This window comes from Streptomyces sp. NBC_00078, from assembly GCF_026343335.1.
Classification (GTDB): Bacteria; Actinomycetota; Actinomycetes; order Streptomycetales; family Streptomycetaceae; genus Streptomyces.
On record NZ_JAPELX010000001.1, the window covers coordinates 113,585 to 343,054 of the forward strand.

Annotated in this window: 199 protein-coding genes and 14 pseudogenes (2 of these 213 only partly in view); 108 read left to right on the forward strand and 105 right to left on the reverse strand. The window is 70.0% G+C overall.

The window, feature by feature from the left end:
- On the reverse strand, positions 1-1,126 hold the 5' portion of the coding sequence (locus OOK07_RS00535; RefSeq protein WP_266794618.1) for a PucR family transcriptional regulator. The gene continues 14 nt to the left of window position 1, outside the view; the window shows 1,126 of its 1,140 coding nt (coding positions 1-1,126); the start codon lies at positions 1,124-1,126; its stop codon lies beyond the left edge, outside the window.
- An 86-nt stretch (positions 1,127-1,212) separates the two neighbouring features.
- Between OOK07_RS00535 and OOK07_RS00540 the strand changes: the two genes are divergently transcribed.
- The 4 genes from OOK07_RS00540 (at position 1,213) to OOK07_RS00555 (ending at position 4,679) form a co-directional block, all read left to right on the forward strand.
- Entirely contained in the window at positions 1,213-2,268 is a 1,056-nt protein-coding gene (locus tag OOK07_RS00540; protein ID WP_266794619.1) for a ferredoxin reductase, read from the forward strand.
- A 7-nt stretch (positions 2,269-2,275) separates the two neighbouring features.
- On the forward strand, positions 2,276-3,394 hold the full coding sequence (locus OOK07_RS00545; RefSeq protein WP_266794620.1) for a fatty acid desaturase family protein: 1,119 nt from the start codon (positions 2,276-2,278) through the stop codon (positions 3,392-3,394).
- 137 nt (positions 3,395-3,531) lie between these two features.
- Positions 3,532-3,690, forward strand: coding sequence for a hypothetical protein (locus OOK07_RS00550; RefSeq protein WP_266794621.1), 159 nt, complete (start codon positions 3,532-3,534; stop codon positions 3,688-3,690).
- A gap of 650 nt (positions 3,691-4,340) precedes the next feature.
- On the forward strand, positions 4,341-4,679 hold the full coding sequence (locus OOK07_RS00555; RefSeq protein WP_266794622.1) for a hypothetical protein: 339 nt from the start codon (positions 4,341-4,343) through the stop codon (positions 4,677-4,679).
- A 91-nt stretch (positions 4,680-4,770) separates the two neighbouring features.
- Here OOK07_RS00555 and OOK07_RS00560 read toward each other — a convergent pair whose 3' ends face one another.
- Positions 4,771-5,634, reverse strand: coding sequence for a response regulator transcription factor (locus OOK07_RS00560; RefSeq protein WP_266675801.1), 864 nt, complete (start codon positions 5,632-5,634; stop codon positions 4,771-4,773).
- A 923-nt stretch (positions 5,635-6,557) separates the two neighbouring features.
- On the opposite strand from OOK07_RS00560, the gene OOK07_RS00565 reads away from it, so the two are divergent.
- Positions 6,558-6,986: a LacI family DNA-binding transcriptional regulator gene (locus OOK07_RS00565; protein ID WP_266794623.1), complete on the forward strand. Its 429-nt coding sequence runs from the start codon at positions 6,558-6,560 to the stop codon at positions 6,984-6,986.
- 59 nt (positions 6,987-7,045) lie between these two features.
- Positions 7,046-7,246, forward strand: a pseudogene (locus OOK07_RS00570) (LacI family transcriptional regulator); the annotation flags it as partial.
- A gap of 88 nt (positions 7,247-7,334) precedes the next feature.
- On the opposite strand, the gene OOK07_RS00575 reads toward OOK07_RS00570, so the two are convergent.
- Complete coding sequence (locus OOK07_RS00575; protein WP_266794624.1) at positions 7,335-8,609, reverse strand: glycoside hydrolase 43 family protein; 1,275 nt, start codon at positions 8,607-8,609, stop codon at positions 7,335-7,337.
- 387 nt (positions 8,610-8,996) lie between these two features.
- Positions 8,997-9,794, reverse strand: a complete 798-nt coding sequence (locus OOK07_RS00580) for a FadR/GntR family transcriptional regulator (protein ID WP_266675807.1) — start codon at positions 9,792-9,794, stop codon at positions 8,997-8,999.
- A gap of 375 nt (positions 9,795-10,169) precedes the next feature.
- On the opposite strand from OOK07_RS00580, the gene OOK07_RS00585 reads away from it, so the two are divergent.
- From OOK07_RS00585 to OOK07_RS00630, 11 genes and pseudogenes are all read left to right on the forward strand, one after another.
- Positions 10,170-11,531, forward strand: a complete 1,362-nt coding sequence (locus OOK07_RS00585) for an ABC transporter substrate-binding protein (protein WP_266675810.1) — start codon at positions 10,170-10,172, stop codon at positions 11,529-11,531.
- On the forward strand, positions 11,528-12,442 hold the full coding sequence (locus OOK07_RS00590) for a carbohydrate ABC transporter permease (protein ID WP_266675812.1): 915 nt from the start codon (positions 11,528-11,530) through the stop codon (positions 12,440-12,442). The genes OOK07_RS00585 and OOK07_RS00590 overlap by 4 nt, the downstream gene beginning before the upstream one ends.
- 55 nt (positions 12,443-12,497) lie before the next feature.
- The gene (locus OOK07_RS00595; protein ID WP_266794625.1) at positions 12,498-13,409 is read left to right on the forward strand and encodes a carbohydrate ABC transporter permease; all 912 of its coding nucleotides are present in this window, start codon (positions 12,498-12,500) and stop codon (positions 13,407-13,409) included.
- A gap of 85 nt (positions 13,410-13,494) precedes the next feature.
- Positions 13,495-15,531, forward strand: coding sequence for a DUF8034 domain-containing protein (locus tag OOK07_RS00600; protein WP_266794626.1), 2,037 nt, complete (start codon positions 13,495-13,497; stop codon positions 15,529-15,531).
- The gene (locus tag OOK07_RS00605) at positions 15,528-15,875 is read left to right on the forward strand and encodes an L-rhamnose mutarotase (RefSeq protein ID WP_266675818.1); all 348 of its coding nucleotides are present in this window, start codon (positions 15,528-15,530) and stop codon (positions 15,873-15,875) included. Before OOK07_RS00600 ends, OOK07_RS00605 begins: the two co-directional genes overlap by 4 nt.
- A 62-nt stretch (positions 15,876-15,937) precedes the next feature.
- Positions 15,938-16,819 (forward strand): amidohydrolase family protein, encoded by an 882-nt coding sequence (locus tag OOK07_RS00610; RefSeq protein WP_266675820.1) that lies wholly within the window; start codon positions 15,938-15,940, stop codon positions 16,817-16,819.
- Positions 16,820-16,857: 38 nt separating this feature from the next.
- Entirely contained in the window at positions 16,858-17,901 is a 1,044-nt protein-coding gene (locus OOK07_RS00615; RefSeq protein WP_266794627.1) for a zinc-dependent alcohol dehydrogenase, read from the forward strand.
- Entirely contained in the window at positions 17,898-18,659 is a 762-nt protein-coding gene (locus tag OOK07_RS00620; protein ID WP_266675773.1) for an SDR family oxidoreductase, read from the forward strand. Before OOK07_RS00615 ends, OOK07_RS00620 begins: the two co-directional genes overlap by 4 nt.
- A 46-nt stretch (positions 18,660-18,705) precedes the next feature.
- Positions 18,706-18,804: pseudogene (locus OOK07_RS43555) on the forward strand (PfkB family carbohydrate kinase); the annotation flags it as partial.
- A 45-nt stretch (positions 18,805-18,849) separates the two neighbouring features.
- Positions 18,850-19,923: an aldo/keto reductase gene (locus tag OOK07_RS00625; RefSeq protein ID WP_266794628.1), complete on the forward strand. Its 1,074-nt coding sequence runs from the start codon at positions 18,850-18,852 to the stop codon at positions 19,921-19,923.
- A gap of 375 nt (positions 19,924-20,298) precedes the next feature.
- Positions 20,299-23,379, forward strand: a complete 3,081-nt coding sequence (locus tag OOK07_RS00630) for an RICIN domain-containing protein (RefSeq protein WP_266794629.1) — start codon at positions 20,299-20,301, stop codon at positions 23,377-23,379.
- Positions 23,380-23,790: 411 nt separating this feature from the next.
- On the opposite strand, the gene OOK07_RS00635 is transcribed toward OOK07_RS00630, so the two are convergent.
- Positions 23,791-24,525, reverse strand: coding sequence for a TetR/AcrR family transcriptional regulator (locus OOK07_RS00635; RefSeq protein ID WP_266794630.1), 735 nt, complete (start codon positions 24,523-24,525; stop codon positions 23,791-23,793).
- Positions 24,526-24,550: 25 nt separating this feature from the next.
- Complete coding sequence (locus OOK07_RS00640) at positions 24,551-25,753, reverse strand: serine hydrolase domain-containing protein (protein WP_266794631.1); 1,203 nt, start codon at positions 25,751-25,753, stop codon at positions 24,551-24,553.
- Positions 25,754-25,950: 197 nt separating this feature from the next.
- Here OOK07_RS00640 and OOK07_RS00645 point away from each other — a divergent pair, with 197 nt between their 5' ends.
- From OOK07_RS00645 to OOK07_RS43390, 4 genes are all read left to right on the forward strand, one after another.
- The gene (locus OOK07_RS00645) at positions 25,951-26,778 is read left to right on the forward strand and encodes an SDR family NAD(P)-dependent oxidoreductase (protein WP_266794632.1); all 828 of its coding nucleotides are present in this window, start codon (positions 25,951-25,953) and stop codon (positions 26,776-26,778) included.
- A gap of 288 nt (positions 26,779-27,066) precedes the next feature.
- Entirely contained in the window at positions 27,067-28,359 is a 1,293-nt protein-coding gene (locus tag OOK07_RS00650) for an MFS transporter (protein ID WP_266794633.1), read from the forward strand.
- 529 nt (positions 28,360-28,888) lie between these two features.
- Positions 28,889-31,183: a beta-L-arabinofuranosidase domain-containing protein gene (locus OOK07_RS00655; RefSeq protein ID WP_266794634.1), complete on the forward strand. Its 2,295-nt coding sequence runs from the start codon at positions 28,889-28,891 to the stop codon at positions 31,181-31,183.
- A gap of 5 nt (positions 31,184-31,188) precedes the next feature.
- On the forward strand, positions 31,189-31,392 hold the full coding sequence (locus OOK07_RS43390) for a non-reducing end alpha-L-arabinofuranosidase family hydrolase (RefSeq protein WP_353963546.1): 204 nt from the start codon (positions 31,189-31,191) through the stop codon (positions 31,390-31,392).
- 220 nt (positions 31,393-31,612) lie between these two features.
- Here OOK07_RS43390 and OOK07_RS00660 read toward each other — a convergent pair whose 3' ends face one another.
- The 3 genes from OOK07_RS00660 to OOK07_RS00670 all read right to left on the reverse strand — a co-directional run bounded on the left by OOK07_RS00660 (position 31,613) and on the right by OOK07_RS00670 (position 37,594).
- Positions 31,613-34,096 carry a ricin-type beta-trefoil lectin domain protein gene (locus OOK07_RS00660; protein ID WP_266794635.1) on the reverse strand — a complete coding sequence of 828 codons (2,484 nt, stop codon included), beginning with the start codon at positions 34,094-34,096 and terminating at the stop codon, positions 31,613-31,615.
- 156 nt (positions 34,097-34,252) lie between these two features.
- A complete protein-coding gene (locus OOK07_RS00665) occupies positions 34,253-36,127 on the reverse strand; it encodes a glycoside hydrolase family 97 protein (protein WP_266794636.1) in 1,875 nt (624 codons plus the stop codon).
- 234 nt (positions 36,128-36,361) lie between these two features.
- Positions 36,362-37,594 (reverse strand): ROK family transcriptional regulator, encoded by a 1,233-nt coding sequence (locus tag OOK07_RS00670; RefSeq protein WP_266794637.1) that lies wholly within the window; start codon positions 37,592-37,594, stop codon positions 36,362-36,364.
- Between the two features lie 268 nt (positions 37,595-37,862).
- Between OOK07_RS00670 and OOK07_RS00675 the strand changes: the two genes are divergently transcribed.
- The 5 genes from OOK07_RS00675 to OOK07_RS00695 all read left to right on the forward strand — a co-directional run bounded on the left by OOK07_RS00675 (position 37,863) and on the right by OOK07_RS00695 (position 44,170).
- A complete protein-coding gene (locus tag OOK07_RS00675) occupies positions 37,863-39,137 on the forward strand; it encodes an ABC transporter substrate-binding protein (RefSeq protein WP_266794638.1) in 1,275 nt (424 codons plus the stop codon).
- Positions 39,138-39,152: 15 nt separating this feature from the next.
- A complete protein-coding gene (locus OOK07_RS00680) occupies positions 39,153-40,121 on the forward strand; it encodes a carbohydrate ABC transporter permease (protein ID WP_266675843.1) in 969 nt (322 codons plus the stop codon).
- Positions 40,121-40,993: a carbohydrate ABC transporter permease gene (locus tag OOK07_RS00685; protein ID WP_266675845.1), complete on the forward strand. Its 873-nt coding sequence runs from the start codon at positions 40,121-40,123 to the stop codon at positions 40,991-40,993. The genes OOK07_RS00680 and OOK07_RS00685 overlap by 1 nt, the downstream gene beginning before the upstream one ends.
- Before the next feature lie 66 nt (positions 40,994-41,059).
- Positions 41,060-42,607, forward strand: coding sequence for an arabinosylfuranosidase ArfA (gene arfA, locus OOK07_RS00690; RefSeq protein WP_266794639.1), 1,548 nt, complete (start codon positions 41,060-41,062; stop codon positions 42,605-42,607).
- A 60-nt stretch (positions 42,608-42,667) separates the two neighbouring features.
- Positions 42,668-44,170, forward strand: a complete 1,503-nt coding sequence (locus OOK07_RS00695) for an RICIN domain-containing protein (RefSeq protein ID WP_266794640.1) — start codon at positions 42,668-42,670, stop codon at positions 44,168-44,170.
- 541 nt (positions 44,171-44,711) lie between these two features.
- Here the strand turns inward: OOK07_RS00695 and OOK07_RS00700 are convergent.
- Positions 44,712-45,161 (reverse strand): spore-associated protein, encoded by a 450-nt coding sequence (locus OOK07_RS00700; protein ID WP_266794641.1) that lies wholly within the window; start codon positions 45,159-45,161, stop codon positions 44,712-44,714.
- Positions 45,162-45,814: 653 nt separating this feature from the next.
- Here OOK07_RS00700 and OOK07_RS00705 point away from each other — a divergent pair.
- The 8 genes from OOK07_RS00705 to OOK07_RS00740 all read left to right on the forward strand — a co-directional run bounded on the left by OOK07_RS00705 (position 45,815) and on the right by OOK07_RS00740 (position 53,472).
- Positions 45,815-46,327, forward strand: coding sequence for an RNA polymerase sigma factor (locus OOK07_RS00705; protein WP_406311210.1), 513 nt, complete (start codon positions 45,815-45,817; stop codon positions 46,325-46,327).
- Positions 46,324-47,124 (forward strand): hypothetical protein, encoded by an 801-nt coding sequence (locus OOK07_RS00710; protein WP_266794643.1) that lies wholly within the window; start codon positions 46,324-46,326, stop codon positions 47,122-47,124. Before OOK07_RS00705 ends, OOK07_RS00710 begins: the two co-directional genes overlap by 4 nt.
- A 24-nt stretch (positions 47,125-47,148) precedes the next feature.
- The gene (locus OOK07_RS00715; RefSeq protein ID WP_266794644.1) at positions 47,149-47,943 is read left to right on the forward strand and encodes an ABC transporter ATP-binding protein; all 795 of its coding nucleotides are present in this window, start codon (positions 47,149-47,151) and stop codon (positions 47,941-47,943) included.
- On the forward strand, positions 47,940-49,841 hold the full coding sequence (locus tag OOK07_RS00720; protein ID WP_266794645.1) for a hypothetical protein: 1,902 nt from the start codon (positions 47,940-47,942) through the stop codon (positions 49,839-49,841). The genes OOK07_RS00715 and OOK07_RS00720 overlap by 4 nt, the downstream gene beginning before the upstream one ends.
- Positions 49,842-50,013: 172 nt before the next feature.
- The gene (locus OOK07_RS00725; RefSeq protein WP_266794646.1) at positions 50,014-50,457 is read left to right on the forward strand and encodes an ester cyclase; all 444 of its coding nucleotides are present in this window, start codon (positions 50,014-50,016) and stop codon (positions 50,455-50,457) included.
- A 10-nt stretch (positions 50,458-50,467) separates the two neighbouring features.
- On the forward strand, positions 50,468-50,890 hold the full coding sequence (locus tag OOK07_RS00730; protein ID WP_266675858.1) for a helix-turn-helix transcriptional regulator: 423 nt from the start codon (positions 50,468-50,470) through the stop codon (positions 50,888-50,890).
- A gap of 228 nt (positions 50,891-51,118) precedes the next feature.
- Positions 51,119-51,796 (forward strand): DUF4389 domain-containing protein, encoded by a 678-nt coding sequence (locus tag OOK07_RS00735; protein WP_266794647.1) that lies wholly within the window; start codon positions 51,119-51,121, stop codon positions 51,794-51,796.
- Positions 51,797-52,683: 887 nt separating this feature from the next.
- Positions 52,684-53,472 carry a DeoR/GlpR family DNA-binding transcription regulator gene (locus OOK07_RS00740; RefSeq protein ID WP_266675862.1) on the forward strand — a complete coding sequence of 263 codons (789 nt, stop codon included), beginning with the start codon at positions 52,684-52,686 and terminating at the stop codon, positions 53,470-53,472.
- A gap of 643 nt (positions 53,473-54,115) precedes the next feature.
- Here the strand turns inward: OOK07_RS00740 and OOK07_RS43560 are convergent.
- On the reverse strand, positions 54,116-54,202 hold the full coding sequence (locus tag OOK07_RS43560) for a DUF3761 domain-containing protein (protein WP_225075656.1): 87 nt from the start codon (positions 54,200-54,202) through the stop codon (positions 54,116-54,118).
- On the opposite strand from OOK07_RS43560, the gene OOK07_RS43565 reads away from it, so the two are divergent.
- The gene (locus tag OOK07_RS43565) at positions 54,195-54,698 is read left to right on the forward strand and encodes a hypothetical protein (RefSeq protein WP_406313433.1); all 504 of its coding nucleotides are present in this window, start codon (positions 54,195-54,197) and stop codon (positions 54,696-54,698) included. The two genes, OOK07_RS43560 and OOK07_RS43565, sit on opposite strands and share 8 nt — an antisense overlap.
- Before the next feature lie 118 nt (positions 54,699-54,816).
- Here the strand turns inward: OOK07_RS43565 and OOK07_RS00750 are convergent, their stop codons facing one another.
- Positions 54,817-55,755, reverse strand: coding sequence for a hypothetical protein (locus OOK07_RS00750; protein ID WP_266794649.1), 939 nt, complete (start codon positions 55,753-55,755; stop codon positions 54,817-54,819).
- Positions 55,743-55,955: a hypothetical protein gene (locus OOK07_RS00755; protein ID WP_266675868.1), complete on the reverse strand. Its 213-nt coding sequence runs from the start codon at positions 55,953-55,955 to the stop codon at positions 55,743-55,745. Before OOK07_RS00755 ends, OOK07_RS00750 begins: the two co-directional genes overlap by 13 nt.
- Positions 55,956-56,138: 183 nt before the next feature.
- Here OOK07_RS00755 and OOK07_RS00760 point away from each other — a divergent pair, with 183 nt between their 5' ends.
- Positions 56,139-56,471, forward strand: a complete 333-nt coding sequence (locus OOK07_RS00760; RefSeq protein ID WP_266794650.1) for a hypothetical protein — start codon at positions 56,139-56,141, stop codon at positions 56,469-56,471.
- A gap of 9 nt (positions 56,472-56,480) precedes the next feature.
- Positions 56,481-57,020: an AAA family ATPase gene (locus OOK07_RS00765; protein WP_266794651.1), complete on the forward strand. Its 540-nt coding sequence runs from the start codon at positions 56,481-56,483 to the stop codon at positions 57,018-57,020.
- Between the two features lie 106 nt (positions 57,021-57,126).
- Here the strand turns inward: OOK07_RS00765 and OOK07_RS00770 are convergent, their stop codons facing one another.
- A complete protein-coding gene (locus OOK07_RS00770; protein ID WP_266794652.1) occupies positions 57,127-57,846 on the reverse strand; it encodes a DUF4232 domain-containing protein in 720 nt (239 codons plus the stop codon).
- 732 nt (positions 57,847-58,578) lie between these two features.
- Between OOK07_RS00770 and OOK07_RS00775 the strand changes: the two genes are divergently transcribed.
- Positions 58,579-59,481, forward strand: coding sequence for a carbon-nitrogen hydrolase family protein (locus tag OOK07_RS00775; protein WP_266794653.1), 903 nt, complete (start codon positions 58,579-58,581; stop codon positions 59,479-59,481).
- Here the strand turns inward: OOK07_RS00775 and OOK07_RS00780 are convergent.
- From OOK07_RS00780 to OOK07_RS00795, 4 genes and pseudogenes are all read right to left on the reverse strand, one after another.
- Positions 59,478-59,819 carry an MFS transporter gene (locus tag OOK07_RS00780; protein WP_266794654.1) on the reverse strand — a complete coding sequence of 114 codons (342 nt, stop codon included), beginning with the start codon at positions 59,817-59,819 and terminating at the stop codon, positions 59,478-59,480. The two genes, OOK07_RS00775 and OOK07_RS00780, sit on opposite strands and share 4 nt — an antisense overlap.
- Before the next feature lie 59 nt (positions 59,820-59,878).
- Entirely contained in the window at positions 59,879-61,288 is a 1,410-nt protein-coding gene (locus tag OOK07_RS00785; RefSeq protein WP_266794655.1) for a DEAD/DEAH box helicase, read from the reverse strand.
- 677 nt (positions 61,289-61,965) lie between these two features.
- Positions 61,966-62,430 carry a hypothetical protein gene (locus tag OOK07_RS00790; RefSeq protein WP_266794656.1) on the reverse strand — a complete coding sequence of 155 codons (465 nt, stop codon included), beginning with the start codon at positions 62,428-62,430 and terminating at the stop codon, positions 61,966-61,968.
- Between the two features lie 114 nt (positions 62,431-62,544).
- Positions 62,545-62,693, reverse strand: a pseudogene (locus tag OOK07_RS00795) (IS5/IS1182 family transposase); the annotation flags it as partial.
- 217 nt (positions 62,694-62,910) lie between these two features.
- Here OOK07_RS00795 and OOK07_RS00800 point away from each other — a divergent pair.
- Entirely contained in the window at positions 62,911-63,066 is a 156-nt protein-coding gene (locus OOK07_RS00800; RefSeq protein ID WP_266683248.1) for a DUF6131 family protein, read from the forward strand.
- A gap of 242 nt (positions 63,067-63,308) precedes the next feature.
- Here OOK07_RS00800 and rph read toward each other — a convergent pair whose 3' ends face one another.
- Complete coding sequence (rph, locus tag OOK07_RS00805) at positions 63,309-65,906, reverse strand: rifamycin-inactivating phosphotransferase (RefSeq protein WP_266801853.1); 2,598 nt, start codon at positions 65,904-65,906, stop codon at positions 63,309-63,311.
- A gap of 676 nt (positions 65,907-66,582) precedes the next feature.
- On the opposite strand from rph, the gene OOK07_RS00810 reads away from it, so the two are divergent.
- The gene (locus tag OOK07_RS00810; protein ID WP_266675881.1) at positions 66,583-68,760 is read left to right on the forward strand and encodes an ATP-binding SpoIIE family protein phosphatase; all 2,178 of its coding nucleotides are present in this window, start codon (positions 66,583-66,585) and stop codon (positions 68,758-68,760) included.
- 146 nt (positions 68,761-68,906) lie between these two features.
- Here the strand turns inward: OOK07_RS00810 and OOK07_RS43200 are convergent.
- A pseudogene (locus tag OOK07_RS43200) lies at positions 68,907-69,035 on the reverse strand (RNA-guided endonuclease TnpB family protein); the annotation flags it as partial.
- A 90-nt stretch (positions 69,036-69,125) separates the two neighbouring features.
- Complete coding sequence (locus OOK07_RS00820) at positions 69,126-70,310, reverse strand: beta-ketoacyl-[acyl-carrier-protein] synthase family protein (protein ID WP_266794657.1); 1,185 nt, start codon at positions 70,308-70,310, stop codon at positions 69,126-69,128.
- A 160-nt stretch (positions 70,311-70,470) separates the two neighbouring features.
- Here OOK07_RS00820 and OOK07_RS00825 point away from each other — a divergent pair, with 160 nt between their 5' ends.
- A complete protein-coding gene (locus OOK07_RS00825; RefSeq protein ID WP_406311211.1) occupies positions 70,471-70,716 on the forward strand; it encodes a hypothetical protein in 246 nt (81 codons plus the stop codon).
- Positions 70,716-70,970, forward strand: coding sequence for a hypothetical protein (locus tag OOK07_RS00830; RefSeq protein WP_266802325.1), 255 nt, complete (start codon positions 70,716-70,718; stop codon positions 70,968-70,970). Before OOK07_RS00825 ends, OOK07_RS00830 begins: the two co-directional genes overlap by 1 nt.
- Here the strand turns inward: OOK07_RS00830 and OOK07_RS00835 are convergent.
- Genes OOK07_RS00835 through OOK07_RS00850 form a run of 4 tightly spaced genes read right to left on the reverse strand, consistent with a single transcriptional unit; the run spans position 70,931 to position 74,650 of the window.
- A complete protein-coding gene (locus OOK07_RS00835) occupies positions 70,931-72,406 on the reverse strand; it encodes a glycosyltransferase 87 family protein (RefSeq protein WP_266794658.1) in 1,476 nt (491 codons plus the stop codon). The genes OOK07_RS00830 and OOK07_RS00835 overlap by 40 nt on opposite strands.
- Positions 72,403-73,266, reverse strand: coding sequence for a methyltransferase domain-containing protein (locus tag OOK07_RS00840; protein ID WP_266675887.1), 864 nt, complete (start codon positions 73,264-73,266; stop codon positions 72,403-72,405). Before OOK07_RS00840 ends, OOK07_RS00835 begins: the two co-directional genes overlap by 4 nt.
- Complete coding sequence (locus OOK07_RS00845) at positions 73,263-73,919, reverse strand: TIGR04282 family arsenosugar biosynthesis glycosyltransferase (RefSeq protein ID WP_266794659.1); 657 nt, start codon at positions 73,917-73,919, stop codon at positions 73,263-73,265. The genes OOK07_RS00840 and OOK07_RS00845 overlap by 4 nt, the downstream gene beginning before the upstream one ends.
- The gene (locus OOK07_RS00850; RefSeq protein WP_406311212.1) at positions 73,916-74,650 is read right to left on the reverse strand and encodes a glycosyltransferase family 2 protein; all 735 of its coding nucleotides are present in this window, start codon (positions 74,648-74,650) and stop codon (positions 73,916-73,918) included. Before OOK07_RS00850 ends, OOK07_RS00845 begins: the two co-directional genes overlap by 4 nt.
- A gap of 104 nt (positions 74,651-74,754) precedes the next feature.
- Here OOK07_RS00850 and OOK07_RS00855 point away from each other — a divergent pair.
- Positions 74,755-75,150 (forward strand): annotated as a pseudogene (locus tag OOK07_RS00855) (response regulator transcription factor); the annotation flags it as partial.
- Positions 75,151-75,318: 168 nt separating this feature from the next.
- Here the strand turns inward: OOK07_RS00855 and OOK07_RS00860 are convergent.
- The 6 genes and pseudogenes from OOK07_RS00860 to OOK07_RS00885 all read right to left on the reverse strand — a co-directional run.
- A pseudogene (locus OOK07_RS00860) lies at positions 75,319-75,766 on the reverse strand (NAD-dependent epimerase/dehydratase family protein); the annotation flags it as partial.
- A 57-nt stretch (positions 75,767-75,823) separates the two neighbouring features.
- The gene (locus OOK07_RS00865) at positions 75,824-76,408 is read right to left on the reverse strand and encodes a hypothetical protein (RefSeq protein ID WP_266794661.1); all 585 of its coding nucleotides are present in this window, start codon (positions 76,406-76,408) and stop codon (positions 75,824-75,826) included.
- A 133-nt stretch (positions 76,409-76,541) separates the two neighbouring features.
- Entirely contained in the window at positions 76,542-76,946 is a 405-nt protein-coding gene (locus tag OOK07_RS00870) for a hypothetical protein (protein WP_266794662.1), read from the reverse strand.
- Positions 76,943-78,088: a molybdopterin-dependent oxidoreductase gene (locus OOK07_RS00875; RefSeq protein ID WP_266801854.1), complete on the reverse strand. Its 1,146-nt coding sequence runs from the start codon at positions 78,086-78,088 to the stop codon at positions 76,943-76,945. The genes OOK07_RS00870 and OOK07_RS00875 overlap by 4 nt, the downstream gene beginning before the upstream one ends.
- 300 nt (positions 78,089-78,388) lie before the next feature.
- Positions 78,389-79,321, reverse strand: a complete 933-nt coding sequence (locus tag OOK07_RS00880; protein ID WP_266794663.1) for a DUF8832 domain-containing protein — start codon at positions 79,319-79,321, stop codon at positions 78,389-78,391.
- Positions 79,322-79,424: 103 nt separating this feature from the next.
- Complete coding sequence (locus OOK07_RS00885) at positions 79,425-79,877, reverse strand: hypothetical protein (protein WP_266794664.1); 453 nt, start codon at positions 79,875-79,877, stop codon at positions 79,425-79,427.
- Between the two features lie 420 nt (positions 79,878-80,297).
- Here OOK07_RS00885 and OOK07_RS00890 point away from each other — a divergent pair, with 420 nt between their 5' ends.
- Positions 80,298-81,986, forward strand: coding sequence for an IS1182 family transposase (locus OOK07_RS00890; protein ID WP_266794665.1), 1,689 nt, complete (start codon positions 80,298-80,300; stop codon positions 81,984-81,986).
- A gap of 67 nt (positions 81,987-82,053) precedes the next feature.
- Here OOK07_RS00890 and OOK07_RS00895 read toward each other — a convergent pair whose 3' ends face one another.
- Both OOK07_RS00895 and OOK07_RS43570 read right to left on the reverse strand, forming a co-directional pair.
- On the reverse strand, positions 82,054-82,263 hold the full coding sequence (locus OOK07_RS00895; protein WP_266675901.1) for a DUF6243 family protein: 210 nt from the start codon (positions 82,261-82,263) through the stop codon (positions 82,054-82,056).
- Between the two features lie 350 nt (positions 82,264-82,613).
- Positions 82,614-82,784: pseudogene (locus OOK07_RS43570) on the reverse strand (IS110 family transposase); the annotation flags it as partial.
- On the opposite strand from OOK07_RS43570, the pseudogene OOK07_RS00905 reads away from it, so the two are divergent.
- Positions 82,772-83,537: pseudogene (locus OOK07_RS00905) on the forward strand (IS110 family RNA-guided transposase); the annotation flags it as partial. The pseudogenes OOK07_RS43570 and OOK07_RS00905 sit on opposite strands and share 13 nt — an antisense overlap.
- Here OOK07_RS00905 and OOK07_RS00910 read toward each other — a convergent pair.
- From OOK07_RS00910 to OOK07_RS00925, 3 genes and pseudogenes are all read right to left on the reverse strand, one after another.
- A pseudogene (locus tag OOK07_RS00910) lies at positions 83,537-83,956 on the reverse strand (MFS transporter); the annotation flags it as partial. The pseudogenes OOK07_RS00905 and OOK07_RS00910 overlap by 1 nt on opposite strands.
- A gap of 122 nt (positions 83,957-84,078) precedes the next feature.
- A complete protein-coding gene (locus tag OOK07_RS43575) occupies positions 84,079-86,724 on the reverse strand; it encodes an MFS transporter (RefSeq protein WP_406311213.1) in 2,646 nt (881 codons plus the stop codon).
- Positions 86,725-86,914: 190 nt separating this feature from the next.
- Entirely contained in the window at positions 86,915-87,373 is a 459-nt protein-coding gene (locus tag OOK07_RS00925) for a MarR family winged helix-turn-helix transcriptional regulator (protein ID WP_266801856.1), read from the reverse strand.
- 190 nt (positions 87,374-87,563) lie between these two features.
- On the opposite strand from OOK07_RS00925, the gene OOK07_RS00930 reads away from it, so the two are divergent.
- On the forward strand, positions 87,564-88,370 hold the full coding sequence (locus OOK07_RS00930; RefSeq protein ID WP_266794666.1) for an SGNH/GDSL hydrolase family protein: 807 nt from the start codon (positions 87,564-87,566) through the stop codon (positions 88,368-88,370).
- A 70-nt stretch (positions 88,371-88,440) separates the two neighbouring features.
- Positions 88,441-89,085: a YhgE/Pip domain-containing protein gene (locus OOK07_RS00935; RefSeq protein ID WP_266794667.1), complete on the forward strand. Its 645-nt coding sequence runs from the start codon at positions 88,441-88,443 to the stop codon at positions 89,083-89,085.
- A gap of 69 nt (positions 89,086-89,154) precedes the next feature.
- On the opposite strand, the gene OOK07_RS00940 is transcribed toward OOK07_RS00935, so the two are convergent.
- The 3 genes and pseudogenes from OOK07_RS00940 to OOK07_RS00950 form a co-directional block, all read right to left on the reverse strand.
- Positions 89,155-89,391, reverse strand: a complete 237-nt coding sequence (locus OOK07_RS00940) for an imine reductase family protein (protein ID WP_266794668.1) — start codon at positions 89,389-89,391, stop codon at positions 89,155-89,157.
- Positions 89,392-89,571: 180 nt separating this feature from the next.
- A pseudogene (locus OOK07_RS00945) lies at positions 89,572-89,758 on the reverse strand (Fe-Mn family superoxide dismutase); the annotation flags it as partial.
- Between the two features lie 192 nt (positions 89,759-89,950).
- A complete protein-coding gene (locus OOK07_RS00950) occupies positions 89,951-90,904 on the reverse strand; it encodes a Ppx/GppA phosphatase family protein (protein ID WP_266675909.1) in 954 nt (317 codons plus the stop codon).
- A 437-nt stretch (positions 90,905-91,341) separates the two neighbouring features.
- Here OOK07_RS00950 and OOK07_RS00955 point away from each other — a divergent pair, with 437 nt between their 5' ends.
- The 3 genes from OOK07_RS00955 to OOK07_RS00965 all read left to right on the forward strand — a co-directional run bounded on the left by OOK07_RS00955 (position 91,342) and on the right by OOK07_RS00965 (position 94,543).
- Positions 91,342-92,991: an alkaline phosphatase family protein gene (locus tag OOK07_RS00955; protein ID WP_266794669.1), complete on the forward strand. Its 1,650-nt coding sequence runs from the start codon at positions 91,342-91,344 to the stop codon at positions 92,989-92,991.
- A gap of 580 nt (positions 92,992-93,571) precedes the next feature.
- On the forward strand, positions 93,572-93,928 hold the full coding sequence (locus OOK07_RS00960) for a COG4315 family predicted lipoprotein (RefSeq protein ID WP_266675913.1): 357 nt from the start codon (positions 93,572-93,574) through the stop codon (positions 93,926-93,928).
- A gap of 36 nt (positions 93,929-93,964) precedes the next feature.
- Positions 93,965-94,543, forward strand: coding sequence for a DUF6529 family protein (locus OOK07_RS00965; RefSeq protein ID WP_266801857.1), 579 nt, complete (start codon positions 93,965-93,967; stop codon positions 94,541-94,543).
- Here the strand turns inward: OOK07_RS00965 and OOK07_RS00970 are convergent.
- From OOK07_RS00970 to OOK07_RS00980, 3 genes are all read right to left on the reverse strand, one after another.
- Positions 94,524-94,748, reverse strand: a complete 225-nt coding sequence (locus OOK07_RS00970; RefSeq protein ID WP_266794670.1) for a hypothetical protein — start codon at positions 94,746-94,748, stop codon at positions 94,524-94,526. The genes OOK07_RS00965 and OOK07_RS00970 overlap by 20 nt on opposite strands.
- A complete protein-coding gene (locus tag OOK07_RS00975) occupies positions 94,745-96,232 on the reverse strand; it encodes a hypothetical protein (RefSeq protein ID WP_266794671.1) in 1,488 nt (495 codons plus the stop codon). Before OOK07_RS00975 ends, OOK07_RS00970 begins: the two co-directional genes overlap by 4 nt.
- Positions 96,233-96,349: 117 nt before the next feature.
- Positions 96,350-97,465 carry a saccharopine dehydrogenase family protein gene (locus OOK07_RS00980; protein WP_266794672.1) on the reverse strand — a complete coding sequence of 372 codons (1,116 nt, stop codon included), beginning with the start codon at positions 97,463-97,465 and terminating at the stop codon, positions 96,350-96,352.
- Between the two features lie 122 nt (positions 97,466-97,587).
- Here OOK07_RS00980 and OOK07_RS00985 point away from each other — a divergent pair, with 122 nt between their 5' ends.
- Positions 97,588-98,559: a helix-turn-helix domain-containing protein gene (locus OOK07_RS00985; RefSeq protein ID WP_266794673.1), complete on the forward strand. Its 972-nt coding sequence runs from the start codon at positions 97,588-97,590 to the stop codon at positions 98,557-98,559.
- 289 nt (positions 98,560-98,848) lie between these two features.
- On the opposite strand, the gene OOK07_RS00990 is transcribed toward OOK07_RS00985, so the two are convergent.
- Complete coding sequence (locus OOK07_RS00990; RefSeq protein ID WP_266801858.1) at positions 98,849-99,835, reverse strand: endonuclease/exonuclease/phosphatase family protein; 987 nt, start codon at positions 99,833-99,835, stop codon at positions 98,849-98,851.
- A 15-nt stretch (positions 99,836-99,850) separates the two neighbouring features.
- On the opposite strand from OOK07_RS00990, the pseudogene OOK07_RS00995 reads away from it, so the two are divergent.
- Positions 99,851-100,612, forward strand: a pseudogene (locus OOK07_RS00995) (sensor histidine kinase); the annotation flags it as partial.
- A gap of 117 nt (positions 100,613-100,729) precedes the next feature.
- Here the strand turns inward: OOK07_RS00995 and OOK07_RS01000 are convergent.
- The 5 genes from OOK07_RS01000 to OOK07_RS01020 all read right to left on the reverse strand — a co-directional run bounded on the left by OOK07_RS01000 (position 100,730) and on the right by OOK07_RS01020 (position 106,614).
- Positions 100,730-100,900 (reverse strand): hypothetical protein, encoded by a 171-nt coding sequence (locus OOK07_RS01000; protein WP_266675923.1) that lies wholly within the window; start codon positions 100,898-100,900, stop codon positions 100,730-100,732.
- Between the two features lie 286 nt (positions 100,901-101,186).
- A complete protein-coding gene (locus tag OOK07_RS01005; RefSeq protein WP_266675925.1) occupies positions 101,187-102,032 on the reverse strand; it encodes a prephenate dehydratase in 846 nt (281 codons plus the stop codon).
- Positions 102,033-102,160: 128 nt separating this feature from the next.
- A complete protein-coding gene (locus OOK07_RS01010) occupies positions 102,161-103,408 on the reverse strand; it encodes a serine hydrolase domain-containing protein (protein ID WP_266794674.1) in 1,248 nt (415 codons plus the stop codon).
- A 464-nt stretch (positions 103,409-103,872) separates the two neighbouring features.
- Positions 103,873-105,387: an MFS transporter gene (locus OOK07_RS01015; protein WP_405673606.1), complete on the reverse strand. Its 1,515-nt coding sequence runs from the start codon at positions 105,385-105,387 to the stop codon at positions 103,873-103,875.
- 171 nt (positions 105,388-105,558) lie between these two features.
- Positions 105,559-106,614, reverse strand: coding sequence for an NAD(+)/NADH kinase (locus OOK07_RS01020; RefSeq protein WP_266794675.1), 1,056 nt, complete (start codon positions 106,612-106,614; stop codon positions 105,559-105,561).
- A gap of 410 nt (positions 106,615-107,024) precedes the next feature.
- Between OOK07_RS01020 and OOK07_RS01025 the strand changes: the two genes are divergently transcribed.
- Complete coding sequence (locus OOK07_RS01025) at positions 107,025-107,879, forward strand: squalene/phytoene synthase family protein (protein ID WP_266801859.1); 855 nt, start codon at positions 107,025-107,027, stop codon at positions 107,877-107,879.
- A 195-nt stretch (positions 107,880-108,074) separates the two neighbouring features.
- On the opposite strand, the gene OOK07_RS01030 is transcribed toward OOK07_RS01025, so the two are convergent.
- On the reverse strand, positions 108,075-109,046 hold the full coding sequence (locus tag OOK07_RS01030; protein ID WP_266794676.1) for an asparaginase: 972 nt from the start codon (positions 109,044-109,046) through the stop codon (positions 108,075-108,077).
- A 233-nt stretch (positions 109,047-109,279) separates the two neighbouring features.
- Here OOK07_RS01030 and OOK07_RS01035 point away from each other — a divergent pair, with 233 nt between their 5' ends.
- The 4 genes from OOK07_RS01035 to OOK07_RS01050 all read left to right on the forward strand — a co-directional run bounded on the left by OOK07_RS01035 (position 109,280) and on the right by OOK07_RS01050 (position 112,366).
- The gene (locus tag OOK07_RS01035) at positions 109,280-109,837 is read left to right on the forward strand and encodes a Dps family protein (RefSeq protein WP_266675935.1); all 558 of its coding nucleotides are present in this window, start codon (positions 109,280-109,282) and stop codon (positions 109,835-109,837) included.
- A 171-nt stretch (positions 109,838-110,008) separates the two neighbouring features.
- Positions 110,009-110,179 (forward strand): DUF5670 family protein, encoded by a 171-nt coding sequence (locus OOK07_RS01040; RefSeq protein WP_266675937.1) that lies wholly within the window; start codon positions 110,009-110,011, stop codon positions 110,177-110,179.
- 167 nt (positions 110,180-110,346) lie between these two features.
- The gene (locus tag OOK07_RS01045) at positions 110,347-111,237 is read left to right on the forward strand and encodes an oxygenase MpaB family protein (RefSeq protein ID WP_266794677.1); all 891 of its coding nucleotides are present in this window, start codon (positions 110,347-110,349) and stop codon (positions 111,235-111,237) included.
- 505 nt (positions 111,238-111,742) lie between these two features.
- Positions 111,743-112,366, forward strand: coding sequence for a hypothetical protein (locus OOK07_RS01050; protein ID WP_406311214.1), 624 nt, complete (start codon positions 111,743-111,745; stop codon positions 112,364-112,366).
- A gap of 391 nt (positions 112,367-112,757) precedes the next feature.
- On the opposite strand, the gene OOK07_RS01055 is transcribed toward OOK07_RS01050, so the two are convergent.
- The 3 genes from OOK07_RS01055 to OOK07_RS01065 form a co-directional block, all read right to left on the reverse strand.
- Positions 112,758-113,393: a phosphatase PAP2 family protein gene (locus OOK07_RS01055; RefSeq protein ID WP_266675941.1), complete on the reverse strand. Its 636-nt coding sequence runs from the start codon at positions 113,391-113,393 to the stop codon at positions 112,758-112,760.
- Positions 113,386-114,765 carry a diacylglycerol/lipid kinase family protein gene (locus tag OOK07_RS01060; RefSeq protein ID WP_266675943.1) on the reverse strand — a complete coding sequence of 460 codons (1,380 nt, stop codon included), beginning with the start codon at positions 114,763-114,765 and terminating at the stop codon, positions 113,386-113,388. Before OOK07_RS01060 ends, OOK07_RS01055 begins: the two co-directional genes overlap by 8 nt.
- 179 nt (positions 114,766-114,944) lie before the next feature.
- A complete protein-coding gene (locus OOK07_RS01065; RefSeq protein ID WP_266675945.1) occupies positions 114,945-115,490 on the reverse strand; it encodes a hypothetical protein in 546 nt (181 codons plus the stop codon).
- A gap of 265 nt (positions 115,491-115,755) precedes the next feature.
- On the opposite strand from OOK07_RS01065, the gene pepN reads away from it, so the two are divergent.
- Positions 115,756-118,200: an aminopeptidase N gene (pepN, locus tag OOK07_RS01070; protein ID WP_266794678.1), complete on the forward strand. Its 2,445-nt coding sequence runs from the start codon at positions 115,756-115,758 to the stop codon at positions 118,198-118,200.
- A 109-nt stretch (positions 118,201-118,309) separates the two neighbouring features.
- On the opposite strand, the gene OOK07_RS43580 is transcribed toward pepN, so the two are convergent.
- The 5 genes and pseudogenes from OOK07_RS43580 to OOK07_RS01090 form a co-directional block, all read right to left on the reverse strand.
- Complete coding sequence (locus OOK07_RS43580; protein ID WP_524540309.1) at positions 118,310-118,840, reverse strand: glycoside hydrolase family 97 C-terminal domain-containing protein; 531 nt, start codon at positions 118,838-118,840, stop codon at positions 118,310-118,312.
- 62 nt (positions 118,841-118,902) lie between these two features.
- Positions 118,903-119,040: pseudogene (locus OOK07_RS43585) on the reverse strand (glycoside hydrolase family 97 N-terminal domain-containing protein); the annotation flags it as partial.
- 722 nt (positions 119,041-119,762) lie between these two features.
- On the reverse strand, positions 119,763-121,301 hold the full coding sequence (locus tag OOK07_RS01080) for a CYTH and CHAD domain-containing protein (protein WP_266794679.1): 1,539 nt from the start codon (positions 121,299-121,301) through the stop codon (positions 119,763-119,765).
- A 28-nt stretch (positions 121,302-121,329) separates the two neighbouring features.
- Entirely contained in the window at positions 121,330-121,956 is a 627-nt protein-coding gene (locus OOK07_RS01085; RefSeq protein WP_323182908.1) for a GNAT family N-acetyltransferase, read from the reverse strand.
- Between the two features lie 59 nt (positions 121,957-122,015).
- Positions 122,016-122,936: a lysozyme gene (locus OOK07_RS01090; RefSeq protein WP_266794680.1), complete on the reverse strand. Its 921-nt coding sequence runs from the start codon at positions 122,934-122,936 to the stop codon at positions 122,016-122,018.
- 127 nt (positions 122,937-123,063) lie between these two features.
- Here OOK07_RS01090 and OOK07_RS01095 point away from each other — a divergent pair, with 127 nt between their 5' ends.
- Positions 123,064-123,960: a PfkB family carbohydrate kinase gene (locus tag OOK07_RS01095; protein WP_266794681.1), complete on the forward strand. Its 897-nt coding sequence runs from the start codon at positions 123,064-123,066 to the stop codon at positions 123,958-123,960.
- A 159-nt stretch (positions 123,961-124,119) separates the two neighbouring features.
- Here OOK07_RS01095 and OOK07_RS01100 read toward each other — a convergent pair whose 3' ends face one another.
- Both OOK07_RS01100 and OOK07_RS01105 read right to left on the reverse strand, forming a co-directional pair.
- Entirely contained in the window at positions 124,120-125,346 is a 1,227-nt protein-coding gene (locus tag OOK07_RS01100) for an IS110 family RNA-guided transposase (protein ID WP_266801861.1), read from the reverse strand.
- A gap of 239 nt (positions 125,347-125,585) precedes the next feature.
- Positions 125,586-126,032, reverse strand: a complete 447-nt coding sequence (locus OOK07_RS01105; RefSeq protein ID WP_266675955.1) for an OsmC family protein — start codon at positions 126,030-126,032, stop codon at positions 125,586-125,588.
- Between the two features lie 804 nt (positions 126,033-126,836).
- Between OOK07_RS01105 and ltrA the strand changes: the two genes are divergently transcribed.
- Positions 126,837-128,600, forward strand: a complete 1,764-nt coding sequence (gene ltrA, locus OOK07_RS01110; protein WP_266794682.1) for a group II intron reverse transcriptase/maturase — start codon at positions 126,837-126,839, stop codon at positions 128,598-128,600.
- 246 nt (positions 128,601-128,846) lie between these two features.
- On the opposite strand, the gene OOK07_RS01115 is transcribed toward ltrA, so the two are convergent.
- Together OOK07_RS01115 and OOK07_RS01120 are read right to left on the reverse strand one after the other, a co-directional pair.
- A complete protein-coding gene (locus tag OOK07_RS01115) occupies positions 128,847-129,578 on the reverse strand; it encodes an HAD family hydrolase (protein WP_266794683.1) in 732 nt (243 codons plus the stop codon).
- Between the two features lie 71 nt (positions 129,579-129,649).
- Positions 129,650-130,903: an IS256 family transposase gene (locus tag OOK07_RS01120; RefSeq protein ID WP_266794684.1), complete on the reverse strand. Its 1,254-nt coding sequence runs from the start codon at positions 130,901-130,903 to the stop codon at positions 129,650-129,652.
- Between the two features lie 90 nt (positions 130,904-130,993).
- Between OOK07_RS01120 and OOK07_RS01125 the strand changes: the two are divergent.
- The 6 genes and pseudogenes from OOK07_RS01125 to OOK07_RS01150 form a co-directional block, all read left to right on the forward strand.
- Positions 130,994-131,868 (forward strand): annotated as a pseudogene (locus tag OOK07_RS01125) (IS5 family transposase); the annotation flags it as partial.
- A gap of 281 nt (positions 131,869-132,149) precedes the next feature.
- Positions 132,150-132,575, forward strand: coding sequence for an ATP-binding protein (locus OOK07_RS01130; RefSeq protein WP_266675957.1), 426 nt, complete (start codon positions 132,150-132,152; stop codon positions 132,573-132,575).
- A gap of 151 nt (positions 132,576-132,726) precedes the next feature.
- Positions 132,727-134,325 carry an IS1634 family transposase gene (locus tag OOK07_RS01135; protein ID WP_266679595.1) on the forward strand — a complete coding sequence of 533 codons (1,599 nt, stop codon included), beginning with the start codon at positions 132,727-132,729 and terminating at the stop codon, positions 134,323-134,325.
- Positions 134,326-134,400: 75 nt separating this feature from the next.
- The gene (locus OOK07_RS01140; RefSeq protein WP_266794685.1) at positions 134,401-134,538 is read left to right on the forward strand and encodes a hypothetical protein; all 138 of its coding nucleotides are present in this window, start codon (positions 134,401-134,403) and stop codon (positions 134,536-134,538) included.
- Between the two features lie 33 nt (positions 134,539-134,571).
- Positions 134,572-135,360, forward strand: a complete 789-nt coding sequence (locus OOK07_RS01145) for an SGNH/GDSL hydrolase family protein (protein ID WP_266794686.1) — start codon at positions 134,572-134,574, stop codon at positions 135,358-135,360.
- Positions 135,361-135,626: 266 nt separating this feature from the next.
- Positions 135,627-136,835 carry a carbohydrate-binding protein gene (locus OOK07_RS01150; protein WP_266794687.1) on the forward strand — a complete coding sequence of 403 codons (1,209 nt, stop codon included), beginning with the start codon at positions 135,627-135,629 and terminating at the stop codon, positions 136,833-136,835.
- 262 nt (positions 136,836-137,097) lie between these two features.
- Here the strand turns inward: OOK07_RS01150 and OOK07_RS01155 are convergent, their stop codons facing one another.
- The gene (locus OOK07_RS01155; protein WP_405673591.1) at positions 137,098-137,778 is read right to left on the reverse strand and encodes a dienelactone hydrolase family protein; all 681 of its coding nucleotides are present in this window, start codon (positions 137,776-137,778) and stop codon (positions 137,098-137,100) included.
- A 219-nt stretch (positions 137,779-137,997) separates the two neighbouring features.
- Here OOK07_RS01155 and OOK07_RS01160 point away from each other — a divergent pair, with 219 nt between their 5' ends.
- A complete protein-coding gene (locus OOK07_RS01160; protein ID WP_266794688.1) occupies positions 137,998-138,720 on the forward strand; it encodes an FAD binding domain-containing protein in 723 nt (240 codons plus the stop codon).
- A gap of 87 nt (positions 138,721-138,807) precedes the next feature.
- On the opposite strand, the gene OOK07_RS01165 is transcribed toward OOK07_RS01160, so the two are convergent.
- On the reverse strand, positions 138,808-139,548 hold the full coding sequence (locus OOK07_RS01165; RefSeq protein WP_266794689.1) for a GntR family transcriptional regulator: 741 nt from the start codon (positions 139,546-139,548) through the stop codon (positions 138,808-138,810).
- A gap of 213 nt (positions 139,549-139,761) precedes the next feature.
- Between OOK07_RS01165 and OOK07_RS01170 the strand changes: the two genes are divergently transcribed.
- The 6 genes from OOK07_RS01170 (at position 139,762) to OOK07_RS01195 (ending at position 145,896) form a co-directional block, all read left to right on the forward strand.
- Entirely contained in the window at positions 139,762-140,913 is a 1,152-nt protein-coding gene (locus tag OOK07_RS01170; protein ID WP_266794690.1) for an ABC transporter substrate-binding protein, read from the forward strand.
- A complete protein-coding gene (locus OOK07_RS01175) occupies positions 140,910-141,806 on the forward strand; it encodes an ABC transporter permease (protein WP_266794691.1) in 897 nt (298 codons plus the stop codon). The genes OOK07_RS01170 and OOK07_RS01175 overlap by 4 nt, the downstream gene beginning before the upstream one ends.
- The gene (locus OOK07_RS01180; RefSeq protein WP_266675973.1) at positions 141,794-142,624 is read left to right on the forward strand and encodes an ABC transporter permease; all 831 of its coding nucleotides are present in this window, start codon (positions 141,794-141,796) and stop codon (positions 142,622-142,624) included. The genes OOK07_RS01175 and OOK07_RS01180 overlap by 13 nt, the downstream gene beginning before the upstream one ends.
- Positions 142,621-143,712, forward strand: a complete 1,092-nt coding sequence (locus OOK07_RS01185; protein ID WP_266794692.1) for an ABC transporter ATP-binding protein — start codon at positions 142,621-142,623, stop codon at positions 143,710-143,712. The genes OOK07_RS01180 and OOK07_RS01185 overlap by 4 nt, the downstream gene beginning before the upstream one ends.
- A gap of 95 nt (positions 143,713-143,807) precedes the next feature.
- The gene (locus OOK07_RS01190) at positions 143,808-145,289 is read left to right on the forward strand and encodes an HAD-IA family hydrolase (protein WP_406311216.1); all 1,482 of its coding nucleotides are present in this window, start codon (positions 143,808-143,810) and stop codon (positions 145,287-145,289) included.
- Between the two features lie 139 nt (positions 145,290-145,428).
- Entirely contained in the window at positions 145,429-145,896 is a 468-nt protein-coding gene (locus OOK07_RS01195; protein ID WP_266794693.1) for a hypothetical protein, read from the forward strand.
- A 33-nt stretch (positions 145,897-145,929) separates the two neighbouring features.
- On the opposite strand, the gene OOK07_RS01200 is transcribed toward OOK07_RS01195, so the two are convergent.
- The 7 genes from OOK07_RS01200 to OOK07_RS01230 form a co-directional block, all read right to left on the reverse strand.
- The gene (locus OOK07_RS01200) at positions 145,930-146,247 is read right to left on the reverse strand and encodes a hypothetical protein (protein WP_266675981.1); all 318 of its coding nucleotides are present in this window, start codon (positions 146,245-146,247) and stop codon (positions 145,930-145,932) included.
- Positions 146,248-146,328: 81 nt separating this feature from the next.
- Complete coding sequence (locus OOK07_RS01205) at positions 146,329-147,324, reverse strand: MASE1 domain-containing protein (RefSeq protein ID WP_266675983.1); 996 nt, start codon at positions 147,322-147,324, stop codon at positions 146,329-146,331.
- Positions 147,325-147,374: 50 nt separating this feature from the next.
- Complete coding sequence (locus tag OOK07_RS01210) at positions 147,375-148,205, reverse strand: PP2C family protein-serine/threonine phosphatase (RefSeq protein WP_266794694.1); 831 nt, start codon at positions 148,203-148,205, stop codon at positions 147,375-147,377.
- 179 nt (positions 148,206-148,384) lie between these two features.
- Positions 148,385-150,025 (reverse strand): phosphoglucomutase (alpha-D-glucose-1,6-bisphosphate-dependent), encoded by a 1,641-nt coding sequence (gene pgm, locus OOK07_RS01215; RefSeq protein ID WP_266794695.1) that lies wholly within the window; start codon positions 150,023-150,025, stop codon positions 148,385-148,387.
- Between the two features lie 81 nt (positions 150,026-150,106).
- On the reverse strand, positions 150,107-151,300 hold the full coding sequence (locus OOK07_RS01220) for a serine hydrolase domain-containing protein (RefSeq protein ID WP_266794696.1): 1,194 nt from the start codon (positions 151,298-151,300) through the stop codon (positions 150,107-150,109).
- Between the two features lie 211 nt (positions 151,301-151,511).
- Positions 151,512-151,985, reverse strand: coding sequence for a carboxymuconolactone decarboxylase family protein (locus OOK07_RS01225; protein ID WP_266675989.1), 474 nt, complete (start codon positions 151,983-151,985; stop codon positions 151,512-151,514).
- A 182-nt stretch (positions 151,986-152,167) separates the two neighbouring features.
- Entirely contained in the window at positions 152,168-152,620 is a 453-nt protein-coding gene (locus OOK07_RS01230; protein WP_266794697.1) for a flavodoxin family protein, read from the reverse strand.
- Between the two features lie 110 nt (positions 152,621-152,730).
- Between OOK07_RS01230 and mgrA the strand changes: the two genes are divergently transcribed.
- Positions 152,731-153,774 carry an L-glyceraldehyde 3-phosphate reductase gene (mgrA, locus tag OOK07_RS01235; RefSeq protein WP_266675998.1) on the forward strand — a complete coding sequence of 348 codons (1,044 nt, stop codon included), beginning with the start codon at positions 152,731-152,733 and terminating at the stop codon, positions 153,772-153,774.
- Between the two features lie 9 nt (positions 153,775-153,783).
- Here the strand turns inward: mgrA and OOK07_RS01240 are convergent, their stop codons facing one another.
- Positions 153,784-154,665 (reverse strand): YegS/Rv2252/BmrU family lipid kinase, encoded by an 882-nt coding sequence (locus OOK07_RS01240; protein ID WP_266794698.1) that lies wholly within the window; start codon positions 154,663-154,665, stop codon positions 153,784-153,786.
- Positions 154,666-154,726: 61 nt separating this feature from the next.
- Entirely contained in the window at positions 154,727-156,322 is a 1,596-nt protein-coding gene (locus tag OOK07_RS01245; protein WP_266801863.1) for an FAD-binding oxidoreductase, read from the reverse strand.
- Between the two features lie 81 nt (positions 156,323-156,403).
- Here OOK07_RS01245 and OOK07_RS01250 point away from each other — a divergent pair, with 81 nt between their 5' ends.
- The 3 genes from OOK07_RS01250 (at position 156,404) to OOK07_RS01260 (ending at position 158,972) form a co-directional block, all read left to right on the forward strand.
- Positions 156,404-157,003: a TetR/AcrR family transcriptional regulator gene (locus OOK07_RS01250; protein ID WP_266794699.1), complete on the forward strand. Its 600-nt coding sequence runs from the start codon at positions 156,404-156,406 to the stop codon at positions 157,001-157,003.
- Positions 157,000-158,577, forward strand: coding sequence for a glycerol-3-phosphate dehydrogenase/oxidase (locus OOK07_RS01255; RefSeq protein WP_266794700.1), 1,578 nt, complete (start codon positions 157,000-157,002; stop codon positions 158,575-158,577). The genes OOK07_RS01250 and OOK07_RS01255 overlap by 4 nt, the downstream gene beginning before the upstream one ends.
- 98 nt (positions 158,578-158,675) lie before the next feature.
- Entirely contained in the window at positions 158,676-158,972 is a 297-nt protein-coding gene (locus tag OOK07_RS01260) for a hypothetical protein (protein WP_266676006.1), read from the forward strand.
- A 73-nt stretch (positions 158,973-159,045) separates the two neighbouring features.
- Here the strand turns inward: OOK07_RS01260 and OOK07_RS01265 are convergent, their stop codons facing one another.
- Positions 159,046-161,073: a PT domain-containing protein gene (locus OOK07_RS01265; protein WP_524540332.1), complete on the reverse strand. Its 2,028-nt coding sequence runs from the start codon at positions 161,071-161,073 to the stop codon at positions 159,046-159,048.
- 181 nt (positions 161,074-161,254) lie between these two features.
- Between OOK07_RS01265 and OOK07_RS43590 the strand changes: the two genes are divergently transcribed.
- Both OOK07_RS43590 and OOK07_RS01275 read left to right on the forward strand, forming a co-directional pair.
- Positions 161,255-161,599 carry an RICIN domain-containing protein gene (locus OOK07_RS43590; protein ID WP_406311218.1) on the forward strand — a complete coding sequence of 115 codons (345 nt, stop codon included), beginning with the start codon at positions 161,255-161,257 and terminating at the stop codon, positions 161,597-161,599.
- Between the two features lie 151 nt (positions 161,600-161,750).
- The gene (locus OOK07_RS01275; protein ID WP_266794702.1) at positions 161,751-163,481 is read left to right on the forward strand and encodes a dolichyl-phosphate-mannose--protein mannosyltransferase; all 1,731 of its coding nucleotides are present in this window, start codon (positions 161,751-161,753) and stop codon (positions 163,479-163,481) included.
- Between the two features lie 24 nt (positions 163,482-163,505).
- On the opposite strand, the gene OOK07_RS01280 is transcribed toward OOK07_RS01275, so the two are convergent.
- Positions 163,506-164,138 carry a GNAT family N-acetyltransferase gene (locus OOK07_RS01280; RefSeq protein WP_266794703.1) on the reverse strand — a complete coding sequence of 211 codons (633 nt, stop codon included), beginning with the start codon at positions 164,136-164,138 and terminating at the stop codon, positions 163,506-163,508.
- A gap of 221 nt (positions 164,139-164,359) precedes the next feature.
- Between OOK07_RS01280 and OOK07_RS01285 the strand changes: the two genes are divergently transcribed.
- The 3 genes from OOK07_RS01285 to OOK07_RS01295 all read left to right on the forward strand — a co-directional run bounded on the left by OOK07_RS01285 (position 164,360) and on the right by OOK07_RS01295 (position 170,840).
- Complete coding sequence (locus OOK07_RS01285; protein ID WP_266794704.1) at positions 164,360-166,906, forward strand: SpoIIE family protein phosphatase; 2,547 nt, start codon at positions 164,360-164,362, stop codon at positions 166,904-166,906.
- A gap of 123 nt (positions 166,907-167,029) precedes the next feature.
- On the forward strand, positions 167,030-169,837 hold the full coding sequence (locus OOK07_RS01290) for a SpoIIE family protein phosphatase (RefSeq protein ID WP_266794705.1): 2,808 nt from the start codon (positions 167,030-167,032) through the stop codon (positions 169,835-169,837).
- Positions 169,838-170,000: 163 nt separating this feature from the next.
- Positions 170,001-170,840 carry a chitosanase gene (locus tag OOK07_RS01295; RefSeq protein ID WP_266794706.1) on the forward strand — a complete coding sequence of 280 codons (840 nt, stop codon included), beginning with the start codon at positions 170,001-170,003 and terminating at the stop codon, positions 170,838-170,840.
- Positions 170,841-170,892: 52 nt separating this feature from the next.
- Here the strand turns inward: OOK07_RS01295 and OOK07_RS01300 are convergent, their stop codons facing one another.
- Both OOK07_RS01300 and OOK07_RS01305 read right to left on the reverse strand, forming a co-directional pair.
- A complete protein-coding gene (locus OOK07_RS01300) occupies positions 170,893-171,825 on the reverse strand; it encodes a CU044_5270 family protein (RefSeq protein ID WP_266794707.1) in 933 nt (310 codons plus the stop codon).
- Positions 171,818-172,480 (reverse strand): RNA polymerase sigma factor, encoded by a 663-nt coding sequence (locus OOK07_RS01305; RefSeq protein WP_406311219.1) that lies wholly within the window; start codon positions 172,478-172,480, stop codon positions 171,818-171,820. Before OOK07_RS01305 ends, OOK07_RS01300 begins: the two co-directional genes overlap by 8 nt.
- Positions 172,481-172,683: 203 nt before the next feature.
- Between OOK07_RS01305 and OOK07_RS01310 the strand changes: the two genes are divergently transcribed.
- The 4 genes from OOK07_RS01310 (at position 172,684) to OOK07_RS01325 (ending at position 177,015) form a co-directional block, all read left to right on the forward strand.
- On the forward strand, positions 172,684-174,048 hold the full coding sequence (locus tag OOK07_RS01310) for an FAD-dependent oxidoreductase (RefSeq protein WP_266676022.1): 1,365 nt from the start codon (positions 172,684-172,686) through the stop codon (positions 174,046-174,048).
- 203 nt (positions 174,049-174,251) lie between these two features.
- On the forward strand, positions 174,252-175,418 hold the full coding sequence (locus OOK07_RS01315) for an FAD-dependent oxidoreductase (protein WP_266794708.1): 1,167 nt from the start codon (positions 174,252-174,254) through the stop codon (positions 175,416-175,418).
- Positions 175,419-175,446: 28 nt separating this feature from the next.
- Positions 175,447-176,412 (forward strand): DUF1152 domain-containing protein, encoded by a 966-nt coding sequence (locus OOK07_RS01320; RefSeq protein WP_266794709.1) that lies wholly within the window; start codon positions 175,447-175,449, stop codon positions 176,410-176,412.
- A gap of 111 nt (positions 176,413-176,523) precedes the next feature.
- Positions 176,524-177,015 (forward strand): lamin tail domain-containing protein, encoded by a 492-nt coding sequence (locus tag OOK07_RS01325; RefSeq protein WP_266676033.1) that lies wholly within the window; start codon positions 176,524-176,526, stop codon positions 177,013-177,015.
- Between the two features lie 42 nt (positions 177,016-177,057).
- Here the strand turns inward: OOK07_RS01325 and OOK07_RS01330 are convergent, their stop codons facing one another.
- Both OOK07_RS01330 and OOK07_RS01335 read right to left on the reverse strand, forming a co-directional pair.
- Entirely contained in the window at positions 177,058-178,059 is a 1,002-nt protein-coding gene (locus OOK07_RS01330; RefSeq protein ID WP_266676035.1) for a hypothetical protein, read from the reverse strand.
- A complete protein-coding gene (locus OOK07_RS01335) occupies positions 178,056-178,466 on the reverse strand; it encodes a PadR family transcriptional regulator (protein WP_406311220.1) in 411 nt (136 codons plus the stop codon). The genes OOK07_RS01330 and OOK07_RS01335 overlap by 4 nt, the downstream gene beginning before the upstream one ends.
- 307 nt (positions 178,467-178,773) lie before the next feature.
- Here OOK07_RS01335 and OOK07_RS01340 point away from each other — a divergent pair, with 307 nt between their 5' ends.
- A complete protein-coding gene (locus tag OOK07_RS01340; protein WP_266794710.1) occupies positions 178,774-179,940 on the forward strand; it encodes a hypothetical protein in 1,167 nt (388 codons plus the stop codon).
- Between the two features lie 81 nt (positions 179,941-180,021).
- Here the strand turns inward: OOK07_RS01340 and OOK07_RS01345 are convergent, their stop codons facing one another.
- The gene (locus tag OOK07_RS01345; protein WP_266676039.1) at positions 180,022-181,053 is read right to left on the reverse strand and encodes a hypothetical protein; all 1,032 of its coding nucleotides are present in this window, start codon (positions 181,051-181,053) and stop codon (positions 180,022-180,024) included.
- A gap of 238 nt (positions 181,054-181,291) precedes the next feature.
- Here OOK07_RS01345 and OOK07_RS01350 point away from each other — a divergent pair, with 238 nt between their 5' ends.
- The 3 genes from OOK07_RS01350 to tgmB all read left to right on the forward strand — a co-directional run bounded on the left by OOK07_RS01350 (position 181,292) and on the right by tgmB (position 182,916).
- The gene (locus OOK07_RS01350) at positions 181,292-181,582 is read left to right on the forward strand and encodes a YkvA family protein (RefSeq protein WP_266676041.1); all 291 of its coding nucleotides are present in this window, start codon (positions 181,292-181,294) and stop codon (positions 181,580-181,582) included.
- Positions 181,583-181,714: 132 nt separating this feature from the next.
- Positions 181,715-181,906, forward strand: coding sequence for a putative ATP-grasp-modified RiPP (gene tgmA / locus OOK07_RS01355; protein WP_266676043.1), 192 nt, complete (start codon positions 181,715-181,717; stop codon positions 181,904-181,906).
- Between the two features lie 17 nt (positions 181,907-181,923).
- Positions 181,924-182,916 (forward strand): ATP-grasp ribosomal peptide maturase, encoded by a 993-nt coding sequence (gene tgmB / locus OOK07_RS01360; RefSeq protein ID WP_266676045.1) that lies wholly within the window; start codon positions 181,924-181,926, stop codon positions 182,914-182,916.
- Between the two features lie 36 nt (positions 182,917-182,952).
- Here tgmB and OOK07_RS01365 read toward each other — a convergent pair whose 3' ends face one another.
- Complete coding sequence (locus OOK07_RS01365; protein ID WP_266683265.1) at positions 182,953-183,165, reverse strand: hypothetical protein; 213 nt, start codon at positions 183,163-183,165, stop codon at positions 182,953-182,955.
- 146 nt (positions 183,166-183,311) lie between these two features.
- Positions 183,312-183,677 carry a hypothetical protein gene (locus OOK07_RS01370; RefSeq protein ID WP_266801865.1) on the reverse strand — a complete coding sequence of 122 codons (366 nt, stop codon included), beginning with the start codon at positions 183,675-183,677 and terminating at the stop codon, positions 183,312-183,314.
- Between the two features lie 62 nt (positions 183,678-183,739).
- On the opposite strand from OOK07_RS01370, the pseudogene OOK07_RS01375 reads away from it, so the two are divergent.
- Positions 183,740-183,895: pseudogene (locus OOK07_RS01375) on the forward strand (AraC family transcriptional regulator); the annotation flags it as partial.
- Positions 183,896-183,922: 27 nt separating this feature from the next.
- Here the strand turns inward: OOK07_RS01375 and OOK07_RS01380 are convergent.
- A complete protein-coding gene (locus tag OOK07_RS01380) occupies positions 183,923-184,162 on the reverse strand; it encodes a DUF5133 domain-containing protein (protein WP_266676049.1) in 240 nt (79 codons plus the stop codon).
- Between the two features lie 169 nt (positions 184,163-184,331).
- Here OOK07_RS01380 and OOK07_RS01385 point away from each other — a divergent pair, with 169 nt between their 5' ends.
- Positions 184,332-184,667, forward strand: a complete 336-nt coding sequence (locus OOK07_RS01385; RefSeq protein WP_266676051.1) for a hypothetical protein — start codon at positions 184,332-184,334, stop codon at positions 184,665-184,667.
- 15 nt (positions 184,668-184,682) lie between these two features.
- On the opposite strand, the gene OOK07_RS01390 is transcribed toward OOK07_RS01385, so the two are convergent.
- From OOK07_RS01390 to OOK07_RS01400, 3 genes are read right to left on the reverse strand one after another with little or no spacing between them, the layout of a single operon-like run.
- Positions 184,683-185,012 carry an ATP-binding cassette domain-containing protein gene (locus tag OOK07_RS01390; RefSeq protein ID WP_524540333.1) on the reverse strand — a complete coding sequence of 110 codons (330 nt, stop codon included), beginning with the start codon at positions 185,010-185,012 and terminating at the stop codon, positions 184,683-184,685.
- Positions 184,943-185,164 (reverse strand): hypothetical protein, encoded by a 222-nt coding sequence (locus OOK07_RS01395; protein WP_266683728.1) that lies wholly within the window; start codon positions 185,162-185,164, stop codon positions 184,943-184,945. Before OOK07_RS01395 ends, OOK07_RS01390 begins: the two co-directional genes overlap by 70 nt.
- A 36-nt stretch (positions 185,165-185,200) precedes the next feature.
- Positions 185,201-186,058 (reverse strand): aldo/keto reductase, encoded by an 858-nt coding sequence (locus OOK07_RS01400; RefSeq protein ID WP_266794711.1) that lies wholly within the window; start codon positions 186,056-186,058, stop codon positions 185,201-185,203.
- Positions 186,059-186,318: 260 nt separating this feature from the next.
- On the opposite strand from OOK07_RS01400, the gene OOK07_RS01405 reads away from it, so the two are divergent.
- Positions 186,319-187,212, forward strand: a complete 894-nt coding sequence (locus OOK07_RS01405) for a Gfo/Idh/MocA family protein (protein WP_266794712.1) — start codon at positions 186,319-186,321, stop codon at positions 187,210-187,212.
- Between the two features lie 57 nt (positions 187,213-187,269).
- Positions 187,270-188,379, forward strand: a complete 1,110-nt coding sequence (locus OOK07_RS01410) for a PP2C family protein-serine/threonine phosphatase (RefSeq protein ID WP_266794713.1) — start codon at positions 187,270-187,272, stop codon at positions 188,377-188,379.
- On the opposite strand, the gene OOK07_RS01415 is transcribed toward OOK07_RS01410, so the two are convergent.
- Positions 188,351-190,612: an MMPL family transporter gene (locus tag OOK07_RS01415; RefSeq protein WP_266794714.1), complete on the reverse strand. Its 2,262-nt coding sequence runs from the start codon at positions 190,610-190,612 to the stop codon at positions 188,351-188,353. The two genes, OOK07_RS01410 and OOK07_RS01415, sit on opposite strands and share 29 nt — an antisense overlap.
- A 166-nt stretch (positions 190,613-190,778) precedes the next feature.
- Here OOK07_RS01415 and OOK07_RS01420 point away from each other — a divergent pair, with 166 nt between their 5' ends.
- Positions 190,779-190,985, forward strand: a complete 207-nt coding sequence (locus OOK07_RS01420) for a hypothetical protein (RefSeq protein WP_266676061.1) — start codon at positions 190,779-190,781, stop codon at positions 190,983-190,985.
- 36 nt (positions 190,986-191,021) lie between these two features.
- On the opposite strand, the gene OOK07_RS01425 is transcribed toward OOK07_RS01420, so the two are convergent.
- The gene (locus tag OOK07_RS01425; RefSeq protein WP_266794715.1) at positions 191,022-192,149 is read right to left on the reverse strand and encodes a sulfite oxidase; all 1,128 of its coding nucleotides are present in this window, start codon (positions 192,147-192,149) and stop codon (positions 191,022-191,024) included.
- 166 nt (positions 192,150-192,315) lie between these two features.
- On the opposite strand from OOK07_RS01425, the gene sthA reads away from it, so the two are divergent.
- A complete protein-coding gene (gene sthA, locus OOK07_RS01430) occupies positions 192,316-193,719 on the forward strand; it encodes a Si-specific NAD(P)(+) transhydrogenase (RefSeq protein WP_266676065.1) in 1,404 nt (467 codons plus the stop codon).
- Between the two features lie 7 nt (positions 193,720-193,726).
- Here the strand turns inward: sthA and OOK07_RS01435 are convergent, their stop codons facing one another.
- Positions 193,727-194,194, reverse strand: a complete 468-nt coding sequence (locus OOK07_RS01435; RefSeq protein WP_266801866.1) for a DUF5709 domain-containing protein — start codon at positions 194,192-194,194, stop codon at positions 193,727-193,729.
- A 350-nt stretch (positions 194,195-194,544) separates the two neighbouring features.
- On the opposite strand from OOK07_RS01435, the gene OOK07_RS01440 reads away from it, so the two are divergent.
- Both OOK07_RS01440 and OOK07_RS01445 read left to right on the forward strand, forming a co-directional pair.
- Positions 194,545-196,017, forward strand: a complete 1,473-nt coding sequence (locus tag OOK07_RS01440) for an APC family permease (RefSeq protein WP_266676069.1) — start codon at positions 194,545-194,547, stop codon at positions 196,015-196,017.
- Positions 196,018-196,028: 11 nt separating this feature from the next.
- A complete protein-coding gene (locus tag OOK07_RS01445) occupies positions 196,029-196,988 on the forward strand; it encodes a hypothetical protein (RefSeq protein WP_266794716.1) in 960 nt (319 codons plus the stop codon).
- 18 nt (positions 196,989-197,006) lie between these two features.
- Here OOK07_RS01445 and OOK07_RS01450 read toward each other — a convergent pair whose 3' ends face one another.
- The 3 genes from OOK07_RS01450 to OOK07_RS01460 are packed head-to-tail and all read right to left on the reverse strand — an operon-like array spanning position 197,007 to position 200,536.
- Complete coding sequence (locus OOK07_RS01450) at positions 197,007-199,349, reverse strand: glycoside hydrolase family 65 protein (RefSeq protein ID WP_266794717.1); 2,343 nt, start codon at positions 199,347-199,349, stop codon at positions 197,007-197,009.
- Positions 199,346-200,086: an HAD family hydrolase gene (locus OOK07_RS01455; RefSeq protein ID WP_266794718.1), complete on the reverse strand. Its 741-nt coding sequence runs from the start codon at positions 200,084-200,086 to the stop codon at positions 199,346-199,348. Before OOK07_RS01455 ends, OOK07_RS01450 begins: the two co-directional genes overlap by 4 nt.
- A gap of 54 nt (positions 200,087-200,140) precedes the next feature.
- Positions 200,141-200,536 carry a YybH family protein gene (locus OOK07_RS01460; RefSeq protein WP_266676076.1) on the reverse strand — a complete coding sequence of 132 codons (396 nt, stop codon included), beginning with the start codon at positions 200,534-200,536 and terminating at the stop codon, positions 200,141-200,143.
- A 98-nt stretch (positions 200,537-200,634) separates the two neighbouring features.
- On the opposite strand from OOK07_RS01460, the gene OOK07_RS01465 reads away from it, so the two are divergent.
- The gene (locus tag OOK07_RS01465; protein WP_266676078.1) at positions 200,635-201,297 is read left to right on the forward strand and encodes a nucleoside/nucleotide kinase family protein; all 663 of its coding nucleotides are present in this window, start codon (positions 200,635-200,637) and stop codon (positions 201,295-201,297) included.
- Here OOK07_RS01465 and OOK07_RS01470 read toward each other — a convergent pair.
- The 6 genes from OOK07_RS01470 to OOK07_RS01495 form a co-directional block, all read right to left on the reverse strand.
- Positions 201,287-203,119 carry a hypothetical protein gene (locus OOK07_RS01470; RefSeq protein WP_266801867.1) on the reverse strand — a complete coding sequence of 611 codons (1,833 nt, stop codon included), beginning with the start codon at positions 203,117-203,119 and terminating at the stop codon, positions 201,287-201,289. The two genes, OOK07_RS01465 and OOK07_RS01470, sit on opposite strands and share 11 nt — an antisense overlap.
- Before the next feature lie 89 nt (positions 203,120-203,208).
- A complete protein-coding gene (locus OOK07_RS01475; protein ID WP_266794719.1) occupies positions 203,209-204,927 on the reverse strand; it encodes a hypothetical protein in 1,719 nt (572 codons plus the stop codon).
- A gap of 2 nt (positions 204,928-204,929) precedes the next feature.
- Positions 204,930-205,832: a carbohydrate ABC transporter permease gene (locus tag OOK07_RS01480; protein ID WP_266794720.1), complete on the reverse strand. Its 903-nt coding sequence runs from the start codon at positions 205,830-205,832 to the stop codon at positions 204,930-204,932.
- Positions 205,829-206,740: a carbohydrate ABC transporter permease gene (locus tag OOK07_RS01485; RefSeq protein WP_266528020.1), complete on the reverse strand. Its 912-nt coding sequence runs from the start codon at positions 206,738-206,740 to the stop codon at positions 205,829-205,831. The genes OOK07_RS01480 and OOK07_RS01485 overlap by 4 nt, the downstream gene beginning before the upstream one ends.
- Before the next feature lie 117 nt (positions 206,741-206,857).
- Positions 206,858-208,189 carry an extracellular solute-binding protein gene (locus tag OOK07_RS01490; protein WP_266794721.1) on the reverse strand — a complete coding sequence of 444 codons (1,332 nt, stop codon included), beginning with the start codon at positions 208,187-208,189 and terminating at the stop codon, positions 206,858-206,860.
- A 275-nt stretch (positions 208,190-208,464) separates the two neighbouring features.
- Entirely contained in the window at positions 208,465-209,601 is a 1,137-nt protein-coding gene (locus OOK07_RS01495; protein ID WP_266676087.1) for an ROK family transcriptional regulator, read from the reverse strand.
- Positions 209,602-209,896: 295 nt separating this feature from the next.
- Here OOK07_RS01495 and OOK07_RS01500 point away from each other — a divergent pair, with 295 nt between their 5' ends.
- From OOK07_RS01500 to OOK07_RS01525, 6 genes are all read left to right on the forward strand, one after another.
- The gene (locus OOK07_RS01500) at positions 209,897-210,796 is read left to right on the forward strand and encodes an N-acetylglucosamine kinase (protein ID WP_266794722.1); all 900 of its coding nucleotides are present in this window, start codon (positions 209,897-209,899) and stop codon (positions 210,794-210,796) included.
- Between the two features lie 201 nt (positions 210,797-210,997).
- On the forward strand, positions 210,998-212,932 hold the full coding sequence (locus OOK07_RS01505; protein ID WP_266794723.1) for a phosphatase PAP2 family protein: 1,935 nt from the start codon (positions 210,998-211,000) through the stop codon (positions 212,930-212,932).
- 92 nt (positions 212,933-213,024) lie between these two features.
- Entirely contained in the window at positions 213,025-214,719 is a 1,695-nt protein-coding gene (locus tag OOK07_RS01510; RefSeq protein ID WP_266794724.1) for an ArnT family glycosyltransferase, read from the forward strand.
- Between the two features lie 120 nt (positions 214,720-214,839).
- Positions 214,840-215,763 (forward strand): MurR/RpiR family transcriptional regulator, encoded by a 924-nt coding sequence (locus tag OOK07_RS01515; RefSeq protein WP_266676095.1) that lies wholly within the window; start codon positions 214,840-214,842, stop codon positions 215,761-215,763.
- A gap of 326 nt (positions 215,764-216,089) precedes the next feature.
- Positions 216,090-216,458, forward strand: a complete 369-nt coding sequence (locus tag OOK07_RS01520; protein WP_266676097.1) for a hypothetical protein — start codon at positions 216,090-216,092, stop codon at positions 216,456-216,458.
- 323 nt (positions 216,459-216,781) lie between these two features.
- Positions 216,782-219,085: a SpoIIE family protein phosphatase gene (locus OOK07_RS01525; RefSeq protein WP_266801868.1), complete on the forward strand. Its 2,304-nt coding sequence runs from the start codon at positions 216,782-216,784 to the stop codon at positions 219,083-219,085.
- 90 nt (positions 219,086-219,175) lie between these two features.
- On the opposite strand, the gene OOK07_RS01530 is transcribed toward OOK07_RS01525, so the two are convergent.
- From OOK07_RS01530 to OOK07_RS01540, 3 genes are all read right to left on the reverse strand, one after another.
- Positions 219,176-219,361 carry a hypothetical protein gene (locus tag OOK07_RS01530; protein ID WP_266676099.1) on the reverse strand — a complete coding sequence of 62 codons (186 nt, stop codon included), beginning with the start codon at positions 219,359-219,361 and terminating at the stop codon, positions 219,176-219,178.
- Positions 219,362-219,411: 50 nt separating this feature from the next.
- On the reverse strand, positions 219,412-220,077 hold the full coding sequence (locus tag OOK07_RS01535; protein ID WP_266794725.1) for a peptidoglycan-binding domain-containing protein: 666 nt from the start codon (positions 220,075-220,077) through the stop codon (positions 219,412-219,414).
- Positions 220,078-220,201: 124 nt separating this feature from the next.
- Positions 220,202-221,035 carry an ATP-grasp domain-containing protein gene (locus tag OOK07_RS01540; RefSeq protein WP_266794726.1) on the reverse strand — a complete coding sequence of 278 codons (834 nt, stop codon included), beginning with the start codon at positions 221,033-221,035 and terminating at the stop codon, positions 220,202-220,204.
- Positions 221,036-221,328: 293 nt separating this feature from the next.
- On the opposite strand from OOK07_RS01540, the gene OOK07_RS01545 reads away from it, so the two are divergent.
- Complete coding sequence (locus OOK07_RS01545) at positions 221,329-221,997, forward strand: TetR family transcriptional regulator (protein WP_266801869.1); 669 nt, start codon at positions 221,329-221,331, stop codon at positions 221,995-221,997.
- 137 nt (positions 221,998-222,134) lie between these two features.
- The gene (locus tag OOK07_RS01550; RefSeq protein WP_266676110.1) at positions 222,135-222,548 is read left to right on the forward strand and encodes a Zn-ribbon domain-containing OB-fold protein; all 414 of its coding nucleotides are present in this window, start codon (positions 222,135-222,137) and stop codon (positions 222,546-222,548) included.
- Between the two features lie 90 nt (positions 222,549-222,638).
- Here the strand turns inward: OOK07_RS01550 and OOK07_RS01555 are convergent, their stop codons facing one another.
- Both OOK07_RS01555 and OOK07_RS01560 read right to left on the reverse strand, forming a co-directional pair.
- Positions 222,639-222,920: a hypothetical protein gene (locus OOK07_RS01555; RefSeq protein WP_266794727.1), complete on the reverse strand. Its 282-nt coding sequence runs from the start codon at positions 222,918-222,920 to the stop codon at positions 222,639-222,641.
- A complete protein-coding gene (locus OOK07_RS01560; protein WP_266794728.1) occupies positions 222,908-224,254 on the reverse strand; it encodes a Gfo/Idh/MocA family protein in 1,347 nt (448 codons plus the stop codon). The genes OOK07_RS01555 and OOK07_RS01560 overlap by 13 nt, the downstream gene beginning before the upstream one ends.
- Positions 224,255-224,441: 187 nt before the next feature.
- Between OOK07_RS01560 and OOK07_RS01565 the strand changes: the two genes are divergently transcribed.
- Complete coding sequence (locus tag OOK07_RS01565; RefSeq protein ID WP_266794729.1) at positions 224,442-227,273, forward strand: dienelactone hydrolase family protein; 2,832 nt, start codon at positions 224,442-224,444, stop codon at positions 227,271-227,273.
- A 92-nt stretch (positions 227,274-227,365) separates the two neighbouring features.
- On the opposite strand, the gene OOK07_RS01570 is transcribed toward OOK07_RS01565, so the two are convergent.
- The 3 genes from OOK07_RS01570 to OOK07_RS01580 form a co-directional block, all read right to left on the reverse strand.
- Complete coding sequence (locus tag OOK07_RS01570) at positions 227,366-227,752, reverse strand: PPOX class F420-dependent oxidoreductase (RefSeq protein WP_266794730.1); 387 nt, start codon at positions 227,750-227,752, stop codon at positions 227,366-227,368.
- 52 nt (positions 227,753-227,804) lie between these two features.
- On the reverse strand, positions 227,805-228,560 hold the full coding sequence (locus OOK07_RS01575; RefSeq protein WP_266676116.1) for a type 1 glutamine amidotransferase domain-containing protein: 756 nt from the start codon (positions 228,558-228,560) through the stop codon (positions 227,805-227,807).
- Between the two features lie 88 nt (positions 228,561-228,648).
- Positions 228,649-229,470: the 3' portion of a MalY/PatB family protein gene (locus tag OOK07_RS01580; protein ID WP_266794731.1), read on the reverse strand. Its footprint extends 357 nt past the window's final position; the window shows 822 of its 1,179 coding nt (coding positions 358-1,179); the start codon falls outside the window, past its right edge; it ends in the stop codon at positions 228,649-228,651.

The window sequence follows — 229,470 nt, forward strand, 5'->3', positions numbered from 1 at the left end:
GGCCGACCGCCAGCGTCAGTTCAAGGACCCGCTGCGGCGATGCGAGATCCGGAAACAGCTCCCGCAGCTGCGACATCCGGTACCGGACGGTCTGGGGATGGACGAACAGCGCCGCCGCCACCTCGTCCCGCCTGCCCTGGTGCAGCAGCCACGCCCGCAACGTCTCCTCCAGCCGCCGCGCGGTCGCGACAGGCAAGGTCCGCAACGGTGCGAGGGCTCGGGCACGCAGGTCGGCGAACGCGTCCGCGTCCGCGCTCAGCACCAGCTCGGGCAGGTGGTCCTCGGTGTCGCGAATATCAGAGGAGAGGGACCGGGCACGTACGGCTCGTGCGTACGAGTCGGACGCGCGAGTCCATGGCCGGGCCGGGCCGACCACGGCGGTGCGGTCGGTCAGCTGCCTCAGGAGATGTGATCGGTCGGCATCGGGGACGAGCAGCACGCCGAAGGCGTCCGGCAGATCGTCGAGGACGAGGGTGCTCGGTTCGAGCATGCGGTAGGCAGGCCGGGCCTGGGCGGCGGGCAGCAGGACCGCGGTCAGCGAAACCGGAGGCTGCCACCCGGCCCGTTGGGCAGAGGCCAGCAGCACGTCCGGGCTCACGCCGGCGAGGAGGTCGCGGACCAGTTGTTCCAGGTGGCGCTCATGAGCCCGGCCCCGGGCGGCCAGTTCGTCGGCATGGCCCGCGGCGCTCGCGGCGGAGAGCTCGTCGATGTAGGCGAACGTCAGCTCGGCGAACTTGGCGACCTCGGCGGCGGGCAGACCTGCGGGTACGGCACCCGCGGCCAGGCATCGCCAGGCCACGCGGGCGCCGACGCGGTAGGCACTGAGCAGGGCGTCCATCGAGCGGCCGTCGCGCACCTCGCCGCGGCCCAGCTCGTAGGCTGCGTCACCGGCGTCGCCACCCGTGGCGTTCCCGCTCGCGAGGTCCAGGTAATGTCCCAGGGCGGTGCGGACGGCTCGGCGGATGGTGCCGCCCATGCGGCCCGAAAGGGCGTTGGCGTAGGGAGGGACCTCGTCGATGATCGCCTGGACGACCTCGTCGGCGGTGGTCTTCAGCACGGCCCGAAGCGCGGTGACCGTCGTCTCATCCAGGGCCAGTTCGGTGGCCCTCCGGATTGCATGGCTCATGTTTTGTTCCCTGCGAACAATTCTGCCGACCAGATTTACGTCCTGCGGACAGGACTTTACGCCCAGGGGCGCATCAAGCTGGAGTCATGACGAGCACAGCCCTCCGCAGTAGGGCGTGGAAACTGCTGGAGATGGTCACGACGCCGCTGCTGCCGTCGGACTACCTCGACCTGGTCAGCCCGCTACGTGCGGGCGCTGACCTGCGTGGGCGCATCGAGGCCGTGCACCCCGAGACGGGTGACGCCGCGACCATCGTGATCAGGCCGGGACGAGGCTGGCGCGGCCACACGGCCGGTCAGTACGTGCGGATCGGGGTCGACGTCGACGGGGTGCGCCTGTGGCGTGCCTACTCGGTCACCTCGCCGACAAACCGCCAGGACGGCCGCGTCACGATCACCGTGAAGGCGATCCCGGACGGCAAGGTCAGCAACCACCTGGTCCGCAGGGCGAAACCGGGCACACTGATCCAGCTCGACCAGGCGACCGGCGACTTCGTGCTGCCGGAGGCCAAGCCCGCCAAGGTGCTCTTCCTGACGGCCGGCAGCGGCATCACGCCGGTCATGGGCATGCTGCGCGACACCGAGTTCGACGACGTCGTCATGGTCCACTCCGCGCCACAGCCGCAAGACGTGATCTTCCGCAACGATCTGCACGACCTGGTCGCGGACAAGAAGCTGCGTCTGACCGAGCTGCACACCGACACGGACGGCGTGCTCGACATCGCCCGTCTCGATGACCTCGTGCCCGACTGGGCCGAGCGGGAGACCTGGGCTTGCGGGCCCGCGGGCCTGCTCGACGCCGCCGAAGAGCACTGGAGCGAGCACGGCGTCCAAGAGTGCCTGCACACCGAACGCTTCCGCCCCGGCATCGTCGTCGCCGGCGACGGAGGCGAGGTCACGTTCAGCACCACCGGCAAGACCGTCGACGCGGACGGCGCCACGCCGTTGCTGGACGTCGGCGAGGAGGCCGGCGTGCTCATGCCGTCCGGGTGCCGCATGGGCATCTGCTTCGGCTGCGTCACACCGCTCAAGGCGGGCGCCGTCCGCGACCTGCGCACCGGCGAGATCACCGAGGCCGAGCCGGGCGTCATCATCCAGACCTGCGTGTCCGCCGCGGCGGGCCCCTGCGCCATCGAACGGTAGGAGCACCTTGACCGCCATCGACCCCACCGCCCACCTGACCGCGGAGCAGATCGAGGAGCTCGGCCGCGAGCTGGACGCGATCCGCGACGAGGTGATCGCCGACCGCGGCGAGAAAGACGCCGCCTACATCCGCAAGGTCATCTCGGCGCAGCGCAAGCTCGAGCTGGTCAGCAGGGGCGTACTGCTGTTCTCGATCTTCCCGCCCGCGTGGCTGATCGGCACCGCCGGTCTGTCCGTGGCGAAGATCATGGACAACATGGAGATCGGCCACAACGTCCTGCACGGCCAGTGGGACTGGATGCGGGACCCGAAGATCCACTCCACCACCTGGGACTGGGATCACGTCTCGCCGGCCGAGCAGTGGAAGCACTCGCACAACGAGCTGCACCACACGTACACCAACGTGATCGGCAAGGACAACGACCTCGGCTACGGCATCATGCGCGTCGACGAAGACCAGAAATGGCACCCGTTCCACCTCGGCCAGCCGCTGTGGAACTTCATCAACGCCTGCTTCTTCGAGTACGGCATCGCAGCGTACGACCTCGAACTCGGCAAGAACCTGCACAAGCGCCGCCGCAAGAGCCCGGAGTTCCGCGCGCGGGCCAGGGCCGTGGGCCGCAAGATCCGCAAGCAGGTGCTCAAGGACTACGTGATCCACCCGCTGCTGTCGGGCCCGTCGTTCCTCACCACGCTCGGCGCCACGTTCACCGCCAACCTGGTCCGCAACATCTGGTCCCACTCGGTGATCATGTGCGGGCACTTCCCCGAGGGCGTGCAGGTCTTCGAGCGCCGGTCGATCAAGGGCGAGACGCGCGGCCAGTGGTACCTGCGCCAGATGATGGGCTCGGCGAACATCAGCGGCAGCAAGGCCATGCACTTCATGACCGGCAATCTGTCACACCAGATCGAGCACCACCTGTTCCCGGACCTGCCGAGCAACCGGTACGCCGAGGTCGCGGTGAAGGTGCGCGCGTTGTTCGAGAAGTACGAGCTGGAGTACGTCACCGGGCCGCTGCCCAAGCAGGTGTTCTCCGCGTGGCGCAAGGTCGTCCGGCTCTCGCTGCCGAACAAGAAGCCCAAGGTCAGGACGCCGGACCGCGAGCCGGAGCTCGTCGCGGCCTGATTCCCGGTATTGATTCAGGTCTTTCGGCCCAACCGGCGGCACCGCCGGTTTCGGCGGGATCCGTTGCTGACGGTGGGCGGCCGCCGCGGTGGCCACGCACGAGAGCGACGTGCTCGACGAGGTCGCCGAACGCAGGCTTGCCAACCAGGAACTTGCGGACCGTCAACGCCCTGACGGACCCGACGGTCCTCGAACCGGTGATCGCCGGTGTGACCGCGGGCTCAAAGGTGCTGCAGGTGCAGGAACAGCTCGACGCGGAGGAGGTACGCCTCGCGCAGGTGAGCCAGGACCAGTGAGCGCCCCCACTGACCTCCGGGTGAACACCCGCTGATCGACTTCGGCGCTTTCCTCATCCCGACGTCGAGACTGCGGCCGCCAGCGAGAGCGCCTGGCCGCGGGTTACCGGCACATCGACACCGCCGACAACTGCAGGTCATAAGACCCGTCTCCACTCAGGAGGAACGGCTGCCCCTCGCGAACGCCTGCACGCCCGAGCACCGCCACGGGGTCCCGGACTCCTGAGCAACCCTCCGAACGGCCTCGGCTCGTCGCACACAGATCCGCGATCAATGGGTGTGTTCGCCACGGGCCCCGGACAACACTCCACGACCAGTCAGAACTGCACCGTCCGCAGCATTGTCACGTTCTTCGAACGCGGACTCTCGGACCGCTGACGGACGTAGACGCAAACGATGTTGAGGCAAATGACTCTATCAGCGCCTTCTTCTTCCTCCTCATAATCCATGTGCGACGCGGTTGTATTTCTTCGCACCGACGACGGTCGTGGCCACTCGGGCGAGTCGGACTTCCGCACACCGCCTGATCGCACCGGCTCGGGCGACAGGAACTCCGCGTGCCCGGTCTCCGGCCATCACATGGCTTGAACGGGAAATACCCCCACTCGCAGATTGGACTGCTGATGCGCTCTCTCAGGACCCCGAGCCGCATGGTTGCCGCCGCTTCCGCCACCGGCGTGGCGACGCTGCTCGCCATCGCCGTCGCCGCCTCGCCGGCATCCGCGGCAACCGCTTCGAGGATTGCCGTCAACGGCAATCTCATCTCGGCCGACGCGACCTCCGTGGCCATCACCGACACGACGAACGGCAGCACGGAGTGCTTCGCCGCCTCGCGCGGAACCACCCTCTTCGCCGACCTGTCGGTGAACAGCGGCGACCGCGTCCACTTCGACATGTACCGGAAGCCCGGTTGTGGCGACTGGAACTCCGCCGCCTCCTTCAGCCAGGTTGTGCCGGGCAACGTCTCCCAGACGTGGAACGTGAACTGAGGTTCTTAACACTCTCCGACATCAGGAGCAGCCCGGTGGTCGCGACGCGGATCGCGCCCACCGGGCCGGTGCGCCTTACGGGCATCGCCCGCTACACCAGGACATGAGGCGAGCGCTCCCATTGTCGCGGAGGACCTTCCCCCGCACTCGGAGGCGGCAAGTGACCCAGCCAGCGCAGTATCGCCTCCGACTGGCTGTGGACCTCCATCTTCATGTAAATGCGAGCAAGATAGTTTCGAACCGTCTTCTCCGCCAGGAACAAATTCTTGGCGATGTCTCTGACTGATGCCCCGGATGCGAGCAGATCCATGACCTCACGTTCTCGGCCAGAGAGTGATTTCGGCCGCTCGGGCATCCTGTGGGCTCCCCCTTCCTTACACCCGCAGCGATTCGGTCCGCCCCTCGCACTGCGGGCGACTCTGAGCTGCTCGGCGGCGATCTCAGGATCGAGGATGCTGGTGCCGGCGGAGGCGCAGAAAAGCGCTTCCGTCACCAGGCAGGCGTACTCGTTCTCCAGCAGATAGCTGAGGGCTCCATGACTCAGCGCCCTGGACACGTCACCCCAGTCCAACTCAGGTGCCAACACGACCGCGGGAAGAACCCGGCCTCTCGACCCGGCCGAAAAGCGTCCCACTTCCTCAGCCATGCCTGATCCATGGAAAAGTAACACCTGGTCACGTACCCCGATTTCATGAGGGTGGCGGATCAGGCGCCACTCGATCTCGGCGGGCAGGGGCGGCCTGGTTCCGTTGCGGCTGACCACGGCGATCGACAGCGAGTCGGCGGAGGCGAGGGGACCCCGAAATCGGGAATCGCACGGCATGAGGTACTCCGGTGCTGGAAACGTACTGTTCTCTGCGACGAGGCCACCCGTGGTGATCTCCGGGAAGCCATCCGCGCTCCGCTCCGACGAGGTACGGGTCGACGGTTGCCGGCAGCGCTGACGTGCTGTCATGACGCTGGGCGGGCAGCCGGGAGGCCACCGACGGGTACAAAGGATTCTCGGCGGAGGCGAGTTGGTCATCAACTCGGATCGTTGGAGCGAACAACTCCGAGGTGGCCGACTCGACGGGACGCCCTGCTCCTTCTTCTCGGTCGGGTTCAGACGTAACCGGCCCTCCAGCGTGAGGGGTTGATCACCGGTATGAATTCGCCAGCCCAATCAATTCCAGGATTCCAGGTCAATGGCCCCCGTCACCTGAAAGACGGGCTCGGTTCACCCATCAAACACCTCAGCGTCGCCTGTTGGTCAACTCTGTGGTTGGTCATTGGGGCAGATGCGGCGACTCGACAGGGCTCGTGCACGGCTCTATCCGATGTGAGCTGCCGGCTATGAGATACGCCTGTGCGGGATTCGGAACGTGACAACGATTACTGGAGTGTCGGCAACAACTCCTCTCTTCCGCAGCCTCCTTGGCCCCGGCGTTGGACTTCGTCGACGACGTGTCGCTCTCTTCTCGTCGACGACGTGTCGCTCTCTTCCGTTCCGGTGAGCCAGGGGCCGGAGCTGGACTGAGTGACCGGTTCGGTGGGCAGCCTGCAACACGAGTTGCCCGTAGTGCGGGCCATGGGCCGGCGAGATGCGGGAGCCAACGGTTCGTGATCGTCGTGGCCGAGTCGACCCGTCCGCGCTGTCGCATCCAGCAAGGGGCCACACAGCGGCGCCCCAGAGAAAATTTCTATTTTGCTTCCTTTTCGTTTCCCTGAAAAGATGTCTCGCGTCATGCAGCGGTCAACGTTTCGGAAACCACTCACGTCGGCCGTGACGGCAGTCCCGGAGTCGGGTCAGGAATGCCGCAATGGCCGCCCCACCAGGCCGCCGGGACATCGTGACTGACGGGCCCCGGGGCGGCGCAAGGGAACAGGGAATCTGGAAGGGTGAGCGTGACAACGGACTACCGAACGGGCGAACCGGCGGCTGAAGACCAGCGCCCGCAAGGAGAAGGGTCCGGATCGGTCACGATCGCCTGCATCGCGGAAGCCGCAGGCGTCTCCATCCCCACCGTGTCGAAGGTGCTCAACCGGCGCACGGGGGTCTCCGACCAGACCCGCGCCCGCGTTGAAGAGTTCATCACCCTCCACGGCTACCGCAAGCCGATCGCCAATCGCAGCAATACGGTGGAGCTGCTGTTCCGCGATCTGGAGAGCATGTGGGCGACCGAGGTCATCCGAGGCGTGGAACGGGTGGCCCGCAAGCACCGCTTCGGTCTGACGGTCACCGAGTCGCTTCCCGCGACGGCCAGGCCAGGACCGTTGAGGACACCATCAACCGTCGCCCCAACTGCGTGGTGTCGGTCGCCCAACTGACGCCGGCCGAACGCGCGCAGCTGCACGCCAAGGGGATTCCCCTGATCGTCTTCGACCCGGTGGACGAACTCCCCGACGACGTTCCCTTCGTCGGCACCACCAACTTTCGAGGCGGCCACACCGCGACCCGGCATTTGCTGGAGCTGGGGCACCGCCGCATCGCCATGATCACCGGTCCGGACCACCCCGTCTGCCTGACCCGCAAGGCCGGCTACCTCACCGCGCTGGCGGAGGCCGGCGTGACCGCCGACCCGACGCTACTGGTCCAGGCCTTTCTGCGCCGTGAGGACGGGCACGCCGCAGCGCTGGAGCTTCTGAGGGGTGCGTTGCATCCGTCGGCTCCGCCGGTCAGCGGGTCAGCGGGTCAGCTGAGAGTCCACTGCGGGTTGCTCCGCCCGTCGCAGGTCCACGGTTCGGCCGATTCCGCGCAGCGGCCGGTCCGGAGCGGCAAAACGCCGCTCGGCGTCCGCACCGGCGGCGTCGCTGCGCTGTGGGTGCCGGAAACAGCAGGTCAACCTCGAGCGTGCAAGGACCCCTTGAGGGCTCCAAGGGGTCGCTTGTCACTACGGCGGGCAGCGCGTCGACCGGCATACCTGGCGTGCCGCCGGCCGGCACCTGGCCCGTCCACACCATGTTGCCGATGCCGTCCGCACCCACCGCGCCCAGGATCGGCCAGCCGTCCACCCAGGTCACCGGCAGCAGGGACAACGGGCGCCCCTCCCAGTCGCCGTGGCCGTGATGGGTCACGAAGTACCAGGAGCCGTCCGGAGTCTGCACCAGGCCGCCCTGGTTGGGCTCGCGGTCCACCGAGACGTTGACGTGCTCCAACTGCCGGGTCTCGAACGGGCCGGTGAGGCTGGAGCCGCGGTTCATCATGAGCACCCGGCCCTCGGACTTCACCTCGCTGTAGAGGTGGTAGTAGAGACCGTTGATCTTGTACAGCTTGTTGGCCTCGCTGCCCGGCGACTGGTGGATGACCGTGGGCGAACCGACCAGCGACTTGCCGTCCTCGGACAGCTTGAACAGGTTTATCTTGTAGCTGTCCGAGTAGTGCGTGGTGACCAGGTAACCCTGGCCGTCGTCGTCCCAGAACGGGCACGGGTCGTCCCAGCCGGAGGTCCGCCACACCGACGTCAACGGCTCCCAGGGCCCGGTCGGCGACGGGGCCGACGTCATGAAGAAGCCTTCGTCGGGCGTGTTGAAGTACACCCAGTACCGCCCCGCGTGGTACCGGATGGCGCCGGCCCACACGCCACGCCCGAAGCGGTTCATCCGGTCCCAGTTCAGCTCCGGTCCGATGCGGGTGACATCGTCGACCGCGCCGCCGAGCGTCCGCCAGTTGACCAGGTCCTTCGAGTGCAGGACGGCCACGCCGGGCGAGTATCCGAACGTGCTGGTGATGCCGTAGTAGTCGGCGCCGACCCGTATGCAGTCCCAGTCGCTGAAGTCGCCCGGGAGGACGGGATTGACGTAGGTACCGTCGCCCTGGTCGCCCCACGTGCCGGCCGGAGGAGCCTGAGGTGAGGCTGCCGCCGCCGTGCTTGGTGGCAGCAGGCCCGGTATCAGAAGCGTCCCGGTGCCGACCGCGGCGAGCCGGCCGAGCTGCCGTCTGGTGATCTCCACGATTCAGTCCTCCGTCAGGAGTCATCACATGTTTGGCGGTTTTTCGACGCGAAACATAACGTGAAGTCCAGGTTGATGGATAGAAACTCGCTCGAAACATTGGATGGAAACAGCCCTCCCGCCTTGCACGCCACGCCTAGTGGGCCGACCGCCGGCAAGGGCAGGAAATCCCGTCCCGCGCAGCGGTGCCTCAAACGCAACGTCTGTCGCCAGATCTTCTGGATCCGCAGCTGTCGCCAGACCTTCAAGATCCTTGAACGGGCGAACCAGCCGAACGCGGAAGGACTCCTTCAAGCGGCTTGACACCACATGGCGACATGGGGGTGGGGCCGGGTCGATGCACCAACTGGCGAGCCCTGGGCGCGTATGGCGCGCCAAAGTGCAGCGCTACCCGAACAGGCGCCGCTGGATCTCGCGCCGGTAGTCCTCCAGGGTTCTGTCGAGGTGTGCCGCGCTGGCCTGCGCCGCCTCGTCTGGGCGGCCGTCACGGATGGCCCGGTAGATCACCTCGTGTTCCGCGACGGCCGCCTCGGTGTTCTCGCCGAGCGTGTCATGGATACCGATGGCGCTGGACTGGCGCTGCAGACGTCGCGCGTCCCGCACGGCGCTGACGAGGAAGGTGTTGTGCGAGGCCGCGGACACGGCCGCATGGAAGTCGTCGTCCGCCTGGTTGAACTCGTCGACCTGGCCGTGGACGAACCCGTGCCGGCACTGCTCCACGGCCACCTCGATGGTGCGCAGTTCCGAAGGGGTGGCGCGGGTGGCAGCCAAGCTGCTGGCGGACATCTCCTGGACCCTGCGGAACTCGAACAGCATCAGCACGTGGTCGATGTCGACAGGACGGAAGAAGCCACCCCAGCGGCTGGTGATGAGCATGCCTTCGTCGTCCGCGACGAACAGGCCCCTCCCCTTGTGGGCCCGTACGCGGCCCAGCGCCGAAAGGATCTTCACGGCTTCCCGCACCACCGCCCTGCTGGTGTTCAGCCTCTGGGCCAGGTCGATCTCCGTGGGCAGCCGGTCACCAGCCACCAGCCGCTCCTCAGCGATGTACTCGAGGATCCGCTCCGCCACGATCTCGTACCCGGGACGGTAGTCACGCCGCACGTCCGAGCCGTTCACCGCAGCGGGCGCGGCGGGAAGGACCTGAGCCGGCAAGGCCGCTTCGATCGCTGGCGTGTCGTCCATCTGTGCTCTCCCGGGTGACTGCGGCGAAGGCGACTGATCGCTGTGGAACCGACAGCATCGTACCTTGGATCAGTTATAAGTCGTACTCATTTTGCCAAGATCCACAACGTTAGCTTGAGGTCTCCAAGCGCACAAATGCCACTTTTCAGTTAGAACTGTGCACGATCACTTGGTCATCGACCCGAACCCACCAAAGGAACGCCGTCCACACTCTTGACGAACCCCTTGATAAGGCGGCTAATTTCTTCCACATCGAAAGCAGCACAGTCGCCTTTTAAGTGTCAGACGTCGGCCAGGGACGGCCCGGCGTCGCCCCTCCCCCTCGTGCGACCCGCCCATCTGCTCGGGGAACCTGCAAACCCAGTGGAGTCACTCATGACCGTCAACAAGCCTTCGTCCAGCCCGAAGAGGGCGCTCAGCAAGAAGCGTGCGGCGCTGCTGGCCGGGTGCGCAGCCACGGTGTTGCTGACCGTGACGGCCTGTGGCGGCGGCAGCACCGCCGGTACGACCAAGGACGGTTTCGCCCAGGCGCCGCAGAAGGACGGGGCGTTGACCGTCTGGGTGGACGCGACCCGGATGGACGCCGCGAAGCTGTACCAGCAGCAGCACCCGGACGTGAAGCTGAACATCGTCAGCTACGACGGCGACGCCAACGGATCGAACTACCTCCAGACGAAGGTCCAGCTGTTCAACCGAACCGGCAAGGGCTGGCCGGACGTGGTGTTCAGCTCCCAGAACAACGAGGCCTCCTGGGCGGTCGACGCGGGCTTCGCCGCTCCGCTCAACAAGGGCCTGATCCCCTCTGCGTCCCTGGGGAAGTTCGCGAAGGGCGCCAACGACGTCTGCACGGTGGGCGGCACCCTCTACTGTCTGCGCAACGACCTCTCCCAGGCGGTGCTGTGGTACAACGCTCCGCTGCTGAAGAAGTTCGGCTACTCGGTGCCGACGACCTGGGAGGAGTTCCAGCAGCTCGGCGAGAAGGTGGCCAAGGAGCACCCGGGCTACCTCGTGGGTGACGCCGGCGACTCCTTCACGCCTGAGATCTACCTGTGGGCGAGCAAGTGCGGCGCCAACCACATCACCGGCCCGAAGGCCGTGTCGGTGAACACCTCCAGCGAGGCCTGTACCAAGATGGCCAAACTCCTGGACGTGCTGATCAAGAACAAGTCCATGTCCATCAGCGGGGTCTTCAGCACGGACTTCGGCAAGAACAAGGCAGACAAGGTGCTGCTCATGCCCGGCCCGGCCTGGTACGGCGGCGCGCTGTTCGAGGGCACCTTCAAGACGCCGGCCAAGCAGATAGCGGCGGCTCCCATCCCGCAGTGGCAGGGAGACAACGCGCCGTCCACCGGCAACGTCGGCGGCGGCACCTGGCTGCTGTCCAAGCACTCCGAGCACGTCAAGGCCGCTACCGACTTCCTGAAGTGGGTCACCACCGACAACGCCTACCAGGGCAAGAAGGCACCCGGCTTCCCGGCCTACGCGCCCGCGTCCGAGGCCTGGCTGAAGGGGCAGGCGGCTTCCGGCTACTTCGCCGGCGATCTGAGCGCGCTCTCGGCCGCCGCGTCCCAGGTCTGGCCGGAGTGGGGCTCGGGCCAGTTCAGCCAGGAGGCGATCTGGGCGGCCACCGTCAAGCCGGGCATCACCCAGGGCAAGTCCATCGCCTCGATGCTGCCCGCCTGGCAGGACTCCATCGTCAAGTACGCCAAGTCCAACGGATACAAGGTCGCGCAGTGACCCTCAGCCCCTCTGCGGCCGGCTCTGCCCACCGGCGCCCGCGCGGCGCCGCCCGGCAGAGCCGGGCCGGCATCGCCTTCGTCGCCGCCTACGTGCTCCTGCTGATCGCGTTCGGCGTCCTTCCGACCGCCTACGCGATCTACTTCGCCTTCACCGACGCCGGGGGCACCTTCACCGGCTTCAGCAACTTCATCACCACGGCGCAGGACTTCCGGTTCATGGACGCCGTAGGCCATGTCGCGCTGTACCTCCTGTTCTGGCTGGTCTCACTCGTGGTGTTCGTGGTGGCCTTGGCGCTGCTGCTGCACCGTCTCGCCTCCGGCACCGTCAGCAAGTCCCTGCGCTTCTTCTTCTACATTCCCGGAGCCCTCGCCGGCGCCGCGAGCGTGCTGGTGTGGCTGTTCATGCTGGACCCGGCGGTGAGCCCGGTCAGTTCGCTGCTGGGTGCGCTGGGGTTCCACACCTTCGGCGAGGTGATCGCACCCGGCAACCTGCCCCTGCTGTTCACGGTCATCGCGTTCTGGACCGGTGCGGGCGGCTGGATCGTCGTCATCTACGGCGCTCTCAACAACATCCCCCAGGACGTCATGGAAGCCGCGCGCATCGATGGCGCGGGCGCCTGGCAGACCGCCTGGCACGTACAGATACCGATGCTCCGCAAGTGGATCGTGTACATGGTGATCCTGGCCTTCGCGGGCGGCGCCCAGCTCTTCGTGGAACCGCAGTTGCTGTCCCTGGCCAGCGTGGGCGTGGCCGGACGCGACTACTCGCTCAACCAGCTGACATACGACTTCGCCTTCCAGATGAACAACATCAACGGCGCCGCCGCGGTCTCGGTGGAGCTCCTGGTCGTCAGCGTGTCGGCCGCCGCCGTCTTCGTCGCACGGTCGGGGTTCTTCGATGCCGACTAAGACCCCTGCCGACCCGACCGCCGCCACACCACTCATGGAACGGGGACCAAGCGTCATGAGACGAGCGCACCACCAGGCCCCCGAGGGGCGGCGCCCACGGCCCCCGCGTCGCCTCGTGCCCCGCCTCCTGACCGGCTCCGTGCTCCTCGTCTTCCTGGTGTTCTTCGTGCTGCCGGTGCTGTGGCTCGTCCTCGCGGCGACCAAGACCGACGAGCAACTCGTCCATGGCAACCCGCTGTCCTTCGGCTCCTGGCACGCCTTCAAGGCCAACTGGGACCACCTCACCGCGTTCCAGGACGACGCCGTCCTGCAGTGGCTGGGCAACTCCACGTTGTACGCGGTGATCTCGCTGGTCATCACGCTCGCTGTCGCCATCCCCGCGGGATACGCCCTGGCCATGACCGAGTTCCGCGGCCGGCACACCCTGCTCCTTGCGACGCTGGTCGTGATGCTCATGCCGACCGCCACACTGGTCGTGCCGCTGTTCCTGGAGATCAACGCGGTACACCTGATCGGCACGATGTGGTCGATCATCCTGCCGTACTCGTTCTACCCGTTCGGCGTGTACCTGACGTACATCTACTTCACCACCGCCGTACCGAAGGATCTGCTGGCGGCGGCCCGGATGGACGGCTGCTCGGAGTTCGGCGTGTTCCGGCACATCGCGCTGCCGTTGGCGACCCCGGTCATCGCGCTCGTGGGTTTCTTCAGCTTCGTCGCCAACTGGACCAACTACTTCCTGCCGTACGTGATGCTCCCCGAGAGCAGCCAGATGCCCATCCAGGTGGGCGTCGGAAGCCTGCTCAGCAACGTGCCGTCCTTCAACCCGGCCGTCGGCAACCTCGCGATCGAGCGTCCCCAGCTGGCACTGGCGACGCTGCTGGCCATCACACCGGTGCTGGTCGTCTTCCTGTTCGCCCAGCGCTTCCTGGTCAGCGGCATGCTCGCCGGCGCCACCAAGGAGTAGGACCCGACCAGCGGTGCCACTCATGACGTCCGAGCCGGCGTCGTCCCCGGCGCGTACCCCGCCATTCCGAACGGAGATCCATCCCATGCCCTTCAGCTCTGCCGGCCCCACGTCGGGTGAGAACGCGCCGGCCTCCGGGCAGCCGGTCCCGCCGCCCGAGGTCGAGGCGCGGGTGCCGCTGCTCGAACCACCGGGCTGGGCCGTGGCCCAGCGGGCCCTGTTCGACCTCCTCGACCACGCCTGGCGGCGTTTCGCCCGCGACTTCACCGGCCCCGACGGACGACTGAACTACACCGGCCCGCTCACCACCCGCGACGGCGCGGACGACTTCTACGAGGTGTTCTTCAACTGGCCCCAGCTCTACCTCCTCGGCGGCGCCGACGACCTGCTGCCCGCCAGTGAGAAGCACTGGGAGGGCGTGACCCGGCAGCTCACCGAACTGGACATGCTGCACGACGAGTTCGAGCGCGGATACGACTGGTTCCACCAGGGCGAAAGCCTGCTCCTGCTCTACTTCCTCAGCATGGCCGCCCCCGACCGCTGGCGTGAGCGCGCCCTGCGCTTCGCCGAACTGTACGTCGACCCCGCCAAGGGCAACTACGACCCCGAACACCGCATCATCACCCGCCCGCACAACGGCAGCGACCCCGACCGCACGGGCCTGTTCGACGGCGACGTCTACCCCTGGCTGCTCAAGGAAGCAGAAACCTACGGCTTCCCCCTCGACTGGATACCCGAGGCCGACGGCGGCCCCTACCCCCTGTCGGCGGACCCGCGCCTGGGCGCGCAGATGCGCGACCGGATGGGCGTCGGTGACACCGCGGTCAGCCTCGCCGCGGCCGGCCTGGTCCTCAACGCCTGGATCCTGTCCGGCGAGGAGCGCTACCGCGACTGGATCATCGAGTACGTCGGCGCGTGGCGGGAGCGCACCGAGGCGAACGGCGGTCTCCTCCCCGACAACGCCGGCCCCGACGGCGTCGTCGGCAGCCTGCTGGAGGGCCGCTGGTACGGCGGCCACTACGGCTGGTCCTGGCCGCACGGCTGGCACAGCGTGGGCCACGCGGCCTGCGTGGCGGCGCTCGCGGCCGCCACGGTCACCGGCGACGACGACTACCTCTCCATGGTCGCGACCTCCCTCGACACCCTCATCGGCCACGCCAAGGTCATGCCCCACACCGAAGCGGACTCCAGCCTCCCCTCCAAGTGGGCGGCCGAACTCGGCCCCGATGACGTCCACACACCCACTCCGCACCTTCCCTTCCGCCACAACGACTCGGGCTGGTTCGACTACAACCCGGCCACCCCGCCCGTCCCGGTGGCCCTGTGGCACCACACCGCCTCCGACGCCGACCGCGCCCGGCTCGAGCGGCTGCGCGAAGCCGACGGCATCGACTGGCGCACCGTCCGGCCGTTCAGGGCCAAGGAAGAGTCCGGACACGAGAAGGCGTGGTTCGCCTTCCTCGCCGGCGACGACCCCGGCTATCCGGAGCGGATCCTCGCGACCGCCCAGGCCCAGGTCCGCCACCGGCTGCGGCGCATCGACCGCTACCGCGACCTGGACGTGCCCGAGGCCGACATCCATGTGTGGCAGCTGTGCAACCCGGTGGTCACCGAGGCCCTGGTGCAGCTGACATGGGGCGGCCCGCAGGTGCTGTATCAGGGTGGTCTGCAGCAGGCGAGGCTGCGCTACCACGACGCCGAGGCCCGCCGCGCCGGCCTGCCCCCGGACGTCGCCGCACTGGTCACCTCCATCGACCCCGAAGCGACCACCGTCGAACTCGTCAACCTCTCCCCCGGCACCGACCGCACGGTGATCGTGCAGGCGGGCGCCTTCGCCGAGCACACCATCACCGCCGTCCGGCACACCACCTGCCAGGACGACACCTGGATCGGTGACATGTACGACTACGGCCACACCGAGCCCGTCGTCACGGAGTCGGAGCGGGTCTGCGACAGTGCCTTCCTGACGGTCCGGCTACCCGCGTCCACCCGCATCCAGCTCGTCCTGCGCCTCCAACTGCGCGCCAACACGCCCAGCTACCGCACACCATTCGACCCAGCAGCCAACCCGCCCTCCCCGGCTGAGCCGGGCACACAGGCAACGCAGGGAGAAACCGCATGAAGCGCGTCGCCCAGACCATCAGGCTCCGCCCCGAGCACCGCGAGGAGTACCTCAGGCTCCACTCGGCCGTCTGGCCCGGCGTCGAAGCCGCCCTGCACCGGGCGAACATCCGCAACTACAGCATCTTCCTCCAAGGCGATGCACTGTTCGCCTACTTCGAATACCACGGCGACGACTTCGACACCGATATGGCCGTTCTCGAAGCCGACCCCGAAACCCAGCAATGGTGGAAACTCACCGACCCCTGCCAGGAACCCTGGCCCGACCGGGGCGACTCCCGCCAATGGTCGGAACTCACCGAGATCTGGCACCTGAATCCGCCAGGTGACACCGCCGGCGCCTGACACACCTCGTCCCAGACTCACGTGGCCCCGCCCGACGTGGACCGACCCGACTTGGACCACCAGTGACCCCCACCACCGCCCCACTCATCGACGCCCACCACCACCTGTGGGACCTCCACCAGCGTCCGCAGCCCTGGCTCGACGACCCCGACCTGACATCGATCAACCGCACCTTCACCCTCGCCGACCTGCGCACCACCGCCACCCAGCCCATCGGAGGCCGCCGTCTGCACAGCACGGTGGCCGTCCAGTGCATGCCGGACGTGCCCGAGACGCAGGACCTGCTCGCCCTCGCGGAGCGGGAGCCGCTGATCGGAGCCGTGGTCGGGTGGGCAGACCTGACGTCTCCGGCGATCGGTGAGGTGCTGGACCGACTGCTCGCCGGGCCGGGAGGTACCTACCTGCGGTCCCTGCGTCATCTCGTCCAGGGCGAGACGGACCCGAACTGGCTGCAACGCCCCGATGTCGAACGCGGGTTGGCGGTAACCGGGGACCGCGGGCTCTCCTACGACGTACTGGTCCGCAGCCACCAGCTCGACCAGGCGATCCGGCTGGCCGAACGCTTCCCCGACCTGCCCCAGGTACTCAACCACGCCGGCAAGCCGTCGATCGCCTCCGGTGAACTGGCCGAATGGGAACGCCAGTTGCGCCGGCTGGCCACACACCAGCAGGTGGTCTGCAAGGTCTCGGGGCTGATCACCGAGGCTGACCACGGCAAGTGGACCGTCGACGACATCCGCCCAGTGTGGGACGTCCTGTTCTCCGCCTTCGGCCCCGACCGCCTGATGTTCGGCTCCGACTGGCCGGTGGCGAACCTCGCGGGCGGCTGGAACCGCTGGGCCGCCACGGTGGACGAACTGCTCGACGGATCTTCCGACACCGAGACCTCGGCGATCCTCGCGGGCACCGCAACCGCCTTCTACCGTCTTCCCGCCTGCGGCTGACAGTCGGCGCTTGTGCTGAAGAAACTCTGGAGAACACGATGACACTCGCAGTCCGCTACCTCTCCGCCCGCACCCTGGACACCGCGCCCGCCGAGAACCCGTCCCCCGGCCCCGGCGAGGTGGAGATCGCCCCCGCCTACGTCGGTATCTGCGGCACCGATCTGCACATCTTCCACGGCGACATGGATGCCCGGGTTGCCGCGCCCGCGGTCCTCGGGCACGAGATGTCCGGCCGGATCGTGCGGGTGGGGGCGGGAGTAGAAGAGTGGTCGCCCGGGGACGCGGTCACGGTGATGCCGCTGCGCTGGGACGACTCCTGCCCGGCCTGCCGGGCCGGCCACCAGCACATCTGCCAGCACCTGGACTTCATCGGCATCGACTCCCCCGGCGCGATGCAGCAGCGCTGGACCGTACCCGCCGCCACCCTGATCCGGCTGCCGGAGTCGCTTGCCCTGGACCGGGCCGCGCTCGTCGAGCCGACCGCGGTTGCCGTGCACGATGTGGGCCGGGCCCAGGTCACCGAGGGCGAGAAGGCCGTCGTCGTCGGCGGCGGCCCCGTCGGCATCCTCATCTCCCTGGTCGCCCGGGCCGCCGGGGCCGACGTCCGGGTGGTCGAGCTGAGCCCTCACCGGCGGCGGCTGGCCGAGGAGCTGGGACTGACGGCATGGGATCCGGCCCACGCGGATGTGCCGGCGCTGGTCGGTGAGTGGACCTCCGGTGCGGGCGCGGACGTCGCCTTCGAGGTCTCCGGCGCGCAAGGCGGCGTGGACACGGCCGTGGACGTCCTCGGCGTGCGCGGCCGGCTGTGCCTGGTCGCCATCCACGCCCGCCCCCGCGAGGTGAACCTGCACCGCTTCTTCTGGCGTGAACTCACCCTGGTGGGTGCCCGGTTGTACGACCGCTCCGACTTCGAGCACGCGGTGACCCTGGTCGCCGACGGCATCATCCCGGCCCAGCGGCTGATCAGCAAGGTCGTACCGCTCACCCAGGCACCCGCCGCGTTCGAGGCCCTGGAAGGCGGCGGCGACGTAATGAAGATCCTCGTGGACTGCACCGACGACAGCCAAGGAGCCGCCCAGTGAACGCCTTCGACCTCACCGGCAAACTCGCCGTCGTCACCGGCGCCCGGCGCGGCATCGGCCGCGCCATGGCCCGCGCCCTGGCCGCAGCCGGCGCGGACATCATCGGCGTCAGCGCCCAGCTGGAGGAGTCCGGCAGCGACGTGGAAAAGGACATCCTCGCCACGGGACGTTCCTTCGAAGCCATCCGCACCGACTTCGCCGACCCCGAAGCCGTTCACGCTCTCGGCGCGAACCTCGCCCGGCGAAACCGCCCCGTGGACATCCTGGTCAACAACGCAGGCACCATCCGCCGCGCCCCGGCCACCCAACACACCGACGCCGACTGGGACCTGGTACTCCAGGTCAACCTCAGCGCCCAGTTCACGCTCACCCGGGCGGTCGGCGCAGCGATGGTGACCCGCGGCCACGGGAAGATCATCTTCACCGCATCGCTGCTCAGCCTCCAGGGCGGCGTCACCGTCCCCGGCTACACCGCCGCGAAACACGGCATCGCCGGACTCACCAAAGCCCTGGCCAACGAATGGGCCCCACACGGCGTCAACGTCAACGCCATCGCCCCCGGCTACATCGCCACCGACAACACCCAAGCCCTCCAGGACGACCCCGCGCGCAGCAAGGCCATCCTCGACCGGATCCCCGCCGGACGATGGGGCACCGCGGACGACCTCGCCGGCGCCACCGTATTCCTCGCCTCGGACGCCGCCACCTACCTCCACGGCGTAACCCTGCCCGTCGACGGCGGCTGGCTCGGCCGATGACCGACAACGACCTGGCCACCGTACTGACCGGCACCCACCTCATGCCGGTGCGTTCACCATGACCACCCCCGGCGATGTCTCCATGGCCACGCTCACCGAGGTCGAGGCACTCATAGCGGGCGGATCACCTCACGTCAGACGCTGAGCGGCGCCCCGGACCGGCGTCCCACCCGTATCCCAGGAGCACGTCTTGCACCAGCGGAGTATCCAGCACACGTCCGTCTCACTCACCGCGCTCGGCTTCGGCGGGTCCGTGATCGGCAACCTCTACCGCCTCACCCCGGCCGCCGACGCGGCAGCCGCCGTCGACGCGGCCTGGGAGGCCGGCCTGCGGTATTTCGACACCGCACCGCACTACGGTCTCGGCCTCTCCGAACGCCGCCTGGGCGCCGCACTACGAGACCGCCCGCGCGACGAGTACGTCGTGTCCTCCAAGGTGGGCAGGCTGCTGGTGCCCAACGAGGCGCCCCGCGGCATCGACAGCGAGGGCTTCGTCGTACGCGACGACCTGCGCCGCCAGTGGGACTTCAGCCGCGACGGCGTGCTCCGCTCCATCGAGGACACCCTGCAGCGCACCGGCCTGGACCGACTCGACATCGTCTACCTGCACGACCCGGACGACCACTGGCGGCAGGCCGCCGACGAGGCCATGCCCGCGCTCGCGGAGCTGCGCGACCAGGGCATGATCGGCGCCATCGGCGCCGGCATGAACCAGTCGGCCATGCTCGCCCGCTTCCTGCGCGAGACCGCCGCCGACGTGGTCATGCTCGCCGGCCGCTACACCCTCCTGGACCAGTCCGCACTGGACGACGTCCTGCCCGCCGCGGCGGAACTCGGCAAGAGCGTCGTCGCAGCCGGCGTGTTCAACTCCGGACTCCTCTCCCTCGACCAGCCCGCCGAAGGCATGAAGTACGACTACCAGGACGCCCCACCGGAACTCGTCGCACGAGCCCTGGCGATCGCCCACGTATGCGAAGCGCACGGCACCACCCTGCCCGCCGCCGCCATCGCCTTCCCGACCACCCACCCCAGTGTCATCAACGTCACCCTCGGCATGCGCGACCGCGCACAAGTGACACAGAACGTGGAACTCCAGCGAAGCGCCGTACCCGGGGCGCTCTGGGACGACCTCCGGTGCCACGGGCTGATCAGGCCCGACGTCCTTACCACCGGCAGTACCCAGGGCACGGCCGAACGCCCAGCGCCCGATGGACGGTTCGCGGCACATGACGGCACTCACGGGGGGAGTTCCCGGTGCCGTTGATCGACCAGGGCGACCACCACGGGACAGCCGCCGTGGAGGAACTGTTCCGCGACCTCGTGGCGGACACGATCCACGCGCTCCCCGCCGGTGCCACGACCGCCTGCCGTCGGCCGTCCGACCGATTACACAGGCCGCGCCTCGTCCGGCAAGAGGGAAGCCCGCAGTGCTTCTCTCACCGAGAAGTCGCCCCCATCCGCGAGGATGTGCCGCTCACCGACGCTCCTGAGCCCGCGGGGCGTCAAGGGCCGGGGGCGACGAAGATCCGCGTCATCCGCACTGACAACACCCCCGGAGCCGCCGTATGAACGCGTTCCCGACCGTCCGAGTCAGCAGGAGGGGCAGACGTTGAAGCCCGTCACCTCCACTATCGGCAAGTTGTCCGCAGCGCTTGCGCTGGCTCTCTCCGTGGTGCTTCTGACATCCCTCACGACGCCGACCCCGGCCTCGGCCGCGACCCAGGCGAGCTACTACGTCGCCCCCGACGGCAACGACGCCAACGCCGGGACGATCACGGCACCGTTCAAGACCCTGCAGCACGCACGGGACGTCGTGCGCACGGTCAACAGCAACATGACCGGAGACATCAACGTCTATCTCCGCGGCGGCAACTATCCGGTGAGCAGCACCATCAACTTCACGTCGGCCGACTCCGGAACGAACGGCCACCATGTCGTGTACGCCGCCTACCAGGACGAGAAGCCCGTCCTGAACGGAGGCGTTCAGGTGACCGGCTGGACACAGCACAGCGGGAACATCTGGCAGGCCCCGCTGAACCGCGACAACAAGCTCCGCGCGCTCTACGTCAACGACAAGCGCGCCCAGATGGCCTCGAAGACGATCAACTCGGCCGGATGCTACGGGACCTACACCGTCACGGCCGGCCAGGCTCCCTGGGCCTGGGAGTCAGGTTCGCAGTGCGACGGAGCCAAGTACAGCCTCTCCGATCTGCCCGCCGTCGCCTCCAACCAGGACGACGTCGAAATCAAGTCGGCGACGACCTGGACCACGGCCATCGTCGGAGTCCGCCAGATCACCACAAGCTCGGACGGCGCCAATCGCGTGGCCCTGTTCCAGCAGCCGGGTGCGGCCATTGCCCAGGGACCGCCGAACGGCAACTTCAACGCCGGCGGCACCCACACGTTCATGAATGCGTACGAATTCCTGGACCAGCCGGGCGAGTTCTACTTCGACAAGACGAAGCACACTCTGTACTACTACAAGTCCGGCTCCGAGGACATGACGTCTGTGCAGGTCTTCGCGCCGAACAACGTGTCCACCCTCATCAAGATCGCCGGCACCTCCACGACAGCCCACGCGCGGAACATCACGTTCTCCGGGCTGACCGTCGAACACTCCGACTGGAACCTGGTCAATGTCGCGGGCTCCGTCTTCCGTCAGGGCCAGCAGGGCAACTCCAGCTCGACCGTCTACGCGAAGAAGAACTTCCACGCGTACACCTACCGCAACGTCGACCTGCCGCCGGGGACCATCCAGATCGAGAACGCCGACGGGATCGTACTGAAGCGCAACACGGTGCAGCACACCGGCGCCGACGGAATCAGCATGGTCAACGACGTGACCGACTCGCAGTTGACCGGCAACGTCACGAACGACATAGCCGGCTCCGCCATCACCGTGGGACACCCCCAGCACGTGTACATCGGGGACTACACCTCGACCAACAACGAGAAGTACCCGGTGAACGTCGAAGGAGTCTGCAAGAACATCTCGGTCACGGACAACTACCTCTACGACAGCGCGGTGTTGTTCCAGGGGTCCAGCCCCGTGTCGGCGTACTTCACCGATTCCCTGTCCGTGCAGCACAACCGGATCGAGAAATCCCCGTGGGCGGGCATCACCCTCGGCTGGGGATGGTGGAACTTCGACGGTTCGGCGAACTCCGTCAATCCCGGGACACCGACCACCACAGCGAAGAACAACACCGTCAGCTACAACCAGATCGTCGACACGATGCAGGTGCTGGGCGACTCCGCTCCCATCTACGACCTGGGCAGCCAGCCGGGAACCGTGATCAGCAACAACTACATCCAGGGCGTTCCGGCCGGTCACAAGTACGGACTCCACCCCGATGAGGGCTCCGCCTACCTCAACTTCCACGACAACGTGCTCGACGTCGACCCGAACGTGGCCTACACCATCAACTCAGGCACCTGGGGCCGGCAGCACGACCTGAGCATGACCAACACCTACGGCACCGTCAACAAGATCTTCGACAAGAGCGTCCCGAACAGCACCATCGAGGACGTGCACGCGTACGCGGACCGCGTGTGGCCGTCGCAGGCGTACGACATCGCGGTGCACTCCGGTCTTGAGGACGCCTACAAGGACATCGTCCCCCAGAGCAACCTGGGCCTGCAGGACTACGCCCTGCCCGCAAGCACCTTCACCGGCAAGGGCGTGTCATCCATCCCCGTCCGCTCCATCGGTGACGCGACCAGGACTCTCTGGCTGGCTCCCTCCGGTACGACGACGTTCGCCGTCGGCCCCACCATGACGAAGGCGGCCGGAACGGCTACGACCATCAGCGTCCCGCCGACGGTCGGCGACTACCGTCTCTACGTCGTGGACGCACAGGGGACCGCGTCCGCCGCGTCCAAGTCGCTCGTACGCCAGCGTTGGGCCTACGTCGACGACAAGGACTCCGGCCTCACCTACTCCTCCGGCTGGTCCAACTGGAACGACTCGCAGGACTTCAAGGGGTCCGAGAAATTCACGGGCAGGGCGGGCGACAACGTCCAGTACTCGTTCACCGGCTCGGGCGTTCGGTATCTCGGCATGAAGCAGCCGAACATGGGGAAGGCCGACATCTACATCGACGGCACCCTCGCGCAGTCGGGCATCGACGCGTATGCCTCGACGGTGACGAAGCAGGTGCCGCTGTTCGAGAAGACGGATCTCGCCGCGGGTCCCCACACGATCAAGGTCGTGTGCACCGGAACGAAGAACGCCGCCTCTTCCGGCACCGTCTGTGCGCTGGACGCGTTCGCCTCCATCCCCTTCCCCGTCACGAACGCGTTGTACAAGGTCCTCAACAAGAACAGCGGCAAAGCGATCGACGTCTCGGGCGGTTCGACCTCCGCCGGGGCGAACATCATCCAGTGGAACGACACCGGGTCGCAGAACCAGCACTGGCGGTGGGCCGCGGTGGGCGACGGCAGCTACGAGATCGTCAACCAGAACAGCGGTCAACTGCTGGACGTCGCCAACGCGTCCACCGCGGACAACGCGACCGTCGTCCAGTGGACCGACGACAACGGCGCGAACCAGCACTGGACACTGACCGCCGCCGGAAACGGCTACTACAAGATCAAGAACGTGAAGAGCGGCAAGCTGCTCGCGGTGTCCGGCTCATCGACGACAGCAGGCGCTCAGCTCGTGCAGACGACGGACACGAACGCCGACAGCCAGCTGTGGCAGGCGGTGAACGTGGACTGATTCCCTCCGCGCCACGGACCGCACATCCCGCTCAGCCGCCTCGGTGTGCTGCTGGGGCGGACCGAGGGAAGCGAAGGGCTGAGGGACGGTGCCGGCGAAACGCGGGTACCGTCCCTTGCCGCATTGCCTCCAGGCCGACGCCCAGGTCGTTGATCACGACCTTCGCTCCCTCGGCGGCGAAGGCCCGGGCATGCGCGCGGCCGAGTCCGAGACCCTCTCCGGTGACTTCGACGACATGTCCAGTGAACGGTCGGCCGTACCTGAAGCTCCTGCGCGAGATCCTGCGCCGGGGTGTGTTTGAGGGCGAGTTCGAGCGAAGTCGAGGTCGAGGCCGCCACGTCTCGCCAGGCCGACGGGGACTCCTCCGGCGGCCGCGCGGTCTCGCCGATCGCCCTGTCGTCCGACGAGGCGTCAGTTCTCCGTGTGTTCGCTTCGTTCTCCGCGGGCGCACTGCGCGCGGAGCTCCACGGCGTCGAGGAAGAGGCTGATCGCGGTCTCGAACTGGTCCTCTTCGTCGATTTCCGCGAGAAAGGGGGCGACCTGAGCCAGGTTCGGATACCGCTGTGGCGAGGCCGTCAGGTACTCGCGGCGCCAGGCCAGCCGGTCGCCTTCCTGAGCGCCCTTGTCCAGCACGTTGAAGGATGCCTCGAAGGCGCCGGCGGCGAGTGCCGTATCGGCCAGGACCCGGTAGTACGCGGCCGCTTCGCGTCCCTGGAGGCCGGCATCGAGCAGGGCGCCGATGACCACGTCGGCGCCATGGAACTCCGGATCGCGCCGGGAGGTACGGGCCGCGACCAGGATGGCCACACCCGGGTGCTGCAGGCATGCGGCACGGATCCGTCGGGCGAGCGACGCGAGGGTCTCGCGCCAGCTTTCCGACGGTGCGAAGTCATGCAGGGCATCGCCGACCAGCCGGGCGGCCAGGCCGAGCAGCAGGTCGTCCTTGCTGCGGAAGTGCCGCAGGACCGCTGTGTGGTCGGCGCCCAGATCAGTGCCCAGCCGACGGAAGGTGAGCGCCTCCGGACCGTCCGTCTCGATCACGGCCATTGCGGTGTCCAGGATCAGATCCGGGGTGAGGAAGGATGCCGGACGCCGCTTTCGCCCCGCGGTAGTGGCTCCTGCCGAGTTGGTGCTCGCGCGTGTCATGGCTGTCATCTTATCGACGGCGTTGTCAACGATGGTCCTCCTGCAGGTGGTCGGCAACCGCCCGCAGTGCCGCGATGGACTCCGCGTCACGCGAGGGGTCGTCCGCCGTCGGCCACGCGCTGGTCTTGACGATCACCACGTCGGCCTCCGGGTCCACATACAGGTACTGGCCGTGAATCCCCACCGCGGTGAAGGGACGTCGCTCGCCGCCGAGTGTCCACCACTGGTTGCTGTACCCGTAATACGGATAGCCGCTGGGGCCCAGGGCGCCGACCTCCAGATGCGGCACCCCGCGACCGCGGCTGCGCGTCGCCCATTCCTCGGACACGATGCGCTGCCCGTTCAGCTCTCCGCCACGGGACATCAGCAACCCCAGCCGGGCCATGTCGCGCGCGGTGGCATTGAGCGAGCCACCGCCGATCGCGGTACGCGGACGCCTGCGAGTGAGCCAGTAGTACGCGTCGCGCTCAGCGCCGATACGGCTCCAGAGGCGCTCCGTGGCGTACTGCGCGAGTGAGCGGCCGGTGGCGGACTCCAGCACCCATCCCAGGACCTGGGTGTCGACCGTCGAGTAGTTGAACTGTGTGCCGGCCTCGGTCGAACGCTCGGCCGAGGACACGACGTCGTGCAGCGAGCCGCCCCCCGTGGCGGCCTTGGCGAACCGGTTGATCAGACTGTCCCGAACGGTGTAGGTCTCCAGGTCACCCACCCCGCTGCTCATGTCGAGCAGATGCTCGATGGTCACCCCGTCGAAGGCGGAGCCCACCAGATCCCTGCAGTACACCGTCACCGGGTCGGTCACGTCCTTGATCACCCCCTCGTCGAGGGCGATCCCGATCAGCATCGACGTCACCGATTTGGTAATCGAGAACATCTGGAACCGCACGTCGCCGCCGGCGAAGTACCCCGGATACGACTCGTGGACGATCTCGCCGCCGTACAGCACAACGAAGGAGGTGGTGTTCGTTCGGGTGTGCAGTTCGGCGAGGCTCCGCTCCCGCCCCTCGAAGCCGTAGGTCACGTCCAGGGGGCGCGGTCGCCGGGGCAGGGGGAACACGTCCCCACGGCGGCGTACGTCTTCGGTGGGCAGGAGGAGATTCATGTGAGCGAACGTCCACTCATTGACGGGGCGACCGGTCATCACCTTGTCCTGGTGGCGCCACAGCCAGACCGCCCCGGCGCCTGCCGCGGCGGCTCCCAGCAGCCACCCACCCGCTTCGGTGCGCATTACTGAACTCCTTCATCGCATGGACCTGTTGAGCTTCGGTGCCCTCACTTTGGCTCGCCAATCCACCGGTGTCAACGCTGGTGTTACCTCTGGTGTCAGCGCGGGTGTCACCACCGTTGACAGGCTTGGACTGAGTGGTCATGCTGGTGACGGGGTCGTTGCCCCCCCCTCTTCCGGCACTCCACGAAGGACAGCGCATGACAGCCACCCGACTGCCCACCGCGCGCCGCCTGCTCGGAAAACTGCCCCTCGTCGACCCGGGCCGGCCCCCGCTGCCCGCGAGAACCGCGTTCCTGACCGGTGCCAGCTCGGGCATCGGCAAGGCGCTCGCAACCGAGCTGTGCGCCCGCGGCTACGACGTGTACCTCACGGCGCGCAGAATCGAGCTCCTCGAAGAACTGCGGGCACGGCTCACCGCCGCGTTCCCGCAGCGTTCGGTGACCGTGGCCGCCCTCGACGTGACCGAGCACGAGGCCGTGGCGCGGACGATCGACGACGCGGCCCGACGGTTCGGCGGACTCGGAATGGTCATCGCCAACGCGGGGGTCGACGCAGGGGGCAACATCGGGGAGGGCCGCTTCGAGGCGCACCGCGCGGTGGTGGACGTCAATCTGCTGGGTGCGATGGCGACCATCGACGCGGCCGTCGCACACTTCCGCAGCACGGGCGGCGGGCAGGTGGTGGGCTTCAGCTCCGTCCTGGCCGGGGCGGGCCTGCCGGGCGAGGCGCCGTACTGCGCCTCCAAGGCAGGGCTCACGAGATACCTTCAGTCGCTGCGCGGCGAGCTGTGGAACAGCGGCATCACCGTGACCACGGTCGCCCCCGGCTACATCGACACCCCGATCAACGAAGCCCTGGGCGACAAACGACCGTTCCTCATCGATACCCGCACGGGCGCCCGCAAGATCATGGACCGCATCGAGTCCGGCGCCGTCCACGCGACAGTGCCCCGAGTGCCCTGGACCGTCGTCGCATACCTGCTGGCCCGGCTCCCGACCCGTCTGCTGCGGAAGGTCAATACCTGACCGACCAGGTCCGCAGACCAATGACGCGCCGGTGCCAAGCAGCCATCACCCCAGGACCCTCGGGCCGGGCCAGGCCTTCCGCGCACACCGCGCACCCGGCCCTGGTGCACTGGGACCTGCCCGCTCCCGAGCCCCGGCCGGTTCCCTGTGCCCGCAGGCTCCCTTCGCCGCTCCAGTACGAAACACGGCTCCCGAGCGCCTACCGGTTCTGAGGTTTCCGACGATGCTCACCTTCTGTCGCGCTCCCTCGTCCGCCCGCCACGCGGCCCTCCGCGCAAAGGGCATGCAGTGAAGACGAACAGCGGACCCGCGCTGACGTTCACCGTCGCCGCCGCCCTGATCGCCGGAGTCACGCTCGGCAGCAGCGGCAGTAACGTGATGCCCGTCCTCGTGGACGACTTCGCCGACCGCTTCGACCTGTCCAGCACCGGCGCCGGACTCGTCGCCGCCAGCCAGCTGATGGCGGTCGCGATCACCACGTTCCTGCTCGCCAACCGCGCCGCCCGCCCCGGACGCGTCCGGATGGCCCGCAACGGGCTGGCCCTGGCCGCCGCGGGATTCATCGGCGCCGCCATCGCATACGACATATTGACGCTGACGGTGGCCAACCTGCTGCTCGGCGCCGGACTCGGAGCCGTCTACGCCGCCTCGACCGCCGCCCTGGCCGGCGTCGGCGACGACGCCGACAAGACCTCCTCGATCACCGTCACCGGCGCGCTGTTCGCGAGTGCCCTGCTGCTCCTCGCTGTCCCGGCCGTCAACGAGACCGCAGGCGGGGGAACCGGGTTCTTCCTGCTGGCCGTGTGCTGTCTGCCTGGCTGGTTCCTGGTGGGCCACCTCCCCGACGGCCCGGGCCCGGGCCCGGCGAGCAGTCCTTCCGCGACCGTCCCCGACAAGGCCTTCCAGCCGGCCCGTCCCTCCGTCGTGCTGCTGGTCGGCGCCGGCCTCCTGTGGGCCGTCACGCAGGGCGTCTGGTCCTACGCCTCCGTCCTCGGGCGCAGCCACACCGGTATGTCTGCCTCCGTGCTCTCTGCCGTCCTGGCCGTCTCCAGCGTCGTCGCACTCGCCGGAGCCGTGGCCGGACCGCTCGCCGTCAAGCGTTTCGGCCGCCTGCGCTCGATGACCGGGTTCATCGTCGCCGAGGCGTTCAGCTCGGGGCTCCTCATCGTCACCCACAGCCCCACTCTGTTCATCGCCACCGCCGTCATCTGGCAGACCTGCCAGCTGGCCGTCCTGGTACAGATACTCGCCGCCGCCTCCGTCATCGATTCCACCGGACGGTGGGTGGCCGCCCTCAGCGGCGGCGGAGCACTCGGCGCAGGCATCGGACCCTTGGCGGTCGGCGCGATCATGGACACCATGGGCGTCGGCGTGCTGAGCATCCTTCTCGTCGCCGGAACACTCATCGCCGCACTCCCCCTCCTCAAGATGACCGCGTCCAGCGAAGCGGCAGCAGACACGGCATCCGTCACACCCCACCCTCAGCCCACGCCCGTCGTCGCGAGGACGCACACCGAGAAATCAGCCTCACCAGCAGAATGGGATGCCGGTGGTCCGTCCGTCGGCGAAGGCGATGCGTGACCTGCGCCGGCGGGTCGGCAGCGCGCCGGTGCGGGCGTCGTTCGAGGTGCTGGCCGGACTGCCGCCCCGGCCGACGACGCCAGGTGTCAGTTTTCGGTCGGCACCGGATGGTGTCGTTCGACGGCTGTAGTTCGCTGAGAGTTCTCGCACTCCTCACTCTCACGCTCAACACATCCAATGTCTGGCTTGGTTGCGAGGGCGCCGATCGGACACGTACCCGGAAGTACCCAAAGAACTTGGGTCACAAGGCTAGACACAGGCAACGCTCGTATCCGTTAATCCATCCCATGTGTCAGTGGAGAGGGCCGGTGGGCCCGAGCCCTCTATGGACCCCGGGCCCCCTTGTCGGTATGGCGGCCAGGACGGTGACCGTCGCCAACGGCTCCGCTGTGCCGTCGTCGGTCTGCTGGACGCATGGCGCCACATCGTCAGACCACAAGCCCATGACGTGCTGCACCCGACCGCCTGACACGTGAGCCAACACAGCAACTACGGAGCAATCACTCTCCGGTTCACGGAAAGGTTCAACTTGTCTTCCTCCCTCAGCAGACGGCGCCTCCTGCAAGTAGCCGGGGCCACCGCAGCCGGGTCCGTCCTCGGCAGTTCTCCCGCCCAAGCGGCCATCGCCCCCGCGAGGACCGACATCGGGACCTCCGCACAGCCTTTCCAACTCGGCCAGGTCCAGCTCACCGCAAGCCGGTGGCTGGACAACCAGAACCGTACGCGGAACTACCTGCGGTTCGTCGATGCCGACCGGCTGCTGTACAACTTCCGCGCCAACCATCGGCTGTCCACCAACGGCGCGGCCGCGACCGGCGGCTGGGACGCGCCGGACTTCCCCTTCCGCACCCATGTCCAAGGGCACTTCCTCACGGCGTGGGCTCAGTTGTACGCCGTCACCGGGGACACCACCTGCCGGGACAAGGCCACCTACATGGTCGCGGAGCTGGCCAAGTGCCAGGCCAACAACAGCGCCGCCGGTTTCAGCGCCGGGTACCTCTCCGGCTACCCCGAGTCCGACTTCACCGCTCTTGAGCAGCGGACCCTGAACAACGGCAACGTGCCGTACTACACCGTCCACAAGACCCTCGCCGGTCTGCTGGACGTATGGCGCCACATCGGCAGCACACAAGCCCGTGACGTGCTGCTCGCCCTGGCGGGATGGGTCGACTCGCGCACCGGCCGACTGAGCGTCCAGCAGATGCAGGCCATGCTGGGAACCGAGTTCGGCGGTATGAACACCGTGCTGACGGACCTCTACCAGCAGACGGGCGACGCGCGGTGGCTCACCGTCGCCCAGCGGTTCGACCACGCCGCCGTGTTCGAACCGCTCGCGTCCAACCAGGACCAGCTCAACGGGCTGCACGCCAACACGCAGGTACCCAAGTGGATCGGGGCCGCCCGGGAGTTCAAGGCCACCGGCACCACCCGCTACCGGGACATCGCCACCAACGCCTGGAACATCACGGTCAACTCGCACACCTATGCCATCGGCGGCAACAGCCAGGCAGAGCACTTCCGCGCCCCGAACGCCCTCGCCGGCTACCTGGACAAGGACACCTGCGAAAGCTGCAACACCATCAACATGCTCACCCTCACCCGTGAGTTGTTCGCGCTGGACCCGAACCGGGCCGCGCTGTTCGACTACTACGAGCAGGCGTGGCTGAACCAGATGATCGGCCAGCAGAACCCGGCCGACGACCACGGCCACGTCACCTACTTCACCCCGCTCAACCCGGGCGGCCGACGCGGCGTGGGCCCGGCGTGGGGCGGCGGCACCTGGAGCACCGACTACGGCACCTTCTGGTGCTGCCAGGGCACGGGCCTGGAGATGCACACCAGGCTGATGGACTCCCTCTACTTCCGCACCGACAACACCCTGATCGTGAACATGTTCGTGCCCTCGGTGCTCAACTGGTCGGAGCGCGGGATCAAGGTCATACAGACCACGACATATCCCGTCAGCGACACCACGACCCTTCAGGTCACCGGCAACGTCAGCGGAACCTGGGCGATGCGCATCCGCATCCCGGGCTGGACCACCGGGGCCTCCGTCAGCGTCAACGGCGTCGCGCAGAACATCGCCACCGCCCCCGGCAGCTACGCCACCCTGAACCGCTCCTGGGCCTCCGGCGACACGGTCACCGTCCGTCTGCCCATGCGGACCGTGATGCGAGCGGCCAACGACGACGCGAACGTCGCAGCGATCACCTACGGCCCGGTGGTCCTGTCCGGCAGCTACGGTGACACCGCGCTCAGTTCCCTCCCGGCATTGGACACCTCGTCCATCACACGGACCAGCAACAGCTCGCTCGCCTTCACCGCCACCGCCAACGGCTCCACCGTCAACCTGGGCCCGTTCCACGACGCGCACGGCCACAACTACACCGTCTACTGGAACTCCGGCGGCACCGTCCGTCTCGCCAACGTGGGCAGCGGTCTCCTGCTGGGCATCCAGAACATGTCCACGGCCGACGGTGGCCTCGCTCTTCAGTGGTCGGACAACGGCACCGCCGACCACGACTGGTACATGGTCACCGACGGAAGCGCGGTCCGCTTCCGCAACGCCAACAGCGGCAAGGTGCTCGGCGTTTTGAACATGTCCACGGCCGACGGCGCGACCGTCCTGCAGTGGTCGGACTCCGGCACCGCCGACCACAGATGGACGCTGCTCGACCAGGGGGACGGGACCTACAAGATCCGCAACGTGAACAGCGGCAAGCTGCTCGCCATCGCGAACAACTCCACCGCTGTCGGCGCGTTCGCAGTCCAGGACGCGGACGACGGCACCGCCGACAACCGCTGGCGCATCGTGCGCAACTGAGGCCGCTGCGGAAGCAGTCCAACTGGTCCTTCACCTACCGCACGTCCAGCGACCCCACCAACCCCAACGGCTGGTCCGCGCCGCAGAACCTGTTCACCGGCAGCCTCCCCCACCGGCGGCCCGATCGACCCGACCCTGATTCGCCGACGCCAGAACATGCCACCCTGCAACTGCCGTACCGGCCGGGCGTCCTCACCCTGCGGCACTGACCCGCGCGCACATGACCAGACGCTTGTGACCGTGCCCATCAGCCACGGTCACGAGCGTCTTCCGCTTTGTCTCCCAGGAAGGAACCCTCCACCGCGCTGACGCTCACCGCCCGTCACCACGTGAGGGTCTGTCAAAAGAGCGGGCCAGTGCCCCGCGTGACGGGTGGGGGGACTGGGCGCGCGGTGCTGCGGCCCGGTCCCTGAGACTGCCGCTGCTCGCCTACGGCAGGGTCCACCGCTGGTTGGCGCCGTTGTCGCAGCTCCAGATGTCCAGCTGGGTGAGGTTGGCGGTGCTGCTGTTGGGATCGTCCAGGCAGCGTCCGGACTGCATGCTGCGCAGGCTGCCGTCAGCCTGCTGAGTCCACTTCTGGTTGTCTCCGCCGTTGCAGGTCCAGAGGTCGACGAGGGTGCCGTTGGTCACGCCCTGCTTGACGACATCCAGGCATTTTCCGCCGATGGTCAGGGTGCCGTCAGCGTTGTAGGTCCAGGTCTGTGACCCCGACTTCTGGTTGCAGTCGTAGAGCTGCACCGCGGTGCCGTTGGTGGTGTTGCCTTCGTCGAGGTCGAGACACTTGCCGGAGATGCCGGAGGGGACGGCGCCGGAACGGGTGGGGGTCGGGTTGCTCCCCGGGGTGACGGAGAAGTTGTCGAACTGCTGTGTCTGGTATCCGCCCCCGGTGACGCTACTGGTGGAGTCCACGGTGCCCAGTCCGGCGCGGCCGTGGGTGTAGCTGTTGTCCGTGACACTGCCCAGAGCGGTGCCGTCGAGCGTGGCGCTGATGGTCGACCCCTGCATCGACAGTGAGACGGTGTGCCACCGGTTGGTGCCCAGTGCCGTTGTGGAGCCGCTGGCGAGGGTCGTGAACCCCCACGTGCTGTTGCTGTTGACAGCAGACTTGACGATCGACCACGTGCCGGAGCTGCTCACCCGCAGGTGGTACGCCTGCAGGCCGTTGTCGTTCCGGCCTTGCATGCCAATGCGGCCCAGCAGCTCCACAGCTCCGGACTGCTCGAGCATCGTGTTCGCCGTGACGGTGTAGTTGCCCCAGGAATCGTCGCCCATGAAGGTGTAGGGCGCGTAGTAGTTCTCGCTGGTCCAGCGGACGGGAGCCGCTGGTGCCATCTGGCGCAGGCAGGTGCCGGTGCGTCCTCCGCCGCAGGCCACGGTCTGGAAGGCGCCGTTCATGTCGGTGAAGTACTTCGGGGACGTGGTGGTCGCCGGGGTCTGGAAGTTGTTGGAGTACGGCAGGCTCAGCGGGGCCGCCGAGGGCGCGGTGGCGGTTCCCTTGCCCTGCCCAGTCGTCGTGGTGACCGTGTACACGTAGCCGGGCTGCAGTGTCAGCGTGTAACTGCCGCCGGAGGGGGTGACGTCGGTGGTGTGCACGAAGTGGTCGCTGTCGTTGGGCGAGTTGAGATTGGTGCCCCAGACGTGGACCTGGCCGGTGGACAGGCCGCCCGTGACGTGAACGGTCAGGGTCTGCGCGGCCGTGGCGTCCACCGTCTCGATGACGGTGCTGTAGTCACTGTGGTTCGGCGACTTCAGGGTTACGTAGCTGCCATTGGACTGAGCGCCGCCCAGGTAACCGCTGGCCGAGTCCTGGTACTGCCAGCCGATCTGCGCGAACTGGGACGTGTGTGCGAGGACCCAGGCCGTCTTGGCGATGCTGTAGTGGCCGGACCAGGGCTGGTTGGCAACGGCGAGCCCGTTGAAGGCGAAGTAGGTGTTGGGGTAGAGCGCAGCGACGAGCGGCCAGTTGTAATAGGCCGTCATACGGCCGTCGATGTAGTCCCGGTTGACGGCCCTCGCGACCGACATCGCGCCGGCCTCGGCGTCCTCCGACCCGTTCTCGCTCGCCCACAGTGGCTTGCCGAGGTTCTGCGCGGTGCTGGTGCTCGGGCAGTTCTTGAAGTCGGACCTGTTGCCGATAGCCGCGCCGTTGACGTAGCCGCAGGGGTAGTGGACGCCCACGACGTCCACTGCGTTCTTGAACGTCGGGTCGCCGGCCATCGCGTCCGCCACCGACCAGCTGTCGTCGGCCGCGACCAGCTTGGTGGCACCGTAGCCCTTGGAGGCCAGGGCGGACTTGAGGTTCTCGTACCAAGTCGCGTTGTAGCCGCGCTCGTTCCAGCCGCCCAGGTAGTCGATGTTCAGCTTGTGCTGGGCTGCGCAGCCCATCCAGTCCGTCACGTAGCTGATCGCGTTGGAGGTGAAGAAGGTGTTGCTGCCGCCGCCGACCCAGCCGGGCGCACCCCAGGCGAGCCCGTAGAGTTTGATGTCGGGGTTGCGGGCCTTGGCCTGCTCCGCGAGCCACCACTCGTAGCCCTGGTTGCAGTCGACCACGCCCTGGGTGTGCTCGTGGCTGGCCTCAGCGCCGTCAGTGGTGTTCGTGTCACCACCTATTTCGATCTTGAGGGACTGGAGCGAGGCGCCGAACCCGGGCTTGAACAGGTAGTCGAGGATCTGGCTGCGCTGCGGCTCCGGATAGTCGATCAGCAGCCGGCTGTTTCCGCCGCCGCCGGAGATCGCGCCCACACCTTCGAAGGTTCGGCCCGTGCCCGTGCCGTCCACGGTGATCGAGGTCGTGGTGGCCGCCTGTGCCGCCGGCGCCGACCAGTTCACCAGCGCGGCGACGACGAGGGAGAGCGCGGCGAGGAGTGAGGTCCGCCTTGGCCCTCTCCGGTGTATGGGCGATCTGAGGTTCATGTCGTCTCCAAGGACGCTGGTCATCGGTTCAGAGCAAATACGAACAAATACGAACGGAAACGAGGCCGAGAAAGGCGCTCCGCGACTCCGTCAACTCCACGACGCGCGGCGTGTGGAAGTACTTCACCATCACCGCCCGGTCCCGCGTCCGCCGCGTCAGCTCGGCTTGAGGATGATCGCCTGGCCGCCCGCGGGAGCCATCGCCACGTCCAGTGTGGTGGCCGAGGTGACCGTGCGGGTGCTGACCACGAGCGGCGTCCGGTAGGGGCTGCTGCCCGGGGTGCCGTCGGCGTAGACGGTCGCCGTGTATGACCCGCCGCCCAGGAACGTCAGCGGGAGCGACAGGGTCCGGGATGTCTCGTTGGTCATCGCCCCGAGGAACCAGGTGTCGCCGTGACGGCGGGCGACGGCGACGTACTGGCCGATCGATCCGGCGAGGGCGTGGCTCTCGTCCCAGGTGGTGGGGATGGCGTCGAACCACGGCAGCCCCGGCCAGTTGGACGTGTTGGCGTACTTGGACGGTGAGTCGTACCAGTACAGGAAGTTCAATGGCTGGTAGAAGACCGCCGCCATGGCCATCTGGTGGACGTTGGTGGTCTGGTCCCGCGACTGGCCGTAGCAGATGGTGTAGTCCATCGGCCCGCCGATGTTGCGGGCGAACGGCAGGGTCACGTTGTGGCTCGCGGTCGGGAAGTGCTCGTTGCCGCGCACGCCCTCCATGGTGACCCAGTTCGGGTACGTCCGCTCGTAGCCGAACGGCCGCACGTCGTCGTGCATGTCGATCAGCAGGTGGTACTTGGCTGCCGTCCTGGCCCAGTTCGTGATCTGGTTCGTCATGGCCTGGGTGCCGTCGTCGACGAATCCGAGCTTCACGCCTGCGACGCCCCAGCTCCTGTAGAGGCTGAACAGGCTGTCGGGGTTGGTGGCCGCTCTGCGGTCGACGTAGAGGATGACGCCGATGCCCTTGCTCGTGGCGTAGGAGATCACCGAGGGCAGATCGATGTCCGGAATCGGCTTCGTCGCGTCGGTGCTGTGGTCGGGGTCGCCGTACCATCCGCCGTCGTACTCGACGTACTGCATGCCGCGGGCCACGGCGAAGTCGACGCCCGCCATCCCGGCGGCGGTGGTCAGCTGTACACGGAAGGCTTTGCCGGGCTTGATCCACGAGGTGTCGGCCAACGCGCTCGCAGGGGCCAGGTTGAGCACCAGCTCGGCGTTGTCGACCAGTTCGGCGTGGGTGGAGCCGGTCACCACCGCCCGCCAGGGCGTGGCGAACGGCGTGGTGACCATCGAGGTCGTCTGGACCGTGTCCGAACCGCGGGCGGTGTGCTCCATCAGGTAGGCGGCCAGCGTGTTCGGCTGGCCGGACACCGAACTCAGCATCATTCGGGGGAAGTTGACCCGGGACGACTCGCAGATGCAGGCGATCAGCCCACCGCTCGCGTACGTGGCGGTCAGCGGCAGGTCGGTCAGCGGGCCGGTGTCGGTGCCGGAGGTCCCCGTGGACGGGATCGAGCCCGGGGCTACGGGGTTGTAGGCGTCCTCGTCCCGGGCGCTGTAGACGAGCGTGCTGTCGGGGAAGACGAACGTGGTCAGCTCGTCGGCGATCGTGGCGGTGCCCTTGCCGAGCAGCACGTACCGGAAGGCGACGCCGGTCGGGTAGGCGCGGATCTGGATGCTGAAGTTGATCAGCGAGGCGGTGTCCTGGAGGTTCCAGCGCATCTCCTGGTACCGGTCGCGGACTGTCGCGTTGCGGCCGTACACCGGGTTCCAGGTGTTGTCGATGGTCCAGTGCTGGTAGTTGGTGATCACCGTGCCGGCGGCGCCGAGCACCGTACCGTCGCTCAGCTTGAGGCCGAGAGCCGAAGTGTCGACCACCGTCACGCCTCTGCGCTCGGCCGACCAGCTGAGGGCGCCCGAAGTCAGCGACATCGTAATGGTGTTGCTGCCGTCGGGGGCCGTCGCGGTGACCGAGGCGTCGGCCGCCGCGGCCGTCCCGGTGGCGCCGGCACCCAGCGCCGCGGCTCCCACGGTGACGGCGGCGCCTCTGAGAAGTCCACGCCGTGAGAGCCGTCCTGGGGCGCCGGTCGATGGCTGTTCAGGTAGGGCGCGGCTCGCTGCATCTGCCATGACTCGTACACCTTTCCATTGCATCCATTTCGATGTGAATACAGCCAAAACAAGGTCCAACGTCTCTGATTGCAGGCGCAGTTGGACGCGCCCAGGAGTTCCGCCCTCGAACTGGAGCCGCTCACAACGGGAGGGTCAGGACAGGAATCCCTCGAGGACGAGAGTCGCCGCGCCGAGACTGACCGGGTTGCGGTCGATGGGGCAGAGACTGATCTCGGTGCCTTCCCAGGGTTCGGCGAGGGCGTAACGGGCGGCGGTATCGCGTACGTGCGGCAGGACGGCGGCCCCCAGTAGGTCGGCGACCCAGCCGGTGAGCACGATGATCTGCGGGTTGCACAGGTTGATCAGGTTGGCGATGCCGATGCCGAGGTAGCGGCCGGTCGTGGCGATCACCTGCTGTGCGGCGGGGTCTTTGGCCGCGTGGGCGGTGGCCAGGGCGTGGATGGTCGCCGTCTGGTCGTCGGGGTGCAGGAGCGGGCTGTCCGGGTCGGTCTCCGCGAGGTGCTGCATGATGCCGGGTGCGCCCACGTAGGTCTCCACGCATCCCACGCATCCGCGGCGGCACTTGCGGCCGTCGATGACGAGGTTGGTGTGGCCCCATTCACCGGCCGTGTTCGTGGCACCACGGTAGAGCGCCCCCTGGACGGCCAGGCCCGCGCCGACGCCGGTTCCCAGGGTGAGGACGGCGACGTCGTCGTGGCCGCGGGCGGCACCGAACCACAGTTCGGCGACGGTGCTCGCACGCAGCGGGTTGTCGAGGATGACCGGCACATCAGGGACCCGATCGGTGAGCAGGGCCAGCAGTGGCACGTCGTTCCACTGCCAGTTCGGGGCGAAGACGGAGGCCGTGCCGTCCGGCCGTACCTGGCCGGGAATGCTGACGCCGATCCCGAGAACCCTGCCGCGTTCCACGTGGGCCTGCGCGATCGCGTCGTCGACGCCGCGGACGATACGGTCCACGACGTAGTCCGGCGAGTTGGCGTGCGGGTGCAGTTCGTACTCGGCTCTGGCCAGAACCCGTAGAGCGGGATCGAAGACCTCGACGTGGACGTAGGTCTCGGCGATGTCGACGCCGATGAGCCGGGGGCCCTCGATGGCGGGCGCGAGAAGGTTTCGCGGGCGTCCGCCTCCCGAAGCCTGCTGTCCGATCTCGGCCAGCAGCCCCAGCTCGTGCAACTCGTTGACGATGTCGGAGGCGGTGGCCACCGACAGGCCCGTGGCCGCGGCGATGTCACGCCTGACGACGGGCGCCGAGGCGATGAGATGCCGCATCACCGCGAAACGGTTGGTCCGGCGAATGTCCTGGTACGTCCGCTTCAACGACGTCGTCCTGTGCTCGATGCGGCTGGGGCGCCTGATCGTATCCACGCGCTGCACGCCGTTGGAACTGCCGTGCACAGACTTTTTCTGGCTTGTTGACGAAGGGGTGTAGCGCGCATAACCTGCGTCTCGCTCCGCTCGCTGCAACCCCGTCAGCGGCAGGAAACTCCCCCTCCGATTGCGCGCCTCCACCCCGCGGGCTTCGCGTCGCGCTCATACCGGCCCCACTCCGCGGCCGTCCACAGCGTCATCAGCCGACATCGCGGCGCGTGCCCAAGGTCCGTACCCACACCCGTTCTTCACAGCAGAGGTGGCCATGTCCCCTGAGCAGAACCCCAGCCGATCGTTCGGCCGCAGGTCCTTCCTGCGCGCCTCCGGCACCGTGGCGGCGGCGGGATTCCTCGCCGCGTGCGGCGGGAACACCGGTCGCGGCGGCGGCTCCACCGGCGGTAAGGCGGCGATCAGCCAGTGGTACCACCAGTACGGCGAGGCGGGCACCCAGCAGGCGGCGCTGCGGTATGCGAAGACGTACAGCCACGCGGACGTGTCGGTGCAGTGGATCCCCGGTGACTACGCCTCCAAGCTCTCCAGCGGCCTGGTCTCCAGCAGCGGCCCCGACGTCTTCGAGTTCCACCCCGATGTCCAGATGGCCAAGTCCGGGCAGATCGTGCCGCTGGACGACATCATCGCGGACGTGAAGTCCGACTTCACGGAGAAGGACCTGGCCGCCAACTCGGTTGACGGCAAGGTCTACGGCATCCGCATGATCGACGACCCGCAGTTCCTGTACTACCGCAAGAGCCTGCTGGAGAAGGCGGGCGTCCAGCCCCCGACCACCTTCGACGAGCTGATAGACGCCTCCCGCAAGCTCGACAAGGACGGGGTCAAGGGCCTGTACCTCGGCCTGAAGGCCGGCAGCGACATCCTCGCCAGTCCCCTGGTCTGGGCCACCGGCAGTGAGTTGCTGACCGCCGACCACAAGGTCGCCTTCGACACCCCGGCGACGGTCGAGGGCCTGAAGAAGATGCGCGAGCTCTACACGAGCAAGACGCTGCTGCTCGGCGCGCCCACCGACTGGTTCGACCCGTCGGCGTTCATCCAGGGCCTGACGGCGATGCAGTGGTGCGGCTTGTGGGCGATGCCCGGCATCCAGAAGGCACTGGGCGACGACTTCGGCATCGTCCCCCTGCCCGGCATCGGCAGCGCCGGCCGCCCCGTGGTCTACAACGGCGGCTGGTCCACCTACGTGAGCGCCAAGGCCAAGGACGTCGACGCGGCCAAGGCGTTCGTGAAGTGGCTGTGGATCGAGCAGACGAAGCTCCAGGAGGACTGGTGCACCTCCTACGGCTTCCACATCCCCCCGCGCAAGAGCCTCGCGGCGAAGGCGACCAAGCTGCAGAGCGGCACAGCCGCCGAGGCGGTGAAGCTCTTCGGGACCAACGGGCACTACGACGACCCGTACTGGACCCAGGCCATGACGACGATTTCCCAGGACATGGTGAACAACGCCGTGGTCAGCGGGAAGAACCCCGAGTCCGAGGTGGCCAAGGCCCGCACCCGGGTCGAGGCCGAACTCAAGAAGATCGCCTGAGGGGCGCTGACAAGCATGACAACCACGACCACCGACGGCGCCCGGACGGTCGCCACCGCGCCACCCGGCCCCGCGGCGAAGATGAGGCGTGACCGGCACGGGACGCGAGGCAGCACCCGCACCTTCTGGCTCTTCGCGGGTCCCTTCCTGGCCGGTCTCCTGCTGTTCGTCTACGTGCCGGTCGGCTGGAGCTTCTACCTGAGCCTCTTCCAGGCCCAGAACACGGTCGTCCCGACGAGGTTCGTCGGCCTGGACAACTACGCGGACATCCTCACCGAAGGGCCGTTCACCGACAGCCTGTGGACCTTCACGCTCTTCGCGCTGATCGTCGTCCCCCTCACCTACGTCCTGGCTCTGGCGCTCGCGCTGCTCGTCCACCGCATCCGCGTCGCCCGAGCCTTCTTCCGTTCGGTGTTCTTCATACCCACCGCGTGCTCCTACGTCGTGGCCTCATTGGTGTGGAAGCTGTCGATCTTCAACGGGGTGCGCTTCGGTCTCGCCAACACCGTCCTGGGCTGGTTCGGGATCGAACCCGTCGCCTGGATCGGCACCGTCTCCCCGCCCTGGTACTGGATGGTGCTGGTCACCCTGCGGCTCTGGCTCCAGCTGGGCTTCTACATGATCCTCTTCCTGGCCGCCCTCCAGCAGATCCCCAAGGAACTGTACGAAGCGGCCTGGACGGACGGCGCCCGGCCCGGCTGGCAGACGTTCCGGCACATCACCCTGCCGCAGCTGCGCACCACCTCGGTCGCGGTGGTGCTTCTCATGCTGATCGCGGCCTACCAGGCGTTCGACGAGTTCTACAACCTGCTGCCCAACACCCCCTACGCACGGCCGCCGTTGGTCTACCTCTACTACACGGCCCTCGGGCAGGGTCAGGACTTCGGCCACGGCAGCGCCGGGGCGCTGGTGCTGTCGGCACTCATCACGATGGTGACGCTGCTGCAGGGCAGGATCTTCGGCTTCGGAAAGGCGGACAGCTGATGGCCACCTCCTCCACCAACCCGGTCCGCGGCCGTCAACGTGCGGTGCGCGGACAGGCCGGCAGTGTCGCCGTCTACACCGTCGCCGTCGTCGCGGCACTGCTGTTCCTGGTCCCGTTCTATCTGCTGCTCCGCAACAGCCTGGCCAGCGACGCCGACATCACCGGGGCGAACTGGAAGTTCTTCCCGACCGAGCTGCACTGGGAGAACATCTCCGAGCTGTTCGACGACCCCGCGGTACCCATGGCGCGCAGCATGTGGAACTCCCTCGTCGTCGGGGTGCTCGGCACCGCCGGCCAGCTGCTGGTCTGCTCCCTGGCCGGCTACGCGCTGGCCCGCGTCCCGTACCGGCACGCCAACAAGATCTTCTACGCGGTGCTGGCCACCCTCATGATCCCCAGCGCGGTCACCTTCGTACCCAGCTTCGTCCTCGTATCGTCACTGGGCTGGGTCTCCAGCCTGCAAGGTCTCATCGTGCCCGGCCTGTTCAGCGGCTTCACCGCCTTCCTCTTCCGGCAGTACTTCCTCGGATTCCCCAAGGAACTGGAGGAGGCCGCCCGGATCGACGGTCTCGGCAGCTGGGGCACGTACTGGCGGATCGTCGTCCCCAACTCCACCGGCTTCTTCTCGGCGATCGCGGTGATCACCTTCATCACCAACTGGAACGCCTTCCTGTGGCCGCTGGTCATCGGCCAGGACCAGTCCAGCTGGACGGTGCAGGTGGCCCTGTCGACCTTCACCACCGCGCAGACCATCAACATCCACGAGCTGTTCCTCGCCGCCACCGTGTCCATCCTGCCGCTGGTGCTCGTCTTCCTCTTCCTGCAGCGCTACCTGGTCGAAGGCGTCGCGCACACCGGCATCAAGGGCTGACCGCAGGGCGCCCCGGCAAACGCACAGAAACGCCACTCTTCGCACCGATCCATCCCGGAGTGACCCATGCCCAACCCCGTCAGCCACCCGCCGCTCGCGGCGGCCGTACATCTGGACCCCGACTTCACCGTCGGCGAGGTGAATCCGCGGCTGTTCGGATCCTTCGTCGAGCATCTCGGCCGCTGCGTCTACACCGGCGTCTTCGAACCGGACCACCCGAGCGCCGACGAGGACGGACTGCGCACCGACGTCCTGGCCCTCATCCGGGAACTGGGCGTCACCATGGTCCGCTACCCCGGGGGCAACTTCGTCTCCGGCTACCGCTGGGAAGACGGAGTCGGCCCGGTGGAGGAGCGGCCCCGCCGGCTCGACGGCGCCTGGCGGACCGTCGAGACGAACCGGTTCGGGCTGAACGAGTTCATGCGCTTCGCGGCCAAGGCCGACGTCGAGCCGATGCAGGCCGTCAACCTCGGCACCCGTGGCCTTCAGGAGGCACTCGACCTGCTGGAGTACACCAACCACCCCGGCGGCACGGCCTTCTCCGAGCTGCGCCGCACGCACGGCGTGGACAAGCCGCACGGCATCCGACTGTGGTGCCTGGGCAACGAGATGGACGGCCCTTGGCAGCTCGGCCACAAGAGCGCCGACGAATACGGCCGCCTCGCCGCCGTCACCGCCAAGGCCATGCGCGATGTCGACCCCGGTCTGGAACTGGTCGCCTGCGGAAGCTCCAACCGCTCCATGCCGACCTTCGGCGCTTGGGAGGCGACGGTCCTGGAGCACACGTACGACCTCGTCGACTTCATCTCCTGCCACGCCTACTACGAGGAGAGCGACGGCGACGTCGACAGCTTCCTCGCCTCGGCCGCCGACATGGAGGCCTTCATCGACGGGGTGGTCGCCACCGCCGACCACATCGGGGCCAAGCGCCACTCGAGCAAGCGGATCGACCTCTCCTTCGACGAGTGGAACGTCTGGTACCAGAGCCGGCCGGTCAACAACACCGACACTCCGGACTGGAGCGTGGCCCCGCGCCAGCTGGAGGACGTCTACAACGTCACCGACGCCGTCGTGGTCGGCAGCCTGCTGATCACCCTGCTGCGCCACTGCGACCGCGTCACCGCGGCCTGCCTCGCCCAGCTGGTGAACGTCATCGCCCCCATCATGACCGAGCCCGGCGGCCCGGCCTGGCGGCAGACCATCTTCTATCCCTTCGCCGACGCGGCCCGCCACGGTGGCGGCCAGGTGCTCCGGCTCGCCCTGGACAGTCCCGTCCACGACACGGCCCGTTACGGCGAGGTGCCCCTGCTGCACGCGACCGCCGTCCGGCAGGAGAACGGGACGCTCACCGTCTTCGCCGTCAACCGGGACACCACGACGCCGCTCGAACTCACCGCCGACCTGCGGGCGTTCAGCCCGGTGGCCGGGCAGGTGACGCACACCGCCCTGGCCGACCCCGACCGCCACGCGGCCAACACACTCCAGCACCAGGACCGCGTGACGCCGAAGCCGGTGACCGGCACGGTCACGGACGACGGACGGCTCAGAGCCCTGCTGCCACCGATGTCCTGGAACACCATCACCATCCCGCTCGCCCCCGGAGCGGCCCCATGATCCCACCGCTCGACCCGCACCCCCGCACGACCCCCGGCACCTCAATGGAGAGGTAACACCATGCCCGACACCACATCGCACCGCACACCGCCACCGCGCACCCGGCGGCGGACCACCCTCGCCACGCTCCTGACCCTGCTCTGCGGCCTCGCCGCCCTATTGGTACCCGCCACGCAGGCGCAGGCGGCCTCGGTGACGTTCACGACGGGTGCCGACCGGACCGACCAGAACGGCAACGCGCTCCAGCTGCACGGCCTGGGCATCATCAAGGTGGGTAGCACCTGGTACGGCTACGGCGAGGACAAGACCGGCAGGACGTCGGCGGACACGTCGTTCCAGGACATCACCTGCTACTCCTCGACCGACCTGGCGAACTGGACCTACCAGGGTCAGGCCCTGAGCAGGCAGGCCAGCGGTGACCTTGGCCCCAGCCGCATCGTGGAGCGGCCGAAGGTCATATACAACGCGTCGACGAGCACGTACGTGATGTACATGCACATCGACAGCACCAACTACGCCGAGGCCAGGGTCGGTGTGGCCACGAGCAGCACGCCGTGCGGCCCCTACACCTACCGGGGCAGCTTCCGGCCGCTGGGAAACCTGAGCCGTGACCTCGGCCTGTTCCAGGACACCGACGGCACCGCCTATCTGCTCAGCGAGGACCGCAACAACGGCCTGCGCATCGACAAGCTGTCCGCCGACTACCTGTCCGTGGACAGCGCGGTGGCGGTCCTCGGCGGCAGCGGCAGTGGCAGCGTCGAGGCGCCCGCCATGGTGAAGATCAACGGCATGTACTACGTCTTCGGCTCCCACCTCACGGGCTGGAGCCTGAACGACAACATCTACGCCACCGCGACCTCGCTGAGCGGCCCGTGGTCGGCGTTCCGCGACCTCGCCGCCCCCGGCACCCACACCTACGGCAGCCAGACGGCGAACGTCATCACCGTCCAGGGCAGCTCAGGCACCACGTACATCTACGCCGGAGACCGCTGGGACACCTCCAACCTGGGCGCGTCGAAGCTGATCTGGCTGCCGCTTACCATCCGGGGCACGACGGTGAACCTCGGTCAGTACCCGACATGGTCCCTCGATGCGGACGCGGGCACGTGGACGGCCGGCAGCGGGATCCCGTCGGAGGGTGTCCACACCCTGAAGAACCTCGGCAGCTCCATGCTGATGGACGTGTCGAGCGGGTCCACGGCGAACGGCGCCAAGATCCTCCAGTGGCCGTCCGCCGGCAGCACCAACCAGCAGTGGACACTCACGCGGGTGGCGGGCAACGTCTACACGCTCAAGAGCGTGAAGAGCGGGCTGTGCCTGGACGTCCCGAGCAAGTCGACCACCGCCGGCGTCCAGCTGCAACAGTGGACCTGCAACGGCGGCACCAACCAGCAGTGGGCCCTCGACCTGACCGGCAGCTACACCGGCAGCAACTACATGCTGGTGGGCATCGGCAGCGGCCTGAACATCGGCGTCGCGGGCTCCACCACCCAGGGAGCGGCGGTGGACCAGGAACTCGGCGGCAGCGCGAGCGCCAACAGCGAGACCTGGACGTTCTCCTGACCGCGTGCCCCGGCGGCCCCGCCATCGAACGGGCCGCCGGGGCACGCCTCCGGAGGTTCGGAGTTCATGCCTGAGCGGTGCGGTCGGCGTAGGTGTCGTAGGTGTCGTAGAAGGGGATGGCCGGCAGGATGGGGTTGCGGTGCTGTTCCTTTTCGTCGACGGTGAGTTGGCGGGCCGTGGCCTGCCAGGAATGTCCTTGTGCGGTGTCCGTGGCGCGGGGAAGTCCTGGGTCCAGGTTGTACGCGCCCGGATACGCGCCTACGCCCCTGGCCAGCTCGGCCCGGTCGGCCGCAACACACCTGCAGAGCTACGTCGTCGAACACTCGCCGAGGGCCACGGCAGCCCAGAAGACTTTGCCCGCCCGCCCGCGCGCCCGCTGACCAGAGCGGTCCCTGTCGCCCTGGCAGCACTTTGGAGTGCCACCAGGGCGGACCGGACCACTACGGATTTCCGCATGACCTGCGTGTGGACGTTGTCCCGCTGCCCGTCGACTCTGCAGGGTCGCGGCATGGGAACGCGGTGGCCGGGCAGGAACGCCGCATCAGCGGGTGAAGGTGACCCGCTGCTCCTTCAGGGCGCTGCAGTTGGAGTTGTTCACCTGTACGTACACGTTGTCGATGTTGCCGCCCCAGCTGACGCAGTGGCCCTTGCCGTAGACGTAGGTCGGCCCCGCGTACGACGAGTACAGCCCGTAGTCGTCGTCCCCCTGCTCGGTGTCGGGGACGTAGATCCAGGCTGACATGTCCAGGGCGGTGCCCGGGTTGTTGCGGATGGTCGCGACGCAGTTCTTGCCGTTCGCGGAGTTGTACGTCAGATAGGTGGTGCCCAGCGAGCCGACGGGCGCCGAGTTCACGGTCTTGTAGCCGCTGCCGCAGACTCTCTGCGGCGTGGTGTTGGGTGCGGCGGAGGCCGGCGCCGCCAAGGCGGTCATGGTCCCCAGCGACAGGGCCGCTAACGCGGAGGCGACCAGGACGGAGCGATTCACAAGCATATTTCCCCCTTGCGGTCATTGACGTTGATTGATCTCATCTCGTATGACCCGCGAGGCATTCGTAGGGTTGCCCCAGGTTCACAAGAGATCTGAGACCGCCAGCCGCCAGGTCTCGGGGCGCCGGTACGAGCGCTGTCATCAGCCGCAAACGGCGGTGATCTTGCGAGGTGGCCGGTCGGAAATCGGGTTCGGCATCACCCGGCTGCTGCACTTCGGCCTGCTGCCGCGCATCAGGTGGCACCGCCCGAAAAAACCGAGACCCATGAACGCAGCATCGACGAGGGTGCTCCCCCTTCCCGTCACGGTCGGCGACTGACGTAGCCGCCGGGAGCGCCTCCACAACAAGGCGCTCCCGAAAGGCAACGCCCCCTGGGCGTTGCGCAGTTCACCGCCGAGCCGTCGTCGTACGACACGGTCGAGCGCGACTCCACCGTGAGCGATGTCGCCCAACTCCGGTCGCCGGCCTCCGGCGCCGAACCGTGGTCGCACGATGTGCGGGTACTCGTCCTGGAGAAGGATGCCCCGGACAACGTCCCACTCAGTGCAAAGGACGTCGTTCCCGATAGGCGCCGAACCGCCCGAGAACCTGAATCGACGGTCGCGTCGTCTTCCTGATCGTGAAAGGCAAGGCAGACCTCAACGAGGCAGAACTCGTGCGTCGCGTCGCCGGTGGCGACCGGGCGGCGTTCGACGAGTTGTATCGGCGTACCTCGCCGTGGTTGGCGGTGCGGCTCCGCCGCCGCTGCGCTGACGACGACGTCGTCGCCGATGTGCTCCAGGAGACCTACCTGGCGGTCTGGCGGGCAGCCGGCAGCTACGCCGGCTCCGTGACCGACGGCAGTGCGGTCGGCTGGCTCTGGACGATCGCCGCGAACCGTCTCGTCGACGCGTTCCGCCGGCGCGACCGGCAGGAGCGGGTGCCGACCATTGTCCCGCTCGACGCGATCGCACCGGCCGCCGAGGACGAGGTGATGGACAACCGCGTCGGCCAGAACCTCGAACAGGCCTTGCTGGGGCTGCCACCGGAGCTGCGGCAGGCACTGCAGGCGATGGTGCTCGACGACTTGTCGGTCCGTCAGACGGCGGTGCTGCTCAGCCTGCCTGAGGGCACGGTGAAGACCCGCGCGCGGCGGGCCCGGATCGCGCTGCGGGAGGCACTGTCATGACTCATCCCACCACCATGATTCTGGCCCGCTACGCGGACGGTGGGCGCGGGCTCGACGACGCCGCGCTCTGGTCGATCGAAGTCCATCTCGACGCGTGCGCCAACTGCCGTGAGCAACTCGCGGCCAACGCCACCCCTGCCACGACGGATCTGCTCGACCGCGTCGCCGTCTCGCTGGACCAGGCGATCGAAACGAGCCCGCCCCCGGTCCGGCAACGCACCCAGGCCGTGGCCGTGCACCGACGCTGGCTCGCCTGGACGCTGCTGCCCTGGCTCGCGGTGACCGTCGCGGTGCTGGGCTGCGGAGTGTTCCTCAATTTCGCCGAGCCCAGCCTGCCGTCGCTCGTGCTGCTGCTGGCCCCGGTGGCGCCGCTGCCCGGTGTAGCGGTGTCCTGGAGCCGGCGGATCGACCCGGCATGGGAACAGATCGCCACCACACCCGCAGCCGGCCTGGCCATGGTGTTGCGGCGCACGCTCGCGGTGCTCGTCGTCGTGCTTTTGGCGTTGCTGGTGGCGGGCGTGAGCACCGGAACCTCACTGGCCCTCACCCTGCTGCCGTGCCTGGTGTTCACCGCGGCCACCCTCGCGCTCGGCGCCTGCATCGGCGTGCGGCGCGCGGCGATCACACTCGCAGCGGCCTGGTCCGCGGCCGTCCTGCTGCCGAGTGTGGCGGCCCAATCCCTGTCCCCGGTACTGCAGCCGGGCAGCACCGTCGTCTGGGCGGTGACCAGCGTGGCCCTCGCCGCGATCACCCCGCTCACCGCCCCTCACTTCCGCCGCCTGACCAGCGGCAACTGACCCCCTGTCAACAGGAGAGATCCCATGCGAGCAGTGAGTGCTGCCGAAACGGCCCCCACCCTTCGTCCCTGGCTCGTCCACGCGAAAGAACTGCGCGTCCGGGCCGGCCGGCACCTGGCCGTCGACGGCCTCGACCTCACTCTGAAGACCGGCGTCCACGGCTTGCTCGGCCCGAACGGTGCCGGCAAGACCACGCTGATGCGCGCGCTGTCCACCGTCGTCAAGCCCGCCGACGGCTCGCTGACGCTGCTCGGCGCGCAGGCCGACGGCCGCGCCGACCTGCGCAAGGTGCGCCGCAAACTGGGGTATCTGCCGCAGCAGTTCGGTTTCTATCCGCGCTTCACCGTCCGCGAGTTCGTCGCGTACATGGCCTGGCTCAGGGAGATGCCCAGAACTGCCGTACCCGACGCCGTCCAACGCGCGATCGACCGGGTGGGTCTCACCACCAAGGCTGACACCAGGATGAAGACGCTGTCCGGCGGCATGCTGCGCCGGGTCGGCATTGCGCAGGCCATCGTGAACGACCCCGAGCTGCTCCTGCTCGACGAGCCCACCGTCGGACTCGACCCCGAACAGCGTCTCGACTTTCGCGACCTGCTGCGTGACCTCAGCGCCGGTACCTGTGTGCTGGTCTCCACTCATCTCGTCGAGGACGTCGTCGCCGCCTGCACCGATGTCATCCTCATGAACGAAGGCCGGCTCCTGTTCCAGGGCACCCCCGACGATTTGATCGCCCGAGGCGGGCAGGGCGACGCGGGCGACAGCCCGGCGGAGCGCGGCTACTCCGCACTCCTGCGCAAGCACCGGAGCAACGCATGAATCGCATCCTCGGCATCGAGCTCCGGCGGTCGGCCTCCCTCGGTGCCGCGCTGGTGATCGCCATCGCCGGCACGATCGTGCTCCAGGCCACCGCCGGGCGATGGTCCAGCGGATGGATGGCGCTGGTCATGACTCAGCGCGAATACCTCGCGGTTCTCTCGCCCCTTGCGATGGCCGCCGGTGCCTGGCAGTCCTATCGCGAGCACCGGGCGAACGTCGCCGAACTGTTCGCCGGCACGCCGCGCCCGCGACCGCAGCGCATCGTGCCGATACTGGTCACGACCGGGCTGACGGTTCTCGTCGCCTACCTGGTCACGCTCCTCGCGGCTACACCGCTGATCGCCGGCACGGCGCGCTACCTGCCGGCTGCGGCGTTTGCCGTCGTGGCCGTCGGGCTGATCGCGATGATCGCCTCGGTCTGGCTCGGGCTGGCCGTCGGACGACTGGTGCCGGCGCTCGCCACCGCCCCCGCCCTGGCCGTGATCGGCTTCGTGCTGCTGATCTTGGCGCCTCACGCCCTTCCGGACGGCGGAGTCACGACGGCGTTCTCCCCGGCCATGGGGATGAGCATGTTCAGCGACTACGACACCGTCGACGGCCAAGTCAGCGTCGCCCAGGCGCTCTGGATGGTCGCCGTCGCGGTGGCCGGCGTCGTGCTCCTGGCCGTCCAAAGCCATAGGTTCGCGTTCGCCGCGCTGGTACCGCTGGCCATCGGGGCAACGGCCACGGTCCTGGTCGTCCCGACCGGCGATGCCTACGACCAAGGGACGCTCGACCCGGTCGCCCAGGAACTGGTGTGCACCGACGACGCCCCACGGGTATGCGTCAGCCGGGCACACGAAGGGCTGCTGTCCGAGGTGGCCCCCAGGGCCCGGCACGCGTTGGAACTCCTGTCGGGCACTTCGCTCGTCGGCACACGAGGACACCACCACGTTCTCTCCTCCTCCCTCACCGAGGCCGCGGGCGGACACCGCGCTGATGAGGATCACGGTCGACAGGCACGGCCGCCTCGCCCACCCGGGTCGGCTCGAACCGACGATGCTCACCGCAGCGTTCACCGACCCTCCAGGCTGCGAAGAGTCCTGGAACTTCCACGTCGCCACCGCTGCCGCCTACTGGCTGCTCGACCGGGAGCCGACCGCCGGTCCCGATGCCCTCGAATCCGAGGACCCGCAGGCCGTCAAGCTCTGGAAGGATCTGAAGACACTGCCACGGGCGGAGGCCGGCGCCCGGGTGACCGCCGTCCACCAGGCCGCCCGGAAGTGCCAGGACACCACCAACCTCCTGACCAGGAGCGCCCGATGAGAGGACTGACGCTGTACGCCCGCTCGCGCCAGGTGCCGGCGACGCTCGGCGCGGCGGCGGCGGGCACTGCCACCGCGTGGCTGACGGCGACGGTCTTCAGCGACAGGGGCGAGGTGAGCAGCACCGTACTCGTCCTCACGGTGCTCCTTCTCGTGGCCGTCGTCACCACCACGCTCGGCGGCCCGGACGACTCCCTGGACACCACGGCGGCGAGGCCGTGGGCGTGGCTGCGGATGGCCCATCTGGCCACGGCCCTGGGATGCGTGCTTCTGCTCCTGCTGGCCACGCTGGCAACCGGCACGCGGTTCGGGCCGTTCGGATTCGTCGTCCGCGACGCGGCCGGCCTATTGGGCCTGACCGCCCTTGGGGCGGCCACGGTCGGCACAGCCCGGTCGTGGTTCCTGCCTCTCGGATGGACGCTCGGCGCGGCCACGTTCCCAGGTGTGGGCACTGCCGGGGAGGCGCTGGCCTGGCAAACCCAGGCACCCCACAGCCGACCCGCGGCCCTGGTCGCAACAGTGCTCGCCGCCGCCGGAATTGCCGCCTACGTCAGCCGAGGCCCACGCCCCCGAACGTCCTTTGAGAACGCCTGAAGGGACGTTGCACTCGGTAGGGACAGTCCACGGTTCATGCCGCGCACACGATGTCCAAGCGGCTGAGCTGCCCCCAGCGAAAGGCTCAGGCCGGGAGCGAGCGTCGGGCGAGGCGTAAAACCCCACATTCCTGGGGTATTCAGGCCCTTCCTACGGTTGAAGACTTGAGCCCATGAACACCTCGGAGAACACCCTCGTCAAGAACAAGGACTTCGTGCGCGCCTTCATTGACGCGCTCTTCACCAAGGGCGATCTCGGCGCGGTCGACGACTGCCTCGCCGAGGACTTCGTCGACCACGACCCTCCGCTCTGCGGACCCGCCGACCGAGAGGGCATGCGCTCCGCCGGTGCGCTGTTCAGGGAAGCCTGCCCGGACTGGCACAGCGAGCCGCACCTGTTGATCGCCGAGGCCGACCTGGTCGTCGAGTACTTCACCGCCACCGGCATCCAACGCGGCGAGCTGCTCGGAGTGCCGGCCCCGACCGAAGGCCGCGCCGTGACACTGCGCGGAATCAACGTCTTCCGGGTCAGGGGCGACCGCATCGTCGAGAGGTGGGGGCGGCTCGATGAACTGGGCATCCTGCGCCAGCTGGGGATCGCCCCAGCGGGGGCGTAGTGTCGAAACCATGGCAGGAGCGACGGCCGCGGCGGCGCGCCTGGAGCACCGGGTGTCGGGCGTTGTTGCCCTGTGCCGGGCCGGTCTGGACGCGAACGCGCTGCGCGCGGGCCTGCTGTCCCGGCTATGGCTCTCCCTGCATGCGACCCGGCTGCAGGACCCGGCCGGCCCCCGGATCGGCATTGTGATCCAGGCCGTCCCGCCGGCGGAACTCGGGTCCATACTGCTGAGCGCACACGGCCTTACCGAGGCTCAGGTACGCGTGGCCGCCCTCATCCTCAAAGGGCGCTCCACGCGTGAGATCGTCGCCGAACTGCACATCTCCGGCAACACCGTCCAGGAGCACCTCACGGCAGTCTTCGACAAGTTCGGTGTCCGTAGCCGACGGGAACTGGTGGCTGCAACGCTCGCGGGCAGCCCACACCAGAGCTGACGCAACCGGACGGCCCGAAGCGGCAGCCCGAGTCTCCCTCGCGGCCGGCCGGCGTGCGTGGACAACTTCTTGCCGCCGGAGGCGGGCAGACCCTGCCCGAGTCGCGGGTTTCCACTTCGCATGCGAGCCTGAATTCATGATCAGGTGGCCGCTCTGCCGCCCGCCCGCAAAAGGGAAGGGCAGGGAGGGGTGGCCACAGGGCGGGGCCGCTCGAAAGAGGTTGGCGACATGATCCCTGTGCCCGGGTCACCTGTGCGTATCGAAGCGTCTCTCGACCGTCGGCTGTCGAGATGGCTGTGGCTGGTGAAGTGGCTCCTCGCCGTTCCGCACTACATCGTGCTGATCTTCTTGTGGATTGCTTTCGTCTTCGTGACCATCGTCGCGTTCTTCGCCATCCTGTTCACCGGCCGCTACCCCCGATCGCTCTTCGACTTCAATGTCGGCGTGATGCGTTGGAACTGGCGTGTCAGCTACTACGCCCACACCGCGCTCGGCACTGACCGGTACCCGCCGTTCACCCTCGCGGATGTGCTCGACTACCCAGCGCATTTCGATGTCGCCTATCCCGAGCGTCTCTCCCGCGGCCTGGTCCTGGTGAAGTGGTGGCTGCTGGCGATCCCGCAGTACATCGTCGTCGGGATCTTCGTCGGTGGCTGGGGAGAAGGGGACGGGTGGCGTGGCGGCGGCCTGCTTCCCTTCCTCTCCCTGGTCGCCGTGATCATTTTGGCGTTCACCGCCCGCTACCCGGTGCAGCTTTTCGACTTCCTGCTCGGTCTCGTCCGCTGGGCGGCGAGGGTGGCCGCTTATGCCGCGCTGATGACCGACGCCTACCCGCCATTCCGTCTCGACATGGGCGGGCAGGACTCGCCGCTGACGAAGACCCCGGCCGGCGGCCCTTATGGGTAGTGCCGGCAGGCAAGGCACTGCGGCTGCCCCGCACCCGCCCACGGCGAGATCGTGGGGACCCGCCCACACCACCCAGCCGCCCGGATCCAAGGTCTGCCGGACCAGCACCCGGACTCCTCGCGCGCTTCAGGAGCGCCGCGGGTCCGCTGTCCGGGGCCGGTGCGGAGCGCCCTCTGTGAGCCCTGCGCCACGAGTCGGCGCGTGCTCGCGCAGCCGAGCCGGTTGGGCGGGCGGTCGGCGCCGTGGCCGCCGGGCTGGTGAAGGCCGGCGAGGGGTAAGACGTCAGACGGTCATGGTGCGGTCCTCGGCCGCGTAGTGGTGGAAGGGCGGCGTAGACGGTGGAGGGGCGGCCGGATTGGGCCCATCGGCCGACGCTGAACAGCGCGGCATCCCGAGGGCCAGGAGATCAACCAGGTACTCCCGCGTGGGCGCAGACCGTCGTGCGGGGACCGCCGAGACTCCGTTTCGAAGCGGTTGGCTCTGCAACCACCATCCGGCTGCGCCAAGTACGGCTGGTGCGCCGGCGTGACCGCCGATCACGGGCGGCACGGGTGTGAGTGGCGATCACGATCCTGACGGCGTATGTCCTCCGCCTCGTCGGCCGGCCGCTCATCTTCGCCGGTAATGGTCCCTTCAGCACGCACCTGCCGACGACCCACTGTCACGGCACGCGGAACTCACAACGTCGGCGATCGGAGTCAGCCGCACGGGCGGCGGCCTGTGATCGCCGCGTGCGAGTGCCGCGGCGGCTGCTTGGACGGCGGCACCGATTTTCGAAACGTGCAGGGCTTTGCTCGTTTGATCATCAAAAACACTCAATCGAGCACTGTGGTTTCATAGAGCCGCGCATATCGTGTGCGCATCGCCCTGACAGAGAGTTGTGAGACATGGCGGCACCGCAGGCCCGGTGGAGCGCGCTGCTGGAGATGATGACGCGCGACGGGCGTATCGAGGTCGAGCCGGCTGCCGAGGAGTTGCAGGTATCCGCCGCGACGATCAGGCGCGACCTCGACGAGCTGGCCCGCCAGCAGATGGTCACTCGCACGCACGGCGGGGCCGTGATCAACGCAATCGCCTACGACCTGCCGCTGCGCTACAAGGCCGCACGCAACGCCCCGGAGAAGGAGCGGATCGCGCACGCGGCCGCCGGGCTGGTGAAGGCCGGCGCCGTGGTCGGGCTGAACGGCGGCACCACGACCACCGAGGTGGCGCGCGCCCTGGCCACCCGCACCGACCTGAGTTCCGGCAGCGCGGAGACGGCGGTCACCGTGGTGACCAACGCCCTGAACATCGCCAACGAACTGGTCGTACGGCGCCACGTCAAGCTCGTGGTGATCGGCGGGGTGGCCCGGCCCGCGTCCTACGAGCTAATCGGGCCGCTGGCCGCCGAACTGCTCGCGGAGATCGCCCTGGACCAGGTCTTCATCGGAGTGGACGCCATTGACGTGTCCCACGGGGCAACCGCCCACCACGAAGGCGAGGCCAGTATCAACCGGGCGCTGGCCCGCCGCGCGCAGCAGGTCGTCGCGGTCGCCGACTCCTCCAAGCTGAACCGACGCGCCTTCGCCCGTATCTGCCCGGTGGACGACATCGACATCCTGGTGACCGACAAGGCCGCCTCCGACGAGCTGACCGAGGCGTTCACGGCGGCCGGTGTGGAGGTCATCCGCGCCTGACCCCGCACGCCGCTCCCCCAACTGCCCCGGCAGGAAGGCCCGGTGCGAACTCGGCTGTGCATGTGTGCAGGGACGCGAGGCGTAGAAGAAGAGGAGGTCCCCGGCTCCCTGATACACGCCCCGGCCGTCCAGCGTCATGATGCCGCCTCCGCGCACCATGCAGTCCAGCTCGAATACTTCGGGGTCAGCCCGGCGAATGAGTCTGGGCGTACGGTGGCATGGAGTGCGGAAGCCGTCAGTCGTCCCTCCCTTGTTGATCGGGATGAGCGAGCCATTCGTAGGGCCGGCTCCTCGGCAGCACGAACGGCCTGACGGGTCCAGTGGGGGTTCGACACTGACCGGGCAGTGGGAGGCCGAGCAGTGCGACGTTTGCGGAACGCCCCGGACGCCGAGAAGCCTTCGCCGCCCATCGACGGCCCCTGACTCTCACTCATGGAGGGCATGGCCTCCGACCGCCGCCTGCAAGCCGGCACGAACCGCTCCGGCGAAAGGGGCTCGTCGTCTGGGCAGCGGGTTGAACAGGATCCGGCGAAGTGTTCAGGCAGGTCCGCCAGTTGGGCACGCTCAGCGCCGACCAGGGGTACGCGCAGCACCGTGAACACGGCATGGATGGATCGTTCCTGGCCGGGCCCAAGCATCCGGCCTACCGGTAGAAAACGGCGACACCGCCGTGGTGCGAGCACGCGCCCTGATGATGGGCGGCGTACGAGTAGGTGCCGTCGTTGCACAGGGCGGTAGCGCCGCTTGCGGCGCCGCTGGAACCACCCGAGGAGCTTGAGCTCCCGCTTCCGGACGATCCGCCGGAGCTCCCGCTGACTCTCGAACCCCCGGCGGCCGCGTTCGCGGTGACGGTCACCTTCACCTTGACCGTCTTCGTCGCCGTCACCGTCGGCGCGGGCGCGGGCGTGGCCGTCTCGGTCGCCGTAGCCGTGGCCGTGGCCGTCGCGGTGACCGTGGCAGTCGGCTGCACCTTGTCAGCCGCCGCCTTCGCATCATTCCCATTGCCCTGTTCGCCGGCACCTGCGCCGATACCGAGGAAGAAGGCAAGGCCGACCGCAGGCAACACGTACCGCTTCCGCGCCCATTTCGGGCTCGTTCTGACAGGCGGCTGCGGCGGCATGGCGTACGGGTTGCTCATGGGTCCCCCAGAGGTCGTGGAAGCGTTGACCGTAGCGCCAATTGTGAAGATGGCGTGTTGTTTACGTGTCGCAGTCGCCTATTCGTGACCTCTGGCCCCGGCTTCCTCCCCACCGGCAACAACGGTCCAGGCGCCAGCGGAGCGCCTCCCCAGGAGATGACCATGTGCTGTCCAGACTCCAACTGGTGGACAAAGCCATCCCCCGCTTATCTGCTACGTGCGGTCAGGCGTTTCACCTTCTGTCCAGCCTCGCGCGCTTCGTGTTGGGCGCGTGAGTGTGCGTCAGCGGCCGCGTGGTTGCGTTCTTCGGCTTCCTGCTGTTCTCGGTCGGCTCGCTGGAGTTCCTCCCCTGCCTGCTGCAGTTGCTGCTCGGCGGCGGACATCTGCTGCCGGGCCTGGTCGTGGCGGTCGCGTGCCCGCTGCCGTGCCGCCTCAGCGTCGGCCTGTTCGGTACGCGCGTCCCGCAACCGCTGCTCGGCCTCTTCGGCCGCCGTCCGGGCGTGATCGAGCTGCTCCTGCCTCTGGCGGCGCCGCTCGGCGAGGTCGCCCTTCGCCCGCGTCCGAGCCGACGGCCCCGGAGCCGTCTCTCGGCGCGGCTTCCGCGGAGCGCCGGTCGGCGCGGCAGTACCGGGAAAGTCCGACGGCGGGGTGAGAGCGCCCTCCAGGCGGCCGCCGGCCCACCGTTCGGCGGCATCCGGATCAGTGAGCACGGCGCGCAGAGTGGATTCGACGTCCTGCTGGACCGGGTCCGACAGCCGGTGCCCGGCCTCCTCGGCGAGCCTGGCGGTCTGCCGGGACAAGGCCGTCACGATGCGCCGCCGCTGCTCGGACAGCTCATTGATCCCTGCGGCGTCCAGGGTGCGGTATGCCTCGCGCAAAGCGTGCCCCAGCTCCAGGAACCGCCGGCTCTCCTCCGGTTGGGAGCGCAGCAGGAGGTTCGCCGCCCAGGCCGCCAGGGTGGGGCGGTGTGCGGCATGGATCCGACGGGCATCGTCGGCGTGACCGGCCGCCTTGGCCGCGGCGGCCAGCTCCTCACGACGTGCCACGAAGTCGGCTGGGGGCGTGATGTAGAGCTCGTCGAGAACCGCTTCCACATCGCGTTCCCCGCCGTCTCGAACCCTCTTGCGCCTACTCACGGTGCCCACACCTCTGGCCCGCCTCCGTGCCACTCGATCAGACCCGATTCGGCGACATCCAGTTCGTCCCAGCCCGTCAGGCCGGCGTTCTGCAGGAACACGGCGAGGTCGTGGAGGCCGTACGCGGTGCCGAGGATCCGGTCGTCGATACGCACCGGGCGGCCGCCGGTTTCAGACGGCGGGTAGACGATCACTCGGCGCTCGGACACAGCACCAGCCTCGCCCGCGACGGGTGACCGCGCATCCCGGTCAGGCCCTGTTCCTGGTCTCGCTTCCCACGTCCGAGGCACGAGAAGCACGCGGCGGCACCGCACTCCGGTCAGTGGCCGCGGTTGAGAAGCCCTCTGGTCTTTCGCGCGACAGAGTGCCACCGGATGTTTTCCGCTGGTCTCATGCCCGGACTTCTGGAGACCAAGGGCTACGCACTCGCCGTGCTCGGTATCGCCGCAAGCGTGCACGGCCTGCCCGCCGACGACCACGCACAGGCCGTGCACACGCGCGTGGAGCCCTCCCGCGTCATCCACGAGACCAGGCCCCGCTTCACCATGGCCACTGAGGACGTTGGACAGGCCGGGGCCCCGGATCCGCGATGCTCGGCCCCCCCCCGGCCCGCAACACCCAGATCAGCCAGATCAGCCATGGCAGTGCCGGAGCAGTCACTCGGCCGAACCGGCACCTGGCCTGATCGTGGCGACAGCGCCGCCGGCCTGGGTGGCCATGTCTAAGCTGTCGGCGTGCCATTGGTGTGGGTGACCGGCAATTCAGGAACTGGCAAGTCCACGGTCTGCGGGCTGTTGCGAGCGCGTGGCTACCTCGCGCTCGACGCCGACGCGGACGGCTTCAGCCAATGGATCGACCGAGCCGGCGGCGAGGTCGTGAGGGATCCTCCGTATCCGGTTCCAGAGGGCTGGCTCGACCGATACGGGTGGGTGATTGTTCGCGAGCGCGTGGAGACCCTCGCTGAACAGTCCCGTTGCCGCACCACGTTCCTGTGCGGGTCGGCGGAGAACGAGGCAGACGTCCGCGATCTCTTCGACCTCACCGTGTGCCTGGTGATCGACGACGACACCCTCCGCCACCGGCTCGCCACCCGCACCACCAATGCATTCGGTCAGCATCCCGAAGAACTTGCGGCCGCACTGAAATGGAACCCCCGGATGCGAGCGATCTACGAAAGCCTCGGCGCGGCCGTCATCGATGCATCCGAGCCGGTGATCGAGGTGGTGGACACCGTGATCGACACAGTCCAGGAACTGACGGGGCCCACCCGATAACCAGCCCCGCTGACCGCCGCGAGGATCGCTGGTCGTCGGGGAGCCTCGCGAGTTGCTGACTGCAGACGTGCTGCAAGGCAGCGACGCGTCGCTGACCGACGGACCGTCAGAAGTCGTACGGCTTCTTGGTGTTCCAGTTCAGCACGTCGGCCTCGTTCCAGCTGAACTGCGGCTTCTGGCCCTTGGTGTCGACGGAGTAGAAGGGGCCGTTGTGACCGTCCGCGCCGCGCAGCGCGATGGCGAACGAGTCCGCCGTGTGGTCCTTCGAGCCGTAGTCGAAGAGGTTCACCGCGCTGTACGCCTTGCCCCCGGGCCGGAGCGTGATGCGCTTGTCGCCGCCCGGGTTGTCCTTCTTCGAGTGCGGCAGTGCGGTGCCGTCGACGTCCCCACCGAGCTTCACGGCCGGGTACGAGGTCACCCAGCATGGCTTGGTGCCCTCGTTCGACGCGGTGACCAGCAGGTGGTCGCCCTGCTGACCGGCGAACCGGTGCACCGCCGTGACCAGCATCTCGTCTCCGCGGCACTGCTGGGTGTCGGCCGTTGTGGCCTTGCCCGCGACCTCGTCCGTCCCACTCGAGGCAGTCGCCGGGCGCGCCCTCTCCTTGGTGTCACCACCGCTGCCGGCCTGCTCTGCGCTGCCCTTGCCGTCCGCCTTGGACGCGGACCGACTCTGAGCGGTACCAGCGGCGTGGTCGCTGCCCGCCGACTTCGAGCCGTCGTCGGCGCCGCCACAGGCGGTCAGGCCGAGCGCCAGCGCGGCGGTGACGGCGGCCAGGGTGGCGGAACGGGCGGTACGGGCGGATCGGCGGGCATGGTGCGTGGTCATGATGGAAACTCCCCCATGGTTGTCAAAACACGGCAACTCCCCCCGCTCCCGCAGGGCGACCGGCCGCATCGGCTGTTTCGCTGCACCTCATGAGATGACGCCCGGGCGAGCGTCGTTCACCCGGGTCTGTCCGCATTCGGTAACAAGGCAACTGGGCACAGGTACGCCGGAGTTCACACCGTCCCAGTGAGCGGTGCAGCGCCTCCGACCGCCTTGCCACAGCGGATGCGGTGCACAGCGGCAGGCGCCGCAGCGTGACACGATCCAGCAGCAGCGCCCTCAGGCTCAGGCTCAGGCTCAGGCTCAGGCTCAGGCTCAGGCTCAGTGAGAGCATCAGGGCATGCTCACCATCTTCTCCGTCAGTTCTGCGGATTGGGTTGAGATGTGCCTCTCCAACTGCCGGCCATTCGACGGTGCGCTGGACGGGTTGAAGGTTGTTGACGGAGCCTGCGAGCGACGGCATGATGACCGACTGCGTGGCCTACGCCAAACCTCCCGCGACCGTCCCCAGCACGGTCTCCCGTCGGAGGCAAAGGGACCAGCGTCTCAGGTCGTTGTTGCAGCCCGATCGCCTCGGGCGAGGTTGCTGGGGAACTGTCGCTCAAGGCGTGGAAGGCCGCGATGACAGCCCGTAGGAACTTCAAGCGCCAGGTGCGTGCCCGCGCCGCCAAGACCGGTGAGTCCTACACGTCCGCCCTCCGGCACTTCCGTCCGACTCCATCAGGAGACGTCATGTCGGAAGCAAGGAATCCCAAGAGCGTGCGGCTCGCCGTAGCGCAGACCCCCGTACGCGAGGACCCCCGAGACGTTGAAGCGCTGCGCGGAAGCGGGCGTGAGGTCCGAGCTCTGATGCGCGAGGCCAGCGCTCAAGGAGCGAGGATCGTGCACTTTCCGGAAGGCGCGATCTGCTTTCCCAGCAAGTTCGTCATGTCCGTCGACGGCCCCGGCGCGGTCGGCCCTGCGGACTGGGATCGGTGCCAGTGGCCGGTGCTCCAATCGGAGTTGGCTGCGATCGCCGAGCTGGCCCGCGAGTTGCGGTTGTGGACAGTGATCGCATCGGTGCACCGCTTGACCGGCCCGAACCGTCCACACAACAGCATCTACGTCATCTCCGATCACGGCGAGGTCGTCACGCGTTATGACGAGCGCCTGTTGTCGAAGACGAAGGTCTCGTACATGTACTCGCCGGGCGTCTCACCGGTGACCTTCGAGGTCGACGATGTGCGCTTCGGGTGCCTGCTCGGCATGGAGATCCACTACCCGGAGCTGTTCGCAGAATACGAGAAGCTGGATGTCGACTGCGTCCTGTTCTCCACAAGCGGCACCCCGGGTAACACCGCCGCCCAAGCCCAAGGCCACGCCACGGTCAACAGCTACTGGGTCAGCTTGTCAGTGCCCTCACAGCACAGCGCCACCGCACCGTCCGGAATCGTCGCTCCCAACGGGGAATGGCTTGCGCGGTGCCCCGCGGACGGTTCACCATCGGTAGCCGTCATGAACCTCGACAACAGTTCCGAGGCCGCCGCCGGCGCGGTGACCTACGGGCGCCCCTGGCGTCGTGAGGCGCGCTCGGGCATCTACACCGAGCACCAGGTGAGCGACCCGCGCAGCGAAGACCGGACGGCGGCCTTCTAGCTCAGAAACAGAATCCGAGAGGTTCGCGCGTACGGGATGGCTCCCGGCGCCGCGAACACCTCGGATTCAGTCCAACACCCAGGTATACGGGGCGAGCGCGAGCAGCAGCGGCCACGCGGCAGCCGGTCCGCCAACACCCCGCCGTACAGCAGGAAGAGGATGCCGGCGACGGAGTGGGCGCCGACCACCAACCCGAGCGAGCTGACCGAGCCGGTGGCATCGAGCACGGCGAAGGCCAGGGCTATCGGCGCCACCCCGTTGCCGGGCAGGTTTGCCGTCGTACCGATGATGAGGTGACGGAACGGGTGGTGGCGCAGAGGCGCCAGGGTGGCAGACATGCGCCTGATCGTCGGGGCTGGGCGGCACGCCCATCAACGGCGTGAAGAGGCTTCGGCCCTCAGCCGCCGCGACGCACTGCGGCCGCCTTGCGAGCCTCGGCGAGCTTTCGGGCCTCGCCGGCCCTCCGCGACCTGCCGCCGCCGGCGGTGTCCTTGCTGGTGCCCATGCCGCGGAAGGGTGCGTTGGTGTTCTTCGGCCGGGGTGTGGCCGGCGCGCCGTCGAGCGGGGTGCCGGAAGGGGCCTTGGCGCCGGTGATCCGGCTCAGTTCCGCCTCGCCCGAGCGCACCTTGGTGACGGTCGGCTCGATGCCGGCTCCGGCCATCAGCAGGCTCATCTCGCGGCGCTGGCCCGAAAGCACCAGCGTGACGACACTGCCTGACTCTCCGGCCCGGGCGGTGCGGCCCGCGCGGTGCAGATAGTCCTTGGGGTCGGTGGGCGGGTCGACGTTGACCACGAGGTCGAGATCGTCGACATGCAGGCCACGGGCCGCGACATTGGTCGCCACCAGGACGGTGATCTGCCCGTTCTTGAACTGCGTCAGGGTCCGTGAGCGCTGCGGCTGGGACTTGCCGCTGTGCAGGGCCGCGGCGTGCACTCCGCTGGCCCGCAGGTGCCTGGTCAGCTGGTCGACGGCGTGCTTGGTGTCCATGAACAGCAGTACACGGCCGTCGCGGGCGGCGATCTCCGTGGTCACGGCGTACCGGTCGGGGCCGTGCACGACCAGAACATGGTGGTCCATCGTCGAGACCGCGCCCGTCGGCGGGTCGACCGAGTGAACGACGGGGTCGTGGAGGTAGCGGCCGACCAGGTGGTCGACGTCGCGGTCCAGCGTGGCCGAGAACAGCATCCGCTGACCGTCGGGGTGCACCTGGTCGAGCGCCTCGGTCACTTGCGGCAGGAAGCCCATGTCGCACATCTGGTCGGCCTCGTCCAGGACCGTGACCCGTACTCGCCCCAGGCGGCAGGTACCGCGCTCGATGAGGTCGTGCAGACGCCCGGGGGTCGCGACGACGACCTCGGCCCCTTGGCGCAAAGTAGCCGTCTGCCGGCCGATCGACATGCCGCCGACGACTGTGGCCATCCGCAGGCGCAATGCGTCGGCGTAGGGCGAAAGCGCCTCGGTGACCTGTTGGGCCAGCTCCCGGGTGGGCACCAGGATCAGAGCGAGGGGCTGCTTCGGTTCCGCGCGCCGCCCGGCTGTCCGTGCGAGCAAAGGCAGGCCGAAGGCGAGCGTCTTGCCCGAGCCGGTACGCCCGCGCCCCAGGACATCGCGTCCCGCGAGGGCGTTGGGCAGCGTGGCTGCTTGGATCGGAAAGGGTTCGTGCACCCCGAGTTCGGTGAGCGTACGCAGCACCTCGGCCGGCAGGTCCAGGTCGGCGAAGGAAACTGCCTCAGGCACCGTTGGGGCAGTGGCCACCGGCTCGGCGAGGTCGCCGTGCGGGGTGCCGGGGCAGTCGGGGTGGTTCATGAAGAGCCTTCCGCAGGGGGAACGTACCGAGGAAGGCCCGGTAGGAATGAGCAGCCGACGAAACGAAACAATGGAAAAAACAAACGGCAGAGTCACCAGCCGCCGCGAGCGCGCAAACGTGTGAGACTAACACAGGTGACGGCCTGGCGTTGTGCGGCTGATCACTCCGCGTGCACCTCTGCCGCGGCACAGACACAGAGCCGGTAGGTAGGTAGCTAGGTGACTGGGGGCGCGGACGCAGTCAGAGGATGCGCCCGGTCCCCGGACACATCCACGTCCACGTGCGGCGACGTGCGGGCGGCTGTGAAAAGCATCGACATGCCGCGAGCGGTGGAATCCGACCCTCGATCGCAGCACCGCGATCGGATTCTGCGGACAATCGACGGCACGTCCATCACTCGGCCGGCGTCGAAGCCAATTGTTCGGCGGCGTAGGCGAGTTCGGTGTCGCGTTCCGCCAGTAGGCGCGGGATGAGGGCGCGTTGGCCTCGTACGGCGTGGCGGGCCGCGCTATCCCACTCGACGGCGCTGCTGGCCTGGGAGCAGGGAACCGGGATAGGCCAACGCAACGAGTTCACCCGGCCGGCAACGTTCTCCCCGGTCCGGGATGCCTGATGTTTCACGCGAGTTGTGACTGCGGCAGGCGACCCCGCCACGAGTGGCGGGGTCCGCCTCGCCTCAGATCCGCCCGCCGGTCAGACGGGTGATCGGACCATGCGTGCGGCGGCCCGCACGGCGGCCCGCCAGATATGACGTGGCACCCAATGCTGACACGCCCGCCCCCACGCCGGCGGCGAGGAACTTGCGGTTCGCGATCAACGTCCATGCCGTCTTGGCGAAGGCCACGGCCTGCCCCGAAGCGGCGATGACGGCCTGGCGGCCGGCTTGGACACGCTCGGCCGCGCTGTGCACGACGGCACTGGTCGTCCCGGCCGTACGCTCGGCCGTGTCCACGGCTGCCGACGTCACGTCGTCGGTCTTCCCGGCTGCCTTGTCTGCCGCCTGCGATGCGGGAGCAGTCGCCTTCGCTGTGGCCCGCCGGGCCTTGGAAGATGCGCTCCGCTTGGATACGGAATCTTGATTCGTGCCGCTGTTCGATTGATTCATGGACTTCGCGTTGCCGCTCGCGTCAACGGCAAACACATGCCTGACAGGACGGCGTACGCAGGGCTCTGGCCGACCAGTGCACGATCCCCGGTCGGCCCCTGAGCCCCACAGGCCACCTGTAGGTCGATACCGTCATCGGACGCGGAAGCGCGGGCGTCCGAGAGGTGTCGTCACCCACGAAGCGGCTCCCGTGGGGACGCGGTCGGCGAGGATCGGGACGCCCTCGCGTACGCAGATCCGGATGATCTGGAGGATCCGGTGAGTGCGGCGGCGGCCAGATCGTGGGCACGGCCGCGCAGACCTACCCAGTGAGCCCGCAGGGCGACACCGATCTCAGGACTGCGGCCCGACGCCGGGAACGAAACTTCCTCGCCGAGCAGCCCTCGGGATCCATGATCGACCAGCATCTGCGGCAAGGCTGCCATGCCCCCTCCCAGGAGCCCGACGTTTCGGTAGTTGAACACCGTCTTGCGGGTACCCGAACGGCACGAGCAGTCCCTGCTGTTGGAGGCCACAATGATCGCTCTCGGTCTAATCCTTCTAATCGTCGGCTTTATCACCGGCGTCTCGATCCTGTGGACCATCGGGATCATTCTTCTGGTGATCGGCGCACTTCTGTGGGTCATGGGATCCATGGGTCACGCCGTCGCCGGGCGTCGACACTATTGGTGAGGTGAAGGCGACATCTGGTCGGCCACCGCGCCGACCGGATGGTCTGCCCCGATCTGGTCGACGATCCCGGTTCCATGCCCTGCGAACAGCAGGGGCCACACCACCGGCCTGCGAGAAGGCCCGGTGGAAGCAGCCCACCAGTGCCGGATCGATCCGGTAGGCACGGACGGGGGGTACGGAGTCATCCAGCCCGGACAGCTTGCTCTTGCTGTCCGGGCTGGACGGGTCGCTGGCGCGGTCGGTCAGGGCATGATCTCGACGTACCCGCCGGTTCCGTGTACGCGGATCCGCTGCCCGTCCCGGATCAGGCGGGTGGCCTGCTCCACCCCTACGACGGCCGGCAAGCCGTACTCCCGCGCGATCACCGCGCCATGGGTCATCAGGCCGCCCACCTCCGTCACCAGGCCCGCGATTCCCACGAACAGCGGCGACCAGCTGGGGTCCGTGAAGGTCGTGACCAGGATGTCGCCGGCTTCAAGATCGGCGTCCGCCATGTCGAGGATGACGCGGGCCCTTCCCTCGATGGTCCCGGCGGAGACCGCTAGGCCGATCAGGGCGCCGTCCGGCACGTCGTCCCGCCGGTACGCCCCGGTGACGGCCTCACCATCCGAGGTGAGCACCCGGGGCGGTGTGAGCGCGTGGTACGACCGGAACGCGTCCTTGCGCTGCTGGATGAGCCGGCCGTCCACCTGGTTCGAGCGCACGACGTCGTGGAGTTCCTGGAACGTGAGGTAGAAGATGTCCTCCTTCTCAGGAAGCACCTTGCCCTGCACGAGGCGCTCGGCCTCGGCCAGCAGGGCCTGCTTGTAGACGAAGTAGCGGCTGACGATGCCGTACTTCGGGTACTCCCGGTACCCGATGAAGGTCCGGACCCGGTCGATCATCCGCTTGGTCTCGTCGGCTTTCCGGTCCCCGTCCGGCAGGGCCCGCAAGCGCGACAGCACGTCCTGTTCCTTCTTCTGTGCCTTTTGCCTCCCCTGCTCGAAGCGCCGCTCGGCGGCGCCCGGTTCGAAGTTCCTCACGTTGTCGAGGATCACGGGCACGAGTGTGGTGGGGCGCTCACGCCAACGTGGTCTCGTGATGTCGATCTCGCCGACGCAGCGCATGCCGTACCGGTCGAGGTAGGCCTCGATGGCTTCGCGCGCTTCGGTCCCGCCCGCGAGCTTGGCCAGCTCGTCCAGGAAGCCCTCGTCCTCGACGCCCTGCAGGAACTCAACTACCTCCGGATACGGGCGGATCACGTCCGCGACGTCGAGCAGCGCCAGTCCCATCTCCGACGTGACGTTGTCGGGCGCGGACAGTGTGAGCGTGTCGGCCGCGTTCTTCTCCCCCAGCCACTCCTGCAGCTTGTCGTTGAGCCACCACGTGGCGTCCATCCCCGCCATGATCGCCTGAATGCTCAGCGGATCGCTGAGGACCCGCTTGTGCTCCTCGACGGCCTCCAGCAGGAAGTCGAACAGCGCAGGGCCCCTCTTGGTCCGAATGTCGCGCTCCAGCGAGGCGATGGACACTTTGCTGCGCTCGATCAGCTCGGTGACGATGGCCGGATCGGTTTCGATCGGGGCGGGCGCGGTGCCGGCCGGTGTCCGGCCGGGGCCCGCGTCCGGCAGCGACGGGACGAAATCGTCGCGGTCGAGGACGGTCTCCAGAGCGTCCCTGATCAGTGGATCGCCTCTCCCCACGGCGTCCAGGAGGCCTGCGCGGCTCGCGGGCGAGGCCAGGCGCCGGGTGACGTCGACGAACAGCCTCCCGCCGGCCTCGTGCATCGGCACCATGGCCGTCAACCGCCACATGGAGAGCCCCAGGGGCTTCATGGGGTCGGTCATCATCTGTCCGTGGCCGACGGAGACGTAGACGTGATTCTCCTGGTCGCCGCTGTCCGGGATGGGGAACAGCGTCGTGATCGGCCGGCTCTGGACGATGTGGAAGACATCGTCGACCAGACACCATTCGATGTCCTGCGGGCGGCCGAAGTGCGCTTCGATCCGACGCCCGAGCTGCACGAGCCGCACGGCCTGCGCATCCGTCAGCGCCGCTTGTTCCTGCTGCTGCGAGTCGATGGCCACTTCCTGTGTGCCACCGGCCGGCAGGGCGTGAACGGCACTCTGTTTGGCGGCGATCGTCCTCGCGACGACTTCGCCCTGTCGCACCGTGAAGACGTCCGGGTTCACCAGTCCGGAGACCAGGGCCTCGCCGAGGCCGAAGCCGGCGTCCACGGTCGCGATCGTTCGGTTGCCCGTGACGGGGTCGGCTGTGAACAGGACGCCCGCCGCATGCGGGAAGACCATCCGCTGCACGACCACAGCCATGAGGACCGTACGGTGGTCGATGCCGTTCCGCTGGCGGTAGGTCACGGCCCGCTCGCTGAACAGCGAGGCCCAGCACCGGCTGACGTGCTGAAGAACCGCTGCCGGCCCCACGACGTTCAGGTACGTGTCCTGCTGCCCGGCAAAGGAGGCCGTCGGCAGATCCTCTGCCGTCGCGCTGGAGCGGACGGCGTAGGCGGCCTGCTCGCCGAACCGGGCGTGAGCGCCCGTGATCGCCGCCACGACATCGCCCGGGACGGGCGTTTCTTCGACGGCCCGGCGAATCTGCGCGCTGAGTGTGCGGATCGACTCCCCGTCGTCCGGGTGCAGACGCGACAGCTGATCGAGCAGATCCCCGATCGACGGCGCTTGCGCCATGACCCGCCGGAAGGCGTCTGTCGTCACGCAAAAGCCGCTTGGAACGCGGATGCCTTCGATCCGCGTCAGCCCGCCCAGGTGCGCGCCCTTGCCGCCGACGACGGCAACCTGCGTCTCGTCGACCTCCTGAAGATCCAGCACGTACTGCTCGATCATCGCGATACCTCCCAGGCAGCCGTGCCCCGATGCAGTGCACTGGCGGAACGAATCTCCGGCGTCTCCAGCTCTGTCGACTCTCTTGCCTTGCACGCCCTCACTTCTGGCTGACTTCTCCGACGATCGGGCGGCGCGCCCCCCGCCCGGAACGCCCCTAACCGCACGGCCAGTCCCTCCACTGGTTCGACGTCGCCGCCTGGCCCGTACATCACGCGCACGTAGTGCTCCCGTTTCCGCAGGTTGTGGCCTCGGCCGACGATTCTGCGCCCCGACCGGGGTCTTGCCGCAAGCCCCCCAGTCCGCTATAACTTGAGCAAGGCAAGGAGAGGTCTCCTTGCCCTTTGTGTTTTCCCGTCCGCTGGATGACAGGCTTTCGCCCTCACACCGGCTGATGCCGACGCCCGGCCGACCCCGCTGGAGCCACACCCCCTCCGCAGCCGACCGCGCGGCGACGGTGAACACGAACTCGCAGCGGGCTCCGCGACGCAGGGTGCGTGCCCGTTACTGTCTGCTCCTGCTCCTGGTGCCTCTGCTCACCCTTGCCCCTTCGGTGAAGACGGCGTGTGTGCTATCCAGGAGGTGTGCGGTAGGGATCTCGGGGCTCCATCGCACGGACTCGGGACTGCCTCTCCGGCGCGCGCCGGAGTCAGCGAGCTGAGTGAGCTGAGTGAGCTGCATGGACCCCACACCGTCCTCTTCGCCTGCTTCACCGTTCGACATGGTCAGCGGTGCCCTGGCGGATTACATCCCCAAGGCCGGAAGCACGGCCGCCCCGGGCCCCGTCGCTTCGCAGAGCGACAGCCCTGCCCGGCGGCCCGTAGAGGACAGCCGGGAGGCCAGAGGTCAGGAACAGATCCTCGGGGCGGTCAACCTCGACCGGGATCTGAGGATCACCAGCTGCAATCTGGATGCCGCCCCGTTCACCGGGGTGAGCGTCACACTGGGGGCCGCCTTCACCGAACTGCTGCCACCAGGTGACGTGCCGACGGTCACGCAGCGGTTGCGGAACGTTGTCGAGACGCGGCAGGCGCACGTTGCCCGGGTCCAGCGCTTGCGGCGGGACGACGGCACGGAACTCGTGGTCTCGATGAGTATCCTGCCGGCCGCAGCACCACAGGGAGGGCTGACAGTCTCCCTGATCGCCATGGCCAGACGGCTGCACCTGTACGCTTCGGCAGCCGCGATCGGGACGTCACTGGACATCGGCGAGACCGCGCAGTCCCTGGCCCAGTCCCTGCTGGCATGGGGGGACGTGGCGGCCGTCGACCTCGACTTCGCCGTCTGGACGGGCGAAGCCGTCACCGAGCAGGCGCACGAGCGCATCCGGCTGCGGCGGGCAGCCCTGGTGCCGGAGCGTGCCTGGCCCGAGGGATACCTGACGTGCGGGGACAACCTTCCCCGCGAAGCCAGCCGTCTGCTGGTCGGTGCGGTCACGCGCGACGACGTGCCGCAGGCCATCGTCATTCCCGACCGTGAGGCGATCGAGCGGGTACTCGGCGATGCCAGGCTGGTGCGCGCTTTGGTACCCGGCAACCGGCCGGCGAGTGTGGCCTGCATACCGCTGGTCGTGGAGGGACCGGAAGGCACAGCGGGACCCATCGTGCTGGGCGTGACGGAAGTCTGGCGACGGCCGGAGCGCCCGTTCCGTGACAGCGAACTGCTCGACCTGCAAGAACTCGTGGCCAAGACCGCCCGGCACGTGGACCTGGCCCGCCAGCATCAGCGCGAGCACGCCCAGGTACTGGCATTGCAGCGCCGGCTGCTGCCGCGGGCCGGCAGCGACACCATCGAGGTCGCCAGCGTCTATCTGCCCACCACCCCTGACAGTGCGGGCGTCGGCGGAGACTGGGTGAACAGCTTTCCGCTGCCCGGCGACCGGACCGCGCTGGTGGTCGGCGACGTCGTAGGGCATGGCCTGGGGGCCGCGGCGGCCATGGGCCAGCTGAGCATGGAGGCCCGTGCGCTGCTGTCCGCGGGGCTGGGCCCAGGAGAGGTACTGGAGCGTCTGGACGAGACGGTCACGCTCCTGGACGACACGGACGCGGGCCTCGCGGCCGGCTACAGCGCGCTGGGCTCGACGTGCTGCATCGCGGTCTACGATCCCGTCGACCACCGGGTCACGATGTCCAACGCCGGCCACCTGCCTCCCATCCTCGTCCGTCCTGACGGCTCCGCCACCACCATCACGGGGCAGCCGCACCCGGGCCTGGGAGCTGAGTTCGCCGTACGGGAGCCGTTCGACGTGCAAGAGTTCGCCGCACCACCCGGCTCGCTCCTCGCCCTCTACACCGATGGTCTGGTGGAAGACCCCGTGGCCTCCCTCGACGAGGGCATCAGCAGGCTCACGGACGTGGTGCGTGAGGTGCATCCCTGGGACGATCTGCAGCGGACCGCGCGCCGCGTGGTCGCCGATCTGGCCCCGCAGGGACGCCTGCGCGACGACGTGACCCTGCTGCTCGCCCGCATGACCGGCCGGCGCAGCCGGGACACCGCGACCTGGCAGCTACCCGCCCGCGACGACACCGCCGCCCGCGCCCGCACCCTGGCCTCTGCTGCCCTGAGGCGGTGGCACACCAGCGACCAGGCCCAGGACAGTGCGCTGCTGGTGATCAGCGAACTGGTCACCAACGCCGTCCTGTTCAGCACCGGGCCGGTCAGAGTGCGGCTGGTAAGAGCCGGGGGCCGCCTCATATGCGAGGTCGGCGACACCGGCAACGGCCGACCACGTCTGCGCCGCGGCCAGGTACTCGACGACAGCGGGCGCGGCCTGCACATCATCCACAAACTCAGCACACGCTGGGGGGTGCGGTGGACCAACGCCGGCAAAGCCGTCTGGGCGGAACTGGAACTGTGATGCCTGATGTGACTCCTCCCCGTCCTGAACGACGGGGCTTTTCGGCATGCCGGGTCGGCGTTGCGACGGACCAGCCCGGCCCGTAATACGTTGGTGGCTCCCACTGTGTCGGCGTGCGCGGTGTGGCCGCATGCGAGGCAGTGGAACTTCTCCTGGGTGGGCCGGTTCCCGTTGGCGGTGCGCCCGCGTTCGGAGCATTCGCGGGAGGGGTTGCGGGGGTCCACGACGATCACTTCCCACCCGGCGCTTTCAGCCCGGCTGCAGATCAGGAACACCCGCAACCGGCGTCATCGATCGACTTGTTTCGACGGATGCCGGTAGGCGTCACGCCGCAGTTCTCGTGAACGCCGCCGAGGAAACGTGAGTCAAAGCCACTCCCCCTCCAGGGCCGTGGCCGTCAGCCCGGGCGCGGCTGCGTACAGCACGGTGCGGCTGCCTGTTTTCTGGCCGGCGTCGTGCGCGCGCCGCAGTATGTCGAGTACGGCAGCGCCACCGCGGTTGCCGGTGGTGTAGCCGGCCCGGCTGTACGCCAGAAGCCCCTCGGGCCACCCCTCGGGCATCGTCTGTTCCATGTACTCCAGCACCCGGGTCCCTCCGGGATGGGCGAGCAGCAGATCGGGATGCCACGGGTGTTCGTCGTCCTGGTGGCGTGTGCTCAGCCACTTCCACATCGCGGCAACCGTCTCCTGGACGGCGCGCGGCCCCCGGCGGTCCATCACGAAATGTGTGCCGTCGGCCCGAGTGTCCAGCCAGTGCAGGTCTGCGGTTTTGGGCAGGGTGTGGTGCCAGGCCGCGTCCAGCCGCAGGACCGACTCCGCCCTGGGGCGGCCGGTGACCACCACGGCAACGGCGGTGTCCGCGAACAGCAACCGGACGATGAGGGATTCCAGCGTGTCGTCGGCGGGCTGGTAGGTGGTGCTGAGCGCCTCCGATATGACCACCAGCACCACCCGGTCGGGGTCCACGGCGACCAGGTCGGCCGCCAGCGCCAAGGATCGGGTTCCGGCGATGCAGGCCCATTGACTGGCCGGCAGCAGCAGTACGTCGCTACGCAGCGGGAGGCGGTTGAACAGGGAGAGGTCCAGCCCCGGCAGGGCGGGGGTGGTGGAGTGACTGGTGATCAGACAGTCCACGTCGGAGGTGTGCAGCCCGGCTGTCTCGAGGGCTTCGCGGGCTGCGCGCTCCCCGTACGACTGCACAGCCGCCCAGGCCGGCGCGGTGCGCTCCTGGATGGTCTGGGGCGCTGGTATCTCCTCCAGCGCAGCGATCGCCCGGTCCACCTCCTGGTCGCTGAACCCACCACGGGCCAGAGCTTCACGGGCCGGACCAACGCCCGGAGTTCGCAAGCCGCTCTCCCTGCTGGGCGCGACGGCTGACTCCAACGGCAGCATCCATCCGCGGGAGGCGATTCCCGTGCTCTCGGCGATGCCGTCAATCCGGGCCAGCCACGGGGCCTGCGGATGTCGATTACGCACTTCGGCCAGGATGTCGCCGGTTTTCACGGCGTGTTCGCCGTGTACCACGGCGGGAGGACACAGGTAGGCGCCCACAATACGCCCCTTTCTCCGCGAATCTTGACGGCGCAAAGTGGCCGTAACCTGCCCAAATCGGCAGAGTGTGGCCAAGGTGCCGCTGTAGCACTCTACTTCGCATCCGGCCGCCAAATGGCTGAATTTTTGGTCTCTTCGCCCTGCGCGCCAACTCCTCGGCATGGTATGTGATCGCGGTCACCGCGCCGCCGCGGCCGACGTGTCTCTGACGGATCCGACGACGGGCGCCGTCTACGGCGAGATCGAGAGGCTCGCCCCGGGCACGGTCCGCCCGTTGCGGGAGACCCTGGGCAACGGCTCGTACGCCTTCGAGCGCCTGCCCGACGACACGGATGCCTCACCGGCCCCACCGTGCGGATCACAAGCGGCGGCGCGGTACGGAGCGGGCCTGCCGCCGTCCTGCTGATGGTCCTAGAACTCGACCGTCTGGCATCCTCGGCCGCCGCGCACCTCTGTCTGGATGCCGCAGGCGCGGCGACCGCCAACGGCACCGAGCTGATCCTGTGGACCTGCAACGGCCAGGACCATCAGGAGCTGGCCCTGATCGACGTCGTAGTCCTGTCCGCGGCCGGCAGTTCGGGCCGGCTTCCGCGGTTCCCGAGGGCAAACGTGGTGCACCGTCAGATCCGCTGGTCGCCGGGCGACCGGTTGACGCCGTAGCACTGCAGGATGCGGCGTACCCCGCCAGAGCGCAGACACGCTCCAGCCGTGATCACGATCACAGCGGTGCCGTAGGCCCATGCCTGGAGGGGGAAGCCGGGCAGGAGGCGGCCGGCGAGGTAGAGGGCGGTGCCGGCGAGGGTGACGGTCAGCCATTCCCAGCGGCCGTCCATGGCCACGAGCGCGACCACCAGCAGGGAGTACCAGGGGTAGCTCGGGGAGAAGAGGAGCAGGGCGGTACCGGTGAGCAGCAGGGCGCCGCGCCAGGGGCGGGCCGGGTCCCCGCGCCACCACACGTACAGGCCGATCAACGCGAGCAGGGCGGCCGCTGTCATGCCTGCGGCGACGTCTGGCAGCAGTAGCCTCAGCAGGGCGAAGCGGCGTACGTGGCCGGGTTCATAGCCCTCCTCGTGAAGATAGCCGGGCAGGTAGCCGAGGACCCCCGTGCCGGAGGCCGCGACGTAGGGCAGGTAGGCGAGGGCGACGGCGGCGACGGAGGCCACGACGACGCGCAGGACGCGGGCCGGGCCGCGCTGTCCCGACAGGGCGCCGGGCAGGACGAGCAGAGGCAGGAGTTTGACGGCGATCGCCGCGCCGAGCAGCGTGCCGCGGCGGGTCCCCGCGGTGGCGGTGCCGAGTGCGAGGACGACGAACAGGACGCCGAGGGTGTCGATATGGGCGTTGTTGACCGCTTCCAGAGCGACGGCGGGGCACCAGGCCCACAACGCGGCCCGGGCCGGGGCCCGCTGCGGGTCACCGCGACGACGCAGGACGCGGAGCAGGGCGAGGGTCGTGCCGAGGGCCAGGACGGCGCCGCCCACCTGGAGCGGCTTGTGGTGGCTGTCCGGCGGGGACAGCGTGTGAACGGCGAGGTACCAGCCCTCGGCGACCGGGGGATAGATGGTGGGGACGGTAGGCCGGTTGATACGGACGCAGAGGCCACTGCCGGTGTGGGTGAGCCCCCACCCCTTGCAGGCTTGTTGTGTGGGGAACAGCCAGTGGTCCCGCAGGTGGGCGAGCTCGGGTGCGGCGGGCGGGTAGGCGTACGGGGAGATTCCGGCGGCCTGGACGCGGCCGTCCCAGGCATAGCGGTACATGTCGTTGCTGGTGCGCGGCTGCGCGGTGAGCCCGGCCAGGGCGACCGCGGCCGAACCGACGAGCACAAGGACAGTCGCGGCCCCGGCCGGAACCTTGCGTACGGTCCACACCGCCGCGGCGAACAGGGTCCAGGCGACGGCGTATCCGGCCAGCAGCCGGCCGGGGGCGCTGTGATTGTCGCCTGCCTGGAGGGTGTCGACGACAACGGCGGTCAGGGCTGTGAGAAGGACCGCGGTCACGGCGATGCGGAAGCGGGTCCTCTGTGCGGTGGGACGCGGAGAAGGGGGTACGGCGGAGTGACCCGAGTCCTGCCGGTGCGCGGTGGCGGTGTCGGTCATGGGCGGTCCGGCCCTCCGCGGCGCATGGGACCTGTGGCGTCGAACGCCGCGTTCGGGCGCCGGAGTTCCAGAAAGGGACGGTCGTCGGTCGTCCACCGGCCGGTGAGGATCCATCCGGTGGCGTAGGCGGCGCGCAGCAGGGCGTCAGTGCCGACACGTGCCCAGGGAAAGGGACGGCCGTGGCGGCCGTGGGCGTCCTCGACGCGGACGGTGAGGCGTTCGTCCACCTCCTGCGGGTCTGCTTCGGCCAGCAGGCAGCCACCGGGGCGGAGCAGGTCATACAGACGGGCGAGCAGCGCCACCGGATTGCCCCCGATGCCGATGTTGCCGTCCATCAACAAGGCCGTGCCCCAGCGCCCTTCACTGGGCAGCCGGTCGAAGACGGACCGCCGCAGGGCGGCTCCGCCTTGGCGGCGGGTCCGGGTGACGGCGGCGGGACTGACGTCCACTCCGAGCGCCGGCATGCCCCGGGCGGCCAGAGCGGCCACCAGGCGTCCCGGTCCGCAGCCGACGTCCAGGACGGGTCCGGTGCAGCGGTGCAGTACGCCCGTGTCGGCGTCGCCGGGCGCGGCGCAGAAGCGCTCCACGTCCAGCGGCAGCAGTTCGCCCGTCCCACCGGTATGCGGTGTCATGCGGCGCAGGTACAGCGGGCCGCGGCCGGTGCGCAGGGCACGGCTGTACGGGTCGTTCGTCCAGGGCTCGTCCGGATCGACGAGGGTGAGGCGCGTGGGGTGGTGCCCAGGTGCTTGGAGCTGGGAAGGCAGGGCGACGTGCGGGAGGTCGTCTCCCGGCCCGGTGCGCTCAACCGCCTCGGTGCGCGAAGCGAACACGGTGCGCGCCTCGTGCGCCGTGCCGCTCATCGGACGGTCCCCGCGAGGGAGGCCAGGGCGGCGGCGAAACGGGATCCGGGCGGACAGCAGGTGACCACCGCGGCCGCGTCAGCCGCAGTGTCCACGTCCCGCAGGAGGGGCAGCTCACCGATCGTCAGCCCCGCCTCCTCAAGCCTGCGTCGCTGAACGGTTCCGGTCCGGTCGGTGGACATCGGGACGCCCCGCACGCAGGCCCCGGCGCGGGTCGCGTCGGCGAAGCCCAGGGCCCAGAATCCGCCGTCGGCGGCCGGGCCGAACCAGGCGTCGTGCCCGTCGCGGCCGACATCGGCCAGCAGTTCCGGGGTGAGCTGCGGAGTGTCCATGCCGACCAGCAACGCCGAGCCGCTGTCGCAGAGTTCGAAGGCGGCGGCGATCCGCTCGTCGAGATCGCCGTACACCTGGGGCACGACCTCGAAGCCGGGCGGCAGCCAGGGGCCGGGAGTTCCGTCGAGGACGAGGATCCGGCGCCGGGCAGGGACCTGGAGCATCGTGTGGAGCGTGTCGGTCAGAGCGGCCTCAGCCAGGGCGGCTGCCTCCTGGGGGGTGTGGGGCGGGGTGAGACGGGTCTTGACCCGCCCGGGCACGGGCTCCTTCGCGATGACCAGCAGGGTGGCCGGACTCACGGTCAGAGGAGGGGCATTCATCGGGCGCCTCCGTCGATGCCGGCGCCGACGACGGCAGCAGTAGCAGTAGCCGACTGCTCGGCGAGGACCGTTCGCATGTCGCGTACGGCCTGCCAGCTGCCGCGCCAGGTGCCGGTGACCTTCGAACGGCCCGTACGAGGCAGGTACGGGACGTCGGTCTCCACCACCCGCCAGCCGTCGTCGGCGGCACGAACCACCATCTGCAGTGGATAGCCGGAGCGCCGGTCCGTCAGGCCCAGGGCCAGCAGCGCCTCCCGGCGGGCGGCGCGCATCGGGCCCAGGTCGCGCAGGTCCAGGCTGGTGCGACGGCGGACGAGTCGGGCCAACTCCAGGTTGGCCACCCGGGCATGGACGGGCCAGGCGCCGCGGACGGTGGGCCGACGGCGGCCCATGACCAGATCCGCGGTTCCGTCGAGGACAGGGCCGGCGACGGTCGGCAACAGTCCGGGGTCGAGGGAGGCGTCGCAGTCGCAGAAGCAGACGACGTCGGCGGTGGCGGCGGTAAGGCCCGCGTGGCAGGCGGCGCCGAAGCCGCGACGCGGCTCGTGGACCACGTGCGCATCCAGGTCGCGGGCGATGTCCGGGGAACCATCGGTGGAACCGTTGTCTACGACAATTGCCCGCCAGCCGGGCGGGATCCGCTCCAGCACCCACGGCAGGGCCTCGGCCTCGTCGAGGCAGGGCAGCACGACGTCCACAGAAGAGGGGGGTGTCTTGATCACCCCACTCACCCTACGGACGCAAAAAGGACACAAGGGACTCCGTGTCCTTACGGATCGCTGACGTCGCTGACAGCCTCCGGCCGCGGCGGTCTCCTGGTGTGAGCCTCGGCCGGGTGGAACCCGTACTCGTCGTGGACGACGATCCGACCGTCCCGGAGGTCGTCACGGGACATCTGGGCCGGGCGGGCTTCGCCCTCGACGTGGCCGCCGACGGACCGACCGCCGTGGCCCGGGCCACCTGCCGGCAGCCGACCTGGTGGTGCTGGATCTGATGCTGCCCGGCATGGACGGGCCGGAGGTCTGCCGGCGCATCCGCACGGCCGGACCGCTCCCGGTGATCATGCTGACCGCGCGCGGCGACGAGGAGGAGGAGGAGGAGGAGGAGGAGGAGGAGGAGGAGGAGGAGGAGGACCGCGTCCTCGGCCTGGAGGTCGGACCCGGACGACTGTGTCACCAAGCCGTTCAGCCCCCGGGAACTGGTGTTGCGGGTGGAGTCCGTGCTCCGCCGTCGGTAAAGGGGACCGTCCCGGTAGTGATGCCGGGCCGGTCCCCGCCACTGGCACGGCGGGCGAACGGCTCAGCCCGCCCGCAGGGGCGCCGCCGCGAACTCCGCCAGGCCTTCCGCGAAGGGGATCTCCGCCTTCCAGCCCAGCTCGTCACGCAGCCACTGCGAGGAGGGGCTCGAAGCCTCCGGCCTCCAGGTCCGCCTCCCGGCGCGGGCCGGGCCTCACGACGACGTGCCGTGAGCACTCGTAACGTCCCTCGCCGTAGACCACCATCGAACTCGCCAACACCAGGCGCCGCACGCCGACTTCGGCCACACCGGCCAGGAGCACGGCGGTGCCGAGGTCGTTGCAGCCACATAGTCCGGGGCGTCGGCGAAGTCCTTGCCGAGACCGGCCATCGCGGCCCGGTGGCACACGGCGCCGACACCCCGCAGGGCATCGGCCACGGCCTCTCCGTCGCGGACTTCGACGTGCCGCCAGCCCACGCCGTCGGGGATCTCGGGGGACGTGCGGTGTGCGGCGGGCAGCAGCGCGACGAGGACGCGCACGTCGTGCCCGGCGCCGAAAGGGAGGTGACGATGTGCGAGCCGAGGAAACCCGCACCTCCAGTGACCAGGATCGCAGCCCTCGACCGTAGGGCCGTGCACCCGGCGGCGGGCCGTTCGGCGAGCGGAGGTCAGGAGTTCGTAAGCCCTCGGGGATGTCGCGCGTCCTTGGCGGGCCGGGACGCCGCGACCGCGAGAAGGGCGAAGGCCACAGCAAAGCCGATCATGGTGAACACGCCCTTGGGCCAGAAGATGTGGCTGTCGACGAACGACCAGCAGGCGGCGAACAGGACGGCGGCACCCGGCAGTACGCGCGGGCCATGCCGCCGCCAGAGCACCGCGCACGTGGCGAGCGAAGCCACGGCGAGCCCGTACACCCCGGCCCGGCCCAACTCGTCGCCGGTGGCGAACAGTCGTCCGGCCGCCCCGTGGACACCATGGTCCACCACGGTGCCGGCGGAGATGCCGGCCACTGCGTCCAGGCCGGTGTAGTACGCGGCGAAACAGAGACATCCCGCCCAGGCAAGCACCGTCAAAACGCTCTCTGCGCCAGGACGTGGCCTGCCCCACAGAGGGACCAGCAATCCGAGCACGAGCAGCGGGAAGACAGGCAGCAGAACAACGTGCAGCCCCGCCCAGTGGCCGGCCGTCGCCGCTGTCAGGTGCCGGGGATGGACCAGTCCGGCGACGGCCAGGACCAGGGGAACGACGGTCATCAACGCCATCTTGGGCAAGGTACGGGAGGATCGCATCCGGTCACGCTAGGCGGCCGCCGACCGGTCTGATGTCCCCGTCCGCAACGCGTAAGACACCCGTAAGACAGTTCGTCCGCCGGCCGGAGGAAAGGCGTCACGCATCAGGCCGTCGGCGTCGGCGTCCGAGCGCCCGTACGGCCGACCAGGTCGCCGTCATCGTGGCCACCGCCGCCAGCGCGATCAGGTAGTTGCGCGGGTAATCCAGCGGCAGCACCGACGAGTTGGCCGTCCTGCCCGGCCGTAGGAGCACGGGCAGGGCCACAGCGGACAGCACCCCCACGACCAGGAGGGCCCCGCGGACCGGACCGCGCACACCGCCACGCACCAGCAGCAGTCCGGCCAACAGCACGACCGGGGCGATCACCACATCGTGCAGGACGACCGCCCCGCCCAGCCACACCAGCACATCCGACACATCGCGGACATCCATCAGAAGGAACGCCCCGACGCCCATGAGCGCCACACCGGCCGCGCCCGCCGTCACGCGAAAAGCCCTCATGCCAACACCTCCAGTCGGCCGACCCACTTGGTCTGCAGCACACCCGGCCGATTTGGGGCTATGAGCCGCGCCGGAAAACCGTGATCGGGGGCGAGTTCCTCGCCGTTCAGCCGCAGGGCGAGCAGCGTCAGCGGATCCCGAGCATGGTGGTGCCCCATCTCCGACACCCGGTAACCGCCCCTCAGCTGCAACGACACCACCCGCACACGCGCCTGCGCCGGCGCGCCCGCACGCTCCAGCAGGTCCACGACACGTACACCGGTCCAGCGCGCCGACTTGCTCCAGCCCTCCACGCACGCGATCGGCAGCTCGACCTCATGCTGTGGCAGAGCGCGCAGCTCGTCCAGGGTCAGGGTGTACGGCCGCGGGCCAGTCACCACCAACCGGTAATCCTCGGCGCCGATCCGGCCGACTCCGGCCGCGACGGCAGTCCGGTTGACCGGCAGGGACTGCGGCCCATGGTCCGGGTGACGGGGCGCGAACAGGAGGAAGTTCTTGAGCGGGGTGAACGACTGACCCACGGTGGTGAGCGTGACGGCCCCGACCGCCGCACCCACCGCGGCCAGCAGCGACCGCCGGTCGGGGCCTTCCTGCGCGGGCAGGGCCAGCGACCCGGGCGACCGACGGGTCCAATGCGCCCTGATCTCCGGTGCCTTGACGGCGATGTGCAGCACCAGGGCCCCGACCACCAGCCACGCCACCGCGTAGTGCACCGGCACGAACGAGAACGGCCAGGGGTACCACTGGGCCGTGTTGAGCAGTCCGGTCGCCAACTCGAAGACAGCGCCTGCCACCAGCACCGCGACCGACAGCCGCTCCAGTGCATGCTTGACCGACCGCACAGGCGGCCACTCGAACAGCCGCGGATACACCGTCCACAGCTTCACCAGCAGCAACGGCACCGCCGCGATCCCGGAGGCGACGTGGAGTCCCTGGGTGAGCCGATATCCCCAGGCAGGACGGCTCGGAATGCTGTTGGCCAGCCACCCCGGCGGATGCTGCATGAAGTGACTGACCAACCCGGTGACGAAGCACACGGCGAACGCCGGCCCCAACCAGCGGCCGATCGAGGTAGCCGTACGGGCATCATGCAATCCGCCCCTGAACACCGGCCGAGAGACACGCAGTTTCATGTCCTCCATCCCATCCGGCGCCTGGCTCTGGAGGAACAATCGAACTCTTACAGAACAGGGACGCTCGGTCGGCACGGGGCTTGCCGCCGACATCGCGCACACGAGCTATTCGGTGCAAATCCACACCCCTTGCCTACACGCCACGCGACGGCGCGCACGCCTCAGACCACCCCATCTGCTGTGGGTGTGGCTCGCGGTTGCCTTCTCCTGGAGTACGGCCCCGGTTCGCGGACACGCAGACTCGACGGGGGCGCATGTCCGCGAACGGGGTGTCCGGGGCACCACCCATCGGGTGGCGCCCCGGTCGGTTCAGCCGACGCGCAGAGTCAGGGCCGTGGTGTGGAGCTTGCCACCGGTCTGGAACTGCAGGAACAGCCGCCAGTTGCCCGCGGTGGGCAGCTCGGCGTGGAAGGACAGGTCGGGCCCGCCGTGGTCGCCGTCCGCCTCGGTGGTCGGGTGCAGGTGCGCGAACGCGGCGTCGCCCTCGTGGAAGGCGGTCAGGTGGGCATAGGTGTCCAGGTAGGGCTGCAGATCGGTGACCGGCTTGCCGTCCTTGGACACCGAAACGGTCAGCGGGTGCGCCATGCCGGCCATCAACTCGCCCTTGACGCTCACGGTGAACCCGTCTGCCTCCGTACTGCCGGCCGCCGCAGGCAGCGGCGTCTTCGTGGCCTGGCCCGGGACGGTGACGGCGCGGCTGAGTACGAGGTCCTTGCCCTTCCCGGCCCCGCCGTCGGGGGTGAAGGAGGCGAACATGCGCCAGCGCCCGGGGGTGAGGGAGGCGAGATCGGCCGTCCAGGTGCCGTCGGTGGCCATGACCGGGTGGATGTGCTGGAAGCCGGTCAGGTCCGAACGGATGGCGTAGAAGTGCATCCTCTTGGTCTGGTCGACGGCGAAGCCTGTGACCGGCTTGCCGTCCGGCCCGGTCACCGTGAACCGGTACGCGGCCTGCTTGCCGGCTTGGAGCGACTGGTCGGAGGAGGTGAGGCGGTAGCCGCCCTTGTTGTCGGACAGGCCATTGCCGGCGGCCATGTCAGCCATGCCGGGCATGTCACCCATCGACTGCGTCGCGCTCGGCAAGGAGACAGCGGAGGACTTGCCGCCGTGGTCCATGGCGGGCATGGACGAGGAGTCACCGGAGGAGCCGCACGCAGCCAGCGTCAGCGCGAGGGCGGCAGCCGTGCCGGCCGACGCCAGAGCGCGGCGGCGCATGGTGAAACGGGAAGGGGAGAACAAGAACATGGGTCGAATGTCTTTCCGGGCGGGCGCACCACACCGGTGGCGCGCGGGAAGGGCAGGACACGGGGCCGTCCCGGCCGGTGGCCGGGGTTCGGCGCGGTGCCTGTCACGTCCGCGCGATACACACCTGGTTGAGGAGATCTCGTCCGCCGGCCGGTGGCCCGCGGCGCCGTGCCCGGCTGGTGGCAGCCAGCAGAGGGGCCGGCGACCATGCGGCCGGCACCGCGACGGCGGAAGCGGTGAGAAGGGCCGGGGCCGACAACGGGTTGCGTTCCTGCGCGGCCGTGGACAGACACAGCTCGCCGTGCAGCCCCGAGCCATCCGCGGCCTGGGCAACCGAGGCGACCGGGGCGCTCTGCGCGGTGGCCCGCGTCCGGGCCGTGGTCATCGTCGAGACGGCGTGGCTGCCCGGCATGTGGGCGGTCGCGGAGGGCATCGCACCGTGGCAGCCCTCGGCGGCGGTGGCCGGAGCCCCGTGCATCAGAAACAGGCCGAGCAGCAGCGCGCACACGCCGATCAGCCGGGCCATGCCCAGCCGGCTGACCTGTCCACTGCCCACTTCCGTCCCCTTCTGCTTCCGCGGCGCCGTGCGCCTGCGACCGGATTCCGGTCGACGATACCCCTCCTGGGTACCAGCAGGTGCCTGAGCGAGCCGGCTGCCGATGATCAGCGGTTCCCCCCTCGCGTCCTTGTCGATGCCCTGGCCGACGGCTGGCACTTGCACGAGGTGCACGCGTTTGAGGAAGGCGACCTGCCTTACCGCCTGTGGCGGATCGCCGGGGCTTCGGCTTGTCGCCTTCTCGTAACACCCGAGGGTAGGCCCGAGAAGCTCAGCGGGATCGGCCGCGCCCGGTACGGCAGCAGGGCCCGGACCGCGCGTCGCGGACGCTGTTGGTTAATTCGGGCCCGTGCGTGACGTCGGCTCCCAAGACCCGGTTGTGGTCTTGGGAGCCGACGTTGTCGTATGGGGTGGGTGTCGATGTCTATGCAGCCGAAGGGGTCGGGGGAAATCCCGGCGGAGACGGTGCGGGTGGCGCGGGCCGCGTTCCCGAAGGGGAGCCTGGCGATCCGGGTCCGGGACGAGCTGGGGCCGCTGTTCACCGACGAGGAGTTCGCCGATCTGTTCCCGGCGCGGGGGAAGCCCGCCTGGTCACCGGGCCGGCTCGCGCTGGTGCTGGTGTTGCAGTTCGTCGAGGGGCTCACCGACCGGCAGGCCGCCGAGGCGGTGCGGGCGCGGATCGACTTCAAATACGCCCTCGCGCTGGAACTGGCTGATCCTGGCTTCGACTTCTCGGTGCTGTCAGAGTTCCGGGACCGTCTCATCGATGCGGAGGCTGGCAGGCGGGTGCTGGACGGCATCCTGCACGCGGCCCGGGACAAGGGACTGCTCAAGACCGCCGGTCGGGCTCGCACTGACTCCACGCATGTGCAGTCCGCGGCACGGGAGCTGTGCTGGCTGGAGATGGTCGCGGAAACGCTCCGTTCGGCGTTAAACACGCTCGCGCAGGCGGCCCCCGACTGGCTGGTGGAGATCGCCGAGCCCGATTGGTTCCGGCATTACGCCACCCGGGCCGAGGACTCCCGGTTTCCCAAGGCCCACGCCAAACAGGAGGAGGTCGGCCGGCGGATCGGGACGGACGGGACGCGACTGCTTGAGGCCGTCTTCTCGCCCCAGGCACCGGCCGCACTGCGGGAGCTGGAGCAGGTGAAGGTCCTGCGGCAGATGTGGGTCCAGCACTTCCACCTGACCGGGGGCGAGGTGCGGCGGCGGGACCCAAAAGACCGCCCGCCGGGCGCGAAGCGCCTGGTCACGCCCTATGACCCCGAAGCCAGGGGCAGCAAGAAACGCGACATCCTCTGGGACGGATACAAGACCCATCTCACCGAGACCTGCGAGCCGGACACCCCGAATTTGATCACGAACGTGGCCACGACCGACGCCACCGTCCCCGACAGCGTGATGAGCGAGACGATCCACAACGGCCTCACCGAACGGGACTGCCTGCCCGGCGAGCACTGGGTCGACACCGGATATGCCACCGCCGCCCAGATCGCGGCCGCCCGCCGTGAGCACGGCATCGAGTTGCACGGACCGCTGCAAGCCGTCACCGTCGCCCAGGCGAAGAACGGCAGCGGCTACGACCAGGACGCCTTCACCATCGACTGGGACCAGCAGCACGTCACCTGCCCAAACGGAGCCACCAGCACCCAGTGGGCCCTGCGCAGCTCTCAGCAGCAGCTCCCCGTGATCCGGGTCAGGTTCTCCCCGGCCGACTGCCGCCACTGCCCCGCACTGCGGGACTGCGTCAGCTCGCCCAAGGCCGAACGCAGGGAACTCACCCTGCGGCAGCACGACGAGCACCAGACCCTTCAACGCCACCGCGCTCTCCAGCAGACCGACGGCTGGAAGGACCGCTACAAAATCCGCGCCGGAGCCGAAGGCACCATCTCCCAGGCAGTCGGGCGCTGCGGCCTGCGCAGATCCCGCTACCGGGGCCTGGCGAAGACCAGTCTTCAGCACCAACTCACCGGCGCCGCCATCAACCTCGCCCGCATCGACGCCCACCTCACCGAAACACCCCGGGCCCGCACCCGCACCAGCCACTTCGCAGCACTTCGCCCCGCCGACCAGAAGATCGACGGGGCGAAGCAACAGGCCCCGAATTAACCAACAGCGTCCGCGCGTCGCGGTCCGGGCCCTGCCTCGTGCGGTGCCGCCCTGCGGCGGCGGTGCGTCAGCTCTGGGCGGTGGCGTCGCCCGTCTGCCCGACTCCCTCGGCTGCGCCTGCCTTCTCGCGCATCTTGCGCACCAGCTCCGCCTTCTGGTCGGCGGCACTCTGGCGGTCGAGGTTGCGGTGCGGGCCGTTGTTCTGCCGTTCGGCGCGCGACAGCTTCTTGCGCTGGCCGCCGCCCATGCCCACGGGGTTGTTGATGTTCTTGCTCACGAGTTCTCCCGGAATGATGTGAAGTGATCTACGGATTCATCGGCGAGGGACGGGCGCAGCGACGTCAAACGACATCAGCAGGTGCCCATCACGCCCTCACTCGTAAATCGGCGTCTGGAAGAACATGACCATGACGTTACCCGGTTCCGTGGGCCCCGCACACCAAGTTTTCGCCGTCCGGTCGTCGGCCGGTCCCTCGGCGATCACGGAGCTCCGGGAGAGACCCTCACGTCACAGGGCTCTGACCTGGATTTACGCGCTCGCCCTGCACCAACCGGACGCCCCTGGACAGCTTCTACGACATGTGCCATGCGGTACCCGGTGAGGGACCGAGGATCAGGACAGGAGCGGTGGAAGACCTCCCTGGCGGCGGATCGTTTGAGGCACCGGACGATTTCGCGCCGGGCCGCCTTGCCTTCCTTGATGCGGCGCTCGTAGTAGTCCTGCGTGCTCGGGTCGACTCGCAAGCGGGTGAAGACGATGCGGTGGAGCGCGGCGTTGGCCTGGCGCCATCCACCGCGCCTCCGAGAGCTACCGCGGCGAGGGCGAAACTGATGCCCAGGACGCCGCGGTCATCGCCGACCAGGTCCGAGTCCGCCGGGATCTGCACCCCTTACGCGCCGCCGACGAGACCGTCACCGATCCAAAGATCCTCACAGGCCGGCGCACGGACCTGGTCGCCGACCGCACCCGAACCGTCAACCGTTCGCGAGCTCAGCTCACCGGCGTCTTCCCTGGCCTGGAACGGGCCTTGGATTTCACCAACACCGGCCCGCTCACCTTGCCGACCGGCTACCAGACCCCAGCGTTCATCCGCCGCATCGGCGCCAAGCGGCTGGAAACCTGGCTGCGCACAGCAGGTCGCCGAACTCGACAAGGACATCGAGGCCCGGTTTCGCGAGCACGACGCCTTCGACGTGATCACCAGGCTGCCCGGCCTGGGCGTCATCCTCGGCGCCGAGTTCCTCGCCGCCACCGGCGGCGACATGACGACCTTCGGCACCGCCGACCGCCTCGCCGGCTTCGGCGGCGTCGCCCCAGTACCCTGCGACTCCGGGAAGCTCAGCGGCAACCGGCGGCGCCCGCAGCGATACAACCGCCGCCTCCAACCCGTCTTCTACACCTCGGCGTTGTTCAGCATCCGGCACTGTGACAAATCGCGCCGGTCCTACGACCGCAAACGCGCGGAGGGCAAGCGTCACACCCAGGCCGTCCTTGCCCTTGCCCGCCGCCGCGTCAACGTCCTCTGGGCGCTCCTACGCGACGGGCGGTGCAGCAGGCCGAGGAACTGGCCTGTGAGCGCGGTGATCTGGTTGATGCCGAGGGCCATGCCGCGCTGGCGGGCGGGGAAGGCATCGGTGAGGATCGCAGCCGAGTTGGCGGTGAGCATTGACCCGCCGACGGCTTGCACGATGCGCCACACGATCAGCCAGAGGGCGCCGGCGTCGGCTCGGAAGGGGTCGAGCGACAACGCGACGGACGCGCAGGCGAAGATCAGGAAACCCAGGTTGTAGATCCTGACCCGGCCGAACATGTCACCAAGCCGGCCCAGCACGACGACCAGTACCGCCGACACCAGCAGGTAGCCCAGGATCATCCACAGCAGGTAGCCGATGTTGCCGGGGGCCAGCGGGTCGAGGCCGATCCCGCGGAAGATGGCCGGCAGCGAGATGATCACGATGGTCGCGTCCATCGTCGCGATCAGCACGCCCAGCGTGGTGTTGGACAGAGCGATCCACTTGTATCCCCGGCCTGGAGGCGTGTGCCTGCGGTGCGCGAAGCCGGCGAGGAGGCCGCCGCTTGTGGCCTGCGCGTTCACAGGGGTCGGCCGTGGTCGCCGGATCCGCTGCCAGGTGCGGATTCCTTCTCAGCCTCCGGGCCATAGATGAGTTCCAGGTCGAGGACCGGGGTGTCGGCACTGTCGAGCATGGCGGTGGCGGAGACGGGTGGATAGCCGGCGGCGACGAGCGTGTAGGCACCGGGGGTGAGGTCGGTGAGCGTGTAGGTGCCGTCGGCGGTGGTGAGGGTCGACGCCACGGGGATGCCGTCGGCGTTCAGCAGGGTGATATGGGCGTCGGCGACGGGTTGGCCCGTGTGGCCGTGGCGGACGGTGCCGGCGAGCGTGCCCGCGGGTGTCAGAGTCACGTCGTGACGCGTGCCGGCGCTCGTGCCGATCTCTACCGGTACGGTCACCGGGCGGTGCCCGTACGCGCTCACCTGGAGGAAGAAGTGTCCTGGTGGCAGGCCGGGGAGGGCGTAGTCGCCGTCCACGCCGGTCGTCGTGGCGGACACGACCTCGCCGCGGGCGTCGATGGCCACGGTGGTCGCCTCGGTCACCGGCCTGCCGTCCGTGTCGCGCACGGTGCCGTGCAGGCCCGTGGCGCCCGCCAGCGTCACGGTGAAGGAGGTTGGCTGGTCGCCGATGGTGAGGGCGATCGCCTGGGGCCGGTAGCCCTCGGCCGACACGACCAGCAGGTAGGAGCCGGGGCGTGGCCGGGGCAGCGTGCAGGCGCCGTCCTCACGTGTGCGGGCCCGGGCTGTCTGCTGGCCGCGCTGGTCGATGAGGGTGAGCATGGCGCGGGCGATGGGACGCTCGGCGGGATCCTCGACCCGGCCGGCGAGGGCGACGGCGTTCTCGGAAGTTCCCCCGCCCTCCAGGGCGGGGACGTCCCTGGTACTCGTGGGCGCACCCGCCACGGTCGACGGAACGGGGAGGCGGGTGGCCGCAGCGGGTCCCGCCTGGGCGCGCCCGCGGATCAGGGAGGCGGCCGCGGCGGCCAGGGACATGGCGATCGCCAGGGAGAAGACCACGACCAGGCCGTCGTGGAAGGGGTGCGAGATCAGATGGGGGAAGAACTCCCGTCCGGTCAGGTTCGCGGCGTTGGCCGACGGGAGGTGGCCGAGGAGGGTGTGGCCGAGCAGGTTCTGGATGGGGTTGTAGCCGAGGAAGGCGGCGAACAGGACGCCGACCGGTGGCAGTTGGGCGACGGCGTGCGCGGCCTGTGCCGGGACGCCCTGTGCGGTCAGCCCGGTGGTGAGCGTCTGCGGCAGGGAGCCGGAGAGTCCGGCCACCATGAGCGAGAAGAAGACGCCCATGGACAGCACCATGCCGGCGTTCTGGAAGGTGGCTCGCATACCGGAGGCGGCGCCGCGGGCATCGGCCGGCACGCTCGACATGATGATCGACGTGTTGGGAGCGGCGAACAGGCCCCCGCCGAGACCGTTGAGGAAGATCAGCAGCGCGAAGGTCCAGTAGTCGAAGTCGGTGGGCACGGCGAGCAGTCCGGCAAAGGAGGCGGCCATCACCACGAAGCCGGCGGCGGCGAACAGCCGCGCGCCGTACTTGTCCGACAGGTACCCCGAGACCGGTCCGGCGACCAGGAAGCCGACGGTCAGCGGAAGCATGTAGATCCCCGCCCACAGCGGGGTGTCGGCGTAGTCGTAGCCGTGCAGCGGCAGCCAGATGCCCTGCAACCAGATGATGAGCATGAACTGCAGACCGCCGCGGGCGATGGCGCCGAGCAGAGCGGCCGCGTTGCCGCCCGCGAAGGCGGTGTTCCGGAACAGGCGCAGGGGGAACATCGGTTCGGCGACCTTCGCCTCGATCACGCAGAAGACGGCGAGCATGACCGCCCCTCCGATGAGCCCGGCCAGCACCCAGGGGCTGGTCCAGCCCATGGTGTGGCCGCCGTAGGGCTGGATGCCGTAGGTGATGCCCGCGAGCAGCGCGGTCAGTCCGACGGCGAAGGTGAGGTTTCCCCACCAGTCCATCCGCCCCGGCTTGCGCACGCCGGTCTCGTACAGCGACTTGTACGCCCAGACCGTCCCGATCAGGCCGATCGGCACGTTGACCCAGAAGACCGAGCGCCAGTTCCAGGTCACCAGTGCCCCGCCCAGCACCAGGCCGAGGAACGATCCGGCGATGCCCGCGACCATGTTGACACCGAGGGCCATGCCCCGCTGCCGGGCCGGGAAGGCGTCGGTGAGGATGGCCGCGGAGTTGGCCATCAGCATGGCGCCGCCGACCGCCTGCGGTATCCGCCAGCCGATCAGCCACAGCGCCCCGCCCGCCCCGTGGAAGGGATCGAGGGAGAGGACCACCGACGTCAGTGTGAAGATCAGGAAGCCGGCGTTGTAGATACGGACCCGGCCCCACATGTCGCCGAGCCGGCCGAGGGCGACGACCAGCACGGCGGTGACAAGCATGTAGCCCATCAGCATCCACAGCAGGTAGCTGACGTTGGACGGCTGGAGCGGATCGAGCCGGATGCCGGTGAAGATCCCCGGCAGGGAGATCAGCACGATCGAACTGTTGATGGTCGCGATCAGGATGCCGAGGGTGGTGTTGGTCAGTGCCACCCATTTGTACCGGGGGTGATCGACGCCGATCCAGGCGTGGGGGCCGCGGCGCCGGGCGGTGCCTGGATCGGCTGTGCGGTGGGGCGATTCCTCGGTGGCCATGGGCTGCTCTCTCTGATGCCTTCCGTGAAAGCCGGGGGCCCCCACGGAGTTCGGATCCGCGGCGGACGGCCCTTGACCCTCCGGGGCGAAAATGCGGAAGAAGGGGCAGGCGTCGGACGCCGTGGGCCTCCAGCCGTCCCGGCGCAATGAGACGTCACGGCTCAAGGTGCACGACCGGCCGTCCTCCCGGTCAGGCCGTGCCGCGCTGAAGACGGCCCGGGCGGGCCGACTCCTCGGCCATCCGCAGTACGAGCGGCAGAGCCGTCCGCATCGCCGATCCCAGCGTTCGTCGCTCGTCCTCCGAGAGGGTGGCCAGCAGACGGGCCAGCCGCGCGTCCCTCTCCCGTCTGCGCTCGGCCAGCACCTCCCGCCCGGCATCGGTGATGGCGACAAGGGCGACCCGCCCGTCGTCCGGATCGCTGACCCGTGTCGCCAGCCCCTGGTTCTCCAGCCGGTGGACGAGTTGGGTCATCGACGGCTGAGCGACCCCTTCCGCCGCCGCCAGCAAGGTCAGCCGGACCGGTCCTTCCCGCTCCAGTCGACCCAGCGTGGAGGCGGTCGTGAAGCTCATGCCCCGCCGGTCCACCAGGCTCCGGACCACGACTCCCGCCACTTCGGCCAACGCTCCGGCGATGTCCTCAGGCTCCATCTCGAACACACATAGATTCATATCACGTGCCTATATAGGCTCCCTATTAAAATAGGGTAAGGACGTCACTTTGCAGGAAGGTGTGCCCACAGCTATCCTCATATTCAACAATACGACTAGGTGCCTAGTTGTTTAGCGACGGCCGTGCGCCACTTCCATCAGAAGCGTTGACGAGAGGCGGTCGGCCCCCGTGTCGAGCAGTGGGTATCTGCGTTATGTCGCCCTGGGTGACAGTCACACCGAGGGGCTCGGGGACGGGGACGACGTCCGCGGCCTTCGGGGCTGGGCGGACCGGCTCGCCGAGCAGGTCGCCCGCCACAGCCCCGGCCTCCTCTACGCCAACCTCGCGGTGCGCGGCCGTAAGGCCGGTCAGGTGCGCGCCGAGCAACTGGCTCCGGCTCTCGCGATGCGGCCCGACCTCGCCACCGTGGTGGCCGGGGTCAACGACGTGTTGCGCCCGGGCTGCGACCTCGACGAGGTGGCCGGCCATGTCGAGGCGATGTTCGCCGCACTCACCGCGCAGGGCTCCACCGTCGCGACCCTCATGTTTCCCGATGTCGGGCGTATCACGCCGTTGGCCCGCCCGATCGGTCACCGTGTTCTCGCGCTCAACGTACTCATCCGGGAGGCCGCCGACCGCCACGGTGTGGTGGTGGCGGAGACGGCCGCGCACACGGCGGCGACCGATCCGCGGTTGTGGAGTGCTGACCGGCTGCACGCCGGCCCGCTGGGGCACGCGCGCATCGCGGCTGCCGTGGCCCATGCGCTCGGTCTGCCGGACAGCGACGACACATGGACCCTCCCCTTTCCGGCCGAGAGGACAGGCATCTCCGGCTGGAGGACCGTGGGTGCCGAACTGCGCTGGGCCGGCACCTTCCTCGGCCCCTGGGTCGGCCGCCGCCTGCGTGGCCGCTCCTCCGGCGACGGCCGCCAGGCCAAGCGGCCGGCCCTGCTTCCGGTGGCCGCGTCCACCGGGGACACCTCCTCAGCCGTATGAGGCTCCGCCCGCGACGACGCCGGCGGCTCCTCCTGCAGCACTTCTCTCTTCGGTCGTACCGGAGCTGGAAATGAGTAACGCCCACCCCTTCCGCGCCCTGCGCGCGAAGCGTCTGTGGACCGTCAACGGCGTCATCGTGGGCTTCGTGGCACTGCTGTTCACGGTGTTCTACGTCGGCGCCAACATCGACCCTGCCGGTCACCTGCACAAGCTGCCCGTCGGCCTGGTCAGCGCCGATGAGGTGTCGAAGGTCGGTGGCAAGCAGACGGACCTCGGTGCACAGATCACCCAGTCGGTCAAGAAGTCGCCCCAGGGCGGAGACAGGATCGATTGGAAGCTGATGGACGAGGAGGAGATGAAGGAGGAACTGGGCAAGGGCAAGCTGTTCGGCGCGCTCGTCGTGCCCCGCGACTTCACCGCCACCGTCGCCGCCCTCACCGGCCCCGGGGTGGCCGGCAAGCCCGGCCTCCCGACACTCACCGTGCTGACCAACCAGTCCGCCGGCAGCGTGGGGTCGAGCATGGCGCGGCAGGCCACGACGAGGGCCGCGCAGTCGGCATCCGCGCAGGTGGGTGAAGAGCTGACCGCTCAGGCCGAGGCCGCGCAGGCCCAGCTGCCCGCTGCCGCGCGCCTGCTGCTGGCCGACCCGGCCGTGGTGCAGATCGAGGACGGGCATCCAATCGACTCGCACAGCGGCTCGCGCGGACGGGCGTGAGGGGGCACCCGGGGCAGAGACCGGGTGCAGTGCCCCCTGGGCCCTCGGCCCGTCCGCGCGAGCGACTTCTCAACCCGGCTGCTTGATGCTCTCGATGATGCGCGCGAAGCCTTTGTCCCCATGGCGCGCGTTGATCCGGCGTTGCACAAGCCGCTGGACCATGGTGATCACGTCGGCGCTGATGTCCTGGCCCGAACTCGCGGCCAGGAGGGTTCCGAGGTCGGAGAAGTGGAGGCTCTGTTGCCCTTCGACGGTGCAGTCCCCGCCGTCGATGACCGCGGCGAAGCCCTGGAAGGCGCCGGTCATGACGGTCAGTCACGGTGTGGCCCTGGCGGCGAACTCGCCCGCCGTCACTCCGGCCGGGGCGGGGCGACCATGGCGGCGCCGTGGACGCACCCCGCCAGCCCGGCACCGACAACGCACCATCGCCAGCCAACGGCCGGCACTGTGAGACCGGGACACATTGGTCAGAAATGTCGAGGCCGGGCCCTGGCCGACGTCGCTTTGGTGGTCGTAGACCTTCTCGACGATCAGGTGACCGCTGAGCGGCTCGTACGCGAGGCGCCAGCTCGAACCCTGTGTGTCGCGGCGGCCTTGGTGCGCTGCGCTTTGAAGCCCGCGAACGAACCGAAGGATTACGGGATGGCGCCGCGAGCCTGCCGACGCCATCCTTGCGGCTCGCCGCCGTCGTCTGTCGGAGTCGCCCACGGCGTACATGGCCCCGGTCCGACGCGGTAAAGGATCACTACCGGTTTACCGTTGATGTGTCTGCTGCAGCGGTGAGCGCTGGAAGGGTGCGAGACGGCGCATGCAGGAGGTGGATGCCGAACTTGGGCAAGCCTTCGAGAGGCCAGGTCCTCTGGGCTCAGCCGACGTGGCGGGGGCGGCCGACTGGGGTGGGAGTCACGCCTAGGCGTTCGAGCAATAGCCCTTCCCGGGTGGACCAGGGGCAGATCTCGACGCTCTTGGCCCCGCAGGCTTCCATGAGGGCCTGTGCGATCAACGCTCCGGCCAGGGACTGCTCGGCGCGGTGCCGGGAGATGCCCGGCAGCTTGGCACGGTGGGACGGTGACGCATCGCCCAACAGGGAGACCGCCGTGCGCAGTTGGGGCAGCGTCAGCCGCCGCCTTGTGCGCGCTGTCCTGCTCTGGGCGCCGGCGAGCCGGGCGAGCTGTTCGAAGGTCTTGGAGGAGGCGATCACCCGCCCTCCCAGCTCGGCCTGCGGCAAGCCGGGGACGGCTTCCAGAGACTCGCAGAGGTGCTGCAGGACCTCGGCGAGGCGGCGTCGGGACGGCGCGGTGCCGCCGGGAAGCCAGTCCCGGGTGATCCTCCGGGCACCCAGCGGCAGTGAATTGACGATGCGGGGATGGTCTCCGGTGCCGGAGGCGATCTCCACGGTGCCGCCGCCGATGTCCAGGACCAGCAACTGCCCGGCCGTCGGGCCGACCCACTGGCGGGCGGCCACGTAGGCCAGCCGCGCCTCCTCCTCGCCGGTCAGCACGCGCAGGCGAGTGCCAGTGGTGCGTGCCACTCGCTCGATGACCTCGTCGCGGTTGGGCGCGTCCCGGATGACGGAGGTCGCGAACGCGAACACCTCCGGTCCCCGCAGACGCGGGTCCGCGGCGACGGCCTCGGCCACTGCCCGCTCGACACTCTTCATGCCGGCCTTCTCCAGCCGCCCCTTGCGGTCGAGGGTCTCGTGCAGTCTCAGCCGCACCTTGCGGGAGAACACCGGCTCCAGCACCGAACCCGGACGCCGCCGCACCACCGTCAGCAGAGCACTGTGACACCCGACATCGAGCACACCTGCCTGCCGCATTCAATCGCCTCCCCTGGCTCCCGCACCCGACTGGCTCCTTGTCTCATCCTCCGACGCCCCTCGACGACAGCACGACGGTATTCCGGGCCAGCAAGTAAGCATATCGTCACCACCCGTTCACCCTCCGCCCCCGGCCCACAGCGGTGGAGCGCCGTCGCCTTTGGCTGCGGGCTCGGAGGATTATCCAGGCTGTCGTGCGGCGAAGCTCTGCTCGATCCGCGCGCGACCCCTGGAAGGGAATCCGCCTCTGCGAAGGACCCCGGGCTGCTCGCCATGGCCGCGGGCGTCTCTCCTTCTCCGGGAAGACCAGGCCTGCTTGGCGAAGACCCGACCGCTCATTCCGGGGGTGTTCATACATGTGCCGTTTCCGGTACACAAGGCGCGACTCTGATGGGCCCTGCCCCCGCAACCCGCTCCGAACTCCCGGAAGAGACCAGATGTCCAGACGTTACGTCAGACCCGCAGCCATCCTCGTCGCCACCGGAGTCCTGGCCGGCGTGACCGCCGCCCAGCCCACCGCCTTCGCCGCCTCCCATCCCGGGGCCGCAGCCAGGCACGTCCTGCTGATCTCCGTCGACGGGCTGCACCAGTCGGATCTGGCCTGGTACATCGCCAAGCACCCGAAGTCGGCGCTCGCGCGTCTGACCGGAAGCGGAGTGGAGTACACCCACGCCAGGACCACCACGCCGTCCGACTCCTTCCCCGGCATGGTCGCGCAGGCAACCGGCGGTGGTCCCGGGACCACGGGCATCTATTACGACGACACCTACAACGCCGCGCTTCTCCCGGCGGGAACCACGAGTTGCAAGGGCGTCAAGCCCGGGGTCGAGGTCGACCTCACCGAGGACCTCGACACTGACCAGACGGCCATGGACGCCGGTCAGGGCCTCGCGGGCCTGCCGGACAGCATCCTGTCGATGACCGGCCACCCGGCGAGCCTGATCAACGCGTCGAAGCTGCCGGTCGACCCCAAGACCTGTGAGCCGGTCTACCCGCACTCGTATCTCAAGGTGAACACGATCTTCGAGGTGGCCCGTCAGGCGGGTCTGCGTACCGCGTGGTCGGACAAGCACGCCGCCTACGAGATCCTCAATGGTCCCTCTGGCACCGGCGTCCAGGATCTGTTCAGCCCGGAGATCAACAGCGACGCCCCCGGCTACGCCGCCGGCAACGACTGGACCACGGACAACAAGGCCACCGAGCAGTACGACGGCTACAAGGTGAAGGCCGTCCTCAACGAGATCGACGGCTACGACCACAGCCGCTCCCGCAAGGTCGGCACACCGGCGATCTTCGGCCTCAACTTCCAGTCGGTCTCCACCGCGCAGAAGCTGCCCACCTCGGACGGCCTCACCGGCGGCTACCCCGCCAAGAACATCCCGGGCCCGCTACTGGTGAAGAACCTGGACTTCGTCAACACCAAGATCGGCGCCCTGACCGCCGAAATCGGCAAGCGGCACCTTTCCGGCAGCACCACCGTCATCCTCTCCGCCAAGCACGGCCAGTCGCCCACCGACCCCGCCGCGCTCACCCGCGTCGACGACGGCCCGCTGCTGGACGGCCTCAACGCCGCCTGGAAGAAGCTCCACCCCGGCGCCGCCGACCTGGTGACGCACGCGGTGGACGACGACGCCATGCTGCTCTGGCTCTCCGACCGCTCCGCCGCCGCCACCGCCTTCGCCAAGAAGTACCTGCTCTCGCAGAACGGCACCGGCACCGACATCAACGCCGCGCCCAAGGCCTACACCCGCAGTGGGCTCAGCAAGGTCTACGCCGGCAAGGCCGCGGCCGACTACTTCCGCGTCGAGGCCGGCGACGCCCGGGTCCCGGACCTCCTCGGTGTCGCGCAGTACGGCGTCGTCTACACCGGCGGCACCAAGAAGATCGCCGAGCACGGCGGCGGCCACGCCGACGACCTCGACGTCCCCCTCGTCGTCTCCGGCGCCTCGGTTCCGGACGGCGTGCGCGACTCCGCGAGCGTTCAGACGAAGCAGATCGCACCGACGATCCTGAGCCTGCTCGGTCTCGACCCTCGCACCCTGCAGGCCGTGCGCGAGGAACACACCACCGTGCTGCCGGTCCACTGACCGGCTCGGTGCGCCCGGCCACGTCAGGCCTGGGGCGCACCGGCCGCAGGGCACCGCCCGGCTCATCTGACCGCCGAGATCTGCGGCACCGGTCGGTGATGTGCGGGTAGTTCCGTCGCCGCAGGTCAGACCCGATGGTGTGCGACGCCCCCAGCGGCAGCCCGAACGCCGTTGCAGCGTTTTCGCAGCTCATGACGTGTGCAAGGGGAGGGTCTCCAGCCCAGCGAACACCGGGGGTGCGGTCTGCCGTCCACTCAGCACCCATCTCAGTGAATCCCGGGGTGTCCTTGCCGTTGTGGGGCAGCGCGGGCCGGAGACCGGGGAGTATGCGTTTCACCGGCCCTGTCGGACGTCGGGCCCTTACCCATGATGTGGAGCCGTGATGAGGCGTATCCGCCTGGCCGTCGTTTGGTCGGCCGCGCTTGTGACGATCGCTGCCGCGAGTGGTTGTTCCAGCGGTGGCGGTAGTTCCTCGTCCTCGTCATCAGCTACGCCGTCGAGCACGGCCACCAGCGGCGCGCCGAGCGGAGCAGCAGTCAGCCCGTCATCGAGCAGCGCATCGGCCGGTGCGCAGGCCACGGTGCAGACGGCCTCCGCCAAAAAGCTCGGCACGATTCTCGTCGACGGGAAGGGCCGTACCCTCTACCTGTTCGAGGCCGACAAGTCGACGACCTCGACCTGCAACGGAGGGTGCGCCACCGCCTGGCCGCCGCTGCTGACCTCCGGGTCGCCCTCGGTCGGCGGCTCGGCGAAGTCCGGCCTGCTGGGCACGTCGAAGCGATCCGACGGCAAGACGCAGGTCACCTACCACGGGCATCCGCTCTACGGGTACGCGGGAGACTCCACGCCCGGCGACACGAACGGCCAGGCAATCAACCAGTTCGGTGCCGAGTGGTACGTACTCGACGCCGACGGCAACAAGGTCGATCTGAGCTGACCGGCGACGACCGACTGAGGGGGAACCGACGTGACGATGCGGACCGGGCACCAAGCCCCCCGGCGGCGTACTCCCGCGCGGGCCGCCGCCCTCGCACTGGGTGCCGTGTTGCCGGTGGCCGTGGCGGTGGCGATCTGGGTGACCGGCCGGCACCACAGCCCCCAGTACACGACGGGCCTGTTCGGCGCCCAGGGCACCGCGGCGGTCACCCTCAAGGCCCGCCTGGGTAGCGCCCTGTTCGGCCTCGCGCTCGTGCAGCTTCTGCTGGCCCTGTGGATGTACGGGCGGCTCCCCGGCCTCGCAGCCGCGCCCCACACGGTCCGCATCTCGCACCGCGTGGTGGGATGGGCCGCCTTCCTGCTGTCGGCGCCCATCGCTTACCACTGCGTCCGCACCTATGGCGTGGAGACCACGAGCGCCCGGGTCTTCCTGCATTCGGTCGCCGGCTGTGCACTGTACGGAGCGTTTGTCGCCAAGGTACTGGTGGTGCGCAGTCGTCGCCTGCCCGGCTGGCTGCTCCCGGCCGTCGGATGCGCCCTCTTCGGCGCCATCGGGGTGGTGTGGTACTCGGCGGCGCTGTGGGCCCTCAACGGATTCACCGCTCCGGGCTTGTAGTCACGGCCAGGGCAGTGACGACGAGGCGAACACCCAACAGCCATTCCCCCTCAGCGGCGGCCAGTTGGTCGGTCCCGCTGTCGAGCGTGGCCCGGTGCGCGGCGAGCATGCCGCCCGGGGCGATCAGCACCGCCGGAAGTGATCCCCCCGACCGGAGGTAGAGGCGCCTGCCCGCGGTCACGGGCACGCAGTCGGACACGGTCACCGCCCCGGTCGCACGAAGGGAGCGACATAGGCGTGGAGAACGCCGGCCCGTTCCACGGGCCAGATGCGCGCGTAGGTCGGCGGGCTGTCGCCCGGCTGGACAAGGACGGCGACGGGGGTTCGGTGGGCGGCCCGGGTCAGTGCGGCCGCGGTGGTGCTGGTGTCGTGACCCGCGGTCTGTGCCGAGCCACAACCGGTGTAGAAGGCGATCGGCACGGCCTCGTAGCCGCTGAGCAGGCACGGCGGCCGCACGCCGAGCGCGTGGAGGGCGGACGCGGTCCGGGACCAGTCGTCACGGTTGGCGGCGGAACTGTGCACCGTGCGTTCCAGAACGACGTACTGCACGGCCAGATGGCATGCCAGGCCGGCCGCCACCAGGCTCACAGCGAGGATCCGCGCGGTCCCCCGGGCCGGGGCGGTGACCAGATGGGCGAGGCCGTGGGCGACGGGGAGGGCGAGCAGAGCGTAGGCGGGCAGCAGGAAGCGGGGGGCCGCGTAGCCGATGAGGAACAGGTAGGGAACGGCGGCCGTGACCGCGCAGGCGCCCGCGAGCAGGACCGGCTGCGCGCGCCGGGCACGGACGGCGGCCACCGCGCCGAGCGCGCCGAGGACCGGCAGCACGAACCACCACAGGGTCACCACCGGATTGGGGGCCGATCCGGTGCAGGGACGGCAGAGGGTGCGCCCGCCGAGACTGCGCAGCTGGTCGACCACCGCCAGGTGCCAGCCGAGACCACCCTGAATGTGGGAGGCGTCGGAGAGACGCTGGTCGAGGCCGCCGTAGCTCGTGTACGCCTCGATCACCCACTCACCGGCGCCGGCCAGCAGTCCGGCGACCAGCACGGCAAGGAGGCGGGGGCGGCGAAGAGCGAGGACGAGCAGGGGCAGCACCACATAGACAGCGTCCATCGGACGCATCCACGCCATCAGTGCCGCGCCCGCGAACACGCCCCACCAGGCTGCCTGGTCCCCCGCGTTCGCGCGGACGCGCAGGAAGCAGCCTACGCAGGCCAGGGCGCCTACGGCGACCCAGTAGTTGGGCATGGCCTGCGGGCCGTAGAACAGCGTCACCCACAGGGAGGCGAACAGGGCACCCGCCAGGGCGAGGACGCGCGGCGTGACGTGAGCTCGCCAGACGCGCAGGGCGAAGTAGAGGCCCAGTCCGGCGAGGACCGCCAGGTAGACCCGCAGCAGGACGGTGGAGTCGGACCACGACGCGATCGGGGCGGTGAGCAGGGAGATGCCGCGGGCGCGGGGCGCGCTGAAGAAAGCTGCGGGAACCTGGCCGCTGACCTGGCTGACGTAGACCGTCTCGTCCCAGCCGAGACCAAGATCCGGTCGTACGAGGACGAGCTGGGCGAGCGTGAAAGCCCCCGCGACGGCCGCGAGCCAGGGGTCGCCCCAGCGGCGCCGACGCCGGGCGGTCCGAGGTGGCAGGCCGGCGCGCGAGGCACTCGTCATCGTGACGCTCGAGCCGTCGGCCATCTTGCACCTCTCGTCGTCACTCGCCCCCGAGCCACCTCCTCCTACGTCTCGTAGGAGACCACTTCACCTTACGGTTCGATGGTTGGAGGCGGGTAAGAAGACGCCTTTCTCACCCCTTCAAGGTGAGGGAATCGCGGGCAGCGGCCCACGCGAGAGGCCCGAACGGCGTAGTCCCGACAAGCTGGAGTGAATTCCGCCGTCCGCTTGAGGATGCAGTTCCAGGGTGATGTGCGGGAACAAGGCGCGAAGGAAGTCGGGGGCGTCGAACATCTGGCCCGCGGAGGCGACGCCGACCGCGTGGGTGCGACCGCTGAGGACGCGGTCGAGGGCTTCCACGACGAGGGGCGCGGTAACGGCGTAGATGTCCTGCCCGCGAGCGACGGCGCGTCGTTCGGTGTCGCCCGATCGTACGACGGCGTCGATGAGGAAGGTCTGGTCGGACCGGCCGCTCTCGTCGGCCGCGGCCGGCGCGGGCGTGTCGGGCGACACGACGTCGCGGGCCGCCTCGGCCGTCATGTACGTGGTCACGTCGGGGATGGGCAGATGGCTGGGTATGGTCACGACGTCGGCCATGGTGAATTCGCCGATCACCTGACGCGGTCCCATCGGCTCGGGGAAGGACCATTCCAGGACGGGCGGGGCATCGGTGCGGTGCTCCCACTGGCCGCCGGTGTAGCGAAGGCGGTGGTCGCCGCGCCGCTCCCGGGAGAGCGCGCCGGACAGGCGGGTGCCGGCGGTGGGGTGCCAGTGGCTCAGTCCGTAGGCGACGTGCGCCGAGTCGGCCTCGGTCCAGTCGCCCATCGCCGCTGTGGCCAGCAGATCGCCCAGACCGCCGAAGAAGGCCATCGCCGGGACGATGAGCGCTCCTGCTTCGCGCGCCCGGTCGGCGTAGTGGGCGAAGGTGTCGAGGTTGGCCTCGATCTCGGCCGCGACGTCCAGATACGGAATCCGGGCCCGCAGAGCGGCCTCGACAACGGGGGCCGTCGTGAACGCGAACGGTCCGGCGCAGTTGATCACGGCAGAGGTACCGGCCAGGGCGCGGTCGAGTGAATCCGGGTCGTCGGCCGACGCCACACGGGCGTCCAGGCCGGCCTCGTGCGCCAGCGCCTTCAGTTTGTCGGCGTCACGGCCGCACAGCACAAGGGCATACCCGCGCTCGAGCAGCTCCGTCACGACGAACCGTCCGGTGTGCCCGTACGCGCCGAAAACCGCCACCAGCTGGCCCGATCCCATGAGTTGCTCCCCGCATCCGGCTGATCCGCGGTTGCTCCGCTGCGATCCGTTATGGACATCCTGACGAGGAACGGCACTTCCCCACGAGCGTCTGGAACGACATGCGCCATACACTTTCGGACATGCCTACCGTCGCGCTGGCCGTCACCGACGGCATGCTGCACTTCGAACTGTCCATGGCGATCGAGGTGTTCGGCTCGGACCTGACCCACATCGTGGACCCGTGGTACGACTTCTCCCTCTGCGGACCCAGCGCCGTGCGGATCGACCGCTACCACTTGGAAATGGACCACGGACTCGACCACCTTCCGCACGCCGACACCGTGATCGTCCCTGGCTGGGCAGACACGGACGTGGAGCCGCCCGTGGAACTCCTCGACGCGGTGCGCACGGCCCACGCGGCGGGCGCGCGCGTGGTCTCCCTCTGCACGGGGGCATTCGTCCTGGCCGCAGCCGGCCTCCTGGACGGCAAGCGCGCCACCACGCACTGGGCGCACACCGGGAAACTCGCGCGACGCCATCCCAACGTCACGGTGGACCCGGACGTCCTCTATGTCGACAACGGCGACGTGCTCACCTCCGCCGGCAAGGCCGCCGCCATGGATCTGTGCCTGCACCTCGTCCGCCTCGACCACGGCTCGGCGAACGCGAACAAGATCGCCCGTCGGCTGGTCGTTCCGCCCCACCGCGACGGCGGGCAGGCCCAGTTCATCTCCACCCCGGTTCCCGGCCCCGGCAACCACCCTCTCGCCGACCTCTTCCCCTGGGTCCTTCAACGCCTGGACGAGCCGCTCACCGTGGAAGACCTGGCCCGGCAGGCACGGATGAGCTCGCGCCATCTCGGCCGCCATTTCACATCACTCACCGGCACCACGCCGCTGCGGTGGCTCCACACCCAACGCATCCGCCACGCCCAGGAACTCCTGGAGACCACCGACGACACCATCGACACCATCGCCGCCGCCACCGGCATGGGCACCTCCACCACCCTGCGCCGGCACTTCCACCGGACCGTCGGCGTCCCCCCGGACACCTACCGCCGTACCTTCCGCTCCGACACCCACTCCGGACCCGTACGCGACAACAGCCGGTGACACCACCGGGCCCAGGGCACAGGGAGCAGCATGCTCCATGCCCACGAGCACACTCCTGGTGCAACGAGGCGGGAGACGCCCGTAACGCTCCCCCCTCGCCGCGGTCATCAGCGTTCCACGCGGGTGAGGACTTGGAGAGTGGCCTTGACGCCGCCGAGCTGGTCCAGGACCAGGAGGATCCATTCGTCGTCCCTGGGCCTTCCTCGCGTGCGGGGCGATGATCCCGGTGATGAGGTTGGTGATCCGGTGCAGCTCCGCCTGGAAGACGGGGTGGGCCATGACGCGGTGCTCACCAGCCGATTCCGGCGCCCACCGGCAGGTGGTCACTGCCGGTGGCCGGCAGCACCCATGAGCTTTTCGGCTGCAGACCGCGCACCAGGATCTGGTCGATCCGTGCCACCGGGAACTTCGCCGGCCAGCTGAAGCCGAAGCCGTCACCGGCCGCGTCCTGGGCCGAGCGCAGCTGCGAGGTGATGCCGGCGAACGCGCGGTCGTCCAGCGTGCCGTTCAGGTCGCCGAGCAGCATCACCCGCTCGTTCCGCTCGGCGGCGATGGCCTTGCCGAGGGCCTGTACTCCTCTGTCCCGTGAGCCAGTCCAAAAGCCCGCCCTGGGATTGAACCGTACAGACCCGAGGTGGGCCACATACACCGCCAGCGGCCCCTGCTCCGTGGCCACCGTGGTGCGCAGCGCCCGGTTGTACTCCATCTTGACGTCCATCGGCTTGGTGGCCGCCAGCGGCCCGTAGTCCATCGAGAAGTCGACCGGCCGGGTCTGCGACAGCGGCAGCTTGCTCCACAGCCCGACCGTGCCCTGCACCGTGTGGTACGGGTATGTCTTCGCCAGCTCCTTCTCGTACGTGTCCCGGGCCTGCGAGGTGATCTCCTCCAGTGCCAGCACGTCCGCCTTGGAGGCGGCCAGGTCACGGGCGGTGCCGGTCGGGTCGGGGTTGTCGGCGTCGACGTTGTGGCTGACCACGGTGAGATCGCTGCCCGGGTGGGACTTGTCGCCGAGCAGCCCGCCGAAGAGGTTCAGCCACACCGTGACCGGCAGCAGCAGCGCGGCCACCGCGGAGGCGGAGCGGCGCCACAGCGCCCCCGCCAGCAGCACCGGGATGAACAGGCCGAACCACGGCAGAAAGGTCTCCACCAGGCTGCCGAGGTTCCCGATCCTGTTCGGGATCTCCGCGTGCAGCAGCAGGAACAGGCCGAGCAGCAGCGCCAGTGCCGCGAGTACCGGTCCGCGCTTCCAGGGTTCCGGCCGGGAGCCCGTACGGATCGCCCGGCGGATGCCCGCAGGCTCTCGCACCGAATCCGGCTGCCGGGTCACAGCGACGAGTTCCGTGAACTCGCCGACGCCTTCGACACGATGCTGGCGCGGCTCGAAGCACACGTCGCCGAACAGCGGAGATTCGCCGCCAACGCCTCTCACGAATTGCGCACACCGCTGGCGATCTCGAAGGCACTTCTCGATGTGGCCCGCACCGATCCGAGCCGCGATACCGGCGAACTCATCGACCGCCTCCACTCCGTCAACACCCGAGCCATCGGTCTTACGGAGGCACTGCTCCTGGTCAGTCGCGCTGAGCAGCGGTCCTTCACCCGAGAACAAGTCGACCTGTCTCTCATGGCGGAAGAAGCCACCGAAACGGCGTCACCATCGAGACCTCCGGCGACATCGCCCCCACGCTCGGATCGCAAGCGCTCCTGCTGCAACTGACCACGAACCTCGTGCACAACGCGATCATCCACAACCTGCCGCGGCAGGGCTCCGTCTGGGTCAATGCCAGTGTTCATCCCAAGACCGTGGTGCTCACCGTCGAAAACTCCGGCGAGAAACTCACCCCGGAGCTGGTCTCGACGCTCACCGAACCCTTCCAGCGCGGCACCGAGCGCACACACCGATCACGCCGGTGTCGGCCTCGGCCTCGGCCTGGCAATCGTCAAGACCATCACCCAGGCGCACGACGGCGCCCTCACCCTCACCCCACGCTCTGCCGACGGGATCCGCATCACTGTGGAACTACCCGCGACAGCCCCGCGCGCAGAAGGGTGAGGAATCAGGGATTGATGCGCCGCCACCACGCCGGCGTTCCACTGAAACCGGAGCCAGACGCCGGCCCGGGCCGGAGGCCCCGGGCGATGCGGCAGGCCACTGCATGGGCGCTGGTCTTCAGCGCCTGCGCCAGGACCATCCACTGCCGATACCCGCCACATGCAGGGCCAACGCGGTAAGGCCGAGGAGCATCACATTGGTCGAGGTGAAGGTGTCGTTGGTCGAGATGTCCGCAGCATTGATCAGGAAAGCGATGAAGAACAGGACCGCCGAGAAGATCGCCAGCATGATGTCCGTCCGTTCGGTGAGTCGGGCGCATACCGTGTGCCCTCCGAATGCCCGCAACTGAGCGGAACACACGGGCAGCTGAGCCAGGACGACGAGCGCGGGTCTCGTGGCGGCGCCATAGGCAAGTCCCCGGCGAACGCCCAGCAGTTCCTGCGCGGCACACCTCCGTCGCGCAGCCACGAGAACGGCGACGGGAGGGAGGCCGCCCGTCACATCGAGGCCGCAGCCGTCGGATACGGGAAACGGTGCCGTACCTCAAGCCGTGGCCGCGCACCCAGCGCCCCGCTCAGCCGATGCGTTCCCGTACGCGGTGAGGGTGCGCCGGATACACGCCCAGAATCCGGACCTCGCTGGAGAAGAAGCGCAACTCCTGCAGGGCCAGCGCGACATGGGGCTGTTCCGGGTGACCCTCGATCTCCACGTAGAAGCAACTCGGGTTGAACCCGGCCGCCATCTGATAGCTCTCGATCTTCGTAAGGTTCACCGCGCTGCTGGCGAAACCGCCCAGCGCCTTGTAGAGCGCGCTGGGAATGTTCCGTACGGCGAAGAAGAGGCTCGTCATCGTCGGCTCGTCCGTGACCGGCGCGAAGGCGGCCTCTCGCGAAAGGACCACGAACCGCGTGGTGTTGTCCGGATCGTCCTCGACGCCCTCGCGCAACACCGTCAGGCCATGGTGGAGGGCCGCGGCAGGCGGGGCGAGTGCCGCGTGCCGCACATCGCCCAGCTCCGCCACCTCGCGGGCGGCGCCCGCGGTGTCGTCGGAAACCAGGGTGCGCCAGCCGCCCTCCCGCAGAATCTTCCGGCACTGTCCCAACGCATGCACGTGGCTGCGCACGCACTCGACGTCGGCCAACGACGTCCCCGGTACGCCCATCAGGTCGAAGTGGATGGCCAGGAAGTACTCGCCGGTGACGAACAGGCCCGACTCCGGCAGCAGGTGGTGCACGTCCGCCACCCGGCCGGCGGCGGAGTTGTCCACCGGGATCACCGCCACATCGGCGCTGCCGAGAGTCACCGCATCCAGCGCCTGCTCGAAACTCGTGCACGGCATCTGCGTGCCGTCGGGAAACAGGCTCTGCGTGGCCGCTGCCGAATTGGAGCCGAACTCACCCTGGTACGCGACGGTAACCAACGATCAACACCGTTTCCTGTGCAGCCGGCCTCTCCGCCGGCGGAGGATCCACTGTAGATCGCACACGCGAGGGCTGTGGGACCGTCCACGAACAGAGACGTCTCACCGGTGATGCCGATTGTCCGATCTCAGTTCACCTGGCCGGCCAGACCGTTCACCTGGCGCGAGACACGCGTGACAACCGCGCCGTCGTAGACGTTGTCCGGGGTGACAACCCCCGTGATCGCCCGGGCGAGGAGCGTGGACGGTTCCTGGCCCTCGCTGCTGGAGTCCGTGTTGATCATGATGACCATGGTGGCCTTCTGCGAAGGCAGATAGACGGTCACGGTTTCGTAGCCGGGGATGGATCCGTTGTGCCCGATCCACCCGTTGGTCTCGAAGATACCGAGGCCGTAGCTGGTGCCGGGAAAGCCGGTGGGCAACGTCTTGAGGCGCTGAGCCTGGGTCTGAGGGCTGAGCAGTTTCCCGGTCGCGACGACTTCCGCCCAGCGGCGCAGGTCGTGCAGGTTCGAAATCATCGCTCCGGCCGCCCAGGCCCAGCTGGGGTTCCAGTCCGTCGCGTCGGCGACCTCGCCGCTCAGCGTCTGGTCGGTGTAGCCGCGCGGATGGGGCTCGGGGAACTCTGTCCCCTGCGGAAGAAACGTGTGGCCCAGCCTGGCCGGCCGGAGCACCCGGGTAGCGATGAAGTCGGCGAGCCGGTGACCACTGACCTTCTCGATCACCAGGCCGAGCAGGACGAGGTTGGTGTTGGAGTACTGGAACTGTGTTCCCGGCGCGAAGACGTTCGCGTGTCTGAAGCCGTACGCGAGCACTTCCCGAGGGGTGAAGAAGCGCGTCGGGTTGCTCAGCAGCTCATGGATGAAGTCCGGATCGGAGGTGTAGGGGAACAGGCCGCTGCGCATCTCGGCGAGCTGACGCAGGGTGATCCGGTCGCCGTCAGGGACGCCGTGCACGTAACGCGAGATCGGGTCGTCCAGCCGGACCCGGTGATCGTCCACGAGTTCGAGCAGCGCGGTGACCGTGAAGGTCTTCGTCTCGCTGCCGATCCGCACGAAGGGGTTGGTGGTCATCGGCCTGCGGGTGACGGTGTCGGCGACGCCGGTCGCGCGGACATAGCTTCCCCGGCCCGGCATCCACAGCCCGACGACGACGCCGGGGATGCCCGCCTGCCGGCGGACGTCCTCGATCGTCTTGTCCAGTCGGGCGGTGACCTCGGGGCCGAGGCCGCCTGGCGGATGCTCGTGCCGGTCGTTCCGGTCTTGCCGGTCGACGCTTGTGGCGTGCACGGCCGTGGCAGGAGCTGCCGTCATCGGAACCAGAACCGCCGCAGCGACCAGCGTTGCGGCGAGCAGACGGCGGTGCGGGGTACGTCGCATGTCGGGGCGCCTCTTCCAGTTACCGGGCTCGGGCGGCAACATCATCATCGGTAATGCGCCGCGAAGGCCCCTCTGCGATATGCATATCGACTGAGTCCACTCCTTCGGAGCCACCGGCGGGTGAAACGGCGCCGGGCCGGGATCCCTGCGGCGAGCCGCGTTCCCGGTCGGCGACGCCATGTGCCGGTCACCGGCCAACACCCCGGGGCGTTCGCCGCGTCATGTGCGCCGTCGACGACATCGAGGACGTCATTGCCCGCCTGTGCGCTCAGAGTGGCGAGCTCGTCGGCGAGATCATCCAGTAGGAGGCCATCTATCGGCTCCTTTACGTCCGCGGCCCCGAGGGCATCGTCGTCGGACTCGCGGACCAGCTCGGCGGAAGGCTTCCGCGGGACACGGCAGCCACACGGCACGCGACACACGGACACGGCACACGGACACGGCTCGCGCAGCCGGTGCGGGCCTCAGCCCTGACCGGCGTGCGAGCGGCTGTGCGAGACGTCCGGTGGACCCGGGTTCGGGTCGGCGCGGCGATCGTGGCGCCAGTCGTGGACCGCGAGGGCGAGCGAGCACACGACGGGGAGGATGCCGAGGCCGACGGCTGTCGCCACGGCGGTGCGGTAGTCGTGGGCGCCGGCGCCCAGCACGACGTAGAAGATGCCGGGCAGCGCGGCCGTACCCACCGATCCGCCGAGCCGCTGCCCGGTCTGCAGGGCACCGCCGGCCGCGCCCGCCCTGCGTACCGGCACGTCGCGCAGGGTCATGGTGATGTTCGGGGAGATGACACAGCCGCTGCCCAGGCCGCCGGCGAACAGGACGGGCACGGTGAGCCAGGCGGCCACGTGAGCGGGTGCCAACAGGATGATGAGCGCGGTGCCGCCCAGGCCCAGCGTCACGCCTGCCAGGCCGCACACGGTCAGCGCTCGGCCCCAGCGGTCCACGAGGTGGCCTGCCAGCGCCGCCGCGCAGGCCGATCCGATCGCGAACGGCGTCACCGCGAGTCCCGAGCGCAGGGGCGAGTAGTCCAGGCCGTTCTGGAAGTAGAGGGCGAAGACCAGCCACACACCGCTGAAGCCGACGAAGTACAGCGTGGCGATGGCCGCGCCGATGGCATAGCCGCGTGTGCTCGTCACCAGCCGGGGGTCCAACAGCGGTTGGCCGTTGCCGGCGGCGACGCGCCGCTCCCACCGCACGAAGCAGGCCAGCAGCGCCGACCCCACCAGGAAGAGCCACCACAGTCGTCGTACGCCGCCCGACTCGGCCAGGACCAGCGGAAGCATCAGCGCCAGGACTCCGCACCCGAGGAGGGCGACGCCGCCCAGGTCGAGCGGTTCCCGGCGGCCCGGGGCCGTCCTGGGCAGCAGCCGGATGCCCAGCAGCAGGGCGACGGCGCCGACAGGGACGTTGACGTAGAAGATCCAGCGCCAGCCCTGAGGGCCGTCGGCGAGTGCGAGGATGAGGCCGCCCACGATGGGGCCCACGGCGCTGGAGATGCCCACGACGGCGCCGAACAGGCCGAAGGCGCGCCCGCGTTCGGCTCCGCGGAACATCTGCTGGATGAGGGCGGAGTTCTGCGGGGCGAGGCAGCCCGCTGCGACGCCCTGGGCGAGGCGGGCGGCGACCAGGAACATGATGCCGGGCGCCGCGCCCGCCGCCGCGCTGCACAGGACGAAGGCCGCCAGGGCGAGCAGGAAGATACGGCGCCTGCCGATCGCGTCACCGACGCGGCCGGCGGTCACCAGGACCAGGGCGAAGGTGAGAGCGTAGCCGGAGACCACCCACTGGATGGCGGGTGCCGACGCGTGCAGGTCGCGCTGCATGGACGGGAGCGCGACCGCCACGATCGTCACGTCCAGCAGGCTCATGAACCCGGCCACCAGCGTGACCCACAGCGCCTTCCAGCGCCGCGGGTCGGGTCCGTCGGCGTCAGCCTGCGTCGGCACCGCTCCTCCTTCACCTGCGCGTGGACCTGATTGCATCAGGGTTCCCACCGAGCGGAGGGCTCACCACGCGTTCGGCCGAGAACCTCGGCACCGGTGCACGGTACGGCGATCACGCCGCGCGAGTCGTTTCTCGCCGCCCCGGCAGAAACGCTCACGTCCGGACGCAGGGGCATGGACGAGCCCGACCCGGCCGAGTGGTCCGGCTCGTCAGGGCAGCGGCGGGGCGTCGAGAGGGCGTTCGCCGTCCCGGACAGGCCGGCTGGGCGTGAACAGCGGCGCCGCCTCACCGTCCGCGGCTGTGGCGGGGGCGTCGGTCAGCCGCATGCGCTCCCGCAGGCGCCCGTAGAAGTCGGCGGGGTTGAGCCTGACCAGGCGCAAGGGCTCGGGCGCCGCCGTCACCCCGATCCAGTCGCCGGGCTCCAGGATGCCCCGCGGCTGCCCGTCCACGCTCATCGCGGCGCGCCCGGAGTGGGGCAGCACGCGAAGGACGACCGGCTCGTCCGCGCTCGCGACCACGGTGCGGTTGAAGGTCATGTGCGGGGCGACGGGAGTGAAGATCACCGCTCGCATCCGGGGAGACAGCACCGGTCCGCCGGCGGCGAAGCTGTAGGCGGTCGAACCTGTCGGGGTCGCGACGATGACGCCGTCCGCCGAGTACGACGCCAGCAACCGGCCGGCGATGTACACGCCGAGACTGACCTGGCGGTCCCGTGCCAGTTTCTCCACCACGATGTCGTTGAGGGCGGTGACGTCGAGCGCGATGCCACGGCCTTCCTCCAGCGCGGGGTCCGACTGCGGTGGTGGCGGCGGAAGGGCGGGCCCCCGGCCGTAGCAGAGGAACTGCTCCAGGTCCGTGGGCATCTCCAGCAGCCTCGACGCCCGCACGGTGAGGGTCATGCGCTCCTCGCACTCGGACCGCCCTGCGTGCACGGCCTCCAGTGCCCGCTCGACGTCGGTGACCGCGGTCTCCGTCAGAAATCCGACCTTTCCGAGATCGACGCCGAGTACCTTGCTGTTCTTCTTCGCGGCGATGCGGGCGCCTCGAAGGAAGGTGCCGTCTCCGCCGAGGGTCACGATGAGGTCGGGACTGCCCGCGGCCCGCACCTCGTCACGTCCGCTGCGCCGACTCCGCCGGCCCTGCCACACATCGATGTCGACGCAGCCGATGCCGTACCGCGCGCACCACTCACGCACGGTCTGCGCTCCCGACACCGCCTCGGGACGACCTCCGTGCACGACGAGTCCCAACCGGCTTATCGGCATGTCAACTCCCACGTTGCCGTCGGGTCTGCGGCCTGTATGTCATCGTCACAGCATTCGCGGGGCCCTGCCACAAGGCCGACGGCACGGGAGCGGCACCACACTCTGCGATCTACCGCCGGCCCACCCGGTGGGAGCGTGGACGCCCGACTCCCGACTCCCGACTCCCGGCTCTCGACATCCGGCGCCCGACTCCCCCGCCCGACCGACAACGCCGGCTGCCGCGATCACCATGTCCGGAACATCAGGAGGCGGGCTGCATTCCGGCCGGTGGGGTGCCGATACGCTGACGCCTGCGTGATCATCGGAGAGTTCCCGCAGCGAGGAGACACGTGAGCAGGTGGCAGGCCGCGCTGGACCAGTGCGGCATCAGTGATCCCTCTCTGCGCAGGGACTACAGCTTGCAACGCACGATGGTTCGCCGGTTCGCGCGGGCTGAGTACATTGCGGTTCGGCTGCTGCTCCCTGCACGGCTCCACCCCTCCGTCGTAGCGGCTGTGGCTTTCATGCACGAGACGGACAACCGCGTCGACACAGGGGAGAGCGACGCTCGGCTGGCCGCTCTCCGCTCCTGGGATCGGAAGGTCACAGCCGCTCTCGAGTGTCGCGGCGGCGTGGAGCAGCCCATGCTGAGGGCCCTTGCGGACACTGCGCGTCGGCATCCGTTCATGGCGGCGCGTGTGCGGGACTTCCTCGACGGGGCGTCGGTTGAGGTCGCCTGGAACGGCTTCGAGACGGAGAACGACTTCCAGGCGTATGTGGACGGTTACTCGTTGCCCGCCCTCATGCTCACGGCTTCGCAGCTCGAACCGCCGTCCCAGGCGGACGCGTTGAAGTTCCAAGACGGCTGCCGGACGTTGATCGAGGCGATGCAGCGCATCGATTTCCTGGCGGACCTGGCCGAGGACGCCGCTGAGGGACTGGTCGGCGTCCCCCGTGACGCCCTGGCCCGGTTCGGTCTGGGCACCCAGGACCTGGCGCGCAGCACGGGCGACCACTTGCCGGCCGTCGACCGCCTGGTCATCGCCCAGGCGCGCCTCGCCGGCACGGCGCTGGATTCCTGCGGAGACCTGCCGCATCTCGTCGAACCCGGGCATCAGCCGTTCCTCGACACCCTGATCGCGGTGCAGCGCCTGCGCCTGCAGGACGTAGAGCGCAAGGGGAGCGCGCTGCTGGCTCACGGTGCGCGCCCGAAGTTGTCGGCGACCGTACGACTTCTGGGGCGCCAGTACCTCACCGCGCGCAGACGGCGGCGTCGGCTCGGGTGAGAGCACCGGCGTCCGGCGGTAGCCGCAGCCCGACGCCGACGAGGCTGGCCGCATGCCCGATTCCCGCAGGTCGGAAGGCCGGCCTGCGGTCAGTGGAGCGAAGAAGGGCCACCACGGCGTCTCGGGAGCGGACGGGCCTCATGAAGATGGCCCCGTGAAGACGGCCCGTGAGACGGCCCCATGAAGGCCGCGGCCTCAGCGTTCTCCGCTCAGATCGGCAAAGGTCAGTCCGATGAGTGCGCTGTCCGCCCCGTCGGCCAGCAAGGCGTGCAGGAGCAACCGTGCCTTCGGGGCGTCGAGGACACCGGCCGAGATGAGGCCCCGGCCGAGAAGGTCGAACTCCGATCCAGGTCCTCGGTAAGTGGTGCTCAGGATCGATCCGGCGCCGGTACGGGAGGCGAGGACCACCGGCATGCGCGTGGCCAGGTCCTCCAGTGACGGGACCAGCCACCCGGGCACATGTCCCGCTCCGAAGGCCGCCACCACAAGCCCGTCGAAACGGCCGTCCACGGCATCGAGGAGTTCTCCCTGATCGCCCAGTGACAGGGTAAGCAGGGCGACCCGCACCGACCGGTTGATGCGCAGGGGGCTCGGGACGGTGGGCGCCGGGGGTTGGAGCAGGATGCGGGGCCGGCCCTCCACCACGGTTCCGAGCGGACCGGCGCCGGGCGAGGCGAAGGTGGCGATCGACGTCGTGTGTGCCTTGCGGACGTATCGTGCGGCGTGGATCTCGTCCGCCATCACCACGACGGCACCCGCGTCACGGAACCTCGGATCGCCGGCCACAGCGATGGCCGAGGCCAGGTTCGCGGCACCGTCCGCCCCTGGTGAGTCGGGGCGCCGCATGGCGCCGGTGACCACGAGGGGCTCGCGATGCGTGCACAACAGGTCGAGGAGGAAGGCGGATTCCTCGATCGTGTCCGTACCCTGTACGACGACCGCACCCGATCCAAGGTCTCCGGCCGCGTCGATCAGGTCGGCGAGTTCCGCGAGGTCGTCCACGGTCAGTGCCGAGCTGGGGAGCCGCCGGAAGTCCCGCAGACGTACATCGACGTCAGCCGCAAGGGTCAGGTCCGCCAGCACCTGGGCACCGGACAGCCGACCGGCGCCTCCCTGAGCGGCGGAGATCGTCCCGCCCAGCGTGAATACGGTCACGGGCTTCGCCATTCGCATCGCACTCCATGTCTCGGGCACACCGATCAGAGCAGCCTGCCACCCACCGGTTCACCGGTCGACCGGCACACACACCCGACGCCGGGGAGCGGTGTCCTCGCGGCCGCTCCAGAACCGCACGGCCCACAGCACCGCGCGGCCTCCCGAGACCGAGTTCACAGGTCTGTCGCAGCGCAGGTGGGGCACCAGAAACGCCTACCCCATCCCCTGAAGAAGGAGTGACTGTGATGACGAAGAACCTCACCCCCGAGTACACGGTGCCGGGCATCGAGCGCGAGGCGGCCGGTCGGCTCATCGACGTCCTCCGGCTGCGGCTGCACGCCCTCAACGACCTCCACCTCACGCTGAAGCATGTGCACTGGAACGTCGTGGGGCCGCACTTCATCGCCGTGCACCAGATGGTCGACCCGCAGGTCGACCGGGTCCGTGACATGGCCGACGACGTCGCCGAACGCATCGCCGCACTCGGTGGGGTCGCCCAGGGCACACCCGGCTCCCTGGTCAGCGAACGGACCTGGGACGACTACTCCATCGGCCGTGAGGACGCCATCGCCCACCTCGGTGCGCTGAACGTCGTCTACACCGGCCTCATCGAGGACGTCCGCGCGGCGATCAAGGTCACCGGCGAGATCGACCCGGCAACGGAGGATCTCCTCATCGGACAACTGCGGGACCTGGAGCAGTTCCAGTGGTTCGTCCGAGCCCACCTCGAGAACGCCGGCGGCACTCTGACCACGGCGCGGGCCGAGACGGAGGAAGACGCAGCCAGGGCCGCGAAGTCCTGACCCGAGGACCGGAGGGCGGACCCGAGCCGACTGCCCCGGACTGCCCGCCCCGGACCGACCGTGCACGCGGAAACAAATCCGAATTCCCGGTCGCGCCCGAAACAAACAAGGGGAATTCAGTGCGTGAGGCGCCTTTCCCGGGGCACTTGAAGCGGCGGAGGTGCATAAAGAATGATTCCCCTGCTTCTGGTTCTGTTGCTCGCCCTGGTTCTTTTCGGTGCCGGTTTCGCACTCAAGGCGCTCTGGTGGATCGCGGTCGTCGTCCTGGTGCTCTGGCTGCTGGGATTCCTGGTCCGGCCGGCGGGTCACGGCGGTCGTAAGGGCCGCTGGTATCGCTGGTAGGTGTGGCGACAGGTGAGCGGGCCCCGCGGGCGCAGAGCCGGCGGGGCCCGCTCGTCCACGACCGGGCCGCCCGGCCCGTTCACCTGCCCCGACCGCCACGGGACACTGGAGGTGGACGGCCGGTGTCGTGCCGCGCCGCAGTCGACCGGGAGGAGGGCCGCACGGTGGTGAGACTCATTCCGTCCGGCGGGCCCGGACTGCGAGAGCAATTGAGCCGGGGCCTTTTCGCCCGCGTCGCCGGCCCGGACGGCCGGCGCAATCGCGCCCGAATCCACGGCACCCCTGGTCCTCGTTGGTTCGGGCCTGAGCGCCCCATCCGGCGAGTGCACGCGGACGCCTCGATGTTCATCGGCGGGCTGTCCGCGTTGCTGCTGCAGTCGCTGCACCCGCTGGCCATGGCCGCCGTTGCGGCGCACTCCGGTTATCGCGGAGATCCTTGGGGCCGGTTGCAGCGTACGAGCACCTTCCTTGCCACGACCACCTTCGGCACCGCCACGCACGCGCAGCAGGCGTGTGAGCAGGTTCGGACGGTGCACGAGCGTATTCGCGGGCTCACCGTCGACGGCGACGAGTACCACGCCGCCGATCCGCATCTGCTCGGCTGGGTGCACGCCGCGGAGATCGACAGTTTCCTCCGGGCGCACCAGTGCTACGGGACGAATCCTCTGTCCGAGGAAGGTTGCGACGGGTACATCGCCGACACCGCCCGTATCGCCCGCGAGTTGGGCGTGCTCGATCCGCCGCGCGACCGCGCGGAACTCGCCCGGCTGCTCGCCGCCTACCGTCCGGAGCTTCGGGCCACCGCACAGGCGCGGGAGGCCGCACGGTTTCTGCTTCTGAATCCGCCCGTGCCGCTGGCCGCTCGGCTTCCCTACGGGGTCCTGGCCGCCAACGCCGTCTCCCTGCTGCCCACCTGGGCCGCCCGGGAGCTCGGCCTGCCCAGGCTGCCGGTGGTCGACGAGTGGTGCGTCAGGCCGCTGGGATTCGCCGTCACGTCCGCGGTGCGCTGGGTGATGGCGCCGTCACGGCCCGCGACCCCGTCCATCACCGCGAGGTGAGCGCAGGTGGAGCGCGGCCCTCGTCCGCGCCACCTCCGATGTCGCTCCGGCGTCGCTCCGGCGTCCACGCTCCACCACAACTGGGCGATCGCGACCGGGTGCGCCGTCCCGGCCGACTACCCCTTCCGCCATGTGCAGTTGGGCGCGCCGGACGTGGGCCGGCGCCCGGCTCGTCCTGCGGCCGGGGAGGACATCGGTTTCTTCTGCCTCTACGACGTGGACACGAGGGCGCGGCGGGCCGGGCGGGAGGAGACATGGTCGCCTTTTGTCCCGGGAGACTCAGGTTCGAATCCAGCCCTCGTTGCCTGTTCACATACTTCCCGGAAGCCCCAACATGCGGATTACTCCCGGCCCGGAGACATGTGTTCCGTAGCATCACTACGACATAGATGTGCGGCAGCAACGTCTGCTTCTCGCACGGCAGCATGCGGAACAGCACACACACGTTAGATTTCGCATACGCCGTGGGCTCGTTGCCGACCGAGCACGGCATTCAGAAAGAGGTGTGAGCATCGTGTCCGAAAACGCTACCGGGATCACCGAATTGACTTCGCAGTACAGCGCCCAGGTCACCGGCGACCTTGAACGCAACCTAAAGGAGCAGGAACGCCTCGACGCTGAAATCGAGGCGCTGCAGGCGCAGTTGGCCTCCCTTCAGCACGATCACAGCATTCTGCTGAACATCCAGCAGGCACTGGGCATCCCGGCGGAGCCCGCCGCCCCCGAAGTCGTCGCGACGGTGCCCGCCCCCCGCAAGAGGGCCGCGCGCGCATCGGGCGAGGGCAAGCAGACAAAGGCCAAGGAGTCCACCGGCCCCGCCCGGAAGCGAACCGCCGAGAAGAGCGCCGCCAAGGCCTCGGCCGCACGGTCGGCCCCCACGCTCGTCGACCTGGTCGGGCGGCACCTGACGAGCCAGAGCGAGCCTCGTTCCGCCGCCGAGATCACCACCGCGCTCGCACAGCAGCACCCCGAGCGCGGCATCAAGGCCACCGTCGTGCGCACCACACTCGAAGGCCTCGTGGCCAAGAACCAGGCCCAGCGCACCAAGCAGGGCAGGTCCGTCTTCTACACCACGCCGGACGCCGAGCCGGCCGCACAGGACGACCAGAGTTCCGATCAGTCCGCCTGATCACCCTTCGTCGACGGCTGCGGTCCCCCAACCGCGGCAGGTCGGCAGTTCGGCCACGTTCACGTTCCGTTGCGTGTGATCCTGCGACACCCTGTGTGGGGCCTGTGCGGCGAAGCCGATGTTCGTGCACCGGGTCAAAGTCCACCGCCTCCGCCGTCCGTGTCTCGTGCCGTCCGGCGCTCGGCGTGTGCCGCACTCCGGCCAGCTGTGACGTGCGGCTTCGCTCACCGGTGGTCGGGAAGCCGCCGCCATCGCGGGAGTGCTGCCTGCCCAAGGCCGGGCACGGGATGGTCGCACATCGCGCGGGCCGCAGCTGCCGGTTCAGCGTTCCGTGGGCGGGCCCGGAGAGGTGGGGCCCGACGGACCCTACGTGGAAGTCGTCACCCCATCGTCATCGGGCCGGCAGCCCTGAGGGGTGAAATGCCGTGCCGCTCAGGCCGTCCCAACGGGCGGCCGCGAGGACCGCGGCCGCAGCGCCGGTTCCGAGTACGGCGCCGGCGATGACGTCGCCCGGGTAGTGCACCCCGGTGTGGACGCGGGAGTAGCCCACGGCGCAGGCCAGCAGGCCGAGCGGCACGGTGGCGGCCGGGAACGCGGGGCCCACGGCCGCGGCGAAGGCGACTGCCGAGGCCGTGTGGCCCGAGGGGAACGAGGCGGATTTCGGCATGGGTACGTGCCGTCCCGGGAATGGCGAGTCCTCGGCGCGGCGCGGGCGTCGTCGTCGGACGAGACGCTTGCCGAGCAGGTTGGCAGTCGCCGAAGCGACGCCGATCGCCGCGAGGCCGAGCGCGGCGGCGCGGCGTGATCGGCCGGGGCGCACCGCCAGGGCTCCGGCGACCGCGAACGAGATCTTGGAGTGGTCCGCCGCCGCGGACAGCCGGCGCAGGGCGGAATCCAGGGTGGGTGTGCTGGTGACCGTCACGGACTCGTAGAGCGCTTGGTCGAGGGCGGCGAGATCACGCAACAGTCCTCGCGGAATCGGGTGGCCGCGCGGTTCCCGCTGTTCCCGTGGCGGGCGGTCAGTCATCGCTCTGCTCCTGGTTCTTCTCGGGTGGGTCGGGCGTTCGGGCGAACGCGAGTCGGACGATGCGCCGCCAGTCGACGGACGGTGCGACGTACGGGGCGCCGGGACGATGTCTGGGGACCCGCATCCGCAGGGCGCCCCGCCTTACGGTGCAGACGACGGGCGCGGGCAGAGTGAGCGCCTCACCGTCGACGGCCACCGGAATGAGCTGCTCGTCGGACTCGACCACCACGCGACGTGACGTCAGTGAGGTGATGCCGCTGGCGCGTTCCCCGAGCAGTGCCAGTTCGGCTGCCTGTGCCGCGCCGACGACCCGGACGGCGATCACGCCGAGCGTGCCCGTGTCGAGCCGTGGTCTGCGTCCGCCACCCAGCGGATCGGCCCGTGCGTAGGGGTTGTTGCTCACGAGCAGGGTCTGCGGGGCCTCCAGACGCTCCTCGTCAGCCTGTGCGTTCAGGGAGACGCCCGCCTCGCCCGCCAGCAGGTCCGGCAGTTGATCGAGCGCCGTGGCCGCTTTGGCGTCGCGGTATTCGGGGCTCTGCACTATCTCCGCGTACGCCCCGAACGAAGCCGTGTTGACGAAGGGCAGACCTCCCACGTCGCCCAGGTCGACTCGGAGTTCCACTCCGTCCGTGAGGGCATCGAGACTGCTCGCCGGTTCGTCACGGTCAAGGCCCAGGTCCATGGCGAAGTGGTTGCGTGTTCCGGCGGCCACGACCATGAAAGGCAGGCCGTGCTCGGCGGCCACTTTCGCCACCAGGGCCTGGGTGCCGTCGCCACCGGCCACGCCGAGCAGGTCCGCACCCTCGGCCACGGCCTGCCGGGCCAGCTCCACCGGGTCGGGATCGGCGTCCAGATCGAGCAGGATCACCCGGGCGCCCAGTTCCTCGGCCCGCTCCACCAGCCCGTACCGGCCGACCTTTCCGTCCCCCGATCGCGGATTCATGATCAGGACGGCGCGGCGGGGCGGCCGGGCCGAGTGGGAGCGCATGTGCTGCGGCGTACGCAGTCTGCGCAGAGCGCTCCTGGCGCAGGCAAGCGCGGTCGTCCACGACGCGAGCGCCGTCACGGCCGCCACCCACAGACCCGACGCCGCGTACAGCACCAGGACGCCGACGGGGGCGGCGATCGCCAGGAGCGCGCCCAGGAGACGGGCCAATCCGCGATGCGCCAGCGCCCACCAGATCCCTGCGCCGGCCACGGCGAGTCCGGCCAGGCCCAGCAGAAGGATCAGCCACTGGCCGACGCCCGCCACCACCGCCGCGACGGCTCCGGCAACGCACAGGAGGGCGAGTCGCGCCAGCGCTCGCGCCGAAGCCACACCTCTGCCGGAGCCGTCGGGCTCCGTCTCGCTCGTCGTGCCGGTCGCGTTCAATGTCCCTTCCCGGTCACCGCAGGATCGTCCGGTCATCATGGCACCGCGTGATCCATATGCCCGGAGCACGTACCCATCATGTCGGGATCCTCACCGCAGCGTCCTTGCTCGGGGTCTGTGCGTGCCTTCCGGCATCGCCTGTTCCGGTTCGTCGTCGAGGTCATGAACCAGGCAGCCGTTTACTCCGATTCGAACCCGTCGGCCCGGTTCCAGTGGAGTGTGACGTCACGCCCGAAGACGACCCGGCTTCCGTCGTGGGAGACGGAGGCCCGCTCCCAGCCGTCGAAGTCCTTTTTGATGTTGACGTCCCACCTGGTCAGGCTGCCGGTACCGACGGCCGCGATGGACTCGGTCGGGGGGTCGCCGTCGTAGCAGTAGGCGCCGAAGTCCGCGATCGCCGCGACGGTTCCTGCGCTGGTCCGCAGTTCGATGCCCTGGCATGCGTCGGTCCTGGTGCGGTGGATGACCTTCGGTTTCGTCCAGGCCTTCGCCCGGGGGCTGTAGTGCTGCTCGACGAGCCCCTTGCCCCGGCGGTAGTGCATGGCCACCCGGCGGCCGTCATCGAGTGTCACCTCGGCGTTGTAGGGGCTCGGGCTGCCGCTCCAGGGAAGGTCGCTCTTCTGCAGTGGGGAGGCGTACACCCCGGTGTCCGGGGAGGCCGGGGAGGCGCTCCCGGACGGGGCGCGGGCCGCCGAGTCCTGGTGACCGCACGCCACCGTGGTCACCAATGCCAGCATTCCCGCCCAAGCCCAGGTCAGGGCCCGGACACGAGGTTTACGCATACTGCCTCCCGTTGCCTCGCCGCAGCATAGGCGTCCGGTGGAGGCGGGCACGCCTTCAGAGCCGACCCGGCGGGGCCCAGCCACATGCGTGTATGCCCGGCTACGCGCCAACTACCGGGCCCCGCGCCCCCGTTCGAGATCAAAAACCACTGCGTTCGCCGGCGGACTCGTCATACGCTGGCGGCCGCTGTCTGCCGAGGGAGGATGCATGGGGATCCGGAGCCTGACCCGTATCGAAGCCGAGCACCGGGCCGCGCTGCTGACCGTCGAACGGTATGAGGTGGACATCGACCTCACAGCGCTGCCGGAGGGGCCAGAGGTCCGCTGCGTCTCCACCGTGACCTTCACCTGCCGCGAGCCGGGTGCGCAGACCTTCGTGGACTGCGCGGCCCAGGTGCGCACCGCCACGTTGAACGGCATCGCGGTCACCGCCACCGGTGACGGCCGTATCCCCCTGCCCGGCCTGGCCGAGCACAATGTGCTGCGCGTGGAGAGCGTCCAGGCCGACACGGCCACGGGTGAGGGTGTGCACAAGGCGACCGACCCCGCGGACGGCGAGGTCTACGTGTGGATGAGCTTCGAACCGGACGAGGCCCGGTTCGTCTGGGCGTGCTTCGACCAGCCCGATCTCAAGGCCCCGCACGCCTTCACGGTCACGGCGCCGGCCTCATGGACCGTCACCAGTAACTCGGGCGGGGCGCGCGTCGAGGAACTGGAACAGGCCCGCCGCTGGGTCTTCCCGGACACTCCGCCCCTGTCCGTGTACAACACCGTGATCAACGCGGGCCCGTTCCACGAGATCCGCCGCGAGATCGACGGATACGACCTGGGGCTGTTCGCCCGCCGCTCCCTCGCCGAGGTCCTCGACCGCGACGCCGACGAGGTCTTCACCCTCACCGGCCAGGGTCTCGCCTTCTTCGGCGAGGTCTTCGCGATGCCGTTCCCGCAGCGCAAGTACGACCAGGTGTTCATGCCCGAGTTCGGCGGGGCGATGGAGAACTACGGCTGCGTGTCCTGGTCGGACGGGTTCCTGCGACGAGCCGCTCCGACGCCCGCCGAGCGGGAGTTGTTCGCCAAGGTGCTGCTGCACGAGATGGCGCACATGTGGTTCGGCAACATCGTCACCATGCGCTGGTGGGACGACCTGTGGCTGAACGAGGCGTTCGCCGAGTTCGCCTGCCACTGGGCCGCCGAGCGCGCCACGCGGTACACCGACGCCTGGGCCGGCCACCTGGTGGGCGGCAAGCTGAAGGCGTACCTGGCCGACCAGGGCCCGGTCTCCCACCCGATCCACCAGCCCATCCACGACGTCGCCCAGGCCGCGTCGATCTTCGACAACATCACCTATCCCAAGGGCGCCTCCGTCCTCCAGCAGCTCATGACGTACGTCGGTGAAGAGCACTTCAGGGCGGGCATGGCCGGCTACTTCGCCCGCCATGCCTGGGGCAACACCACTCTGCAGGACCTCATCGACGCCTTGGCCGAGGGCGGCGGGCGCGACCTGGGCGCCTGGCGCACTGCCTGGCTCGCGACGGCCGGCACCGACCGATTCTCACTGGAGCGGACCGGCGAGACCGTCACGCTGGTCACCACCGGCACCCCCCGCCCGCAGGTGCTCGCGGTGGGCGCGTACAGCACGGACGACGAGGAGGGCGGGGCGCTGAAGCGTACGGCGCTGGTGCGGGTCGAGGTGACGCAGCCGCGTACCGACGTCCCCGGTCTTCCGCCCACGGCCGACCTGCTGCTCATCAACGACGACGACCTCACCTTCGCCACGACCCGCCCGGACGCCACGGCGAGGGACGCCTTCTTCCGTACGGCGGCACGCCTGCCCTCGGCCATCTCCCGGGGTGTGGCCGTTGCCACCGTGTGGGACATGCTGACGACCGGTGAGGCCACGGCAGCGGAGGCCGGGCAGTGCATCACCGCGGTCCTTGCGGCCGAGACGTCCGACGCCGTGATCGAGCCCTGTCTGACCCTCGCCGCGACCGTCGCCGAGCTGTGGGCCGCGCCGGGCGAGCGCGGCGAGCTGACAGCGGCGGTGGCCCGAGTGTGCCGGAACCTCGCGGCACAACCCGGCCGCCGTCAGGTCGCACTGCGTGGTCTGGCCCGCACCGCGTCGACCGCGGACGACCTGGCCTGGCTGCGTGAACAGGCGGGCGACGACGTGGACTTGCACTGGCGTGCGCTCGTCCGCGAGGCGGAACTGGGACGGGACGTACCGTCCGAGACCGGCCTGCTGCTGGAACGCGACCCGGACCCGGACGCCTGGGTCCGCGCTCTCACCGTACGAGCCGCTCTGCCCGATGCCGCGGCGAAGGCGGAGGTCTGGCAGCGGCTCGCCGTCGACCGTGCCGTTCCCCTCCACGCGGTCGGCCAGGTGGCGGCGGCCTTCTGGCGCCCCGCGCAGGACGCCCTCCTGTCCCCCTACGCCCAGCACTACCTGGACGCGGTCCCTCACCTGCACCAGGGCGGCATGATCCCGGCGATGGTCTTCACGAACCATCTCTTCCCGGTGTACGGCATCGATCCTGCCTACATCGAGACGGCCCGGCTCACCGGCGACAAGGCGGCCCCGGTGGTCCGCAACACGCTCCTCGAACGCTCGGACTCGGTCCGCCGCATGCTGCACGCCCGCACCGGCGGGAGCTGATCCGACACGGGTCCTGCCCGACCGAAGATCTCTGTGGAGCGAGGGCGGTGGGCCGATGCCGCGCCCATCGCCCTCGGTGCTGGTCTCGCCGCCGGTCCGTGCGCGGGCCTCACCGGTAGCAGGTCGTCACTCCCGGGTGCCAGCGGCAGGCGATCCCTGCGAAACCTCCGTTGGCCACGACGTCGTCGGCGAGCGTGTCGCCGCCGCGCAGCACCTGCCGCCGCTGGACGAGGCCGTCGGCGCCGTCGCGGATCGTCTCGACCAGCCACCGGCCGGCTCCGACGGACAGCGGCACCTCGGCCGTACGGGCGGCGCCGGCATACACCCCGCCCAGGAACCAGCGGTCGCCGCTGCGGCGGGCGAGGACGGCTTCCCGACCCGGTTGTCCGGCCAGCAGCCGGGTGTCGTCCCAGGCGGGCGTGTCGAGGTTACGCTGGTGGATCCAGACGACGATGCCTACGCCCTTTGCCCGTGCGTAGTCGACGAGTTGGGGCATCCAGCTGTCGGTCTGCCAGTTCGGGTCGGTGGTGTCCCACGCGTCGGTCCTGAAGTACCAGCCGGCGTCGACGGCCTCGTAGGGCCAGTGGCGCTCGGCGGCGTAGTCGACGTAGGCCTTCTGGGCGGCCAGGCTCTGGCCCACTGGCCCTCGTTGTCGACGCGGTAGGTACTCAGCCAGGCGCTCGCTTCCGGCGGCAGGTTGAAGGCTGAGGTCTCGCCGAGCACGTCGCCGTGACCGGCGGGCAGGACATAGCGGTAGGCGACACCGTCGGCGGTGGCGCGGACGACGAGGTCGAGGCGGGTGCCTGCGGCTGTGGCGAAGGTCAGGCGGGATTCGTTCATCAGGACCCGGCGTTCCAGCCGCTTGCCGGACTTCGCGGTACCGCTCGCTGACCAGCCGGTCCGCCCGCCGCAGGAAGTGCAAGTCGTGGGAGAGGTCGGCCTGTTCGGTGACGATGCCCACGGGCGACGGCTCGATGACCGTCCTGCCGTTACGGGAAACGGACAGGCTCAGCGTGCCGGTGGTGGCGTCCAGGGACACATTCGCGCGTGGTTCGTGCGCCGCCGCGGCGCGTTCGGGGCCCGCCACGGCCCAGACGTGCCGGTGGGAGCGGACGTCCTGGTCGGCCCGGGCGGGCACGGTCGTGCAGGGCGCGGCGGCCAGTCCGGCGCAGAGCGCGTCGAGCGCGGCTCTGACCGGAACCGGCGAGCGCTTACCCCGGCTGCGAGGTCGTGGTCGTCCTCCAGACCTGACAGATCCTCGATTCATCGGGTGTCTTGGCGAACGTAGGCACACTTCGTGAGCCTGTCAACAACCTTAACGATTAAGAGAGCGGGCCATGGACAGCCGAACTCGACTGACGGACGAGCAGGCTGGCGCAACATGCCCACATCAGCAGCGTGGACCGCATCACTTGACTCATCCGATGTATTGCGGTTGCCTGCCTTCGGGCATGCGGCGCTACGACGGCACGGTGCTCCGGGCGCACACCTACGACAGCTGCTTCAACGTGAAGATCGCCCGCGAGGCGAGGGGCGGTCCGGCCATGTCCGGGAACACGTGGTCAGTCGGCGAGCTTCTTGCGCAGCTTCGGCTTCGACGCGCCGGCCCACGCGCTCGGCAGTTCCCGTTCGCGGCCGGCGGCCGAGGCCTGCTCGTGACCGTACAACAGGCCCCAGGTGAAACCTCCTTCTCCTGCCGTGTGCGCGGCAACGGCCAGGTCACGCAGGGCGTCCCGTGCCACGACGCTGTCCTGATGGTCTCCGAGGACCTTCTGAACACCCTTGACCCGCTTGCCGAGCCGCTTGGCGGGCTTGCCGAGTGAGGCGCGCGCGGGCTCGGTGGCGTACCGAGTCTTCTTGGCTGCCTTACGGGCCTGGTGGAGAGCCACGTCGAGTTCTGGTCCCGGGGACAGCTCCATCGCGTGCGTCATCCGGCGAGACAGCCGCTCGTACTCCTTGAGGACCGCCTTGGCCATCACCTTGCGCGGCTTGCGGCCGGCCTTCCGGCGCAGCGGAGGCTGCTCGGTGAGCAGGGTCAGGGACTCCAGGAGGGCCATGTGGCGGGGTGAGCGCAGGGCGTCGAGGGTGCGTTCACGGGCCTTCGCCGTCCGGGCGACGTTCCATATCTGCAAGCGGGCGTCCACGGGTCCCAGGACCAGTTCGGGGGGCAGGGCGTCGATGCGCGAGCCGAGCCGGTCCACGAGGACCTCCTGGTCGCGCTCGGCGCCCAGTTCGCCGCCGAGCCACTTCAGTTCCTCGCGGATCGGATCGGTGACCTCGCGGTCCAGTACGGAGCGGTAGGAACGCAGGGTGCTGCGCAGCCGACGGCAGGTGACACGCATCTTGTGCACGGCGTCGGGCAGTTCGCGGCGTACCGCCGGATCGAGGTCGACGAGGGTGCGGACCTGCTCGTCCACATACGTCAAGAACTCTTCGCCGGCCGAGCCCGGGGTCACGGCCTCGGTACGCGTGTCCGGCAGGCGGGGCGTGCCGACTCCCGTCTCCTCCAGGGCCCGGGCCAGCTTGGACGGGTCGGCCGCACGGTCGATGCCGCTCTTGCTCAGTGTCTTGTCCACGGCGTCGAGGAGTGAGGGGTCGGCGTCCTCGGCGAGTTCGACCTCCATCTCGGTCCATTCGGCCAGGGTGGTCGTGACCGGCGAGGGCTCGGCTCGAACCCGGTCGACGGTCAGCTCCGCGAGGATCGTGCCGTCGGAATCGACGAGGTGCCGCGTGCCGCGGGTGGAGCGGATCCGGACGACCGGCCTCAGCTCCGCCCCTCGGGTACGGGACAGCGTCAGGTCCCGCAGGGGGTCCGGAATCGTGTCGGACAGGGGGGCCTGGATCTCCTCCCGGCTGTCCCCGGACCCGGGAAGTTTGAGGTGCCAGCCGGCGTCGGATCCGCCCGTCCTTCGCCGCAGTGTGGCCGACGCGGCCGCCAGGCGCAGGTCCTCGGTGTCGTAGTAGACGGCGTCCAGCTCGTCGGTGCCCTCTTCTTGAACCGACGCGATGCCGCCCACACCGGTCAGCTCCGCCAGCCACGAGGTGTCACCGGTCGGCGGGGCTTCGTACTTTCGTTCTGTCTCCGTCTTCGTGTGGGCCATATGTACCGCGTACACGCCTCAGCGCGGCTCAAACGCGCGTGGGCAGGTCCGCCACCATGTTCGCTGCGCTGTTGATCTTCCGGACCGCTTCCGGCCCGCCTCCCGCTCCGCCGTCCGCATTGTCCTGCTCCACGCGGTCCGAACGGTCCGGCGGGCGCGCCATGAAGACGTCGACCGGATCCTCGGCTTCGACGACGAAGCCGTGGCGCTCGTAGAGGCGGCGGGCGGCGCTGCCCTGTAGGACGTTCAGGGCCACGGTCATGCCTTGCGCGTCCGTCCGCTCCAGCACGGTGCGCAGGACTGCGGAACCCAGTCCTCGGCTCTGGCAGTGCGGGGCGAGGTAGAAGTGCTCCAGCCAGTGGCGGCCTCGGGCGGGCCGGACCGTGACGCATCCCGCGAGTTCACCCTCGACCGTGATGATCGAGGTGTGCCGCACGGAGAAGGAGTCCCGAAGTCGCTGCCGTACACGGTGCTCGTCGTAACGCCCGAGGCGTTCCAGGTCGGCGCGCATGACCGTGGCCCGCAACTCCGCGACGACCTCGATGTCCGCCGTCACCGCAGCACGCAGCGCCCAGGCCACATCGGGTGCCGACGCGCTCCGTACAGGCGACGCCGCGTCGGACTCCCCGCAGTTCCCCGTCAACTCAGCATCCACGGCCGGAGTATCTCAGTACGCCGGGACCCGCGTTCAGGCAGGTCGGCGGCGCGGGAAGGTCAACCGTTGGCGAACTTGCGCAACGTGTCCACGGCGCCGTTGAACTTGTCGCGGTCACCCACAGTCGCCCCGGACGAGGTGTACTGCCACATGGTGTGCGTCTTCCAGCCTGCCGGCAGCGCCCCCACCGACGAGGCGTACCGGGCGACCCAGAGGGGGTTGGTGGCACCGAAGCCGCTGTAGCTGCCGGTGCAGCTGTCCCACCAGGCCGTTGCCGTGTAGATGACGGCGTCGCGATGCGTGCGGTCCTTGTAGCGCTTCAGGAAGTCGCGGATCCAGGTGACCATGGCGCTGGTGGACTTGCCGTAGCAGGCGTCACCGTAGGGGTTCCACTCGATGTCGAGGACGCCGGGCAGTGTCAGGCCGTCGGCGGTCCAGCCCCCGCCGTGGTCGACGAAGTAGTCGGCCTGTGCGGTGCCGCTGCTGGAGTCCGGGGCCGCGAAGTGGTACGCCCCGCGGATCATGCCGACGTCGTAGGGGCCGTCGTACTGCTGGGCGAAGTAGGGGTTCCGGTAGGACGTGCCCTCTGTGGCCTTGGTGTAGGCCCATCTGACGCCGGCGCTCCACAGAGTGGCCCAGGCGACATCGCCCTGGTAGCTGGCGACGTCCACGCCCTCGGTCTGAGTGGCCTTGGCGGTCGGGGCCATGGCGCTCGGGGCCATGACCGTCGGGGCCATGGCGCTCGGGGCCATGACCGTCGGGGCCATGACGTCGGGCGGGTCACTGACCGTGTCGTGTGCTCTGACGCCCATGCCCATGTAGGCGCTGCCGCGTACGGGGCCGGGGACGGGTTCGGGCTCGGCCGCCGCGGGTGCGGCCTGCAGGCCGGACAGAGTGAGGAAGAGGCCGGCCAGGGCCGCGATGAGACGCAGGCACGAGCGGCCGTACGGGGAGGTTATGTATCTTCTCACGCAGTCCATCTGACCCCGAGGAGTGCCGGACCGCACGTCAAGTACCGCCCAATGACGGCATTCCGGCACGGGAGTGGGGTCGTTTCCATCGGTTCGTACACTGACCGCAGGCCCGGGCAGGAGGAGGTGCTGGTGGGTGAAGCCGGCGACGAGAGGACGTCCTGCAGGGCTGTTCGTCGGCCTGTGCACGCTGGACGTCATCCAGCTCGTGGACCATGTGCCGGCCTCAGACGAGAAGCTCACGGCTCGTGAGCAGATCGTCGCCGCGGGCGGCCCTGCGGCGAACGCGGCAGCTGCCTTCAGCCACCTCGGGGGCACGGCGAGGCTGCTCACCGCCGTCGGCTCCCATCCGCTGGGACGTGCGGCGACCGCGGACCTGAGCCGGCTGGGCGTGGCCGTTTCGGACCTCGCGCCGGACTCGGCCGAGCCGCCCGCGGTGTCCTCCGTTCTGGTGACCGCTTCCAGCGGGGATCGCGCCGTCGCCTCCACCAACGCCACGGGCCACCGGTTCTCCCCGCCCGACGATCTCGACGCGTTGGTGGCGGCGTGTGACGTCGTCGAGTTCGACGGCCACCACATGGAACTGGCGCTGTCCGCAGCCCGGGCCGCGCGTACCGCCGGCCGGGTGACCGTCCTGGACGGCGGGAGTTGGAAGGACGGCACGGAGAAGCTGCTGCCGTTCGTGGACGTGGCCGTCTGCTCGGCCGACTTCCACCCGCCCGGCGCGGGAACTCCGGCGGACACCCTGCGAGCCCTGCGGGAGTACGGAGTCGTCTGGTCGGCGGTCAGCCGGGGAGGGCAGCCCCTGGTGTGGGCGGGCCCCGACGGCGGAGGCACGGTGGAGGTGCCCGCGGTCCGTGTGGCGGACACGCTGGGCGCGGGTGACGTGCTGCACGGGGCACTCGCTCATCACCTCGCCGTTCAGGGCCGGCTGACAGCGGAGGTCTTCGTCGAGGCGCTGCGCGGCGCGGGGGCGGTGGCCTCGCGGGCATGCACCTCGTTCGGCACCCGGGCCTGGATGCGGGAGGGGTGACCGACGGCCTCCTCGGTCGGGCGAGCCCCGCCGGACTTCCGCTCCGCAGTCCTGTCCCGGACGGTCCTGCGCCCGGCCGGCCGTCTGCGCGGCCAGTGTCCGAGGGGGTCCGCTCCGGTCCCGTGCGCGACGAGGTCAGACACCCCATGTCGTTTGGTGTCAAGCGGCAGGGGTGTGGGCGTGGTGCGACCAGGCGGTCGCTTCGTCGTAGAGGGTTCGGGTCTTGAGGCATCCGTGGAGGATGCCGACGAGGCGGTTGCCGAGCTGCCGCAGGGCCGGGTTGTAACCGGCCTCGCGGGCGCGTTGTTTGTCGTAGTAGTGGCGGGCGCCGGGCGAGGCGCGCAGGGCGGAGAACGCCTGGGTCTGCAACGCATCGGCGAGCCGGTTGTTGCGGACGTAGCGGGCCTGGACGGTATGGCTCTTGCCGGAGGCCCGGGTGATGGGGCTGGTGCCGGCGTAGTTCTTGCGGGCTTTGGCGGACGCGTAGCGGGTGGGGTCGTCCCCGAACTCGGCGAGCACCCGGGCGCCGGTGATCTCCGCGATGCCGGGCATCGAGAGGTAGATCTCAGCGTCTGGGTGCTTGAGAAAATGGGCCCTCACCTGCCCTTCCAGGTCGGCTATCTGCTCGTTCAGGGCGATCAGCAGCTTCGCGTGAGCGGTGACGGTGGCCGCGTAGGCGGTCGTGACCGGCTCGGGCAGGCCCAGCTGCCGTTCGCGCAGCGCGGCCTGGATCGTGGCCGCTTTCGCGTCCCGGTTGCGCCGGCGGGCACGGGCCAGAACGGCGGTGATCTGGGCACGGGTCAACTTCGCCCCGGCCGCCGGGGTAGGGGCCTTGATCAGCAGTTCCAGGGCGTCCGTGCTGGTCAGTGTGAGGTCCGCGTAGGCGGCCAGGGCGGCGGGGAAGTACTCGCGCAGCGTGCTGCGCAGCCGCTGGAACGTGCGAACGCGTTCCCAGATCAAGGTCTGGTGGGCGCGGGCGACGACCTTGACGGCCTGCGCCTGCTCGCTGTCCCCGGCCACCGGCCGCAGCTGGGCCCGGTCGATGCGGACCATGTCCGCCAGCGCGTGCGCGTCGCCCCTGTCGCTCTTGGCGCCGGAGGAGGCATAGCGTTCCTTGAACCGGGCGACCTGCCGCGGGTTGATGGCATAGACCTGGTAGCCGGAGGCGATCAGGGCCTGCACCCAGGAGCCGCGGTCGGTCTCGATCCCCACCACCACGTCGGCGGCATCCAGGCCCTCGCCGCCGTGCTTGGCCAGGAGCTCGTGCAGCTTCGCGATTCCCTCCACGCCCTCGGGCAGCCTCGCCGCGGCGAGTTTTCGGCCTGCCTCGTCCTGGACCTCGACGTCGTGGTGGTCTTCGGCCCAGTCATCGCCGATCAGCAGCAACTCGTCCTCCTGGTCAGGTGCTTTGCTCCATGCAGCCTGCGGAAGGCACGGCACGCGGCCTAATGGATCCAGTGCTCACGCCCCACTGCCCGGCGGGCACGCCACCCCATCAACGGTCTGGCCTCCCGGCCGACCAGCAGGGGCACGGTCTGACCTCAGAAGTCGAATGCTTCCGGCGTCGGTAGTGCTCACCTGCTGGCGGCTACGGACCCGAGCATTCCCCGGCTCCGTAGCTCCCATTAGGCGTCGTCGACCGTCGCGGTGACGGGTGTGCCGATCTCGACCGTGCGGCTGACCGTGCAGAGCCGGTCGTGGGACGTCTTGACCGCCCGGGGAAGGATCGCCCGCGCCCGCTCCGCGCCCTCGCCGTCCGGGAAGGCAACGCTGAAGGTGACGTGCAGGTCGGTCAGCCGGTTGCCCAGCTCGTCATTGGTCTTGTTGCCGGACACGGCGAGGGAGAACCTGGTGGGCTCCGCGTGGCGGCTGACGGCGACGTCCACGTCCACCGCCGTACAGCCTCCGATCGCGGCCAGCAGCAGCTCGACCGGGGTGAACTCGGTCTCCCCGTGCGGGTCGGAATCCGACGCGGTCCCGAAGCTGATCGTGCCGCCGCGGGCGTTCGTGGCGACGAAGCGTCCGGTGCTGGTTCGCTCGACGGTGACGGAGCGCAGGGAGTCTTCGGTCATGCGGACGACATTAGGTCCTGTCTGGAGTTCGGATCACGATTCGGTGGATCGCCTGCGCGCCGAGGCCCGGTCTTGATAGATCGTCAGTCATGGCGCGAGGCGATCTCATCGACGAGCAGTGGGCCCTGATCGGTGCGACACGAAGTCGCGCATTTCGAGTGAACTCGCAGATCGGAGGCCGGTTATAGACCGGATGCGTAGTTCCTGATCAGTGTTCGAGATCAGTCCCCGCCCTGGCGTGCGTTCACAGGTCCCGCTTGTGAGGGTGCGAAGCCCAGGGAAGAAGCCCAAGGGCCCCCGCTCCGTCCGGGGGAGCAACCGGGCGAGGGGAAGGCCGGACGGGCGAACGCAAGTGAACCCCCGATGATGCCTCGTCAGCCCAAGCCTTGGGTGACGGGACGAGGACCAGGGTGCAAGGGCCTGGCCGCTGGAAGAGGCGGCAAGCGGCGGCCGGGGACGATCAACCGGTCGTGGGAACACCGCTGGCCCCGGGGTGTAGGGGGCGCCCACCCCGGCCGTGTCTCGTGTGCGCGGAACGTGGAAACCCCGTCGGGGTCCGGGCCGTTGGGCTCGGTAGGCCGATCGTAAGAGGGGCGGAACTCCTCGGCGGGACAGGAAGCCCAAGAAGCAGATGCCGGCGGCCGAAAGGCGCGGGACTCGGGACGTGTGGTTGCCTCTCCAGGCGGCTGTCTCGGGGAACCGGCCGGATGCCGGTCCTGGCGGCCGGGTCCCGAAAGGGGAGCTGACGTGGGCTGGTGAGCCTTTGACGACCGAGGCCCGGGGCCTCCCGAACCGAGGGGCAAGTTGGACACCGCGGTGAACGGACCCAAGGACGTTGCCGAATGGGACGACGTCGCATGGCGTCACCACGAGGACAACGTAGTGAGGCTGAGGCAGAGGATCTTCAAGGCGACGCGGGAAGAGGACTGGGCCCTGGTCCGGTCCTTGCAGAAACTGATGCTGAGATCATGGTCGAACACGCTGATCAGCGTGCGGCAGGTGACTCAGCGCAACGCTGGACGTCGGACGGCCGGGATCGACGGGGAGACCGCCCTGTCACCCGAGGCCAGGATGGACGTGGCTGTGCGCGTGCACCACACGCGCTCGTCCTGGAATCCACTGCCGGTCCGACGCGTGTACATTCCAAAGGCCAATGGAAAACAACGGCCGCTCGGTATCCCCGTGATTATGGACCGATGCCATCAGGCGCGCGTCCGTAACGCACTGGAACCCGAGTGGGAGGCGCGCTTCGAGCCGAAATCCTATGGGTTCCGGCCGGGCCGCAGCTGTGCGGACGCCATCGGCGCTCTCTACTCCACGCTGAAAGGCTCCCGGGCCAGGAGGCTGTGGATTCTGGATGCCGACTTGTCCGCCGCGTTCGACAGAATCGACCACGAACAACTGCTCAGAGCGATCGGGTCCTTCCCGGCCAGGGAAATGATCCGGGGATGGCTGAAAGCGGGAGTGGTGGAGGACGGCCTGCACGCACCGACCGAAGAGGGATCACCTCAAGGCGGTGTAATCAGCCCGCTGTTGATGAACGTTGCTCTCCATGGCCTGGAGGAAGCTGCCGGAGTCCTCTATCTCGCATCCGGACGTACTTCCGGAGAAACGACACGAGGAGCTCCGGTGCTGGTGCGATACGCCGACGATATGGTCGCCTGCTGTCACTCTCGGCAGCAGGCAGAGCAGGTCAAGGTACGGCTTGCAGCGTGGCTGGCCCCCAGAGGGCTGACCTTCAACGAGGAGAAGACGCGCATTGTGCATCTCTCCGAAGGTTTCGACTTCCTGGGATTCACTCTCCGCCAGTTCCACGGGTCCAAGCTGATCATCAAACCAAGCAAGAAGGCGATCAAGCGGATACGGAAAAGGCTCACGGACGAGATGCGAAACCTTCGCGGATCGAATGTGGTGGCGGTCATCGCCAAACTCAACCCGATCATTCGGGGCTGGGCGGCCTACTACCGTGGGGCGGTGTCCAGCCGGGTCTTCTCGGATCTGGACTCTCATGTGTGGCGGCTCACATACAAGTGGGCCAAGCACTCCCACCCCAACAAGCCGAAGAAGTGGATTGTGCGCCGCTACTACGGCAAGTTCAATAAGTACAGGAACGACTACTGGGTGTTCGGCGATCGCGGCTGCACCAGCGAAAGCGGCGGCACCTTTCACGTGGTCAAATTCTCCTGGACGAATATCGTCCGGCACCAGCTGGTCACGGGCGGGGCGTCACCCGACGACCCCGGCCTGCAGGACTACTGGGCCAAAAGGCGGAGGAAGGTCAAACCCCCGCTGGACAACTACAACCTGAACCTGCTCGCCAAGCAGGAAGGGCGCTGTCCACTCTGCGGGGACTACATCCTCACTGCCAACCAGCCACCGCAATCCCCGCACGAATGGGAACGCTGGTGGTTGAACACCGTCCGCAGAGCGGTAGCCGCCAACTACCTCACTCATCACGGGCGGAGCGGCACGCCGGACGGACCGCAGACTCGCCTGGTACACGCCTCTTGCCATCGTGGTCTCCGAGCCAGAACACGCAGGAGACTCGCAGTCTCTGCATCACCGTGAAGCCCTCGGGGCTTGCTTGAGCCGTGGTGCCTGGAAAACGGGCATGCCCGGTTCTGAGGGGGCGGGGACGCAGCAATGCGTCCCCGCTACCCGACAGCCCCATCTCCCGATCGCCGCGGTCGGGCCCATCCCTGACCTGCGGAAACACTTCAACGCGGTGATGTGGCGCTTCCGCACCGGCAGTCCCTGGCGCGACCTGCCGAGGAGTAATAGTCAAGACCTGTGGATCAAGTTCTTAAGAGCTGGTCAGGCGTTCGTGGGTGATAGGTGGTCGGGGAGGTCGGTGAGCCGTTCGATGCGGAGCAGCGTTTCGTCTGCCGTCGGCGATGGTCCACCGGTGATGAAGTCGATGCCGCGGTCCAGCCAGATGCCAGTGAGCCCGGCGAGGGCGGCTGCGTTCACGTCGCTTTCCAACATGTCGCCCACGTTGATCGCCTGCGCGGGGTCAGTCCGCATCCGCCGGCAGGCGGTGGCGTAGGCGACGGGCTTGGCCGCACCGAGCTCGGTTGGGGTCAGGACGGCTTCGAAGTATCCGAGGAGGCCGAAGCGGGCGAGCTTGGCGCGCTGCTGCTCGGGGTCCCCGTTGGTGAGAACAGCCAGACGCGGTCCTCGGGGAAGCCGTTTCAGGGTCTCCAGGCATGGCTGGACATCGGGATAGCACCGCCAGGACTCCTCGAACACGGTGAGGTAGCGCTCGGCGATCCAGGCGTCCAGAAGGCCGGGATCCTCAGGAACCGGCTCGCCGAGCATGGGCAGGAAGGAACGGAGCCTGCGTCGGTGGTGCTCAGCGAAGGAGCACTGACCGGCCAGGTATTCCCGCATGTGCCGCCCCTCCAGCGTCCACCACAGCGTCACCAGCTCGTCCGGTGGAGCCGTCGCGTTCGGCGCGGCCTGGACGATCTGGCCGATCGTTTCCAAGACTGCGCCTCGATGATCGACCAGGGTGCCGTCCAGATCGAAGAAAACCACATCTGCCATAGGAGGATCATCTCGTAGTGAACCGCGTGGCTCGACCCGCCATTGTCAATTCCTGCAGATCATGGGGTAGTTCAGGCAGCGTGAGGTTCGGGGCGTTCGACGAGTTGACCGCGTTCGAAGCGGGCTCCGGCGCGGACGAGGGCGACGAGGTGGGGTGCGTTCACCGCCCGCCACCGTTGTTGGGCGGACTCGACGAGCTTGAAGACCATGGCCAGGGCGGCAGCCGCGCTGCCGGCACCGCGGGTGACCTTGGTCCGCAGCCGGACCGTCGCGAAGGTCGACTCGATCGGGTTCGTGGTGCGCAAGTGGATCCAGTGCTCGGCGGGGAAGTCGTAGAACGCCAGTAGTTCCTCGACGTCGTCGGTGATCTTCTTCACGGCCTTGGGGAACTTCGCGCCGTACGCCTTCTCGAACGCCGTGACGGCCTTGAGCGCGTGGTCGCGGTCCTCGGCGTTGTAGATCTCCTGCAGGGCCTTCTTCGCGCCGGGCTGGGCGGACTTCGGCAGGGCGTTCGCAACATTGACGATCTTGTGAACCCAGCACCTTTGATGACGGGCCTCGGGGAAGACCTCCGAGAGGGCCTTCCAGAAGCCGAGTGCGCCGTCGCCGACCGCGAGGACCGGGGCGCGCATGCCCCTGCGTTGGCAGTCGCGCAGGAGATCCGCCCACGAGTCGGCGGATTCACGGTAGCCGTCGCTCATGGCGATCAGCTCTTTGGTGCCGTCCGCGCGCACGCCCATCAGCACGAGCACGCACGACTTTGCCTCGCGTAGGCGGATCCGCAGGTGGATGCCGTCGGCCCAGACATAGACGTAGTCGCTGCCCGACAGGTCGCGTTCGCCGAATGCCTGGTGATCGGCCTGCCACTGGGCCGTCAGCCGAGTCACGGTCGCCGGCGAGAGCCCGGCCGTGGAGCCGAGAAACTGCTCCAGTGCGGGCACGAAGTCCCCCGACGACAGGCCGTGCAGGTAAAGCAAGGGCAGCACCTCGCTGATCTTCGGTGACTTGCGGCACCACGGCGGCAGGATCGCCGAGCAGAACCGCTTGCGCTCACCGGTCGCCTCGTCGATGCGCTTGTCGTTCACCCGCGGGGCCTTCACCTCGACCGCGCCGGCCGCGGTCGTGACCGACCTGGGCTGGTGGTAGCCGTTGCGCACCGCCAGACGGTGGCCCTTCTTATCGCGCTGATCGGCCAAATCGGCTATGTAGGCGTCGACTTCGGCCTCCAGGGCGGCGGCGAGCATCCGCCGTGCGCCCTCACGGACGATGTCGTCGATCAGGGAGCCGGTCTCGGTCGTTCCATCGGCATTCACTACGCTCAGCACGGGCGTGCCTTCCCGACCGACGGTGCAACGTCGGCCTACTCGATGACCAGAAGTCGATCACTCGGGAAGGTACGCCCTTCGCGTCCAACCCGAGGCCGATCCACAGGTCATGAGCATTGCTCCCTGCCGAGCGAGTTCGGGCCCTGGCAGAGCACCTACGACCGCTTCCGCATCTGGGTGGGGCAGGGCGCCTTCCAGCAGCTGATGGAGGCGGTGATCGCCGAGGCAGCCGCCCGAGGTGAGACCGACATGGGCCTGGTCAGCGTGGACTCCGCGACGTCCCGGGCCCACCACCACGCCGCCGGGATGATCCTCGATGCGGAGCAGTTGGCGGCCCTGGAGGCGGCCGTCGAGTCCGAAAAGGGGGCACATCCAAGGAACAAGAACCGCGAGAGGGACAATCCGACGCCGACGGCCGCGCTGAACGGCGCCGGACCCGCCGACGGCACCGCGCCCGCTTGAAGGCTGCTGAACTGGGGCGTTCCCGGGGCGGGTTGACCAGCAAGATTCACCTGGCGGCCGACCGGCGCTGCCGCCCGCTGGCGTTCGTCCTCACGCCCGGACAGGCCGGCGACAGTCCTCAGTTCGTCCCGGTCCTGGAGCGGATCAAGGTGCGCGGGCCGGTCGGACGCCCGAAGACCCGGCCGGACGCGGTGGCCGCCGACAAGGCTTACTCCTCCCGCCGCAACCGCCGCTACCTGCGAAGACGAGGGATCCGCGGAGTGATCCCGGAGAAGGTGGACCAGGCCGCCAACCGCAAGAAGCGCGGCTCGCACGGCGGCCGCCCCGTCAGCCACGACGCGGACTTGTACACCGAACGCAACACCGTGGAGCGGTGCATCAACCGCCTGCGGAACTGGCGCGGCATAGCGACCCGCTTCGACAAGACCCCGCAGAGCTACGAGGCCGGGCTCCACCTGTGCGGTGCGATGCTCTGGCTCCGCAGCATCGCACCGCATTCATGACCAAACTCCAGACAGGACCTAGTGCCGTTCCTTTCGCGGTCCGGGGCCACTTGGCGCAGGACAGCAACGCCTCGATCTTCACCAGGTTGATCGCCTCGCCGCCCGATTGGGACCGGGAGCTGATGTTTCCTGTTCAAGCCCGGAGTTGAGCCGCAAGGGTTGCCGATCACGGGCGCCGGGCATCACGAGTGGGCAGGACCGGCCGCGCAAGACATGCCGCGGCCCCGGTGGGCGGACTGGCCGCGGGGAAACCGGATGTCCTAGGAGGGGAGTGATTCGCCATGCGTGCGCACAGGCGTACCCAATGGCGTTCCGTGCGAGTGGAGTACCTGCTGCTCGACGAGGCCGCGTCGGCACGTCGGGCACGGGGGCTCGCTTCGAAGTTCCTGGCGTGCTCCCGGCTGCCGACGGCTGAGGTGGAGGCCGAGCAGATCGACGACGTGAAACTCGTGGTCTCGGAGCTGGTCGCCAATGCCACCCGGCACGGCCGCAGCGCCTGCCGTCTGCGGCTGCAGGTGTCCGACGAGCGGGTGACCGTCGAGGTCTACGACGAAAGCCCGCTCCCGCCTCGTGTACGGCCGTTCACCGCCGACGGTGAGAGCGGGCGGGGGCTGGCGATGGTGCGCTGCCTGGCACAGCATCTGGACGTCACGTCGGTCACCGGGGGCGGCAAGCGGGTGCGCGCGGTCCTGGCTCTCTCAGGCTAGTCCCGTACTTCGCGGGTCGTTGAATCGGTTGGAGTAGAGGGTTCGGTCGTATCCGGGTCGGGGCTGTGGGCGTTAGCCGGGTGTGTCGATGATTTCCCGGTCCCCGCGGCCTCGGTCCCAGCGTCAGCGCCTTGAGTGCGTGGTGACGTCTGTGGTGGAGAAGCGTCTGGGCGCTCTGCCTGTCGCTGCCGAGTTTCTGCGCCGGCTGGACGTGGCGGGGATCGTCGACGGGTTGTGCCCGTCCGCGCCGAGCGCGCACCTGACGCACGGGCAGGTCATCGAGGCGCTGGTCGCGAACCGGCTGACCTCGCCGATACCGCTGTTCCGGGTCGGCGACTGGGCCCGGACCTGGGCGGTGGAGGAGGTCCTGGGCATCGAGGCGGGCCTGCTCAACGACGACCGCCTCGCGCGGGCACTGGATGCGATCGCCCCGAAGCTGGAGCAACTCGCGGGCACGGTCGGCGCGCGGGCGATCACCGAGTTCGGCATCGACGTGTCGCGGTTGCACTGGGACATGACGTCCATGTCCGTCCACGGGGCCTACCCGCTGGAAGATCAGGACGACGCGTTCCCGGTGATCAAGCACGGGCATCCCAAGGACCGCCGGGTGGACCTGAAGCAGGTCCAGGCCGGGCTCGCGGTCACCGGTGACGGCGGCATCCCGGTCCACGCCCGGGTCTTCGGCGGGGGCGCGGCCGAGGTGTCCCAGGTCGTCGGGGCGATGAAGGATCTGCAGAAGCTGGCCGGCGAACGGGAGTTCCTGCTGGTCGCCGATTCCAAGCTGGTTTCCTACCCGAACGTCGCCGCACTGCTGGCAGCCAGGACGGCATTCATCGCCCCGGTCCCGGCGGCTCAGGTCAAGGACGGTTTCTATGCCGCCTTGGACCTGGAGGCCGCCACTGTCGTGGACTGGGTGCCCGACCGCGACGCGGGCAAGGACCCCGCCCAGCGCGAGGTCTACCGGGTACTGGAGGACGTTCACACCCTGAACGGTCCGCGCAGGCGCGACCCGGTCCTGAGCGTTCGCCGAATCCTGGTCCACTCCACCGGCAACGCTGCGGGCCAGCAGGCCGCCCGCACCAAACGCCTCACCCGCGCGGCCGAGGACCTGGACAAGGTCCAGCACGGAGCCGGCGGCAGGTACTACAACACCGCCGAGAAGATCGCGGCCCGTATCGGCGTGATCGCCAAGACCCGGCGGGTTGCCTCCTGCCTGCGCACCGAGATCGGCGAAGACGACAACGGCAGGCCCACCCTGGCCTGGCACTTCGACCATCAGGTCCTGGACGACGAGGCGGCAGCCGACGGCTGGTACGCGCTGCTGACGGCGCTGACCCCCGAGCAGGCCGACCCGGGCCAGGTCCTGATCCAGTACAAGGGCCAGGGATCGGTCGAGCGCCGTTACGCGGACTTCAAGGGCCCCCTGGCGGTCACCCCGCTGTTCGTGCAGCACAACCACCGCGTCGCCGCCCTGATCCAGGTCATCTGCCTGGCCCTGCTGGTCTTCAGCCTGATCGAGCGCCAGGTCAGACAAGCCCTGGGCCCCGAGCAGACGATGGTCGGCCTCTACCCGGACAACCGCCGGGTGCGGCCCACCGGCCGCATGATCCTCTACCACCTGAGCGAACTCGCCCTGCGGATCGGCAACGTCACCGATCCACCCACCGTCCAGATCACCCGAGGAGTCCAACTCCACCTCCTCGACCTCCTCGGCATCGAAGTCACTCAAACCCGCTGGCCAATGACCTGAAACGGCGACCCGCGAAGTACAGGGCTAGTCGTTCCGTCAGGCGGCCGGCGTGTCCAGCGGCCGCAGTTCGTCCGCGTGGACTGGGGCCTCGGCGAGATCGCGGCGGAGGCGGCGCGGCTGACCGTCGCGGCGATCGAGGGCAAGCGGGTGCGCAAGAAGCGGGTGCTGTGCGCACCGCACATGCGGGAGCGCGGGTCGACCCTGCGGGTCTGAACTCGGGATGAACCGAAGATAGACTCACCCGGCATGACCGTCTCACACCCGTATCTGCGCTACGTCGCGATCGGCGACAGTCTGACGGAGGGCATAGGCGACCCCGGTCCGGCGGGCGGGCACCGCGGTTGGGCCGACCGGTTCGCCGAGATCCTCGCGCAGGCGCAGCCGGGAATGACCTACGGCAATCTCGCCGTGCGCGGCAAGACCAGCACGCAGATCAGGACCGATCAGCTCGGCCCCGCCCTCGCGCTGCGGCCTGACCTGGTGACGGTGACGGCAGGCATGAACGATGTCGTACGGCCGCGCTACGACCCCGGGTCGGTCGCCGCGAACATCGAGGAGACGTTCGCGCGGCTGACCGCGGCTGGTGCTCGCGTCGCCACCATGACCTTTCCGGACCTGGGCAAGGTCTCGCCGGTCGCGCGCCGGGTGCGGCCGCGGATCCTCGACCTCAATGAGCGGGTGCGCGTCATCGCGGCGCGGTATGGCGTCGCCGTGCTGGACGTCTTCCCGCACCCGTTCACCGCCGACCCGCGTCTGTGGAGCGACGACCGGCTGCACGCGAGCCCGATCGGGCACGCGCGGATCGCCGCCGGCATGGCCCACACGTTCGGCCTGCCGGGCTACGACGACTGGACCGAGCCGCTGCCTCCGCGCTCCCCCGTCACCGCCCGGCAGGCGTTCGGGGCCGATGTGCGCTGGGCCATGGACCATGTCGGCCCCTGGCTGTGGCGTCGACTGCGGGGCCATGTGCCGGGTGACGGTTTCACTGCGAAGCGGCCCGTCCCCGGCCCGGTGACGCCGCAGCACGCAGGCTGAAGATTCTGCTGGGATCAGCGGGGCCCGGTGCCGCGGACTGCCAGGACGCCGGCCTTCGGTCGGGTTCGCTCGGCGGAGTAGTCGGCCAGTCACGAAACGCCGCACATCGCCCGTAACGCACAAGCCCCACCCCCGGTCGGGAGCGGGCACAAGGCAAAGGAATGGCATGGTCTAGACCAAGAAGACATTTGGTCTAGTCCAAAGCGTGGACGTCCCCACCGGACAGCAGGAAGCTGAGGCACTTCCCCACCCACCGGAGGCACACCGTGAGACGTCTTCGCGCATGTCTGGGCGCAGCAGCCGCCGTCGGACTCACCGCCGCGGGCACCACAGCCCTGGTAGCAGGCAACGCCTCGGGCGCAACGAGCGCGCTCGACAACCGCTGGTACGCGGCGGCCCCGTACCTGATGCCGCTCGACAACGACCCGCCCGACCCGGCCGCCATCATGGACGCCACGGGCCTGAAGGCCTTCCAGCTCGCCTTCGTCCTCGCCCCCAACGGCGGCGGGTGCTCGCCCACTTGGGGCGGCACCGCCCCGGTCTCCTCGGACACCGCCGTCCAGTCCGTCATCAACACCATCCGCGGCAGGGGCGGCGACGTGTCCGTCTCCATCGGCGGATACGGGGGCACCAAGCTCGGTCAGACATGCTCGGACGCGGCGGCGACGGCAGCGGCGTACCAGCAGGTCATCACCAAGTACGGCCTCCACGCGATCGACTTCGACCTGGAGGAGCCGGAGTACGAGAACACGGCGGCGATCAAGAACGAGATCGGCGCCGCCAAGATTCTCCAGCAGAACAACCCCGGCCTGTACGTCTCCGTGACCACGGCCGGCACGGCCGACGGCACCGGCTGGTTCGGCAAGCAGATGCTGCTGGAGGCGAAGTCGCAGGGCTTCACACCGAACAACTTCTCCATCATGCCGTTCGACGGCGGCTTCAACGGCGCGGCCTCGCAGACCAGCGCGCTCACCAACTTCAACTCCGTCCTCCAGTCGACCTTCGGCTGGAACCAGGCCACGGCCTACGCCCATGAGGGCTTCTCCGGGATGAACGGGCGCAGCGACACCGGCGAGATGTTCACCCAGGCCGACTTCCAGACCGTGCTGGACTACGCCACCGGTCACCACATGGACCGCTTCACCTTCTGGTCTGTGAACCGTGACCGCCAGTGCTCTCCGGTCGACAACGGCGGACGCACCTCCGGCACCTGCTCCAGCGTGGCGCAGAACTCCTGGGACTTCACCAAGTACTCGGTGAAGTTCGCGGGCGCCACACCGCCGTCCTCGACGCCCACCCCCACGCCCACGCCGACGCCCAACGGGTGCAAGACGGCGTGGAGTTCGAGCGCGGTGTACACCGTCGGCAACGAGGCCTCCTACAACAAGCACAACTGGAAGGCCAAGTGGTGGACCCAGAACGAGGCGCCGGCCGCCTCCGACTGGGGGCCCTGGCAGGACGAGGGGGCCTGCTGACAGCCGCGGGGCGGCGCCGTCCGCAGCCGGCGCCGCCATATTGCTGAAACGTAACCGTCCGGGAGCTACCGCGGGCACCGCCGGGGTCAGCCCCGTCGTCCCGCCCAACCTGGGACGCGCACCGTCAACCGCTTCGCCCCGTTGCTCACCGACCAGGGCGACGTGGTCTCCTGGCTCGCCGGCCGGCTCAACGCCCGTCCCGCCACCTCCAGCTGCGCCGGCCTGCCGCTCCTGCCCTGACCGTCCCGCGGCGCAGGTCCCGCTACAGGGGGACGGCGCCGTCCGCCGCGTACGCCTGCGCGACCAGGCCCCCGGCGCCCGGCTCCGGCCGCAGCAGATGGGCGACGATCGCGGTCGTGGCGCGGTGCCAGTCGGCGCTGCGACGGAGCATCGCGTGGTCGCCGCCCCTGACCACCACCATGCCGGCCTGGGCTCCTGCCTCCCGGGCCCGGCGTACGTAGTCGGCGGATTCGACGCGAGAGGTCACATGGTCGCGGTCACCGTGCAGGACCACCAGCCGTACGTCACCGAGATGGCCGGCGGAGTCCACGGGCGGACACCAGGGCGCCAGCGCCAGCACGCCGCGTACGAGTGGGTGGGACGCGGCTCGCAGGGCCGCCCTGGCTCCCATCGAGTGCCCGACGAGAACCGTGGGGACCGCTCCCGCCAACCGCCGCAGTTCGTCGAGCGCCCGCACGGCGTCGTCAGCGGGGTCACCGGTGTTCCAGCCCCGGTGCCGGTAACGGACCTGCCCGAGCAGGGTGTCCGGGGGTGAGTCCGCGGCGGCGGCCCTCAGTACCGGGCGCATGCGGAGCGCGGCGAGTTGCCAGGGACGCGCCGTCCGGCGGCTCAGCTCAAGGCCGCCGTGCAGCGTCATGATCGCCGCGGCCGCCGCTGCGGGCGGCGCGTGGCGCACGATCAGCGCAGACTCGTTCCGCTGCACTACTCCACTGTTCCTCACGCGTACGGCCCCTCTCCACTCCGGACGCCTCATCCTCCCCCGAAGATGCGGGGCGGCGCCGCGGGGGGCGCACTCAGTAGATCAGTGAGCCCTGGACGCGCCGCCACACAGGTGAGGAAGATGCGCAATGCCGGGGGTCTCCTGACCGGGACGCCCTGTACCTCAGCTTCACCAACTCGTCGGGAAAGCAGGTCGGCTCCTGTGCTGCTACGTCTGCCCGCATCCGTGTCCGAAGCGCAGGAGTGCGTCGCCGAAGGAGCCGTACCCGTCGGCGGGGCGACGCTGATCTGGGCCGGCTGGCAGCGCGACGGATTCCCCGAGCAGGCCGTGTCGCTGCGCAACGTGCCGGAGGCCAATGTCATCGCGCGCGGGGCGCTCGGCGCCGCCGTGGTGCTGAGCAGGATCGACGAGCGCGTGCCCGAGGTGCTGCACCGGGCGGCCGCCGGGGTCGGAACGGGAGCCGTGCGCCGCACAGCGACGGTCGGCGGCAACCTGGTCGGCAGCACGCTGCGCTGTCTGCTGCCGGCCGCGCTGGTGCTGGACGCCCGCGGGACCGTGCTCGACCGGGACCGGGTCTTCGAGACCGATCTGGCCGAGGTGGTGGCAAAGCATCACCTCCTGCTCGGCCTCCACTGGCGTGAACCGCTCGTCAGCAGCTATCGCAAGCTGTCCGGCGAGGCGGGCGGCACGCCGCCGCTCGTCGTCGCCGCCGCGGTGCACGCCCACGACGACAAACTCGACCGCCTCCACGTCGCCGTCCGGGACGGTTACGACGTACTCACGGACGACGTCCCCTGCCATGCCGGCGCCGACCAGGCGATCAGCGCTCTGGGCGACACGTCGCTCGGCACACTCCATCCCGCGGCGTGGGACACGGTACGTCAGCACGTCATCCAGCTCCTGGCCCGCCCGGTCGGTCGGTGAGGCCCGTCACGTCCCGCACCTCGGTCGCCTCCGGCGGGTGACCCGCCGTCAACTCTCCATGCTCGTAGAGGAGTTGAAGGAGTTGTCTCACTCCGCCGTCTTGCGGGCCAGCGCGTTGTTGTCTATCGAGTTGTGCACGCTGAAGCTCACGGCGTCCGAGCGGTAGCGGTCGTCGGACCACTCGACGGGGCGTCCCTCGCGGGTGGTCGTGACGCGCCGGACGCGCAACAGCGGGCTGGTGCGGCGGATGCCGAGAAGGCCGGCGTCCTGCGCGCCGGCGGCGACCGCGTCGATGACGTGCTCGCCGTAGGCGAAGACGAGCCCCGTGTCCTCGAAGAGCTGCTGGGTGACGGACGCGGCGTCCGGGTCGATCGCCTCGACGGCCGGGGAGATCCAGTCGGCGTAGACCGTGCGCTCGACCAGGACCGGCTCACCGTCCAGGCCGCGCACCCGCAGGACGTGCAACACCGGTGCCCCCTCGCGTAGTTGGAGGCTGGCGGCGTCCTGTGCGGTGGCCGGCAGATACTCCTGCGCCACCACGCGCCCCGTCGCCTGCCGGCCCATCGCGCGGGCCCACTGGGCGAAGCTGCGCAGCTCGGCGAAGCTCTGGCTGCGGCGACTCGCGAGAACGACGCGGCGGGCACCCTGCCGGGAGCCGATGAGGCCCTCGGCCGTCAGGGCTGCGACGGCCTGGCGGACGGTGCCGCGCGAGACGCCGTAGTGCGCGGCGAGTTCGGTCTCGGCGGGCAGCCTGCTGCCGACCGCGTACTCCTCGCGGTCGATCGCCCGCCGCAGTTCGTCGGCGATCTCCTCGTGTCGCGTCGACACCCCGTTCCCCTCCGAGTCGGTAACTGTGCACAGCGTGACCAGCGTAGTCGAGGCCCCGCGGTGATCGCGCTTACCCGCGATTGTGCAGGGAGTCGAGGGTCTGCATTTCTCCGGTGTTTACGAAAGCGTCACCACAGGCAGTCCTACTGTGGCTAACTTGTTCAGACAAGTTCTCAGTCTTGTGCGTCCCCTGCACCCCTTTCTGGAGTCACCGTGTCCCAGCCGAGAACAGTCGCCTTGACCGGCTCCCTCGCCGTCGTCGCCGCACTCGCCCTGAGCGCCTGCGGCGCCGCTCCCGACAACGCGTCGACGACCGCCGACGGCAAGAACGCCGCCACCGCCACCTCCGCCGCCGGCTTCGGTGGACTCGACGCCCTGGTGAAGGCGGCCAAGAAGGAGGGCACGCTGCACGCCATCACGCTGCCCCGTGACTGGGCCAACTACGGCGCCCTCATCGACGGCTTCACCAAGAAGTACGGCATCAAGATCACGGTCGAGAACCCCGACGGCTCCAGCCAGGACGAGATCAACGCCGTCACCTCGCGCAAGGGCCAGGACCGCGCCCCCGACGTCCTCGACCTCGGCAGCTCCTTCGCGCTCAGCGCCGCCCAGCAGGGACTCCTCGCGCCCTACAAGGTGGCCTCCTACGCCGGCATCCCGACCGGGCAGAAGGACCCGCAGGCGCGCTGGTACAACGACTACGGCGGCTACGTCTCCATCGGCTGCGACGCCAAGCGGATCAAGACCTGCCCGACCACGTTCGCCGATCTACTCAAGCCGCAGTACAAGGGCCAGGTCGCGCTCAACGGCAACCCCACCAAGTCGGGTTCGGCCTTCGGCGGTGTGTACGCGGCCGCGCTCGCGAACGGCGGCTCCTTCGACGACATCCAGCCCGGCCTGGACTTCTTCGCGAAGCTGAAGAAGAACGGCAACTACACGCCCGTCGAGTCGACTCCGGCCACCGTCGAGAAGGGCGAGACGCCGATCAGCATCGACTGGGACTACCTGAACGCCGGTTACGCCGACGAGTTCAAGTCCAAGGGCGTCGACTGGAAGGTGTCGGTGCCGAGCGACGGCCAGTACGCGCAGTACTACTCCCAGGCCATCAACAAGGACGCCCCGCACCCGGCGGCCGCCCGCCTGTGGCAGGAGTACCTCTACAGCACCGAGGGCCAGAACCTGTGGCTCAAGGGGTACGCACGTCCGGCGCTGATGACGGCCATGGAGAAGGCCGGCACCCTGGACAAGAGGGCCGCGGCCAAGCTCCCGAAGGTCTCCGGGACGCCGTCCTTCCCGACCGAGGCCCAGCAGGACAAGGCCAAGACGGTCATCGCCGAAGGCTGGGGCAAGGCGGTCTCCGGATGACGGACGCTCTCACGCGGGCCGGCACGGCGACCGCCGCTCCTTCGAAGCGGCGGCGCCGCGCGCCCGGCTGGCTGGCCGTGGCCCCACTGCTCGTCGTCACCGCGATCGCCTTCGGCATCCCGGCCCTCGCCATGCTCAACGGCGCGTTCACGGTCAAGGACCAGGCCACGGGCGCCACTTCGTACTCCATCTCCAACCTGACCGGCTCCCTGCAGGGCGCCTACCTGACGGCCCTGCTCGGCAGTGTCAAGCTGTCCGCCCTCTCCGCCGCCATCTCGGCGGTGCTCGGCCTGTTCCTGGCACAGGCCGTGGTGACCTCACGGTCCCGGGCGCTGCGCGAGGCGGTGCTGACCGCCTCCGGGGTGCTGGCCAACTTCGGTGGCGTGCCGCTCGCGTTCGCCTTCGTCGCCACCCTCGGCAACTCCGGCGTGCTCACCCAGCGCCTCGCTCTCAAGGACACCGGCTGGAACCTCTACAGTTTCTCCGGCCTGACCCTGGTCTATCTGTACTTCCTCATCCCGTTGATGGTGCTCACCATCACCCCGGCCCTTGAGGGTCTGCGCACCCAGTGGCGGGAGGCCGCCCAGAACAACGGCGCCACCCACGCGCAGTACTGGCGGCACGTGGCCCTGCCGGTCCTCGGGCCCTCCCTGCTCGGTGGCTTCGTCCTGCTGTTCGGCAGCGCCTTCGCCGCCTACGCCACCGCCGCCGCCATGGTCGGCAGCTCCGTGCCGCTGGTGACGCTCCAGATCGCCGACGCCCTCTCGGGCAACGTCCTGGTCGGGCAGGAGAACGTGGCGCTGGCCCTCAGCCTCGACATGGTGCTGGTCGCCGGCCTGGTCATGGCGGTGTACCTGCCCCTGCAACGACGGAGCGTCCGATGGCTCGCCTGAACCTGTGGCGGTGGGCCGTGCTCGGCCTCGCCGCGCTGTACTTCCTCGTCCCGCTGGGCGCGTCCGTGGTCTTCTCGGTCGACGTGAACGACGAGGTCACCTTCGACGCGTACAGCCGGATCGTCGCCACCGGCGGATTCGTCTCCAGTCTCGTGCTGGCCCTCGAACTGGCCGCCGCCACCATCGCCCTGGTGCTGCTGCTCCTGGTCCCCGCGACGGTGGCACTGCGGCTGGGCGCGCCCCGGCTGCGGCCGGTCGTCGAGGTCGTCTGCTCACTGCCGCTGGTCGTGCCCCCCATCGCGTTCGTCGCCGGGATCAGCACGGTCCTGAAGTGGGGGCCGGACTACCTGTCGCGCACTCCCCTGTTCCAGACGATCGTGGCGATCCAGAACCCGGACTTCCCCTTCGTCCTCGTCCTCGCCTACGTCGTGATGGCCCTGCCGTTCGCCTACCGGGCGCTGGACGCGGGGCTGCGCGCGGTCGACGTACCCACCCTGGTCGAGGCCGCCCGCAGCTGCGGTGCGAGCCCGGCCCAGGCACTGCTGCGGGCGGTACTGCCGAACCTGCGCGGGGCCCTGCTCAACGCCTCGTTCCTCACCCTCGCCCTGGTGCTCGGCGAGTACACCGTCGCCCATCTGCTGGGCTACCAGCCCTTCGCCGTGTGGATCGTGGACATCTCCGGCTCCCAGGCGCAGATGTCCGTGGCCGTCTCCGTGCTCAGCCTCCTCGTGACCTGGGTGCTGCTGCTCGCCCTCGCCGCCCTGAGCGGCCGGCGAGCCCCCTCCCGTTCCGTGTCCCAAGGGATGACAACACCATGACTCTCACCGCCCCCGAGAACGAGAAGACCGTCCGGGACGGTGCCGCCACCGTCGAATTCCGTGCTCTGCACCGCCGGTTCGGGGCGACCGTCGCGCTCGACGGCCTCGACCTGACGGTGCGGCCGGGTGAGCTGCTCGCTCTGCTCGGCCCCTCCGGCTGTGGCAAGACGACCGCGCTGCGCATGCTCGCGGGGTTCGAGCAGCCCGACTCCGGCGCGGTCCTGGTGGACGGGCAGGACGTCACCGGCGTTCCGGCCCACCGGCGCGACGCCGGGATGGTCTTCCAGTCGTACAGCCTCTTCCCGCACCTGAACGCACTGGACAACGTGGCCTTCGGACTGCAGATGCGGAAGGTGCCCACGGCCGAACGGCGCTCCCGCGCGGCCGAGTTGCTGGAGCTGGTCGGGCTCGCCGACAAGGGCGAGCGGTTTCCGCACCAGCTCTCCGGCGGCCAGCAGCAGCGCGTCGCGCTCGCCCGGGCGCTCGCCCTGCGCCCGCGGGTCCTGCTGCTCGACGAACCGCTGTCGGCGCTGGACGCCAAGGTGCGCACCACCCTGCGCGAGGAGATCCGCCGCCTTCAGCAGGAACTCGGCATCACCACCCTGTTCGTCACGCACGACCAGGAAGAAGCCCTGTCGACGGCGGACCGGGTCGCCGTGATGCGGGCCGGCCGGGTCGAGCAGTGCTCCACGCCCACCGAGCTGTACTCCCGCCCGGCGACCGCCTTCGTCGCCGAGTTCGTCGGGACCACGAGCCGGATTCCCGGGGTCATGGCCGCGCCGGACACCGTCGAGGTGCTGGGGCGCCGCATCCAGGCGACGGGCGAGGACGTCACCGCGGGCGCGGACGTCGACGTGCTGCTGCGTCCCGAGGACGTGGACGTCACCCCCGACCCGGACGCCGCGGGACGGGTGGTCGCCACCGCCTTCCTGGGCGCGACCACCCGCCTCACGGTCCGGCTGCCGGACGCCTGCGAGGTCAAGTCCGACGTGCCCACGCGCCGCGCCGGGGAGTTCCCCGTCGGCACAGCGGTGGCCGTCGGCCTGCCGGACATGCCGGTCCTGGTGGTGGACCGCGCTGTGCGGTGACCCTGTGTGAAGAGCCGCAGTGTCGGCTGGAAACGATCTCTCTGCGGCGTTGCGTGTGATTTCCGGACATCAGGAAGTAGAAAGAGAAGGTTTCCGTGGAAAGCCTTGCGGCCGGCATTTCCGACGGCTCGTTGGCAGCCGTTCTGTTCGATATGGACGGTACGCTCGTCGACACCGAGCGGTTGTGGTGGGCTGCGGTGGCACACGTCGCAGGGCGTGCGCTGACCGAGGCGGACCGGCCGGACGTGCTCGGCCGGCCGGTCGAGTACACCGCGGCCTGGCTGGGCGCGGCCACCGGACGGCCCGTCGCCGAGGTCGCCGTCGCGTTGCACCGCGAGTTCGCCGACCGGATCCACGCCGGCGTCGTCCCCCGCCCCGGGGCGCTGGGCCTGCTCGACGCGCTGGCCGCGGAGGACGTGCCCACCGCCCTGGTCACCGCCTCGCCCCGGGCCGTCGCCGACACCGTGCTGATGTCGCTCGGCGCCCACCGCTTCGCGGTCTCCGTGACCGCCGACGACACCGTCAGCACCAAGCCCGCCCCCGACCCCTACCTCGCCGCGTGCCGCGCCCTCGACGTCGATCCGGCCCGCTGCGTGGCGGTGGAGGACACGTCCACCGGGGTCAGCTCCGCCGAGGCCGCCGGGTGCGCGGTGCTGGCGGTGCCGTCACTGGCCCCGATCGACGCGGCACCCGGACGGACCGTGGTGGCCAGCCTGGAGGACGTGACCCCGAGCCGGCTGCGGGGCCTCGTCGGCCCCCGGCTGCGCGTCATGAGCTGGAACCTCTGGCACGGCGGCACGAAGGTCGAGGACCACCGCGCCAAACAGCTGAAGGTGATCCTGGACAGCGAGGCCGACGTCGTGGGCCTGCAGGAGACGGCCGGCACGGCGGCCCGGGAACTCGCCGAGGCGCTGGGCTGGCACCACCACCAGGCCGGCGAGAACCTCGGCATCATCAGCCGCCACCCCGTCACGGCCCGCCTCGGGGACCCCGACGTCGGCTTCTACGGAGCGGCCGGCGCCCGCATCCGCATCGGCCGCTCATACGAGGTGGACGTGTGGACGGCCCATCTCCACTACACGCCGTACGGACCCTACGAGGCGGCCTTCGACGGGCTCGGACCGGCCGAGCTGATCGCCCACGAAGGCGTACGGCTGGCCCAGATGCGCGAGACCCTGGGGTGGATCGCCGAGTCGGCCGACGCCGCGACGCCCGTGATCCTCACCGGGGACTTCAACTGCCCCTCCCACCTCGACCGGCCCGACGTGGACTGGCCCGTGACGAGGGCCGCCGAGACCGCAGGTCTGCGTGACTCCTACCGCGAGGCGCATCGCGACCCGGTGCGCGAACCGGGCCACACCTGGTCGCCGATCCACCTCCGGCACGAGAACGACGTGACGCGCCCGGAGCCGCAGGACCGCATCGACTACGTCCTGCACAACGGCCGCGGCCTGGAGGTCGTCGACTCCCGCACCGTCGTCACCGGCGTCCCGCGCGCCTGGCCGGACATCGCCCACAACGACTGGCCGTCGGACCACGCGGCGGTCCTCACCACGTTCGCGTTGACCCACCGCTGACGACCCACCGCTGACGACCCGCCGCCGAAGAGCCGTCGCGTTGCTCCGTCCGAGTGGTGGATCCCCCCGCTCGGTCGTAGCGTCGAAGAAGCGGTCGTAGCGTCGTACGGTCGGTGGGCGACGGCAGCGGGGAGCTGACATGCGCAGGCACACATGGAGTACGGCGGTCACGCTCTGTTTCGCCGCCGCGCTGGCGGCAGCGGCGAGCGCGCCGTCCCAGGCCCGGCCGACGGCGCCGGCGGCCTCGCACACCGTGCGGCAGCAGGCCCGGGTCCCCGTGCTCGTCGACTGCTTCTGGCACGCGGACGTGCGCCCCGCCCGCTTCGTGCTGGCCTGCGGTGACGGCAACAGCCGCCTGGCCTCGCTGCATTGGTCGCAGTGGGGCCGGACCGCGGCGAGGGCGCAGGGCGTCAACATCGTCAACGACTGCAAGCCCTACTGCGCGGCGGGCAGGTTCCACGCCTACCGCGTCCACGTACGGCTGGATCACCCGAAGCCCTGGAAGAAGCACCCCCGGCTGCAGCACTACACCCGGATGACCCTCGTGTACCAGGGCGCCAGGCCGGACTCGTTCCCGCGGACGGTCACCTATCCGCTGTGGAACTGAACTCGCCGTCGAACGGCCCGTTCAGCTGGACGCTCACGCCCCGGAGTCGATGCCGGTGATCACGGCCGGCCCGAGCGGCGCCGTACCGGGATCCAGGCCTGCGGCCTCCAGCGCCGACTGCGCGAGTTGCCGGGCGTCGTGCTCGGCACGGGGGCCGCTGTCGGCCTCGATGGTGAGGCGGATGGTGAAGGTGTTGTCCTCGTTCACGTTGAGGACGTCGAGGTCCTCGGCGTTCCCCATCTGTGTGCGGTGCGGATCGGCCGGGTGCAGGGCGCGCGTCAGCTCCGCTCGCGTTTCCGCTCCGGCGTCCGTGGTGAAGGTGCCGGGCACCGTGATCACGAATGTCGTCATGACAGTCCTTCCGTCGCCATCCACATCGTCCAGTACCCCGCATCGCGGCGTTGCCCACGCGATGCCCCCTCTCGGGTGACGTCATGGCCGGTCATCGGCCTCCACGGGCGACCGGCTAGGCGGGGTCTCCCCCGCGGTGAGGTGTTCCAGGACCTCGACGAGTTCCTGGCAGGCCTGCTCCACCGAGCGTCTGGTGTTGAGCTGCTCGATGATCACGGCTGACAGGAGCAGCGCGGTCAGCGCCATCGCGCCGTTGAAGGCCTGGAGCTTGATCATCACTTGGATACGGGTCATTCCCGCGAACGGTCCGACCTGGTCGGTCGCCGCGATCGTCGCCATGACGGAGGCGAAGAGGGCGCACAGCATGCTGCCCGCGAGCCGGAAGCGCAGAGCCGCCCAGATCAGGAGCGGGTAGACGAGGAACAGTAGGCTCACGGCGGTGTGGGTGGCGAAGGGGACGAGGACACAGGCCACCAGACTCAGGCCCACGGCCTCCTTCCAGCGGGGTGTGAGCGGCTGACGGCGCGCCCCGTACAGCACCAGCAGGACCGGGGTGACGATCAGGACGCCCATCGCGTCACCGGCCCACCAGGCCGACCAGACCAGCCAGAAGCTCTGCGTGGCGAGTTTGCCGGTGAAGACCAGGAGGCCGGCGCCGGCGGTCGCGCTGACGAGGGTGGCGGTGAGGGCTCCCAGGAACACCAGGGCGACGCCGTCCCGCAACCGGGCGAGGTCGGCGCGGAAGCCCACCTTGCACAGCAGGTAGTACGCGCACACGGGGGCGGCGGTGTTACCGAAGAGGGTGCCGATGACGGCGGGCTGGAGTGAGGTGATGGACATGACGACGAGGAGTGCGCCGAGGGCGATGCCCGGCCAGGCGCGCAGACCGAACAGAAGCAGACAGGCGACCGCGACGCCCATGGGCGGCCAGATGGGTGTGACCACCGCGTCCTCGACGACGAGCCGGCGCAGAAGCCCCAGCCGACCGGCGGCGTAGTAGCAGGCAGCGACGGCCAGCGCCTGGAGGGCGAAGACGGCCGGCCGCCGCAGGTCCTGGATAGCCACCACAGCTGCCATCAGACACCGATGTCAGCCCGTCGGCGAGGCGGGAGAAGGGCGGCCCGGCGCTACGGCCGGCGGTCGGGGCCGTCGTGTCCGACGACCAGTACGGCCGCGTCGTCCTCGTGGCCGACGCGCTCGGCCACCTTCATCACACCGGCGGCGAGCGCGTCGGCCTCCATGCCGGCGACCGCGGCGATACCCGCGAGCCGCACCACCTGTTCGAGGCCCTCGTCGACATGCAGCGACGGCCCTTCCACCACACCGTCCGTGAGCAGGACGAACACGCCGCCCGTGGTCAGGCGGTAGCGGGAGACCGGGTACCGCAGTCCTTCCTCGATACCGAGGGGCGGCCCGCCCTCGTCCTCGGCGATGCCGGACTTTCCGTCAGCGGTGGCCCAGATGTGGGGGATGTGTCCGGCCCGGGCGCTCTCCAGTACTCCGGTGGACGGGTCGAGCCGCATGAAGGTGCAGGTGGCGAAGAGGTCGGTGCCGAGGGAGAGGAGGAGGTCGTTGGTCCGGGAGAGCAGCTCGCCGGGATCGCCGGTGACGGCGGCGAGTGCGCGCAGGCCGACCCTCACCTGGCCCATGAAGGCGGCCGCTTCGATGTTGTGGCCCTGGACGTCGCCGATGGACAGGCCGATGCGGCCGTCGGGCATGGTGAAGGCGTCGTACCAGTCGCCGCCCACGTTGAGGCCGTGGAAGGCGGGTGCGTAGCGGACGGCCAGGTGGAGGCCGGGCGCGGTGGGCAGGTCCCGGGGCAGCATGCCGCGCTGCAGGGCGACGGCCAGCTCGACCCGGGAACGCTGCAGCTCCGCCAGCTCGCGTGCCTGGGCGGTCAGCGACCCGAGTCTGGCGAGCAGCTCGTCGCCGTCGTCTGTCGGGCGCTCGAGGGACATGATCACTCCGGCGGGGCCGTGGGCCGTGGCCCCTTCGGGGCAAAACGCCAGATTACGCATTTCAGATGATGAAAGCGACATGGCGAGTGGGGGACCGTTTCGAGGCTGCGCCGGTCCGCCTCGTCACGGCCCGTCACCGACCTGCGGCCAGCCTGTCGCCCTCCGCCTCATCCGCCCCGTCATCCGCCAAGGGCCGCCATCACCACGTCCTTCGCCTCGTCCTGCACCTGGCGCAGGTGGTCGGGGCCACGGAACGACTCGGCGTAGATCTTGTACACGTCCTCGGTGCCGGAGGGGCGGGCCGCGAACCAGGCGTTCTCGGTGCTCACCTTGATGCCGCCGATGGCCGCGCCGTTGCCGGGGGCTTCGGTGAGCACACCGGTGACCGCCTCTCCGGCCAGGGTGTCGGCGGTGACCTGCGCGGGCGACAGCTTGGCGAGCAGTGCCTTCTCCTCGCGCGTCGCGGGGGCGTCGATGCGGGCGTAGGCCGGCTCGCCGAAGCGGGCGGTCAGAGCGGCGTAGTGCTCCGACGGGGTCTTCCCGGTGACCGCGATGATCTCGGAGGCGAGCAGCGCCAGGATGATGCCGTCCTTGTCGGTGGTCCACACCGAGCCGTCACGCCGCAGGAAGGACGCCCCGGCCGACTCCTCACCTCCGAAGCCGATCGAGCCGCCCACCAGGCCGTCCACGAACCACTTGAATCCCACCGGTACCTCGACCAGCCGCCGCCCCAGATCTGCGGCGACCCGGTCGATCATCCCGGACGACACCAGGGTCTTGCCGATGCCCGCGTCGGCGGGCCATTCCTTGCGGTGGGCGTACAGGTAGGAGATGGCCGTGGCCAGGTAGTGGTTGGGGTTCATGAGCCCCCCGTCCGGCGTGACGATGCCGTGCCGGTCGGCGTCGGCGTCGTTGCCCGTGGCGACCTGGAAGCGGTCGCGCTGTTCGATGAGCGAGGCCATCGCGTACGGCGACGAGCAGTCCATACGGATCTTGCCGTCCCAGTCGAGCGTCATGAAGCGCCAGGTGGGGTCCGCCAGAGGGTTGACCACGGTCAGGTCGAGCCGGTGCTGTTCGGCGATACGGCCCCAGTAGCCGACCGACGCGCCGCCGAGCGGGTCGGCGCCGATGCGCACTCCGGCGGCGCGGACCGCGTCCAGGTCGAGCACGTGCGGCAGCTGGGCGACGTAGGCCCCGAGGAAGTCGTGACGGCGGGTGGTCTCGGCGGCGAGGGCCCGGGCGTACGGGATACGCCGTACGTCCTTGAGACCGGCCGTGATGATGTCGTTGGCCCGGTCCTGGATCCAGGAGGTCGCCTCGGAGCCCGCCGGTCCGCCGCTCGGCGGGTTGTACTTGAAGCCTCCGTCGGCGGGCGGGTTGTGCGAGGGGGTGACCACCACGCCGTCGGCGAGCCCGGAGGTGCGGCCGCGGTTGTGCGTGAGGATGGCGAGTGAGACCGCGGGGGTGGGTGTGTAGCCGTCCGCGCTGTCGATGAGCACGGTGACGTCGTTGGCCGCGAACACCTCAAGGGCGGTGACCCGTGCGGGCTCGGAGAGGGCGTGGGTGTCGGCGCCGAGGAAGAGCGGACCGTCGGTGCCCTGGTCGGCGCGGTACTCGCAGATCGCCTGGCTGGTCGCGGCGATGTGGTCCTCGTTGAACGCGGTCGTCAGGGACGATCCGCGATGTCCTGACGTGCCGAACGCCACCCGCTGCCCCGGGTCGGCCGGGTCCGGGTGCAGCGCGTAGTACGCCGTGACCAGCCGGGCGACGTCGACGAGGTCCTCGGGGCCGGCCTGCTGACCCGCTCGCTCGTGCTGCATGTGCCCGCTCCTCCACATCGGTTGACCAAAACGCCTGTCGCTCCATCTTCCCTCGTCATGGCGGTGGCATGCGAGGCCGCGTCAGGGGACGGAGCGGTTCAGCAGCGCGCAGACGAAGTTCTCCTCGACCCAGCGCAAGCGGCTCAACAGGTCCGGCTTCATTTCCCGGTTGATCTGGGTGTTGACGGAGAACGTCAGGGACCGGCGGCCGTCGGGGGTGGCGGCGATCAGCTGGGTGTAGCCGGGGTAGTTGCCGGTGTGCCCGAGCACCACGCCGCACCGGGTCGTGTAACGGAAGAGGGCGAGGCCCGCCATGTTGGCACCGGGGCCCGCGGGTTCGGACGCGCCCTCGATCCAGCGCCGTTGCTCGCGGACGACGTTTCTGCCGTAGAGCGCGCCGCCCGCGTAGCCGCTGATGAAGCGGGTCATGTCGGCGGGTGTGGAGATGATGCCGCCCGACGCCCAGGAACCGGAGGCGCTGAGGACCTCGCTGACATCCTCCGGGGGCTCGGGCGGGGCCACGTCATAGCCGTGCAGAGAGGGCGCGGGGATCCGCCAGTCCTGGGCAAGGCTGGTGTTGTGCAGCGTCAACGGCCGGTGGACCAGCGTGCGCGGCAGTTGCTCGTACGGGGTGCCGGTCGCCGCCTCCGCCATCAGGGCGACGGCGATGTTGTCGGAGTTGGAGTAGCGGTACTCGGTGCCCGGGGTGAAGTTGAGGGGCAGGTCGGCGACGAAGTCGAGCAGGTGGCGGGAGTCGAAGTGATGGTGCGGGTCGGCCGCGAGGATGCTCAGGAACTCGGCGGACTCCGTGAAGTCCGGCAGGCCGCTGGTGTGGTTGAGCAGTTGTCTCAGCGTGACCTGGTGCCAGGCGCTGGGCAGTTGTGGCAGCCGCTCGCCCAGGGGCTCGTCCAGGCGCAGGGCATGCCGGTCGACCAGGCTCAGCGCCACGGCTCCGCTGAAGGCCTTCGCCGTGCTGGCGATGCGCATGTGGTCGTCGGGGCTCGGGCGGCGGCCCGTGGCAAGGTCGGCGACGCCTGCCCGTACGACGTCGGTCCTGCCGTCCCGCCGTAGCACGGCGATCGCGCCGGGCGGTCCGCCCGGGGCGTGTACGAGCTGCTCCAGCTGGTCGCGCAGGTCTGCGTCGCGCGGTGCGGGAGCGGCGGCGGTACTCGCGGGCGCCTGGCCGAGCGCGGTCACGCAGAGTGCGACGACGCAGGCCGCGCGCAGCCGGGAACGGAGCGGGGAGGAGCGGGCCGAGGCGGAGCGAAGGGGCATCGGGTCTCCCGTGGCAGGCCGATCGTGCAGGCCAACCCTTGCCCGGTGCGCTGGGTGAAGCTCTTCCTGCTGCTGCATCCGGTCCAACGGCACAACCGCCGGCCGGCATCCCGCTGCCACGGGAGGCGGATGGGGCCGCCCGCCGTCTGTGGCGCGGCCGAACGGCCCGGGCTGGGAGGCTGCCCGGGCCGTGTGTCGTCGGGTCCCGGCGTCAGCCGAACATGCCCGGCTGGTAGTCGCCGGCGGGCTGCTGAACGATCACGTTGAAGCGGTTGTACATGTTGATCAGGGCAATGGTGGTCACGAGGGCGGCGAGCTGCTCCTCGTCGTAGTGCTTGGCGGCGTTCGCCCAGGCCTCGTCCGTGACGCCGCCCGCCGCGTCGGCGATGCGGGTGCCCTGCTCCGCCAGTTCCAGGGCGGCGCGCTCGGCCTCGGTGAACACCTTCGCTTCGCGCCAGACCGCGACCAGGTGCAGGCGCTGCGGGTCCTCCCCTGCGGCCAGAGCGTCCTTGGTGTGCATGTCGGTGCACATGCCGCAGCCGTTGATCTGGCTGGCACGGAGTTTCACGAGCTCCTGCGTGGCGTGCGGCAGCGTCGAATCCGAGACGGCCCTGCCCGCCGAGTTGATGTGCCGGAAGACCTTGGTCGCGACCGCGTTCTCGAAGAGGTTCAGGCGAGCTTCCATGGTGTGCTCCAGTGTCGTCGTCGTTGCCTACACCTCTGTGACGGCCCGGCTCGGCCGGATGTGACACACACGAATGTGACCTGCGTCTCGCTGGGCCCCTGCCTCGTGCGGCCTCGTCCACGGCGACGGCGTGACTCTGGAAGATGCCCCGGTGCACCGGGGCAACGAGGCCTCCGGATCAGTCAGTCCAGCAGTCCGGCGGCGAGGGTCGCGCCCAGCTCCCAGCATGCCTCGATGTCGGAGCGGGCCGGCTCCCCGGTCACCGTGACGGGCTTGGCGGCGGCCCGCCAGCCAAGCCCCGTGGTGATCGTCTCGATCCCCCGCACCGCGCCCGTGACCTCGCTGCCGCCGTGCACGTAGTAGCCGAACGGGCGGCCCTGCGTGGTGTCCAGGCACGGGTAGTAGATCTGGTCGAAGAAATGCTTGAGGGCTCCGGACATGTAGCCGATATTGGCCGGGGTGCCGAGCAGATACGCGTCGGCGGCCAGGACGTCCGACGCCGTGGCCGCCAGTGCCGCCCGCCGCACGACCTCGACACCCTCGATCCCGGGCGCGCTCGCGCCGGAGACGACGGCCTCCAGCAGGGCCCGGCAGTTGGGCGAGGGCGTGTGATGCACGATCAGCAGAGTGGGCACACCCGCACCCTACTCAGACCCGACGCCGAGCCTATTGAGAGAAGACGCCGCTGAATCCGATGAAAGGGAGTTGTTGGACTTCAGAATCGTGCGCGAGCAGAGTGTGCCGCATGAACCACCTCGCAGATCCCGAGCGCTACAACGGAACCATGCGCTACCGGCGCACCGGACGTTCGGGCCTCGACCTCCCCCTCCTCTCCCTGGGCTACTGGCACAACTTCGGGGACGACCGGCCCTTCGAGACCCAGCGCGAGATCGCCCTGCGCGCGTTCGACCTCGGGATCACCCATCACGACCTGGCCAACAACTACGGTCCGCCGTACGGCTCCGCGGAGATCAACTTCGGGCGGCTGATGAAGCAGGACCTCGCGCCGTACCGCGACGAGCTGGTGATCTCCACGAAGGCCGGCTGGGACATGTGGCCCGGCCCGTACGGTCAGGGCGGCGGATCCCGCAAGTACGTGCTCGCCTCGCTCGACCAGTCGTTGCGGCGTACGGGCCTGGAGTACGTCGACATCTTCTACTCCCACCGTCTCGACGCCGGCACCCCGCTGGAGGAGACGATGGGCGCGCTCGACACGGCGGTGCGCCAGGGCAAGGCCCTCTATGTCGGCATCTCCTCGTACGACGCCGAGCGCACCCGTGAGGCCGCCGCGATCCTGCGCGACCTGGGCACCCCGCTGCTCATCCACCAGCCCTCGTACAGCATGCTCAACCGCTGGATCGAGACCGACGGTCTGCTGGACGCCGCCCAGGAGGAGGGTTTCGGGGTCATCGGCTTCACCGCGCTCGCCCAGGGGCTGCTGACCGGGCGATACCTCGACGGCGTGCCCGAGGGTTCGCGGGCCGCCGCGGGCACGTCGTTCGACACGGCGTGGCTGTCGGAGGACATGCTCGGCCGGCTGCGTGCGCTGAACGACATCGCGGCCCGGCGCGGGCAGACCCTGGCGCAGATGGCGCTCGCCTGGGCGCTGCGGGACGAGCGGGTCACGTCGCTGGTCATCGGCGCCTCGCGCACGGAGCAGTTGGAGCAGAACGTCGCCGCGCTGGACAACCTCGACTTCAGCTCCGATGAGCTGGCCGAGATCGACAAGTACATCACCGACGGGGGCGTCGACCTGTGGCGTGAGGCCCGGACCGGCAACCTCGGCTGAACCGCGCGCTCAGCACAGCACGCGCAGCGCTCCCGGCAGGACTCTGACCGTGACGGGCAGGACTGCGTCGACCTCTCCGTCTGCGCCGTAGGGCACCTCACGGTCTGCGGAGATGCTGATCTCCGTGCCGCGCAGGATGCGTACCTGCGGCCGGTGGACGTGGGCGCCCGTCCTGAGTTCGTTCATCATGGTGAAGAAGAGCCGCCGGGGTGCCTCGCTGATCATCACCACGTCCAGCAGGCCGTCGTCCACGCGGGCGGCGGGGGCGATGAGGCGTCCGGAGCCGTAGTAGCCGGAGTTGGCGGCCACCACGGTGTAGCCGGTGTGCTGGTGTGTCACGCCGTCGACGGTGACACGGTAGCGGGCCGGCCGCCAGGTGGTGACGGCGCGCAGGCCGCCGGCGTAGTAGGAGGCCGCGCCGCGCAGGAGTTTCGCGTGGTTGGCGTGACGGTTGGCGAGGGCGTCGACGCCGGCGTACACGCTGCCGAGGACGACGGTGCGGCCGTGGGTGGCCGACTCGACCTCGATGGTGTCGACCGGGCGCGGCTCGTGGTGGAGCAGCACCTTCGCCAACGCCGGCGGGTCCGTGGGGAGTTGGAGGGCCCGGGCGAAGTCGTTGCCGCGGCCGGCGGGGACCAGGCCGAGTACGGAGCCGGTGCCGCTGAGGGCGCCGCCGATTCCGCCCGCGATGCCGTCCCCGCCGACGGCGAGCACAATCCGGCCCTGCTGTCCGTCGTGCCGGGCGAGTTCCTGGGCGTGGGCGAGGCTGCGGCTGTACTCGGTCCGCAGCTCGGCGCCCGCCTCGCGCAGCAGCCTGGCCACGGCGAGCAGCGCGGCGGCTGACGTGGATCCGCCCGCGGTGGGGTTGACGACGGCGGTGAACTGTCGCATCGGTGTGCCTCCGGGGGCGGACGGGTCGGTGGTGCCGTGCAGGGGATGACGCAGTGCCGGGTCAGTCGTCGAGGGGCAGGAGGACGCCGGGGTTCAGTACTCCGGCCGGATCCAGTCGGCGCTTGACGGCACGCAGCGCGTCGACGGCCAGCGGGCCGGCTTCGCGGACGTACCAGTCGCGGTGGTCGGTGCCCACCCCGTGGTGGTGGGTGATGGTGCCGCCCGCGGCGAGGATCGCTTCGTTGGCGGCGTGCTTGGCCGGAGTCCAGTGCGCGACGGGGTCCTCGCCCTGCGCCGAGACCACGGTGAAGTACAGCGAGGCGCCGTTCTCGTAGACGTGGGAGATGTGGCACATGACCAGGGGCGGGGTACCGGCCTCGGTGAGGGTCGTGGTGAGTGCGTCGCGCACGGCCGCGTACAGCTCGGGGACGCGGGCCCAGAAGGCCGCGGTCTCCAGTGTCTCGGCGAAGGCGCCCGCGTCGAGCAGGGCGTCGCGCAGATAGGGGGCCGAGTAGCGGCCGTGGGCCCAGTGTTCGCCCGGCCCCTCGCCCAGAGGTGTGCCGCCGCACGCGCGCAGGACGGCCGCGGCGCGTTCCCGGCGGTAGGAGGTGTCCTCCTCCGTGCCTTCGTAGCCGGCGATCGCCGTGCAGCCGGCGGCAGTCGGGGCGTCGGCCGCTCCGATGGTGTCGGGCCGGGCGAGGCCGATCAGGGTCTCCGTCTCGTCGGACAGGCGCAGCACGGTCGGGCGTGGCCCGTCCTGGGCGAGCCTGCGCAGGGCCGCGGACCCTTCCTCGAAGGAGGCGAAGCGCCAGCCTTCGTAGAGCCGCGTCTGCGGGACGGGGCGGACGCGGACGGTCACAGCGGTGATGACGCCGAACGCCCCCTCGGAGCCGAGGACGAGCTGGCGCAGGTCGGGGCCGGCCGCCGAGCGCGGGGCACGGCCCGTGTCGATGGTGCCCTCGGGGGTGGCGAGGGTGAGACCGAGGACCATCTCGTCGAAGCGGCCGTAACCGGCGCTCGCCTGGCCGCTGGAGCGGGTGGCGGCGAATCCGCCGACGGTGGCCCACTCGTAGGACTGGGGGAAGTGGCCGAGAGTGAAGCCGTGTTCGGCCAGCAGCGCCTCGGCCTGCGGGGCGCGCAGGCCCGGTTGCAGGGTGGCGGTGCGGGAGAGAGGGTCGAGGGCGAGCAGACCGTCCATGCGCCGCAGGTCCAGGGCGACGAAGGTACCCCGCCCGGGGGCGAGGCCGCCGACGACGGAGGTGCCGCCGCCGAACGGGGCGAGGGCCAGGCCGTGTTCGGCACACGCGCGCAGCGCGGCGACGACCTCCTCGTGGCCGGCCGGGAGCAGCACGGCCGCCGGGGTGTCCGCGGTGTCGCCCTCCCGGATACGCAGCAGGTCCGGGGTGGACTTGCCGCGTGTGTGCCGGATCCGGGTCTCGGCGTCGGTGCGCACGTACTCGTCGCCGCCCACGGCGGCCATGAGTGCCTGGTGCGCGGCGGGCGCCAACTGCCCCTCCGGAACAGCGATGTCCTGCAGGCCGACCGGCTCGGCGCTGCGCGGCTTCACGCCGAGCAGATCGCGCAACAGCCCGATCACCGTGTCGGGCAGCGGCGCCGCCTCGGCCGGATCGCCCCAGCCACTCCACAGCATGTCCATGACTGTCGTCCTCACCGGTCGATTCGAGCGATTCCGTCTCCTGGCGGCGCCGCGGGGCGCCGAGGCGTTACACTGTGACACATGACGCCTATTCGTCACAACAGCTCGGGCAGCGATGCGGTGCTCGACGCGGTGCGGGACTGCGTCCTGGCCGTCGGGGTCCGTCGCACGACGCTCACCGACGTGGCCCGCCGCGCGGGCGTCTCCCGGATGACGCTGTACCGGCGCTGGCCCGATGTGCGCACCCTGGTCGGCGACCTGATGACCCGGGAGTGGGTCGCGGTGGCCACCCGGGCGATACCTGAGCACCGGCCGGGGGCACACGCGCGCGGCCTGCTCGTGGACGGGCTCGTGGCCGGGGTGGACTCGTTCCGCGCCCATCCCCTCTTCCGGAAGATCGTCGACGTCGATCCCGAGCTGCTCCTGCCCTATGTGCTGGACCGCCGCGGCGCGAGCCAGACCGCGCTCCTGGAGTTGCTGGCGGACGGCCTGAAGGAGGGACACGCCGACGGTTCGGTCCGGGCCGGCCACCCCGAGCGCCAGGCCCGCTCCCTGCTGCTGATCGTCCAGTCCTTCACCCTGTCCCTGCGGACCATGACCGACGAGGACGACCCGGAACTGGACTCCGCGGCCTTCCTCACGGAGCTGCGCTCCATCCTGGAGAGGACCCTCACCCCATGAGCCGAAGCCCCGCCGCCGGATCGTCCCTGTCCGCCGCCCGGCGTTCGCGCGAGCTGACCGAGACCGTCGGCGGCCCCGCCGTGGACGTCCTCGTCGTCGGGCTCGGCGCCACCGGAGCGGGGGCCGCACTGGACGCCGCCGCCCGCGGCCTGAGCGTCGTCGCCGTCGACGCACACGACCTGGCCTTCGGCACCTCCCGCTGGAGCAGCAAGCTGATCCACGGCGGGCTGCGCTACCTCGCCTCCGCCCAGTTCGACGTCGCCCACGAGAGCGCGGTCGAGCGAGGAGTGCTGATGGAGCGCACCGCACCCCACCTGGTGCGCGCGCAGCCGTTCGTCCTGCCTCTGACGCCGCTGGTGGGCCGGGGCCAGGCGGCACTGGCCCGGGCGGGGTTCCGGGCCGGCGACGCGCTGCGCGTGACGGCCCGTACGGCGCGGGCCACGCTGCCGGCGCCGCGCCGGCTCTCCGCGGTGGAGACCCGCCATCTCGCCCCGGCCCTGCGCACCGACGGCCTCCGCGGCGGCCTGCTGTCCTGGGACGGACGGCTCGTCGACGACGCCCGTCTGGTGACCGCCGTCGCGCGCACCGCGGCCGCTCACGGCGCACGGATCCTGACCCGCGTCAGGGCGCTGGAACTCACCGGCTCCGGCGCCCGCGTCCGTGACGAACTCACCGGCGAGGAGGGCGAGATCCGGGCCCGCGCGGTGATCAACGCCTCGGGCGTCTGGGCGGGCGGACTGGTCGACGGCATCCGCATACGGCCCTCGCGCGGCACGCACCTCATCCTGCGTTCGCAGGACCTCGGCCCCGTCCCGGCCGGCCTGCACATCCCCGTCCCCGGGGAGGCCAACCGCTTCGTCCTCGTCCTGCCGCAGGGCGACGGCCGTGTCTACGTCGGCCTCACCGACGAACCCGTCGAAGGCGACATCCCCGATGTACCGGAGGTGCCCGAGACGGACATCGGCTTCCTGCTCGACGTCCTCGACTCGGTCCTGAACGTGCCGGTCCGGCGCGAGGACGTCGTCGGCGCCTTCGCGGGGCTGCGCCCGCTGCTGGACACGACACCGGAGGCCGGCTCCGGCAGCACGGCCAGGACGGCCGACATCTCCCGCCGGCATGCGGTACTCACCTCGTCCGAGGGCGTGATCACGGTGGTCGGCGGCAAGCTCACCACGTACCGGCGCATGGCCGAGGACGCGGTGGACGCCGCCGTCGCGAGCCGTCACCTCACCGCGGGCCCCTCCCCCACCGCGTCGCTGCCGCTCGTCGGCGCCGCGCCCCCTCGCACCCTCGACGGGCTGCGGGCACCGCGCCACCTGGTGCGGCGCTACGGCGCCGAGGCACCGGCCGTGCTCGCGCTCGGCGAGCACGACCCCCGGCTCGGCGAGCGGGTCCTGCCGGGACACCCGGTGACCGCGGCCGAGCTGTTGTGGGCGGTGCACCACGAGGGCGCGCTCGACGAGGCCGACGTGCTCGACCGCCGCACCCGGATCGGCCTGGTGCCGGCGGACCGGGCCGCGGTGCTGGACATCGCGCGGGAGATGCTCGGCGAGGTCCTGGACCGGCAGGACTGAGGTCGGACCGAGGCCGGCGGGGCTGAGGCCCATCCGCTCAGGCGGGCGGCACCGGCTCGGCGCGCGAAATCACGAATGCCCGCTTATGCTCCATTTGCGTGACACATCATTTCGACGAGCTGGTGGAAAAACAGCGCGCAGCCGACCAGGCACACAACAGGGTCGAGGAGCTGCGCCACTCGTACGGCCCCCCGACCCAGCAGGGCGGCTGGACCGGACAGCAGACCGACACGTACGAGACCGCCTTGCGTGCCTGGCGGGATCTGGCCCGCGAGGCACAGACCTCGGTCACCGAGTACGCGAGGGAGACGGGGACGCCTCGCAACGAGGTCGAGGCCGACGTCAGCGAGACGGTGAGACGCTCCGAGCAGACGAGCGGCCGGTCCGAGCAGTAGGGGCCTCGCGCGGGCGGACCCGAAAGCGGACGGGGCGCTCGGACCGGTTGGCCGGTCCGAGCGCCCCTTCGCGTCAGCGCACGTAACGGCGCCGTGTGCGGGTGAGCAGGAACAGACCCGTGATCAGCAGGACCGTGCCGGCCACGGCGGGCCACAGGGTCGTGCCGGTTTCCGCCAGCCCGCCCTGGACCGCCTGCGGTTCGGTCTGGCCGGCGGCGGAAGCGCCCTCGTGCCCGCCCGCGGCCTGGGCCTGGGCGGAGCTGTCATCGGACGAGCCGCCCTGTTCCGGCGCGGCCGCGGCGGACCGGGAGGCCTTGGACGACGCGTAGACGCGGGGTTCCGTCGTGCTGGACAGCGTGGGCGCGTCGTCGCCCGCCGGCTGTGCGGTGTCCGGCGCGGCGGTCGTGGGCTGCGCGGTCTGGTCGCCCGATCCGTTGCCGGAGTCGCCCTTGCCCGACCCGTTGCCCGAATTCCCGTTGCCCGGATTTCCGTTGTCGTCACCGGCGGGCGGCGTGGCAGGGTCCTCGGTGGGCTGGTCGGTCGGCTTCTCGGTGGGCTTGTCAGTCGGCTGCTCAGTCGGCTGTTCGGTCGGCTGCTGGGTCGCTCCGTCGTCCGAGCCCGGGTCCTCGTTCGTGCCGGCACCGCACGCACGGCCGCCGTTGATGCAGGACACGACCTCCGTCATGAGGTTCTCATCGAACACGTTGATGAAGTCGCCGTGGTCGGTGACCGGCTTGTGCAGCTGCTCCGGGAACGAGTCCACCGCGAACAGCGGGGTCGTACGGCCACCGTCCTGCAGACTCGGCGCCTTGACGTCGTAGACGATGCGCTGGACCAGCTGCGGGATGGCCTTGAAGCCGTTCGGGCAGTTGCCGGCGGCGTCCTCGAAGGCCACGTGGGTGCGGTGGTTGGCGCTGTCGATGTTGCGGCCGTCCCAGCAGCTCTGGAACTTGAAGGTGCGGACCACGTCGCTGCCCTGCGGGCACAGCGGGTACTTGTCCTTCAGCTGGCGGTCCTCGAACCCGGTGCAGCTCCACGAGGCGTTGGCGTTGCCCGGGCCGTTCACGAACGCCTTGGCGTCGCCGGTGATGATGCGCAGCAAACGGGGCATCCCCGTGACCTGGCTGCGCTGGTTGCCGATGAACGTCAGCGTGACCTGCTTGGGCGTGACGATCTCACCGGCGTTGCCCTCTATCCCGCCGCCGGGCTTGTCGGCGTCCCGCTCCTGGCTGCCGTTCTGCAGGCGGACCACCGGCCAGTAGTACGTGGACTTGTCGCCGGGGTTCTCGCAGCTCGTGTCGGCCTTGGCCAGGTCGTCGTCACTGGCAAAGGCGTTGTTGGACTGATTGCCGACGTAGTCGTGGAAGTGGTGCGCGCCGTTGGTGACGCCAGGGGCGACGATCACGTTGTCGGAGTTGAACAGACCGCCCGCGTTCACGCCGCAGCTGGTGGTGAAGGTGCCCTTGGAGGCGAACGAATTCAGGTCCGGCGCCGGGGAGTTGGGCTGGACGGTGTTGATGTCCTGGTAGTCCGCGGCGACCGGCCCGTTGCCGGCCTGGCCACCGTTGCCACCCTGCTGGCCACCGCCGTTCTGCTGGCCGTCCCCGTTCTGCTGGCCGCCCTGCCCCTGCTGCTGGCCGTTCTGGGAACCACCCGCGTCCTGGCCGCCGTTCTGACCGCCGTCCTGGCCGCCGTTCTGGTTGTTCCAGGTCCGCATCGAGCAGTCCGCCATGGAGTCGAGCCCGTCGGGACGCCGACCGGCCTGGTCCATCACGTCGCCGATGCGGCCGAGGCTCTCGCTCCGCTTCTGCTTCAGCGGATTCATGACCGTGCCGTCGGTGTAGTCACCGTCCTGGCGCTGCTCCGGCGTCGCCGCCTGCAGCCGCTGATAGGCCTCCGCTATCTGCTGGTCCATCGACGCGAGTTCCTTGTCGACGTCCCCCCGTGCCTGGTCCGGCACCTGCGTCAACTTGCTGCCGACGTCGGGGCAGTCGATGGTGCCGGCCGCGGCACTGCGCGTCTGCGCTCCCTCCGTACCCGAACCGCCTTCCGTCGCCGAGGCGTAGACGTTGGCCGCCACCAACCCGCCTCCGCCCAGCATCAGCGCGAATGCCGCAAAGGTTGCGCGGCGTGGGCCTGTCGGGCGTCTGCGCGTGTTGCGTCCCACGAGAGTTCTCCTACGGATCACGGCGGTCGGGCATACAAATCCCTCGCCACATACGGACGGCGGCACTGGCGTGTTCAGCCGCCTCACAGATTCATAGGAACCTCTCAGAAAGCGCGTGCCCCCCCCGAACGTCCACGCGTGGCGCGGTTCGGGCCGCGCGGCACAGTGGAATCGTGGCCGAACCCGAGACGTCGGACGGGGGCGCGCGGGCGAGCACACCGGCGACGGCGGACTCGTCCGGCCCAGGAGAAGCGCGCCCCTGCAGCTGTGGTCCTACTCCGGCGGGCACAACCAGCAGTGGCAGCTCGTGCGGGAGGTGAGCGGCCGTCATCACCTCGTCGCGCGGCACAATGGCAAGTGCCTGAGCGCGGTCGCGGCGCCGGCCGACGGCGTTCAGCTCACCCAGCGGGCCTGTGCCGGATCGGCCGTACAGGGGTTCCAGTTGACCGCGCAGCCCTGAGCCGGTGCGCGAACCCCGACCGCCGCGCGGCTGCGGCCGGGGCCCTGCCCGGCCCGGGAGCACTCCAGGTCCTTCCCTCACGTGACCGGGGTCGCGCCGCACACGCCGCGAGCCCCGTACGACTCGCACGGGCGTTCCCTACGATGAACCGGTGACGAGTGACACCCCCACCCGGGCCGACGTCGACGAAGACGCCCGAACGACCGCGCAGCACGAACCCGCCCCCTGGGCGCGGCGGCTACGCCGGTTCGGACACACGGCCCGCCCACCGACCGACACCCGGGCCCGCCTGGTCCCGCCGTTCCCCCGGCCGGGCACGTGGCTCTGGGAGTCGATGGGACTCGGTCCGCGGCTCGCCCAGCGGGTCGCGGACTCCATGGGCTGGGTGGGACCGATTCTCGTGGCCGTGCTCGCGGGCACGCTCCGGTTCTGGCGGCTCGGGCAGCCACGGGCGCTCGTGTTCGACGAGACGTACTACGCCAAGGACGCCTGGGCGATGCTCAGGCTCGGCTACGAGGGCACGTGGCCGGACCGCAAGATCGCCGACCCTCAGGTCCTGGCGCACCCGCAGGTGATCTCGCTCTCGGACCCCGGCAGCTTCGTCGCGCATCCGCCCATGGGCAAGTGGGTGATCGCCCTCGGGGAGGGTCTGTTCGGCCTGGATCCGTTCGGCTGGAGGTTCATGATGGCGCTGCTGGGCACGCTGTCGGTGCTCATGCTGTGCCGCATAGGGCGCCGGCTGTTCCGTTCGACTCTGCTGGGCTGCCTGGCCGGAGCGCTGCTGACGGTCGACGGCCTGCATTTCGTGATGAGCCGCACCGCCCTGCTCGACCTCATCGTCATGTTCTTCGCGCTGGCGGCGTTCGGCTGTCTGCTCGTCGACCGTGACAGGGCCCGGGCCCGTCTCGCCGCCGCCCTGCCCACGACCAGGGACGGCTTCGCGCGTCCCGACGCCGACGCCGCCGCGGGTACGGGCACGGGCCTGCGTCCATGGCGCCTGGCAGCCGGTGCCCTCCTGGGCCTCGCGGCCGCAAGCAAGTGGAACGGCCTGTACTTCCTGGTCTTCTTCGTGGCCCTGACCGTCCTCTGGGACGTCGGCGCGCGACGGGTCGCCGGGGCCACCCATCCGTACCGGTCCGTCCTGCGCAAGGACCTCGGCTGGTCGGCGCTCTCGCTGGTGCCGGTGGCCGTGGTGACGTATCTGGCGACGTGGACCGGCTGGTTCCTGTCCGACAAGGGCTACGACCGGCACTGGGCCGAGGGCCGCGGCGGCACCTGGTCGTGGATCCCGGCGCCCCTGCGCAGCCTGTGGCACTACGAGCACGCCGTCTACCAGTTCAACATCAACCTGCACGCCTGGCACCGCTACAAGTCGAACCCGTGGAGCTGGCTGGTCCAGGGAAGGCCTGTCGCGTTCCGCTACGAGGGGCCGAAGGCCGGGCAGGACGGCTGTCACTCCGCGGCCGGCTGCTCGCAGGAGATTCTGGGGCTCGGCACTCCGCTGCTGTGGTGGTCGGCCTGCGGCGCGCTCGTCTACCTCCTGTTCCGATGGGCACTGCGCCGCGACTGGCGCGCGGGCGCCGTGCTGTGCGCGGTGGGCGCAGGCTATCTGCCGTGGTTCAACTACCAGGACCGCACGATCTTCTCGTTCTACGCCGTCGCGTTCGTGCCCTACCTGTGTCTGGCCGTGGCCATGATGGTGGGCGCCATGCTGGGGCCGCCGGGGGCGAACGAGCGACGCCGGCTGATCGGCACGGTGGGAGCGGCCACGCTGGTGCTGCTCATCGCATGGAACTTCATCTACTTCTTCCCGCTCTACACGGGCCAGACGATCCCGTACTCCGACTGGCACGCCCGGATGTGGCTGGACAGCTGGATCTGAGGCCGGGGATCGCGTGACCGGCCGTCACAGCTTCTCCAACTCCCCTGTGGTGCGCCCGAGATAGGTGACGGGGCCGGGATCCGGCACGTCGATCTCGTGGAAGCCCAGGCGGTCGTAGAACGCCCTGGCCGGGGTGTTGGCCGTGGCCATGGACAGGTGGACGGCGCCGACACCCCGGTCGTGCAGCGCTCGCAGGAAGGTCCGCATCAGCGACCGGCCGTGCCCGCGGCCCTGCCATGCGGGGAGCAGGTCGATGTGAAGATGGGCCGGATAGGGGGCGACCTCGGGGACGATCATCCGCTCGGGGTGGTGCAGCAGCGGGACCATCGCCTCGTCGGGGGTGCCCGGCGGGCCGGCGGGCTCCGGATGGCGGTCGGCGACCAGGGGCAGCCATGTCGTCCGGAAGGCCTCGACGAAACGGGGCGTGTCCGCGGTGCCGAGGATGTAGCCGACCGCCCTGCCCTGCCCGTCGTCAAGGACGAAGGCCAGCTCCGGCTCCAGACGGACGTAGGGGGCCGCGAAGATCGCCGGGAAGATTCCGGGGTCCGCGTAGACCGGCCGGCTGTCCTGGCCGTTGTGGGCGGTGCGCATGCAGATGTCGTCGAGGGCTTCGCTGTCCTCGGGGCGGTACGGGCGGACGGCGGGAGTCGAGGTCATCGCAGCATCCTCCCGCCTTGGGAGCGCTCCCACAAGGTCGGGCGAGGGCCCGGACGGTGGCGCCGTCGATCTCCGCTTCACCTCTGGGCCGCGGGGCACCCCTGCGACGTCCGGGATCCGTGATTCCCGTGCGAACCGCGTCCGCCCAGGTGCGCCACCAGCCCGTGGTGGCGCATTCTTACTGTGTCGCCCGCTGGACGGCGCAGGGACAAGGTAGGCCGATGACTGGGAGCGTGGAGGACGCACACCGGACGCCCGGACAGCTGGCCGCGCTGCTGATCGACGCCTCGACAAGGGCGATCGGTGCGGCCGGCGGGCACTCGGGAGGGGTCTACCTGCGCTCCGGCACACCCGGGCTGCTGCGGCTCGCCGTGCTCGCGGGGCTGCCGGGCCCGCTGTTCAGGCCCTGGTGGCGGATGCACGTGGACCGCCCCTTCCCGGTGGCCGACGCCTACCGGCTCGGCGTTCAGGTGATCCTGCCGAACGCCACGGAGACGATGCGCCGCTACCCCCAGTTCGCGGCCGGGCTGCCGTTCCAGTTCGGGTCGCTGTACGTGCCGATCGTGGGCGGGACGACGACCTACGGTGTACTGACCGTGCTGTGTCCCTCCGCGCCGGACGCGACCAAGCTGCTCCATCGCCGCGATCGCATGGTGCGGCTGGCGGACGACCTGGGCGCGGCCCTGCGGCGCCTGGACGACGGCGGCAGACCGTCGGTCGCCTGGGACGGCGAACCCGTGTGCGTACGGCCGCCGGGCGTCCGCCCGCCCGCGGGCCGCGCGGGGGGCTTCGCCTGGGACCCGGTGACCGACGTCGTGACCGCCGACGAGCGCCTGCCCGCGCTGCTGGGGGTGCCCGCCGACGAGTTCGCGACGTCCGTCGAGACCCTCGTGGACGCCGTCGCCCCGGCCGAGCGGCAGCGGGTCCTGGCCGCGCTGCGCGAGACGGCCGCGGGCCGGCCGCCGCCCCTGCCGTTGTATGTGCGCTCCGAGGACGGCGCGTTGCGGCTGGTGGAACTGTGGAGCCCGTACGCCGCCCCCGTCCCGCCCGGCACACCGTCCGGCGCCCATCCGGTGCGCGGCTTCGTCGTCGACCCCGGTCCGGGCGCGGCGGCCGACGCCGCGGCCGACCTGCTGCCCGAGGGTGTGCTCTGCCTGGACCGGCTGGGGCTGATCCTGTACGCCAACCCGCGGGCAGGACAGCTGCTGCGCCGCTCACGGACCCAGCTCCTGAGCCGTCCCCTGTGGGAGGGCGTGCCCTGGCTGAACGAGCCCGCCTTCGAGGACCATCTGCGCAGCGCGCTGCTGTCCCCGGAACCGGTGCGCTTCCACCTGCGGCGGGCCGGCCCGGAGGGCGGGGAGAGCGACGCCGCGTCGTACGACGGCGCCTGGCTCGACGTATGCGTCTATCCGGGGCCGGACGTGCTGACATGTACGTTCCGTCCGGCGAACCAGCTGGCGGAGGCCGCCGCGGACCTCACGTCGGGGCCCGAGGAGGGGACGGGGCCGGTCAGGACCTCCGTGCCCGCGGCCCCGTCGATGGCTCCGCTGTACCGCCCCATCGTCCTCGCCATCGCGCTGACCGAGGCGGTCACCGCACGCCAGGTGGCGGCCGTGGTCATGAGGGAGGTGCTGCCCGCGTTCGGCGGCCGCCACCTGGCCATCTACCTGCTGCAGGACCGGCACCTGTACCTGGCTCTGGAGAGCGGTTTCCCCACAGGGTTCCTCACCCCGTTCGAGGGTGTGGGCCTCGACGCCCAGCTGCCCGGCGTCGAGACGCTCACCGCCGGAAGGCCGCTCTTCTTCGACTCGATGGAGGATCTGGCGGCCGCCTATCCCGGCATCCCGCTGGACGCGGACGAGGGAGCCCGCGCCTTCCTGCCGCTGATCGCGTCCGGGCGCCCGGTGGGCTCCTGCATCCTGGGCTTCGACCGTCCCCGCGGTTTCAGCACCGAGGAGCGCACGGTGCTCACCGCGCTCGCCGGGCTGATCGCCAACGCCATGGAGAAGGCACAGCGCTACGAGAGCGAGGCGGCGCTCGCCCGGGGGCTGCAGCAGGCCCTGCTCCCCCGCAGGCTGTCGGCCCACCCGCAGGTGGAGACCACCGGGCGCTATCTGCCCGGCACCCAGGGCATGGAGGTGGGCGGCGACTGGTACGACGTCGTGGAAGCGGGGGACGGCCTTGCCCTGGTCATCGGCGACGTACAGGGGCATGGCGTGCAGGCGGCGGCCACCATGGGCCAACTTCGCAGCGCTGTAAGGGCGTTCGCGCTCGGCGACCGTCCGCCCGACGAGGTGATGAGCGGCACCAACCATCTGCTCATCGACCTCGATCCCGGCCAGTTCGCGAGTTGCTGCTACATCCGGCTGGATCCGGCCTCCGGCCTGGCGCGGGTGGCCCGAGCCGGGCACCCGCCGCCGCTGCTGCGTCACCCGGACGGACACACCGACGTCCTGGATCTGCCCGGAGGCGTCGTGCTCGGGGTGGATCCGCACGCCCACTACCCCGTGACGGAGCTGCTGATCGAGCAGGGCGCCGTCCTCGCGCTGTACACGGACGGCCTCGTCGAGCGGCCCGGCACCGACATCGACGACGGCATCACGGCCCTGCGGATCGCCCTGTCGAAGGCCGGTGCCCCCGCCAGCCGCAGACCGCTGTCCGGGGTCGCCGACCGCCTGACCGCGACCGCCCGGCACGCCGCGGACCGCCCCGACGACATCGCCCTGCTCCTCGCCACGCGCCGTACAACGCCCGACAACCAGCACTGAGGCCGGCCGTACGCCATCGGCGCGGTCGCCCCCGCGGGCGGCCGGCGCACGGACCGGCGCGAACCCTGTCACCCTCTGTGACGCCTCTCGCCTGATGGGGCCCGGCAGTGTAGACATGGGCACATGGTCCGACTTCCGGACCGCTCCGGGGCCCGGTCGCACCGCCGCCCCGGCGGTCCCCGTGCCCGCCGCGCGCACGACCGCGCCCACGGAGCGCACGGGCAGCGGACGGCGGGCCATTCGCTGACGCACCGAAGGATCCACCCCGGCGAACAGGATCCGGGGCGTTTCACGGCGCTGCGGTCGGCACTGACGGGACGCAGCATCGCCCGGCAGATGTTCGTTCTGCAGGTGGTGATCGTGCTGCTGCTGGTGGTCGCCGCGGTGGTGGCGCTGTATCTGCAGGCCCGGCACGACAGTACGCAGGAGGCCCGCAACCGGTCGGTCGCCGTCGCCGAGTCGTTCGCCAACGCGCCGGGCACCCGTGAGGCACTGAGCAGCCCCGATCCCACAGCTGTGCTCCAGCCGCGCGCGGAGGCCGCCCGCAAGGCGACGGGCGTGGACTTCATCGTCGTCATGAACACCGACGGCATCCGCTACACCCACCCCAAGCCGGACCGCATCGGCAAGAAGTTCGTGGGGACGATCGCGCCCGCGCTGGCCGGGCAGACGGTGGTCGAGGAGGTCAACGGCACGATCGGGCGGCTGGTACAGGCCGTCGTACCGGTGAAGGCGCCCGACGGCAAGGTCGTGGGCCTGGTGTCGGCGGGCATCACCACCGCGAACGTGGGCGGCGCCGCCAACCGGCAGCTGCCGCTCGTCCTGTTCGCCGCGGCCGTGGGACTGGCCCTGGCGACGGCGGGCACCGCGCTGGTGAGCAGACGGCTGCTGCGCCAGACGCACGGCCTGGGCCCCGACGAGATGACCCGCATGTACGAGCATCACGACGCGGTGCTGCACGCCGTCCGCGAGGGCGTGCTCATCGTCAGCGGCGAGGGCCGCCTGCTGCTCGCCAACGACGAGGCGCACCGCTTGCTCGACCTGCCCGAGGACGCCGAGGGCCGGCACGCCCTCGACCTCGGCCTCGCCGCCGACACCGCAGACCTGCTGGCCTCCGGGCGCGTCGCCACCGACGAGGTGCACCTGGTCAAGGACCGTCTCCTCGCGGTCAACCAGCGGCCCACCGACGTCCGGGGCGGCCCGCCGGGCAGCGTCGCCACGCTCCGCGACTCGACCGAGCTGCGCGCCCTGTCCGGCCGGGCCGAGACGGCACGCGAACGCCTCAACATGCTGTACGACGCCGGGGTGGGCATCGGCACGAGCCTGGATGTCACCCGCACCGCCGAGGAGCTGGCGGAGCACGCCGTGCCCAGGTTCGCGGACTTCGCGACGGTCGACCTGTTCGACGCCGTGCTGGGCGGGGGTCAGCCGGAGGCGACGACACCCTTGCGCCGTACCGCCTCGCGCGGCATCCGCGAGGACGCCCCGCTGTACAAGGTGGGCCGGCAGATCAGGTTCGTCGACTCCTCGCCGCAGGCCCGCAGCCTGCGCTCCGGGCAGGCCACGCTGGAGCCGCATCTCGCCTCGGCGCCCGGCTGGCACGCCCAGGACCGGGAACGCGCGGCGCAGGTCGTGGAGTACGGCATCCACTCGCTGATCACCGTGCCGCTGCGCGCCGGAACCCTGGTCCTGGGCGTGGTCAGCTTCTGGCGTTCGAAGAAGGCCGAGCCCTTCGACACGGAGGAACTGGCCCTCGCCGAGGAGCTGGTGACCCGCGCCGCGGTCTCCATCGACAACGCCCGTCGCTACACGCGCGAGCACAGCATGGCCGTGACGCTGCAACGCAGCCTGCTGCCCCGGCGGCTGCCCGAGCAGTCCGCGCTGGACATCGCCTACCGCTATCTGCCCGCGCAGGCCGGAGTCGGCGGCGACTGGTTCGACGTACTGCCGTTGTCCGGCGCCCGCGTCGCCCTGGTCGTCGGCGATGTCGTGGGCCACGGGCTGCACGCGGCGGCCACCATGGGGCGGCTGCGGACGGCGGTGCACAACTTCTCCGCCCTCGACCTGCCGCCCGACGAACTCCTCGCCCTGCTCGACGAGTTGGTGGGCCGTATCGACCAGGACGAGGCCGCCGAGGGCGGCAACGCCCCGGTCACCGGCGCCACCTGCCTGTACGCGATCTACGACCCGGTGACCCGCAGGTGCACCGTCGCCCGGGCCGGCCACCCGCCGCCGGCCCTCATCCGGCCCGACGGCACCGTCGAGTTCCCCGACGTGCCCGCCGGTCCCCCGCTCGGCCTCGGCGGACTGCCGTTCGAGACGGCCGACCTCGAACTGGAGGAGGGCAGCCGTCTCGTCCTCTACACGGACGGGCTCGTCGAGGACCGCACGCGGGACATCGACGAAGGGCTCGAACTGCTGCGGGGCGCTCTGGAGCGCGCCGGTGAGTCGCCCGAGGACACCTGCCGGGTCGTGCTCGAATCGCAGTTGCCGGCCCGGCCGAGCGATGACATCGCCCTGATCGTCGCCCGCACCCAGGCGCTCGCCGCCGACAGGATCGCCGAGTGGCAGGTGCCGAACGACCCGGCGGCGGTCGCGGAGGTCCGCGCCTCCGTCAGCCGCCGGCTCACCGTATGGGGGCTCGACGAGCTGACCTTCACCACCGAACTCGTCCTGAGCGAGCTGGTGACCAACGCGCTCCGCTACGGCGCCGACCCCATCCGGGTCCGCGTGCTGTTCGACCGAACGCTGATCTGCGAGGTCTACGACAGCAGCAGTACCTCACCGCATCTGCGGTACGCGGCGATGACGGACGAGGGCGGACGCGGCCTCTTCCTCGTGGCCCAGCTCTCCGACCGCTGGGGGACCCGCTACACACCGGAGGGCAAGGTCATCTGGGCCGAGCAGCCCCTGCCCGACGTCTCTGCCTGACGTCTCTGCCTGACTCACCCCCATTTGGTCCGTACCTTTTTCGTACGTCCCTACGAACTTCTCCCGCGACGGGTGTGCTCTCCCCGCGCGCTCTGATAGTAAACCTTACTATCAGTACGGCGCACGACCAACTCCCCACCCCCCACCACGACTTGGAGCCCCCGTGAGGCACCCCTCCAGCGAGCCCGCACGTCCCGTCCGGCTTTCGCGCAGGACCGTCCTCGCCGCGGTCGGCGCGACCCTGGCCGCGGCCCCCCTCCTGAAGCCCTCACACGCGTCGGCGGCCGCGGGCTGCGCCGGACTCGACGACCCGGCGAAGAAGGAGATCGCCATGAAGCTGGTGTCGAGTGCGGAGAACTCCTCGCTCGACTGGAAGGCGCAGTACAAGTACATCGAGGACATCGGCGACGGCCGTGGCTACACCGCCGGGATCATCGGCTTCTGCTCGGGCACGGGCGACATGCTCGACCTCGTCCAGCTCTACACCGACCGCAAGCCCGGCAACGTACTCGCCAAGTACCTCCCGGCGCTGCGCCAGGTGAACGGATCCGACTCGCACGACGGCCTTGACCCGAACTTCCCCGGGGACTGGCGCAAAGCGGCGCAGGACAGCGCCTTCCAGCAGGCACAGAACGACGAGCGCGACCGCGTGTACTTCAACCCGGCCCTGCAGCAGGGCCGGACGGACGGGCTGGGAACACTGGGGCAGTTCGCGTATTACGACGCCATCGTCATGCACGGCGACGGCGACGACGCGACCAGCTTCCGCAACATACGCAAGCGCGCCCTGCGTTCGGCGAAGCCGCCGGCCCAGGGCGGCGACGAGGTCAGGTACCTGGGCGCCTTCCTCGACGCGCGCGTGTGGGCCATGAAGCAGGAGGAGGCTCACAGCGACACGAGCAGGGTCGACACGGAGCAGAGGGCGTTCCTGCGCAACGGGAACCTGTGCCTGAGCACTCCGCTCAACTGGAAGGTGTACGGAGACAGTTACCACATCGGCTGAGCTTTGGCCGGGCCGCCGTACCGCCCCCCGCGCGGTACGGCGGCCCCCCGCTCTACGGGCGCAGGCCGATGCGGTCCACGACGCCCGCCTCTTCCAGGCCCCGCATCTCGTGGTACCAGCCGACCTGCCGCCACTCGCCGTTGATCTTCTTCGCGCTGCTTCCCTTCAACCGCAGGCCCAGGTAGGCGTAGGTCCTGGGGTCGAAGACGAAGGAGAAGGTGACCCTCGGGTACGAGACCCCGATCCCGTGCCGGCCGAGAGCGTCCACGTCGTGGTAGTCGAGCCCGATGCCGGGGATCTTCGCTACGGCTTCGAAGGTGGCGGCCTCCAGGCCGGGCGGCATGACGCGCGGTCCCATCATCAGCATGCACGCGTTCATGAACGCCATGCCGTCGGCCTCCGGGGAGTCATCCCCCGTCATCATGAGCCGCTTGAGCAGCGTGTCCGGATCGGTGGGCCACTTCGCCAGCTTCGCGTATTCGGTCGGCGGCCACCTGACCTCGTGCCTGCCCAGTGGAGGGTCATGGTGGATCTTGCCGTACTCCTCGCGCCAGGACGGCTTGGAGCCGTCCGCGGAGAGCCAGCTCTCGTCCGTCCACGTCCTGGTCCTGGCGCCCTTCACATACGTCCGCGTGATGTAGGTCTTGGTGTACAGGTACTGGTCGTTGCGCGGAATCGGCAGACCGCGGGCGGCGGACCGGGAGCGACCAGCGGCCCTGCGCAGCAGCTGCGCCGCGCTCAGGGGGGTCATCCGGGGGGCGTCCGTGTCCCCCTCGCGCCCTGCCACGACCACGGCACCTCCCGCGACCGCGGCCGCGGCCGTTCCGGCCACGGCGAGCCTGAACACCAGCCGTCGGGACAGCCGGCCCGGGCTGCGCTCCTCCCGGATGGCGCGCCGCAGGCGGTCCCGGGCGGTGAAGCGGGCCTCATCGGTCAACGCAGGCACGTCGGCCTCGAATTCGCGCAGTGCGGTGAGGTCATCCACGATCGGTCTCCTCGGTCTCCTCAGTGGCCTCGGTCTCCTCATGAGGGGCGGTGGGATCCGAACCGCCCAGTGCCTGGCGCAGCCGGGCGCGCGCCCGGTGCAGCCGTGAACGCACGGTCCCCACCGGCACGCCCAGCGCCTCCGCGGCCTCCGTGTAGTCGAGATCACCCCAGGCGACCAGCAGCAGCACATCCCGGTGGCGGGCGGGCAACCCGGCCAGGGCGCCCGCCAGTTGGGCACGGGAGTTCTCGGCGCTGACCTTGGCGGCCACCCGGTCCTCAAGAGCCTCGCCCTCGGCCGGGGAGGCCCCGGCGACGCGCGCGAGGGCCTTGAGACGGCGCGCCTCCGCGCGCCGGTGCTGGCCGACGAGGTTGGTGACGATCCCGTACAGCCAGGGGCGTGCGTGCGGCCGCGACAGGTCGTAGCGGCGTCGCTGCTGGAAGGCGATCACGAAGGTCTCGGCCATCAGGTCGTCGGCCGCCTCCGTGCCGAGCCTCCTTGCCGCGTAGCGGTGGATGTCGTCGGCGTAGCGATTGAAGAGCACCGCGAACGCGTCCGGATCGTCCCAGGACCGCTCGACGACCGTGGCGTCGGAGGCGTCGTCACCGGACGGGCCGAGGTGAGGCCGGGTTCCGATGCTCGGCAAGGCGGTCACTGATCGCCTTTCAGTTTCATGGGTTTCCCTCGAGGTCGCGGGCATGGTCGACTGCTGTTGGCCGATACCCGCGTTCGAGTTCCGTTCCTGGCTCATAAAATTGACTTATGAGTCCATAGACCGGACCCGCGTACCGACTTAGGCTTGCCTTAGCTTAGGCTTCCCGTTCGAGTCGCCTGTCCTCACTCGAAGGGAACCTGATCATGCCGCGCCCCCTGCGGGTAGCCATCGTCGGAGCCGGCCCCGCCGGGATCTACGCCGCCGACGCCCTGCTCAAGTCCGACGTGGCCGCCGAACCCGGCGTGTCCATCGACCTCTTCGAGCGGATGCCCGCCCCGTTCGGCCTGATCCGTTACGGCGTCGCCCCCGACCACCCCCGCATCAAGGGCATCATCACGGCCCTGCACCAGGTGCTCGACAAGCCACAGATCCGGCTCTTCGGCAACGTCGACTACCCGAACGACATCAGCCTGGACGACCTGCGGGTGTTCTACGACGCCGTGATCTTCTCGACGGGCGCGACGGCCGACCGCGAGCTGCGCATACCCGGCATCGACCTCGACGGCTCCTACGGGGCCGCCGACTTCGTGTCCTGGTACGACGGCCACCCGGACGTGCCGCGCACCTGGCCGCTGGAGGCCGAGAAGGTCGCTGTGCTCGGCGTCGGCAACGTCGCCCTCGACGTGGCCCGCATCCTCGCCAAGACCGCTGACGAGCTGCTGCCGACCGAGATCCCGGCGAACGTCCACGACGGCCTGAAGGCCAACAAGGCGCTGGAGGTCCACGTGTTCGGCCGCCGTGGCCCGGCGCAGGCGAAGTTCTCGCCGATGGAGCTGCGGGAGCTGGACCACTCCCCCAACATCGAGGTCATCGTCGACCCCGAGGACATCGACTACGACGAGGGCTCCATCGAGACCCGGCGCGGCAACAAGCAGGCCGACATGGTCGCCAAGACCCTGGAGAACTGGGCGATCCGCGATGTCGGTGACCGCCCGCACAAGCTGTTCCTGCACTTCTTCGAGTCGCCCACCGAGATCCTCGGCGAGGACGGCAGTGTCGTCGGTCTGCGCACCGAGCGCACCGCCCTCGACGGCACCGGCAACGTCAAGGGCACCGGCGAGTTCAAGGACTGGGACGTCACCGCGATCTACCGTGCGGTCGGCTACCTGTCCGACAAACTCCCCAAGCTCCCGTGGGACGTCGGCTCGGGCACGGTCCCGGACGAGGGCGGCCGGGTGCTCCAGGAGTCCGGCGAGCACCTGCAGTCGACGTATGTCACGGGCTGGATCCGGCGCGGTCCGGTGGGCCTGATCGGCCACACCAAGGGCGACGCCAACGAGACGGTGTCCAACCTGCTGGCCGACCATGCGAACGGCCGTCTGCAGACGCCGGGTTCGCCCGAGCCCGAGGCGGTGGACGCCTTCCTCGCCGAGCGCGACGTCCGCTTCACCACCTGGGAGGGCTGGTACAGGCTGGACGCGGCGGAGAAGGCGCTGGGCGAGCCGCAGGGCCGTGAGCGCGTGAAGATCGTCGAGCGCGAGGACATGCTCGGGGCCAGCGGAGCCTGACGCCGGCCAATGCCGGTCGTGTCCCGCGCCCCCCGGCGCCGCGGCCCGACCGGCATCCTCATACGAGCCCGTAGGACGGCTCACGCCGGCAGAGATCGCCGCCTGTCCACGGAACCCCTGCCGTGTCTCAGGCGTTCCTCCAAGTGCGCGTGCCTCTTTGGGCGTACGTGCGCGTGACGGTACGGATTCGAGCGGGGTGGGGCGTGGCACGAGTACTTGTCATCGGCGGCGGAATCGCCGGTACCGCGACGGCGCTGGCCCTGTGCAAGGCGGGCCTCGACGTCGCCGTGTACGAGGCGCATCCCGACTCCGCCGAGGACCTGGGCGCGTTTCTCACCCTCGCGAGCAACGGCATGCGGGCGCTCGCCCAGATCGACGCCTCCCGCGCGGTCACGGCACTCGGCTTCCCGTTGACATCGATGCGGGTCCTGGACGACGCGGGCGCCGAGCTGGCCCAGGTGCCGCTGGGCGAGGCCGCCGCCCCCCTCCTCCAGTTCCGCTGCCTGCGCCGCGGCGACCTCAACTCCGCGCTGCAGGAGGAGGCGGCACGCCGCGGTATCGCCGTCCGGCACGGCGCCCGCCTCACCTCCGTCCAGGACGGACCTGCCGACGTCACCGCGCACTTCAGCGACGGCAGCACGGCCACCGGCGACCTGCTGATCGGCGCCGACGGCCTGAACTCCACGGTCCGACAGCTGATCAGCCCCGACAGGCGGCCGCTCTACGCCGGCCAGCGGGTCTTCTACGGCTACACCGGCACCGCTCCCCTGTCCGAACCGGCCGCGCGCATCACCATGGTGCGCGGCAGCACGGCCGCCTTCGGCTTCGCCGTATCACCCGACGGGGAGACGTACTGGTTCGCGCGCGTGTCCGGCGACCCGCTGTCCGCCGACGAACTCGCGCACGGCTCACCGGCCGGATGGCGCGAGCTGCTGGTGCCGTCGCTGCGCAAGGACGCCACGCCCGCCGCGGACATCGTCGCCGCCACCGGTGACGACCTCCTGGTCACCAACGCCACCGAGCTGCCCGCCGGCACACCCTGGCGCTCCGGCCGGACCCTGCTCGTCGGCGACGCGGCCCATGCGGCCTCCCCCGCGACCGGAGTGGGCGCGTCGATGGCGCTGGAGGATGCCGTGGTTCTCGGGAAGGCGCTGCGCGACGCGCCGGACACCGATGCCGCGCTCTCCCTCTACGAGAACCTGCGCCGTCCTCGCGTGGAGCACAACATCGCCGTCAGCGGCAACATCTCCCGCGGTGGCTCCTCGACACCGCCCGCCACCCGCAGCCCGGCCGCGTCCCGGCCCGGGGAGGACGAACTGGCACGGCTCCTGGAGTGGGAGTCGGATCTGCGGGACATCGCACAGGCCTGACACACCCTCATCCTGTTACCGTCCCCCGATGTTCTCCCTCGGCGAGCCCGCCTTCTTCACCCGCCTGCGTGACGCGAGACGGGTGCTCGTCGCCGGAGCCGGCGGCGGTTTCGACGTGTACGCCGGTCTCCCACTGGCCCTCGCGCTGCGTGCGGCGGGCAAGGAGGTCCATCTGGCGAACCTCTCCTTCGCCGACCTGAACGGGCTCTCCCTGGATGTGTGGCTGGAGGAGGACGTCGCGGCAATCCGCCCGGACACCGTGGCGCGTGGGGACTACTTCCCCGAGCGCACGCTCGCCCGGTGGCTGGACGGGCAGGGTCTGCCGTCCACGGTCCACGCCTTCCCGGGCACGGGAGTCCAGCCGCTGCGCGCCGCCTATCGCGCGCTCATCGGGCATCTCGGCGGGGTGGACGCGGTGGTGCTCGTGGACGGTGGCACCGACATCCTCATGCGGGGCGACGAGCACGGGCTGGGCCCTCCGGAGGAGGACATGGCCAGCCTGGCCGCCGTGCACGGACTGGACGAGATACCCGAGCGGCTCGTGGCCTGCCTGGGGTTCGGGGTGGACGCCCATCACGGGGTCAGCCACTCCCTGGTGCTGGAGAACCTGGCCGCCCTGGACCGGGCCGGCGCGTACCTGGGCGCGTTCTCCCTCCCGCGCGCGAGCCGGGAGGGCGCCCTCTACCTCGACGCGGTGGAGCACGCCCGGCGGAACACACCTGAGTACCCGAGCATCGTGGGCGGCTCGGTCGCGGCGGCCGTGCGCGGCGAGTTCGGTGACGTCCGGTTCACGGAACGCACCAGGGACAGCGAACTGTTCATCAACCCGCTGATGGCCCTGTACTTCTGCGTGGACGCACCCGCGCTCGCCCGCCGCAACCTCTACCTCGACCGGCTGGAGAACACCGTGCTGATGCGGCAGATCAGCACCGCCATCGAGGAGTTCCGGGCCGGACTGCCCCGACAGCGACCGCCGCGCGCCTATCCCCACTGAGCACGGCCCGGCGAGGCCGGCCACATTTCGGTGAAATCGGCTCCTGAAATCCGCCCTGTTGTATACGCTCCAGATCCTTCACCGAATGTCCACACAGGGGGGGCTATCTCCATGCGTATACGTCTTGTCGCCGCCACCGCCGCCGCAGGCACTCTCGCCGTCCTGGCCGCCGTCCCGGCCCATGCCACCGAATATTCGTCGTCACTGAAGCTCAAGGGCGTCCAGTACGACGCGCCCGGCAGAGACTCCAACAGCTGCACCACCGGGAACACGAAGAACGAGTACCTGACGATCAAGAACTACTCGTCGGGAACCACCGTGAACCTCAAGGGCTACGTGGTGAAGGACAAGACCGGCAACAAGTTCACGTTCACCAAGAACCACTACCTCCAGCCCGGTGACTACGTGAAGCTCCGTGGCGGCCGCGGCACCGACTCCGACAGCAACAACGTCGTCTACCGCAACAACTGCAACTTCATCTGGAACAACGACAAGGACACGATCTACCTGTACAAGCCGTCCGGCGCCGGCGCGGACTCACACGCGTACACCAAGAGCAACAACGACAGGGACGGCAACGGGTACATCTCGTTCCACGGGTGACGGCGCGGGCGAGCAGGACCCGCCCGCCCGCGCCCGCGAGCATCAGCGTGCCGCGAGGTCGCGCCTGGCCACCACCGCCAGCACGACGGTCAGCAGCGTGAGCGCGACCGCCTGACCGAGGGCACCGCCGATGAACACGAAGGGGACCCCCGCACCGAACCACGGATACAGCGCGGCGACCCGCACCGACAGGAGCAGCAGACCGAGTGCGGCCAGGGCCACGGCACCGCAGGCGGGGCTCTGGCCCGTGCGGCGACTGCGCAGCAGCAGCCAGCCGAGCGCTCCTACGACGAAGCAGGTGGCCGGCGCCCAGACCGTGTCGCCCATGGCGGGCAGCACCACCTCGGACGCGCCCATGACCACACCGCAGGCCGCGAAGGCGAGGCCGGGAGAGCCGGCGGGCAGCACCGCGACGGGGGCGTCACGGTGGTAGGCGGTACAGAGGGCGAGCGCGGGCAGCCAGGCGAACAGCGCGGTGGAGGTGGCGAACCACGGGTCCGGCGGCGCCAGTTCAGTCACCAGCGGTGCGACGAACGGCCACAGCGTGGGCAGCGCGGCAAGCAGCACGGACGCCTGGGCGAGGCGTCGGCGGTCACGCAGCAGGGCGAAGAAGCCGACCGTCCACAGCAGCGGAAGCGTCCATTCGGCGGCCTCGGCGACGCCGACCAGCGGCCCGCGGCCGGTGAATCCCGACAGGAACATCTCCCAGTTGCGGGTGCCGTGCGTCGACCACCAGGTCAGGCCGAGGACCCTGTCGACGGCGGCGGCGGCCGCCTGCAGGAGCACCGCGAACACGGCGAAGTGACGGACGGCCGACCCGAGCAGTACGTACGGCCGTGGCGCTCCGGTGGCGGCCAGCCTGCTGCGCACGGCGAGGGCGGCGACGCTTGCCACCTCACCCAGCGTGGGCCTGCTCTGGTCCTGCGTCTCCTGGTCGACGTCCCAGAGGTACACCTCGACCATCTCCTCCGCCCGGTCCCGTCGGTAGTAGGCGGGGAGCAGCCGCAGCACCGTGCGGTAGCGCGTCTCGAGCAGCGTCGTCATGCCATACCTCCTGCGAGTCCGGGACCTGCGGACGGATTGACGGAGGGCCCGGTGACCGGGTTCGCGGCCGCACCGGGGGCCTTGCGCCCCTCGGCGATCCGCTCCTTGGCGGCGCTGGCACCGGCCGCCATGCGTTCCGCCTCCGCGTCGAGGGCCCGCATCCCCTCGTCGGTGAGGCGGTAGTAGCGCCGCAGCCGGCCCTCGTGCACCTCCTCGCGGTCCAGGACGATCAGTCCGTCCGCGGTGAGCCGGTCCAGCACGCCGTACAGGGTGCCGACACGCAACCGCACTGTGCCGTCGGACAGTTCCTCGACCTCCCGCAGGATCCCGTAGCCGTGCCGGGGCCGGTCGGCCAGAGCGGTGAGGACGAAGAACGCCGCTTGAGTCATGTTCCTCGACGATGCCATGCGGCCATGATATCTCGGACGCCGATATATCTCGCGTCGGGGAGCTGCTCGGTGTGGCGCGGGCCGGGCCGGGCCGGGCGCGAACAGGGCCCACCCCAAAGCGGATGGTGGGCGGGCCCTGTTCGCGGGCGCCATTGTGGCGGGAGCGGTGCACCGAGGGACACGGGGTGAACCGAGCGGTGTGGGGTGGAGTGCGCGCACCCCGAGTGCGCCGCGCACTTCCCGTGCGCCCCACCCCCGGGTGATCCGAGCCGACCCGCGCCGACGATACTGGTATACGCACATGCCCCCGCCTTCAGTTGGACTCATGCGCTCTTCCCCCTCCGTCCGCCCGACCCCCTCCCCCGCACTGTGGCTCGCCCGCGGCCGCCACACCGGGCCCGCCCCCGACGACGTCGTACGCAGGACCCTCCAACGGCTCAAGGCCGACGAGACCATCGACGACCATCGCGAGGTGCCGGATGCGGAGACCGCGTCGAGCGCCGACGGGTCCGTCTTCGAGGCGCGCTGGACGGTCGCCGGTTCGGTGACCGTCCGGGCCCGGCTGACCCTCGCGCGCGAGGGGGAGCACGGCCGGGAGTGGCTGCTGGCGGCGGAGGCGGAACGCCCGTGGGACCTGGAGTGGCCCTCCCCCGTCACGGTGTTCTGGCCCGACGAGCCGGACGCCTCCTGGGACCACGATCCCGTCACGGGGCTGCGCTTCCGGCAGGTCAACCACCTGCCCGAGGAGGACAAGGACATCCGGCGCCTGCTCAGGAACTCGGTGCGCGGCGGCTGGACCGTCAACCTCGTGGTGCACGAGGCGATGACCCCCGACGAGCGCGGCCGGCTGCCCGTCGCCCGGATGCTGCCGCCGAGCCTGCGCCACCGCGTGGTGGAGCATCGGGTCGCACCGGACCAGCTGCGCATCGTGAACCGGGCCCTGCGCGAGTTCGGTGTGCAGGTCCCGCGCGGCGGTGCCGTCCTGCTGCCCCCGGCGCCGGCCCCGGACGGCTTCGACGCGGACGACTTCTCCGTACGCACGGTCTTCCTGGACGGCTCCCGGCCGACGGAACTCGTCGACGCCCTGACCCGTTTCGCCACGCTGCCGACGCCACTGCCGGACGGCGCCGAGGAGGCCGTCACCGCACTCCGGGAGGACTGGCAGCTGATGACCCTGGAGGAGCAACTCGCGCGCGAGCGCAGGCTCGTGGCCATGTACACCGAGGCGCTCGATGCCATGACGAAGTCCCGGGACCTGTACCGGGAGGCCGCCGAGCGCGCCCACGAGGCACTGGCGGTGTACCGCGAGAACGGCACCGAGATCCCGGCCCGGCCACAGCTCCCCACCCCACCGCAGAGTTCCCCGTTCCAGCAGCTGACCCGAAGGCTGGAGCGCCTCAAGGACACCGCCAGGGCTCTGCGGCCCGCCTCCTCCGGGGACGGCGCTGAGGCCGACGGCGCGGGAGAGCGGCCGGACGGCTCCGGTCGCTGAGGAGACCCGCAAGGGCGCCCGCGGTCCTGAGGACCGCGGGCGCGAGACCGTGGCGGGGTGCGGACCGTGCGCAAACGGCGGTCAGTCGGACCGGTTCGCCGTGGCCAGGTGCCGGGCGTCGGCATTCACCGGCAGCTGATTCGAGGCGATGCCCACGACCAGGGCCATCAGGGCCGCGAGTGCCGCGATGACGGCTGCCAGGCCCGCGACCCAGCTCGGCGCGAGCGTGAGATCCAACGCCCGGGACAGCCACGCCGAGTGGAACCGGCCCTGGTACAACTGGGCCGCGGCGAGCATCGCCGGCACCACGACCGCGACCGCGAGAGCGGGCGGGACGGGCCGCAGGGTCAGCAGCACGGCGAGCATCGCGCACAGCGCCGACACCGCGACGGACGAGGCGTAGAGGGCGAGGGGCTCGCCGTCCTCGTACAGCGGGAACCAGAGCATCGCGCACAGGAAGAGCGCGGCTGCCACGAGCAGGCCCGGCCAGGACAGGCGCTCGGCGGGGCGGTCCGGCGTACGGGCGAGGCGTTGTGGCGGGCGGTCGGCACCGAAGGAGGGCGGGGCCAGGGGAACGGGCGGCGGGAAGACGCCGCCGGGGGCCCACTCCGTCTCACCGTGGGGCTGTCCCGACGGTTCCGTCTCGGGCAGGGCGGCGAGGGCCTCACGTTCTTCACTGAGCCGGCCGATGAGTTCCACGAGGTCCTCGACCGGCCGCGCCGAGGCGGCCGCCCGTACCGCCTCCTGACCGAAGTGGCGTTCCGTCTGCGTCCGGTGCAGCAGCGCCATCAGGCGCGTCACCTCCTCCACCGGACGGATCTCGGCCGCCGCGCGGATGGCCTCGTCCGCGCTGGCCGCGTCGCGCGGCGGGCGTGTGAGCAGGGTCACCAGCCGGGTGATGTCCTCCACGGAGCGGTCCGTGCCGACCGCGCGCAGCGCGTCGACGGTGGCCCGCGCGTACTGCGGGGACTGCTCCAGCAGGGTGATCAGGTCGGCGACTTCCTCCAGTGGGCGGTCGGCGACCGCGGCGTGCACCAGGGCGCTGACCGGGTCGTCGTCCATGGCGGCTATGGAGGGGTCGTGGGAATGGGGTGATGAAGCGCGGATGCTCATGAATCTCCTCCATGGAAGAGATGGAACGGTTCGCCTGCTCACGCGTCTCCCGACGCTTTTCACGACGTTGCTGTGCAGTGCCAGTACTAGGTGCTGCTTCCACCCCGTGCCACTCGGGTGGGCCACAGGTATGAACCCCTGCCGCCTTTCTGACGGCGGATAAGGACACGTACGACGGCCGGATGCGGGAATCCGGGAAGAGGGCGCGCCGGACGGCACGCCGGACGGAGGAGAATCCGTGAAACCGACCACAACGGTGATCGTCGTCACCATTGCCCTCGCGGCGCTCATCCTCACCGTGGCCGTCATCCTGCTGGTGCGACTGGTGCGGGCGCGGCGCGACCTGAGGCGCGCCGGGCTGCCCACGGGGCCGCGCTGGGTTTTCTGGGGTGCCGTTCTCTACTTCGTACTGCCGACCGACCTGCTCCCCGACCCGATCTACCTGGACGACATCGGCGTCCTTCTCCTCGCTCTGCGCACCATGCGCGGCTCCCTCGACGTGCCGAATCGTCACGAAACCTCCCTGTGACTACGCAGAGTAAGGAAACCAATCACTCGTTCGATTCGTATAAGTGACTGGAAGGGCAATGCAGTCGGCGGACCGGGCGGCGCCGCAGGGCGGGGACGACTGGGTCGGTGCTGCACTGACGAGGGAGAGACGATGCAACCGTTCGCGCTCAACTACGCACGTCCGGCGGTGGAGTCGGGGGCCACGACTCCGTACGTCTACGACTCCGGGCTGCAGTTGAACGTGCTCATGGACGGCCGGGTCGCCGCCGGCGACCCGGCTCTGCTCAGAGAGCTCGGAACCACGACCTCCACCGCGGGCTCCAAGACACACTTCGACGACTGAACGCGGAACCGTCGACGATGACCGTGCTGATCCTGACCTCTGAAGAGGACGTGACGGCCGACATGGTGGTCGTGCACCTCAACTCGTCCGGGGTCCCGGTGGTCCGCCTCGACCCCGCGGACCTCCCCGGTGGAGTCGCGCTGTCCGGTGAGTTCGTCCACGGCGCCTTCCGCGGCCATCTCCAGTCCGCGGGCCGCCTGGTGAGCGTCTCCGGGCTGCGGTCGGTGTGGGTGCGCAGACCGGGGGACGCCGCCTCCCGGGCGGCCGAGCCCTCCGCGTGGCTGACCGAGGAGTCCTCGCAGGCCCTCTACGGCATGCTCCGTGGCTCGGAGGCCCGCTGGATGAACCATCCCGACGCGGCCCGACGCGCTCGCCACAAGCCCTGGCAGCTGCGGCTCGCCCAGCGCTGCGGGCTGCCCGTCCCGGCCACCCTGATCACGACGTACCCGCAGGCAGCCCGTGAGTTCGCCGACCGCTATCCGGATCTGGTGGTCAAGCCGGTCTCCGGGGCGCACCCGCAGGATCCGCCCCGGGCGGTGCCGACGAGCCGGGTCGCACCGGGCACGGACTTCTCCGCCGTGGCGTTCGGGCCCACGCTGCTGCAGCGCCGGGTGGGAAAGCGGGCCGACATCCGGCTGACCGTGGTGGGCGAGCGGCTGCTGGCGGCCCGCAAGGCGGCCGCCGAGGATGCGGATCCGGACGACCCCGGCGCCGTGGACGTGCGCTTCGCCTCGCCGGACATTCCGTGGGAGGCCACCGAGGTTCCGCCGCGTATCGCCGCCGGTGTCCGCTCCTACCTGGACGAGGCCGAACTGTCCTACGGCGCCTTCGACTTCGCCGAGGACACCGACGGGATCTGGTGGTTTCTGGAGTGCAACCAGTCGGGGCAGTTCGGCTTCGTCGAGGTGGAGACGGGGCTGCCGATCGCCCGGACCGTGGCGGAGTGGCTCGCCCGTCCCGGCCCCGAGCCGCAGAGACACGCCAACGGCTCCAACACCACGGTGTGCTGAAGGCGGGGTCGGTGGTAGGAGGTCAGTGGGGGGAGGTCAGTGGGGAAGCGAGCCGGGCATCAGTGCGCTGCGCTGCCAGCCGGCACCCGGGGAGGCCTGGCGCTCGGGGGACGCTACGCCGAAGGACTGCAACGGCCGCATGACGTACTCCAGTTCCCGCGTCACGCGCTCGGCCTCCCTGCGAGCCTGAGTGGGGACGTCGCCGCGCTCGGCGACGAGTCGGTCGTAGATCGGGGAATCCTGGAACACCAACGCGCCTTTCGTGTGGTGGCCCATGCGCATGGGCACGGCTGTCGAGTGTATGCGCCCCGGCGGACCGTGGCGTGAATTCCCCAGGAGCACTTGACGTCGGCACCACGGTCCGGATGGCCTGCGCCTGCGGGCGCTCCGAGCCGTCAGGGCCCGGTCGTCGAGCCGGGCCGCACGATCATCAGGACGGTGACGGTCGCCCACGGCAGGTTGAAGATGCCGGTGAACATGGCGAGTTGAACCGTGTCCGAGCGCTCCACCGCCTGCCGCGCGTCCCCGAAGAGTTCCTCCTGACGGGGCAGGACGAACGCGACCAGGATGCCGGCGGCCACGGCGGTCAGCGTGATGGACGCGACGAGCCGTGAGTCGCCGAGCACTCCCATCGCGGACGCGGTGGCGAAACCGAAGGCGGGTACGGCGAGGCCTATGCCGGAGGAGACGCGGCAGATCCGGTGCAGCAGACGGAGAGTGCCTGCCCCGTCGCCGGCCCGGCGTACCGCCGGCGGGAACATGCTGGCCGCCACGGTGACGGGACCGATGGCAACAATGGCCGCCAGGACGTGCAGAGACAGCGAACAGCGACCGTCCGATCGAACGGATCGCACAGCAGGCGGGGTTCGGGTCTGCGACTGCGTTCCGTGAGCGCTTCCGCAGGGTGGTCGGGACCACTCCGCAGGCCTACCGCTCGGCTTTCCACGGAAAGGCGCGCGTCCCGGCCGGGCCATCCTGAGCGCCGGTGGCAGAGGGCGTCACCGGCTCAGACGGCCAGTGACAGACCGTCCTCGCCGTCCGCCGTCCCCCGCGAGGCGATCAGCAGGGCGTCGGCCCTCGCGATGGCCTCCTCGACGCTCGTTGCTCCCATCGTCGTGCACAGGATGCGGCTGACGTCCGCCAGCTCCCTTGCCACCTGTGGCTTCTCGCGCTCCGCCTGCGCGATGCGCAGCGACGCGTATCTGGTGAGCAACGTTCTGACGACCTTCGGGTCCGGAATGAGCACGAAGCGCCCCTCTCTTGGTTTTCGCCTCGTCTTCCCGGGCAGGGCCGGACCATTCACATCTTTCGCGCCCTGGGCCTCGATTGACGCAGTACCGCCGCTCGACCCGATTCCCGGCGCGCCCCGAGGCGTTGAACAGAGGGTAGCCCTCCGAGCACGAACGGTGAAGCCAATGAACCACTCCGGCCGCCTTCTCTGCGCCCTCTATCTCGCCACCTGCGGCGGACTCGCCTGGACCACGGTCCTCGAATTCCTCCACGGCCCACGGTGGGCCGCGTTCCTGTTCGCCGCGGCCAGTCTGGTTCCGGTCATCGCCGTGGTGCGCGAGACCCTGATCCGCGACCTGCGCGAGTCCGCCGCCGGGCCGCGCCGTCCCGCACCTACGGCCGCCGACGAGGTCGTCCGCGGGGAGCTGGAAGCCGCTTGCTGCGAACGCTGGTGGACGAGCCTCGGCCGCGACCACGACGTGAGCTGCCCGCACGGGATGCGACGCAGCAGCGCCGCCTGACGCTCCCGGACTCTCTCAGGGCGACCTGTCCACCGTGCAGCCGTGTGTACCCCCGCCGCCACGCAACAGTTCCTCGTGCGTGCCAATCTCCACGATGCGGCCCTCGCCCGTCACCGCGATCCGGTCGGCGCCCCGCACGGTGGACGGCCGGTGCGCCACCACGAACACGGTCCGTCCGTTCAGCAGCCGGGCCGGCGCCTGCCGGACGAGGGCCTCCGCGCGGGTGTCCGGGGCCGAGGTCGCCTCGTCCAGGATCAGCACCTTGGGATCCCGGGTCAGCGCGCGGGCGATGGCGAGGCGCTGGCGTTGCCCGCCCGGCAGCCGGGCCCCGCGCTCGCCGGCCACGGTGTCCAGGCCGTGCGGCTGTGCTTGACGGTGAACACGCCGACCGCCGCGATCAGGTGGCGGCGGTCGGCGCGGAACAGGTACCCGCGGGTGCGGATCGAGTGGTCGTCGCGGTAGCGGTGGTCGATGGGCCTCTCCGACGACGACGCCATCGACGGGGGTCCTGCGTGGTGACCGTGTGTGTCGTGTCAGACGGCGTCGAGCTGCGCGACTTCCTCGGGGCTGAGCTCCAGGTCGGTCGCGCCGAGGGAGTCCAGGATGGTCTCCGGGCGGCTGGAACCCGGAATGGGCACCACCACCGGCGACTTGGCGAGCATCCACGCCAGGCACACGCGCTGCGGGCTCACCCCGTGGGCCTCGGCGATCCGGGCGAACGGCGCGTAGGTGGAGCCCAGTTCACCGGCCCGGAAGATACCGCCCAGCGGGCTCCAGGGCAGGAACGCGATGCCCAGCTCGTCGCACAGGTCAAGCTCCGGCTCGCTGGAGCGGAAGGCCGGGGAGAACTGGTTCTGCACGGAGACCAGGCGCCCGCCGAGGATCTCGTTGGCCTCCCTGATCCGGTCGGGGTCGGCGTTGGAGATGCCTGCCATGCGGATCTTGCCCTCGTCCAGCAGGTCCCGCACCGCACCGACGGACTCGGCGTACGGCACCTTCGGGTCGGGGCGGTGGAACTGGTAGAGGCCGATGGCCTCCACGCCCAGCCGGCGCAGGGACGCCTCGCAGGCCTCCTTGAGGTGGCGGGGGCTCCCGTCGAGGGTCCAGCTGCCGTCGCCGGGGCGCAGATGGCCGCCCTTGGTGGCGACCAGGACGTCCCCGCCACGGTCGTGGGAGGCGAGCGCCTTGGCGATCAGGGTCTCGTTGTGGCCGACCTCGTGGGCGTCGCGGTGGTAGGCGTCCGCGGTGTCGATCAGCGTCACGCCGGCGTCGAGGGCGGCGTGGATCGTGGCGAGCGAACGCGCCTCGTCCGGCCGTCCCTCGATCGACATGGGCATCCCGCCCAGGCCGATCGCGCTGACGTCGATGTCACCGATGCGGCGGTTGTGCATGTGCTCGTGACCTCTTCAGATGGTGGCGCGGGACCGAATGGCGTTCGACCCCCCGCACATGGCGTGCGGAGGCGCCGGAACTCGTTCCAGCGTGACCCTCCTGCGGGCCGGAGGTCCAATAGAGGAAAGAGAACGCATTAAGCAGCCGGGCAACTGAATCGCCGGGCAGGGGGAACCGGCCCGCACGGCCTGCCGGTGGGTGTGCGAGGCTCACTGCCGAGCAGCCGCCACGACGGGCGGCGCGGTGGAGAGGCGGCGGCATGCGCATCGGTCTGCTCGGTACCGGCCCCTGGGCGGCGATGGCTCATGCCCCAGCCCTGAGCGAGCACGCGGGACTGGACTTCGCCGGAGTGTGGGGCCGCCGCTCCGAGGCCGCGAAGGAACTCGCCGACCGGCACGGCACGCGCGCCTACGACGACGTCGACGCGCTGCTCGCCGACGTGGACGCGGTCGCCCTGGCCCTGCCGCCGGCCGTGCAGGCCGATCTCGCGGTGCGCGCGGCGCGGGCGGGGCGTCATCTGCTGCTGGACAAGCCGCTCGCGACGACGGTGGCGCAGGGGCGGGCGGTGGCCGACGCCGTGCGGGACGCCGGGGTCGCCTCGGTCGTCTTCTTCACCAGCCGTTTCGTGCCGGACACCGAGGCCTGGATCACCGAACAGGCGGACGCGGGAGGCTGGTTCACCGGGCGCGCGGAGTGGTTGGGAGCGCTGTTCGGCGGCGACGGCGACAGCCCGTTCGCGGACTCGCCGTGGCGGCAGGAGAAGGGCGCCCTGTGGGACGTGGGGCCGCACGCCCTCTCCGTGCTGCTGCCGGTCCTCGGCGACGCCCGCCGGGTGACCGCCGCGGCGCCGGGCCCCGGCGACACCGTCCATCTGGTCCTCGACCACGTCGGCGGCGCGTCGAGCACCCTCACCCTCAGCCTCTCGGCGCCGGCCGCGGCCGCCGGAGCCACGGTCGAGCTGCGCGGCAGGGCGGGGGTGGCCGTGCTCCCGGACAGCGGTGAGGGGCCGGTCACCGCCCTCGTCCAGGCCGCCGACGCCCTGCTCACCGCCGCCGGCACCGGCCGGCCGCACCCCTGCGACGCGGCTTTCGGCCTGCGGGTCACGGAGATCCTCGCGGAGGCCGAGGCGCTGATGGACGGCGCCGCGCGCTGACGCGGACGGCGGCCCCTCCGGCATGCGGGACGCGCCCCGGCGTAGGAGCGTGGTGGTGTGGGAAAGGTGCCCGTCCTGTCGCCGCGCCGGGACCACGCCCGGCGGGGCTGGCTGCGGGGCGCGCCGCCGCCGCGCTGGGTGAAGGTTCTTCCGGTCGTCCTGATCGCCGGCGTGTGCACGGCCACGCTGCTGAGCCCCGACCCCATCGACATCGGGTTCCTGCTGGGAGCCATCCCACCGCTGGCCGTCCTGTCGTACGGCCCCTGGGCGACCGCGGTCCTCGGCGCACTCGTGGTCGCCGTCCTCAACATCCCGGCCTTCAATCTCAACCACCCCGGCAACACCGACCTGTTGACCATCAGCTTCGTCTCCGTGCTGAGCGTGTTCGTGTCGTACGTGCGCAGTCGTCGCGACGCCCAGCTGGACCTGGAGCGCACGGTCGCCGAGGCCGCGCAGCGCGCCGTAGTGCCGCCGCTGCCCGAGCGGGTCGGCCCGGTCCGCTGTGTGGGCCTGTACCGGGCCGCGGAGCGCGGCACGCTGGTGGGGGGCGATTTCTTCGACGTACGGGAGGGGCCGCACGGCGTGCGGGCCGTGATGGGCGACGTCCAGGGGCACGGGCTGTCCGCGGTCGCCACGGTCGCCTCGCTGCTGGGGGCCTTCCATGAGGCGGTGCTGGACCAGCCCGACCTGGAGTCGGTCGCCGCCCGTCTCGACCGCAGGCTGGTCGTGGACTCGGCGGCCTCGCGGTACGCCGAGCTGTTCGCGACCGCCGTGCTGCTGGAGTTCTCCCGCGACGCCCAGGCGGTTCGGATGGTCTCCTGCGGGCATCCTGCACCGCTGCTGCTGAGTGGCGGGAAGGTCACCGAACTCGACCTCGTCGCCTGGACGCCGCTCGGTCTCGGCCTGTCCGACGGCGGCCCGGACTCCGCGCTCACGCTCCGGCTGGAGCCCGGCCAGAGCCTCTTCCTCGCCTCGGACGGCGTGAGTGAGGCCAGGGACGCCTCGGGCGCCTTCTACCCGCTGACCGACCGCCTGTGCGCCCTTGGCGACACCGATCCGGCCGTGCTCGCCGACCGGGTCTGGGCGGATCTCGTACGCCACTGCCCTGCCGTCGTCGACGACGTGACGATGCTCGTCCTCACGCCCTCGTCACGGGACGTTCGCTGACGTTCTGCCCGGCACCGTGCTCCTGGTTGCCCTCCGCGTCGATGTGCGGCAGGACCCGGTCGAGCCAGCGCGGAGTCCACCAGGCGTGCTTGCCCAGCAGGGTCATCACCGCGGGCACCATGAGCAGCCGCACCACGGTCGCATCGATCAGCACGCTCACCGCGAGCCCCAGTCCGAGCATCTTGACCACGATGTTGTCGCTGACGATGAAGGCGGCGAACACGCTCACCATGATCAGTGCCGCGCAGGTGATGACCCGGGCGGTGATCTCCAGGGCATGGGCGACCGAGGCTTTGGCGTCCGAGGTGCGCAGCCAGGACTCGTGGACGCGGGAGAGCAGGAAGATCTCGTAGTCCATGCTCAGGCCGAAGATGATCGCGAACATCATCATCGGCACATAGCTCTCGATGGGCACCTTGCCGTGGACGCCCAGCGCCGGCCCGCCCCAGCCCCACTGGAAGACGGCCACGACGACGCCGTACGAGGCCCCGATGGACAGCACGTTCAGGACGGCCGCCTTGACGGCGACGAGCAGGCCGCGGAAGACCGCGAGGATGATCAGGAAGGCCAGGGCGACCACCACGCCGATGATCAGGGGCAGTCGGCCGGCCACGATGTCGCGGAAGTCGACCTGGGCCGCCGTGGTGCCGGTGACATAGCCCTTGGCGGGCGTGCCGGAGACCGCGTCCGGGAGGGTGTCGTGGACCAGGCGGTTGGTCAGGGCGGTGGTGTCGGCGCTCTGCGGGGACTGCTTCGAGTAGACGGTGCCGATGAGGACGTCGCCGTCCTTGGTGGGCGTCAGCGAAGTGACCGTGGAGGCGCCGGCGACGGAGTTGAGGGTCTTCTGCGCCTGGGAGGACAGGGTGGAGCGCTGGGACGAGGAGACGGAGGTCTGGTCGATGACGACGGTGAGCGGGCCGTTGGAGCCGGGGCCGAACGCATCGGTCATCAGGTCGTAGGCGCGACGGTCGGTGAAGGAGGTGGGGTCGGCACCGTCACCGATGTGGCCCAGCTGGATGGAGAACACCGGGATCGCCAGGACGACCACGACGCCGACACCTGCCGCCAGGAACTGCCAGGGCCTGCGCTCCACGCGCTGGGCGTAGCGGTGCCAGGTCCCCTGGGGCGCGGCTCCGGGCTCCGCGTCGGTCTCGGCGACGGGGCGGCGCAGGTGGTAACGGTCGATGTGTTTGCCGATGAGCCCGAGCAGGGCCGGGACCAGGGTCAGCGCGCCGATGACCGCCGAGACGACCGTCACGGCGGCGGCCAGGCCGAGTTTGCCGATGAAGCTCACGCCGGAGGCGTACAGCCCGGCGAGGGCGACGATCACGGTGCAGCCGGAGACCAGGACCGCCCGCCCGCTGGTGGCGGTGGCGTGCCCGGCCGAGTGCACCGGATCGGCGCCGTCCATGAGGTTCTGCCGGTGCCGGGTGCTCAGGAACAGGGCGTAGTCGATGCCGACGCCGAGGCCGATCATCGTCGCCAGGGTCGGCGAGACGGTGGCGAAGGTGAAGGCCGCGGCGAGCAGCCCGAGGCAGGCGAGCCCGGCGATCGCGCTGAGCAGCGCGGTCAGCAGGGGCAGCCCGGCGGCGATCACGCTGCCGAAGCCGACGATCAGGACGACGATGGCGACGGCGAAGCCGATGAGTTCGCTCAGGCGGTCGTTGCCGGCGGGCCGGGCCAGTTCGCCCAGCGGTCCGCCGTACTCGACCTGCGCTCCGGCCGAGCGCAGCGGCTGGACCGCCTTGTCGACTCCGTTCAGGTAGCTGTCACCCAGCGTCGAGGGCTGGACGTCGAAGCGGACGGTGATGTAGGCCGTCTTCCCGTCGGAGGACACCGGCCCGACCTTCGAGGCGGGGGCGGACAGCGGGTTCTGGGCGGACAGGACGTGCGGCAGCTTCTGCAGGTCGCCCACCGTGGTGGACATCTGCGAACCGAGCGACGTGACGGACTTCTGCCCGTCGTGCAGGACGATCTGGCTGCCGTATCCGCCCGCCGCCGGGTCGTGCTTCTGCAGCACGTCCAGGCCCTGCTGGGACTGGACACCCGGAAGGGAGAAGTTGTCGGAGTAGTCGCCCCCGAAGGACCGGTTGAGGAACTGCAGCGCCACCAGGGCAACGAGCCAGGCGACGATGACGATCACGAAGTGGCGGGCACACCATTCTCCGAGGCGTCGCAGCACCCCCTTGGCGACGGTGTCCCTCCCCCCCGCGTCGGTGCCGGTCGGTGCCATGGCCTCGGCCTTCTCTGCCGGTCGGGACGGTCGTTGTCTTTCATTACACGCCCGCCCACTCGCTCCGGCATCTCGGGGAGTCCCAGCCTCTTCGCCTCTTCCGGATGCACGCCGGGCTTGGGCGTTGAATGGTGATAGCAGAAGCGTTCGGACCCAAGGAGCACTCATGCCGACGTCACAGCCCGACGCGTCCGGGTCGTCCGAGGACAGCGTCACCCCGGACGACCTGCTCCACACCAGTACCGGCACCGATGTGTCGCCGGAGGACATCGTCCTTGCCACCGGCAGGGACATCACCCCGCGCAATCTCGAATGGGCCAGGCGCAAGCTGGAGACGGAGGGCTCCGCCGCCCTCGAGAAACTGCTGCCGTAACCGCCGCCTCACGACCGCCTGGAGACCGGTACCGGTTCAGTCCGCGTCGGGCTCCAGGCACAGCACCGGCACCCGCTGGACGAGGTTGACGGCGAAGCCACCGCGGTTCCAGGGCTGTTCCGTCGGCTGGCAGTGCCCCTCGGCGTCGGTGGCCCGCGCGCTCAGCACATGTTCGCCGGGAGTCGCCGTCCAGCCGAAGTGCCAGCGCCGCCAGGCCCACCGTCGCCCTGCGTCGGGCTCCAGTTCGGCCTCGTGCCAGGTGCGCCCCGCGTCGGTGCTCACCTCCACCCGCGCCAGTGGGGCCTGCCCCGACCAGGCGCGCCCCTCGACGGGTACCGGGCCCGGCCGCACCACGCGGGCCCGCGACATGAAGTCCGGGAATCCGGGCGGGACCAGCAGGGCGCGCGGCACGATCCGGGCGACCGGCTCGCCCTCCTCACCGGACTCCTGCCGCAGCCGGTAGGCCACGGTCTGCTGGAACCCCGTGAACGGCGCGTCCGTGACGGTGACTTCGCGCAGCCACTTCACGTGCGCCATGCCGTACCAGCCGGGCACCACCAGGCGCACCGGGTGGCCGTGTTGCGGAGGCAGCGGGCCGCCGTTCATCGCGTACGCCACCAGCACCTCGGGCTCGGTGCCCGTGGCCACGTCCACCGGCAGGGACCGCTGGTAGTCCTGCTCGACCCCGCGTTCCACTCCGTGGTCGGCGCCGGTGAACACCACGTCGACGGCGTCGGCCCCGACTCCGGCCTCGGCGAGCAGCAGCCGCAGCGGTACGCCCGTCCACTCGGCGGTGCCGACGGCCTCGACGAGCCAGGGCTGGCTGACCGGGCGGGGGGTGAGCAGAGCCCGGCCGTTGCCCGCGCATTCCAGCGTCACGCGCGTGGTGGCCTGGGGGAATGCCCGCAGATCCGCCAGGTCCAACTGCAGCGGGCGACGGACCAGGCCTCCGACGGTCAGCGGCCACGGGGTGTCGTCGGGGACGTACGGGATGTCGTAGTGCGTCAGTACGTAGTGCAGACCCGGCGGGGAGACGTCGTAGCGGAGCGCCTCGAGCGGCAGGCCGTGGTTGCGGGTGGCCAGCGCCAGTTCGTCCCGGCCGATGCCCTCGTCGGGTGCGGCAAGCCGGGCGGGTGCGCTCGTGTCACCGAGTCGATGGCCCATGACCGCATTATCCCCCCGGAAGGGCGGATGGAGCAGTCGAAAGGGGCAGGTATCCGGTCACGGGACACAACTGCCGGTTGGTCAAGGGGAGTTCCGCCGGATCATTGTGCGGCCGTTGCCCGTTCACTCTTTCGAAGAGAGGCCTGCGGCTGACAGACTCCGGAGGGTGCCCGACTTCGACATGCTTGTCATCGGATCCGGCCCCGGCGGCCAGAAGGCCGCGATAGCCGCGGCCAAGCTCGGCCGCCGGGTCGCCATCGTCGACCGCCCCGACATGGTCGGCGGGGTCTCCATCCACACCGGCACCATCCCCTCCAAGACCCTGCGCGAGGCGGTGCTGTACCTGACCGGTCTCACCCAGCGCGATCTGTACGGGCAGAGTTACCGGCTGAAGGAGGACATCACCGTCGCCGACCTGACCGCGCGCACCGAGCACGTGGTCAGCCGGGAGGTGGACGTCATCCGCAGCCAGCTCTCCCGCAACCACGTCTCCCTCCACGCCGGCACGGGAAGCTTCGTCGACCCGCACACCGTCTCGCTGCGCGAGGTCACCGGTCACGAACGGCTGCTCAGCGCGGACCACATCGTCATCGCGACCGGCACCCGCCCGGCACGGCCGGACAGCGTCGAGTTCGACGGCCGTACGATCATGGACTCCGACAACGTCCTCGCCCTCGAACGCGTCCCGCGCTCCATGGTCATCGTCGGGGCCGGTGTGATCGGCATGGAGTACGCGTCGATGTTCGCCGCGCTCGGCAGCAAGGTGACCGTCGTCGAGAAACGGGCCGGGATGCTCGACATGTGCGACATCGAGATCATCGAGTCGCTCAAGTACCACCTTCGGGACCTCGCCGTGACGTTCCGTTTCGGGGAGACCGTCGCCGCCGTCGAGCGCCATCCGCGGGGCACGCTGACCGTCCTGGAGAGCGGCAAGAAGATACCGGCCGACGCCGTGATGTACTCGGCGGGCCGGCAGGGTCTGACCGCCGAACTCGATCTCGGCAAGGCCGGTTTGACCGCGGACCGGCGTGGCCGGATCGCCGTCGACGAGCACTACCGCACCGAGGTGCCGCACATCTACGCCGTCGGTGACGTCATCGGCTTCCCGGCGCTCGCCGCCACTTCCATGGAACAGGGCCGGTCCGCGGCCTACCACGCCTGCGGTGAGCCGGTCGGGCAGATGCACAACCTGCAGCCCATCGGCATCTACACCATCCCGGAGATCAGCTTCGTCGGCCGCACCGAGGACCAGCTCACCGAGGACAGCGTGCCCTTCGAGGTCGGCATCTCCCGCTACCGAGAACTCGCGCGCGGCCAGATCGTCGGCGACTCCCACGGCATGCTGAAGCTGCTGGTCTCCCCGGAGGACCGCAGGCTGCTCGGCGTGCACTGCTTCGGCTCGGGCGCAACGGAGTTGATCCACATCGGGCAGACCGTGATGGGCTGCGGCGGCACCGTCGACTACCTGGTCAACGCGGTGTTCAACTACCCGACGCTGGCGGAGTCCTACAAGGTCGCCGCCCTGGACGCCACGAACAAACTTCGGCAGATCGACCACATCGGAGACTGAACAGCCGTCAGCGGTCCGGCACTTCGGTGTCGTCCTCGACGACATGGACGGCGGCCTCCTCGGCGCCTGCGGCCCCGCCGTCGATGCCCACGTCGGTGGCGACCGTCGTGTCGGGGTGCGCTCCCTCGCCCGAGGCGACCAGGCGGCCCGCGCGCCGCGAACCGGCCTGGAGGTCGACGGGTTCGCCCTCTCCCCCGGGAAGGTCGCCGGCCTCGTCGCGCGCGGGGGCGGTCACGTCGGGAACCTCCTCGGCGAGCCGTTCGTCGAGGGTCTCGCCGGCCTGCTGCTCGGCGGCCGTCGTGCCGTACTTGGTCACGCCGAGCGGCTTTTCCGGTGGGGAGTAGCCCTCGTCCAGCGTGTCGTCGTAGGTGCGTTCGTCGACCGCGTCCTGCAGATCGAGCGGCGCCGCGTCTGCCTGTTCCTCGTTGGTTCCGGTGGGCTGGTAGGCGTCGTCGGCCATTGGCTCGGACTCCATGCGTTCGCTGTCCACTGATGCCTCCCTCGCGCGTTGCGGCGGGTCGTTTCCTTACGGTGTCCCGGTCCGCGTTTCCCGTTGCGCGCGGTCCAACCCCGGTAGTCCCGGGCGGCCCGGGAGGTTACTTCCCGGTCAATCTTGAAAGCTCAAAGGGTGGGGCTATCATCACTCGCACACACGCTGTGACCGCCCGGCAACGCACCGGCCGTGCGGGATCCTTCACGTCTTTCTCCGCCCCCGACCCGAGGCCAACCCTCTTTCGTCCGGGACGGGTTCGTCACCCCCCCACCTCCCCTCGTCGTCGGGGCAAGGCCGCCCTCACGTCGTGCACGACGGAAAGCAGCGCAACCATGAGCAACATCAGGGGCAGAGGGCTGCAGGCCAATGTCCTCGGTACCTTCGACACCGTGGTGATGGCCGTCGCGGGCAGCGCCCCGGCCTATTCCATCGCCGCCACCACGGCCGTCCTGGTCGGCGCGGTGGGCATGGCGAGCCCGGCCGCACTGCTGTACTGCGCGATACCCATGCTGGGTATCGCGCTGGCGTTCAGCTACCTCAGCCGCATCGATGTGAACGCGGGCGCCAGCTACTCCTGGGTGGGACGCACGCTCCATCCCTTTCTCGGGTTCATCAGCGGCTGGGCACTGGTGATCTCGGCGACGATCTTCATGGTGGCCGGCTCGCTGCCCGCCGGTTCGATGACCCTCGCCCTGTTCGACGACAGCCTCGCCGACAACACCGCGCTCTCCACGGTGGTCGGCGCGGCCTGGTTCGTCGTCATGCTGCTCGTCGTGCTGGGCGGCGCCCGTCTCACCGTACGGGCGCAGCTCCTCATGTCCGGCGTCGAGCTCACGATCCTCGCGCTGTTCGCCGTGCTCGCCCTGTTCCACACGGGCAACCCCGGCACGTTCGACTGGTCCTGGCTCGGCTTCAGCCACTTCCACGGGACGGCGGGCTTCGCGTCGGGCGCGCTGGTCGCCGCGTTCTACTACTGGGGCTGGGACGTCACGAGCAACCTCAGCGAGGAGACCCGCAACAGCCGCCGTACGACGGGACTCGCGGGGCTGATCGGGGTGGGCATCGTCTTCCTGCTGTTCGAGGTGTTCACCATCGCGGTGAACGTCATCCTGACCTCGAAGCAGATCGAGGAGAACGACGCGAACGTGCTGGGCGTGCTCGGTGAGGAGATCTGGCCGGGCTGGGGCGGCAAGCTGCTCATCGTGGCGGTGATGCTGTCGACCATCGCCACGCTGGAGACCACCCTCATCCAGGTCACGCGCTGCCTGTTCGCGATGGGCCGCGACCGTACGATGCCCGCCGCGCTCGGCCGGGTGCACCGCAGGTGGAACACCCCGTGGGTGGCCATCGCCGTGGTCGGCGGGGTGGCACTGGCGATGTTCATCGCCTCCAACGCCCTGGGCTCGGTGGGCGACATCCTCTCCGAGGCGATCTCGGCGATCGGCCTGCAGATCGCCGTGTACTACGGCCTCGCGGGCCTCGCGGTGGTCGTGGCTTACCGCAAGATGCTGCTGAAGTCGCCGGCCAACTTCCTGCTCGGCGGGCTGTGGCCGCTGTTCGGCGCCTTGTTCATGTTCTGGATCTTCGTCGAGTCACTGGGCGAGCTCGACACCGCGGCGATCACGATCGGCATCGGCGGACTCGCCGTCGGCCTGGTCCCGATGCTCTGGTACTGGAAACAGGGCAGCGACTACTACCGGCCGGCCCGGCTGGACGCCACCCGCACCGTCGAGACGGAGTACAACCCCGACGGCGGCACGGCCACGAACTCCCGTGTCCACGAGGGTCTCTCCACCGACTTCTGAGGGAGACCCCGATGGCGAGAGACCGATTCGTTCCCGACTTCGACCAGGACTGCGGGGACACAGCCCTCACCGACACCTGCCACGACATCGTCATCGGCCGCTGGCAGGGCCTGAGGGACCTGCTGCGGATCACCGGCCCCGACTGGCTCGCCCGCGGCCACCGGGTGCGGCTGCTCGCGCAGGCCTGCACGAGCAGTTCGACGGCGGAGACATGGCTGGCGGCCGAGCCCCGAAACGGCGACGCGCTGGTGCTGCGGGCAGCGACGGAGACGGCCCGGGCGTTCAACCTGGCCATCGCCGCGGGCCGGGGCGTGCCGATCGCCCAGTACCGCATCGACACCGCGGTGACGGCGTGCCTGCAGGCCGCGGAGGCCTGTCCGGACGACCCGACGCCGTGGATCTCACTGATCTCGGTGGCCCGGCTGTACGCCGCCGGGGTGCGGCGGCAGGAACTGGCGCGCTGGTGGGACGAGTTGCACCAGCGCGACCCGTACAGCGTGGAGGGTCATCTTCAGGTCCTGCACTACTACTCGGCCCGCTGGCACGGCACGCACGGTCTCATGTACGACTTCGCCCGCGACGCGGCCGGCGTGGCACCCTCGGGCTGCGCCCTGCCGGTGCTCGTGCAGTACGCGCGGGTGGAGGAGTACCGGTACGCCCTCGACTCGGCGAAGGGCAGCCAGTCGGCCGTGGGGCTGGGGCAGCACTGGAACAACGACGGGGCCGTCAGTGACGTCCGCAGAACCTGGCAGCGCTGGATCATGGGCCGTACGGACAGCGGCATCGCGCCCGGTGAGCTGCGCGACCTCAACTATCTGACGCATGCGGCCTGCAACGCGGGCGACAAGGAGGAGGCCGCGGCCCTGCTGCGGATGCTGGGCCCTCGTGCGACCCGGACTCCCTGGTCGTACACGGGAGATCCGGAGCAGCAGTTCGTGAAGTGGCGCAAGGAGCTGAAGCTGCGCGGCTGAGGGGCGGCGGGGCCCCGCTCAGCGGGGGCCCGGGCTGCGGTGCGGTGGCTGTCCGGGAGCAGGGCCGGCCGGTGGCCGCGGTACGGCGCGGACGACGGGATCGTCGCCCTGCACCGTCAGCGGGTCTCCGTGGTGGTGGATCGTCAGGGGCGGCCCGGTCAGCAGGGTGTACGAGGCCTTGTCCGGGCCGATCTCCACCCGCAGCCGACGGCCGAACAACTGGAGGGTGAAGGCGAGGCGGCTGAACTTCTCGGGCAGGCGCGGGGCGAAGCACAGGGTCTCGCCGTCGCGGCGCAGGCCGCCGAACCCGGCGACCAGGGCCATCCAGGTGCCGGCCAGCGACGCGATGTGCAGCCCGTCGCGGGTGTTGTGCTCCAGGTCCGCCAGATCCATCAGAGCGGCCTCGGCCGTGTAGTCGTAGGCGAGGCGCAGATGGCCCGCCTGGGCGGCGATGACGGCCTGGACGCACGCCGACAGCGAGGAGTCCCGTACGGTCAGGGCCTCGTAGTAGGCGAAGTTGCGGGCGACGTGCTCCTCGTCGAAGTGACTGCCGCACGTGTACATCGCCAGCACCAGGTCGGCCTGTTTGATGACCTGTTTGCGGTAGAGGTCGAAGTACGGGTAGTGCAGCATCAGCGGGTACCGGTCGGGGCCGGTGGCGGCGAAGTCCCAGCGCTGGTAGCGGGTGAAGCCGGCGTGCTGCTCGTGCACGCCGAGTTCGCTGTTGTACGGGATGTGCATCGCCTCGGCGGCGTCCCGCCAGACCGCGCTCTCCTCGTCGTCGACACCCATGGATGCCGCCAGATCAGGATGGCGCTCGCAGGCATCGGCGGCGGCCAGCAGGTTCACGCGGGCCATGAGGTTGGTGTACGTGTTGTCGTCCGCGATCGCGCTGTACTCGTCCGGGCCGGTGACGCCGTCGATGTGGAAGGCGCCCTGGTGGTCGTGGTGACCGAGCGAGCGCCACAGGCGGGCCGTCTCCACCAGGAGCTCGACGCCGGCCTCGCGCTCGAACTGCTCGTCTCCGGTGGCCGCCGTGTAGCGCGCCACGGCGTGGGCGACGGCGGCGTTCACATGGAAGGCCGCGGTGCCGGCCGGCCAGTACGCCGAGCCTTCCGATCCCTCGATGGTGCGCCAGGGGAACGCGGCGCCGCTCAGGCCGAGTTGGGCGGCGCGTTCCCGGGCGGCGGGCAGGGTGCTGTGCCGCCAGCGCAGCGCCTCGGCCACGGCATTGGGAGCGGTGTAGGTGAGCAGGGGCAGGACGAAGGTCTCGGTGTCCCAGAAGGCGTGACCGTCGTAACCGGAACCGGTCAGGCCCTTGGCGGGGATCGCGCGCTGCTCGGCGCGGGCGCCGGCCTGCAGTACGTGGAAGAGCGCGAAGCGGACGGCCTGCTGGATCTCCTCGTCGCCGTCGACCTCGACGTCCGCACGCGCCCAGAAGTCGTCGAGGTAGGCCCGCTGGTCCTCCAGGAGGCCGTCCCAGCCGCTGTGGCCGGCCGCCGCCAGCGCCGCCTCCACCTGGTCGCTCATCGCGGGCCGCGAGCGGACGGCGGACCAGCCGTGGGCGACCAGTTTCTCCACGCGCAGACGCTCGCCCGGTTCCAGCACCGAGGTGATCGTGAGCCGGGCCACGTCCACGTTGCTCTCGCTGCTGGTCGTGGTCCGGGCCGGGCCGGTGACGTTGTGGTCGGCGGCCACCGCCACGCGCAGGCCGCTGCGACGCGTGCGGTGCACCAGGCGCAGCCGATGACCGACGGCGATGTCCTCCTCGGCCTCCAGCGGCGATTTCAGTGCCTGGGCCGCGCGCGGGTCGCCGTTCGGCCCGGGCAGGCTCTCGTTGGCGACCAGCTCCGACTGGATCACCACACGGCAACGGCTGCCGACGGCCTCCACCTCGTAGGCGATGGCGGCGACGGCCCGCTGGGTGAGCGAGACCAGGCGGGTGGAGCGCACCCGGACGGTGGACCCGGCGGGCGAGGTCCACTCACAGGTCCGTTCCAGTACGCCGCGCCGCAGGTCGAGAACCCTCTCGTGGGAGACGAGACGGCCGTAGCGCAGGTCGAAGGGCTCGTCGTCGACCAGCAGCCGCAGCACCTTGCCGTTGGTGACGTTGATGACCGTCTGGCCGGACTCCGGATACCCGTATCCGGCCTCCGCGTAGGGCAGCGGATGCACCTCGTGCACTCCGCTGAGGTAGGACCCGGGCAAGCCGTGCGGTTCGCCCTCGTCGAGGTTGCCGCGCCAGCCGACGTGGCCGTTGGAGAGCGCGAAGACCGACTCGCTCTGCGCGAGGACGTCCAGATCGAGGCGCGTCTCACGCACGGTCCACGGTTCGACGGTGTAGGACCGGTGGGTGATCATGCGTTGCCTTCCAGTTCGGCGAGGTCCTTGACGACCCGGTCCGCGCCGTGTGCGTACAGGGCGTCGGTCTGTCCCACGCGGTCGACGCCGACGACGTATCCGAAGTGGCCGGAGCGGCCGGCGTCCATGCCGGCAAGGGCGTCCTCGAAGACGGCGGCCCGCGACGGCTCGACCCCGAGGTCGCGGGCGGCCGCGAGGAAGGTGTCGGGGTGCGGCTTGCCGGGCAGCCCGCGTTCGGCGGCCACCACGCCGTCGACGCGTACGTCGAAGAGGTGCTCCGCCTTGATCGAGCGCAGTACGTCACGGGTGTTGGCGCTGGAGGAGACGATCGCGGTGCGCAGGCCGTGCGCGCGCACGGCCTCGATGTAGCGCAGGGTGCCGTCGTACGCCTCGACGCCCTCGGTGCGGATCTTCTCCAGGACCAGGGCGTTCTTGCGGTTGCCGATGCCGTTCACCGTCGGTGCGTCGGGTGGGTCGTCCGGCTTGCCTTCGGGCAGTTCGATGTCCCGGGAGGCGAGGAAGGTACGGACACCGTCGGCGCGCGGCCGTCCGTCGACGTACTCGTCGTAGTCGGCACCCGAGTCGAAGGGCCTGAAGCCGTCTCCCTCGCGCTCCCGCAGGAACGCGTCGAAGGTCTCCTTCCATGCGGCCGCGTGCACGACGGCCGTGCGGGTCACGACCCCGTCGAGGTCGAAGAGGCAGGCCTGGATGTTTTCGGGGAGCCCGAGCTGCGTCATACCCGTTCGGTTCCCCACGCGGGCGCATCCACATCGTGGCGCACGCCACATGGGTCAGTCGTGCGGGAACGAGTGGTGCTCGTGGGCGACCAGCCAGCGCTCCCGTTCCTTGCGCAGCCCGAGTGTCAGCCGCAGGCGCAGGGTCGGGCGTTCGGCCAGTTCCTCCGGGGTGCCGCAGCGCAGCAGCGCGTGCGCGTAGGCGACGTCGGCACCGGCGGTGACGTCGAGGGTCTCGATGTCGAAGCAGGCGCCCTGGGCCTGCCACTCGAAGAACGGCGGCCAGGTCGCGCGGTAGGCGGCGAGACCGTGGATGCCCTCGTGCGGCGGCGGGACGTCGTACATCACGATGTCCTCGGCGTGGCCGGCGAGGACGCCGTCGAGGTCACCGCGATGGACGGCCTCGGCCCACTTCTCGATCAGTGTGCGGATCTGTGCTGCGTCGTCGGGCACGGCACCGGCTCCTTTCCGTGGTGTTGTCCCCTGTACTGGGACGACTCCCCGGCCCGCCCGGATTCATTGTCTGCCGGCCGGGTGACACACTTCGCTGTGTGCCGCTGACCTTCGACGACCTGCTGACCCGTGCCCGCGCCCTCGTCGGGGACGGCCGCCGCGCGGTCCTCGGTATCGCCGGCAGTCCCGGGGCGGGCAAGACCACGCTCGCCGAGAACCTGGTGCGGGAGCTGAACGGGTCCGGTGGGCCGTGGGTCGCGCACGTCCCCCTGGACGGTTTCCATCTCGCCGACGCCGAGCTGGAGCGGCTCGGCCGCCGGGACCGCAAGGGGGCGCCCGACACCTTCGACGCGGCCGGGTACGCGGCACTGCTGCGGCGCCTGCGCGAGAACGACGGGCAGGGGGCCGGCGACGTGGTGTACGCCCCTGGGTTCGAGCGGGTGCTGGAGCAGCCGATCGCGGGCGCCGTGCCGGTGCCGCCGACGGCGCGGCTGGTGGTGACGGAGGGCAACTACCTCCTGCTCGACACGGGCCTGTGGCCGCGGGTCCGCAGCTGTCTCGACGAGGTGTGGTTCTGCGAGCTGGACGAGCAGGAGCGCCTGCGCCGGCTGATCGCCCGGCACGAGGAGTTCGGCAAGGGGCACGAGGAGGCGGTGGAGTGGGTGCTGCGCAGTGACCAGCGCAATGCCGAGCTGGTCGCCGCAAGCCGGGAGCGGGCGGACCTGGTGGTGCCGTTCTGCGAACTCGCCCTCACCCGCTGACCGGGCACAGCGTCAGCCCCGGTTCCCCTCGCTCGTCGTCGGCGCCGATCACCGCGGTGAAGGCGTCCGTTCGTACGGTGAGCCCCGCATCGGTCCGTTCCACGGATACCGTCGGCGAATACTGGGAGCCGTAGCGCACGGCGAACACGTGCAGGTCGTCCGGCGTGCCCGGGACCGGGCCCGCCTCCAGGGCCGTGGAGCTCACCAGGTTCCGCCAGCCCTCGTCGGGGTTGCCGTAGCCACGCGGGTCTGCGGCGAGCGCGAACGCCGACTGTTCCTGCGTGAGTTCGGCACGGGCGTCGAAGTGCTCCGTGCCCTGCGCCGTCGGATGGGTCAGACGCAGCCCGCCCGCCGACGCCACCGCACCCTCGGCGGTCCGGCGCACCCTGTCGCCGTCATCGGCCGCGTAGGGCAGCCCGGCGAGCAGATACGCCTCCGGGGCCAGGCGTTCCACGACGACCGTCGTCCACAGGACGGTTCCGTCGGTGACGTACAGGGACCGCACATGCCGCAGGACGTGGTCGCGGCCGACGACCGGCTTGGTCACCAGTTTCGCCACGAGCCCGTCGGCGCTCAGGTCCCGTACCCGGACCTCGCCCATGGGCCGGCAGAACACGAACCCGTCCAGCACGGGGCCGAAGCCGTGCTGCCGGTTCACGGCGGCCGGCAGATAGTAGGTGCCCGCCGCCTCGACCAGTGACGGAGTCATCCGGTCGTCGAAGGCCACCGAAACGGTGCCCGCCCTGAGCTGGTGTCGTGCGGGCGCGGCCGACGGCGTGCGATGCCAGCGGGTGGGGTCCTGGATCTGCCAGACCAGCATCCAGGCGAAGTGGCCGTCGACCCCTCCGTCGGGCTTGGCCGCGTGCCGCCCCCAGCGGGTGTCGCCCCGGTAGCGGCCCAGGTCGGAGCCGATTCGGTGGCTGAAGTAGCGCAGGCCGAGGACCGACTCGAAGCCGGAGTGCTGCTCGCTGTAGCGGGGGCCGCCGTTGTCGAAGCCGCCGCCCGTGAGGCGGGCGTCGATGTAGCGGGCGAGCGCGTCGCCGTCCTCGGCGAAGATCTCCTCGCCGCTGACGCGGTGGGCCTGGGCCAGGAAGGAGAGCGAGATCGGGCCGTAGTTGTTGTCGTAGGCGCCGCCGTGCTCGGGAGGCAGCAGGGCGCCCCTGTCGCGCACTCGGTGGGCGCGGATCTCGTCGGCGTAGAGGCCCATCGCCCGGGTGCGGACCGCCTCCCCCTCCTCGGCCGGCAGATGGCGCGCCAGCATGAGACCGCCGACCACGCAGCCGATGGCCTGGTTGCCGGCTTCCTGCGGGTTGAAGAAGGCCGCCTCGGTGAGCCAGCGCCAGTAGCCCCGTGCCACGTCGAGGAGTTCGGCGCGCCGGCCGGCGTCGACCAGGCCGTGCGGGGCGTCGAGGATGTTGACCGCCTGGAGCAGCGCCCACACCGTGCTCGGCCAGTCGCCGATGGGGTGGGCGCCCGCCTCCAGGACGTAACGGGCGTACGGGAAGCCCGAGTTGCGGATCCGCAGGTTCGGGTAGCCGGGGTTGTCCTCGACGTAGACCCGCTCGCGCAGGTGGAACGCGAGGCTGCGGTGCACCGCCTCCGGCAGGCGCGGGTCCCCGGTGCGCTGCAGGGCGAGCACCAGCAGGGAGGTCATGCCGAGGGAGGTGTCGCCGATGTCGTCGACGCAGTCGGGGTGTTCGAGGCTGCCCTCCGGCGTGATGCGCCGCAGGGCCTGCTCGACGACATCGGCGAGGACGGTGTCGTACGCCTCCGGGCTGTCCGGCAGGTCGTGCAGCGGGCCGCGCTGGTGCGGGAGGTGCACGGGAGGGTGCGGGAGGTACACGGGAAGGTGCGGGAGGTGCACGGGGTTCAGCCCTTCATGCCTGAGCGGCCATGGCGCGGGTGCCGGGGTCACACGACAGGTGCGGTCCGGTGGGCACGCAGCGCGACGGTCAGTGTGTGCGGGCCCAGTCCGCCGACGTAGACACGGTTCCCGGTCGTCGCATCGGTGCCGCCCACCACGGTGTACTCCTCACCCGGGTCGTATCGCAGTACGTCGCTCCGGTCCGGCCCGGCCAGTGGTTCCCCGGCCTCGACACCGGCCTCGACCCGGATCTCGTCCGCACCCGCCCGGTATGTCATCGGTCCGCTCGTCAGGCACCAGCGGGCGTCGCCGATCGGTACGGCGCCGTCCGGCACGCCGCCCGGCCGGAAGGTCAGTTCGAGGGCCCAGGGCACCCGTGGTCCGCTGATGTCGATCCGCAGGTCGGCACCGTCGTCCCGGAGGTCCACGTCGATGCGGACCGTCTGTGAGACCTCGTCCCGAGGCCGGTCCGGGAAGGCCATCGCGGCCGAGAAGCGTCCCTCGTCCGTCATCCGGTAGGCGCCGTCGTCTCGGCGCCGGTCATGCGGGAGCGGCTGGTAGTAGGCGGCCGTGAGGGTGTCGGTGAGCCGGTAGCGGCTGTCGGCGAGCCGTTGCATGCCGGCGGCGCGGAACGGGCCCATGTCGAAGAATCCCCGCGACAGCCGGACCGCGTCGAGTACGGCGTCGCCGGCGAACAGGCGCAGGAAGGTGGGATTGCAGGCGAGGCCCGAGCGGATGCGCCGGTGCCCGGGCACGTCGGAGCCGCCGTACACCACCGTGTGCGCGGTGGTGGAGGCCCGTGCGGCGAGGCGCGCGGTGGTGAGGTAGCGGTCGCGCGGAAGTGTCCGCGCGACCGGTTCCGGCAGCACGCGGCACAGGTCCGGGGTGAGGAGGGTCTCGGCGAGCAGGTCGGGGTCGTCGATGCCTCCGGCGGCCGCCAGCCGCGCCGCCCTGCTGAAGTCGCCGCGGCCGGTCCGGATCGCGAGCAGCCGGTAGTGCGGCAGGTAGGGCGCCAGCGGGAACGGGTGGTACTGGTCCTGCCGCCGCGAGTGGACGGTCTCCACCGTGCCGTCCGGCCTGATGAGGTCCAGGGTGGCGGCGAGATTGCGCTCGACGGCGTCCAGCAGGTCGGTGCGGCCGAGGATGCCCGCCAGCAGCAGCAGCGAGGGGTTGGACACGTGGGCCGCGTAGTTGGCGCTCCGTTCCGAGTACAGGCCTTCCGTGTCGATGTCGACGCCCTCGGCGAGCCACTCCTCGACGCGGGCGAGCAGCCGGTCGTCGGGGAACGACCGGTGCAGCCGGGCCAGCGCCGCGCACAGCTCCCAGCGGTGGTTCGGGGTGTGCACCCCGCCGGTCAGGAGACCGTCCGTGGCGGCGCCGGCGATCTCGGCGAGCGCGGCCGTGACATCGCGCAGCTCCGGCCCCGCGTCCGCGGCGAGAACGTGCGCGTCGCACACGTCGTTGACGGTGAACGCGGAGTCCGGCGGCGACTGCACGTTGTCGCCGCCGGCGAAGAGGCCGGTGGCGGTCTGCGCGGACCGCAGGGCACGGAGGTGGGTCATCGTGGCGGCGACGGCCTGCCTGCTGCCGTGCAGTGCCGAGTCCGGGCAACGGTATGCCGCGATCAGAGTCTTCACCCGGCGTGCCAGGGCGCGGTGGGTCACACCGGCGGGTTCGTCGTCGGGGCAGGCCGTCAGCGGGGCGGCCTGCCGGTCGGCGGCGCGGGCCACGGCGCGGACGAACTCGTGGTCGAGCGGGGTGGGCACGGTCAGTCCTTCAGTCCGGCATTGATGTCGGCGTTCATGACGTAGCGCTGGAAGACCAGGAAGATGACGATCAGAGGGATCATGGAGATGACCGATGCGCCGAGCAGTACCGACCAGTTGATGTTCTGCGCGCCGACGATGCTCTGGATGCCGATCTGCACGGTGAACTTGTTGGGGTCGTTGAGCATCAGAAGCGGCCAGATGTAGTCGTTCCACCGCCACTGGAAGGACAGGATGGCGAGGGTCAGCATGATGGGCCGGGACAGCGGCACCATGATCCGCAGGAAGATCGACAGTTCACGGGCGCCGTCGATGCGTGCGGCCTCCACGAGTTCGTCGGGAACCGTCAGGAAGAACTGGCGGAACATGAAGCATCCGGTCGCGGTGAGCACGGCCGGGAGGATGATGCCGGTGAACGAGTTGTAGAGGCCGAGGTTGCGGACCACCAGGAACTCCGGGGCCAGCATGACCTCGCCCGGCAGCATCGTGGTGGCCAGGATGCAGAGGAAGAACGCCTTGAGCCACTTGTTGTCGTACTTGGCAAGGGCGTACCCGGTGCAGCAGCTGACTCCCACGGTGAGGATCGTCGTGATCACGCACACGATGGTCGTGTTGATGAAGTACTGGGAGAAGTTGGCACTGCGCCACGCCTGGAAGTAACCCGACAGGGTGGGGTTGTGCGGAACCAGTGTCAACGGATAGGAGAACAGGTCCCCGGCCGGCTTGAAGGAGCTGAGGATGAACCACAGCACCGGCAACCCGTACAGGCAGGCCAGGAACCACAGCAGTGTCGTCGCGGACACCGCACGCCGGGCCCCGCCGCCGCCCGCGCTGCGGGGCCGCTTCCTGGAACCGGCCCGTCCGGCACCGGCGTCGACCTTGCGGGGCATGTCTGTGGTTGTCATCGGTTCTCCACCCGCCGGTTGACGATCAGTTGGATGATCGCGACGGCCATCAGGATGAGCATGAGCACGAATGACGCGGCGCTCGCGTAGCCGATCTGGCCCCGTTGGAAGCCGGTCTGGTAGATGTACTGGACAAGCAGGTTGTTCGACGTTCCGGGTCCGCCGTTGTTGAGGGCGACGAACACCGGGTATTCCTTCATCGCGTTGATCGTGTTGAGCAGGATGACGATGAACGAGGTGGGTGCGATGCTCGGCAGCGTGATGCTGATGAACTGGCGCCATGGTCCGGCGCCGTCGAGCGAGGCCGCCTCGTAGTACGACACCGGTACGTTCTTGATCGCCGCGATGAACAGCAGCATCGTGAAACCCGTCCACATCCAGGACGCCGCCATCACCACCACCAGCAGCGACAGGTCCGCGTCCGACTGCCACGGAACGGCGCTTCCGCCGAGCTTCTCGATGACGTAGTTGACCAGTCCGAAGTTCTCACCGAACAGCCACCGCCACAGGACACCCACGACGATGGGCGACAGAAGCCACGGGATGAAGAAGATGACGCGCGCGACCGATGTGCCCTTGGCGTGCTTGCTCACCACCAGGTTGGCTGCGAGCAGCGAGAGCGCGAAGTTCAGCGGTACGAAGAGCACGGCGTACAGCAGCGTCCGGGTCAGCGCGTCGTAGAACGTGGAGTCCCCGAACAGGTTGTGGTAGTTGTCCAGTCCGATGAACTGGAACGCCCCTACACCCGTGTAGTTCGTGAACGAGTAGACGAGCCCGATCACCGCGGGCCAGACGAAGAACAGCGCGAAGAGCACGACATTGGCCGCGATGAGGACGAGCGGCGCGATGGTGTAGCTGTTGCGTCTGCTGGGCGGGCTCGCGGACACGTCCGAGGCGCGTTTTTTCATCTTCCTGACTCCGTGCTGGTGGAAGGGATTCCTGTGGGCTCACGCCATGAGCCCGGCATCACATGCGCACCCGAGGGCCGGGCGGCGGTGTCTCGACCCGCCGCCCGGCCCTGAGGCCTACGATCCGCCGCCGACCTGCTGGTTGTAGCCGGCCACGATGTTCTCCAGAGCCTTGTCGGACGACTGCTGGCCGTTGACCGCCTTGCCGAGTTCCGTCTTGGTCGGGTCGGTGGTGAGGCTCTTGCCCTTCAGCACCCAGTCCGTCTGTGCGCCGTTGAAGTAGCCCGAGATCGGGGCGTAGAGCGGGATCTCCTCGTTGTACAGCTTGAACGCCGCCTGCGCCGCCTCGGACTTGAAGGGGTACTTCGGGTTCAGACCGCTCTCGACGGGCAGGAACCCGGACGTCTCACACAGCTCGCGGTAGTGGTCCGGCTCGTACAGCCAGGACATGAACTTCTTGGTGGCGGTGGCCGCAGCACCGTTGTTGTTGAACCCCACCATCATTCCGCCGCTGTTGACGTCGCTGGCCTGGACCGGCTCGGCGGGAGTCGGGACGCTGGCCCATTCGAACTTCTTGACGCTCTCCGCGAAGGCGGGAACCTGCCACACACCGGACCAGTAGGCGACCACGTCACCGCTCTGGAACATGGCCGACGGGTCGGCGCCGCTGGTCCACACGGACTTCGGCATGGTCTTGTCGTCGTTCAGTCCGACGAAGTACTTCACGGCCTTCTTGGTCGCCGCGTCCACCGAGAACTTGCCGGAGGAGTCCGCGTGGACGTACTTGCCGCCCATCTCGTAGACCATGGCGCGCAGCCGGGACGGCGACTGGTCGAAGGTCAGGGAGTACTTGGCGCCGGTCTTCTCCCGGACCTTGTCCGCCGCCTTGATGAAGTCGGTCCAGGTCCAGGTCTTCTGGGGCGAGGTCGGGAAGGAGACCCCGGCCTTCTTGAACAGCGACTTGTTGATGAACAGGCCGGACGCGGTGACGTCCGAGGGGATGGACAGCACCTTCCCGGACGAGTCCTTGGCGAGGAAGTTGGCGTTGATGTTGTTGCTCTTGGTGTTGGCGATGGAGCTGAGGTCGATCAGCTTGTTCGACCAGATCGGGTCCAGCGACGGCACGGCCGCCACGTCGGGCAGGGAGTTCGCCTGCGCGGCGTTGTGCAGCTTCGTCGTGTAGCCGTCGTAGGGGATGTTGACGAGGTGGACGGTGACGCCGGCTTCCTTCTTGTACTGCGCCGCCAGCTTCTTCCAGCCCGCGTCCTGCCCCGGAACCGTGGAAATCCAGAACGTCAGCGACTTGGAGGTTCCGCCCGAGCCGGATCCCGACCCACCGCAGGCGGAGAGCAGAAGGGCACCTGCCGCGGCCACGGCAGCGAGGGGAACCACGCGGCGCATGCCGCCGCGGCCGAGTCGGCTGGAGCGCCGCACACCCACACTGGTCATCTTCGATCCCTTTTCGTCGTAGCGGAGGAAGCACGGGGCCGGCCTAGGCGGCACGGGTGCATTTTGAAGGGGGCTTCGCTTTCCGGGGGCACGGCCTCGCCCGGCCGTGTCGCCTTGACGGGTGGAGTCCCCGGCCATGACGGCCGACGTCGCACAAGCACGCCCTCGTGCGGCTTGCCGTACTTCGCGTACGGGCGGGATGCTCACCCGGAGTCGGCGTCCCGGCCGACTTAGAAAGCGCTTGTCCGGACATTGGCAGACCGAGTCCGAGGTCGTCAATCCTTCGCATGCGCGGCCTCGGTCACGGTTTGGACTCCTCGGGCGACCGCGAGCCGGGCGGCGCCCACGACGGTACCGAGATCGCCGAGTGTGCTGCTGACCACCTCGGTGGGCCAGCTCAGGCGTTCCAGTTCGGCCCGCACACCCGGCAGGAGCTGCGGATACGCGCCGGTGCTGCCACCCAGCACGATCAGCCCGGGGTCCAGCACGGCGGTGACGGCGGCGGCGAGCCGGCCCACGTCGGCGGCGTGCCGGCCCACGACCGTCCGCGCCGTGGGGCGGCCCTCGTCCGCGAGGGCGAAGAGGTGCTCGGTGCTGGTGGGGCACGGCCCGTCGGCGTCCTGCCAGGCCGTCGCCGCCCGCCGCAGCAGGGAGCGGGCCCCGACGTGCTCCTCCAGCGCCTCGTGGCGCGGCTCCAGGCCGTCGTCCCAGGGGTAGGGCAGCCGGGCCACCTCACCGGCGGCGCCGTTGGCCCCGCGCAGCACCTGGCCGCCGATGACGACGCCGAGACCGATACCGACGCCGATACGCAGGTAGCCGAAGGTGCGGCGGCCCCGGGCCGCGCCCTCGTGCAGCTCGGCGAGTGCGGCGCAGTTGACGTTGTTCTCGAGGCGGATGGGCACGCCCGGGGGCAGCGCGACGGCCACCGCATCGAAGACCGGGCCCGCCTTGGCGGTAGCGGGACGCACCCCGGTGCCCTCCCGGGTGACGTCACCGACGGCGACCACGATGGTGCGCAGCGGGGCGTCGGCGGGCAGCGCGCCGAGGGCCTCCCGGACGGCGTCGGCGGCCTCCGCCCGCGTGCCGGTGGCCTCGGCCAGCAGGCTGCCGTCCAGGGCGCAGCCACGGACCCGGGTGACGGCCGGGCCTAGGTCGACGGCGAGCACGGCTCCGGCGGCCGGCCCCAGGCGGTAGACGGCGGCGTTGCGGCCGGTGCCGCTGGATGTGGTGCCGGAGTGGGCCGCGAGGCGGGCGCTCTCCAGCTCTGCGACGGCGGACGACACCGTCGGTTTGGACAGGCCCGCCAGGCTCGCGAGCTGCGGCCGGGTCGCGCTGCCCGCCTGGGCCAGCACGGCGAAGACCGCGCCGGCGCTCTCGGTCAGGCGCGGGGCCTGCACCACGTCGTATTCCACAGTTCTCCCACAGGTCGCGGGCCGCTCCCGGGGGCGGGTCGTCTTCGGGATGCGGCGATGGGATGTCCGGTGTCGGGCATGCCCGCCAGGAGTCCGACGGCGGTCCGGGCGGCCGGGTGCGCGACACCTCTTGACGCACTCTACTTCGTTAGTTAACTTCCTAACGAACTTCACGGTACTCGCCTGCCGTGTCCGTCAGAAGCCCGTCCCGGGGCTTCAATGGTTCCCCAACTCCCCTATGCCCAGGTACGGTTCGCCCGCCGTCGCAGCCCAGCGCAACGACGAAAGAGGTTCCGTGCACGACTTCCCCCCTCTCGTGGCCGGCATCGACGTGGGTGGCACCAAGACACATCTGCGGGCCTACGCCGGTACGGAGCCCGTCGCCGACCATGTGCGGACGAGCAGTGGCTGGCGGCCCCACGACCCCGTGGCGGCCGCGGCCTGGCTTGCCGCCCTGGTCGCCGAGGCGCTGCCGACGGGCGCACGCCCCACCGCCGTCGCCGTGGGCGGCCACGCCTGCGAGACGCCGCGCCAGTGCGCCCAGATACGTACCGCTCTCCAACTGCACTTCGACGCGCCCGCGCTGGTCGTCGGCGACGCCGAACTGCTCGTGCCCGCCGCGGGCCTGGACAAGGGGGTCGGCCTGGTCGCCGGAACCGGATCCGTCGCGGTGGGCCGGCTCGCGGACGGCAGTCCCGTCCAGGTCGGTGGCTGGGGCGCGGTACTCGGCGACGAGGGCGGCGCTGCGGGTCTGGTGCGCGAGGCCGCGCGGGCAGCGTGGGCGGCGCACGACCGCGGGGAAGAACCCTGCGAACTGGCCCAGGCCCTCCTCGCGTCCTTCGGTGTCCTTGAAGTACCCGCGCTCGGGGCGGCCCTGGAGAGCGCCACGGACGTGTCCGCGGAGTGGGGGCGGCACGCACCGGTGGTGTTCGCCGCCGCCGAGGCGGGCTCGCCGCTGGCCCGCGCCGTGATCGCCGAGGCCGGCCGTTCGCTGGCGGCGCTGGTGGAACGGATCGCGGCCCGCGGCGTCGCGGTGGACGACGTGGTGGTCGCGGGCAGCACCGTCCTCGCGCAGCCGTCGCTGTACGACGCGTTCGCCTCCGCGCTCGCCGCAGCCGTGCCCGGAGCGCGGCCTCAGCCGCTGCGCGCGGCACCGGTGGAGGGTGCGGTGGCACTGGCCCGCTCGATCCTGTGAACGGATCGGCCCACGTTCACCCACACGACACGTCCCCGCCTCCGGACCATCGCCGACGGGTCAGGACCCGGCCGTAGATCTTCGCTCAAAGCTTCACGGGACTCACCGGATTCGCACACCCCACGTGTCCCGCGGACCACTTCTGTTCGCACGATCTTCCTTCCGGCCGCAGGGCCGCAGAAACTCAGGAGAGGCATACGCATGCCGTCATCAGCCGGGCACCGCTCCCCCTCGTCGACCGGTCGGCCCGCCGTCGGCCGAAGGGGATTCCTCAAGACCTCGCTCGGCGCCTCGGCCGGTGTGCTGGCCGCGCCCACCTTCGCGTCGTGGCTGTCGGCCGCCGACGCCAAGGCGGCGACCGCGCCGCTCGCGTTCGTCGACGACTACAGGACGAACCTCCCGGCGAACCGGACGCCGGAGACCAACGCGGTCGTACGGGCCCTCGGCGGCTTCGCCCAGATCTGGAAGACCGGCGGCGCCTGGAACACCGGCGCCCCGCTGCGGCCCGAGATCCTGCGGGCCAACATGCGGTACTGCATCGAGGTCACCACCCGGCGCACCCCGGCCCAGGCGAAGCTGGCGTTCCTCTACGACCGCCAGCACCAGAGCTACGCGGCCTCCGGCGGCCTCGGCCCGCTCACGGACCTGTACCGGACGGGCGCCAAGGCAGTCACCTCGATCACCAGCGCGCCCGACGGCACCCCGGCGACCACCATCGACGACGCCGTTCCTGCCGATGCCCCGGCCGGCTCCGAGCTGGGCGCAGGCTCCCACGACTCCGAGCTGGGCAAGGTGGCCGAACTGGTCGACACGCTGCGCGGCAACTGGGCTTCGGGCAATCCCTCCAAGTACGCCTACCTCTATCCGCGCCCCTGGCGGATGAACGAGGACAGCCAGGTCGTCGACACCGGCAGGACGGACGCGCTCGGCTTCCCTGTGTACGACTCGAAGGTTGTCGTCGCCCCGCAGCTGCTGCGTCAGCGCAGCACCTCGCCGGCGGACGACGGCGGCTTCCCCAGCGGCCACACCAACGCCTTCCACCTGGCCTCCCTGGCCTACGCGTACGCCGTGCCCGAGCGCTTCCAGGAACTCGTCACACGCGCCCTGGAGCTCAGCGACACGCGCATCCTGGCGGGCATGCACTCCACCGTCGACGTCATCGGCGGCCGGATCATGGCGACGGCCCTCGCGGCCGCCACCCTCGCGGACCCCGCCAACGCCGGCCTCAAGGCGGCGGCGCGCGCCCAGGCCCTCGCCTACTTCACGGCGCGCACCGGGACGGACGCCGACACCCTGTACGCCTACGCCCACTCGGCCGGCCCCCGCACCGACCCGTACGCGGACCGGCACGCCAACGCCCGCGCCGTCGGGCACCGCCTGACGTACGTGCTGACGCGGCACGGCCACAGCAAGCCGCTGACCGTGCCGAAGGGCGCCGAGGTGCTGCTGGAGACGCGGCTGCCGTACCTGGACGCGGCGCAGCGGCGCGAGGTGCTGCGCACGACCGCGCTGCCCTCCGGCTATGTGCTGCTGGACGGCTTCGAGCAGTGGGGCCGGCTCAACCTGTTCGCCGCGGCGGACGGCTACGGCGCCTTCCACTGCGACGTGACCGTGACCCTGGACGCGGCGGCGGGCGGCTTCGGCGCGGCGGACAGCTGGCGCAACGACATCGACGGCGACGGCGGGCTGACCAAGAAGGGCAGCGGCTCCCTCACCCTGACCGGCCACAACAAGTACACCGGCGGAACGGTGGTGAAGGACGGCACCCTCGTCGCCGCCTCGTCCCACGCACTGGGCCACGGAGATGTGCGGGTGTCCGGCGGGACGCTGCAGGTGCCGCAGCCCGTGCAGGTGCACGGCGCGTACGTGCAGGAGACCTCCGCGCTGGAGCTGACGCTGCGCTCGGGTCACGAACCCGCGCTCAAGGTGACCCGGCGCGTCCTGCTGGGAAGCGGCAGCGTGCTGTCGCTGCAGCTCGACGAGCACAAGGCGCCGGCCGCGGGCAGCACGGTGCGCGTCCTGTCGGCTCCGCACCTGCGCGGCCGGTTCGACCGCGTCGAACTGAACTCCGACCGGCTGCGGGCCGTACCCGTCTACACGACGGAAGGTCTGTCGGTACGACTCCTGAAGCGGTGACGCCCGGGGGCGGGAGCTGATGCGAAAGTGGGACCCATGAGACGGGCCCGGATCACTCCCGCCCACGCGCGGCCGGTGTCACGGCGGGGCGGATGATGGCGCACGAACAGCACTCGGTCCTCGATCTGGGCACACGCGACGACGCGGAACACCCCCCGCCGCGGGCGACGGCCGCCGGAAAGCCGCCCCGGCCGGGCCGGCGGTGGCTGGTGCCGCTGCTGGTGGCCGTGCTGCTCGGCCAGATGGCGGCGGCGATGGTCACGACCGCCGTGCAGCAGACGCCGACGATCGACGAGCCCATCTACGTCGCCACGGCCGCCGACTACCTGCACGAGCACCGGGTGCGGCTCAACCCCGAGCACCCGCCGCTCGGCAAGCTGGTCGTGGCGGCCGGGGTGGCGATCGCCGGCCCGCACCTCGACACCTCGTACAAGGGCGATCAGAGCCGGTCCGGCCGGCATCTGCTGTACGAGTCCGGCAACGATCCGTGGCGGCTGATGTTCTGGGCCCGCCTGCCGATGATCGTGCTGACCCTGCTGTTCGGGCTCGTGGTGTTCGCCTTCGCGCGTGAACTGGCGGGCGCCGCGGCCGGGTTGGCGGCTCTGGCCCTGTACGCCTTCTCCCCCGACGTCATCGCGCAGGGCTCACTGGCCACGCTCGACGTGCCCGCGGCCGGTTTCGTGCTGACGGCGGCGTGGCTGCTGTGGCGAGCTCGCCGGCGGCCCCGGCTGTACGTCCCGTGGGCCGGCGTGGCACTGGGAGCGGGCCTGGCCACGAAGATGAACGTGCTAGCGGTGGTTCCGGTGCTGCCGGCGCTGGCCGCCTGGTCGGTGTGGCGGGCGGGCTCCGGGGACCGGCGAAGGACCCTGGTGCGGGCTGCGACGGCGGCGTTCGTCGTCGCCGCGGCAGCCGTCGCCGTCGTATGGGCCTCGTATCTGGCGGTCGACCCGCGGCTGCGCTGGTCGCCGGGGCAGCAGGTGCCCACCGTGCACGGCCTGAAGGGGCTGTTCGTGCGACTGCTGCCGTTCCCTGAGGCGTACCGGGACGGCATGCGCATCCAGTTCGGGCTGGAGAACCATCCGTGGCAGGGCTTCCTGTTCGGGCATCTGTACACCGGGTCCCGCTGGTACTACCTGCCGGCCGCGCTGCTGGTGAAGACACCGCTGGGCATGCTCGCACTGTGGGCGGCCGGTGCCGTCGTGCTGGTAGCCGTACGGCGGCTGCGGCCCGCCGCGCCGTACGTGCTTGTGCCCGCCGGTGTGCTGCTGGCCGCCGCCATGACCGGGGCCCGGGACTTCGGTACCCGGTACGCCGTCTTCGTGCCGATGTTCCTGGCGGTGGCCGCGGGTTGTGTGCTCGCCGTGCGGTGGCGGTGGGCATCGCTCGCGACGGGGGCGCTGGTGCTGTTCGTCGCCGTCAGCTCTCTGCGGACGTTCCCCTGCTATCTGCCGTACTCCAACGAGGCGTTCGGCGGTCCCGCCAAGACCCATCTGCGGTTGCACGATTCCAACGTGGACTGGGGCCAGGACCTGGGCCGGCTCGCCGACCGGTTGCACGAGCGCTACGGGGGTCAGCGGATCTGGCTGGTGTACAAGGGCAGCGGTGTGCCCTCGTACTACGGCATCGAGGCGTCCGACCCGCGGAAGGTGCCCCCTCGTCAGGTGCGCGGGCTGCTGGTCGTGTCGGACTCGGCCGTGGCCAAGGCGCAGGGCCGGCTGGCGGCATTGATCGACAGCAGTCGCCCGATCGACGAGGTCGGTCACTCGATCACGATCTATCGCCGGTGACGCCCGCCGGCAAGCAGCTTGAGTACGCGTCCGGCGGGCCCGGATACGGCCGTACAAGCCCTGGTCACAACGGTGTGTGGGCTATGTTGAAGCACTGTGGGAGACAAAGGAGGCACACCGGTGCCATCGCCGCAGCAGGCACGCGCACAGGCATCCGCGATCACCTCGGGCAAGACGGCTCCGGAGGTGGAGGCCGCCCCGGCGTCCCAGCTCAGGACTCTCTTCGACCGGCCCCGGCTCTCCCCCGGGCAGCGGCGCATCGCCCAGTATCTGATCGAGCACATCACCGAAGCGGCGTTCCTCTCGATCACCGACCTCGCGGATCGCGTGGGCGTGAGCCAGCCGTCCGTGACCCGTTTCGCCGCGGCGGTCGGCTTCAGCGGCTACCCGGCGCTGCGCGAGAAGCTCCAGTCGATCGCCCTCGGCACGCTGGCCGGCGGCCCCGCCGCCACCGAGGAGAACGGCAGCAACGAGCTGCAGGCGGCGATCGACGCCGAGATCGAGAACCTGGAGAACCTACGGCGCGACTTCGCCGACCCCGACCAGCTGATCGCCATCGGGCGCCGGCTGGCGGCGTCCACCCCCCTCACCGTCCTCGGGCTGCGTATCTCCGGCTCGCTCGCCGAGTACTTCGCGTACGCGGCGCGGCGCATCCACCCGGACGTGCGGCTGGTGACGCGGGGCGGCAGCGTCGCCTACGACGCGCTGCTGCAGTCGCGCGAGGCGGGCGGCATCTGGGTGCTGGCGTTCTCCATGCCGCGGCACGCCCATGAGACCCTCACGGCCGTACGGGTCGCGCGCGGCGCCGGGTTGAAGGTTGCCCTGGTCACGGATCTGGCACTGGGGTCGGTGGCCGACGAGGCGGACGTCGTCTTCGCCACCGGTACCGGTTCCCGCCTGGTCTTCGACTCCTACGCGGCGCCCGGCGTGATCGCCGCCGCGCTGCTGCAGGCCATGACCGACGCGGACCCCGAGCGCACGCAGGCCCGGCTCGAGGAGTACGAGCAGATCTCCGACCAGCACCACTTCTTCCTGCGCGACTGACGGTCCCCGTCCGCGGGGCAACACTCCTCCCCCGCCCGCACCCGGCCCTCCCCGCGGTCATGCGGCATCACAAAGGGACCTTTCGCAACATTTCGCGCATGAATGTTTTCATGCGTCTTGAAAAGCGGACGGCATATATAAATACTGCTCACGCGTCACCCCGGACACCCGAAGCCGCCGTCTCCTACCCGCGTCGGCGCCCAAAGTGTCCGGTCGGGCCTCGTTTCCGTGCGAGCGCCCTTGGCGGCCCCGGTCATCCCCTGGACCGGGGCCGCCCGACCTCGTCGGACCAACCCTCCCGACGCCGCACACCGGAAGCGACGATCATGCAACTGACGACCACGCGCATCAGCCCGGACTGGCCGTGCCAGGTCAAGACGCCCGGTTCCTACGACTGGGAGCGCTCGGCGGCCAGGTGGCTGCGCGAGCTGGTGCCCGCGCGCTACGCCAGCTATCCGGCCCTGATCCGCCACCCCGTGCTCCTCGCCCGCCATGCGCAGATACAGGTCCAGCACGAGATCCGGGTCGCGCGCACCGCCCTGCAGACCGCGCGCGCGGATCTACCGGCGCTGGGCCTGCACGAGTCGGTCATCGAGCACACGATCAAGCTCTACGCGGCAGAGGTGCTGCAGCTCCAGCACATCGCGCGCAGCGTCCGTGCGGTCACCCAGGCCCTGGTCGACTCCGGCCGCTGACGGCATCCCGTCCTCGCGTCACTCCTCGAACTCCCGCTCCCAGCCGGTGCCGGTATACCCGGCCCCACCCTGCGGTCGGCTCCGGGGCAGTAGTGGCCGTACCGGCTGCCCGGCCGTTGCCGCCGCCGCTTTGTCCAGAAGGTCAGCGCGACGCCTGCGAGCTTCCCCTTTCGAGTGAATCCCGGGTCGGTAAGACCGCGATCGAAAGCCTCTCGATGTGCGATGCTCAACGCGTGACGAGCGAGCCCGCAACGCCGGCGGAGTCCCGCCCCGCGCCGGACACCGTTGCGCTGGCCAAGGTGGTCGCCAGGCAGCGCGCCGAGATGGACCGGCTGCGCGACCTGGCCGCCAGGACGGCCGTCCTGGAGCAGGCCAAGGGCGCCGTCATGGCGCTGACCGGCTGCTCCCCGGACGCCGCCGAGGAGGAGCTGCGGCGACGCGCCGCGGACGGGACCCGCTCACTGCTCGAGGAGTGCTGGGTCACCCTCGGCGGCCTGGCAACGACACCGGCGGCCACCGCACCCCGACCGGACCCCGGCCTCACCCCCGGGTCCTGCCCCGCCTCCGCACGCGACGTGGCCACCACCGACGAGGGTTCGGCGGCCCTCGGACCGCTCGGCCGGGAACTCGTCCATGTGGCCACACCGCAGGATCTCGCCCGGTGCCTGCTCGAGCATCTCGCGCCGGAGGTCGGCGCCGGCGCCGTCATGATCTATTCCCTGCTGTCCTCGGGAGGCCTGGAGCTGATCGGGCACGCCGGCATCGACGACACCGTCGCCGCCCAGTGGCACCGGGTACCGCCGCTGGCCGGGGTTCCCGCGCTCGACGCGCTGCGGGCCGGGGAGCCGCGCTGGCTGGAGGACGCCGAGGCGGACCGGAAACGCTATCTGATGATCGGGGATTCGCCCGAGCACTGGCCGTCCCGCGCCTGGCTGCCCGTGCCCACCGGCGACGCGCCCGACGTGTGCATCGGGGTCCTGCGCACCCGCGTCGGGCCGTTCACCGCCGGCGTCCGGCAACACCTGCACGCGGTGGCGCAGTTGTGCGCCGGCCGGATGCGCGTGTTCGACACCCACTCGCAGGACGTCGCCGACGCCTCGGTGGACGCCGTGCAGGCCGTGTTCGACGCGCTGCCCGAAGCGGCGATGCTGCTGTCGCCGCTGCCCGCCGCGTCGGGAGCCATCAAGGACTACCGCATCGACGCCGCGACCACGCGGGCCGCCGATGTCGTCGGGCACGCCGGGCGGGAACTGATCGGCCGTCGGTTCCGCGAGTGCTGTCCGCCGCTGGCGACCGAGCCCCTGTGGCAGGGCATGCGGCGAGCGCTCACCACCGGGAAGCCGTACGAGAGCGAGCCGTTCGCGCACCAGGAGGTCGTGGCCGGGGTCGCCGAGCTGTCCACCTACTCGGTGCGGGCGGCGCGGCTGGGCGCGGGGCTGGTCATCACCTGGGTACGGCACGGCTCCTCCGACCGGCAGGAGCAGCGCCTCGCGGATTTGCAGCGGCTGGGCAGCCTCGGCTGGGCGAGCTGGAATCTGGTCACGCACGAAGTCACCTGGTCCTCCCAGGTGTTCACCCTCCTCGACCGGAACCCCGTGTGCGGGCCGGTCGGCCTCACCGAACTCCCGGAGCTCTCCCTGCCCGAGGACGTGCCCGCGCTGGCCCACGCCATCGCGGAACTCCTCGGCGAGGGGCGGACGTTCGACGTTCCGTTCCGCATCAGGACGGCGAGTGGGCTACGGCATCTGCGGGTCGTCGCCGAAGCCGTGCCGGACGCCACCGGAACGCCCGTCGAGGTGCACGGCGTCGTACAGGACCTCACCGCGCAGCGCAGTGCCGAGCTCGCCCTGGTGGAGAGCGAGCGGGCCATGCTCACCCAGCACGACGTGCTGCGTGCCGAGCGGACGCTGGCGGGCCGGCTGCAGCACGCCCTGCTTCCGCTGCCGATCCGGCCCGTGCTCCTGGCCGGACTGCGCGTCGAAGTCGCCTATCTGCCCGCCCAGTCGGGCATCCATGTCGGCGGTGACTGGTTCAGTGCCATCGAACTGCCCGACGGCGACGCCCTCTTCGTGGTGGGCGACGTCGCCGGGCACGGCATCGACGCGGTCGCCACGATGGCGCAACTCCGCTTCACCGCCAAGGGCATGGTCATCACGGGGTCCTCGCTGACGGGTGCGCTCGACCGGCTCAACACGCTGCTGCTGCACTCCCGTGACTCCCACGGCACCGCGACCCTGGTCCTGGCCCGCTACAACTCTGCGGAGCGGCGCCTCATCTGGGCTCAGGCCGGTCATCCGCCGCCTCTGCTGCTGCGCGGCGGCCAGGTGCGCTATCTCGACCGTCCCCGCGGCATGCTGCTCGGGGCGAGTGCGGCACCGGTCTACGTCGAGGCCGAGTGCCGGCTCGAACCGGGCGACCGCGTCATCCTCTACACCGACGGCCTGGTCGAGCGGCCCGAGGAGAGCATCGACCGTGGCCTGAAGCGGCTCTCCGAGGCCGTCCTCAGCCACCATTCCGACGACCCCGGTTCCCTGTCCCTGGGGCCGCTGCTCGCCGCGATGCTGGAGGGCGAACGTCGGGATGACGTCTGCCTGCTCGACATCAGGGCTCCGATGGATCTGGAGTAGACGGCCGCTGGATCTGGAGTAGATGGCTGCGGTGCGGACGCCGACGCGAACCGTTGGCCGGTGCGGACGGTGACGCGGCTCGGTCACCGTTCACTCGTCGCCACGATGGCGCCAGTACCAGAGCGCGCCCACGACCAGGGCCACCAGGAACACGACGGGCAGGACCAGGCCCGGAATGCGGGAGCCGTTCATGGGCGTGGCTTTCGGGTCGGGCGGGCGGGGCGCCGGGTGCGTCGTCCCTGTGCCCAGGGTGACGCGTGGCAGTCCGCCACTCACCGGGATTTCCGCACCCGTTGCCCCGTGTTCGAGGGCGGGCGGCCCGCCGGTCAGCCCGTGCCGGGGGCCGTCCGGGACTCCAGCGCCTGCCGGGTGTCGTCGCCATAGACGCCGTCCTCGTCGCCTCTGATGCCGTACCAGAGCTGGAAGCGGGCCACCGCCGCCCTGAGGGTGGCGTCGTAGGTGCCGTTCGTGGAGCCGTTTTGGTAGACGTCAGGGATGTGCAGCAGGCGTTCCTGCAGGTCGGTCACCGCCGGGCCGCTGTCGCCCGCGCGGAGGGTGCCGGCGCCGTCGGGGTCCGTGGAGCCGGGAGCGGAGGCGGTCGCGGCCGGCTCGGCGGACGCGGTGGGGCGGGGCTCCTGCGCGGCCGCGTCGTCGTTCCTGCCGACCAGCAGCAGGGCGCAGCCGAAGCCGACGAGGGCGGCCGCGGTGACGGCGATCGTCACGGCGGCACGGCGCAGCCCGGGCCCGAACCCCAGACGGCCGCCGGCGCGCGGCACATCGACGTCGCGGGTGCGCACGGGCGGGAGTTCCTGTGTCTCGCCCTCGTCCCAGGACCGCGGGTCCTGCACGGCGCCGGACTCGAGATCGGCGCGGCTCTGCTCCATCTCCCGGAACAGCTCCGCCAGGGCGTCGGTGCGGCGCGGCCGAAGGACATGGATCGGTTCCAGCGCCGGGCGGTCGTGCGGCGACCCGGATACAGGCGGTGTGGGCACAGTGCTCTCCTTACGCCCCGTGGCAGGGGCCTCCACCGTTCCCCGAGGAGTGATACGCGGCTGCCGCCCCGGGAGTTCAGCGGATCGCCGTCTCCCTCGCCCGGCGCTGGGGTGAGGGCGCGCTTCAGGCCCGGGTGCCGAGGAAGCGGTGCAGGGACGTCGTCATCGCGGAGACGAAGGCGTCCCGTGCCGGGTGCGCCAGCGCGTCCAACGACAGATACGGGTTGAGGTCCTCCAGCTCGACCAGCAACAGCTCACCGCCGGGCGCCCGGCAGGCGTCCACCCGCTGGATGCCGTGGTCGACGGTGTTCCAGTCGATGAAGCGCCGGGCGAACGCGAGGTCGTCGTCGGTCGGACTGTAGGGCTCCAGCTGCCAGCGTCGGTCGGGGTGCGGCGCGTACAGGGCGTACTGGAAGTCGTGGTCGACGAAGTAGAAGGACACCTCGTAGGTGAAGTCGACGCACGGCTGGACGAGAACGTCTCCGTTCACGAGGTCGCGCAGCTGGGCCGCGGAAACGATCCGCAGGCCGATGGAGTCGGCGCCGCGCTTGGGCTTGACGACGTAGCGGTCCGCCTCGGGCAGCCGGTGCAGGTCCTCGGTGCGGTCGACGGTGGGGATGACCGGGTGGCGCGCGGCGGTGAGGTCGAGCAAGTACTGCTTGCCGGCCATGTCGGCCTTGCCTGAGAGCTGGTTGTAGACGCGCGCCCCGCTGTCGATCGCCCGCTCGCGGAAGTCCTCGTACACCTCCTGGTAGGCCAGGACGGGTCCGCTGTTGCGTACGACCACCGCTTCGAAGGCACCCATGAGTGCGGCCGCGTCCAGCGGATGGCACAGGGCCAGGTCGAAGTCCTCCCGCAGGCGCGAGGTGAGGAAGATGTCCTCGTCGCCGTAGCGGCGCCCGCGTGCCGGGTACGCCAGGTCGGTGACGTAGAGGATGCGGGGACGGACGGGCGGCATGGGGTGCTCCTCGGTGGCTGCGGGAGCCGCAGGGTAAGCCGCCGCGTGCCTGCCGCGCAAACGTCTGACCTGGGGATTCAGTCGAGGTTCGGAGCCCCGCGACCCCGGGCCGCGGCTCTGCCCCGGCGGCCGTATCGGTCGTTGCCCCCATCGGTGCCCTCCATGCGCTCCCTACGATCGCCGCGAAGAAGCGGGGCACTCAGTTCCCCGCCGGGGCTGCACTGAGTGCCATCAGCGCCGTCCGATGTTACGTTCCGTCCATGACTACGGAGGCGGCGGCCGTGAAGCCACCGATGCGGGACGCCCTGGTGGCGGCGGCGTTCCAGCTGTTCCTGGAGCGGGGCTACGAGCAGACGACGGTCGACGACATCGTGGCGCTGGCCGGTGTGGGACGGCGGTCGTTCTTCCGTTACTTCCCCTCCAAGGAGGACGTGGTCTTCCCCGACCACGAGCGGTGCCTGGCCGACATGACGGCCTTTCTCGCCGAGAGCGGTGAGGCGGAGGAGCCCGTGCACCGGGTCTGTGACGCGGCCCGTCTCGTCCTGCGGATGTACGCCGAGAACCCGACGTTCTCGGTTCAGCGCTACCGCCTCACCAAGAAGGTGCCGGGGCTGCGGGCGTACGAACTGTCCGTGGTGTGGCGCTACGAGCGTGCCCTCGCGGAGTACCTGCGTACCCGTTTCACCGGCCGCGACGGGACCCTGCAGGCCGACGTGATCGCCGCCGCTGTGGTGGCGGCGCACAACAACGCGCTGCGGTCCTGGCTGCGTTCGGACGGGAAGGGCGACTCCGACGCCGCTGTGGACCACGCACTGGGGTGCGTGCGGGAAGCGTTCGGTGGCGCCCCTCCCGCACACCGCGGCGGAGAGCAGCCCGAAGACGTGGTGGTGGTCGTCTCGCGCCGGGATGCACCCCTGTGGCGGGTCGTGCAGGAGATCGAGTCCGCACTGGGACGAAATTGAGGGTACGGAGTGCCTTTACGCGTGACACTGAGTGCCATAGATTGTGGGCGTGCACGGTGGCACGGTGAGCCGCGCACGTGCGTGCACGGTTGACCCGCGCACGTGGGATTCGGGCCGAGCGCAGGGAGTTGACCAGCGTGTACCACCACTCAGGAAACGTTGCTATGCAGGCAGCCGGCTCCGCGGCAGGCGTTCTCGAACCCATGACGGCCGATTCGGACACCGTCCTCTTCCAGCGCTGCACCTGGTGCGGCACCGCCACGTACCACCGGCTGCTGTGTCCGGTCTGCCAGGGCGGCGAGCTGCGGACGGAGCGCAGTGCGGGCACGGGTACGGTCCGCCACGCCACGGTGGTGCACCGCAACACCCCCGCCGCGCGCAATGTGTCGCTCGTCGAGATGACGGAGGGGTTCGTCGTACGCGGCCGGGTCATGGGCCCGCTGATCGGCATCCACAGCGGCGACCGGGTCCGGCTGTCCACGGCCAAGGACCCGGTCCGCGGCGAGCCGGTCTTCCAGTTGATCGACGAGCCGTACCGCGCCTGGTCCTGAGCGCTGCCCGGTCCGGCGCCGACCGCCGGGCAGTGCTTCCGTTCCGGTTTCATACAGGCCCGGGCCCGCTCTGCCGGGCCCGCATGCCGGCTACTCCTGCCAGTCCCCTGTCGCGGTGGCGCGCTCCTGCCACTGCCTGGCACCGGGACCGTTCGGCTCCCATCGGTCGCAGAACTCTCGCAGCGCCTCGCACCTGGTCAGCATCGCGGCCCTGCGCACCGGCCAGGGCGGCACCTCCCCGCCGTAGGCCCGGAAGAAGCGGCCAAGTGCACGGCGGTGCTCGGGGTGGTGAGTGCGCACGATCCACTCGCACCAGGCCAGATCCTCGACCGGATCCCCGAGGCTCTTACCGGCACCCCTCATCGTGCCCACAGCCCGGGTATCAGGTCCCGCAGGGCCACCGGCCGTCCCGTCTCGAAGCACTTGTTGGCCGCGACTCCCACGGCCAGGGCGAGGGCGCCGTCCCGTTCGGTGGCCGTGGGGTGGGCCGCCTTCTCCGGATCCGTCGGCCCGCCGGTGTCCACGGGGCCGAACAGGGCGTCGAGCATGCGCGGGTCTCCTCCGCCGTGGGCCTCGTGCACGGCGTCGAGCGGGACGTCGACCGGGGGCCGCCACAGCGGGCGCAGGGTGAGTCGTGCGCCTCCCGCGTGCTCCGCGGCCGTGTCTCCGTGCAGCGCGCCGCTGTCCGAGGCGACCTGGGTCCGGGGCTGGGCCCAGCGGCTCTCCTCGACCTCCAGCTCCAGGCGGCCGGCGCTGCCGTTGAACATGACCCGGTAGCCCTCCCACGGGGAGTAGGCGGTGAGGTGGTAGGTCATCGTCGCCCCGCGTGAGTAGCGGACGAGGAGCGCCATGTCGTCCTCGATGGTGACCGGGCCGCCGAAGACGTTGCGGTCGCGGAGGTATCCGTCGTCCTGCTCGGCGTCCAGATACAGGGCACGGAGGGTGTCGTTGGCGGTGAGATCCAGGGCGAAGGGGTCGCCGTCGGCGGGGGCCGACCCGTGGGCACGGTCGTAGTCCCGGCGCAGTCCGTGGCGTTCGCCCGCCTCGGGGCCGTAGAAACCGAGCCGTCCGTAGCTGAAAACCTCGTGCGGCTCGTCGGCGAGCCACCAGTTGACGAGGTCGAAGTGGTGGCTCGACTTGTGCACCGTGAGACCACCGCTGTTCCGCTTCTCACGGTGCCAGCGGCGGAAGTAGTCGGCGCCGTGGCGGGTGTCGAGGAGCCACTCGAAGTGCACGGACAGGATCTCGCCGACGGCGCCTTCGGCGAGCAGGGCGCGTACCTTCTCGTGCACCGGGTTGAAGCGGTAGTTGAAGGCGACAGTGAGGGAGTTTCCGGTGGCCTCGACCGTTTCGAGGATGCGTGTGCAGCGGTCCGCGTCGACGGTCATGGGCTTCTCGGTGACGACGCGGCAGCCCGCCCGCAGCGCCGGCACGATGTAGCGGTCGTGTGCCGCGTCGACGGTCGTGACGACGACCTCGTCGATGTCCTCCTTGGCGAGCATGTCGGTGAAGCGGTCCGGTTCCCACGCGGTGGCGGCGGGTTCACCTGCGGCGGCCAGCACCCGGTTGTGGAAGGCCATCCGCGTCGGGCTCGGATCACACAGGGCGGCCACCAGATGGCCCGGGCGGGCGGCGAGGCCACGGGTGAAGGTCTGGGCACGGCTACCGGTCCCGACGATCGCGGCGCGCAACGGAGTTCGGCTCATCAAGGGGTCCTGTCCCGAGAACCCGGAGTTCATGCCTCCTTCCCTGCTTGGCCTGATGGCACCGCCGCGCACCACCCGAATCTCCGGGCACAGGCAACCCACGCACTCCCCTGGTCATCCTCCGGAACACGGGAGGGCCCCGCGGACCAACGGGGTGCCTCTGCATCGCACTTGAGGGAGGGCAACCTTGTTCCATGTCCGGCGAATATGGGTCACCGCTGCGGCGGTACTCGCGGTGGCGGGGGGATCGCCAGGGCCGGCACAGGCGGCACAGCCGCCGGACGCCAGACCCTCTGTGGCAGCCGCCGACAGCGACGGCGGTCTCCCGCCCGGCTGGCGGATCACCTTCACGCACGGCGTACGGCAACTCGTCTGGCGCTCGACCGCCCGCGTGCCGATGGGGGACGCACGCGTCGGCTTCTATGCCGGGGACCGGCTGCTCGGTCACCCGGTGTCGGGCGAGGACGGACGCACCTTCCGTCTCGATCTCGGACAGGGAGCGGACGCAAGGGCAGCAGGGTCAGCAGGGGCAGCAGGGGCAGCAGGGGCAGCAGGGGCAGCAGGGGCAGCAGGACAACTGAAGGGTCTTCAAGTACGGGTCGGGGAGCGGCAGTTGGACGCTGCGGGCCGTACGCTCGCCCCGCGCGTCCGGCGGGAGCCGGTCGCCGCGCAGCCGCCTGCCCGGCTCCCGGCGAACTCCGTCGACCCCGGCAAGCCGGGTCAGTACCGCACGGCCACCGGTGAGTACGACCTCGACCCGGTGAAGCTGCCCGGCTTCCCCGAGCCGGTCGAGATGCGCGCCGTGGTGGTCGCGCCGAAAGGCGCCACCGGCCACCGGCCGCTCGCCCTGTTCCTGCACGGCCGCCACTTCACCTGCTACTCCGGCGACGACTCCTCCGGCGCCTGGCCCTGCCCGGCCGGCACCAAGTCGATCCCGAGCTACCGGGGCTACTTGCGCGACCAGCAACTCCTTGCCTCCCAGGGCTATGTGACGGTGTCGATCTCCGCCAACGGCATCAACGCCCAGGACGACGACGCCGAGGACGCCGGCGCCCAGGCCCGCTCCTCCCTGGTGCGACAGCACCTGGCCCGCTGGGCCGACTGGGCCGCCCACCCCGACGCGGCCCCCGCGGTCGTACGCGACGCACCGCCGGCCGACCTCTCGCGTGTCCTCCTCGTCGGCCACTCGCGCGGCGGCGAGGGCGTCAACCGCGCCGCGATGGACAGCCTCTACCCGCCGCCCGCGGCGCAGGACGGCTACCACGGCCCGGTGCGCTGGCACATCCGCGGCTCCGTCCTGATCGGACCGACGATCTTCGGCCAGAATCCGGTCGCGGACGTCCCGTCGGTGACGATCCTGCCCGGCTGCGACGGCGACGTCTCCGATCTGCAGGGCGAGGTGTACGTCGACGGCACCCGCTCGGTCAGCCGTGGTGCCGCACTGCACAGCGCGGTGTACGTGGTCGGCGCCAACCACAACTTCTTCAACACGGAGTGGACTCCCGGGCAGGCCGAGGCGCCCGCGCAGGACGACTTCTCCGACGACCCCGAACACCCGGACCCGGTCTGCTCGCCCGGTACCGCGACCCGGCTGACCGCGGACCGGCAGCACCGGGCGGGCAGCACCTACATCGCCGCGGCGGCCCGGCTGTTCGTCGCCGGTGACGACCGGGTGCGTCCGCTGCTCGACGGGTCGGACCGGCGGGCGCCGTCCGCCGACCCCGCGCGTGTGCTCACGCACGCGGTCGGTGCGAACCGCCGGGGCGGGTTCCTGCCGGACGGCAAGGTCAGGGTGACCGGTGGACGTCTGTGCTCGGCCGTGGACCCGGACGAGCACGTGGCCTGCCTCGGGCCCGACACCCAGGGTGCCTCGCCGCACTTCGCCGGGTGGAGGACGAACCCCGAGGCCGGCCGACGCGCGGTGGCGCTGAGCTGGCCGGCGCCCGGACCGGTGGTGCGGGTCCGTCCCGACGCGCCGGTTTCGCTCGGCGGTGCCAAGGACCTGGCCCTGCGGGTGATCGTGCCGCCCAACTCCACCGGCACCGGGCTCGACGTGGCCCTCACCGACACCCATGGCAGGCGGGCCGCGCTCGGCCGCGTCCGTGTCGACGGACTGCCGGGCAGCGGCCTGACCGCCTCCTACTGGGCCCGTGAAGTCCGCGTCCCACTGACCGCCGCCGCCCGGGCCGGTCTCGACCTGAAGCACGTCACCTCCCTTGAACTGACGCCGCGTTCGGCCAAGGGGAAGGCCTGGCTGATGGACGCGTGGGGCTGGCGCCCGGGTACCCCGGCGGTGCGGGAGGCCGCGCTGCCGCGTGTCGACATCGGCCGCACGACCGTCAAGGAGGGCGACTCGGGCGTCCGCACCTACCAGGTGCCGGTGCGGGTGTCCGGCCGGGGCACCGGCCAGGTCCGCGTGTACGTCGTCGATCCGGTCACCGGCGAGGCGAAGGGGCACCTGCTGTCCGTGCATCCGGGCGGCCACGACATCGACGTGCCGGTCCGGGTGAAGGGCAACAAGCGCTACTCCGAGGACGCGGAGACCGACGTGGTCGTCAAGGCCGTGAGGGGTGCCGTCATCGGCTCGTACGTGGGCGGGGTCACGGTGCTGAACGACGATCCGATGCCCACGGTCTCCGTCACACCGATCGCGGACCGGGTGACCGAGGGGCAGCCCCTGAAGTGGAAGGTGTCCCTGTCGGAGGCCGCGGACGTGGACTTCGGCCCGACGTACCTGGCCGTGCCGGTCACCGCCGGGCCGGAGCTGTCCACGAAGGACGTGGACCCGGCCTGGCTCAACTCCACCTCGGACCAGAGCCCGGACCCGGAGCGTCCCCTGTCCCAGGCCGCCGTCTACCTGTCATCCGACGTGCCCGCGGGTCAGCTGACCGGGGAGCTGACGGTGCTCACCGTCAGGGACCGGGTGACGGAGCCCGCCGAGTCCGTCCGCCTCGAACGGCTCGACGACATCAGTGAACCGCAGCAGGTACTGAACGGCACGGTGCTGGACGCGTCATAGGAACGGCGGCGCCGTCGTGGCGGTCGCGCGGTCCTCCCGGGAGGACCGCGCGGCCGTCCGCATTTCCGGGTTCAGGGTCCGGACTTCAGGCTTCAGGGCTCGAGCGTCACGCGGATGCCGACGGTGCCCTTCAGGCCCCGGCGCAGGCGGCTGCCCAGCAGAGTGAGACGGCCCGTGATTCCGTACTTGCGGGCGATGAGTTCGCGGTAGCGGGCGACGGTCGCCTCGTCGCCGATCTCCGCGGTGGCGGGGACCTGGCTGCCGGTGGGATTGCCGCGCAGGTCGCAGGGGCCGACGAGAACGTCGCCGCGGGCCCGGATCCGCTTCACCTTCCAGGAGTCGGCGGCCGTCCACACACCGAGGGTGTCGCCGTCGCGGACCACCCACACCGGAGTGGCGACCGGCGTGCCGTTCTTGCGATAGCTGGTGATCAGCACGTACTTGCCCGCACCGAGCCGCTCCAGCGACGAGTCGTCCATACCGGGAAGTCTAAGCAGACGCGGCGAAGTCCGGGACCATGCGGCGGCGCCCTCAGTGAGCGGCCGACGCCCCGAGCAGCTCGAGGTAACGCCGGGCGAAGAGGTAGGCGTCCCCCGGCCAGCGCGCCGACACGAAGGTTCCGTCCTGGACGACGAAGGCGTGCGTGTCGTCGCTCGCCGTGCCGCGCCGGGTGAGTACCCGGGGGCCACGCTCGAACCGGGCGGGGTCCGTGAGGGCGGCGCGCACCTCGTCCTCCACGTACGCAGGGTAGGTCCGGTAGTAGCGGCCGAGGCGCCAGGCGGTGGTCAGGTAGGCGGTGCGTTCCATGTACCTGGGCAGGCAGGTCGTCCGGCGGCCGGCCAGGATGCTGCGGCCCGTGCCGGGGTCCTGGGTCCGGGCCAGGACCAGCACTCCGTGGCAGATCGCGCCGACCGGCCGGCCCAGTGCCCAGAAGCGGGCGACCTGCGCCTGCAGCTGAGCCGAGCCGAGGTACTGCCGCATGCCGGGTGCGTGTCCGCCCGGCAGCAGCAGCCCGTCGTACGCCGTCACGTCCACCTCGCCCCAGGCCACCGTGGCGGTGAACTCCGGTGCCGCGGCGAGCTGTTCGTAGAACCTCCTGGGTTCGTCCGCCGCGCCGAGCTGCCCGAACAGCACCCCGGTCAGCAGCCGTGGATCGGCGGCGGGCCGGGTTCCGGCATGCTCGGTGGCGAAGACGACCTCGTGCCCGGCATCGGTGAGCAGCCGCCAGGGCACGGCCACCTCGGTGACGTCGAAGTCGTGGTCAGGGACCGGAATCAGCACGCGCATGGAGTCATCATGGCAGGGCACCGTCACATGTCCATGACACCCGACCTGCTGCCTGGTGCACCCTGCCGCCCGGCACGGTTCCTTCTGTTCAGTCGAGTGCCGCTGCCATCCGCCGTACGCCTTCGGTGATCACCTCGGGCGAGGTCGCCAGGTTCAGGCGTACGTGCCCCGCCCCACCGATGCCGAAGGGAATTCCCGAGTTCACGGCCACCCTCCCCCGCTCCAGGAACACGGCCGCGGGATCGTCGCCGAGGCCGAGGGCGCGGCAGTCGAGCCAGGCCAGGTAGGTGGCCTCGCCCGGCCGGTGGGCGACGGCCGGGAGGTGTTCGGCGAGCAGGCCGGCGAGCAGCCGCCGGTTGTCGTCGAGGCCGGCGAGCAGCGCGTCCAGCCAGGCGGTGCCGTCGGTCAGGGCGGCCGTGTGGGCGATGACGCCGATGTGGCTGGGGCCGTGGCTGACCTCCTCGGGCAGCCGGGCGAGGTCGGCGGCGGCCGCCTGGCCCGCGACGGCGAGCGCCGCTTTCAGCCCCGCCAGGTTCCATGCCTTCGAGGCGGACATGAGGGACAGCCCGTGCTCCGCTCCGGGCACACTCAGGTACGGCACGAAGTCCACGCCCGAGGCGGTCAGCGGGGCATGGATCTCGTCCGCCACCACGCGCACCCCGTACCGGTCGGCGAGGGCCGCCACGGCGGCGAGTTCCTCGGCACTGTGCACGGTTCCGGTCGGGTTGTGCGGGCTGCACAGCAGGTAGGCGGCCCGGCGACCGCCGGCGACCGCCTGCCGGAAGGCGTCCTCCAGCGTGCCGAGGTCGATTCGCAGGTCAGCGCCGAGCGGTGCCTCCCTGACCTGCCGGTCCATGTGCTCGATGAACGGGTGGAACGGCGGATACACCGGCGAGTTCACGACCACGGG

Bases quoted from the DNA above. Each gene is read 5' to 3' on its own strand.
- OOK07_RS01560 (WP_266794728.1), bottom strand. From the start codon at position 224,254: ATGAGCCGAACTCCGTTGCGCGCCGCGATCGTCGGGACCGGTAGCCGT.
- OOK07_RS00830 (WP_266802325.1), top strand. From the start codon at position 70,716: ATGGTCCTAGAACTCGACCGTCTGGCATCCTCGGCCGCCGCGCACCTC.
- OOK07_RS01195 (WP_266794693.1), top strand. From the start codon at position 145,429: ATGCGCAGGCACACATGGAGTACGGCGGTCACGCTCTGTTTCGCCGCC.
- OOK07_RS01450 (WP_266794717.1), bottom strand. From the start codon at position 199,349: ATGATCACCCACCGGTCCTACACCGTCGAACCGTGGACCGTGCGTGAG.
- OOK07_RS01320 (WP_266794709.1), top strand. From the start codon at position 175,447: ATGTTCTCCCTCGGCGAGCCCGCCTTCTTCACCCGCCTGCGTGACGCG.
- OOK07_RS01040 (WP_266675937.1), top strand. From the start codon at position 110,009: ATGATTCCCCTGCTTCTGGTTCTGTTGCTCGCCCTGGTTCTTTTCGGT.
- OOK07_RS01545 (WP_266801869.1), top strand. From the start codon at position 221,329: ATGCGGGACGCCCTGGTGGCGGCGGCGTTCCAGCTGTTCCTGGAGCGG.
- OOK07_RS01455 (WP_266794718.1), bottom strand. From the start codon at position 200,086: ATGACGCAGCTCGGGCTCCCCGAAAACATCCAGGCCTGCCTCTTCGAC.
- OOK07_RS00845 (WP_266794659.1), bottom strand. From the start codon at position 73,919: ATGAATGCCCCTCCTCTGACCGTGAGTCCGGCCACCCTGCTGGTCATC.
- OOK07_RS00595 (WP_266794625.1), top strand. From the start codon at position 12,498: ATGAGACGAGCGCACCACCAGGCCCCCGAGGGGCGGCGCCCACGGCCC.
- OOK07_RS00940 (WP_266794668.1), bottom strand. From the start codon at position 89,391: ATGACCGGCGCCTTCCAGGGCTTCGCCGCGGTCATCGACGGCGGGGAC.
- OOK07_RS00740 (WP_266675862.1), top strand. From the start codon at position 52,684: ATGGCGGCACCGCAGGCCCGGTGGAGCGCGCTGCTGGAGATGATGACG.
- OOK07_RS01490 (WP_266794721.1), bottom strand. From the start codon at position 208,189: ATGACCAGTGTGGGTGTGCGGCGCTCCAGCCGACTCGGCCGCGGCGGC.
- OOK07_RS00710 (WP_266794643.1), top strand. From the start codon at position 46,324: ATGACTCATCCCACCACCATGATTCTGGCCCGCTACGCGGACGGTGGG.
- OOK07_RS01415 (WP_266794714.1), bottom strand. From the start codon at position 190,612: ATGGCACCGACCGGCACCGACGCGGGGGGGAGGGACACCGTCGCCAAG.
- tgmB (WP_266676045.1), top strand. From the start codon at position 181,924: ATGACCGTGCTGATCCTGACCTCTGAAGAGGACGTGACGGCCGACATG.
- OOK07_RS01385 (WP_266676051.1), top strand. From the start codon at position 184,332: ATGAACCACTCCGGCCGCCTTCTCTGCGCCCTCTATCTCGCCACCTGC.
- OOK07_RS00800 (WP_266683248.1), top strand. From the start codon at position 62,911: ATGATCGCTCTCGGTCTAATCCTTCTAATCGTCGGCTTTATCACCGGC.
- OOK07_RS00715 (WP_266794644.1), top strand. From the start codon at position 47,149: ATGCGAGCAGTGAGTGCTGCCGAAACGGCCCCCACCCTTCGTCCCTGG.
- OOK07_RS00615 (WP_266794627.1), top strand. From the start codon at position 16,858: ATGACACTCGCAGTCCGCTACCTCTCCGCCCGCACCCTGGACACCGCG.
- OOK07_RS00585 (WP_266675810.1), top strand. From the start codon at position 10,170: ATGACCGTCAACAAGCCTTCGTCCAGCCCGAAGAGGGCGCTCAGCAAG.
- OOK07_RS00835 (WP_266794658.1), bottom strand. From the start codon at position 72,406: ATGACCGACACCGCCACCGCGCACCGGCAGGACTCGGGTCACTCCGCC.
- OOK07_RS01035 (WP_266675935.1), top strand. From the start codon at position 109,280: ATGACGAAGAACCTCACCCCCGAGTACACGGTGCCGGGCATCGAGCGC.
- OOK07_RS00555 (WP_266794622.1), top strand. From the start codon at position 4,341: ATGGTTGCCGCCGCTTCCGCCACCGGCGTGGCGACGCTGCTCGCCATC.
- OOK07_RS01145 (WP_266794686.1), top strand. From the start codon at position 134,572: ATGACCGTCTCACACCCGTATCTGCGCTACGTCGCGATCGGCGACAGT.
- OOK07_RS01395 (WP_266683728.1), bottom strand. From the start codon at position 185,164: ATGGCGTCGTCGTCGGAGAGGCCCATCGACCACCGCTACCGCGACGAC.
- OOK07_RS01240 (WP_266794698.1), bottom strand. From the start codon at position 154,665: ATGCGACAGTTCACCGCCGTCGTCAACCCCACCGCGGGCGGATCCACG.
- OOK07_RS01570 (WP_266794730.1), bottom strand. From the start codon at position 227,752: ATGGACGACTCGTCGCTGGAGCGGCTCGGTGCGGGCAAGTACGTGCTG.
- OOK07_RS01105 (WP_266675955.1), bottom strand. From the start codon at position 126,032: ATGACCGAAGACTCCCTGCGCTCCGTCACCGTCGAGCGAACCAGCACC.
- OOK07_RS00825 (WP_406311211.1), top strand. From the start codon at position 70,471: ATGGTATGTGATCGCGGTCACCGCGCCGCCGCGGCCGACGTGTCTCTG.
- OOK07_RS00540 (WP_266794619.1), top strand. From the start codon at position 1,213: ATGACGAGCACAGCCCTCCGCAGTAGGGCGTGGAAACTGCTGGAGATG.
- rph (WP_266801853.1), bottom strand. From the start codon at position 65,906: ATGATCGAGCAGTACGTGCTGGATCTTCAGGAGGTCGACGAGACGCAG.
- OOK07_RS00935 (WP_266794667.1), top strand. From the start codon at position 88,441: ATGAGTAACGCCCACCCCTTCCGCGCCCTGCGCGCGAAGCGTCTGTGG.
- OOK07_RS00695 (WP_266794640.1), top strand. From the start codon at position 42,668: ATGCCCGACACCACATCGCACCGCACACCGCCACCGCGCACCCGGCGG.
- OOK07_RS01245 (WP_266801863.1), bottom strand. From the start codon at position 156,322: ATGGACATGCTGTGGAGTGGCTGGGGCGATCCGGCCGAGGCGGCGCCG.
- OOK07_RS00730 (WP_266675858.1), top strand. From the start codon at position 50,468: ATGGCAGGAGCGACGGCCGCGGCGGCGCGCCTGGAGCACCGGGTGTCG.
- OOK07_RS00725 (WP_266794646.1), top strand. From the start codon at position 50,014: ATGAACACCTCGGAGAACACCCTCGTCAAGAACAAGGACTTCGTGCGC.
- OOK07_RS00700 (WP_266794641.1), bottom strand. From the start codon at position 45,161: ATGCTTGTGAATCGCTCCGTCCTGGTCGCCTCCGCGTTAGCGGCCCTG.
- OOK07_RS00965 (WP_266801857.1), top strand. From the start codon at position 93,965: ATGCGGACCGGGCACCAAGCCCCCCGGCGGCGTACTCCCGCGCGGGCC.
- OOK07_RS01115 (WP_266794683.1), bottom strand. From the start codon at position 129,578: ATGGCAGATGTGGTTTTCTTCGATCTGGACGGCACCCTGGTCGATCAT.
- OOK07_RS00980 (WP_266794672.1), bottom strand. From the start codon at position 97,465: ATGGGATCGGGCCAGCTGGTGGCGGTTTTCGGCGCGTACGGGCACACC.
- OOK07_RS01020 (WP_266794675.1), bottom strand. From the start codon at position 106,614: ATGCCGATAAGCCGGTTGGGACTCGTCGTGCACGGAGGTCGTCCCGAG.
- OOK07_RS01055 (WP_266675941.1), bottom strand. From the start codon at position 113,393: ATGACTGACCGCCCGCCACGGGAACAGCGGGAACCGCGCGGCCACCCG.
- OOK07_RS01525 (WP_266801868.1), top strand. From the start codon at position 216,782: ATGGACCGGCTGCGCGACCTGGCCGCCAGGACGGCCGTCCTGGAGCAG.
- OOK07_RS00560 (WP_266675801.1), bottom strand. From the start codon at position 5,634: ATGACAGCACGTCAGCGCTGCCGGCAACCGTCGACCCGTACCTCGTCG.
- OOK07_RS01345 (WP_266676039.1), bottom strand. From the start codon at position 181,053: ATGAGCATCCGCGCTTCATCACCCCATTCCCACGACCCCTCCATAGCC.
- OOK07_RS00950 (WP_266675909.1), bottom strand. From the start codon at position 90,904: ATGCGGCAGGCAGGTGTGCTCGATGTCGGGTGTCACAGTGCTCTGCTG.
- OOK07_RS01025 (WP_266801859.1), top strand. From the start codon at position 107,025: ATGGTTCGCCGGTTCGCGCGGGCTGAGTACATTGCGGTTCGGCTGCTG.
- OOK07_RS01405 (WP_266794712.1), top strand. From the start codon at position 186,319: ATGCGCATCGGTCTGCTCGGTACCGGCCCCTGGGCGGCGATGGCTCAT.
- OOK07_RS00890 (WP_266794665.1), top strand. From the start codon at position 80,298: ATGTCTATGCAGCCGAAGGGGTCGGGGGAAATCCCGGCGGAGACGGTG.
- pepN (WP_266794678.1), top strand. From the start codon at position 115,756: ATGGGGATCCGGAGCCTGACCCGTATCGAAGCCGAGCACCGGGCCGCG.
- pgm (WP_266794695.1), bottom strand. From the start codon at position 150,025: ATGCAGCACGAGCGAGCGGGTCAGCAGGCCGGCCCCGAGGACCTCGTC.
- OOK07_RS01090 (WP_266794680.1), bottom strand. From the start codon at position 122,936: ATGGACTGCGTGAGAAGATACATAACCTCCCCGTACGGCCGCTCGTGC.
- OOK07_RS00925 (WP_266801856.1), bottom strand. From the start codon at position 87,373: ATGGAGCCTGAGGACATCGCCGGAGCGTTGGCCGAAGTGGCGGGAGTC.
- OOK07_RS00635 (WP_266794630.1), bottom strand. From the start codon at position 24,525: ATGACACGCGCGAGCACCAACTCGGCAGGAGCCACTACCGCGGGGCGA.
- OOK07_RS00600 (WP_266794626.1), top strand. From the start codon at position 13,495: ATGCCCTTCAGCTCTGCCGGCCCCACGTCGGGTGAGAACGCGCCGGCC.
- OOK07_RS00780 (WP_266794654.1), bottom strand. From the start codon at position 59,819: ATGTCTGCCACCCTGGCGCCTCTGCGCCACCACCCGTTCCGTCACCTC.
- OOK07_RS00685 (WP_266675845.1), top strand. From the start codon at position 40,121: ATGGCCACCTCCTCCACCAACCCGGTCCGCGGCCGTCAACGTGCGGTG.
- OOK07_RS01335 (WP_406311220.1), bottom strand. From the start codon at position 178,466: ATGGCATCGTCGAGGAACATGACTCAAGCGGCGTTCTTCGTCCTCACC.
- OOK07_RS00975 (WP_266794671.1), bottom strand. From the start codon at position 96,232: ATGGCCGACGGCTCGAGCGTCACGATGACGAGTGCCTCGCGCGCCGGC.
- OOK07_RS00660 (WP_266794635.1), bottom strand. From the start codon at position 34,096: ATGAACCTCAGATCGCCCATACACCGGAGAGGGCCAAGGCGGACCTCA.
- OOK07_RS01540 (WP_266794726.1), bottom strand. From the start codon at position 221,035: ATGCCGCCCGTCCGTCCCCGCATCCTCTACGTCACCGACCTGGCGTAC.
- OOK07_RS01200 (WP_266675981.1), bottom strand. From the start codon at position 146,247: ATGACGACATTCGTGATCACGGTGCCCGGCACCTTCACCACGGACGCC.
- OOK07_RS00955 (WP_266794669.1), top strand. From the start codon at position 91,342: ATGTCCAGACGTTACGTCAGACCCGCAGCCATCCTCGTCGCCACCGGA.
- OOK07_RS01015 (WP_405673606.1), bottom strand. From the start codon at position 105,387: ATGCAATCAGGTCCACGCGCAGGTGAAGGAGGAGCGGTGCCGACGCAG.
- OOK07_RS01290 (WP_266794705.1), top strand. From the start codon at position 167,030: ATGGTCCGACTTCCGGACCGCTCCGGGGCCCGGTCGCACCGCCGCCCC.
- OOK07_RS01440 (WP_266676069.1), top strand. From the start codon at position 194,545: ATGAGCAACATCAGGGGCAGAGGGCTGCAGGCCAATGTCCTCGGTACC.
- OOK07_RS00760 (WP_266794650.1), top strand. From the start codon at position 56,139: ATGCCCGGACTTCTGGAGACCAAGGGCTACGCACTCGCCGTGCTCGGT.
- OOK07_RS01480 (WP_266794720.1), bottom strand. From the start codon at position 205,832: ATGACAACCACAGACATGCCCCGCAAGGTCGACGCCGGTGCCGGACGG.
- OOK07_RS01000 (WP_266675923.1), bottom strand. From the start codon at position 100,900: ATGCTGGCGATCTTCTCGGCGGTCCTGTTCTTCATCGCTTTCCTGATC.
- arfA (WP_266794639.1), top strand. From the start codon at position 41,060: ATGCCCAACCCCGTCAGCCACCCGCCGCTCGCGGCGGCCGTACATCTG.
- OOK07_RS01370 (WP_266801865.1), bottom strand. From the start codon at position 183,677: ATGTTCCCGCCGGCGGTACGCCGGGCCGGCGACGGGGCAGGCACTCTC.
- OOK07_RS01485 (WP_266528020.1), bottom strand. From the start codon at position 206,740: ATGAAAAAACGCGCCTCGGACGTGTCCGCGAGCCCGCCCAGCAGACGC.
- OOK07_RS00870 (WP_266794662.1), bottom strand. From the start codon at position 76,946: ATGAGGGCTTTTCGCGTGACGGCGGGCGCGGCCGGTGTGGCGCTCATG.
- OOK07_RS01445 (WP_266794716.1), top strand. From the start codon at position 196,029: ATGGCGAGAGACCGATTCGTTCCCGACTTCGACCAGGACTGCGGGGAC.
- OOK07_RS01310 (WP_266676022.1), top strand. From the start codon at position 172,684: ATGCCGCGCCCCCTGCGGGTAGCCATCGTCGGAGCCGGCCCCGCCGGG.
- OOK07_RS01225 (WP_266675989.1), bottom strand. From the start codon at position 151,985: ATGGAAGCTCGCCTGAACCTCTTCGAGAACGCGGTCGCGACCAAGGTC.
- OOK07_RS01575 (WP_266676116.1), bottom strand. From the start codon at position 228,560: ATGCGCGTGCTGATTCCGGTCCCTGACCACGACTTCGACGTCACCGAG.
- tgmA (WP_266676043.1), top strand. From the start codon at position 181,715: ATGCAACCGTTCGCGCTCAACTACGCACGTCCGGCGGTGGAGTCGGGG.
- OOK07_RS01030 (WP_266794676.1), bottom strand. From the start codon at position 109,046: ATGGCGAAGCCCGTGACCGTATTCACGCTGGGCGGGACGATCTCCGCC.
- OOK07_RS01220 (WP_266794696.1), bottom strand. From the start codon at position 151,300: ATGCCCCTTCGCTCCGCCTCGGCCCGCTCCTCCCCGCTCCGTTCCCGG.
- OOK07_RS01285 (WP_266794704.1), top strand. From the start codon at position 164,360: ATGACTGGGAGCGTGGAGGACGCACACCGGACGCCCGGACAGCTGGCC.
- OOK07_RS00775 (WP_266794653.1), top strand. From the start codon at position 58,579: ATGTCGGAAGCAAGGAATCCCAAGAGCGTGCGGCTCGCCGTAGCGCAG.
- OOK07_RS00605 (WP_266675818.1), top strand. From the start codon at position 15,528: ATGAAGCGCGTCGCCCAGACCATCAGGCTCCGCCCCGAGCACCGCGAG.
- OOK07_RS01180 (WP_266675973.1), top strand. From the start codon at position 141,794: ATGGCTCGCCTGAACCTGTGGCGGTGGGCCGTGCTCGGCCTCGCCGCG.
- OOK07_RS00645 (WP_266794632.1), top strand. From the start codon at position 25,951: ATGACAGCCACCCGACTGCCCACCGCGCGCCGCCTGCTCGGAAAACTG.
- OOK07_RS00720 (WP_266794645.1), top strand. From the start codon at position 47,940: ATGAATCGCATCCTCGGCATCGAGCTCCGGCGGTCGGCCTCCCTCGGT.
- OOK07_RS00875 (WP_266801854.1), bottom strand. From the start codon at position 78,088: ATGGAGGACATGAAACTGCGTGTCTCTCGGCCGGTGTTCAGGGGCGGA.
- OOK07_RS01520 (WP_266676097.1), top strand. From the start codon at position 216,090: ATGCAACTGACGACCACGCGCATCAGCCCGGACTGGCCGTGCCAGGTC.
- OOK07_RS01330 (WP_266676035.1), bottom strand. From the start codon at position 178,059: ATGACGACGCTGCTCGAGACGCGCTACCGCACGGTGCTGCGGCTGCTC.
- OOK07_RS00840 (WP_266675887.1), bottom strand. From the start codon at position 73,266: ATGAGCGGCACGGCGCACGAGGCGCGCACCGTGTTCGCTTCGCGCACC.
- OOK07_RS00675 (WP_266794638.1), top strand. From the start codon at position 37,863: ATGTCCCCTGAGCAGAACCCCAGCCGATCGTTCGGCCGCAGGTCCTTC.
- OOK07_RS00770 (WP_266794652.1), bottom strand. From the start codon at position 57,846: ATGACCACGCACCATGCCCGCCGATCCGCCCGTACCGCCCGTTCCGCC.
- OOK07_RS00810 (WP_266675881.1), top strand. From the start codon at position 66,583: ATGGACCCCACACCGTCCTCTTCGCCTGCTTCACCGTTCGACATGGTC.
- OOK07_RS00640 (WP_266794631.1), bottom strand. From the start codon at position 25,753: ATGCGCACCGAAGCGGGTGGGTGGCTGCTGGGAGCCGCCGCGGCAGGC.
- OOK07_RS01280 (WP_266794703.1), bottom strand. From the start codon at position 164,138: ATGACCTCGACTCCCGCCGTCCGCCCGTACCGCCCCGAGGACAGCGAA.
- OOK07_RS01010 (WP_266794674.1), bottom strand. From the start codon at position 103,408: ATGCGACGTACCCCGCACCGCCGTCTGCTCGCCGCAACGCTGGTCGCT.
- OOK07_RS01400 (WP_266794711.1), bottom strand. From the start codon at position 186,058: ATGCACAACCGCCGCATCGGTGACATCGACGTCAGCGCGATCGGCCTG.
- OOK07_RS43575 (WP_406311213.1), bottom strand. From the start codon at position 86,724: ATGGCCACCGAGGAATCGCCCCACCGCACAGCCGATCCAGGCACCGCC.
- OOK07_RS01205 (WP_266675983.1), bottom strand. From the start codon at position 147,324: ATGGCAGCTGTGGTGGCTATCCAGGACCTGCGGCGGCCGGCCGTCTTC.
- OOK07_RS01435 (WP_266801866.1), bottom strand. From the start codon at position 194,194: ATGGAGTCCGAGCCAATGGCCGACGACGCCTACCAGCCCACCGGAACC.
- OOK07_RS01325 (WP_266676033.1), top strand. From the start codon at position 176,524: ATGCGTATACGTCTTGTCGCCGCCACCGCCGCCGCAGGCACTCTCGCC.
- OOK07_RS01255 (WP_266794700.1), top strand. From the start codon at position 157,000: ATGAGCCGAAGCCCCGCCGCCGGATCGTCCCTGTCCGCCGCCCGGCGT.
- OOK07_RS01340 (WP_266794710.1), top strand. From the start codon at position 178,774: ATGCGCTCTTCCCCCTCCGTCCGCCCGACCCCCTCCCCCGCACTGTGG.
- OOK07_RS01185 (WP_266794692.1), top strand. From the start codon at position 142,621: ATGACTCTCACCGCCCCCGAGAACGAGAAGACCGTCCGGGACGGTGCC.
- OOK07_RS01265 (WP_524540332.1), bottom strand. From the start codon at position 161,073: ATGCTGGGCGGAGGCGGGTTGGTGGCGGCCAACGTCTACGCCTCGGCG.
- OOK07_RS00785 (WP_266794655.1), bottom strand. From the start codon at position 61,288: ATGAACCACCCCGACTGCCCCGGCACCCCGCACGGCGACCTCGCCGAG.
- OOK07_RS01505 (WP_266794723.1), top strand. From the start codon at position 210,998: ATGCCGTCATCAGCCGGGCACCGCTCCCCCTCGTCGACCGGTCGGCCC.
- OOK07_RS01130 (WP_266675957.1), top strand. From the start codon at position 132,150: ATGCGTGCGCACAGGCGTACCCAATGGCGTTCCGTGCGAGTGGAGTAC.
- OOK07_RS00580 (WP_266675807.1), bottom strand. From the start codon at position 9,794: ATGGACGACACGCCAGCGATCGAAGCGGCCTTGCCGGCTCAGGTCCTT.
- OOK07_RS00985 (WP_266794673.1), top strand. From the start codon at position 97,588: ATGCCTACCGTCGCGCTGGCCGTCACCGACGGCATGCTGCACTTCGAA.
- OOK07_RS01210 (WP_266794694.1), bottom strand. From the start codon at position 148,205: ATGTCCCTCGAGCGCCCGACAGACGACGGCGACGAGCTGCTCGCCAGA.
- mgrA (WP_266675998.1), top strand. From the start codon at position 152,731: ATGAACCACCTCGCAGATCCCGAGCGCTACAACGGAACCATGCGCTAC.
- OOK07_RS01425 (WP_266794715.1), bottom strand. From the start codon at position 192,149: ATGGGCCATCGACTCGGTGACACGAGCGCACCCGCCCGGCTTGCCGCA.
- OOK07_RS00865 (WP_266794661.1), bottom strand. From the start codon at position 76,408: ATGACCGTCGTTCCCCTGGTCCTGGCCGTCGCCGGACTGGTCCATCCC.
- OOK07_RS01080 (WP_266794679.1), bottom strand. From the start codon at position 121,301: ATGGCCCACACGAAGACGGAGACAGAACGAAAGTACGAAGCCCCGCCG.
- OOK07_RS01250 (WP_266794699.1), top strand. From the start codon at position 156,404: ATGACGCCTATTCGTCACAACAGCTCGGGCAGCGATGCGGTGCTCGAC.
- OOK07_RS00680 (WP_266675843.1), top strand. From the start codon at position 39,153: ATGACAACCACGACCACCGACGGCGCCCGGACGGTCGCCACCGCGCCA.
- OOK07_RS01175 (WP_266794691.1), top strand. From the start codon at position 140,910: ATGACGGACGCTCTCACGCGGGCCGGCACGGCGACCGCCGCTCCTTCG.
- OOK07_RS00880 (WP_266794663.1), bottom strand. From the start codon at position 79,321: ATGTTCTTGTTCTCCCCTTCCCGTTTCACCATGCGCCGCCGCGCTCTG.
- OOK07_RS00735 (WP_266794647.1), top strand. From the start codon at position 51,119: ATGATCCCTGTGCCCGGGTCACCTGTGCGTATCGAAGCGTCTCTCGAC.
- OOK07_RS01510 (WP_266794724.1), top strand. From the start codon at position 213,025: ATGATGGCGCACGAACAGCACTCGGTCCTCGATCTGGGCACACGCGAC.
- OOK07_RS01420 (WP_266676061.1), top strand. From the start codon at position 190,779: ATGCCGACGTCACAGCCCGACGCGTCCGGGTCGTCCGAGGACAGCGTC.